This is a genomic window from Streptomyces sp. ERV7, from assembly GCF_001653515.1.
Classification (GTDB): Bacteria; Actinomycetota; Actinomycetes; order Streptomycetales; family Streptomycetaceae; genus Streptomyces.
This window is the reverse complement of the sequence record NZ_LYOY01000040.1, coordinates 1020068-1245366: the sequence shown is the minus strand read 5'-3', so window position 1 is coordinate 1245366 and position 225299 is coordinate 1020068. Positions and strand designations below refer to the sequence as shown.

The window sequence follows — 225299 nt, the reverse complement described above, 5'->3', positions numbered from 1 at the left end:
ACAACCTGAAGCGGGTGCTCCGGCCCGGTGCGGGTGACTGGTCCGTCGATCCCGGTACGCACCGGATGACGGCGTTCCTGGAGACCAAGACCGTCTGGCATCCGACCGGGTCGCTCGGGGCGTCCGGCTCCGCGTACTAGTCGCTTCGCCGGGGGCGTGGTTCGTCGCCCCCGAGACCGGGCCCTTCAGGCCCATCGAAACCCCGAACGGCGTCCCGGGCCCCCACCCGTGGCGCCGTTCGGTATGTCCCGGCTCAGCCCGGGAGCAGTCGCGTGGCCGCGCCGATCACCGGGAAGTCCTTGAGCGCGCCGCTCTCGTGCAACGGGCCGGTCGCCATCGCCGTCGAGATCGGCTTGAAGTCCGCGACCTCGGTGCCGATCGCGTTGTCCAGCGGGTCCACCGAGGTCTTGGCGAACGGGTTGAGGCTGAGCGTCTTGGCGGGGGCGAGCGCGTTGGTCACCCCGGCCGAGAGGTCTCCGGTGACGGAGCGTGTCGTGCCGTCCATCCCGGCCCCCGGGTCGGCCACCGCGCGCCCGACCAGCTCCGCCGGGCCGTCGGCCGCCTGGGCCGCGCCCGCCGCCCCCGCCAGCGCCGCGCCCGCGGCGGTCGCGGTGAGCCCGGCGCGCAGCAGCACACGGCCGCGACGGGCCCCGCCGGCTTGGTTTCGTGCCATGTCGTCCCACTCTCCTACGTATCCTCTGCGTATCGCTCCGAGCACGCAGCGTAGTTGAGGTGTGATGCTCGATACCAACGGGCTCCCCGAGTGGTCCACCTCCCGGGTGGATGCCTCAGACTGGTGTCCCGTGACCGCACACGCCATTTCGACACGCGTCGTCCTCCTCACGGGCCCCTCCGGTTCAGGGAAGTCGTCGCTCGCCGCCCGCACGGGTCTGCCCGTGCTGCGCCTGGACGACTTCTACAAGGAGGGCGACGACCCGACCCTGCCGCGTGTGCCGGGCTCCCCGGACATCGACTGGGACTCGCCCGAGTCCTGGGACGCCGACGCGGCCGTGACGGCCGTCGTCGAGCTGTGCCGTACGGGACGGACGGCCGTGCCGGAGTACGACATCGCCACCAGCTCGCGGACCGGGGCGAGCCTGTTCGGCATCGACCGCACCCCGCTGTTCGTCGCGGAGGGGATCTTCGCGGCGGACATCGTGGCGCGGCTGCGGGAGCACGGCGTGCTCGCCGACGCGCTGTGTCTGCGCGGCCGCCCCTCGACCACCTTCCGGCGCCGGCTCGCCCGCGACCTCAAGGAGGGGCGCAAGTCGGTGCCGTTCCTGCTGCGGCGGGGCTGGCGGCTGATGCGGGCCGAGCGCGGGATCGTGGCCCGGCAGGCGGCGCTGGGGGCGCACCCGTGCGGCAAGGAGGAGGCCCTCGGCCGTCTCGCCGCGGCCGCCGCCGGACGGTGTGCGGCCGCCGCGCCCACGGCGCGGGTCTGAGCACCCCGGCCCGGAGAAGCACCCCGGAGAAGCACCCCAAAGATAAAAGCGGGACCGAGTGGGCCCCCCGGCCCTTCGGTCCCGCTCTTGTTCCCCCGTTACCCGTACGCCCGACGTATCCCCCGAGACGCCGGCCCCCGTACGCGCAGTTCCCCGCGCCCCTGAAGGAACGGGGCTCCGCCCCGAACCCCGCTCCTCACACGCGGGAGAGGGGGCCGGGGGCGCAGTCGTGGGGAAGGCGGAACCGATCGTGTGGCCCGGCGCGTCTTGGGGGGCGTGCAACAGCGTCATGGTGTGGGCGGCCGCGCCGCCATCCGGTTCCGCGTGGCGGGCTGCGCGCTCCTCCTCGCCCACATGGCCCTCGTCGCGTGGCTCACGCTGAGCCCCCGCGACGTCATGTGGGTGACCGCACCCAACCTCACCCCGCTCGCCGGAATCCGCGCCGACCTGGCGAGGGGATGGATCGAGGCCGCGCACGGGATCGGGGAGGGGCTGCTGCTCCTCGCCCCGCTCGGCTTCCTCCTCCCCCTCGTCGGAGGGCGGCTCGACGTCTCCCCCGTCGGCTCCCTGCTCCGTACGACCGCCGCCGCCGCACTCGTCTCGCTCGGCATCGCCCTGCTGCAGACCTCCGTGCCCGGCCAGGTCGCCGATGTGGACGCGCTGCTCCTGAACACCGCCGGGGCCGCGTTCGCCCATATCGCCGTGGTGCCCGCCGGACGGATCGCCCTGCGGCGGCGCCAGGACCGGGAGGACGCGCCCGTACCGGCGGCTCAGGGTCGTACCCCGACGATTCCCAGGGTCGGGATCGCCCCGTAGTCCGACGCTTTGCCCGGGTCGGGGGCAGCAGGATGGAGGTATCGCAGCACCACACGACCTCACTCCTGAAGGAGCACCCCATGGCCACCCTTGCCCGCCCCCGCGACGGACGCATGATCGGCGGGGTGTGCGCGGCGCTGGCACGGCGCTTCGGCACCTCCGCCACCACGATGCGCGTGATCTTCCTGGTCTCCTGCCTGCTGCCGGGGCCCCAGTTCCTGCTCTACATCGCGCTGTGGATCCTCTTCCCGAACGAGAAGGGCCACCGCCCCAGCGCTGCCTGGTGACCTCAGCCCAGGACTCGGCGCACCTTCTCCAGCTGCTTGTCCGCCACGTCCCTCGGCACCTCCACCAGCTCCTGGGCCCTGCCCTGGACCGGAGCGCCGAGGTTGATCGTCATGAAGCGCACGATCGTGGCGCCCTGGCGCACCACGACGATATGGACCGGCGTCTCCACGTTCACCTGCGTGGACGACGCGGACCAGCTGACCGACTCGTCGCCGCCGATCCGGTAGGGCCGCGCCTTCACGCGCGCGTACGTGGAGCTCGTCCCGCCCAGCTCGGCCTTGAAGCCGGAGCAGGCGGCGACCGCCGCGCGCAGGTCCCTGACCAGCTTCTCGGCGTCGGGGCGGGCGTAGCCGCTGAGCGACGCCGCGACCGCGAGGCCGAGCTTGCGCTGGGAGCCCAGACCCCGGTTGACCGTCTCGCGCGCCTGCGGGTTCGGCTGGTCGCCCATGATGTCGGCGAGCGGCTGGCACGGCCCGCGGTCGGCCCGGGGACGGGCCCGGCCCTGGGCGGTCGTGTCGGCGGAGACCTGGTAGCCGGGCACGTCGCCCTGGGCGAGCGCCGCCCGCTGGAGGGCGCTGGACGCCGCCGCGGAGGCCGAGGAACCGTTGGGGGCGGGCGCGGAGGCCTTGTCGTCCGAGGAGCCTCCCGACGAGCCGCACGCGGTGGTGAGGAGCGCCGAGGCCGTCAACATGGCGAGTCCGGTCGCCTTCACACGCATCCTCGGAACCCTACTCACCTGTCACTGGCCGACGTACGAGCCGTGATCCTGACACAGACGCGGTGGGGCGCACACCCACAACCGGATGTGCGCCCCACCACAACGCCTCAACGCACCGTCTGGCGGCACGTTTCAGCCATCAGCCGCCGAGGGCGGGCAGACCACCGGCGATCGGCAGACCACCCGTCGGCAGACCGCCGAGGAGGCCGTTCACGGGGCTGGAGTCCCCGGTGGGCAGGGCGGACGTGCCCTTGCCCAGAGCGCTCTGACCGGCGGTCAGCGACTCCGGGGCACCCGTCGGGAGCTTCTTGGCGACGCCCTCGATGGGCAGCGTGTTGGTCAGGCCGGACAGGGCGGGGAGCTCGGGGACTCCGGCCACGGCGGGCGCGGCGGAGGCCGTACCGGCGGCAGCGGCGGCGAAGGCGACACCGACAGCGGCGGCACCGAGCGTCTTGACGGCAGACTGCTTCATCTGGAATTCATCCTAGGGAAGGGGATGTGAGCGGCTCTGCAAGCTAGTCAGACCGCCACTCGCCCCGCAAACACGTGAAACCACGGAAAACGGCCGGGAATTGGTTCTCCCGGCCGTTTAGACGATTTACCCGATCAGCCCATGGACGGGGTAGACCCGCTGGTCGCGGCGGTCTGCTTGAACAGCCATTCGGATTTCAGCTCGGCGTAGCCGGGCTTGATGACGTCATTGATCATGGCGAGGCGTTCGTCGAAAGGAATGAACGCTGATTTCATCGCATTGACGGTGAACCACTGCATGTCGTCGAGCGTGTAGCCGAATGCCTCGGTCAGCCGCTCGAATTCCTCGCTCATGCTGGTGCCGCTCATCAGCCGGTTGTCGGTGTTGACGGTGGCCCGGAAGTGGAGCCGGCGCAGCAGCCCGATCGGGTGTTCGGCGTACGAAGCGGCGGCGCCGGTCTGGAGGTTGGACGTCGGGCACATCTCCAGCGGGATGCGCTTGTCCCGTACGTACGAGGCGAGCCGCCCCAGCTTCACCGTGCCGTCCTCGGCGACCTCGATGTCGTCGATGATCCGCACCCCGTGGCCGAGCCGGTCGGCGCCGCACCACTGGAGCGCCTGCCAGATCGACGGCAGGCCGAAGGCCTCGCCCGCGTGGATGGTGAAGTGGTTGTTCTCCCGCTTCAGGTACTCGAAGGCGTCCAGGTGGCGGGTGGGCGGGAAGCCCGCCTCGGCACCCGCGATGTCGAAGCCGACCACGCCCGAGTCCCGGTAGGAGTTGGCGAGTTCGGCGATCTCCAGCGCGCGGGCGGCGTGCCGCATGGCGGTCAGGAGGGCGCCGACGCGGATGCGGTGGCCGTTGGCGCGGGCCCGGCGCTCGCCCTCGCGGAAGCCGTCGTTGACCGCCTCCACGACCTCCTGGAGCGTCAGCCCCTTCTCCAGGTGCTGCTCCGGCGCGTACCGCACCTCGGCGTAGACGACGCCGTCCTGCGCCAGGTCCTCGGCGCACTCGGCGGCGACACGGAAGAGCGCGTCGCGGGTCTGCATGACGGCGCAGGTGTGCGCGAAGGTCTCCAGATACCGCTCCAGGGAACCGGAGTCGGCGGCTTCCCGGAACCAGATGCCGAGCTTGTCGGCCTCGGTCTCGGGCAGGTGGGAGTACCCGGTCTGTTCGGCGATCTCGATGATGGTGCCAGGACGCAGACCGCCGTCGAGGTGGTCGTGGAGCAGCACCTTCGGGGCGCGGCGGATCTGGTCCGTGGTCGGTACGTCGGTGGTCTGGCTCGTCATCTGCGCATGCTAGCCCCTACGCGCGTAGATCACCGGGAGTCGCTCGGTTGCCGATACGTAACAGTGACCGCGCGGACGGGTGGAGTACACCTCGGCTTCTGAGACTGTTCTGTCATGGCCCAGCATGCGACTTCCCTGCCTGCTGCCCGACTTGGACGGGCCGTCGGTGCGACCGGCGCCGGCTCCTCGGTCGGCGGTGTGGTGCTGGTGCTGCCGGACGGCGACCCCGTCTCGGCGCGCCGCCCCTCCCCCCTCTCCTACGCCTCGGCGCTGCCGCTGGCGCGGCGCCTCGCCCGCGCCGGGCGGGACGACGGGCTCGTGGCCCATCTCGTCCGCTACCGGGGCCGGGGCTGGAACGGCGGCGACGCCCTGCTCGCGGCGGACGCCGAGTGGGCCGCCGAGGAGGTGGTGCGGCGGTACGGCGATGTGCCCGTCTGCCTGGCCGGGCACGGCATGGGCGGCCGGGCGGCGCTGCGCGCGGCGGGGCACTCCGCCGTCAACTGCGTGCTCTCGATGGCCCCTTGGCTGCCGGAGGAGGACATGGCGGCCGAGCCGGAGCCGGTGAAGCAGCTGGTGGGCAGACGGGTGCTGATCGTGCACGGCACCAACGACGCCCGCAGCGACCCGGAGCTGTCGTTCCGCCTCGCCACGCGCGCGAAGAAGGCCAACCGCGACACCTGCCGCTTCGAGGTCCACTCGGACGGGCACGGGCTGCGCCAGCACCGCGCCGAAGTCCAGGCCCTGGCCGTCGACTTCGTGAAGGGCTCGCTCTTCACGCACGCGTACGCGCGCCCCGTCGCCGACGCCCTGGCCGCCCCGCCGCCGCTGGGGCTGCGGATGCCGCTGGCGGCCGGGTTCGGCAAGTCGCTGAACGCCTAGCCGGGTGCGGCAGGCCGCTCAGCGCCCGGCCGAACTCCCGGCGGCGGTACGCGGCCTCAGACCGGCAGCAACTGCCCGCGCCGGGACAGCAGGAACGCCTTGAAGGCGGCCACCGGCGGGGTGTCCGGGTGGCCGTCCAGCCAGGCGACCCCGATCTCGCGCACCGCGCGCGGCGCTGTCACCGTCAGCTCGACGACGCCCGGGCGGGCCACGGCGGGCGGCGGCAGCAGGGCCACGCCCAGGCCCGCCGCCACCAGACCGCGCAGGGTCTCCGCCTCCTCGCCCTCGAAGGCGACCTTGGGCGTGAACCCGGCCTGGGCGCACAGGTCGTCCGTGATGCGCCGCAGCCCGTAGCCGGGCTCCAGGGTCACGAACGTCTCGTCGGCGGCCTCCGCGAGCCGGACCCGCTTGCGCGTGGCCAGCCGGTGGTCGTCGGGGACGACGAGGCGCAGCCGCTGCTCGTCCAGGCGCCGGGCCACGAGGTCGGGCGCGTCCGGCACCGGCGAGGTGAGGCAGAGGTCGAGGTCCCCCGCGCGCAGCCGCTCGATCATCGCCTCGCCGTAGTTCTGCACGAGCGTGAAGCGCACCCGGGGGTGGGTGACCCGGAAGGCCCGGATGAGGGCGGGGACGGTCTCGGAGCCCATGGTGTGCAGAAAGCCGAAGGCGACCTTGCCCGCCGCCGGGTCGGCGTCGGCCCGCACCGACTCGGCGGCCCGCCCCACCTCGGCGAGGGCGCGCTCGGCCGAACCGAGGAAGGTGCGCCCGGCGGGGGTGAGCGAGACGGTGCGGCCCTTGCGGGCGAACAGCGCGACCCCCAGGTCCTCTTCGAGCCGCACCATCGCGCGCGAGAGCGTCGACTGGGGCACGCCGAGCTCGTGCGCCGCGCGCGTGACGTGCTCGTGCCGGGCGACCGCGGCGAAGTACGCGAGGCGGGGCGCGAGCACCGTAACAATGTCTTCTTCGTTACTGTTCAATGACAGACACCCGCCTGAGCTGTGCTTATGCGTATGTGGATCGATTATGCGCTCTCCACGCATTGGACGCATAAATCTCCCGGGCCTACGGTCGATCCATGCCTCCTGCCAGTACCGGGGCACCCACCACCGTGGGTGCCTCCACCGCGCCGTCCCCCGATCAGCTCTTCCCGGGTGCTCCCGGCTACCGCCGGATGAGCTTCGCGCTCTTCGCCGCCGGGGTCGCCACCTTCGCCCTCCTCTACTCCACCCAGGCCCTGCTCCCGCTGATCTCGGGCGACTTGGGGGTGTCGGCCTCCGCGGCGAGCTGGACCGTGTCGGCGGCGACCGGCGCGCTGGCGCTGTGCGTACTGCCGCTGAGCGCGCTCTCCGAGCGGTTCGGGCGGTCCCGGACGATGACGGTCTCGCTGGTGGTCGCGGTCGGCGTGGGGCTGCTCGTCCCGTTCGCGCCCAACGTCGGCTGGCTGGTGGCGCTGCGGGCGGTCCAGGGCGCGGCCCTGGCCGGACTGCCCGCCTCAGCGATGGCCTATCTCGCCGAGGAGGTGCGGCCCAAGGCGCTGGTCGCGGCGATCGGCCTGTTCGTGGCGGGCAACTCCATCGGCGGCATGAGCGGCCGGATCCTGACCGGCTGGGTGGCCCAGGCGTGGGGCTGGCGCGCGGCACTGGCGGCGGTCGGGCTGCTGGCCGCCGGGTGCGCGGTGGCCTTCCGGCTGCTGCTCCCGAAGTCCCGCCACTTCAAGGCGGCCCCGCTGGACCCGCGCGCGCTGGCGGCGACCGTGCGCGGCCATCTCGCGGACCCGCTCCTGGTACGCCTGTACGCGATCGGCGCGCTCTTCATGACGGTGTTCGGCGCCGTCTACACGGTGATCGGCTACCGGCTCACCGCCGCGCCCTTCCACCTCCCGCAGGGCGTGGTCGGCTCGATCTTCCTGGTGTACCTGGTCGGTACGGTCTCCTCGGCCGCGGCCGGGCAGCTGGTCGCCCGGCTCGGCCGCCGGGGCGCGCTGTACCTGGCCGTCTCCACCACGACCGCCGGTCTGGTGCTGAGCCTGCTCGACACGCTGGCGGCGGTGCTCGCGGGCCTGGTCCTGATCACCGCGGGGTTCTTCGCGGGCCACGCCGTCGCCTCCTCCTCGGTGAGCCGCACCGCGAAGACGGGCCGCGCCCAGGCGTCGGCGCTCTACCAGTCCGCGTACTACCTGGGCAGCAGCGCGGGCGGCACGCTGGGCGCGGTCGCCTTCCACGCGGGCGGCTGGCCCGCCACGGTGCTGCTCGGCCTGCTCGCCGTCCTCGGCGTCGTCTCGGTGACGCTGTACGGCAGCCACGCCGCCCGCACCGAGCGGCGACTCGCCGCGACGCGCCTCGCGGCACCGCACGCGACCTGCTGAGACGTCCGCCTGAGGCGCGATTGTCAGTGGGCTCCTGTAGCTTCCGAAGAGCTGGAGCACATGGGCGATCTGGGGTGGACGCGATGGCTGATCTGACGACGGAGCCGACGGCGGCGACGGACCTCGACTCCCGCCTGGAGAAGCACCGGGTCGAGCTGACGGGGTACTGCTACCGGATGCTCGGCTCGGCCTTCGAGGCGGAGGACGCGGTGCAGGACACGCTGGTCCGCGCGTGGCGGAGCTACGAGAAGTTCGAGGGCCGCTCGTCCCTGCGGTCCTGGCTGTACCGGATCGCGACCAACGTCTGCCTGGACATGCTGACGGCGAGCGGCAAGCGGGCCCGCCCGATGGACCTCACCGCCCCGCAGACGGCGTCCTCGGCCGTGCTGCGCTCACGCCCGGAGGTGACCTGGCTGGAGCCGGTGCCGGACGCGCGGGTGCTGCCGACGGCGGTGGACGACCCGGCCGAGACGGCGGTCGCGCGCGAGAGCGTGCGGCTCGCCTTCGTCGCCGCCCTCCAGCACCTGCCGCCCAAGCAGCGGGCGGTGCTCATCCTGCGCGAGGTGCTCGCGTGGAAGGCCAGCGAGGTGGCCGAGCTGCTGGAGACGACGGTGGCCTCGGTCAACAGCGCCCTCCAGCGGGCGCGTTCGACGCTGGCGGAGTCGGAGCCGCGCGCCTCGGACGCGGCGGACCCGCTCGACGAGGAGCAGCAGAAGCTCCTGGCCCGCTATGTGGCGGCGTTCGAGGGGTACGACATGTCGGCCCTGACGTCCCTGCTGCACGAGGACGCGACCCTGTCCATGCCGCCGTACGACCTGTGGCTGCGCGGCCCCGAGGACATCGTGGCCTGGCATCTGGGCACCGGTTGCGGGTGCCGGGGCTCCCGCCTGGTGCCGACCGTCGCCAACGGCACGCCCGCCTTCGGCCAGTACCGGCCGAGCGGCCCCGGCGGGCGCCACGAGCCGTGGGCGCTCCAGGTGGTGGAGATCGCCGACGGCAAGATAGTCGGCCTCAACGCGTTCCTGGACACGGCCCGTTGGTTCCCGATGTTCGGGCTGCCGGAGAGCCTGGAAGAGGAGACGGACTAGCCGGAGAGGGGCCCGCCCGGCTCCGCCGTGAGGCCCGTGAGCTCCAGCAGGGCCACCAGCCCCGGCCCCGCGTTCCGTATCGTGAGGCGCCCGCCGGCCCGGCGGGCGGTCAGGCACAGCCGTGCGACCGCCTCCACCGCCGCCAGATCCGCCCGCACCAGCGCGCCCACGTCGCACACGACCTCCCGCGCCCCGGCCGCGTACAGCGCCCGCAGCCGCTCGCACAGCGGGGGGACGTCGCTGAGGGCCGTCGGGGACGGGACGACGAGGAGCGCGGGTTCGGTGGGGTTCACACGAAACAGACCCGCACCGGCCGCGAAAGTCATCGGCCGGGTGCGGGTCCGCGGGGAGCTGCGGGGGTGTCAGGCGATCCGGTCGAGGACGATCGGGTTCGCGGTGAACGAGGTTCCCGCCGCGGCGATGTCGTACGAGGCGCCCAGCGTCTGCAGGGCGTAGTCGAACTTCTCCGGCGTGTCCGTGTGCAGGGTGAGCAGCGGCTGACCGGCCGTCACCGTGTCGCCCGGCTTGGCGTGCAGCTCGATGCCGGCGCCCGCCTGCACCGGGTCCTCCTTGCGGGCCCGGCCGGCGCCCAGGCGCCAGGCGGCGACGCCGATGTCGTAGGCGTCGAGGCGGGTCAGCACGCCCGAGCTCGGGGCGGTGATGACGTGCTGCTCGCGGGCGACCGGCAGGGTGGCGTCCGGGTCGCCGCCCTGGGCCGCGATCATCCGGCGCCAGACGTCCATGGCCGAGCCGTCGGCGAGCGCCTTCTCGGGGTCGGCGTCCTTGATCCCGGCCGCGTCCAGCATCTCGCGGGCGAGCGCCAGGGTGAGGTCGACGACGTCCCGGGGGCCGCCGCCGGCCAGCACCTCGACGGACTCGCGCACTTCGAGGGCGTTGCCCGCCGTGAGGCCGAGCGGGGTGGACATGTCGGTGAGCAGCGCGACGGTCTTGACGCCGCTGTCGGTGCCGAGGGCGACCATGGTGGAGGCGAGCTCGCGGGCGTCCTCGATGGTCTTCATGAAGGCGCCGGTGCCGACCTTGACGTCGAGGACCAGCGAGCCGGTGCCCTCGGCGATCTTCTTCGACATGATCGAGGAGGCGATGAGCGGGATGGCCTCGACGGTGCCGGTGACATCGCGCAGCGCGTAGAGCTTCTTGTCGGCGGGGGCCAGGCCGTCGCCCGCCGCGCAGATGACGGCGCCGGTGGTGTCCAGGACGTTCAGCATCTCCTCGTTGGAGAGCAGCGCGCGCCAGCCGGGGATGGACTCCAGCTTGTCGAGGGTGCCGCCGGTGTGGCCAAGACCCCGGCCGGACAGCTGCGGAACGGCCGCGCCGCACGCGGCGACCAGCGGGGCGAGCGGCAGCGTGATCTTGTCGCCGACGCCGCCGGTGGAGTGCTTGTCGGCGGTGGGGCGCGAGAGCGCGTCGAAGTTCATGCGCTCACCGGACGCGATCATCGCGGCGGTCCAGCGGGCGATCTCCGTACGGTTCATGCCGTTGAGCAGGATCGCCATGGCCAGCGCCGACATCTGCTCGTCGGCGACGACACCCCGGGTGTAGGCGTCGATGACCCAGTCGATCTGCTCCGGGCTCAGCTCGCCCCGGTCTCGCTTGGTGCGGATGACGGAGATGACGTCCATGGCATTCCTTCCGGCAAGTGCGGTTCGTCCGTACGGTATACGCGACTCTACGCGCATAGAGAGGTCTGACGGTTGCGGCCCCTCCCTGGCTGATCAGCAAGGGAGGGGCCGCGGTGGTTACTTGAGCGGTTGCTTCAGATGGTCCGGGCCGAAGGCCTGCGGAAGCATCGCGGAGAGCGGCAGGATCCCGTCCGGGGTCTCCAGGAGCAGCTCCGGACCGCCGTGCTCGAACAGGAGCTGGCGGCAGCGGCCGCAGGGCACCAGGACGGCGCCGTGGCCGTCGACGCACACGAAGTGCGTCAGGCGCCCGCCGCCGCCGAGCCGCAGCGCCGAGACGAGCCCGCACTCGGCGCACAGCGCCAGGCCGTAACTGGCGTTCTCGACGTTGCAGCCGGTGACCGTGCGCCCGTCGTCGACGAGCGCCGCCGCGCCGACCGGGTAGCCCGAGTACGGGGCGTACGCCCGGGACATGGCGTCCCGGGCCGCCTCGCGCAGGGCCTCCCAGTCGACGGCGGTGGTGCCGGGGGCGTCCGGCGTCACTTGCCCTGGCCCTTGCGGTAGCGCATGCCGTCGGCCTTGGGCATCCGCAGGCGCTGCGCGGAGAGCGACAGCACGAGCAGGGTGACGACGTACGGCGTGGCGCCGACGAAGTCGCCGGGGACGGTGTCGGTCATCAGGTACCAGACCAGGATCGCGGCGGCCATGACCGCGCTGATCGCCGCCTGGACCATCGCCTTCTTGTACGCCTTCCAGGCGGCCAGGGCGACCAGGAGCACCACGAGCAGGAGCAGCAGGGCGTGCACCGTGGTGCCGCCGTTGCGCAGCTGGAGCGCGTCGGAGAAGCCGAACAGGCCGGCGCCCATGGCGAGTCCGCCCGGCCGCCAGTTGCCGAAGATCATCGCGGCGAGACCGATGTAGCCGCGGCCGCCGGTCTGGCCCTCCAGGTAGATGTGCGAGGTGACCAGCGCCAGGAACGCGCCGCCGAGACCGGCGAGACCGCCGGAGACCGCGACCGCCGCGTACTTGTAGGTGTACACGTTGACGCCGAGCGACTCGGCGGCGATCGGGTTCTCGCCGCAGGAGCGCAGCCGCAGGCCGAACGCGCTCTTCCACAGCACCCACCAGGTGCCCACGAAGAGCAGCACGGCGATGACGGTGACCCAGGAGACGTCGGTGACCAGGCCACCGAGGATCCCGGCGAGGTCGGAGATCAGGAACCAGTGGTGCTTCTGGATCGACTCCAGGCCGGAGGACAGACCCGGGACCGTGAAGCTGGGCAGGGTCTCGGCGGGCGGCGACTGCTTGGGGTTGCCGCCCTTCGCCGCGGCGTCGCCCTCGTTGAAGAAGAGCTTGGCCATGTACTGCGTGGCGCCGACGGCGAGCAGGTTGACGGCCACACCGGAGACGATGTGGTCGACGCCGAAGGTGATGGTGGCGACCGCGTGGACGAGACCGCCCAGGACGCCGAAGCCGATGCCCGCGAGCAGACCGAGCCAGGGGCTGGACTGCCAGCCGACCCAGCCCGCGCCGAAGGTGCCGAGGACCATCATGCCTTCGAGGCCGATGTTGACCACGCCGGCCCGCTCGGACCACAGACCCGCGAGGCCCGCCAGGCCGATCGGCACGGCGAGGCCGAGGGAGGCGCTGATCTGGCCCTCGGAGGTCAGCTGGTCGGCGCCGGTGATGACGCGTACGGCGGAGACCAGGATCAGCGCACCGGCGACGATCAGCAGGATCTGCGCGACGGAGAACTTGCGCTTGGCGTTGCCCTTGAGCCCGGCCGGGGGCGGCGGGGTCTTGGCGGGGGTCGTCGTGACGCTCATGCCGTCACCTCCTGCTTCTTGGCGGCCTGGGCCGCGAGCTCGGCGCCGACGCGCTGCTGCTGGCGCTTCATGCCGTAGCGGCGGACGACTTCGTACGCGATCACGACGCACAGGACGATGACGCCCTGGATCACGCCGAGGATCTCCTTGTCGTAGCCGATGACTTCGAAGTGGCCGGTGGTGCGCTCCAGGTAGCCCCAGACCAGCGCGGCGAGCGCGACGCCCACCGGGTGGTTGCGGCCGAGCAGCGCGACGGCGATACCGGTGAAGCCGAGGCCCAGCGGGAAGCTGTTGTCGAACTGGTGGCTGTCGTTGAGCAGCGTCGGCAGACCGACCAGACCGGCCACCGCACCCGAGATGACCATGCTGGTGACGATCATCTTCTTGACGTTGGCACCGCTGGCGGCGGCCGCGGACTCGGACTGGCCGACGGCCCGCAGGTCGAAACCGAAGCGGGTGCGGCCGAGCACGAACCAGTAGGCCGCGCCGACCAGTACGGCGACGACGATGAAGCCCCAGATCGAGCCGGCGTCGCCGTTGTCGATGGCGAAGAACCAGTTGTCCTTCGGCAGCGGCTTGGTGGAGACCAGGGTGCCGGCCTCGTCGAGCTGGCCGAGCCGCTCGGGCTGGAGCAGATAGGCGATGATCGCGGTCGCGATGGCGTTCAGCATGATGGTCGAGATGACCTCGCTGACGCCCCGGGTGACCTTGAGGACGCCCGCGATGGCCGCCCACAGGGCGCCCACCGCCATCGCCGCGATGATCATCAGCGGGATGGCGACGGCGCCGGGCAGGCTCACCGCGCCGCCGAGCACCGCGGCGATGAAGGCCGCGATGCGGTACTGGCCGTCCACACCGATGTTGAAGAGGTTCATCCGGAAGCCGATGGCCACCGCGATGCCCGCGAGGTAGTACGTCGTCGCCTTGTTGAGGATGTAGACCTGGCTGTCACTGGCCGAGCCGTACGACAGCATGTCGTCGAAGGCGGGCATCGGGTTCTTGCCGGTGGCCAGGATGACCAGGGCGGTCACGACGAGCGCCGCGACCACCGCGAGCACGGGGGCCGCGATCGCGAGGAGCAGCTTCTCCTTGTCGATGCGCTGGGTGAACTTTTTCATCGGTCCTCTCCCCCGGTGCTGTCGTCGTGCTCCAGATGGCCGGCGGCGGCGCCGGTCATGGCGGAGCCCAGCTCCTCAGGGGTGATCGTGGCGGGGTCGGCGTCGGCGACCAGGCGGCCGCGGTACATCACCCGCAGGGTGTCGGACAGGCCGATCAGCTCGTCCAGGTCGGCGGAGATCAGCAGCACCGCGAGGCCCTCGCGGCGGGCCGTGCGGATCTGGTCCCAGATCTGCGCCTGCGCGCCCACGTCCACGCCCCGGGTGGGGTGCGCGGCGATCAGGAGCTTGGGACTGTGGCTCATCTCGCGGCCGACGATCAGCTTCTGCTGGTTGCCGCCGGAGAGCGAGGCCGCGGTGACCTCGATGCCGGGGGTGCGCACGTCGTACTCGCGCACGATGCGCTCGGTGTCCACCCGCGCGGCCTTGTTGTCGAGCAGCCCGCCCTTGGAGTTGGGGCGCTCGGTGACATGGCCGAGGATGCGGTTCTCCCACAGCGGGGCCTCCAGGAGGAGGCCGTGGCGGTGGCGGTCCTCGGGGATGTACCCGATGCCGCCCTCGCGCCGCTTGCGGGTCGGCGCGTGCGAGATGTCGGCGGTGTCCAGGGTGATGACACCGCCGTCCGGGTCGCGCATGCCCATGATCGCCTCGACGAGCTCGGCCTGGCCGTTGCCCTCGACGCCGGCGATGCCCAGGACCTCGCCCTTGTGGATGGTGAAGGAGACCGCGGAGAGCACCTCGCGGACCACGCCGTCGGGGTCGGTGGCGGCCAGGCGGAGGTCGTCGACCTTCAGCATCGGCACGTCGGTGACCGTCGACTCGCGGGTCTCGGGCGAGGGCAGCTCGCTGCCCACCATCAGCTCGGCGAGCTGCTTGGTGGTGGTGGTCTTCGGGTCGGCGGTGCCCACCGTCGTACCGCGCCGGATGACGGTGATGTCGTCGGCGACCTTCAGCACCTCGCCCAGCTTGTGCGAGATGAAGATGACGGTCAGGCCCTCGGCCTTGAGCTCGCGCAGGTTGTCGAAGAGCGCCTCGACCTCCTGCGGGACCAGGACGGCCGTCGGCTCGTCGAGGATGAGGGTGCGGGCGCCGCGGTAGAGGACCTTGAGGATCTCCACGCGCTGGCGGTCGGCGACGCCGAGGTCCTCGACGACGGCGTCCGGCCGGACGTTCAGGCCGTACGCGTCGGAGATCTCCTTGATCTTCTTACGGGCCTTGGCCCCGATGCCGTACAGCTTCTCGCCGCCGAGGACCACGTTCTCCAGGACGGTGAGGTTGTCGGCGAGCATGAAGTGCTGGTGCACCATGCCGATTCCGCGCGCGATGGCGTCGGCGGGGCTGTGGAAGGCCGCCTGCTCGCCGTCGATGGTGATGGTTCCCTCGTCCGGCTTCTGCATGCCGTAGAGGATCTTCATCAGGGTCGACTTGCCGGCACCGTTCTCACCGCAGAGGGCATGGACGGTGCCCTTCTTGACGGTGATGTCGATGTCCTTGTTGGCGACGACGCCGGGGAAGCGTTTGGTGATGCCGCGCAGTTCGACGGCGGGAGGGCTGGACGCGTTGATGGCGCACTCTCCTCGGGAGCAGGAGCGGGGGGCGGGGGGCTTCCGGAGAAGCTAGCGCGCCAACTCCGGCCTACGCGCGTAGAGTTGACACTTCGTTATGCCCGGCGGGCAGAGCGATGCCGCTCTGCCCGCCGGGCCGGGTGCGCCCGACCGGAGCCGGGCGCGGTGACTGCGGGCGGTCAGTGCCGACCGCCACGGGTCACGGGGTGGTCTTGACCTTGATCGAACCGTCGACGATCTTCTTCTTGGCCGCGTCGATCTGGGCCTTGATGTCGTCGATGAAGCCGCCGCTGGTGGCCAGCGAGACGCCGTCCTTGGCCAGCGGGTAGCTGTTGGTGCCGGTGAGCGGCTTGCCGTCCTTGACGGACTTGACCAGGTCGTAGACGCCGATGTCGACGTTCTTGACGACCGAGGTCAGGATCGACGCCTTGTACTTGCCCAGGGAGGCCTGGTTGTACTGGTCGGAGTCGACGCCGATCGCCCAGGTGCCCTTCTTGCCCGCGACGGCCTCGATGGCGCCGTTGCCGGAGGAGCCGGCGGCCGTGTAGACCACGTCGGCGCCGTTGTCGAGCATGCCCTGCGCGGCGGCCTTGCCCTTGTCGGGGCTGGCGAAGCCGGAGGTGTCCGAGCCGTGCGACAGGTACTGGACGTCGACCTTGTCGGCGGGCTTGGTGTCCTTGACGCCCTGGACGAAGCCGGCCTCGAACTTCTTGATCAGCGGAACGTCCACACCGCCGATGAAGCCGACGTGGCCGGTCTTCGACTTCAGCGCCGCGGCGACACCGGCGAGGTAGGAGCCCTGCTCCTCGGTGAAGACGATGTTGTCGACGTTGGGCGCGCCCTCGACGACCGAGTCGACGATGCCGAAGGTGGTCTTCGGGAACTTGGCGGCGACCTGCTTCATCGAGTTGGCGTAGGCGTAGCCGATGCCGACGACCGGGTTGTAGCCCGCCTGGGCCAGCTGGGTGAGGCGCTCGACGCGGTCGGCCTCGGTGTCCGTGGTCTTGGCGGTCAGCTCCTTGATCTCACCGCCGAACTCGGCCTTGGCCTTGTCGATGCCGCGCGCGGCGGAGTCGTTGAACGAGTGGTCGCCACGGCCGCCGACGTCGTACGCGACACCGACCTTGACGCCCTTGCCGCCCGCGCTGGACGACGCGGAGGAGTCCTTGTCCTTCTCGGAGGAGGTGCTGCCACACGCGGTGGCGGAAAGCGCGAGCGCGGCGGTGGCGATACCGGCCGCAGCGATCTTGGATACCCGGCGCACGAGGAGGTCCCTTCAAAACGAACCGAGAGCGCCCCTACCGGCGCTGGTTTCGCGTCGGATCGTAACGCGCGTAGATGTCGCGTAAAGACCTGTTCGGAAGCCGTTATCGAATCGCCGCGAACAGACGATGAAGTGTCCGGTTACGAACGGTGTCCTTCCAGCAGCGCAGCGGCAGTGAACAGCTCCACTCCGACCTTGATGGCGGCCTCATCGGCGTCGAAATCACCCCGATGCAGGTCAAGACGGGCGTCGGACCCCGGAGTGCGCACGCCGAGGCGGGCCATCGCGCCCGGCACATGCTCCAGGTACCACGAAAAGTCCTCGCCACCCAGACTCTGCTCGGTGTCCTCGACCGAGAACGCCCCTCGGCGCGCCGTCTGAGCCTCGCGCAGCAGTTCGGCGACGGCCGGATCGTTGACGACCGGCGGCACGCCGCGGACGTAGTTGATCTCGGACTTGGCACCGTGCAGAGTGGCGACCTCGTCGATCGCGGCGTGCACCTTGTCGGGCGCGTCGCGCCAGGCGTCCAGGTCGAGGCAGCGCACGGTTCCGGCCAGCTCCGCGCGCATCGGGATGACGTTGCAGGCGTGCCCGGCGTCGATCCGGCCCCAGGTGACGGCGAGCCCGGCGCGGGCGTCGATCCGGCGGGCGAGCAGCGCGGGCACGTCGGTGACCACCCGGGCGGCGGCGGTGACCAGGTCGGTGGTCAGATGCGGGCGTGCGGTGTGGCCGCCCGGCCCGTTCAGGGTGATCTCCAGACGGTCGCAGGCCGAGGTGATCGCCCCGGCGCGCAGCCCGATCCGGCCCGCGTCGACGCGCGGGTCGCAGTGCACCGCGATGATCCTGCCCACTCCGTCGAGGGCGCCGGACCGGATCGCGTCGGTGGCGCCGCCCGGCAGCACCTCCTCGGCGGGCTGGAAGACCAGCCGGACCGGGTGCGGGAGCAGGCCCTGCCGGTCCAGTTCGGCCAGCACGAGGCCGGTGCCGAGCACGGTGGTGGTGTGGATGTCGTGCCCGCAGGCATGTGCCCGATCGGGGACGGTCGAGCGGTACGGCGCGTTGACTTTGGCGTCCGGGATCGGCAGGGCGTCGATGTCCGCCCGGATCGCCAGCATGGGCCGTCCCCCCTTCCAGGTGCCGACATCGCACAGGAGTCCGGTCCCGCTGTCGAGGACCCGGGGCTTGAGCCCGGCCGCCTCAAGGCGCTTCTTGATCGCCGCGGTGGTGCGGAACTCCTGGTTTCCCAGCTCGGGGTGCATGTGCAAGTCCCGGCGGAAGGCGATGAGTTCGGCGCGCAGGGGCTCGGGGAGCAACCCGGGCAGCGGGGCTTCCCCGGGCTGATCGGCTTCAGGTTCGTCGGAGGCGCGCGACATCAACTGGTTCACCTGTTGAAGGGTAGGCCCCTTCAAGGGCCAACTAACCGTCGATCAACAAAAGTTCAGCCCGATAGGGGAAAGATTTCTGACTGCCGGAAGGTTGTCGGCCTCGTAGGCTGGGTAAACTCGCCGCCCGTTTCTCAGGCGTGTCCCAGATGTTTCCCAGTGCGCTCTCAGAGCGGTCTCAGCGCCGTCTCAGGCCGAAGGGCCGCCCGGCCCCGGGCCCGGGCTCCCGCCGCGACGGACGGCGCCCATGGCCCGGGTGCCCGCTCAGGCCGCGACCATGCGCAGGCCGTGGGCGTCGCGGGCCGAGCCGGTGACGTCCGCGAGGAAGCCCTGGGCGCGCGGGGAAGCCTTGTCGGTGAGCCAGCCGGGGTCGATGTCGCAGATCAGCAGGCGCACCTCGGTGCCCGCCAGGGCGGGTGGCAGGGTGTGGACCACGGTCGAGGGAAAACTGAGGATCGTGCGCCCGACGGGGCCACGCCGGGCGATGAGTTCGAGCGGCAGGTCCGGCCGGACGATCTCAAGCCCGGTCCGCAGGTGCAGGGTGCGCAGCTTCTCCGGGGACTCGCGGCGGTGGGCGAAGTACCGGGTCGCGCCGTGGGTGCGGGCCAGGGCCGCGACCGCCTCCAGATAGCGCTCGGGGTCGACCACGCCTGTCTCCACCAGCGAGGTGCCCACCATGTCCGCGCCCTTGGTGAGGCGCGGCGGACCGAATCTGGCCCGGGTCCAGCCGAAGGTGTTCGGGGTGACCGTGACCGCCTCCGGCGCCTGTACGGGCATGGCGCTGAACACCTCGACCGTACGGCCCCGCGACGGCGTGAGGCGCCGGCGCGCCGAGGCGGCGAACGGGGCGAAGAGCACATCACGCGCCCCCGCCCGGCTGCCGCGCCGGTGCCAGCGGACCAGCCGCTCGCCGCTGTCCAGTTGGGCGACGAACTCCATGGTGGCCGTGCCGTCGTCGACGACGACCAGGTCACGGGCGCGCGCCACGGTGAGCAGCAGCTGGACGTACCGCGAGAAGGGGTCGCCGATGACGATCCGGTCGGCGCGGCGCAGCAGCGGGCGGAGCCCGGCGATGGTGCGCAGCGGGGCGGTGGGCCCGCCGCGCGCCTCCTCCCAGCGCACCCGCATGCCCTCCTCGTGGGCCAGCTCCGCCATCCGGCGCAGCTGGCCGCGCGACATCGGGTCGGTGGGCGAGAGGACGACGACGGTGAGGTCGTCGTGGGCGGCCGCGTCCCCGGGCCCGGACCGCTGGGCCGGCACGCCGTTCAGCAGCGGGCGGGTGGAATGGGCCCACTCCAGCACGTTGAGCAGCTGGACCGGGCTCTCCACGAAGGCGATCGTGGCGGTGGTGTCCCGAGGCACGGCGGCCGCCCCGTCTCAGACCGAGACCGGCGCGCGGTCGGCGTCGGCCGCCTCGGCCTCGGCGACGACGCCGCTGACCCGGCGCAGCTTCTTCATCGGGGCGAGCTCCGACTCGTACACCTTCTTGACGCCGTCGCCGAGCGCGGCCTCGATGGTGCGGATGTCGCGGACCAGACGCTGCAGTCCGCCCGGCTCGACCGAGGCGGCCTGGTCGGAGCCCCACATCGCGCGGTCCAGGGTGATGTGGCGCTCGACGAACGCGGCGCCGAGGGCGACCGCGGCCAGCGTGGTCTGCAGGCCCGTCTCGTGGCCGCTGTAGCCGATCGGCACGTTGGGGTACTCGGCCATCAGGCTGTTGATGACCCGCAGGTTGAGCTCCTCGGCCTTGGCCGGGTACGTGGAGGTGGCGTGGCAGAGCAGGATGTTGTCGCTGCCGAGCACCTCGACGGCGTGCCGGATCTGCTTCGGGGTCGACATGCCGGTGGAGAGGATCACCGTGCGGCCGGTGGCGCGCAGGGCGCGCAGCAGCTCGTCGTCGGTGAGCGAGGCGGAGGCGACCTTGTGGGCCGGCAGGTCGAACTTCTCCAGGAAGGCGACGGCCTCGGTGTCCCACGGGGAGGCGAACCAGTCGATCCCGCGCTTCTTGCAGTGCTCGTCGATGGTGCGGTACTCCGACTCGCCGAACTCCACCCGGTGGCGGTAGTCGATGTACGTCATCCGGCCCCACGGGGTGTCGCGCTCGATGTCCCACTGGTCGCGCGGGGTGCAGATCTCCGGCGTGCGCTTCTGGAACTTGACGGCGTCGCAGCCCGCGTCGGCGGCGGCGTCGATCAGGGCGAGGGCGTTGCCCAGGTCACCGTTGTGGTTGATGCCGATCTCACCGGTGACGTACACCGGCTGACCCGGTCCGGCGGTACGGCTGCCGAAGGTGCGCAGACGGTTGCTCATGAGGGGGTGTCCTTACTGGGCAGGGGAGTTGTGGAGCGGGGGGTTCAGCGAAGGGGTGTGGTGGAGCTCGGGTCCGAGGAGCCAGGCGGCGATCTCGCGGATCGCGCCCTCACCGCCGGGGGTGGCGGTGACCGTGCGCGCGGCGGCGCGCACGGAGTCATGGGCGTCGGCGACCGCGACCGGCCAGCCGACGAGGGAGAAGCAGGGCAGGTCGTTGACGTCGTTGCCCGCGTAGAGCACCCGTGCCGGGTCGACCGCCTGCTCCTCGCACCACTGCTTCAGGGCGAGGTCCTTGCGGTCGACGCCGTGCAGCACGGGGATCTTGAGCTTGCGGGCGCGGGCGGCGACCACCGGGTTCTGCTCGGTGGAGAGGATCAGCAGCTTCAGGCCGGAGCGGCGCAGGGCCGCGACGCCGAGCCCGTCGCCCCGGTGCACGGCCACCAGTTCGCGGCCCTCGGAGTCGATGAGCACCCGGTCGTCGGTCTGGGTGCCGTCGAAGTCGAGGACGACCGCGTCGACGTCGCCCCGGGCCGGGGTGCGGACCGGGTCGAGCAGCGGCGCGAGCGCGCGGGCGCGGGCCAGGTCGTGCGGGTCGTCGATCTCCAGGACCCGGGCCGGGTCGGTCCGCACCAGCGCGGTGTGCCCGAAGAAGCGGTGCCGGTGGGTGCGGAAGCCGGCGGCGTCCATGGCGTAGGCGGCGCCGGTCTCCAGGAAGTCCTGGGGGCGGTCCTGGCGGCGCGGGCGGAAGGACTTGTCGTGGCCCATGCCCTCGCCGCCCTCCCGCTCCGACTCGCGCCAGACGAAGCCGTGGAAGGGGGCGACGGTGACGGCCGTGTCGGCGCCGTCCACGACGACCGCCTCGGCGACGCCCTCGACGTCCTCGTGGGTCAGGAACGGGCTGGTGCACTGCACGAGCAGCACGGCCTCGGCGTCCGGGTGCCCTTCGAGGGCGTGCAGCACGGCCGCCTCGCTGGTCGCGGTGTCCCCCGCGATGGCGGCGGGGCGTACGACCACGTGCGCCCCGGCCGCGGCGGCCGCGGACGCGATCGCCGGGTCGTCCGTGGAGACGGCGACATCCGTGACGTGGCGGGCGGCGAGGCAGGCCTGTACGGCCCGGACGACCAGCGGGACGCCGCCGACCGCGGTGAGGTTCTTGCCGGGGACCCCCTTGGAGCCGCCCCGGGCCGGGATCACGGCCAGGACCTTCCCGGGCCGGGCGTTCGCGGCGGGCCGGGCGTTCGCCGCGGGCTGCGGGGGCGTCGGAGGCTGCGCGTTCATCAGAGTTCTCCCATCCGGCGGATGACCGGGGCCACGCGCTGCACTCCGTGGCGGTAGGCCCCGCGGGCCGCGTCCCGTACGGCGTCGCGCACCAGGCGGCGTACGCCGGTGGCCTCCGTCTCGGGCGCGGCGCCCGGCAGCGGGGTGCCGTCGGGGGCGAGGTGGTGGCGGGCGAGGATGCCGGGCAGATAGCCGGGCGCGGTGGCGGGTGTGTAGTAGGGCCGCACGGGCGGCAGGGCGGGGCGGGCCAGGAGGTGGGCGATGCGCGCGCGGGCCGCGTCGAAGGCGGTGGCGTACGCGTCGCCGGGCGCGACGCCCTGCGCGGCGAGCCAGCCGGCGTCGGGGCTCGGGCGGTGGCCGGCGTCCAGCTCGTCCCAGGAGGCCAGGCAGCCCGAGCCCACGAAGTGGTGGTTGCCGAGGTTCTCGCGTACGCCCAGGTCGGTCAGGACGGCGGTGGGCACCGAGCGGTGCAGGGACTCCAGGGCGGCCGTCGAGGAGACCGTGACCAGCAGGTCGGTGCGGTCCAGGACCTCGCCCATGTTCCCGTACACCAGACGGAAGTTGGGCGGCGGATCCAGCGAGCGGACGAGCTTCTGGTAGGGCTGCTCCTCGATGTGCGTGGTGTGCTCGCCGGGCTTGGAGCGCAGCTTGAGCAGCACCTCGCGGCCGGGGTGGCGGCGGGCGTGGCCGATCAGGCGCCGCAGCAGATAGAGCCGGTCGGCGCGGCTCTCGGGCACCGAGGGCTGGACGGCGAAGACGACGGTGTCGCGGCCCGGCTCGGGCCGGTAGGGCGCTCCCCCGAGGAAGGGCAGGGCGGCCTCGGTCACCGCCGAGGCGTCGGCGCCCACGCCCTCGTACACCGCGCGGAACCGCTCGGCGTCGTGGCGGGAGTTGGCGAGGACCACGTCGGCGCCGTGGCGCAGCAGCAGGCCGTCGGCGAGCTTCTCGTAGACGACGCCGACGTAGCCGGTGACCAGGACGGGCCTGCGGGTGCCGGCCGGCCACAGCCGGGCGAGGCCGTGCAGGGCGGCCTGGGCGGCGCCGCCGACCAGCGCGAGGACCACCACGTCGTACGGCTCGCGCTCGACGGACCGCACGGACCGCAGGAACGCGGCCATCGTCACCTCGCGCAGGGCGTCGGCGTCGACGCCGACCTCGGCGAGCTGGCGCGGGGTGGGGGTGGCCCGGCCGCGCAGCAGGAAGCCGCTGAGCTCGGGCGGGCGCTCGGCGATCCGGCGGGCGGTGAGGGCACCCCATTTCCACCGGGTGTCGGAATCGGCGAGAACGGCGATCCGCGGCGGGGTGTCGGTGGGGTTCGTACGTGACGGCACGTCGAAGAAGCTAGGAATCCATTCCGTTTGGCGGCCCAACTGGACCGCAACAGATGGTTAACAGCGCGTCTACGAATGAAGAAAGAGCCCGAAAAGCGACCCGGTTAATTGGCCGGTCGCCCAGTGTTCACCCAACATCCCTCGCACGGACAGGGCGAATGACGCGGGGCCGCTTAGCGTCACCCGGGTGGTCAAGCTCTCCGTGGTCGTGCCGTTCTACAACGTGCGCACCTATGCCCCCGACACCCTGAGAAGTCTGCGCGACAACGCGCGTGAGGACTTCGAGTTCCTTCTGGTCGACGACTGCTCCTCGGACGGTACGGCCGCGCTCCTCGCCCGCGCCGAGCGCGAGCTGCCGGGGGCGGTGGTCCTCAGACACGAGAAGAACGGCGGTCTCGCCACCGCGCGCAACACCGGTATCGACGCGGCGCGCGGCGAGTACGTCACCTTCCTCGACGGGGACGACTGGCTGGCGCCCGGCTACTACTCCCGGCTGGTCGCCACCATCGAGGAGTTGGGCTGCGACTTCCTGCGCACCGACCACGTGCAGTGCACCGGCAGTCAGCGCTCGGTGCAGCGGGTGCCGCACGGGCGGCGCGGCGAGGTGCTCGACCCGCGTGCGGCGATCCTGCCGACCACCCGCTCGACCTCGGTGGACTACGCGTTCGCCTGGGCCGGGATCTACCACCGGCGCCTGGTGGAACGCGGTCTGCTGCACTTCACCGACGGGCTGCGCACGGCCGAGGACCGGCCGTGGATCTGGCGGCTGCACCGGGAGGCGGAGTCCTTCGCGGTGGTGGGTCTGCTCGGCGTCTACTACCGGCGCGGAGTGGCCACTTCACTCACGCAGATCGGTGACGTACGCCAGCTCGATTTCATCCGGGCATTCGACCAGGTAATCGAGGAAACAGCTCAAGATCCACATTCCGCGGAACTGCTGCCGAAGGCGGTACGGACGTACTGCGCCATCATTTCCCACCACCTGGGAAACAGTGAAAGGTTCGAACCGGCCGTGGCTCGCAAACTGCGGACAATGAGTGCGGGAGCGCTGAAAAGGATGCCGCAGGACATTCTCAAAGAGGCGCTCGACTCGATGGACTCGGGCCGCGCCTCCCGGCTGCGGCGGCTGCGCGGACGCGCGAACTCCCTCACCTCGGCGGGGGCCGCGGCCTGATGCGTACGACTCAGATCTTCCTGGCCACGACGCTGTACGGAGTGGCGACGCTGGCCGCCGCGATCGACAGCGACTGCTTCGGCCCGGCCGACCGGCGACTGCTCCTGGTCAGCAACAACGCCCCGATCCCCGAGACTTCGCCCTCGCTCGACACGATGCCGGGCTTCGCGGCGCTGCGGGGGCGCTTCGACGGGGTGCTCTCGTGGAACGAGACCATCGCGCCGATGCACCCGGGCGGCTGGGCGCCGCGCGCGGACGACGTCCCGCTGTGGGAGCGGCAGCTGCGGCGCGCCTGGGACCTCGGGGACGACCGGATCGAGCTGGCCGTCGAGTCGATCCAGGTCAACCCGGCGGGCGCGGTCGCCCAGCTCTTCCCGGACGCGCCGCTGCACGTGTACGCGGACGGGCTGATGAGCTACGGCCCCACCCGCAACAAGCTGGACCCGCTGGTGGGTTCGCGGGTGCGGCGCGTGCTGCACCTGGACCTGGTGCCGGGCCTCGATCCGCTGCTGCTCGGCGAGTTCGGGGTCGGCGCCGAGGTGATCCCGACGGCGGCCTTCACCAAGGTGGTGGGCGAACTGGCCGCCCAGGGAGCCGAGCCGGACGTGCCCGAGGGCGCGGCGCTGCTGCTCGGCCAGTACCTGGCCGCGCTCTCGATCCTCACCGAGGCCGAGGAGGAGGAGCTGCACCTCGCCATGGTGCGGGGCGCGGCCGCGCGCGGCCACCGCGAGATCGTGTTCAAGCCGCACCCCTCGGCGCCGCCCGCCTGGTCCGACGCGCTGCGCACCGAGGCCGAGGGGCTGGGCGTCGGACTGACCGTCCTGGAGAGCCCGTTGCTGGCCGAGGTGCTCTACGAGCGCATCGCCCCGGCGCTGGTGGTCGGCTGCTTCTCCACCGCGCTGCTGACCGCGTCCGCGTTCTACGGCATCCCGGTCGCCCGCACCGGCACGGATCTGCTCCTGGACCGCCTCACCCCCTACCAGAACAGCAACCGGGTGCCGGTGACGCTGGTGGACGCGCTGCTGCCGCCGCTGGAGGGCGAGGCGCCCGAGCCGCCGCACGACCTGGCGGCGCTGGTGGCGGCGGTCGGCTACGCGATGCAGTCCGAGATCCGCCCCGATCTGCGCCCCGCGGCCGAGCGCTACCTCTCCCGCCATCTGACCCCGCACACCTGGCGCTACTTCAAACGCCGCCGCCTCACCACCCTGGCCCTGCCGGGCGCGATCCCCGGCCAGCTCGCCTTCATCCCCCGCAACGCGACGGTACGGAAACTGGCCCGACGGGCGCGTTCCGTGGCCCGGCGGGCACGGGCGGCGTAGCCGGGCGCCCTAACGACCGGCACCACCGGCACCGCACCGCGCCAGATAGTCGCTCAGCCCCCGGTCCGTCTCCCCCGCCCAGCCGATGTAGCCGTCCGGCCGGACGAGGAACAGGCCGCGGCCGTAGGTCTCGTACGCGTTGAGGGTGTGTACGCGGACCTGCTCGTTCGCGAGCGGCGGGGCCTCGGTGGCGATGGCCAGGAGGGTGAAGTGGGGGCCGCCGAACAGGTCGAAGAGGCGGCCCTCGGGCAGTATGCCGTCGGGGGCGCGGTCACCGGCCTCCAGGGCTCCGGCCGCGCCCGAGGAGAGCGGGCCGCCGCGGTAGCCGATGCCGAGCTGCTTGACCACGTTGCCGCGCTGGCTGTCGCCGCCGAGCAGGGCCTGGCGGTGCAGCCGGGTGCTGATGCCGAGGACGTCGGCGGCGACCGGCTGCCGCTCCTGTTCGTAGGTGTCGAGCAGGGCGGCCGGAGCGCCGTGTCGCAGCACCTGGCCGAGCTTCCAGCCGAGGTTGTAGACGTCCTGGACGCTGGTGTTGAGGCCCTGTGCCCCGGCCGGGGAGTGCACATGGGCGGCGTCCCCGGCGAGGAAGACCCGGCCCACCCGGAAGCGCTCGGCCAGCGCGGCCCGCGGCCGGAACTCCGAGGCCCAGACGACCTCGGTGATCTCGTCGGCGGCGACCGGCGTACGCGTGGCGACCAGCTTCCGCACCCCCTCGGGCGTGGCGTCCGGCACCGCGTCCACGTCCTCGTACTGGGCGACCAGCTGGAACAGCCGGGGGGCGCCCGGCAGCGGGCAGAGCACCACGGCGCCGCCGCTCGCGCCCGCCCACACATGCCAGTTGTCCTCGTCGACGAACGCGTCCGGCGCGACGACCACATCGGCCACCAGCATCGGCTTGGGGTCGACCGACTCGCCGTTCATGGCGACGCCGAGCAGCCGGCGCACGGTGGACCTGCCACCGTCGGCGGCGACCAGATACCGGGCGCGGACCTCGCGGCCGTCCGCGAAGCGGGCCGTGACCGTGTCGGCGGCCTGGTCGAGCCCGGTCAGCTCGGCGTCGAACACGACCTCGCCGCCGAGGGCGCGCAGCCGGTCGTGGAGCAGCGCCTGGAAGTGCGACTGCCCGATCAGCAGGCCGTTCGCGTACGGGGTCTGCTCGGTGGGCTCCGAGCGCTCCATCATGTCCCACTCGCGCCCGCGCGTCCTGCCGTCCGGCCCCTCCCAGCTGAGCATCCGGGGGTACTCGCTTCCGGCCGCGCGGACCGTCTCCAGGATCCCGAAGTCGTGCAGCACCTCCTGGGTGCGCGGCTGGAGGCCCTTGCCGCGCGAGCCGGGGAAGAGCCGGTCGGACTTCTCGACGAGCAGCGCGGGGACGCCGCGGCGGGCGAGGTCCATGGCGAGCACGAGGCCGGTGGGCCCGGCCCCGCAGATCAGCACATCGACATCGACGCCGGCGTCGGCACCGACGGCTCCCTTAACGTTGTTAAGTTCCATACCGCGAGCCTGCGCTTAACGGTGTTAAATTGTCAAGGTGGCTACGACGAGAATCGACCGGGCGCAGGTCGCCGACACCGCGCTCCGGCTCCTGAACGAGGTGGGTCTGGACGGGCTCACCCTCCGGGCGATCGCCAAGGAGCTGAAGGTCCAGGCGCCCGCGCTCTACTGGCACTTCAAGAACAAGCAGGCGCTGCTCGACGAGATGGCGACGGTGATGTACCGCCGGATGGCGGCGGACGGCGTTCCCGGCGTGTCCCCCGACGCCCCCTGGCAGGAGCAACTGGCCGGGTTCAACCGGGCGTTGCGCGCGATGCTGCTGAGCTACCGCGACGGGGCGAAGGTGTACGGGGGCGCGCGCTTCACCGGCACCGACCACGCGGCCTCGCTGGAGCAGCTGCTGGGCGCGATGCGCGCGGCGGGCATCGCGCCGGACGACGCGGCGCTGGCCGGGACGACGGCGTACGCGTACACGATGGGCTTCGTGGCGGAGGAGCAGGGGATGGGACCCGAGCCGTTCGACATCGCGGCGCGGGCCGGGGCGTTCCGGGGAACAGGTGCGCGTGCGGTGCTCCATGGGCAGCTGCGCCGCAGGGTGGGGCGGTCGGATCTGACAGCGGTGCCGGAAGTGCGGCGCGCGCTGCGGGAGTTGCTGGAGCACTGGAAGCACGCGGGGCCGGTCGACGTGGCCGAGCTGCTCACCTGTGAGCTGGTGACCAACGCGCTCATACACACGGACCAGGGGGCGGTGGTGACGGCCACGCTGGCACCCGCCGGACTCCGCGTCGAGGTGCACGACTTCACCCCGGCGCTCCCCGAGCCGTACGTACCGTCCGCCGACGACGGTACGCACGGCAGGGGCCTGCTCCTCGTGCAGGCACTCGCGGACGCCTGGGGCGTGCGCGCGCACGAGGCGGGCAAGGTCGTCTGGTTCGAGCTCGGCAACGGCACGGCGTGAGGTCCTCCACACCGGCCGCGCTCAGCCGAACTGCTGCTCCAGATCCTTGAGTTTGCGCTCCAGGTGGTCCAGCCGCGGCAGCGTCTGGGTGTCGTCCTCGGCCGTGAGGTCGACGGTCCTGGACGCCGTCAGGGACTCAGCGTCCGTGACGGCCTGAAGGGAGGGCCGGTGGCGAAGGGGCAGTTGTCCCGGCTCTGCTATGGCGGGCTCCGCGACAGCCTTCGGCTGCCCGGAGCCCGCACTCGCCGCCATGGACTGCACATCGACCTGGCGGCCGCCGGGCCGCACCCGGCCCATGTTCCGCCCCTGTCGGCTCAGCGCCTTCAGATGCGCCCGCTCCAGCTTCTCCTGCTCGCGCCTGCGCAGCCGGTTCTGCTCCTTGGCGCGCCGGTCCTCGCGTACCTCCTCGACCGCCTCGTCCAGCGTCCGCACCCCTTCGAGGAGCATCAGCGACCAGGCGCCGAACGTCTCCCGGGGTGCCCGCAGCCACCGGACGATCCGGATCTGCGGCAGCGGGCGGGGCACCAGGCCCTGCTCGCGCAGCGCCGCCACACGGGTCTGCTTCAGCGCGCGGTCGAAGAGCACCGCGGCCGAGAGCGACATCCCGGCGAAGAACTGCGGGGCGCCCGCGTGGGCCATGCCGCGTGGCGCGTGCACCCAGTTGAACCAGGCGGCCGCGCCCGCGAACGTCCACACCAGGAGGCGGGAGCCGAGCGCCGCGTCGCCGTGGCTGGCCTCGCGGACGGCGAGCACCGAGCAGAACATCGCGGCGCCGTCGAGGCCGAACGGGACGAGGTACTCCCAGCCGTCCGTCAGGCCGAGGTTCTGCCGGCCGAAGCCGACCAGGCCGTGGAAGGAGAGCGCGGCGGCGACGGCCGCGCAGCAGAACAGCAGCACATAGGAGGCGGTGCCGTAGATGGCTTCCTTCCGGCGGCGGCGCTCCTCGCTGCGCTCCCAGCTGTCGTCGCCGGACGCGCTCTCGCCGGAGCGCTTGCCGCGCGTGAGGACGACCAACGCCACGACGACCCCCACGATCATCACGCCGCCCGGAAGCAGCCAGTCCAGAGATATGTCGGTCAGTCGCATGCGGTGTCCCTTGAATCACGTAAGGCGTTCCGGGCGACATAGTGCTCCTGCGACGCGGGGGCGCAGGCGTTTTCGGGGGAACAAGCCGTCATTGGCGGCCGGTGGCATACGGATAGGTGCGATCTGCTCGAACTGGCGTGGCGGTAAAGCGAGTTGGGTTCGAATCTGGCTCACCCGGACGAGTGGCGTGGATTCAGGACGCGGCGCTCAGCTTGGCCACCCGGTCGGCGTCGCAGGTCCGCGGGCAGGTGACACAGGTGTCCTCGGGGCGCAGGGTGTAGAAGAGGCAGCAGCTGGCCCGGTCGCGGGTCGGCAGCGGCTCGCCCGCCGGCCCGCTCAGCTCACGGAAGCCCGCGGCGCCCACATACGGCTTGGTCGAGCCCGGCAGCAGCAGCTCCAGCTCGCCCATCGCCCGGCGCTCCTCGTCGAGCAGCGCCGCCACGTACCAGAGGCCCTCGACGATCTCGTCGGTCGCCATGCCCCACAGCGCCCGCCGGCCGCGCCGCATCCGGGGCCCGAAGCCGTCGAGCACCGCGCCGAGGTGCTCGGCGACGGCCTCGCGGACCTCGGCGCGCAGTGCCTCCTCGTCCGGGACGACCCGCGCGCCGGGCAGTGCGGCCGCCGGGTCCCCGGGCAGGCAGGCGAACTCCCGCACCCGGACGGTCAGGCGTCCCAGGGTGCGCTGGAAGGACACGTCCTCGACGGGTACGCGCGGCACCCGGCGGTGCAGAAACCACGGGACCGTGATCAGCAGACAGGCGGGCCAGGCGTACCGGTGGAAGCCGAAGGAGGCGATGACGTCGGGGCGGGCCCGCTGCCCGTAGTCGCGCAGGACCTGCTCGTCGTCCCAGCCCAGAAAGGCGTCCAGGGCGTCCCCGCCGGAGGCGAGCTGATCGGCGCCCACCCATCCGGGGGATGCGGGGTGGGCTTCGCCGTCCGCGAGCGCGTGGACCCGGACGCCGGGGTAGACGTCGGCGAGGCGCGCGTAGGACGCGGCCAGGGGGTTCGGGAGCAGCGTGGACACAGTCATGCAGGGACCACCGAATCACGATCGTTTGCAGGTAAGGCTTACCTTAGCGGATGCGCGCGATGTTTGAACTGTCGCTTTGTCCGCCTATGGTGCTGGGGGAATACCGAGCGGTGGGAGGGTCTGGGGTGGAACAGGGCAGAGCACGCGAGACGGCGGTGCCGCCGTTCGGGCCTGCCCGTGTGCCCGCACAGGCCCGGGTGGAGGGCGCGCCCTTCGAGCCGTCCGTACGGGAGCCGTCTGGACGGGAGCCGTCTGTACGGGACGCTGTACGGGAGGTTTCCGTACGGGGTGAGCACACCCACAGCGAGCCGCCCGCGCCCCAGGTCCGCCGGTACTCGGTGCGCGGCCAGATCCTGGAGGCGCTGCGGGCCGCGCTGGTCGACGGAGAGCTGGTGCCGGGCGAGGTGTACTCGGCGCCGGTGCTCGGCGAGCGGTTCGGGGTCTCGGCCACCCCGGTGCGCGAGGCGATGCAGCGCCTGGCCTCCGAGGGCGCGGTCGAGGTCGTCCCGAACCGGGGCTTCCGGGTCACCGAGCGCAGTCCGCGTGAGCTGGCCGAGCTGGCCGAGGTGCGCGCGCTGATCGAGGTGCCGGTGATGCTGCGGCTCGCCCGGTCCGTACCCGCCGCCCGCTGGGCCGAGCTGCGGCCGCTCGCCGAGGCGACCACGGTGGCGGCGGCGGTCGGGGACCGGGCGGGCTACGCCGAGTCGGACCGTGCGTTCCACCGTGCGGTGCTGGCGCTCGCCGGGAACGAGCAGCTGCTCCAGGTGGCCGAGGACCTCCACCGGCGCTCGCAGTGGCCGCTGACGGCCGCGCCGGTCGCCCGCCGTGCCGAGCTGGTCGCGGACGCGGCCGAGCATCTGGCGCTGCTGGACGCGCTGGCCGCGCAGGATCTGGCCGTGGTGCAGTCCCTTGTGCGGGAGCATTTCACGGGGTCCGCGCTCTGACGCTGCGCGGCGGGTGCGGGCCGGTGGGTGCGGGCCGGTGGGTGGCTGGTCGCGCAGTTCCCCGCGCCCCTGAACCCTCCGGATCTGCGGACCGTGGGTGGTTCTCCGCGCAGTTCCCCGCGCCCCTAAAGGACTGTGGCTGAGCTGGGCTCTCGGCCTAAAGCCCGTGGCTGAACCGGGCTCTCCGACTGAGGCCGACTACCTAAGGGGCGCGGGGAACTGCGCGACCAGCCCACCACCGGCCCGCAGACAAACACCGGGCCCAGAAGGGGCCCCACCGGCCCGCAGGTGAAGGCCGGGCGCAAATCAGAACCTTTCGGTCGGCTCATACGCCCCCCACACCCCCCGCAGCGCGTCGCAGACCTCCCCCACCGTCGCGCGGGCGGCCAGCGCCGTCTTCATCGGGTAGAGGACGTTCTCCTGGGACGAGCCCGCCGCGGCCCGCAGCGCGGCCAGCGCCGAGGCGACGGCCGAAGAGTCGCGCTCGGCCCGCAGCCGGCCCAGCCGGGCCGCCTGGCGGGCCTCGATCGCCGGATCCACCCTCAGCGGCTCGTACGGCTCCTCCGCGTCGAGCCGGAAGCGGTTGACCCCGACCACCACCCGCTCGCCGCCGTCGGTCTCCAGGGCGATCCGGTACGCCGAGCGCTCGATCTCGCCCTTCTGGAAGCCGTGCTCGATCGCGGCCACCGCGCCGCCCAGGTCCTCGACCCGCTCCATCAGCGCGAGCGCCGCCGCCTCCACGTCGTCGGTCATGGACTCCACGACGTAGCTGCCCGCGAACGGGTCGACGGTCGCCGTCACGTCCGTCTCGTACGCGAGGACCTGCTGCGTACGCAGGGCCAGGCGCGCGCTCTTGTCCGTGGGCAGCGCGATCGCCTCGTCGAAGGAGTTGGTGTGCAGCGACTGGGTGCCGCCCAGCACCGCCGCCAGGCCCTGCACGGCGACCCGGACCAGGTTCACCTCGGGCTGCTGGGCGGTCAGCTGCACCCCGGCCGTCTGGGTGTGGAAGCGCAGCATCCACGACTTGGGGTCCTTCGCGCCGAAGTCCTCCCGCATCACCCGCGCCCAGATCCGGCGCGCCGCACGGAACTTGGCGACCTCCTCCAGGAGCGTCGTGCGCGAGACGAAGAAGAACGACAGGCGCGGGGCGAAGTCGTCGACGTCCATCCCGGCCGCGACCGCCGTGCGGACGTACTCGATGCCGTCGGCCAGGGTGAAGGCGATCTCCTGCGCGGGCGAGGCGCCCGCCTCGGCCATGTGGTAGCCGGAGATCGAGATCGTGTTCCACTTCGGCAGCTCGGCCCGGCAGTACCGGAAGACGTCCGCGACCAGCCGCAGCGACGGCTTGGGCGGGAAGATGTAGGTGCCCCGGGCGATGTACTCCTTGAGCACGTCGTTCTGGATCGTGCCGGTCAGCTCGCGCGCGGGCACGCCCTGCTCCTCGGCGACCAGCTGGTACATCAGGAGCAGCAGCGCGGCGGGCGCGTTGATCGTCATCGAGGTCGAGACCCCGCCCAGCGGGATGCCGTCGAACAGGACCCGCATGTCCTCCACCGAGTCGACGGCCACCCCGACCTTGCCGACCTCGCCGTGGGCGAGCGGCGCGTCGCTGTCGTGGCCCATCTGGGTGGGCAGGTCGAAGGCGACCGACAGGCCGGTGGTGCCGTTGGCGATCAGCTGCTTGTAGCGGGCGTTGGACTCGGCCGCCGTGCCGAACCCGGCGTACTGGCGCATGGTCCAGGGGCGTGTGGTGTACATCGTCGGGTAGACACCCCGGGTGAACGGATACCCGCCCGGCTCGCCCAGCCGCCGGACGGGGTCCCATCCGTCGAGGGCTTCCGGCCCGTAGACCGGGTCGAGGGGCAGACCGCTCTCGGTGCGCCGGGCACCGTCCGACTCGCGCGCCATGTGTTCCGCCTCGCTTCCTCGACGGCTTGTTGCAACCGTTCGGGCCGGGAAACAGTCTCTGGGGGCACCAGAGGGAATATCAGGGGGGCGACCATGCGCCGGAACCATCTCACCACTGTCATAGCCAGAACGCTCGCCGCCGCCACGGTCCTGACCGTGACGGCCGCGTGCGGCGCCCAGTCGGACAAGGCGTCGGGGGCCGCCGACCAGAAGCCCGCGGCGGCCGCGCCTTCCTCGGCGCCGTCGGCGGACACCGCCAACGACAACCAGGCCAACGGCGCCGGGCAGGCCGACGCCGCCGTCGCCCCGTCCGCCTCCGCCGGCACGGCCGCCAGGCCGCAGCCGAAGGTGCTGATGGCCGCCGGCGCCAAGGGCGCCCAGGTCACCGAGCTCCAGGCCCGCCTCGCCCAGGTCGGCTGGTTCGACGACACGCCGACGGGTACGTACGGCAGCGTCACCACCGCCGCCGTCAAGGGCTTCCAGGGCAAGCGCGGACTGCCCGCGACCGGCTCGGCCGACGCCACCACCTGGCAGAAGCTGGCCGACATGACGACCAGGCCGACCCGCGACGAGCTCGCCGGGAAGGCCGTCAACAAGCCCAAGACCAAGCTGGACAAGCGCTGTATGACCGGGCGCGTACTGTGCATCAGCAAGACCACCCGCACGCTCAACTGGGTGGTCAACGGCAAGGTGCAGTCCTCGATGGACGTGCGGTTCGGCTCGCAGTACACGCCGACCCGCGAGGGCACCTTCAAGGTCTTCCTGAAGAGCAAGAACCACGTCTCGTCGATCTACCACACGCCCATGCCGTACGCGATGTTCTTCAGCGGCGGCCAGGCCGTGCACTACTCGTCGGACTTCGCCAAGCGCGGTTACGCGGGTGCCTCGCACGGCTGTGTGAACGTGCGCGACAAGGCCAAGCTCGCCAAGCTCTTCGACCAGGTGAAGGTGAACGACAAGGTCGTCATCTACTGGTGACCCGGTCGTCCGGGTGATCCGGTGGCCGGGCCGGGTGGCGGCTCGGCCGAAGAGGGAGGGCGCGGGCGGGACCGGGGGAACGTGTCCCGCCCGCGCCGTTCGCGCCGAGCCTTGGGTACGGGGGGAACCCCGGCTCTGTGCGCCGCCGATGACCAGTCGGCTCACTTCTTACTGCGTCGGCGGGCCGAAAAGTGTCACACCAGTCGGTCGAGCCCGTGTGCGAGCGCCCGGTGGGCGCCCGGCACGGCCGCGCCGAGCAGCGCCGTCGGGTGCTGCTTCGGGAGCGCGCGGGAGGCCGGCGGGGCGACCGGCACGGCGGGCGGCAGGGTCGGACCGCTCCGGTCGGCGTCGCCCGCGCCGGGAACGCCCGGCAGCCCGGGGAGCGCAGGTGAGCCGCCCGTGGGCGGTGTCGACCAGCTCACCGTGGGCAGCTTCAGGACCGAGCCGTCACGGCTGCCGCGCCCTCCGGAGGTACCGCCGTGGCCGCCATGGCCATCCCCCTTGTCGTCGCCGGAGCCGCCCTCGCCGCCCGAGTCGCCCTTGCCTCCGGAGCCGCCCTTGCCTCCGCGCTCCGCCTCCTCGATCACGCTGTCGCAGAACTGCTTCACCCGCGCGGCGCCCAGAGCGGCGATTTCCAGCCGATGCCGGCGCGTCTGGTCGAGGCGACCGGAGCGGAAGTCCCGGCAGTACTCGACCTTCTTGGTGGCCCAGTCGCCCTGCTTGCCCTCGCTCGTCGCCGTGGTGTCGGGCGTCGCCTTCGGCGGCTCGGCCGAGCCCGACGAGGTGGCGCCCGGCGTGGCCGCCCGGCCCGACGGGCTGCGGTCCGGCGTGGGCGACCGCGGGGTGACGGGGGCGCCGGTGCGTGCCGACGGCGAGTCCGAGGAGATCGGCCCTGGGGTGGCGGCCGACACGGACGCCACCGGCTCGTCTGCGGCGCCGAGGCCCGGCAGCACTCCGGTCCCGGCGGCCATGGCGACGCCGCCCAGGGCGCATCCGGCCAGCGCGGCGGCCAGACCGAAGCGGACCGGCCGCAGCCGTCGGGGCGCACGGGTGCCACGGCGCTCGCGGCCGACCCGTACGACCGTGTCGGCCAGGGCGCCCGAGGGGGCACCGGCCTCGGCGCGGGCCCGGCGGAACGCGGCCAGCGCGGCCGCCTCGCCCGGCAGTTCACGGGCGGCCGGGGCTTCCATGGCCTGCCGTACGTCCGGACCCGCCAGCGCGCGCAGCACGGCGGAGAGCCGTTCGGCCTGCTCGCGGGCGCGGTCGTCGGCGGGAACGACGTTCTCGCCGCGCAGCAACCGCTCCGCGACATCCTCGTCCAGCCATTCGTGGCGCTCGTCGGCCATCACATGTCCTTCTGCGTCGGCGCGCCCGATTGCGTCACACCGCACGACCGGTTCCGTTGCGGCGGCACACCGCCGAGATCCGCCGGGGCGTTCTCCGTCCCCAGCAGTTCGGCCAGCCGCTTGAGGCCGCGGTGCGCGGCCGTCCGCACCGCGCCGGGCCGCTTGCCGAGGGTCTGGGCCGCGGTCTTGGCGTCGAGTCCGACCACCACCCGCAGCACCACGGCCTCGGCCTGGTCCTGCGGGAGTTGCGCGATGAGCGCCATCGTACGTCCGGTGGCGAGGGACTCCATCGCCTCGCCCGCGGTGTCCGAGTCGGCGGCGCGACCGGTCAGCTCGGTCTCGTCACCGCCGACGGCGGGGCGCCGGCCGCGCATCCTGATGTGGTCGAGGGCCCGGTTGCGGGCGATGGTGGCGGCCCAGCCGCGGAACCGGTCCGCGTCGCCGCTGAACCGCTCGATGTCGCGGGCTATCTGGAGCCACGCCTCGGACGTCACGTCCTCCGCGTCGGCCTCGCCGACGAGCGTGCGGGTGTAGCCGAGCAGGCGTGGGTGCACCGCGCGGTACACAACACGGAACGCGTTCTCGTCGCCGTCCTGTGCCGCGAGTATCGCGGTGGTCAGCTCCGCGTCTTCCCCCTGCACTCCCTGCACCCTGCCCTGGTGTCGCAGCCGGTCATCGCTGCCGCGCCGACCGGCGCGAAGGAGCACGCTACGGCCTTGGCGGCGGTTAAGTCCATTACTTGTACAACCCGCAACAATTCGCTGACACAGCGCGGTGTGACAGAAAACGCAGCCTTGGCGCTGAGAGGAGTACGGGGTCGCCACACGGCCCCGACGGAAGACGGCCGGGGCCTCTCCTGTGGGGGGTGGCGGCCCCGGCCGTCCTTCCGCGCACATGCCGCCCGCAGCAGCCCCGCGGGTACCCGGCCGCCGTCAGGGCCGGTCCCGCTCCGGCCCCAGCCCCTGCGCGAGGCGCCGCAGCCCCCGGTGCGCCGAGGTGCGCACCGACCCGGGGCGCTTGCCGAGGACCCGCCCGGCCGCCACCCCGTCGAGCCCGGCCACCACCCGCAGCAGCACCGCCTCCGCCTGCTCGCGCGGCAGCGTGGCGATCAGCTGGAGCGCCCAGCGGGTCGACAGGAACTCCAGGGCCGCCTCGGCCGTGTCCTGGCCGCCCGGCAGCTCAAGCGCCTCCTGGTCGAGCCCGACGGTGCGCGGTCTTCGCCGCTGGCGGCGCAGCAGGTCCAGGGCGCGGTGGCGTGCGATGGTCGCTGCCCAGCCGCGGAAGCCCGCCCCGTCGCCCCGGAACCGCCCCAGGTCACGGGCGATCTCCAGCCACGCATCGGACGCCACGTCCTCGGCCTCCGGCCCCACCAGCGCCCGCATCTGGGCGAGCAGCCCCGGATGAACCAGCCGGTAGACGACGGCGAAGGCCCGCTCGTCCCCCTCCTGGGCACGTGCGACGGCCGCCCCGAGCTCCGCGTCGTCGGTCCGTATCCGGCCACGACCCTGGTCCCGACCCCCCATGGTCTGTTCTGCGCGCGGGCGGCCGGAAGTGTCACAGCGGGGCCCGGGCGGGGCTCACCCCAGCTTGTCGGCGAGCTCCTTGAACTCCTCCCAGTCCAGCGCCGGGGTGCGCGGGTCCCACAGCTTCTGGGCGAGGGCGCGCAGCGGCATCCGGATGCCCCGGGCCACCTGGTCCTGGGTCTGCGCGCCGGCGTAGTCGCACCAGACGGCGAACCGGGCGCCGAGCACCTGGTCGGAGTAGCGGGCGGCGACGGGCTTGGTGCCGCGCAGCACCAGCGGCGTCCACTCCTGGTAGATGCGCCGGCCGGTGGGGTACTTGAAGGCGTTGGGCTCGCCCAGGACGTAGTACAGGTACTCGTCGTTGAGGTTGACCGTTCTGCGGCCCTCGCCCAGGTACTCCTCGGGCGGGCGGGCGCCGAGCTCCTTGCCGGTCCAGTACTCGACCTCGCGGGCCGGGTCGGGGGCGACGGAGGTGCCCTTGAAGTAGCCGTCGTTCCAGGCCTTGAACTTCTTGCCGTACGGGCGCAGCACCGCCGCCCGGTCGTTGAGCCAGCCGGTCGCCAGATCCGCTATGCCCGCCTTGGGGCCGTACTTGGCGCGTGCGGCGGCGGCCAGGCCCGGATAGGCGGCCGCCGGGTCCTTGGCGGTCAGGGCGAGGTACTCGTCGCCGCCGAGGTGCCAGTAGGCGCCGGGGAACAGATCCGCGTACTCGCGCAGCAGGTCGTCGACGATCCGCGCCGCGTCCGGGTTCGCTATGTCGACCGCGCCCGGGACGGTGCGCCCGCTCGCGCCGCGCAGCCCGAGCGCGGGGTGGGCCTTGATCACCGCGCCCAGGTGTCCCGGCGAGTCGATCTCGGGGACCACCTCGATGTGCAGCCGCCGGGCGAGCGCCACGATCCGCTCGACCTCGCGCTTGCTGAGGTGGTCGCGCGAGACGACCTCGGGGTGCGAGGAGGACTCGATCCGGAAGCCCTGGTCGTCGGAGAAGTGCAGCCCGAGCTGGTTCAGCTTGAGGTCGGCCATCTCGCGCAGCCGGCCCTCGATCCAGCCGGCCGTGAACGGCTTGCGCGCGATGTCCAGGTTGAGCCCGCGCTGGGGGCGGTCGGGCCAGTCCTCGACGACGCCCTCGGGCATCACCCCGCCGTCGCGCAGCGCCTGCTTGAGGGTGCGGGTGCCGTAGAAGACCCCGGCCTCGTCGGGGCCGGTGATCCGCACGGTCCGCTCGCGGGCGGCCAGCGTGTACGACTCGGGGGTGGCCTTGGCCTTCGGGTCCAGCGCCAGCTCGATGTCGCCGGGCCGGGGCGCCGCGCCCTGCACATACTCCTTGTCGAGCTCCCCCGCGAGCAGCTGCGCCTCGTCCGCGAGCGCCTCACTCCCACTGGGAACGACGACGCGGGTGCCGGCGACGGGCCGGAAGCCGGGGCCGCGGGCGGGCTCGTGCTGCCGTACGGAGGGGATCGTGCGGGGCGGCGAGGAGATCGGGTAGATCTGGGCGGGCGAGGAGGAGGCGCCGGGCTTGGGGTCGACCCGGCCGCCGTGGCCGCCGTGGGTGTCGTCCTCGGGCCAGACCACCACGGTGAGCGCGAGGGCGGCCGCCGCCGCGACGGCGACGCGTGCCACCAGGGCGCCCCGGCTCATCCGGGGCGTCCGGTCACCGCGGGCGCCGTCGGCGCCGCCGGCACTCCTGGACTGCGACATCACTCTGAATCCTCCCATACGGGAACAACCTCGGCGAAGGAGAGGCGGGGAGCCCGGGAGGCGTCCACCATGCGCATCCCACCCCTCACGTCCGGGTGAAATTCGCGCAACCGTCGGGCACCCTCCACCGCGCATCGATAGCGTGGCGGCACTCCCACCTCTTCTTCACCTCCCGCCTCTCCAGCTGTCTCCCGCCGGCGCGCGCACGAAGCCGTCGCCGGCCGCCGTTCGTCGTTCGTTCGAGGAGCCCACGCTGTCCAGCGATTCCCACGCCGGCCCCCGGAAGCGACCGCCGCCACTTCATCACACTCCCCGTACCAGGGGCCGCCCGGCCATACCGGGCCAGACCTACACCAACCCGGTCATCCCGGGCCCGTACGAACCGGTCCGCGAGCAGGACTTCGCACCCGACTTCGCACCCGACTTCGAGGCGGACTCCGGGCCGGACCACGAGCCCGGCCCCGGCCCGGCCGAGGACGGTCTGACGCGGTTCAACCGCGCCCCCGGGCCCGCCGCCGAAGCCGTGCTGCTCGCCTGCTGCGCCAGCCGCCGCTGGGCCCTGCGGATGGCCGCCCACCGCCCCTACCCGGATCTGGACGCCCTGCTCGCCGCGGCCGACGAGGCGAGCTACGACCTCTCCCCCGACGACCTCACCGAGGCACTGGCCGAGGAGCGCTCCCCGGGCCTCGACGCCACGGCCCCGCAGTCGGCCCACACCGCGCTGCGGGCCGCGCACGCCGCGTACGAGAGCCGGTTCGGGCACGCCTTCGTGATCTGTCTGGCCGGGCGGCGACCCACCGAACACCTGAACGAGATGCTCGGGGGCATCCGGGTGCGGATGACCAACGAGCAGGACGAGGAGCGGGCCATCGCCGCCGACGAGCTGCGCCGACTCGCCCGTGCCCGGCTCACCCATCTCATGACCAACCATCCAGAACCGGACACAGCGGGCGCGCCCCGCTGAACCCGCGCCCACCACCGGCCCCGTGACGGCCCGTCCGGCCCTGTCCCTAGCCCGTCCGTGGCAGATTGATTGCCTGTTTGATCACACCTGAGGACCCCGCGCGAACGAACCGACATCTCGTCGCTACGATGACCGGGGCCGGTGGACCGTACCCGGCCGGGTCAGACCGACAGTCAAGCCGGCCGGCCCTAGTCCCCGCTCCCGGAGGGTTTTTCCGTGCCGGCTGGAACGCTGTACCGCGGCCGGGAAGGCATGTGGTCGTGGGTGGCTCATCGAGTCACCGGTGTCCTCATCTTCTTCTTCCTGTTCGTCCATGTCCTCGACACCGCCCTCGTGCGTGTCTCCCCCGAGGACTACGACAAGGTCGTCGCTACCTACAAGACGCCCATCGTGGCTCTTTTGGAGTACGGCCTCGTCGCCGCCATCCTCTTCCACGCGCTCAACGGTCTCCGCATCATCGCGGTCGACTTCTGGGCCAAGGGCCCCCGCTACCAGAAGCAGATGCTGTGGTCCGTCGTGATCATCTGGCTCATCCTGATGATCGGCGCGATTCTGCCCGTGCTCGGCCACGCCGCACGTGAACTGTTCGGGAGCTGAGGTCTGACATGTCTGCCGAAACCACTTCCGCGATCGGCGAGGTCGAGGGCGCGAGCCTGTACGACGCCGACAACCCGGCGCCGCTCATCGAGGCCCCGCGCAAGCGGACCAAGAAGACGCCGAAGTCGACCCGCACCAACTTCGAGCTGTACGGCTGGCTGTTCATGCGGCTGTCCGGCGTCGTCCTGGTCGTCCTGGTCGTCACCCACCTGTGCATCCAGCTGGTGCTCGACGGCGGCGTCTCCAAGATCGGCTTCGCCTTCGTGGCGGGTCGCTGGGCCAACCCGTTCTGGCAGGTCTGGGACCTGGCCATGCTGTGGCTCGCGATGCTGCACGGCGCCAACGGCCTGCGCACGGTCATCAACGACTACGCGCAGCGGGACAACACCCGCTTCTGGCTGAAGATGCTGCTCTACACCGCCACGGTGTTCACCGTCCTGCTGGGCACGCTGGTGATCTTCACCTTCGACCCGAACATCCGCTAGGCCACGGGCTGAGGGACTGAGGAATTCTCTGATGAAGATCCACAAGTACGACACCGTCATCGTCGGCGCCGGTGGCGCGGGCATGCGCGCGGCCATCGAGTCCACCAAGCGCAGCCGCACCGCGGTGCTGACGAAGCTCTACCCCACCCGCTCCCACACGGGCGCGGCGCAGGGCGGCATGGCCGCCGCGCTCGCCAACGTGGAGGAGGACAACTGGGAGTGGCACACCTTCGACACGGTCAAGGGCGGTGACTACCTGGTCGACCAGGACGCCGCCGAGATCCTGGCGAAGGAGGCCATCGACGCGGTCCTCGACCTGGAGAAGATGGGCCTGCCGTTCAACCGCACCCCGGACGGCACCATCGACCAGCGCCGCTTCGGCGGCCACTCGCGCAACCACGGCGAGGCGCCGGTCCGCCGGTCCTGCTACGCCGCGGACCGCACCGGCCACATGATCCTCCAGACGCTGTACCAGAACTGCGTCAAGGAGGGCGTGGAGTTCTTCAACGAGTTCTACGTGCTCGACCAGCTCATCACCGAGGTCGACGGCGTCAAGACGTCCGCCGGTGTGGTGGCCTACGAGCTCGCGACCGGCGAGATCCACGTCTTCCAGGCGAAGTCCGTGATCTACGCGTCCGGCGGCACCGGCAAGTTCTTCAAGGTGACCTCCAACGCGCACACCCTGACCGGTGACGGCCAGGCCGCCTGCTACCGCCGAGGCCTGCCGCTGGAGGACATGGAGTTCTTCCAGTTCCACCCGACGGGCATCTGGCGCATGGGCATCCTGCTGACGGAGGGCGCCCGCGGTGAGGGCGGCATCCTCCGCAACAAGGACGGCGAGCGCTTCATGGAGAAGTACGCGCCGGTCATGAAGGACCTCGCGTCCCGTGACGTCGTCTCGCGCTCCATCTACACCGAGATCCGTGAGGGCCGCGGCTGCGGTCCCGAGGGCGACCACGTCTACCTCGACCTCACGCACCTCCCGCCGGAGCAGCTGGACGCCAAGCTCCCGGACATCACCGAGTTCGCCCGTACGTACCTCGGCATCGAGCCGTACACGGACCCGATCCCGATCCAGCCCACCGCGCACTACGCCATGGGCGGCATCCCGACCAACGTCGAGGGTGAGGTCCTGTCGGACAACACCACCGTCGTCCCGGGTCTGTACGCGGCCGGCGAGGTGGCCTGTGTGTCGGTGCACGGCGCCAACCGCCTGGGCACCAACTCGCTCCTGGACATCAACGTGTTCGGCAAGCGCGCGGGCATCGCGGCGGCGGAGTACTCGGCGAAGTCCGACTACGCGGAGCTGCCGGAGAACCCGGCCGAGCTGGTGCAGAACCAGGTCAAGAACCTGCTGGCGTCGACCGGCACCGAGCGGGTCGCGGTGATCCGCAAGGAGCTCCAGGAGACCATGGACGCCAACGTCATGGTCTTCCGCACCGAGCAGACGATCAAGACGGCCGTGGAGAAGATCGCGGAGCTCCGCGAGCGCTACAAGAACGTCTCGGTCCAGGACAAGGGCAAGCGGTTCAACACCGACCTCCTGGAGGCCATCGAGCTGGGCAACCTGCTCGACCTGGCCGAGGTCATGGCCGTGTCCGCCCTGGCGCGCAAGGAGTCCCGCGGCGGTCACTACCGCGAGGACTACCCCAACCGCGACGACGTCAACTTCATGCGCCACACCATGGCGTACCGCGAGGTCGCGGACGGCGGCAAGGACTCGATCCGACTCGACTACAAGCCCGTCGTCCAGACCCGCTACCAGCCGATGGAGCGTAAGTACTGATGGCCACCCCGACCCTGGACAAGCTTGAGGCCGACTCCACGTCCTCCCACCTCATCACGGTCACCTTCCGGATCCGCCGGTTCAACCCGGAGATCTCGGACGAGGCGATGTGGGAAGACTTCCAGCTGGAGATCGACCCCAAGGAGCGCGTGCTCGACGGTCTCCACAAGATCAAGTGGGAACTGGACGGCTCGCTCACCTTCCGCCGCTCCTGCGCCCACGGCATCTGCGGCTCGGACGCGATGCGGATCAACGGCAAGAACCGGCTCGCGTGCAAGACGCTGATCAAGGACATCAACCCTGAGAAGCCGATCACGGTCGAGGCCATCAAGGGCCTGACGGTCCTGAAGGACCTGGTCGTGGACATGGACCCGTTCTTCCAGGCGTACCGCGACGTGATGCCCTTCCTCATCACCAAGGGCAACGAGCCGACGCGCGAGCGTCTGCAGTCGGCCGAGGACCGCGAGCGCTTCGACGACACCACGAAGTGCATCCTGTGCGCCGCGTGCACGTCCTCGTGCCCGGTGTTCTGGAACGACGGCCAGTACTTCGGCCCGGCGGCGATCGTCAACGCGCACCGCTTCATCTTCGACTCGCGTGACGAGGCCGCGGAGCAGCGCCTGGAGATCCTGAACGACAAGGACGGTGTGTGGCGCTGCCGCACCACGTTCAACTGCACGGACGCCTGCCCGCGTGGCATCGAGGTCACCAAGGCGATCCAGGAAGTCAAGCGCGCACTGATCACGCGCCGCTTCTGATTCCCGAGCAGTACGCCGTACGAGGCCCCGCTTCCCGTTCCGGGAGGCGGGGCCTTCGCGTACCGCGTCCAGCGCTCAGCCGCGCGCCTCCGCGACGACCATGATGCGCCGCAGCATGTCGTTCAACTGGACGCGCTCGTCCGCCGACAGCGCGCCCAGCACCCGGGACTCCTCGTCCCCCAGCATGTCCATCGCCCCCATCCACGTGGCCCGGCCCGACTCCGTGAGCTCGACGTGGACCCGTCGCCGGTCGGTCGTGGACGGCGTCCGGCGTACGAACCCGCGCCGCTCCAACGCGTCCAGCCGCCCCGTGACGGACGCGGGCGCGAGGTCGAGGTCGGTCGCCAGCTGCGACGGCGTCGCCGTCCCCCCGCGCCCCGCCAGCTTGTGCAGCGTGTCGAACTCCGGCCGGTCGAGCGCGAAGTCGACCAGGGACCGCTCCCGTACCCGCCTGAGGTGGCCGGAGAGCATCTTCATCCGGGTCACCGCACCCTCGACGACCGGGTCGAGCCCCGGCATGACGGGCAGCCACCGCTCCACATGCCCGTCGGTCCAGTCCCGCTTCCCCTCGGCCCCGTCTGCGCGCTCCATGCCCTGATCGTACGTATGCGGGAACCCCACCAGCTCCTTCGGCGCCGAATATTTCGTTGACGAATTATTCGGTGCCGAAATACATTCTCCGTATGCCACCACTGCCCCACCCCCTGCGCACGCGCGCGTTCCGGCTGTTCTTCATCGGCCGCTCCCTGTCCCTGCTCGGCGACGCCGTGATCCCGGCCGCGCTCGCCCTCGCCGTCTACATGGCGACCGGCTCCGCCTCCGACCTCGCGATCGTGCTCGGCTGCTCGATGGTCCCCAAGCTGCTGCTCCTGCCGGTCGGCGGCGTCGCGGGCGACCGGTTCAACGCCCGTACGGTCGCGCTCGCCACCGATCTCGTCCGCTGCGCCGCCCAGCTCTTCGTCGGCGTCGAACTGCTCGGCGGCGACCCGCGGCTGTGGCAGATCGCGCTCGCCGAGGCGATCGGCGGCGCCGCCTCCGCGTTCGCGATGCCCGCGATGGCGCCGCTGCTCACCGGAACGGTCGAGGAGGAGAACCGGCGGCGCGCCAACGCCCTGATGGGCGTGGTCGGCAGCGCCACCCGGCTGGGCGGCCCGGCGCTCGCGGGCGTCCTCATCCTCACGGCGGGCCCGGGCTGGGCCTTCGTCCTGGACTCCGCGTCCTTCGCGGTCAGCGCGGCGCTGCTGAGCGCGCTCCGGGTGCGGCACGTGCCGCCGGTCCGGCGCTCGCTCCGCGCCGACCTCAAGGAGGGCTGGAGCGAGGTGCGCTCGCGCGACTGGTACTGGACCAGCCTGTTCGCCCACTCCGCCTGGAACGGCGCCGCCGCCGTCCTGATGACGCTCGGACCGGCCATCGCCTTCGAGCAGTTCGACGGCAAGACGTTCTGGGTGGCGTTCCTCCAGACGGGCGCGGTGGGCCTGCTGCTCGGCTCGCTGGCCGCCGGGCGCGCCCGGCCGAGGCGGCCGATCCTCACGGCCAATCTGGGGCTCGCCACCTACGCCCTGCCGCTCACCCTGCTCGCGGTCTCCGCCCCGGCGCCGCTCACCATCGCCGCGTACGGCATCGCCCAGGCGGGCCTCGGCTTCCTCTCGCCGATCTGGGAGACCTCGGTGCAGTCGGCCATCCCCGCGCACATCCTGGCCCGCGTCACCTCGTACGACTGGCTGCTCTCGCTGGCGGCGATGCCCGTCGGGTACGCGCTCGCCCCGCTCGCCGCCGACGCCTGGGGCCCCGAAGTGCCGCTGCTGGCCGCGGCCCTGGTGGTGGGCGGGACCTGTCTGGCGACGGCGGCGGTGCCGGGGGTGCGCCGGTTCGGCCGCCCCGTCGCTGACGCCCCCGCGCTCTCCCGCACGCCCGAGTCCCCGCCCGAACCCGAGCTTGAACATGTTCAAAAAGAGGTCTAGTCTCCAGACATCAGCTTCTTGAACGTGTTCAAGAAGGCTTCGAGAAGGAGTCGGGACATGGATCTCACCGTCGTCGCCTACGTCATCTACCTGCTGGTCAGCGTCGCGCTGACGGTCTGGGTCGCGCGTACCCTGAGCCGCAACGGCCGGGTCTTCCTGGCGGATGTCATGCACGGCGACGAAAAGCTCGCCGACGCGGTCAACCACCTCCTGGTGGTCGGCTTCTACCTGGTGAACCTGGGCTTCGTCGCCCTCTACCTCCGGGACGGCGGCGACATCGACAACGCCCGACAGATCTTCGAGGCGCTGTCGAAGAAGCTCGGCGTGGTGCTGCTGGTGCTCGGCGTGATGCACCTGGGCAATGTGTACGCGCTCAACAAGTTCCGCCGCCGGGGCCTGATGGAGCGTGAGCAGAACCCGCCGGTGCCGCCGCAGGGCTTCACCGGGGGCCAGGGTCCGTGGGCCGCGCCGGCCGCCGGGGCCTGAGCCCGATGCCCACCGCCACCACCGCCGACCGGGACGCCCAGCGCGCCCCGGTCCGCCGGCTCACCGTGCTCTACGACGCCGACTGCCCGCTCTGCACCTTCCTGCGCAACTGGCTGATGAAGCAGCGCCAGCTGGTCCCGCTCGATCTGGTGCCCACCGGGTCCACCGAGGCCCGCCGCCGCTTCCCCCGCCTCGACCACGCGGCGAGCTTCGAGGAGATCACCGTCGTCGCCGACGCCGGTCAGGTCTACCGGGGCCCGGCCGCCTGGATCGTCTGCCTCTGGGCGCTGCGCCAGTACCGGCCGATGGCCCACCGTCTGGCCACCCCGGCCGGGGCGGTGTTCGCGCGGGGCGCGGTGATCGCCGCCGCCCGCTACCGCGGCGGCACCAGCGCCCGGCTGGCGGCGGCCGGCAACCGCCCCTACCGCCGCGAGGACGGCTGGACGTCCGACGCGCGCGGGGTGTGGACGTACACCGGACCGGCAGCCTGCGGCAGCGGCTGCTCCGCGGCCGATTAGGCTCGTCCCGTGCCAGCAGAGAACGCGCGCGTGCCCGCAGAGTCCGAGCTCCCCGAGAGCGAGTCCGCGCTTGCCAGGGGCGAGCAGAGTCCCGCCAAGGGCGAGCAGACCCGCACCCTGATCCTGGAGACCGCCATGCGGCTGTTCCAGGAGCTCGGTTACGACAAGACGACGATGCGGGCCATCGCCAAGGAGGCCGGGGTCTCGGTCGGCAACGCGTACTACTACTTCGCCGGCAAAGAGCATCTGATCCAGGGGTTCTACGACCGGATCGCCGCCGAACACCAGGCGGCGGTCCGCGACGTACTGGCCACCGAGACCGACCTTGAGGCGCGGCTCGCCGGAGTGCTCAAGGCCTGGCTGGACATCGCGGCCCCGTACCACGAGTTCGCGGCGCAGTTCTTCAAGAACGCGGCGGACCCGGACAGCCCGCTCAGCCCGTTCTCGGCGGAGTCCGAGCACGCCCGCGAGACGGCGATCGACGTGCACCGCGAGGTGCTGGCGGGGACGAAGACCAAGGTCCCGGCCGAACTCGTGGACGTCCTGCCCGAGTTGATGTGGCTCTCCCAGATGGGCCTGGTCCTGTACTGGGTGTTCGACCGCTCCGAGGGCCGTGAGCGCAGCTACCGGCTCGCCGCGCGCGGCGCCAAGCTCACCACGCGCGGTGTGGCGCTCGCCCGCTTCCGGGTGCTGCGCCCGCTGGTCCACGAGGTCCACGAGCTGTTCACGGACTTCCTGCCGGGCATGGCCCAGGCGGCGACGGCCCGCAAGAAGTCCTGAGCCGCGAGAGACCCTGAGCCGCACCCCGACAAGGGCGCGGCCCGGGGCCCGTCGGCTCAGATCCAGTTCAGCTCCCACAGCCGCCACACACCCGTGCCGTCCGACACGTACTGGAGCCCGCTGACGCTGCGGCTGCTCACCACGTAGTCCTTGCCCTGCCACAGCGGGATCAGCGGCACGTCCTCGGCGACCTTGTCCTGGAGCGCCTTGAAGTCGTCGGCGGTGCGGCCCCGGTCGCTGTACTGCTGGGTGCGCTGGATGATGCCGTCGACGTCCTTGTCCGAGTACCCGGTGTGCAGGCTGTTCCCGGTGCCGACGAGCGGCTGGCTGAAGTTGTCCGGGTCCGGGAAGTCCGCGACCCAGCCCGCGGTGTACGCGTCGTAGACACCGGCCGCGTAGTTCTTCTGCATCTTGGTCCAGTCGGCCTCGGCGAGCAGGTCGACGGCGAACAGACCGCCCTTCTCCAGCTGCGCCTTGAGCAGCTCCGCCTCCGCGCCGTTGGCGCCGAGCTTGCGGTAGGCGAGCGTGAACTTCACCGGGGTGCGCACGTCCGCCGACTTCAGGAGCCCCTTCGCCTTCGACACGTCCACCTTGGGGTAGGCGTCGAAGAAGGCGGTGCTGTGGCCGGTGAAGCCCTGCGGGATCAGCGAGAACAGCGGCTCGACCGTGCCGTCGTAGACGGCGCTCGCCAGCGCGGGCCGGTCGATCAGCGCGGCCAGCGCCTGGCGGACCTTGGTCTTGGCCAGCGGGTGGCCGGAGCGGACGTTGATGTTCAGGTTGCGGGTCTCGGCGCCGGGCGTCTCGCTGATGCGGATGTCCGGGTCGCCGGGCGACAGCTTGGCGAGCACCTTCGGCGGCATCTGGCGGTGCGCGACCTTGACCTGCCCGGCCGTCCACGCCTGGTTGAGCTGGTCGGACTCGGCGAAGTAGCGCACCTCGACGGGCAGGCCCTTCCTGCCGACCGCGCCCCGGTAGTCGGGGTTCGGCTCCAGGACCGCGCTCTGGCCCTGCTTGTACGACTTGAGCAGATACGGGCCGGAGCCGACCACGCTGTTGTCCTTGCGCAGCGACTTCTCCGGGTACGCGGTGCTGTCCACGATCGACCCGGCGCCGGTGGCGAGCTTGGACGGGAAGGTCGCGTCCTTGGTCTTCAGGTTGAAGGTGACGGTGTCGCCGTCGGCCTGGACCGAGCCGAGGGAGGAGAGCAGCGAGGCCGGGCCCACATCGCTCTTGATCTTCATCACGCGGTCGAAGGAGAACTTGACGTCCGCGGCGGTGATCTTGCGCCCGGACGAGAAGGTCAGACCGTCGCGCAGCTCGCACTGATACGTCGTCAGCTTGAGCCCGATGAACTTGCAGCCACGGGCCGCGTCCGGCACCGGCACCGCCGAGCCGGGCTTGAACGTCAGCAGCGACTGGTACACGTTGCTGTAGAGGGCCCAGGAACCGGCGTCATAGGCACCGGCCGGGTCCAGGGACGTGATCGCGTCCGTCGTCCCGACCGTGATCGGGTCCTTCTTCTTCCCGTCGGACGGCAGTAGCTGCCATCCCCCCACACCCACAACCACCAAGACTGCACAAATCGCCAGAATCCGCATACGGATCGACCGCATCGCCGTGCTCTCCTCGGAACGCCCCACCCTTCAGGCGTGCCGAACCCCCTCGCGCACCCCTGTGATGGCGCTCACCCAATCACACGGGTTTCACATTCGGAAGAGGAAATCTTCACTACACAGCTACTCGTTAGCCGCGCGTGACAAGGGGGGAGCACCCACTCGTTAGCGGTCCGTGACCCGGCGTGGGCGGCGGTTCCGGCACGCGGCCGCCGTACGGAATCGCCTGCGGGGGCGCCGCAGGTAGCCAGTGGCTACCGCTCGGCCCGGCGCGACGCCCGCACCCCACGGAACCCGAGCACGCCAATCGCCGTCCCTAGAACAAACGAGACCACGGCGAGAGTCAGATGCACCCAGAAATAGCCCGTCGGACGGCCATCATCGAAAGCCAGGCCGCTGGCGTCCTTCCACAGGTTCTTGACGAAGGTCGTCCAGACCACCCAGGACCACGCGCCGAACGCGAGCAGGAACCACGAGACGCGACGGCTGAGCTTCATGGGGGGCTTCCTTCGGGCGGGGAGGGGCTTTCCCCCCAGTATCGCGATCGCCGTCGCCCGGCCGACGACCGGGCGGAGATCATGGGTCCTCGCCAGGGGACAGGGCTGCCGGGCCTCAGGGAATCGGTATCTCCGGGGCGAAGCGGGCGCAGCCGGGCGGGTGGCGGCTCCCGGCGGGTCCCCCCTCCGGTGTTCGGTTCGCCACCTTCGACCTGTACGTTCTCGTCCGTGTCTGCTGTGAAGAAGCCCGCGAGAATCGCACTGGCGGTCGCCGTCGCCGCGCTGCTGCCCGCGCTCGCCGCCGCGCCCGCGGCGGCGCTGCCGAACGATGACAAACCGGGTACCCAGGACCAGGATCAGGGCCAGTCCAACAAGCCGGGCAAGACCCGCAAGGACCCCGACCCGCCGCCGGAGGGGATGTCGACGGTGGGCGGCGCGCTGCTGGGCAGGCCCGACACCCAGGTGAAGCTCGGCCCGGGCGCGCCGGTGCTCCCGATGCAGCTGACGGGCCGTTCGTGGATCGTCGCGGACGCGGAGAACGGCCAGGTGCTCGCCTCGCACAACGCGCACTGGCGGCTGCCCCCCGCCTCCACCATGAAGATGCTCTTCGCGGACACCGTGCTGCCCAGGTTCCCCAAGACCGACGTACACACGGTCACCCCCGCCGACCTCGACGGCGTCGGCGAGGGCAGCAGCCTGGTCGGGGTCAAGGAGAACCAGCCCTACACCGTGCACGACCTGTGGCTCGGCGTCTTCCTGCGCTCCGGCAACGACGCCGTGCACGTCCTGTCGGCGATGAACGGCGGTGTGCCCAAGACCGTCCAGGACATGCAGGCCCACGCCGACGACCTCCAGGCGCTCGACACCCATGTCGTCTCGCCGGACGGCTACGACGCACCCGGCCAGGTCTCCAGCGCGTACGACCTCACCCTGTTCGCCCGCTCGGGCCTGCAGAAGAAGGACTTCCGCGAGTACTGCTCCACCGCCTCCGCCAAGTTCCCCGGCGCCGAGGGCAAGAGCGCCGAGGGCAAAGCCCCCGAGCGCGACTACTTCGAGATCCAGAACACCAACCGGCTGCTCACCGGTGACAACGGCATCAGCCCCTACAAGGGCATCGCGGGCGTCAAGAACGGCAACACCACCAACGCGGGCGCGACCTTCACCGGCGTCGCCGAGCGCGACGGCCGGGTGCTGCTGGTCACCGTGATGAACCCGGACTCCTCCGAGAGCCAGGCCGTCTACAAGGAGGCCGCCCGCCTCCTGGACTGGGGCTTCGCGGCGGCCGGCAAGGTCACCCCGGTGGGCGAGCTGGTCCCGCCGAAGTCGGCGGCCCCGACCGGCGCCCCGCAGGGCTCGCAGCCCACGGCGAACGGCGCCGCCAAGGCCGCGGTCACCACCCGGAAGGGGCCGGGCTCCGGCGGCGTCGGCACCGCGCTCGCCATCGCGGGCGGCGCGCTCCTGGTCGTCGGCGCCGGGGTGTTCCTGCTCAACCGGCGCTGGCCTCTTCCTGAGCTGGTGCGCCGGAAGAAGTGATCTCGGGGTCGTCCTCCTTGGCCGGGGTGGCCGTCCAGGCGGCGCAGAACAGCAGCAGCTTCGCGGTGAAGTTGATCCACAGCAGCAGCGCGATGGGCACCCCGAACGCCCCGTACATGCTCTTGCCGGCGACCCCCTGCATATAGCCGCCGAGCAGCACCTTCAGCAGCTCGAACCCCACCGCGCCGATGACCCCGGCGGTCAGCAGATGGCGGCGCGGCGGGGAGACCCCGGGCAGCAGGGTCAGTACGTACATCAGGACCAGGAAGTCGGCGGCGGCCGCCACCGCGATCGCCGCGATCCGCAGGAACACCCGGCCGACGCCGTTCTCGTCGATGCCCAGCTGGTCGGCGGTCCAGCCGACCGCCGTCGAGCCGATCGAGGACGCGGCGAACGAGGCGAGCCCCGCGCCGCCGAGGCCGATCAGCACCCCGCCGTCCTTGAGCTGGCGCAGGAACGGGTTCTCGCCCTCCTCGTCGTCCCGGTCCCACACCACCCGCAGACAGCCGCGCATCTGGCTGATCCAGCCGATGCCGGTGAACAGCAGCAGCGCCCCGGCGACGACGCCGACCGTGCCCGCGTTGCGGGTCAGGTCCTGGAGGTCGAGCTGGTCGGAGATGCCGGGCACCTGCTCGGCGAGGGTGTTCTGGAGCTTCTCCACCCGGCCCGGGGTCAGTACGGCGGCGGCCACGGCCGCGCTCACGGTGAGCAGCGGGAAGAGCGCGAGGAAGCTGATGAAGGTGATCGCGGCGGCCAGCCGGGACCAGCGCACCCGGTCGAGCCGCTCGTACGATCGCCAGGCGTGCGTCCTCATCAGCCGGACCACCCACGGCCCGACGACGGGAAGATTCTTCAGCCAGTCCATGATGTGCGAGTACCCTCCTCACCCCGGAAGACAAGCGTCCGGGTCCCCCAGAAGCGCAGGCAGGTGGCGAGCGCCATGCCGAACACCGCACCCGAGAGCGTGTCGGCGCGCGGCGAGGTGAAGCCGAGGCCGTAGTGCGTGACGGCCAGACAGCACAACTGCACCAGCGCGCCCGCGATGTTCACCGCGAAGAACACGGCGTACTCACGGCCCCCGGCCCGGCTGCCCCGGTAGGTGCCGAAGGCGTTGCCGAGGTACGCGACGGTGCACCCCGCCACGAAGGAGAGGCACTTGGCGGTGACCGGGTCCCATGCCAGGCCCGACCGCAGCCAGACGAAGAGACCGAGGTCGACGGCGTACGCGCAGATCCCGGCCAGGGCGAAGCCGACGAGCTCGGCCCGGCGCACGCCTCCGTGCGCCCCGCGGGCCCACGTTCCCGCCCTCTGCGCGCCCCTCACAGGTCGGCCACCGCGAGCCCGTACAGCGCGACCCACACCAGTCCGATGACCACGAGCGCCCGGTCGTGCAGCACCACGTCCTCGGGGGCGCCCGCGCTCCCCCGGTCGGCGAACACGGCGTACCGCAGGATCCCGCCGATGAACGGGACCATCGACAGCTGCCGCCACGGCAGCAGCGAGCCGCCCGCCATACCGTCGCTCTCCAGCGCCCACATGCAGTACGCGAGGACCGCGACGCCGGCCGCGAGCTGCCAGACGAACCGCAGATAGCCGGTGGTGTACGCGTCCAGGAGCGCACGGGTCGCGCCCCCGCGCCCCTCCATCTGGACGGCTTCCGAGTACCGCTTGGCCGCGACCATGAACAGCGCGCCGAACCCGGCGGTGATCAGGAACCAGCGCGAGAGCGGGATGGCGAGCGCGACCCCGCCGATCATGGCCCGCATCAGGAACCCGGCGGTGACCACGACGAGGTCGACGACGAGGACGTGCTTGAGCTTGACGCAGTAGGCGAGTTGCATCACCACGTACCCGGTGAGCAGGGTCGCCGTCATGGCGTTGCAGGTCAGGGCCGCGCCGAGCGGGGCGAGCAGCGCGAGCAGCCCGCCGGCGGCGTAGGCGACCGGCACCGGCACCTGCCCGGTGGCCACCGGGCGGTGGCGCTTCTGCGGGTGGGCGCGGTCGGCGACGGCGTCGCGCGCGTCGTTGACTAGGTACACGGCGGAGGCGGCGGCCGTGAACAGCACGAAGACCAGGGCGAGTTGGCGCAGGGTGTGGCGCGAGTCGAGCTGTCCGGCGGCGGCGGGCGCGGCGACCACGAGCACGTTCTTGATCCACTGCCGGGGGCGCGCGGTCCTGAGCACGCCCGCGGGCACGCCGAGGACGCGCCACGCCGGGCGCCGGGCGGCCCGCTCTTCGAGGACGAGGAGCCCGGGCCGGGTCACGAGGCGGCTCCGAGTGCGGCCCGGGGGCGGCCGGGAGGTCGTGCGGGAAGTCGTGCGGGAGCAGGGGAGGGCGCGCGGCCCATCCAGCCCGCCCCCAGCCGTGCCGTGGCGCCGCCGAGGAGGGCGCCGACCAGCACGTCCGAGGGGTAGTGGACACCGGCCACCAGCCGGGACACGCACATCGCGGCGGCGAGCGGCGGCACCAGCCGCGCCCCGGCGGGCCGCAGCGCGCCGTACGCGACGGCGGCCGCGGCCGCCGAGGTGGCGTGCGAGCTCGGGAAGGAGTGCCGCCCGGCGGTGCGCACCAGCGGCTCCCGGGCGGCGAGCCGCGGCCGGGACCGCCGCACCACCCGCTTCACACCCATGCTGGCCAGATGCGCGGCCCCGACCAGCGCCGCCCCACGCAGCCAGCCCGCGCGCCGCTCCCGGTCGACGGCGGCGGCGAGCGCCCCGCCCGCCAGCCACACCGCGCCGTGCTCCCCGGCGAACGAGAGAGCGCGGGCGACGGCGGCCACCCGTGGCTCCGCGCCGCAGTCGCGCAGCGCCGCCAACAGCCGGTGGTCCGCGTCGCGGTACCGCATCTGCCACCCCGATTCCGTGAGACAGCCCCGCCGGTCGGCCGTCAGCCGTACGCGACTCTCCCCGGCGGCGACGCCAGATGCGCGTCAATGCCGCTTGACACTCACTCAATCACCCATTTCGGTGAGCATCACAATAAAAAGGGCATATCCCAGCACACAGAACAGAACCCCCGCTACGGTCGCTCCCATGCCTGCCGCCGCCACTCCCCCGACCCCCGTGACCGGCTGGGGCCGCACCGCTCCGACGGCGGCCCGGCTGGTCCGCCCGCGTACGTACGAGGAGGCCGCGGTCGCCGTTCTCGCGGGCGGGGCGCGGGGGTCGATCGCACGGGGCCTCGGCCGGGCGTACGGCGACGCCGCGCAGAACGCGGGCGGCGCCGTCCTGGACATGACCGGCCTCGACCGCATCCGCACGATCGACGCCGAGGCGGGCGTGGTGGTCTGCGAGGCGGGCGTCAGCCTGCACCGCCTGATGGAAGTCCTGCTGCCGCTGGGCTGGTTCGTGCCGGTGACGCCCGGGACGCGGTACGTCACGGTCGGCGGCGCGATCGGCGCGGACATCCACGGCAAGAACCACCACGGCTCGGGCGCGTTCTCGCGCCATGTGCGCGCGCTCGACCTCCTCACGGCGGACGGCACGGTCCACCGCCTCACCCCCACCGACGCACTGTTCTGGGCCACGGCGGGCGGTATGGGCCTGACCGGGGTGATCCTCGCGGCCGAGCTCCGTCTGCACCCCGTACAGACGTCCTTGATGGCGGTGGACACGGAACGGGCGGCGGATCTCGACGACTTGATGGCGCGGCTGACGGCGACGGACCACCGCTACCGCTACTCAGTGGCGTGGATCGACCTGCTGGCCAGGGGCGCGAGAACGGGCCGAGCGGTCCTGACGAGGGGCGACCACGCACCACGGGAGGCGCTACGGGGGCGCGCGGACAGAACTCCGCTGCGCTTCGCCCCGCTCCGACTCCCGCCCGCACCACCCCACTTCCCGGGCGGCCTCCTGAACCGTCTCTCCGTCTCGGCGTTCAACGAACTCTGGTACCGCAGGGCACCGAGGCACCGAACGGGGGAAGTCCAGTCGATCGCGAAGTTCTTCCACCCCCTGGACGGCGTCCCGCACTGGAACCGGATCTACGGAAGGGGCGGCTTCGTCCAGTACCAGTTCGTGGTCGGCCACGGCCAGGAGGAGACCCTGCGCCGCGTGGTACGCCGGATCGCGGACCGGGGCTGCCCGTCCTTCCTGGCGGTCCTCAAGCGCTTCGGCGAGGCCGACCCCGGCTGGCTCTCCTTCCCGCTCCCCGGCTGGACGCTGGCCCTGGACATCCCGGCGGGCCTGCCGGGCCTGGCCGGCTTCCTGGACGAGCTGGACGAGGAGGTGGCGGCGGCGGGCGGCCGCGTCTACCTGGCGAAGGACGCGAGAGTGCGCCCGCAGCTACTGGAGTCCATGTACGCCCGCCTCCCGGACTTCCGCGCCCTGCGCCGCGAAATCGACCCGGAAGGGGTCTTCGTCTCGGACCTCTCCCGCCGCCTGAACCTCTGACGGACGCCCACCCCCAGGAGTTACGCGATGAAGGACGCCTTCGGCACCCCCCAGTCCCTGCTGGTCCTGGGCGGCACGTCCGAGATCGGCCTGGCCACGGCACGCCGCCTGGTGGCCCGCCGCACCCGTACGGTCTGGCTGGCCGGCCGCCCGTCGCCCGCGCTGGACGCGGCCGCGACGGAGCTGCGCGAGCTGGGCGCGGACGTGCACACCCTGGCCTTCGACGCGCTGGACGCGGAGTCGCACGAGCCGGCCCTGGGCAAGGTCTTCGGCCAGGGCGACATCGACATGGTCCTGCTGGCGTTCGGGATCCTGGGCGACCAGGTACGGGACGAGGGGACGCCCATGGCGGCGGTACGGGTCGCGCAGACCAACTACACGGGCGCGGTCTCGGCGTCCCTGATCTGCGCGAAGGCCCTGCGGACCCAGGGCCACGGCTCCCTGGTGGTCCTCTCCTCGGTGGCCGGCGAACGCGCCCGCCGCACCAACTTCATCTACGGCTCCAGCAAGGCGGGCCTGGACGCCTTCACCCAGGGCCTGGGCGACGCCCTCCACGGCTCAGGAGTCCACGTGATGGTGGTCCGCCCCGGCTTCGTCCGCACCAAGATGACCACAGGCCTCCCAGAGGCCCCCCTGGCCACCACACCGGAAGCAGTGGCGGAGTCGATCGAGACAGGCCTGAGACGCCGAGCGGAGGTGGTGTGGGTCCCGGGCCCCCTGAGACTGGTGATGTCGGCCCTGAGACACGTACCGCGCCCGCTTTTCCGACGGTTGCCGGTATAGGGGACGAGGGCCCGCTCTCCGGCGGTGCCGGGGGCAGGGGCTGCGGCGGTCCCGCCCACCCACCCCACGTCCCCCGCCCATGTCCATGTCGCCCGACGGCCCGAACCAGCACCCACGCCGTCAGGGCGCGTCGGCATGCTCCGAGTTGTGCGCAGCCCCGTCCGACGACATCCGCAGACTCCGACATCCGCAGACTCCGAAGAAGACAGAGGTGTTCAGTGATCCGTGTGTGCGCCAGGTCCGCACTGGCTCTCGTCCTGATGCTCATCCCGCTGGCCGTGGCACCGACCTCCTCGGCGGCGGCCGCACCTCAGACCCTCACCGTGCTGACCTACAACATCCACCACGGCGCGGGCGCCGACGACGCCCTCGCCCTCGAACGGGTGGCCCGCGTCCTGAGGGACAGCGGCGCCGACGTCGTGGGCCTCCAGGAGGTCGACCGGCACTACGACACGCGCAGCGACTTCCTGGACCAGGCGGGCTGGCTCGGCCGCCGCCTCGGGATGCACGTGGTCTACGGGGCCAACCTCAGCCTCGACCCGCCGCGCTCGGGGGCGCCGCGGCGCCAGTACGGCACCGCGATCCTGTCGCGCTTCCCGGTCAGCGAGTCCCGCAACACCCGGCTGCCCCGCCCGCGCCAGGGCGAGCAACGCGGCCTGCTGGAGGCCGACATCAATGTGGACGGCACGGCGGTACGCGTCCTGACCACCCACCTGGAACACACCTCGCAGAGCGAGCGCCTCGCCCAGGCGGAGGCGATCAACAGCGTCATCGAGGACTCCGGCCGTCCCACCGTGCTGGTGGGCGACCTCAACGCCACTCCGGGCGCCCGCGAGGTCGGCGTGCTGACCAGGCACCTCGCCGACGTGTGGCGCACGGCGGGGGAGGGCTCCGGATACACCTTCGACGCCCGCAGCCCGCACAAGCGCATCGACTACGTACTCGGCTCTTCGGGCATCGCCGCCCGGCAGGCGGAGGTCATCGACAGCGACGCCTCCGACCACCTGCCGGTCAGCGCCGAAGTCACGCTCCCGTAGCGGCTTTCCGGCCCGCCGCCACGGCGGCGGTGAACCGCTCCAGCGCCCCCGGACCGCTGCCGAGGAACAGGTTCGGCTCGATGAGCTCCAGCTCCATCGCCACCGGTGCCCTGCTGTCGTCCAGCGCGAGGTCCACCCGCGCGTACAGCAGGGCGCCCGGCGATGGAACCGCCGCCAGCGCGTCCAGCGCGGTACGGATCTCCGCCCCGGTCGGCTCGTGGGGAACCACGCCCGGGTGCGCGTCCCGGAAGTTGTCGATCACATGGGGCTCGGTCAGCACCGGTTGCTTGCGGATGGCGTGGCTGAAGGCCAACCCGTCGCCGGTGGAGAGGAAGACCAGGGCGCGTTCTCCCTCCTCCACCAGCGGCAGATAGGGCTGGACCACCGCGCTGCGGCCCCCGTCGAGGAGCATCCGGGCGTGGCGCACGGCATCCGCGTGCCGGCCGGGCTCGTACCATGCGGTGTCGCGGGCGGCGGCGGACACGGCGGGCTTGACCACCACGCCGGTGGGCAGGTCGAAGTCCGCCTCGTCGCACCGCCCGCCCGGGTCGATGACCGTCGTCGGCACGACGGCGACACCGCGCCCGGCCAGCTCCGGCAGATACCGTTTGTCGCTGTTCCAGCGCAGCACCGGAGGCGGATTCCACAGCCGGGTGGCGCGGTCCGCCCTGTCGGCCCAGGCGAGGAACTCGGCGTGCCGTTCCGCGTAGTCCCAGGCCGAGCGGATCACCGCCAGATCGAATCCGCCCCAGTCCACGGAGGGCGCGTCCCAGGTGACCGCTTCGGCGGCCGACCCGTCGGCGCACAGGGCGTCGACGATCAGCGGGAGGTCCTGGTCGTACGCGATACCGGCGGCGCTCGTCACGACCGCGACCCTGGCAGCACCCATGGAAACACCCCGTCCTCCGGCGGCGTGGGGCCGGAGCTCTTAGAACCCTCTTATGGTGCACGACTATTCACGACCCATGAGATCAAACTTCTCGACCCACAGCCGGACCCCCAGCGGGAACCGGGTTCGCGCCGCCGCCCACGGGATCGCCGTCACCCTCGCCCTCGCCGCGCTCGCCGGGTGCACCACGGCGGCCGGCGCCGAGGTCTCCGACGCCCGCACCGGGGACGGCAGGGTGACCGTTCCCGTCCGGGGCGGCACCGCGGTCATCGACACCGCCTCACTCGCCGTACGGGCGCGCCCGGCGTCCGGGGGAGAGCTGGAGCTGTCCGCCCCGGCCGCGACCGACCTGGGCCGGCCGGGCCCGGTCACCGAGATACGAGGGGGAGCCCGCTGGACCTACCCCGCCAAGGAGTTGACGGTCACGGCCGTCGCGGAGCACGGGCGGCTGCGCGTCAGCATGGCCGCGCGGCGTGACGGGGAGGTGCGGTGGCCGGTGACCGGTACCGACGCGTCCGCCTCCGACCTCCAGCTCCCGCGCGGCGAGGGCCTGAACATCCCCGTGGGCGACGCGTTCTGGAGCGCGCCCGAGCGCGGCCTCACCGGTGAGCCCATGGACATGGGCTCCGGCGCCCTCACCATGCCGATGTGGGGCTATACGTACGGCAGTCGGGGCGCGAGCTATGTCGTTCCCACCGACATCGGCACCTCGCTCGGGTTCGCCTCCGAGCAGGGCCGGCTGCGCGGCACGGCCACCCACACCTTCGACGGCGGCGAGGACACCCGCTCGTACACCGTCACCTTCGCGCTCACCGACGGGAACCCGGTGGCCCCGGCCGTCGACTACCGCGACTGGCTCTCCCAACACGGACGGCTCGGCAGCCTCCGCGACAAGATCAGGGCCAACCCGGCCGACGCCAGGCTGCTCGGCGCCTTCCACGCCTATCTGTGGGGCGACGCGCGCACGCCCCAGGCCATGGAGGCGCTGCGCAAGCTCGGCGTGAGCCGGATGTGGCTGGGCTACGACGCCGGGAACGACCCGATGAGCGCCCAGGCCGTCGGCGCCGCCAAGAAGAACGGCTACCTCGTCGGCCCCTACGACTCCTTCGCCAACGGACAGGACCCCGCCACCGCCGACTCGCCGAGCTCGGCCTGGCCCGGCCGTGTCTACCCCGACTACTGCGTGATCGACGCCAAGGGCAGGCCGGAGACCGGATTCGGCAACCGGGGCTGCTACCTCAGCTCGCAGGCGTTCGAGCGGGCCGAGCCGGACAAGCACTACCTCGCCGACCGCACACGCCGGATGGTGGCCAACGGCGCCGACAGCTACTTCCTGGACGTCGACGCGGCCGGAGACCTCTTCCGGGACCACAGCCCCGACCACCCGATGACCAAGGGCCAGGACCGGGCCCACCGCCTCGCCCGGATGAAGCGCCTGACGGACGGCGGGCTCGTCGTCGGCTCCGAGTCCGCCGGAGCGTGGTCCAACCAGGTCGTCGCCTTCGACCACGGCTCGGCCACCCCGGTGGGCGACGGCCTGTGGGCGTTGCAGCGAAACAAGGAGGTGTGGGGCGGATACGCCCCCGAGAAGGCGCCGAAGACCTTCTTCAAGCCGGTCGACCTGCCCGCCGACCTCGCCCGGGAGATGTACGACCCCAAGTACCGCGTCCCGCTGTACGAGACCGCCCTGCACGGCTCCCTGGTCAACGTGGAGCGCTGGGAGCTCTCCTTCGACAAGCTGCCCCGGCAGAAGCAGACGAGGGCGATGCAGGCCATGCTCTACAACATCCCGCTGAACTACGTCCTCGACGGGCCGTCCCTGAAGCAGCACGGGCCCGAACTGGCCGCCCTGCAGAAGTACTTCGCGCCGCTGCACCAGAAGGCGGGCACCGAGCGGCTGACGTCCTTCCGCCTGCTGACCGCCGACCGGACCGTCCAGCGCACCGTCTTCGGCGACGGCGTACTGACCGTCACGGCCAACTTCGGGGCCACCGCTTCCCACGGTGTCCCCGCCGGATGTGTGAGCGCCAGGCTCAAGGGCGACGCGAAGCCGAGGCCGCTGTGCCCGGGGAAGGCGCTCTCGTAGCCTCCTCCCACCAGGGCGTCCCCGGCGCGGGCGGTCAGGAGCGGAAGAAACCGGGCGTCGGCAGGCCCGGACGGAACGGCATGATCACCCGCTCCAGGTTCCGCTGGATCTGCTCGGCCTCCCGGCGCACGTCGCCAGGGACGTCACCCCGTTCCCGTATGAGCTGGGCGTAGATCGGTACGTCACTGTCGCTGTTCACCGCGCGCTGTCCCTCCTGGCCGCCGGCGCGTCCCGCCGGCGGCACGATTTTAGGCGGTGCGGGAGGGCGGTCGAGCCAGGCGGTCAGTCCGTGGCCGCGATCGCGCTCGCCGTGGCGCCCAGCGGGACCCACTCGGAGCCCTGCCCGGTCCACCGGGAGACGGCCCGCCCGTCGGCGGCGATGCGGTAGACCGCGTTGCCGGTGACGGCGAGGGTGACGCCCGCCCTGCCGATGGTGGTCCATGAGCCGGCGGCGCCGACGTACTTGAGGATCCGCCCGGCCGCGTCGGTGGCGAACAGGCCCGCGCCGCCCGCGTACAGCCTGGTGGCCGGGCCGCCGATCCGCCGCCAGTTGCTGCCCCGGCCGTTGCCCTGCCAGATCTCCTTGCCGTCGGGGGAGATACGGGCCACGTAGTCGGGGCCGACGGCGAAGTCGGCGCCCGGGCCGCCCGCGTCGACCCAGGTGCTGCCGTACCCGGCGTACCGGAACAGGGCCCCGTTGTCCGGGCTGGTGGCGAAGAGGCCCGCGCCGCCCGCGTACAGCCGTGCGGCGGGCGACCCGATGGAAACCCAGTCGGATCCCACGCCCGTCCAGTGCACGACGGCGTCGCGGTGTTCGGTGATGGCGTAGAGGCCGTCCCCGGTGGTGACGAACTGCTCGCCGGGGAATCCGATCTGGGACCAGGAGCGGGACGGCTCGTCGTACTTGGAGATGTGCCCGTCGCCGGGGTTGGTCGCGAACAGCCCGGCGGGGCTCGCGAAGATCTCGTCGGCCGCCGGACCGATCACCTTCCAGGAGTGGTCCTCGGTGGTCCAGCGGAGGATGTTCCGGCGGTCCTGCGACACGACGTACGCGGTGCCGGGCGCCTGCCGGGCGGGCGGAGCGGAGGAGGGCACGAACACGGGGAGCGGGGGAGCCGAGGCCCGGCCGGGCGGGTACGGGGCGGGGGCCCGGGCAGGCGCAGGCACGGCGGGTCCGCGGTGCGGGGGATCCTGTCCCTCGCCGTGGCCGTGGCACTGGGGCTGTTCCTCGCCCCGGCCGCGCACGCGGGCGGCCCGACCAGCGTGCTGATCGTGTCGCCGGAGAGCGAGCAGACGGCCGCGCGCTACCACTCCGACGCGGACTACTCGACGCTGCTGGTCCTGCTCGGCGAACCGAACCAGGGCCAGAAGGAGCGCCCGCCGTCGCTGGACGCGGCGATGCGGTCCCGCCAGATCACTGTGACGTGGATGGTCCACGACATGGATCCCTGGCGGCTGGACCGCGTCTTCACCAGCGACGACGCCACCACGGTCTGGATACACACGGCGGCCGGGCTCCCCCACACCTTCAACGGCTACTGGCACCGCGCCCAGCGCCCCGCCGAGCTGCGGGCGCTGCTGACGAAACTGGAGGTGATGGGCCCCGTCGTCGAGCACGCCGCGACCGGCGTGGCGCCGCAGGAGTGGACCACACCGCCGGGCGGGCCCGGGGAGGCGACGGCGCCCGCCGCCGAGGGCGCCCGGGAGGAAGGGTCCGGCCGGACCGGGCTTTCGGCCTCCGCCGACCCGACGGCGACCGGCTGGTGGTGGGCCCTGCCGGGCCTGACCATCGGGGCCGCTCTGGCCCTGCTCATACGCCCGTGGGCGACCCGGCTCCCCGCGGCCGTCACCGCCTCCTGGCGGAGCCACGAGGACGGGCCGCGCCAGGAGCTGCGAGACGTGGCCGGTGGGGCCGACGACCTGGCCGGTGAGGCCGGCCGAGACGGCCGGGCCGAGCCGGGCCGCCGGGCCGGCGGCGCCTGACCGGTCAGTCCGTCGGGAGGCCGGGCGCCGGGAACGCGGCCATCAGCTCGGCCACCTCGGCGCGGACGACGGCGAGGGCGTCCTCGTCGCCGGTGCGGGCCGCGGCGACGCCCCGGTCGATCCAGTCGGCCACGGCCGCCATGTGCTGGGTACCGAGACCGCGGGAGGTGAGGGAGGGGGTGCCGATCCGGATGCCCGAGGGGTCGAACGGCTTCCTCGGGTCGTACGGGACGGTGTTGTAGTTGACGACGATCCCGGCCCGGTCGAGGGCCTTGGCGGCGACCTTGCCCGGGACGTCCTTGGGGGTGAGGTCCATCAGGATCAGATGGTTGTCGGTGCCGCCGGAGACCAGGTCGAAGCCGCGCGCGAGGAGCTGCTCGGCGAGGGCCCCGGCGTTGGCGACGACGGCCTGGGCGTAGTCGCGGAAGGAGGGCTGGGCCGCCTCGCGGAGGGCGACGGCGATCGCGGCGGTGGTCTGGTTGTGCGGACCGCCCTGGAGGCCGGGGAAGACGGCCTTGTCGATGGCCTTGGCGTGCTGCTCGCGGGACATGAGCATCGCGCCGCGCGGGCCGCGCAGGGTCTTGTGGGTGGTCGTGGAGATCACGTCCGCGTACGGGGCGGGGGACGGGTGGGCACCACCGGCGATCAGGCCCGCGATGTGCGCGACATCGGCGACCAGGACGGAGCCCGCCTCCCGGGCGATCTCCGCGAAGGCCGCGAAGTCGATGGTGCGGGGAAGGGCGGTACCACCACAGAAAATGATCTTCGGCCGCTCCTTGAGGGCCAGTTCGCGCACCTCGTCGAAGTCGATGAGACCGGTGTCGTGGCGTACGCCGTACTGGACGCCGCGGAACCACTTGCCGGTCGCGGAGACGCCCCAGCCGTGGGTGAGGTGGCCGCCCATCGGCAGGGCCATGCCCATCACGGTGTCGCCGGGCTCGGCGAAGGCGAGGTAGACGGCGAGGTTGGCCGGCGAGCCGGAGTAGGGCTGGACGTTGGCGTGCTCGACGCCGAACAGGGCCTTGGCCCGCTCCACGGCGAGGGTCTCGACCTGGTCGATGTTCTGCTGGCCCTCGTAGTACCGGCGGCCCGAGTAGCCCTCGCTGTACTTGTTCTGCAGCACCGTGCCCGAGGCTTCGAGAACGGCCTGCGAGACGTAGTTCTCGCTGGGGATCAGCCGCAGGGTGTCCGACTGCAGCCGTTCCTCGGCGGCGACGAGCGCGGCGAGTTCGGGGTCGGTGGCGGAAAGGGCCGGGTGGGAAAGGGGCAGGCTCATGGCGTCCTCCGGGGTCCGTCGTGGTCCCGGGGTGCCCAGGCGGGCGGCACCTCGTGCGCATGTCACGCACGGCTTCCCCGGGGTCGCTTCCCCGTGCGCCAGTCGCCGTACGTACCACCCACCCTAACGGGCGCGCCGGGAATCAAGGTTTCCCCGTCCAACATCCGAACGACGAGAGAAACTGGGCGCTACCCCCGTCCCACGCCGCACGATGAAACGGAGACCCCGTGTCGACTACATCGGACGCCATCCGCTCTGCCGAGGCCCACAGTGCGCACAACTACCATCCGCTGCCCGTCGTCGTCGCCTCGGCCGAGGGCGCGTGGATGACCGATGTCGAGGGGCGCCGCTTCCTCGACATGCTCGCCGGGTACTCGGCGCTGAACTTCGGCCACGGCAACCGCAGGCTGATCGACGCGGCCAAGGCGCAGCTGGAGAGAGTGACGCTCACGTCGAGGGCGTTCCACCACGACCGGTTCGCCGAGTTCTGCGGGCAGCTGGCGCAGTTGTGCGGCAAGGAGATGGTCCTGCCCATGAACACCGGGGCGGAGGCCGTCGAGACGGCCGTGAAGACCGCCCGGAAGTGGGGGTACCGGGTCAAGGGAGTGCCTGACGGGATGGCGAAGATCGTGGTCGCCGCCAACAACTTCCACGGCCGGACGACCACGATCGTCAGCTTCTCCACGGACCCGGAGGCGCGCGCGGACTACGGGCCGTACACCCCGGGGTTCGAGATCGTGCCGTACGGGGACCTGACCGCGCTCTCGGCGGCCGTCACGGAGAACACCGTGGCGGTGCTCCTGGAGCCGATCCAGGGCGAGGCCGGGGTGCTGGTGCCGCCGGCCGGATATCTGCCGGGCGTACGGGAGTTGACGCGCGAGCGGAACGTGCTGTTCATCGCGGACGAGATCCAGTCCGGCCTGGGCCGGACCGGGAAGACGTTCGCGTGCGAGCACGAGGACGTGGTGCCCGATCTGTATGTGCTGGGCAAGGCGCTCGGCGGCGGGGTCGTGCCGGTCTCCGCGGTGGTGGGCTCGGCGGAGGTGCTCGGGGTCTTCCGCCCCGGCGAGCACGGGTCGACCTTCGGCGGCAACCCGCTGGCGTGCGCGGTCGGCCTGGAGGTCATCGCGATGCTGCGCACCGGCGAGTACCAGCAGCGGGCGACCGAGCTCGGCGAGCACCTCCACCACGAGCTGGGCCTGTTGGCCGGGACCGGGGCGGTCCAGACGGTGCGCGGGCGCGGTCTGTGGGCGGGCGTCGACATCGACCCGGCGTTCGGGACCGGACGGCAGATCTCCGAACGGCTCATGGACCGGGGCGTCCTGGTCAAGGACACCCACGGCTCGACGATCCGGATCGCCCCGCCGCTGGTGATCAGCAAGGAGGACCTGGACTGGGGTCTTGACCAGCTGCGGGCGGTGCTGGCGCACGAGTAGTCCTGAAGCAGTCCCGAACCAGTAGTCCCGGACCAGTAGTCCCGAACAGCCCCCGAGCACTCCGGAGGAGTCGGCGCGGGGCTCGGCCGGACAACCGGCTTCTGCGGCAGGACCGTTGACAAGACCGATGGTCCAGACCAATGATGCCGCCATGCCGAGACCCCGCACCGTGCGCGTCGCCTCCGTGGCCCGCGCCGCGTCCGCCCTGCTCGTTCCCCTGCTGCTGCTCGTCGGGCTGTCCGGGCCCGCGCGGGCGGACTGGCCCGAGCCGGTGCCTGTCGTGTCGCACGTCCAGACGGACGACCCCGTCGTGTTCATCACGATCGACGACGGCTGGAACCACGACCCGGCGGCGCAGCGGCTGCTGCTCGAACGACAGGTACCGGCCTCGCTGTTCGTGCTGCCGGGGGCGTACTCGTACGACCCCGGGTACTTCCGGACGCTTCTCGACCACGGGCCCTCGCGGATCGAGAACCACACGGTCGACCACCCGGATCTGACGACGCTCGACGCGGCGGGGCAGCGGGCTCAGCTGTGCGGGGCACGGGACGCGCACCTCGCCCGGTTCGGGGACGGTCCCCGGCTGGCCCGCCCGCCGTTCGGGGCGTACGACGAGACGACCCGGACCACGGCCCGGGCCTGCGGGGCCAAGGCGCTGGTGACGTGGACGTACGACCAGACGACCTGGGGGCAGTGGACGCCGCCGGTGCCGCGGCTGAAGTCCGGGGACATCGTGCTGCTGCACTTCAACGACACGGTGGCGGCCGATCTGACGCGGGTCCTCGCGGCAGCCGACGCGGCGGGGCTGAGGCCCGCGCCGCTGCGCGACTACATCGCCGAGTAGCGGCCGGGCGGCGGGCCCGTCAGCGGATCAGATGCGGGACGAACCGCGCGTACTCGTCCGTGATCGGGCCCGACGACTCGCGGATGCCCAGGCCCGCCGCCTCGTCCTCGACGACCCAGGCGCCCAGGACGACCCGGTTCCCGTCGAAGTCCGGGAGCGGGGAGAGGGCCTGGTAGCAGGCGGGTTCGTCGCGCAGGACGGGCGGCGCGCCCGGGGCGTGGATCCGCACCCCGGCGCCCTCCCGGCCGAGCAGCGGCTTGGAGACGTATCCGCCGCTTCCGGCCAGCTCGCGCGGGCCGTCCAGATACGCCGGGAGCAGGTTCGGGTGGCCGGGGTACAGCTCCCACAGGATCGCCAGCAGCGCCTTGTTGGAGAGCAGCATCTTCCAGGCGGGCTCGATCCAGCAGGTACTGCCGGTGCCGCCGCCGTTGTCCAGGGTCTCCAGGACGTGCGGGGCGAACCGGTCCGTGGTCAGCCACTCCCACGGGTAGAGCTTGAAGCAGCTGCGGATGAACCGGAGGCGGTCGTCGACGAAGCGGCCGGTCAGCCCGTCCCAGCCGATCCGCTCCACCGAGAGCGCCTCCGTCTCGATGCCCGCCTGCTCGGCCGTCTCGCGCAGATACGCGACGGTCATCAGGTCCTCGCCGAGCTCGTCGTCGTCCGAGTGGGCGAAGTGGAGCGGGCCGGGCGGGAGCAGCGGGGCCTGCCGCTTCCAGGCGGCGATCAGGCGTTCGTGGAGCGAGTTCCACTGGTCGGCGCCGGGGAAGCGTTCCTCCATCCAGAACCACTGCGGGCTCGCCGCCTCGACCAGCGAGGTGGGGGTGTCGGCGTTGTACTCCAGCATCCTGGCCGGGCCCGCACCGTCGTAGCACAGGTCGAAACGGCCGTAGAGGGACGGGAGTTCGGAGCGGCGGTGCCAGGACTCGGCCACCCGGGCGGCGAGCGCCGGGTCGGTGATCCCGAGGTCCGCGAAACGGTTCCGCTCGACGATGTGCGCCGCCGCGGCCAGGCACATCCCGTGCAGCTCCTCGACGACCTCCTCCAGCGCCTCGACTTCCGGGAGGCTGAAGGAGTAGTACGCGCTCTCGTCCCAGTACGGGCGCAGCGAGTCGTCCGGGTAGCGGGTGAGGGGGTAGATCAGGCCCTGGGCCTCGACGGTCTGCTGCCAGCCGGGGCGCGGGTCGATGCGGTGCCGCTGCATCCGTCAGCCGCCGCTCGACCCGGAGTGGCCGCCGAAGCCGCCCCGGTCGACGCCGCCGGAGGAGCCGGATGAGGAGGCGGAACCCGAGGTGCCGGAGGAAGTGCCGGCGGAGGTGCCGGCGGAGGTGGAGGATCCGGATCCGGAGCGGTTGAAGGAGCCGCCGTAGACGATGCCGTTACGGGTGTAGCCGCCGTAGTAGTACGAGCCGTTGCCGCCGCTCTTGCACTCGTACTTGGGGAGTTCCTGGCGCGAGACGGGGTCGACGCAGCGGCGGTCCGGCTCGCTGGAGCACGCCGTCAGCGTGGCGGCGAGCACCCCCATGCCGCCGAGCACCACTGTTGTGGACCGGAATCTGCGCATGTGTGGGCCTCCCCCGTCGCGATCTCGTACGTATGTCTGGGACGTGAACCGGCCACACCCTAGTTCCCGGCCATCCCGGACGGAGAATCCGCTCGCTCCCGCCCCCTGAACTCCCTTCCATTACAGTCCGTCTGTGCTCTTTGGGATGATCTGCGCGCTGGGGTCGGCGGTCTGCTACGGCACCGCGACGGTTCTGCAGGCCGTGGCGGCCCGGGCGGCGTCCGGGCCCTCGGGATCCGGGTCCGGGTCCGGGTCCGGGTCCGGGTCCGGGGATGCCGGGGTCGATCCCGCGCTGCTGCTGCGGGCCGTGCGGCAGTGGCGTTACGTCGCCGGGCTCGGTCTCGACGGGCTGGGGTTCGTGCTCCAGATCGTGGCGCTGCGGGCGGTCCCGATCTACGCGGTCGGGGCGGCGCTGGCCGCGTCGCTCGCGGTGACGGCGGTGGTCGCGGCGCGGGTCCTCGCCGTGCGGCTCTCCGGTACGGAGTGGGCGGCGGTCGGGGTCGTCTGCGCCGGGCTCGCGATGCTGGGACTCGCGTCCGGCGAGGAGGGGCACGAGGACGGGCCCGCCGCGCTGCCCTGGGCGCTGCTCGCGGTCGCGGCGGCGATCCTGCTGGCCGGGGCGGTCGCCGGGCGGCTGCCCGGCCGGGCTCGGGCCCTGGTCCTCGGGCTCGGGGCGGGGTGCGGGTTCGGCGTGGTGGAGGTCGCGGTGCGGCTCATCGACTCCTTCGACCTCGCCAATCCGGCGCTGTACGCGCTGCTGCTGGGCGGGGGTGCGGCGTTCCTGCTGCTGACGTCGGCGCTGCAGCGGGGGTCGGTGACGACGGCGACGGCGGGGATGGTGCTGGGCGAGACGATCGTCCCCACCGGTGCCGCCGTCCCCCGTACTCGTGTCGGCGTCCATGCCTCGGTCCCTTTCCGGTCAGCTCGCGGACGCGCCGCGCTCCGCCGCTTCGACGACGTTGACCAGCAGCTGGGCGCGGGTCATCGGGCCGACGCCACCCGGGTTGGGCGAGATCCAGCCCGCCACCTCGGCGACCCCGGGGTGCACGTCTCCGACGATCTTGCCGTTCTCGTCCCGGCTGACGCCGACGTCGAGGACGGCCACGCCCGGCTTGACGTCCTCGGGCTTGACCAGGTGCGGCACCCCGGCGGCGGCCACGATGATGTCGGCCCGGCGCAGATGGGCGGCGAGGTCACGGGTGCCGGTGTGGCACTGCGTCACGGTCGCGTTCTCGGAGCGGCGGGTCAGCAGCAGCGGCATCGTGCGCCCGATGGTGACACCGCGGCCGATCACCACGACCTCGGCGCCGTTGATCTCCACACCGTGCTCGCGCAGCAGCTGGATCACCCCGTACGGCGTGCAGGGCAGCGGGCCGGGCTCGTTGAGCACCAGGCGGCCGAGGTTGGTCGGGTGCAGCCCGTCCGCGTCCTTGGCCGGGTCCATCAGCGTCAGGATGCGGTTCTCGTCGATGCCCTTGGGGAGCGGGAGTTGGACGATGTAGCCGGTGCACTCCGGGTCCTCGTTCAGCTCCCGGACGACCGCCTCGATCTCCTCCTGCGTGGCGGTGGCGGGCAGTTCGCGCTGGATGGAGGCGATGCCCACCTCGGCGCAGTCGCGGTGCTTGCCCGCCACGTACTTCTGGCTGGCGGGGTCCTCACCGACCAGGACGGTGCCGAGACCGGGGCGGATCCCCTTCTCCTTCAGGGCCGCCACGCGGACGGCCAGATCGGACTTGATCGCTGCGGCGGTGGCCTTGCCATCGAGAATCTGGGCGGTCATGTTTCCCATTCTTCCAGGGCGACTCATGATCGCCCAAGTTGCACTTGCACAACACATCCAGCTTCCGGCTGGACAAACTTATGTCTCGTTTAGAACGATGATCCGTGCAGTACCGCGGGCAGTGCCGGGGGGCGAACCGCTCACACATCACCTTTCCTCCGCTCGGGCCGCGTCGTCCCCGCACGGAACAACGGAGGAAACCCGCCATGAGCTTCGGCGACCCGAACAACCCGTACGGCCAGGCACCCCCGCCGCCGCAGGCACCGCCCGGCTACGGCTACCCGGCCGCCCCCCAGGGCGTGCCCCCGCAGCAGGCGTACGGCTACCCGCAGCAGCCGCCGGGCTACCCGGCCTACCCCGGCGGCATGGTGATGCCGCCGCAGATGCCGGGCCTGATGCAGACCGCCCGCGTCTTCCTGTTCATCGTGGGCGCCGTCCAGGTGCTGATCGGCTTCCTGTTCCTGTTCATCGGGGCCGCGGCCAACGACGTCTCCAACAAGTCGGACGACACCTTCGGCGACACCCCGTTCGGTGACATCGGCCACGCCGCCGCCGGAATCATGGTCGTCTTCGCGCTGGTCTTCTTCGGCCTGACCGCGCTGTCGATCACGCTCGGCGTACGGCTGTCCAAGGGCCGCCAGGGCGTCCGCATCACGACGATGGTCTACGGCATCCTGGGCGCCGTGGTCGGCGTGCTCGCCCTGGTCGGCTCCGCCAACAACGACTCCTCGGGCGGCCTGATCTGGGCGTTCCTGTGGATGGCCTTCGGCGGCATCATGGCGGCGGCCATGATGACCCGCGACGGCAGCGCCTGGTTCAACCGACCGCGCTACTGATCCACTTCGCGAACGCCGGCGAAAGGGCCGCACCCCGCACCGGGGGTGCGGCCCTTTCGCGTATGCGATCAGTGGAAGAAGTGGCGTGTGCCGGTGAAGTACATCGTCACGCCCGCCTTCTTCGCGGCCTCGATCACCAGCTCGTCACGGACCGAACCGCCCGGCTGCACGACCGCCTTCACACCCGCGGCGGTCAGGATCTCCAGACCGTCGGGGAACGGGAAGAAGGCGTCGGAGGCGGCGTACGAGCCCCGCGCGCGCTCCTCGCCCGCGCGCTCCACCGCGAGCTTCGCCGAGTCGACCCGGTTGACCTGGCCCATGCCGACGCCGACCGAGGCGCCGTCCTTGGCGAGCAGGATGGCGTTGGACTTGACGGCCCGGCACGCCTTCCAGGCGAACTCCAGCTCCTTGAGCTCGTCCTTGGAGAGCGCCTCGCCGGTGGCCAGCGTCCAGTTCGCCGGGTCGTCGCCCTCGGCCTGGAACACATCGGTCTGCTGGAGCACGGCGCCGCCCGAGACCGGCTTGAGGTCGCCGGGCTGGTGCGGGGTGCCGTCGACCCGCAGGACGCGGATGTTCTTCTTGCGGGCCAGGACCTCGACCGCGCCGTCCTCGTACGCCGGGGCCGCGATGACCTCGGTGAAGATCTCCGCGACCTGCTCGGCCATGGCCACCGTCACCGGGCGGTTGACCGCGATGACACCGCCGAAGGCGGACAGCGGGTCGCACTCGTGGGCCTTGCGGTGGGCGGCGGCGAGGTCGGCGTCGACGGCGATGCCGCACGGGTTGGCGTGCTTGATGATCGCGACGCAGGGCTCGTCGTGGTCGTAGGCCGCGCGCCGGGCGGCCTCGGTGTCCACGTAGTTGTTGAAGGACATCTCCTTGCCGTGCAGCTGCTCGGCGTTGGCGATGCCGCCCGGCTGTCCGTCCGTGTAGAGCGCGGCGGCCTGGTGCGGGTTCTCGCCGTAACGCAGGGTGGACTTGCGCTCCCAGGTCCCGCCGAGGAAGCCGGGCAGTGCGGCGCCGTCCTCCGGCGCGTACACGTTGGTCATCCAGGAGGCGACCGCCACGTCGTACGCGGCGGTGTGCTGAAACGCTTCGGCGGCCAGGTACTTGCGGGCGTCGAGGTCGAATCCGCCGTTCCCGACGGCCGCGAGCACGTCCGCGTACCGCTCGGGGCTGGTGACGACCGCCACCGACGGGTGGTTCTTGGCGGCGGCCCGGACCATCGAGGGCCCGCCGATGTCGATCTGCTCGACGCACTCGTCGGCGGAGGCGCCCGAGGCGACGGTCTCCTTGAACGGGTACAGGTTGACCACGACGAGCTGGAACGGCTCGACGCCGAGCTCCGCCAGCTGCTCGCGGTGCGAGTCCAGGCGGAGGTCGGCGAGGATCCCGGCGTGCACGCGCGGGTGCAGCGTCTTGACCCGGCCGTCCAGGCACTCGGGGAAGCCGGTCAGCTCCTCGACCTTGGTGACGGGCACCCCGGCGGCCGCGATGCGCCCGGCCGTCGACCCGGTCGAGACGAGCTCGACGCCGGCCGCGTGCAGCCCACGCGCCAGCTCCTCAAGACCACTCTTGTCATAGACGCTGACCAGCGCGCGACGGATCTCCCGCTTGCTACTCACGGCAACAGAACCTTTCGTCCCTCAATGCGATATCCGTCGCGGGCCAGCCGCCCCACGACGTCGACGAGCAGCCTTCGCTCGACTTCCTTGATGCGCTCGTGGAGCGCGTCCTCCGTGTCGTCCGCCCGGACCTCGACCACGCCCTGGGCGATGATCGGGCCGGTGTCGACGCCGTCGTCGACGAGGTGGACGGTGCATCCGGTGACCTTGGCGCCGTACGCGAGGGCGTCACGGACGCCGTGGGCGCCGGGAAAGCTGGGCAGCAGGGCGGGGTGCGTGTTGACGACCTTCCCGCCGAACCGGGCGAGGAACCGCTTCCCCACGATCTTCATGAACCCCGCGGACACGACGAGGTCCGGCGCGTACGCCGCGGTGGCCTCGGCGAGCGCCAGGTCCCAGGCGTCCCGGGTGGGGTGATCCTTCACCCGGCAGACAAAGGTGGGCAGACCGGCCTTTTCGGCCCGCTCCAGGCCGACGATGCCGTCCCGGTCGGCCCCGACGGCCACGATCCGCGCCCCGTACCCGTCCGGGTCGGCGGCGATGGCGTCGAGCAGCGCTTGGAGGTTCGTACCGGATCCGGAGACCAGCACGACGAGGCGCGCCGGAGCGGCGGAGGGGGGCGGGGAGGCCACGGCTGGGCCCTTTCTCGCGTACGGGGTGAGGCGTGGTGGGTCTGTGCCGGTGCGTGCGGTGCGCCCCGCCGTGCGGGGCCTGGCGCCTGGGCGGACACCGCCCGCGACGCACCTTTGTATGGTCGTACGAACGAGTCGTCCCCCTCGATACGGGGAACCCTACGAATGCGCCGACCGTCAGCAACGATACCGGCACACCGAACCGCCCCCACGGGACGGGGGCAGGCCCGGCAGGTAGCGTCTGGGGAGGCGCGGTCCGCGGACGGCGCCGCGACGACGACATGAGCACGGATATGAGCACGCCGAGCGTCTGGTTCGGACCGCCCGCGCGGGCGGTCCGCTCGACACTCGATCTGAATGCTCGACGAATGCGACCCCCATGGCCAGGGGTCCGAGGGGAAGACGTTCACCAGATGCCGGACCGACGCGACCAGCCGTTCGCAGAACGCCAGTCCCCCGCGACGACGGATTCGACGGATTCGACGGAGTCGACGGGCCAGATGAACCCGACGAACCGGACACCGTCGCGGGAGGACGGGGCGGACACCGGACGGGGCGGGCCCCCCCGGCCGACCCCGGACTCCGTACGCTGCTGCGCGCCCTGCTCGACCTGCCGCCCGCGTACCGCCGCACTCTTCTGCTCTACGACGGCCTCGGCCTCGACCTGCCCGAGACCGCCGCCGAGACCGAGGCCAGCACCCCGGCCGCCGCGAACCGGCTGCTGCACGCCCGCGAGGCCGTCGCCTTCCGGGTGCCGGAACTCGCCGCAGTCACCGGCCCCGAGGCGCTCTCCGCGCTGCTGCGTCGGCGCATCGGCGAACTCGCCCTCGTCGATCCCCGGACCGTGACCCGGCTGCCGGGCCCCCGGCGCGTACGCACCGGGGGCGAGCGCCGCAACCGGGTCTGGACGCGCGCCGCCGTCACCCTGACCGCCGTCATCGTCGGCGCGACCGCCTTCACCCTCTCGACCGCGCCCACCCGCTACATCCCACCGGTCTCCCCGGGGCAGCGCATCGGCGGCGTCCCGCTCAACAGCGGCCCGCAGCGGCAGAGCGAGGAGGACGTGGAGCTCCACCGCAAACTGCTCAACGAGCCCGCGCACGGGCCGGAGCGGCTGGTCCCCGAGTTCCGCTGAGGCCTGCCGTACCCAGCGAACGCGCGTGGGCCCGCACCCCTTGTCCAGGGGTGCGGGCCCACGCGCGTACAGACGTACGGACCAGCCGTACGGGTGACCCGAGGGTCAGGCGGAAGGTCAGCCGGCGAGGATCTCGCGCGCCAGCTTGGCCGTCTCGGTCGGCGTCTTGCCGACCTTGACGCCCGCGGCCTCCAGGGCCTCCTTCTTGGCCTGCGCCGTGCCGGAGGAGCCGGAGACGATGGCGCCGGCGTGGCCCATGGTCTTGCCCTCGGGCGCGGTGAAGCCCGCGACGTAGCCGACGACCGGCTTGGTCACGTTGGCCTTGATGAAGTCGGCCGCGCGCTCCTCGGCGTCGCCGCCGATCTCACCGATCATGACGATCAGGTCGGTGTCGGGGTCGGCCTCGAACGCGGCGAGCGCGTCGATGTGCGTGGTGCCGATGACCGGGTCGCCACCGATGCCGACGGCGGACGAGAAGCCGATGTCACGGAGCTCGTACATCATCTGGTACGTCAGCGTGCCGGACTTCGAGACCAAGCCGATACGGCCCGGCTTGGTGATGTCGCCCGGGATGATGCCGGCGTTGGACTGGCCCGGCGTGATCAGACCGGGGCAGTTCGGGCCGATGATGCGGGTCTTGTTGCCCTTGGCCTTCGCGTACGCCCAGAAGGCGGCGGAGTCGTGGACCGCGATGCCCTCGGTGATGACGACGGCGAGCGGGATCTCGGCGTCGATCGCCTCGACCACGGCGGCCTTGGCGAACGCCGGCGGCACGAAGAGGACGGACACGTTCGCGCCGGTCTTCTCCATCGCCTCGGCGACCGTGCCGAAGACCGGGATCTCGGTGCCGTCGATGTCGACGGACGTGCCGGCCTTGCGCGGGTTCACACCGCCGACGATGTTGGAGCCGTCAGCGAGCATGAGCTTGGTGTGCTTCATGCCCGTGGCGCCGGTCATGCCCTGGACGATGACCTTGCTGTCCTTGTTGAGGAAGATAGCCATGGTGGTGTCTGACCTCGTCCCTTACTTCGCAGCCGCGAGCTCGGCGGCCTTGTCGGCCGCGCCGTCCATGGTGTCCACGCGCTGCACGAGCGGGTGGTTCGCGTCCGACAGGATCTTGCGACCCAGCTCCGCGTTGTTGCCGTCGAGACGCACGACCAGCGGCTTGGTGACCTCTTCGCCCTTGTCGGCGAGGAGCTGCAGCGCCTGGACGATGCCGTTGGCGACCTCGTCACAGGCGGTGATGCCACCGAAGACGTTGACGAACACGGACTTGACGTCCGCGTCGCCGAGGATGATCTCCAGGCCGTTCGCCATCACCTGGGCGGACGCGCCGCCACCGATGTCGAGGAAGTTGGCCGGCTTCACGCCGCCGTGGTTCTCACCGGCGTACGCGACGACGTCCAGGGTGCTCATGACGAGACCCGCGCCGTTGCCGATGATGCCGACCTCGCCGTCGAGCTTGACGTAGTTGAGGCCCTTGGCCTTGGCGGCGGCCTCGAGCGGGTCAGCCGCGTCCTTGTCCTCGAGCGCCTCGTGCTCCGGCTGGCGGAACTCGGCGTTCTCGTCGAGGGAGACCTTGCCGTCCAGCGCGAGGATGCGGCCGTCCTTGGTCTTCACCAGCGGGTTGACCTCGACGAGGAGCGCGTCCTCGGCGACGAAGGTGTCCCACAGGGTCACCATCGCCTCGGCGACGCCCTCGGCCACCTCGGCCGGGAACTTCGCCAGGGCCACGATCTCGCGGGCCTTCTCGATGTTCACGCCGTCGACGGCGTTGACCGGGACCTTCGCGAGGGCCTCGGGGGTCTTCTCCGCGACCTCCTCGATGTCCATGCCGCCCTGCACCGACGCCATGGCGAGGAAGGTGCGGTTGGTGCGGTCGAGGAGGTACGAGACGTAGTACTCCGCCTCGATCTCCGGGGACAGCTCGGCGATCATCACCTTGTGGACCGTGTGGCCCTTGATGTCCATGCCGAGGATGTCCGTCGCGCGGGCGACGGCCTCGTCCGGGTTCGCCGCCAGCTTCACGCCGCCGGCCTTGCCTCGGCCGCCTACCTTCACCTGCGCCTTGACGACGGACTTGCCGCCCAGCCGCTCGGTCGCCTCGCGGGCTGCCTCAGGCGTGTCGATCACTTCACCGGCCAGCACCGGTACACCGTGCTTGGCGAAGAGGTCCCTCGCCTGGTACTCGAACAGGTCCACGCGCGTCCGTCCCTTTTCAGTGGTCTCGCGGTTCGTTTTCTGCGTGGGCGTGCCGCGAAGGGCAACGTGACGGCGCTGTCACTGAGGGAGGCGCACACGGTGTCCGGGTACGCGGCATGTCCGTCTCGCAGGTTATCCCCGCCAGAGCGAGCTCCCTAAATCGCAGATCACACCGGAGCGGTGATACCTGTCACAGATCACCTGCTCACAGCGTGTCAGGTATCGGCAGAGCCCGCTTCTCGACCGCCGCCGCCATGATCTCCGGGAAGAGGTCGGGGGTGCAGGCGAAGGCGGGCGCGCCGAGGGCCGCCAGGGCCGCCGCGTGCTCGTGGTCGTACGCCGGGGCGCCCTCGTCGGAGAGGGCGAGCAGGGCCACGAACTGCACCCCGGAGGCCTTCATCGCCGCCACCCGCTTCAGCATCTCGTCGCGGATCCCTCCCTCGTAGAGGTCACTGATGAGCACGACGACGGTGTCGGCAGGACGGGTGATCTGCGACTGGCAGTAGGCGAGGGCGCGGTTGATGTCGGTGCCGCCGCCCAGCTGGGTGCCGAACAGCACGTCCACCGGGTCGTCGAGCTGGTCGGTGAGGTCGACGACCGCCGTGTCGAACACCACGAGCCGGGTGGCGATCGAGCGCATGGAGGCGAGGACGGCGCCGAACACCGAGGCGTAGACGACCGAGGCGGCCATCGAGCCGGACTGGTCGATGCAGAGGATCACCTCCTTCTTGACCGACTGGGCGGCCCGTCCGTAGCCGATCAGCCGGTCGGGGACGACCGTGTCGTACTCGGGCAGGTAGTTCTTCAGGTTCGCCCGGATGGTGCGGTCCCAGTCGATGTCCCGGTGGCGGGGGCGGCTGATCCGGGCCGAACGGTCCAGGGCGCCCGTCAGCGTCGCCCTCGTCCGGGTCGCCAGCCGCTTCTCCAGGTCCTCGACGACCTTGCGGACGACCGCGCGGGCCGTCTCCTTGGTGGTCTCCGGCATCGCCTTGTTGAGCGAGAGCAGCGTGCCCACCAGGTGCACGTCCGCCTCGACGGCCTCCAGCATCTCCGGCTCCAGGAGCAGCGCGGAGAGCCCGAGCCGGTCGATGGCGTCGCGCTGCATGACCTGGACGACCGAGCTGGGGAAGTACGTACGGATGTCGCCCAGCCAGCGGGCGACGCTCGGGGCGGAGGCGCCCAGCCCGGCGCTGCGCTCCTTGGGCGTCCCCCGTCCGCCGGGGCCGCCGCCGTAGAGCGCGGACAGGGCGCCGTCCATCGCGGCGTCGCGCCCGGCGAGCGCGCGGCCCGTCCCGTCGGCGCCCTGCTCCCCGCCGAGCACCATCCGCCAGCGGCGCAGCCGCTCGTCGGCGGCCGCATCGAGTTGTTCTGTGCTCACTTCCCCACTCCTGCCAGGTGGTCGGATGCCGGGTGATCGGACGGCTGCGGCGGGGTACCGGGGCCGTGGGTGCTCGCGCCCAGCAGCAGCCGCAGCAATGGCTCCACGGCGTCGGCGCGCGCGTGGTCGAGCCCGGCTCCGAAGCCGGGGGCTCCGGCGTCGGCCGCGGCCGGACCGGTGACGCCGGGGCCGCGCCGGACGAGCTCCCCGAGGGTGCGGCGCACACCCGGTTCGTACGCCGAGAAAGTGCGGCGCAGCAGCGGCAGTACGTCCGTGAAGGCGTCGGCCGGGACGCCGGTCAGCCAGATGTCGACCAGGGCGAGCAGCCGCTCGTCGTGCACGAGGAGCATTCCGCCGCCCGACGCTCCCCCGACGAACCCCTCGATCCAGGCGGCCGCCTCCCCCGGCGGTGTCCCCACCGAGAGCGCCAGGCCCATGTGGCGCTCCGCCTCGGTGTCCTCCAGCCGTCCGTCGTCCAGGAGCAGCCGGACGGCGCGGCCCCGGATCTCGCCCGGCACCGAGTCGCGCCCGGCCAGCCTGGACAGGACCGACGCCCAGCGGTCCCGCAGGGCCGTCGGGCCCCCGGGCGCGCCCGGGAGCAGGGCCATGGCGGTGTGGACGTCGTCGACACGGCGGCGCATCTCGGTGGCGCCGTCCGCGTCCAGGCCCGTGCAAGCTGCCGGGAGGCCGACGCAGATCCGCTCGGCGAGCCCGGTCGCGACCTCCCCGATGGCGGCCGTCTCCGTGCCCCGTACGTCTCCGTAGCGCAGGGTGCGGGCCAGGGCGGGCAGCGCCTGGGCGAGGTGGGCGACATCGGTGTCGAGCGCGGCCCGGTCGGCGAGCGCGCGCATCACCACCGGGAGCGCGTCGGAGAGCTCGGCGAGCAGACACCGCTCGGCGAGCGCGGTGATCTCGCCCAGGACCGTCGCCCCGGCGGCCTCCGACGCGGCGCGCGCGGTGGCGGCGGCCAGGACCGTCGTGCCCCACACCCCGGCCTCGGCCACCCGCACCGACAGCTCGGGCTCCCAGCGCAGCCGCCAGCTCTCCCGGAAGGTGCCGGTGCTGCCCCGGGATGCCGACTGCTCGCCCCAGCCGATGCCGAGCAGGCTCAGCCGGTGCAGCAGCCGGCTGCGCGCGGCGTCGGTGTCCTTGCGCAGATCGAGTTCCAGCTCCCGCTCCAGCGCCTCCGGCTTGAGCCGCAGGGAGCGCTGGGCGCGGGTGAGGTCGCGCTGGAGCGGGACGGCCGGGGCGGCGTCCGGCACCTCGCCGAGCACATCGCCGACGACCAGGCGGTCCTGGACGAGGGCGAGCGGCACGTCGGAGCCCTCGCACATCACCGCCCGCACCGCGTCGGTCGTCTCGGTCAGGCCCGGCAGCGGGCGGCCGCGCATCGCGGCGAGGGTTCCGGCGAGCCGTACCGCCTCGATGACGTGCGCGGACGAGACCAGCCGGTCCTCCTCGCGCAGCAGCCCGGCGACCTTGGTCATCCAGCGCTCGACGGGGCGGTCAGGGGCGCCGAACAAGTGCCCGTACCAGCCGGGCGAGTCGATGCCCGCTCCGTAGCCGCTGTGCCGGGCGAGGCGGCGGTGGGTCCAGGGCACCCAGGTCAGCTCGGCCTTCACCTTGGGCAGGCCCTTGAGCAGCGCGCGGTCGGCGGCGACGGTGGTCCTGGCGGCGAGCGCGGGCACGTGCCAGGCTCCGCACACCACGGCGACCTCGTCCCCGAACTCCCGCCGGGCGGTGCGCAGTTGCTGACGCATATACGCCTCGCGGACCAGGTCGCGCGCGTGGCCGCCGTCCCCGTACTCCTCGCGCAGCGCCGTCATGGCCTCGCCCAGGACCACGAACGGACCGTACGGATCGGCTCCCGGTGTGCCGTCGCGGTGCTCCACGACGTCCTCCCACCAGGCTTCCGGGTCGTCGTATCCGGCGGTCTCGGCGAGCACACCGATCGGGTCGATCCGCAGCCCTGCCTGATCGGGGCCGCCTTCCGAACCCCCTTCGCCCTGGGGCTCGTTGCCCTCGCGCCCGCAGTCCTGGCGCTCATCGCCATCGGGCCCGTTGTCCGTCCCGCTCAGTGGTTCGGTCTCCGGCCGCTCCTCCCCCGCCGCCAGGGAGTGGGCCGCCGGGAGGTCGATGAAGCGCACCTCGGCGCCCACGTCCAGGGCCCAGCGCAGGGCCACCCACTCCGGCGAGAACTCGGCCATCGGCCAGAACGCGGCCCGGCGCGGGTCGTCCACCACATGGGCGAGCAGCGCGACCGGCGGCCGCATGTCCGGGTCGGCGGCGAGCGCCAGCAGCCCGTCGGCCTCGGGCGGGCCCTCGATCAGCACGGCCCGGGGCCGCGCCGCCTCCAGGACCGCCCGCACGGCCCGCGCCGACCCGGGCCCGTGGTGCCGCACCCCGAGCAGCCAGGGGCCCGGGGGCGCGTCGGGTGCCGCGTCCGGCGCGGCCGGGGTCAGCGTGGTCATGCCGACACCTCTCGGCAGGCGCGGTAGAAGTCCTTCCAGCCGTCGCGCTCGCGCACCACCGTTTCCAGGTACTCCTGCCAGATGACGCGGTCCGCCGCCGGGTCGCGGACGACCGCGCCGAGGATGCCCGCCGCCACGTCGCCGGAGCGGAGCACGCCGTCGCCGAAGTGTGCGGCGAGCGCCAGGCCGCCGGTCACCACCGAGATCGCCTCGGCCGTGGAGAGCGTCCCCGAGGGGGACTTGAGCTTGGTGCGGCCGTCGCCCGTCACTCCGTCCCGCAGCTCGCGGAAGACGGTGACGACCCGGCGGATCTCGTCCATGCCCTCGGGCGCGGCGGGCAGGTCGAGCGAGCGCCCGAGCTGGTCGACCCGGCGCGAGACGATGTCGACCTCCTCCTCGGCGGTCGCCGGAAGCGGCAGCACCACCGTGTTGAAGCGGCGGCGCAGCGCGCTCGACAGCTCGTTGACCCCCCGGTCGCGGTCGTTGGCCGTGGCGATGAGGTTGAAGCCCCGCACGGCCTGGGTCTCCTGGCCCAACTCGGGGATGGGCAGCGTCTTCTCCGACAGGATCGTGATCAGCGTGTCCTGCACGTCGGCCGGGATACGGGTGAGCTCCTCGACCCGGGCCGTCATCCCCTCGGCCATGGCCCGCATGATCGGGCTGGGCACCAGGGCGTCCCGGCTGGGGCCGTGCGCGAGCAGTTGCGCGTAGTTCCACCCGTACCGGATCGCCTCCTCCGGGGTGCCGGCCGTGCCCTGCACCAGCAGGGTGGAGTCACCGCTGACGGCGGCGGCGAGGTGCTCGGACACCCAGGTCTTGGCGGTGCCGGGGACGCCGAGCAGCAGCAGCGCCCGGTCGGTGGCGAGGGTGGTGACGGCGACCTCGACGATGCGGCGGGGGCCCACGTACTTCGGCGTGATCACCGTGCCGCCGGGCAGGGTGCCGCCGAGCAGATAGGTGGCCACGGCCCACGGCGAGAGCTGCCAGCGGGCGGGCCTGGGCCGGTCGTCGGCGGCGGCCAGCGCCTTGAGTTCGTGCGCGAACGCGTGCTCGGCGTGCGGGCGCAGGGCCTCGGCGGCGGCCGCCTCGACACCGCTCGCGGCACCTGCGGAATGGGTTGCGGACACGGTCATTGGATCCCCCTCCAGATCAGTCGACCCGATGTGACTCCACCGTGCACCACGCCACTGACAATCGACCTCGGCGAGGGCGAACGCGCTGGTCACAGCGATTGTCAGTGGGGGCATCTACCGTCGGAGCCATGAATCAGCAGGGGGTGCGCTGGACGGCGGAACAGGTGCTGGCCCTGGCTCCTGACGACTCGTCACGCAAGGCGGGAAGCAAGCTCGGCGCGGCCGGGCCGTGGTCGGAGAGCGGCTGCGACAACTCAAGCGTGTGGGGCCTGTGCAAGGGCAGCGGCAGCAAGCCGTACCAGACGGTGGTCGACACGGGCGGGCTCGGATACAAGTGCAGTTGCCCGAGCCGCAAGTTCCCGTGCAAGCACGCGCTGGGGCTGCTGCTGCTCTGGGCGGCGGACGAGCGCGCGGTGCCGGCCGTCGCGGACGGGGAGGCGCCCGGCTGGGCCGAGGAGTGGCTGCGCGGCCGGCGGGAGCGGGCGGAGAAGAAGGGGAGCGAGGCGGCGGACCCCGCCGAGGCGAGGACCGCCGATCCGGAGGCGGCCCGCCGCCGCGCGCAGAAGCGCGCCGAGCGGGTCACGGCCGGGGCGGGCGAGCTGGAGCAGCGCCTGGAGGACCTGCTGCGCGGCGGCCTGGCGGCGGCCGAGCGGCCGGGGTACGGGCTGTGGGAGGAGACGGCCGCCCGCATGGTCGATGCCCAGGCGCCGGGACTGGCGGGCAGAGTAAGGGAGTTGGGGGCGATACCGGGTTCCGGGCCGGGCTGGCCGGTGCGGCTCCTGGAAGAGTGCGCGCTGCTGCATCTGCTCGACCGGGCCTGGCTGGGCCGCGAGGGGCTGCCGGAGCCGCTGGCCGCCACGGTCCGGGCGCGGGTCGGTGTGCCCGCGCCGCCGCAGGGGCCGTCGGTGCGGGACATATGGCAGGTCCTGGCGCAGTACGACACGGCCGACACCAAGCTGACCACGCGCCGGATCTGGCTGCACGGCAGGGAGTCGGGCCGCTCGGCGATGCTGCTCGACTTCGGCGCGGCGGGCCGGGCGCCCGGCCCCCGTCTCCCCCCGCCGCCCCGCAGGAAACCGCAGCCGTCGGCGCAGCCCGGCCAAGCGGTCCGCGCTGCTCACCGTCGCGGTGCCGTCCGTGTGTGTGATGGGCGTCGCCGGGGTCGCGGCCGCGTCGGTGAGCGGGCTCGGCGGCGAGGGCAAGGACAGCGGCACGGCGGTCACCGCCTCCGACCCGTCCTCGGTCAAGCCGGTCGCCGCCAACAGCAAGCTGGACACCCAGCTCGCCAACCTCAGCGCGGAGGCGGGCGACTTCGCCGACCGCGCCAGCCGGACGCAGGAACGTCTCGACCTCAAGGCCCGCCAGGCGGCGGAGAAGCAGCGCAAGGTCGAGGCGGCCGCGCGCAAGGAGGCCGCGCGCCCCAAGTTCCTGCTGCCGGTCAAGCAGCGGGGCCTGAGCGCGTACTACGGCCAGGCCGGCGTCAACTGGATGTCGGTGCACACCGGCATCGACTTCCCGGTCTCGTACGGCACCCCGGTGATGTCCGCGATCGACGGCACCATCCGTACGCAGTGGAACAGCGCCTACGGCAACATGGCCATAGTGACGGCCGCCGACGGCACCGAGACCTGGTACTGCCACCTCTCCAGCACCAAGCTGCGGTCCGGCCCGGTCAAGGCCGGTGACGTCATCGCGTACTCGGGCAACTCCGGCAACTCCACCGGTCCGCATCTGCACTTCGAGGTGCGCCCCGGCGGCGGCTCGCCGATAGACCCGCTGCCGTGGCTGCGCGGCCACGGGCTCGACCCGACCTAGGCACAGAAACGATTTGCGGCTTCCCGGCTCCCCGCGCCCCTCGGAGGGACGCGGGGAGCTGTGCGACCGGCCCGCATCGGCCCGCAGCCGAAAGCGCGACGCTCAGAGCTTTTCCACCGGCGCGTACCGGAGGAGAAGCTTCTTGGGGCGCGGGTCGCCGAAGTCGATCGTGGCCTGGGCGTCCGAACCCGAACCTGTCACCGACACCACCGTGCCCAGACCGAACTGGTCGTGGGTGACGCGGTCGCCGACGGTCAGCGCGATCACCGGCTTGTCGCTGGTGCGCCGCGTCGCGAAGCCCGAAGGGCCCGAGCGCGACCGCGAGGAGGACAGTCCCGCGCCCAGGCCCTTGCCCGAGACCGGACCGGCCGGGGCGGCCATCGGGCCGGTGCGCTTCCAGTCCAGGTGCTGGGCCGGGATCTCCTCCAGGAACCGGGAGGGCGGGTTGTACGAGGGCTGGCCCCAGGCGCTGCGCATCGAGGAGCGCGTCAGATACAGCCGCTCGCGGGCGCGCGTGATGCCCACGTACGCCAGCCGGCGCTCCTCCTCCAGCTCCTTGACCTGGCCGAGCGCGCGCATGTGCGGGAAGACGCCGTCCTCCATGCCGGTCAGGAACACCACCGGGAACTCCAGGCCCTTGGCGGTGTGCAGGGTCATCAGGGTGATGACGCCGGAGCCCTCCTCGTCCTCGTCCGGGATCTGGTCGGAGTCGGCGACCAGCGCCACCTGCTCCAGGAACTCCGCGAGGGTGGGGGTGCCCGCGACCTCGGCGCCGTCGGCCCCCTCAGCCTCGCCGCGCGCCTGCTCGAACTCCAGGGCCACGGCGGCGAGTTCCTGGAGGTTCTCGATCCGGGTCTCGTCCTGCGGGTCGGTGGAGGCCTGCAGCTCGGCCAGATAGCCGGTCTGCTCCAGGACCGCCTCAAGGACGACGGCGGGGCCCGCGCCCGAGTCGACGATGGTGCGCAGGTCGTCCATGAGCTGGTTGAAGCGCTTGACGGCGTTGGCCGAGCGGGCGGCCATTCCGTACGCCTCGTCGACGCGGCGCAGCGCCTGCGGGAAGGTGGTCTTCTCCCGCAGCGAGAGCGCGTCGATCATCGCCTCGGCGCGGTCGCCGATGCCGCGCTTGGGCACGTTGAGGATCCGGCGCAGCGGGACCACGTCCTCCGGATTCGCGAGGACGCGCAGATAGGCGAGGACGTCGCGGACCTCCTTGCGCTCGTAGAAGCGCACGCCGCCGACGACCTTGTACGGCAGGCCGACGCGGATGAAGATCTCTTCGAAGACACGGGACTGGGCGTTGGTCCGGTAGAAGATCGCCACGTCGCCCGCCTTGGCGTCGCCCGCGTCGGTGAGCCGGTCGATCTCGTCGGCGACGAACTGCGCCTCGTCGTGCTCGGTGTCGGCCACATAGCCGGTGATCCCCGCGCCCGCGCCCGCGTCCGTCCACAGGTTCTTGGGGCGGCGGCTCTCGTTGCGCTCGATGACGGCGTTGGCGGCGGAGAGGATCGTCTGCGTGGAGCGGTAGTTCTGCTCCAGCATGATCGTCTTCGCATCCGGGTAGTCCTCCTCGAACTGGAGGATGTTGCGGATCGTGGCGCCCCGGAAGGCGTAGATCGACTGGTCGGCGTCACCGACCACGCACAGCTCGCCCGGTGCCTCGTCCTGCCCGGCCGGGCCGACGAGCTCCCGTACCAGCGTGTACTGGGCGTGGTTGGTGTCCTGGTACTCGTCGACCATCACATGGCGGAAGCGGCGGCGGTAGTGCTCGGCGACGTCCGGGAACGCCTGGAGCAGGTGGACCGTCGTCATGATGATGTCGTCGAAGTCCAGCGCGTTGGCCTCGCGCAGCCGCGCCTGGTACATCGCGTACGCCTGCGCCAGGGTCTTCTCGAAGCCGTCGACGGCCTGACCCGCGAAGGTCTCCTCGTCGATCAGCTCGTTCTTCAGGTTCGAGATCTTGGCGCTGAAGGACTTCGGCGGGAACTTCTTGGGATCGAGGTCGAGGTCGCGGCAGACCAGCGCCATCAGACGCTTGGAGTCGGCCGCGTCGTAGATCGAGAACGACGAGGTGAAGCCGAGCTTCTTGGACTCGCGGCGCAGGATCCGCACACAGGCGCTGTGGAAGGTCATCACCCACATCGCGTGCGCGCGCGGGCCGACCAGCTGCTCGACGCGCTCCTTCATCTCGCCCGCGGCCTTGTTGGTGAAGGTGATCGCGAGGATCTGGCCGGGGTGGACGCCGCGGGTCGCCAGCAGATGGGCGATGCGGTGGGTGAGCACCCGGGTCTTGCCGGAGCCCGCGCCGGCCACGATGAGCAGCGGGGAGCCCGCGTGGACCACGGCCGCGCGCTGGTTCTCGTTCAGCCCCTCCAGGAGGGTCGCCGGGTCGACCACCGGGCGCGGGGCGCCGTCCCGGTAGTACGCGTCGCGGCTCGGGAGTGCGTCGAAACGGCCCTGGAACAGGTCGTCCGGCACCTCCTCCCGGACCGGGCCGTCCTCGGGCGGCGGCGGGTGCTCCTCCTCGGAGGGCTGGAGGTCCGCCAGGAAGCTGTCGTCAAAGAGGCTGCTCATCGTCTCCCGAGTCTAGGACCCCGCTCTGACAGCCCGCTGCCGCCTTCGCAGAGACGAACCAACGGCTACGGAGCGTGAAGGTCACGGGAATGTATCGGGCCTGTCGGACATCAACCTTCCCAGCGGCCTCGCGAGTTGGCTAGCGTGCCGCCTCAACCGGGGAACGCACCCGTCCGGGGACCGCCCCCGTCCGGAACGATCCGGAAGGAGGTGTCGGCCTTGCCCTCCCATCGCAAGCCGCGCACCCGTATTCGTTCGGCCGCTCCCGCCGTCGGCATCACCACGGCCGCGCTCGCCTCGGTGAGCCTGCTGGCCCAGAGCGCGGGCGCGGCGCCCGGCAAGCCGGAGCCGACGGTCGAGGAGGTCCAGCGCAAGGTCGACGACCTGTACCGGCAGGCGGGCACGGCCACCGAGACGTACAACCGGGCCAAGGAGGCCACCGACGACCAGCGCGAGAAGGCCGAGGGTCTGCTCGACGAGGTCGCCCGGGGCACCGCCCGGCTGAACGACACCCGCCGGGTCCTCGGCAGCTACGCCGCCGAGCAGTACCGCACCGGCGGCATGGCCTCGACCGTCACCCTGATGCTGGCGGACGACCCGCAGGCCTTCTTCGACCGCAACCACCTGATGAAACAGCTCACCGGCCGCGAGGAGCAGGCGCTGCGGGACTTCGAGACCCAGCGCGCGGGCATCGCGAAGAAGCGCGCGGAAGCGGCCCGGGGCCTGGAGAAGCTGACCGCCTCGCAGGAGGCGCTGCGGGCCGGCAAGAAGGACGTGCAGTCCAAGCTGGCCGCCGCGCGCACGCTGCTGGGCACGCTGACCGCGCGCGAGAAGGCGCGGCTGGCGGCGCTGGAGGAGAAGAAGGAGGAAGAGGCCCGGAAGAAGGCGGCGGAGCTGGCCGCGCGGCAGGCCGCGGCCCGCAAGGCCGCCGAGGCGGCCAAGGCGGCGGAAGCCGCGAAGAAGCCCGCGCCGGATCCGGGCACCGGCTCGGGTACGGGGACCGGCACCGGCGCCCCGTCCTCCTCCACCAAGGCCGCCAAGGCCCTCGCGTTCGCCCGCGCCCAGATCGGCAAGCCGTATGTGTGGGGCGCGACCGGGCCGTCCTCGTACGACTGCTCCGGGCTCACCCAGGCCGCGTGGAAGGCCGCCGGGGTCGATCTGCCGCGCACCACCTGGGACCAGGTCGAGACCGGCACCCGGGTGGCCACGGACGATCTGCGCCCCGGTGACCTGGTCTTCTTCTATGACGACATCAGCCATGTCGGCATGTACATCGGCAACGGGATGATGATCCACGCGCCGAAGCCGGGTGCGTACGTCCGCGAGGAGTCGATCTACTACATGCCGATCTACGGGAGCGTGCGCCCCGCGTAGTGACCGGCGCGGTGCGCGCCCGCGCTCACTCCCGCACCCCCACCCGCGCTCACGTCCAGAGCGTCGCGATGAAGATGTTCGCCACGGTCAGGCCGCCCACCGCGCCGAACAGCGCCTTCTCCACCTTCTCGTCGTCCCGCTTCACATAGACGAGACCGAGGATGACCACCAGGACCGCCAGCTTCAGACCGATCTTGGCCGTGTTGACGGAGTTGTCGTCGGCCTGGTTGAGGCCGACCAGGGCCACGCCGGTGACCAGCATGGTCAGCGCGCCGTGCAGCATCGCGGGCACGAAGCGGGCGGTCCCGGCACCCATCGCCTTCATCTGGGTCAGGAATCCTCCCAGCAGGGAGGCGATGCCGATGATGTGCAGGGCGACGAAGACATTGATGAGTACGTCCATGGTTCGCGAGCCTAGCCACCGTGTATCACGGCCCGGCGGGCAGGTGGGTCCCGTCCGGCTCCTCGGTCACAGCGGCATCGGGAAGCGGGCCCACTCGACGACGGACCGGTCGCATCCGGTCACAGGACCGCCGGAACAGAACACTTCACTGCTTTGCGTCACTCCCCCGTGTCACCCAGGTTTAGCGTCCTCCCCCAGGTGACCGACTCCCCATCGCCGCCCCCTCAAGGGCGGTCATCGGTCGCCAGCCGAGAGATCCGGCGGCGGGCCGTCCCCCCTGTGCGGTCCGTCGCCGGATGTGCACGGAAGGACGTGAAGGCCCCAGTGGCTGCACACCGAAAGCCCAGGCAGCACCCGCTCACCGGCCCCGCCGCCCGCACCGCGGCGACCCTCGCACTGGCCGGAGCCGCCACCGCCACCGCCTTCGAAGGCTCCGGACACGCCGAGCCCCGCCTGACCCCGGCCCAGGTCAAGGCCAAGGTGGACAGGCTCTACCAGGACGCGGAGGTCGCCACCGAGGCGTACAACGGCACCAAGGAGAAGGCGGACGACGCCCAGAAGTCCGTCGACGCGTTCCAGGACGAGGCCGCGCGCAAGACCGACCGGCTCAACAGCGCGCGCAACGCGCTGGGCTCGATCGCCACCGCCCAGTACCGCACCGGCGGGGTCGCCCCCGCACTCCAGCTGATGCTGTCGTCCGACCCGCAGCGGTACCTGGACGACGCCGCCTTCCAGGAGCGGGCCGGGGACCGGACCACGACCGCGGTCGCCGGGGTCCGCAAGCAGCTCGACGAGCTGAAGCGGCTGCACACCGCCGCCGACGGCAGGCTCGCCGAGCTGCGCGGACAGCAGGCCGAGCTCAAGCACCAGAAGGAGACCATCACGTCGAAGCTCGACTCGGCGCAGGCGCTGCTCGCCCAGCTGACCGCCGAGCAGCGGGCGGAGTACGACGGCGGGGACGGCGCCCGGGCCGGCGCGGGCACCCCCGGCCGCGCCAGCCGCTCCTCGGCCCCAGCCGCTCCTCGGCCCCCGGCACGCCCGCCGTCCCCGCCGGGCTGCCGCCGGCCCCCAGCGGCCGGGCGGCGGCCGCCGTGGCGTTCGCCTACACCGCGCTCGGCAAGCCGTATGTGTGGGGCGCGACCGGGCCGTCCTCGTTCGACTGCTCGGGGCTGACCCAGGCGGCCTGGGGCGCGGCCGGCGTCTCCCTGCCCCGGACCACGTACACACAGATCAACTCGGGCGCCCGCGTGGCCCGCTCGAACCTGGCACCCGGCGATCTGGTCTTCTTCTACTCGGGCATCAGCCACGTCGGGCTCTACATCGGCGGCGGCCAGATGATCCACGCGCCGCACCCGGGGGCGCCGGTGCGGGTCGCGCCGATCGATCAGATGCCGTTCGCGGGGGCGACCCGGCCCGCCTGACCGAGCTCCTTGGTGAGCCAGCGGAAGACGTCGGGCACCTGGTGCTCCCAGACGCTGCTGCGGTGGCCGCCGCCGTTCAGCCGGACGACATGGACGGTGGTCGGCGCCTTGGCGGCCTTCTTCAGGGCCAGCCCGTCGTTGTAGCCGTCACCCGTGTCGCCGGAGACGAACAGCGAGGTGTGCGGCGGGGTCTTGGCGTTCTTGAGGATCCACAGCGGGTTGGACTCACGGCGCAGCTTCGGGTCGTGCGCGGTGATCGAGGCGCCCTCGGCGGCCGGGTCGTTGTAGCCGGAGAGGTCGACGCCGGCGCGGTAGCGGTCGGGGTGCGCGACTGCCAGCTTGGCGGCGCAGTGGCCGCCCGCCGAGTATCCGGCGATCGCCCAGCCCTCGGGCCCGGTGGCGGCCCGGAAGTTGTCGGTGATCATCTTCCGTACGTCCACGCTGATCCAGGTGTCGGCGTTGACGGTGCCCGGCACGTTGGCGCAGCCGGTGTCGCGGCCGTCCAGGAGCGTGGTGCGCGGCGAGACGAGGATGAACGGCGCGACCTCGCCGCGCTGCATCATCGGCGTGAGCTGGCGCTGGGTGTGCAGCGAGCCGAACCAGGCGCCTATGGAGCCCGGGTAGCCGGGCAGCAGCTCGACCACGGGGAACGTCTTGTCCTTGTACGCCGGGTCGTTGTACTGCGGCGGCAGCCAGACCGCGACATCGCCCTCGACGCCGGAGATCGCGCCCTTGAGCGTGGTCTTCATGACGCCGTTGCCGACCTTGCCCTTGTACTCCTTGAAGGTCTGCTTGACCTTGGGCGCGGCGGCCGGCTTCTGGCCGCCGGTGCCGTCGGGGCCGAGGTCGGGGGCCGCGTTGACGTGGTTGCCGGTGCCCAGCAGGTCGTCCCAGGTGTCGTAGAGCCCGTTGGCGTTGTTGACCATGACGAAGACCACGAGGACGGCGGTGAACTGGGCGAACACCAGCATGAGCAGCCGCGAGGCCCCCCGCACCACGGCCGGGCCGCCGATCCTGCTCCACAGGAAGAGGGGCAGCAGCAGGGCCGCCACCGCCACGAGGACGGCGGTCAGCAGGAAGGGGGTACCGGTCAGGCTCATCACGGACGGGAAGAGCCCGATGCGCCGACGGGAGTTGCCCCGCTTTGCGATTCCTTTACGTTCCCGGCGCTTGATTCCACGCCTGCCGGGCCCTCGGCATTCCCTGCCTGCCGAGCCCTCGACGACACCGCAGCGCCAGGCCGTCGCCGACTGGTCTGCCGGGGGTTCAGAGCCTGGGACTCCTGGGCCGGGAACCTATGTTGATCAGCGCTTCGTCCAGCCAGCCCCGCCCGACCCTGCCGCTGGAGGCCGTGGCCTCCCGCAGGGGCTCCGCGAGGGACTCGTCCGTGCGGCCCCGCGCCTGGGCCAGGATGCCGACCATGTCCCGGGTCTGCCCGAGCAGGGCCGGGTAGCCACGGCCGACGGCGCCCCGCTCCCAGGTACGGGCGATGTGCCCCGCCGGATCGGCGGAGAACGGCGGCACTTCTCCGCCCCCGTCCGACAGACCCTTCACCACGTCCGCCTTCCACTGGGCCCCGTCGCTCTTCGAGCGGGAGGCGAGCACCTCGTCCGCCATGGCGTCGAGCAGCCCCAGGGCGGTGGCGGTGGCGCCGACCGGGGCGGTCACCAGCTCCCCGGCCGACGTCTTGGTGATACGGGCCAGATCCTCCGCCGAGCGAACGCTCTCGGCCTTCCGGAGCGTCGCGTACGCGGCGGGGTCGTCGCAGACCGCCCGCATGACCAGGATGAGCGACTGGTTGTCCACCGGCATGCGGACGACTCCCTGCTCGTCGCGCCACGGGCCGCCGTTCGGCCCCGCGTGCCTGAGATAGGCCGTCGAATCGGCGTAGCGCACGAGCATGGTGTGCATGTCCGTCGAGTAGTCGGCCAGCAGCTCCGCGACCGTCTCCCGCAGGGGCGCCGCGATGTCCGCCCTGGCGCGGTCCCGGAAGTCGTCGTCCAGCGTGTTGATGAGGTCGCGCATCACCCCGGCCTGCGCGAGGGTGTGGCGGCCGGAGCCGTCCGAGGCCGCCGCCTTCTTCAACGCGGCCGCCAGCTCCCGGCAGTTCATGTCCTTCGTGTCGCCGGGAGCCAGATCCTTCTGGATGCGGGCGTCCTTGCCGACGGTGGCGCACGAGGGCCGCGCGTCGCTGTCGGACCGCACGACCAGCCAGGTCCCCACCCCTGCGGCGAGCACCACGGCGGCCGCGACGGCCGCGAGTACCCGCGCCGGAGGGCGTCGGGACCCACTCCGTACCGACGGCGCTTGCGAGTTCGTCACTGTCACGGCTCCGTGGCGTCCCTACGTCAGTTGGTGGTGTCGGTCAGATAGCCCTTTGCCTGGGACAGGCCGGTGGTGTGACTGTCGTGCATACGCCGGATGTACTCGTCCACCAGCTTCCGCGCCTCCGGGTCACCGGTGCCGTAGCGGTCCTCCCCCCAGGTGTTCACCACCGTACGCATCTGGGTGTCGGCGTTGAGGAAGGTGTCGGAGATCTTCGCGTTGGCCTCGGCGTCCGCACCCGCCTTCAACTCGTTGCCCCACATCCACGCCAGTGTGTCCACACCGCGCTGCATCGCGTCTCCGACGACGATCGACCCGCCGGCGGTCGTGGGGATCGTCATCGGCGTCACGACTCCGCCGATGATGTGGTACGCCACCTTGGCCTTCCAGTCCGCCGCCGAATAGGCGTTCACACGCCCGTCGTTGAGCACGTCCTCACGGATCGCCGTGTACGTGCCCAGAGCGTTGCCCGACTTGGCGATGAGGTCGTTCTGGTCGAGCGGGCCGGCACCCTTCGGGAGTCTGCTCAGCTCTTGGTCCAGATAGCGCAGCTCCGTCTTGCTGAGGTCCGCGTAGGCGGCCGGATCCTCGGAGAGCCCCCGCATCACGTGCACGAGCTTGTCCGGTGACGTGGCCAGGTGCGCCATTCCCTGGTCGTCCACCCAGAAGCCGTCGTTCATACCGCGGATGTAGCCGCCGCCCGCGTTGCCGAGGATCTGGTGGGTGTCCGGGGTGTACTCGGCCAGCGCCTTGGCCACCGCCGCCTGCATGTTCTTGTGCACCTCGGTGCTGGTGCCCTGGTCGAGCGTGCCGAGGATCCCGTTCATCACGCGCGCCTGGGCCTCGGTGTGCGTCGGCACCGGCCAAGGGTCCCGGTTCGGGTCGAAGGGCGGGTGTCCGGTCGCCGCGGCCTCCAGGGCGAGCCCCAGTCCGGCATGGCTGTCGGGCAGGTCGTAGGTCGCCGTGGCCACCCCGCCCGAGACCATGTGCTGCGGCCAGTCGCGGGTGCCGCCCCCGTGGCCCGCGAGGTAGTGGAGGTGGTCCGCGCCCGTCTTGTCCGCCGGGTCGAAGAAGAACGTCGCCGCGTCCGGGTTCTTGCTCATCACGCCGAGCAGCGCGTCGACCGGGTCCGGGGTGACGCCCTTGTAGTCGGCGCCCCAGGTGTCGAAGATGTTGTACTTCTTGCCCCGCTCCGCCGCGATCATCTGATCGCCCAGCGCGTTCAGATACTGGTCGTCGTACGTGCCGTCGGCCTTCTGCATCAGCGTGGTGAGGAGCTGGTAGCCGAGCAACGGTCGGGTGTTGCTCCCGTAGTCGTGGACCCCCGTCTTCTCCATCCCCTCCATCCACCCCTTGTAGAACTTCCCGTCGGGGCTGTTCAGCCACTCGTTGTACTTGGCCGAGCCCGGCGGCATGTCCGTGACCTTGCCCGGGACCGTCGTCGCGGTGGCCAGGGAGGTGGCGAAGTCGCGTTCCAGGGCCGCGTAGTCGGCCTTGTGGGACTTGTCGGAGAGCGCCCAGTCGTCCACGTGCCGGGTGAACTCGACCGCCCCGTCCGGGCCCAGGCTCTGCAGCACGGTCTGGGTGAAGACCTTGTCGTGGGAGTTGTCCCGGAAGAGCGACTCGGCCTCGGCCAGCTCCTCGGGGGACAGCTTGTCGCCGTCCTTGATCTTCTCGGCCAGCGGGATCGCGGCCACGGCCTCGTAGTACTCCACGTCGCCACTGGCCTTGGCGTTGAAGCCGTTCCCCGTGTCGTCGAAGACATCGGTGTCGGCGCCGACCGCCTCCAGGGCGATCTTCACGCCCTGGTCGGCGTCGTTCATGGCCGTCACGGCCTGCGCGATGTGCTGCGACCAGGAGTCCTCGGTGGCGCGCAGGCCTGGGTCGTGGCGGACCGAGTCGGCCTCCGTCGCGCTGACCTTGCTGTAGTCGAAGGACGCCCCGCCCGTCTCGGAGACCTTCATGCCCGCCTTGATGGCGTCGTCCCGCGCGGACTCCACCCGCTTCTTCAGGTCCACGAACTGGGCGTGGGCGTCGCGTAACAGGGAGGCGACGGCCTTGGCCTCGGTCTGCGCGGCGACGTACTGCGTGTGCGTCGCCGCGAAGTTCGGCCGGGAGTAGAGCGAGGCCTGGCCGGTCCAGGTGCCGTCCAGACTCACGTTCTGGACCTGGGTCTTGTAGCGCTCCTCCAGCTTCTTGAGCTCGCCCGCCATGTCGTCCCACTTGGTCGCGGTCGTGGTGAGCTGCGAGAAGTCCGTCTTCATGATCAGTTCGTAGGTCAGCATCACGGGACTCCTACGCGTGCGGCGGCGGCGAGAACTGGCTGAGCGAGGACGGTCTGACGAGCGGTCCGAAGTCGTTGCCGACGCCGATGTCGTTCTTCTGGAAGTAGCCCGTCGTGCCGCGCAGCGCGGACTTCTCCCCGGCCAGTCGGCCGAGTAACGCGGTGACCGACTTGCCCCACCTCTCCTGGGCCTTCGTCAGCCCGGCCGCGGTCGCCCACCCGGCGAGCGCCTTGGCCGCCGTTCCGTTGGCCTCGTCCGCCCAGGCACCGGCCGTCTTCGTGTGCGGCTCGAAGTCGGTCTCGATGTCGTTGGCGGCGGCGTTCTTCCGCGCGGCGCTGGAGTTCAGGTCCTTGTCACCGCCCGGCCCCGACGGCGGGAACGGCCCGTCGTACGCCCCGTTGAGCCGCGTGCCCACCGGCCCTTCCGCCGCTGTCGCCTTGCTCGAAGCCCATTCCTCGTCAAAGCCCATGGACGACCCCTCCCCCGTGTCCGACGATCACCTTCGCATCGTAACTACCGTGCAAGGAGCGCACGTTGAGAATTGACGCCGTCCTGACAATCCCGGTTCCACCCCGCCCCCCGGGGTTCGCTCGGGCCCCCCGTCAGACCAGCCGTCGCGCCGTGGCCCACCGCGTCAGCTCATGGCGGTTGGACAGCTGGAGCTTGCGCAGCACCGCCGAGACGTGCGACTCGACCGTCTTCACCGAGATGAACAGCTGCTTGGCGATCTCCTTGTACGCATAGCCGCGCGCGATCAGCCGCAGCACCTCGCGCTCGCGCTGGGTGAGGCGGTCCAGGTCCTCGTCGACCGGCGGCGCGTCCGTCGACGCGAAGGCGTCCAGGACGAAGCCCGCGAGCCGCGGCGAGAACACCGCGTCGCCCTCCTGGACCCGGAAGATCGAGTCGACCAGGTCCGTACCCGTGATCGTCTTGGTGACGTAGCCGCGGGCACCGCCCCGGATCACCCCGATCACGTCCTCCGCCGCGTCCGAGACGGACAGCGCGAGGAAGCGCACCGGGTTCTCCGCGTCCGCCATCAACGGGGCCGAGCGGCGCAGGACTTCCACGCCGCCGCCGCCCGGCAGATGGACGTCGAGCAGGACGACCTCCGGCCGGGTCGCCGTGATCACGGTGAGGGCCTGGTCCACGTCGGCCGCCTCCCCGACGACCTCGACGCCCGTCTCCTCGGTACGGCCGATCTCCGCCTGGACGCCCGTGCGGAACATGCGGTGGTCGTCGACCAGGACGACCCGCACCCGCCGCTCGGCTCCGCCCTGGGCTCCCTGGGTCTGCTCCGTCGTCATCCGTCCGCCCTCTCCATCTCCAGCTCGACCTCGGTGCCCCCGCCGGGCACCGAACGCAGCCGCGCCGTTCCACCGTTGCGCTGCATCCGGCCGATGATCGATTCTCGTACGCCCATGCGGTCGTCCGGCACCGCGTCCAGATCGAAGCCGGGGCCCCGGTCCCGTACGGACACGAAGACCGTACGGCCCTCGACCTCCGCGAAGACCTGGACGGCGCCGCCCTCGCCACCGTACTTGGCGGCGTTGACCATCGCCTCGCGCGCGGCCTGCATCTGTGCCGAAAGGCGCTCGTCGAGCGGGCAGTCGCCGACGACCACGACCTCCAGCGGCACCCCGTGCTTGTCCTCCACCTCGGCCGCGGCCTTCTTCACCGCCTCGGCCAGGGTCTCCGGCTCCTCCGACTCGTCCTTGCCGGTGCCCTCCGGCTTGTAGAGCCAGGCCCGCAGCTCCCGCTCCTGGGCGCGGGCGAGGCGCCGCACCTCGCCCACGTTCTCCGCGTTGCGCTGGATCAGGGTGAGGGTGTGGAGCACCGAGTCGTGCACATGGGCGGCGACTTCGGCACGTTCCTGGGCGCGGATGCGCATCAGCCGCTCCTCGGAGAGGTCCTGGGTCATCCGGACCAGATAGGGGCCCGCGAGGAGGGCTATACCCGCGATGACCGCGAGCGCGGCCGTCAGGACGTTGCCGAGCTGGGCGGCCGAGCCGCGCACCACCACGAACCCGGTGAAGCCCGCGCCGACCAGCGCGACCCCGGCAAGACCCCGGGCCAGCGGCAGCAGCCGGCTGCGCCGGGCGCCCTCGGTCCAGCGGGCCCGCCGGGCGTTGTCCGCCTGGCGCCACACCAGGATCACGCCCGCGCCGACCAGCAGCGTCGGCCAGATGTACGGACTGGCCCAGCCGCCCACGTTCACATTGCTGGCGAAGATCGCCACGCCGATGCAGAGCGCGATCAGGGCGACGACCTGGCCCTTGTCGGGCTTGCGCAGCCGTCGGCGGCCGTCGGGGCTGACCTCGAACGCCGAGCGCGGCTCGGCCGTCGTACCGCCCAGGCCCAGCGGCACCACGAACCAGAACACCGCGTACAGCAGCGCCCCGAGGCCGTCGATCATGAACAGGCCGAGGAAGACGATCCGCACCCAGACGACCGGCAGCCCGAGGTGTCCGGCGAGGCCGCGCGCCACACCGCCGAGCATCCGCCCCTCGGCCGAGCGGTAGAGCTTGCGCACGGGGGGTTCGTCGGCCTCGGGGGGCACGGTTCGGGTCGCGGCGACTGGCATGGACCGATCGTCACACGCCCGGGCGGGTGCGGGCATCAGGGTAAGCCCCCAGGACGCCCCTGATCTGCGATCCCCGCAGGAGGGAGCCGTGATCCCCGCACGGGGGAGCCCGTCTCCCCCGCCCGGGGGAGTCCCCACCTCCGCATCAGGGGCAATCTCAGGGAGAGGCCAGGGTCGGGGCGGGGCGGGGGCGGGTGCCGCACCCGCCTACGGCCCGTCACCATGGAGTCATGACACAGCCGACCGAGACCCCCGTCGCGCCGCCGGACCCGGATCCGGGCCCGGTGCCCGCTGCGCCGCAGCTGCGCCGCAGCGGGCACAACAAGGTGATCGGCGGCGTCTGCGGCGGGCTCGGGCGGTACTGCGACATCGACCCGGTGATCTTCCGGGTCGCGCTCGGCGTGCTCACCGTCACCGGTGGCCTCGGCCTGGTCTTCTACGGGTTCGGCTGGCTGCTGCTCCCGCTGGACGACGAGGACGAGAACGAGGCGCGGCGGCTGCTGTCCGGGCGGGTGGAGGGCCCGGCGCTGGCCGCCGTGCTGATGGCGCTGGCCGGCTGCGGGATCTTCCTGTCCATGCTCAACAACGGCTCGGTGATGAGCTTCGCGGGGCTGCTGACGGTGGCCGTCGCGGGCATCGGCGTGTGGTCGCAGCGCCGCTCGGTCATGCCCCCGGACGCCCCGCCGGACGCGGTGACCGCCCAGACGGTGGGCGGCACCACCTCCCCGGCCTTCGGCCCCGGGGCGGCCCCGCCCGAGACCAAGGCGCCCCCCACGCCCAACTCGCCCTCCTGGTGGCGCGACCCGATCGTCAAGGACGGCACCACGGGCCCGGTCGGCACCGGCTATCTGTGGGGCGCCGAGGACGCCGACGCGGCGCCCGGCTTCGGGGCCCCGGCGCGCGCGGAGCGGGCGGACCGGGCCAAGAAGGCGGCCGACCGGGCCACCCGGGGCCCGCGTTCCATCGGCGGTTTCGTCTTCCTGATCGCGCTGCTCGCGGGCGGTGCGGGCACCGCGGGCGCCTGGACCCACCAGCCGCTGGGCACCGCACTCCAGATCGGTTTCACCGCGGCCCTCGTGGTGTTCGGACTCGGCCTGGTGATCAGCGCGTTCGCGGGGCGCACCGGGTTCGGCACGCTGTTCATGGCGGTGCTCACGGCCGCCCTGCTCGCCGGCGCCTCGGCGCTGCCCAAGACCATCACCACCGACTGGACCAGGACCGACTGGACCCCGGCCGCCGCGGCCGACGTGAAGCCGTCGTACGCCCTGGGGTCGGGCGAGGGCACCCTCGATCTGAGCAAGGTCGTGGTGCCGGTGGGGCAGAGCGTGAAGACGCGCGCGGAGGTCGGCGCGGGGCGGCTCAAGGTCGTCGTGCCGTGGGGCGCGACCGTGAAGGCGCACATCGTGGTGGGCGTCGGCGACGTCCAGTTGCCGACCGAGAAACCGGAGGACGTCGACATCGAGCCCAACCAGAAGAAGACGGTGACCCTGCCGGCGCCCGCCGGGGCGAAGCCCGCCGGGACGCTGGAGCTCGATCTGCACGTCTCCATCGGCCAGGCGGAGGTGGACCGTGCCGCGTCATGAGTTCCGGCCCGGACGGCTGATCGCCGGAACGGCGATGCTGGCCGTCGCCGTCCTGTTCGCGGGCGACGCGGCCGACACGTGGCGGACGCCCTGGTACGCGGTGGTCCCGCTGGTCGGCGGCGGGCTCGGCCTCGCCGGGCTGGCCAGCTGGGTCGCCTACGGGGTGCGCAAACGGCGCCGCGACGCCAGCCAGGCGTCGGCGGACAGCAGCGGCGTCCCGGCGAGCACCAGCGGCAGCCAGGCCATCAGATAGGCCAGGTCGTTGCCGTAGTAGTAGGGCGTGGTCGCCCAGCTCACGGTCAGCCACAGGCTCAGCGAGATCAGCGCGCCGCCGGTCGCCGCGAGCCGTCCGAACAGGCCGACCAGGATGCCCAGGCCCACCGCGACCTCGCCGATGGCGATGGCGTACCCGAAGCCGACCGGGCTCTTGAGGGCCAGGTCGACGAGGGCGGGGATCGCGGAGCTGTCGCGCACCGAGTGCATCAGCTCCCCGATCGAGCCGCTGCCGCTCGCCTTGAGGGTGGTGGTGCCGCCGGTCATCTTGTCGAACCCGGCGTAGACGAAGGTGACGCCGAGGAAGACGCGCAGCGGCAGCAGCGCGTACCTGCCCGCGCTCTCCTTCAGGCCCCGCAGGCCCCCGCCGCCGCCCGCCCCGCCTCGCGTCCGGGTGAGATTTCCGTGTGCCATCGCCGTTCCCGCCTTCCCGTAACCCCTGTCACCTGACCATACGTACGGGAGCGGCGGGCGGCTCAACCGGTTCAGTTCTCAACCGGTTCGTTCCTCAACCGGTTCCCCCGGGGGCGGCGCCGCTTCAGTCGGTGACGTCGATCGCGACCCGGTTCGTCTCCACGCCCGCGGCCGTGACCACCCGCACCTCCACCCGGCCCGGCTCGACGTCCACCGGGACCGGCACGGTCAGCACGGTGTCGCTGGGGTTGGCGAAGCCGCCGGTGACCGGGATCAGCGGCACATGGACATGGACCGCGCCGATCCGCACGACCATCCGGGCGAGCCGGTCGGGGGTACCCGCTCCGGGCGGCACGAATCCGGCGCCGCGGATCTCGATGTCGTCACCGGTACGGATCGGCGCGTCCAGATCGCCCGCCTCGCGCGCCCGGACCACCGAGAGCACGACGGGACGACCGCCTTCGGCGTACTTCCCCGCGAAGTACGTCAGCGCGGACACGGCCACCAGGAAGGCCAGCGCCCACGGCAGATCGGGCAGCCGGTCGGGCCGCCGGGCCAGCCGTACGGCGGCGAACAGCACGGCGACCGTGGAGACCAGGACGTACTGGACGTCCGCGAAGCTGCCGCGCCCCGCGTCGTCGGTGAGCAGATCGGCGGCGCGCGGCCGCTCCGCGCGCACCTTCTGGAGCCGCTGCCCCGCGATGCGTACGGCCACCACCCGGCGCACCACCACGGTCACCGCGCTGACCAGCGCGACCACCGCAAGCAGGCCCGCGCCGCGGGAGAGTCCCAGGCCGCCGATCAGCGCGTCGCGCTCCTCGGCCCCGGACGCCCCGGCCAGCCGCACGGCGAGCAGGAGCACCGCGAAGGCCACGAGCAGCACCCAGGCGGCGGCCACCGCGCGCGAGGTGGAGAGCCGGTTGTCCTCGCCGACGACCGGCGCGAGCAGGCCGCCGCGCGCCCGGTGCAGCCACGCCGCCCCCGTCAGCGCGGTCGCCACGACGAGGGCGGCGACGAGCCCGGCGGTCCTGGCGTGGGTCCAGCCGGCGCCGATCGCGGTGAAGGCCTCCACCAGGGCCAGCGCGGCGGCGCTCCCCCACACGGCCACGAGGGTGCCCCGCCAGACCGCGCCCGGCCAGGCCTGCCCCGCCTCCCGGCCGCGTTCGGCGAGCGCCCGGGCGGACTGGGTGAGCTCGTCCGACACCCACTGGCGGGACGCCCCGGCGGAGTGCGCGACGGCGGCGGGCAGCCCTTCTCCGGCGGCGAGCCCGTCGCGCTTGGCCAGGAACTCCGCCACCGCGCGCCGGTGGCCGTTCCGCGCCCCGGGACCGCAGTCACCACCGCATTGCCGAGCCTCCTGCACCGCCACGGAAATCTCGCCCTTCCCTCAAGTCATGTCGACTGTCAGGGAATTGTGCCGTACGAAACCCCCCATTCGCCCGGCAGGGGCACGCGGCGCGAGTGATTGACGCACCATCAAATTGACGTACTACGACAGGAGTTCGGGCTCCGACTCACTGATCTGGCGCCACAGCGGCTGGTAGTTGATCCATGCGACCAGGTCGCTGCCCAGCTGGTCGCGGGTGGCGACCGCGTCCCGGCGGTCGATGAGCACCGGCTTCCCGGCCGCCCGCGCGGCCAGCTGGACCTCGCCGCACCGCTCCATCGAGAGGAACCACCAGGCCGCCGCGTCCACCGAGTCCCCCACGGTCAGCAGCCCGTGGTTGCGCAGGATCACCGCCTTGTACGGGCCGAGCGCGGCCGCGATCCGGCGGCCCTCCTCGGCGTCGACGACCACTCCCGTATAGGCGTCGAACAGCGCGTGGTCCTCGAAGAAGGCGCACGCCTCCTGGGTGTACGGCTCGATCAGATCGCCCAGCGCCGCCAGCGCGCGCCCGTGCACCGAGTGGGTGTGCGCCACCGCCACCACCTCGGGGCGGGCCCGGTGCACCTGGGCGTGGACGGCGAAGGCCGCCTGGTTGACGTGGTGGCGGCCCTCGACGACCTGGCCGTCCCCGTTGACCATGACCAGCTCACCCGCGGTGACCCGGGCGAACGGCACCCCGAACGGATTCACCCAGTAGCAGTCCTCGAACTCCGGGTCCCGCGCCGAGATGTGCCCGGAGACCCCCTCCTCGCAGCCGGCCCGCGCGAACAGCCGCAGCGCCCCGGCCAGCCGCTCCTTGCGGTACTGCCGCTCCTCGGCCGCGGTGGCGTGGGCCGGCGGCAGGGCGAAGTGGAGCCGGTCGACGGGTATCGGCGCGGGGGCGGGCAGCTGCGGGAACTCGGTCATGGCCGGAAGTTACCGCGCGGTCGGGCAGGTGAACAGAGTCGTGCGGGGGCCGGTCCCGGAAGCGGATACGACGACGGCGCCGCCCGAAACCGGGCGGCGCCGTCGTAGGTCAGACGGGGGTCAGGCCGAGGCCTACTCCCACTCGATCGTGCCCGGCGGCTTGCTCGTCACGTCGAGGACGACACGGTTGACGTCCGCGACCTCGTTGGTGATGCGCGTCGAGATCTTCGCCAGCACGTCGTACGGCATACGCGTCCAGTCCGCCGTCATGGCGTCCTCGGAGGAGACCGGGCGCAGCACGATCGGGTGGCCGTAGGTGCGGCCGTCGCCCTGGACGCCGACGCTGCGGACGTCCGCGAGCAGCACGACCGGGCACTGCCAGATCTCGCGGTCCAGGCCCGCCGCCGTCAGCTCCTCGCGGGCGATGGCGTCGGCCTCGCGCAGCAGGTCGAGGCGGTCCTTGGTGACCTCACCGACGATACGGATGCCCAGGCCGGGACCGGGGAACGGCTGGCGCTGGACGATCTCCTCCGGCAGGCCGAGCTCCTGGCCGACCATGCGGACCTCGTCCTTGAACAGCTTGCGCAGCGGCTCGACGAGCTCGAACTCGATGTCGTCGGGCAGGCCGCCCACGTTGTGGTGCGACTTGATGTTCGCGGTGCCGGTGCCGCCGCCGGACTCCACGACGTCCGGGTACAGCGTGCCCTGGACGAGGAAGGCGACCTCGGGGCCGTCCTCCTGGAGGATCTCCAGCTGCGCCTGCTCGAAGACGCGGATGAACTCGCGGCCGATGATCTTCCGCTTGGTCTCCGGGTCGGAGACGCCGGCCAGCGCGGTGAGGAATCGCTCCTGCGCGTCAACGACCTTCAGCTGGACGCCGGTGGCGGCCACGAAGTCCTTCTCGACCTGCTCGGTCTCGCCCTTGCGCATCAGACCGTGGTCCACGTACACGCAGGTCAGCTGGTTGCCGATGGCCTTCTGGACGAGGGCCGCGGCGACCGCGGAGTCCACACCGCCGGACAGACCGCAGATGGCGCGCTTGGTGCCGACCTGCTCGCGGATGAGGGCGACCTGCTCCTCGACGACGTTGTGGGTCGTCCAGGTCGGCTCGATGCCGGCGCCGCGGTAGAGGAAGTGCTCCAGGATCTGCTGGCCGTGCGTGGAGTGCAGCACCTCGGGGTGGTACTGGACGCCGTACAGCTTCTTCTCGTCGTTCTCGAAGGCGGCGACCGGTACGACGTCCGTGGACGCGGTGACGGTGAAGCCCTCGGGCGCGGCCGAGCAGGCGTCGCCGTGCGACATCCACACCGACTGCTCGGCGGGGGTGCCCTCGAAGAGCGTCGAGCCGACCTTGGTGACGTGCAGCGGCGTACGGCCGTACTCGCGCGCGCCGTTGTCGTCGACCGTGCCGCCGAGCGTCGTCGCCATGAGCTGGAAGCCGTAGCACATGCCGAAGACCGGGACCCCGGCCTCGAAGAGCTCGCGGTCCAGGCGCGGGGCGCCCTCCGCGTACACGGACGAGGGGCCGCCCGAGAGGATGATCGCCTTCGGGTTCTTGGCCAGCATCTCGGCCACGGGCATCGTGCTCGGCACGATCTCGCTGTAGACCCGGGCCTCACGGACGCGGCGGGCGATGAGCTGGGCGTACTGGGCACCGAAGTCGACGACGAGTACGACGTCGGGCTCGGAGGGAGCCCCCCCTGGACGAAGCCTGTCGGAGTCCTTGGGGGAGGTGGACGCTGGGGACACTGGCGGCCTTCCGGCGGTGGGAGGGGGTCGGTATTTGTCGATTCTACCGGGGAGCGGGGTGGGACCTTTCGTCTCACCATCCGAACCGGGATTGGCCCGCCCCGGGTGCGTCGGTCCATACTGTCGCCATGCGCAAGCACCAGACCTTCGTCTTTACCTATGGCACCCGGCCCGCCGGGCGCCATGGTCGTGCTGCTTGAGCAACTGACAAGCGACTTCCCAGGCGCCCCGGGCCGACAAGGCCCGGGGCGTTCTGTCGTTTCCGGGCCTTGTCGCCCCGGGGCACCGGACAACCGAGGAGCCACCCATGTCCGTGACCCAGGCCGAGAAGACCGGCGCCCGTACCGACGAGGCCGCCACCGTGATCACCGGAGCCCGGGAGCGCATCGACGCGCTCGACGACCGCATCATCGGTCTGATCCAGGAACGGATGGCCGTCTCGGCCGTCATCCAGGAGTCCCGGATCGCCTCCGGCGGGCGCCGGGTGAACCTGAACCGCGAGATGGAGGTCCTCGCCCACTACCGCGACGCCCTGGGCAAGCCCGGCACCGCGCTCGCGATGACGATGCTGGAGCTGTGCCGGGGCCGGATCTGAGTCCGGCGCGTACCCGCGTTCGGCGCAGCCTCACCCGTCCGGCGCCGTGACCGGCCGGTGCCCCACTTCGTTGGTCAGGGTGTCCGTGTCAGCCAGGGGCGGGCCCGAAAAAACCACGCGTGGCTCCGCTGGGGCGTGTGACGTGCTGACGGCACGTCGTGGGACCTCGCCCCAGCGCGCGTGACCGGTCGGCAGGGGACAGCAGCCCGGTCACCCCTTTAAAGAGCGGTCGGCTCCGGGGACGCCCGGGGCCGGCCGCATCCGGTCCAAACGGTTGCGCGCTCCGCAGCCCATCCCTCACGATGCAGAGACAAGTCCCCCCATCACTGCGCAGAGCGACTGCCAGTGGTCGATACCACCCGTGCGCCCCCCGCACGCCGGGTCGGCCACCCGGCGCTCGTCCACCAGCGGCGCTACCCCCCGGCGCCGCCTCCCGCAGCACCGACGCTGCCCTGACGTCGGTGCTGACGGCCAAGGGCCCCGCGGGCCATCCCCAGGACGGATGGCCCGATGCGGGGCCCTTCGCGTTGTTCCGGTCCAAGCCCCTTCGACCGGTTGCTCCGTCCTCCGCTTTTGGCGCGATTCGAACGGTCCCGCGCCACCGGTGTGACAGGGAGCACATAAGAATTCTGTGAGTCCTGGGACAACCATTGACAGGATTGGCAGGTCAATCATGCGGAACCAACGGCCCCGCCTGTTCGGCGAGCGGCCCACGGACGAGCGGGGAGCGCTGCACTCGGAGGGGGGTGCAGCGCTCCTCGTTTCTCTGTTTGGCCGAAGTCGGCCTATGAAGGCGAGTCGGCCGAGGACGGGTCCGCCTTCGGCGGGACCGTCGGCATCCCCAGGAACGGCAGCCGCAGCGCGCCGAACGCGTCCGCCGGGACCGCCGGAGCCTTCGGCGCCACGGCCGCGACCCGTACGTACGTCTCGCCCTGGGCCGGGCGCGGGTCGGCCTCGCCCTTGTTCGGCCACAGTGACATCGCCCGCTCGGCCTGCGCCGTGATCGTCAGGGACGGGTTGACGCCCAGGTTCGCCGAGACGGCGGCGCCGTCGACCACCGAGATGCCGGGGTGTCCGTAGAGGCGGTGGTACGGGTCGATCACGCCCTCGTCGGCCGATGCCCCGATGGGGCAGCCGCCCAGGAAGTGCGCGGTCAGCGGGGTGCCCATCAGCTCCCCGACGTTCGAGCCGGCGAAGCCGTTGATCTCGGCGGCGAGCGCGGTGGCCGCCTCCGAGGCCGCCCTGATCTGCTTGGGGTTGGGCGCGCCGTGGCCCTGGCGGGCGGTGAGCAGGCCCTTGCCGACGCCGTCCGGCTTGAGATACGTCGTCAGCGAGTTGTCCAGGGACTGCATGACGAGGCCGATGATGGTCCGCTCCGACCAGCGGCGGTTGCTCAGCGAGCGGGCGAGCAGCGTCGGGTGCTTCACCGCGTTCGCCAGCCAGCCGAGCGCGAGCGAGGAGCCCTCCGCGTACGGGACCTGGAGGATGGACATGCCGCCCATCGCGTTGGAGCCCCGGCCGTAGCGGACCGGCTCGATGTGGGTGTTCTCGTCCGGGTGCACCGAGGACGTGATGGCGACCCCGCGCGTGAAGTCGGCCTTGGCGGTCCCGTGCGCCTTGCGGTAGCGGCGGTTGTCGGTCTGCGCCCCGACCAGCGCCTCGGAGTTGGTGCGGGTCAGCTCGCCCAGCCGCTTGGAGAGATACGGGAGCTGGCCGCCCGAGCGCATCCGGTGCAGCAGGGTCTGGGTGCCGTACGTGCCCGCCGCGATCACCACGCGCCGCGCCGTGAAGAGGCGGCCCGCGTCCTTCCTGCGGTTGTCGGTGGGCAGCGTGGCGATCGCGTACCCGCCCTGCGAGTCGTCGGTGACCGAGACGACCGTGGTCATCGGGTGCACGACCGCGCCCGCCTTCTCGGCGAGGTAGAGGTAGTTCTCGTTGAGGGTGTTCTTCGCGCCGTGCCGGCAGCCCGTCATGCACTCGCCGCACTCGGTGCAGGCCTTGCGGGCCGGGCCCGCCCCGCCGAAGTACGGGTCGGCGACCGACTCCCCCGGTTTCGCCTTGGCGGTGCCGTCCGCGTCGTCCCCGTCTCCGAAGAACACGCCCACCGGCGCCATGTGGAAGGTGTCGCCCACCCCCATCCGCTGCGCGGCCGCCTTGAGATGGACGTCGGAGGGGGTCATGGTCGGGTTGAGTCGGACCCCGAGCATGCGCTTGGCCTGCTCGTAGTACGGGGTCAGCTCCTCCTGCCAGTCGGTGATGCCCTTCCACTGCGGGTCGTCGAAGAACTGCTTCGGCGGTACGTAGAGGGTGTTGGCGTAGTTCAGCGACCCGCCGCCGACGCCCGCGCCCGCGAGCACCATCACGTTGCCGAGCAGATGGATGCGCTGGATCCCGTACATCCCCAGCTTCGGCGCCCACAGGTAGTTCCTGATGTCCCAGGAGTTCTTCGGCAGGGTGGCGGGCGTGAAGCGGCGGCCCGCCTCCAGGACGCCCACCCGGTAGCCCTTCTCGGTCAGGCGCAGGGCCGTCACCGAGCCGCCGAAGCCGGAGCCGACGACCAGGACGTCGTAGTCGTACGCCCCTTCCTCGTCCGGCCGGCGTTCCTGGTTCCGGGCGCGCGTCTCCTGGGGCATCGGCTCTCCTCGTACGAAACAGAAAGGGCGGGGCGGAACGGGGACGGTCGGGGTCAGCGCAGGCGCAGGGCCTTCATCGCCTTCAGGCTGCGGCTCATGAACGCGGCGTACTTCTCGTCGTCCATCCCGAAGGACGGGGCGAGCGGCAGGATCCGCTGCTGGGCGACGGTCTGGGCCTCGGTGTACTTGAGGATGCCCTCGGAGCCGTGGCGGCGGCCGAGGCCGGAGTCCTTCATGCCGCCCATCGGGGACTGGACGCTGCCGTACGCCGGGGCGTACCCCTCGTTGATGTTGACCGTGCCGGTGCGCAGCCGGGCGGCGACCTCGTGGCCGCGCCTGGAGTCCTTCGTCCAGACCGAGGAGTTGAGGCCGTACGGGGTCGCGTTGGCGGTCTCGATCACCTCGTCCTCGTCCGTGAACCGGTAGACCGAGACGACCGGGCCGAAGGTCTCCTCGGTGCAGACGGCCATCGGGGCCTCGACGCCGTCCAGGATCGTCGGCTCGTAGAAGAGCGGGCCGATGTCGGGGCGGGCGACGCCGCCCGCGACCAGCCGGGCGCCCTTGGCGACGGCCTCCTCGACGTGCCGGGTCACGGTCTCCAGCTGGCGCTCGCCGACCAGCGAGCCCATGTCGGCCCCGTACGCGAGGGAGTTGCCGAGCCGCATCGCCTTGGTACGGGCGGCGAAGCGCTCCACGAAGGCGTCCGCGACCGACTCGTGGACGTACAGCCGCTCGATGGAGATGCAGAGCTGGCCCGCCGAGGAGAAGCAGGCGCGGACCGCGCCCGCGGCCGCCTTCTCCACGTCGGCGTCGCGCAGCACCAGCATCGCGTTCTTGCCGCCCAACTCCAGCGAGACGCCGACCAGTCGGGCCGCGGCCCCCTGGGCGACCTCGCGGCCGGTGCGGGTCGAGCCGGTGAAGGAGACGTAGTCGGCGTGCTTGACGACCTCGGGGCCGACGACCGGGCCCTCGCCGAGGACCACCTGGAACACCTCGGCCGGAAGCCCGGCCTCGATCAGCAGGTCACGGGCCCACAGTGCGGTGAGCGCGGTCTCGGTGTCGGGCTTCATCACCACGGCGTTGCCGGAGACGAAGGCGGGCAGCGCGTCACCGACGGACAGCTCGAACGGGTAGTTCCAGGGCGCGATCTGCCCCACCACCCCGCGCGGCTGGCGCAGTTCGGTGACCTTGGTGAGGGTCGGCACGACACCGGTGTGGCGCCTCGGGCGCAGATACGCGGGCGCCTTGCGGCCGTAGTGGCGCGCGGCCACGGCGACCGCCTGGACCTCCTCGTGCGCGTGGAGGCGGGCCTTGCCGGTCTCCAGCTGGATGAGGTCGAGGACCTCGGCCTGGCGGGCCAGGACCAGGTCGTGGAAGCGCAGCAGGACGGCGGCGCGCTGCCGGGCCGGGGTCGCGGCCCAGGCGGGCTGGGCGGCGCGGGCCCGCGCGAAGGCCCCGGCGACGTCGTCGGGCGTGGACTCGGGCAGGTCCGCCAGCTTGTCGCCGGTGAACGGCGTGTGGTTGGCCGTACGGCCGGAGCCGGCCACTCCCCGGGTGAGCTTGGCGACCACCTCCGGGGTGACCACATCGGCCGCGGTGCGGGCGCCCGACGGGGCGGCGGCGACCGGGTTCGTACGGGTGCTGGTGGGCGTGGCCTGCGAGTCCGTCATGGGGCGAGCGTATGCCGGGCACGGCGGTTTGGGTACCCGCCGGTAACACTTTTCGGAACCCTCACCACCGCGCCAGCGACCACTGGCGACATAAGCGCTGATCAGCGCGTTGTTCCTCTACAGGTCACGGATCTTCAGCCCGTCACGCACATGCTCGAACAGCTTTTCACCGTCCTTCGCGGCCTGCCCGTCGGCGGGTGCCTTGACCCGCATCCTCCAGTAGACCGAGCCCTTCCCGGGGACGAGCAGCTCGTAGTACGTGAAGCGGTACGGGTCGACGACGCTCGACGAGGTGCTGTACGGGGTGTAGTCGGTGACCAGCTCGGTGGCGTCCTTGCCCTGGAACTTGACGGCACTGGACTCCACCTCGGCGTCCCTCATCTCCGTCTTCTGGTCACCGCCTTCCCTGTAGTGCGCCTCCCAGGCGGCGGCCGAGTCCCCGATCGCGTCCTTGTCGCTGTCGCTGTCGGTGTCGGTACGCCAGAAGTCGATCTCGAAGATCCCGCTGGGGTCGTAGTACCAGAGCGCGTCCGTCTTGTCGGACTGCACCCGCCGGTAGTCGCCGGGCACCGCCACATCCGCGTTGAGCACCTCGTTCTCCGGCCGGACCTGCCAGCCGGAGGGGAGTCCCTCGCTGTGGAAGGGCTGGACGAGCACCAGCACCAGCGCCGCCGCCACCGCCACCGCCGCGCCGCCCAGGCCGTACCGGGCGCGCCGGCTGCGGGCCAGCACCGGAGGCACCCAGGCGCGCAGCCCTTCGGCCGCGCCCGCCCCCGCGTCCGCGAGCAGCCGGGTCGCGGCCGGCGAGGCGGGCGCCGGGTGGGCGACCGACTCCAGGGTCTGGCGGATCTCGGCCGGTCCCGGCCGCGCCGCCGGGTCCTTGCGCAGCAGCTGCATCACCAGCGTGCCGAAGGCGCCCGAGCCCCTGGCCGGGATCTGCGGCTCGGCGGAGAGGACCGCCTGGAGGGTGGCGGGGGTGTTGCTGCGCCGGTACGGGGACACGCCCTCGACCGCCGCGTACAGCACCACGCCGAGCGACCAGAGGTCGGACTCCGGGCCCGGCCGCTGGCCGAGCACCCGCTCCGGGGCGATGTACTCGGGCGAGCCGACGAAGGCGCCGGTCTCGGTGAGGCCCTGCTCGCCCTCGACCTGGGCTATGCCGAAGTCGGTGAGCACGACCCGGTCGCCGCGTCCGAGCAGGACGTTGGCGGGCTTCACATCGCGGTGCAGAACGCCCGCCTCGTGCGCGGCGGAGAGCGCGCCGAGCACCGAGAGCCCGATCCGGGCGGCCTCGCGGACGTCGAGGGTGCCCTCCTGGAGCCGGTCGGCGAGCGAGTGGCCGCGCACCAGCTCCATGACGATCCACGGCTTGTCGTCCTCGACGACCACGTCGTGCATGGTGACCACACAGGGGTGGTCTATCCGGGCGGCGGCCCGCGCCTCACGCTGCATCCGCAGATGGACGGTGGCGCGCTCGCGCTCGCTCAAGTGGTCCGGCACGCGGGGCTCCTTGACCGCCACCTCGCGGTCCACCACCTCGTCGTGGGCCCGCCAGACCGTGCCCATCCCACCGTGGCCGAGGCGGTCGACGAGCCGGTAGCGGCCGCCGAGCACCCGGCCCGCGCCCGACGCGGACTCCCTCTCCCCGCCGGTGACCTCCTGCGTCGGCTCGTACTGCGGCGGCACGGCCGGCTGCCCGGGCTCCGGCTGCCGCGGCACGGACTGCGGTGGCCGCAGGCCGTAACTGGTGGGCTCGTTCGCCCGTCCCCCATCGTTCGTCATGCACACATCCTGTCGAACCACCCCGGCGGAGACCAACCGAGGGGGCCGAGGGGATACGGAGCCGTGACCCGGTAACGGGCGGAGGGGAACGGTTCAGGCCGCCGGGGTGAAGGAGTCGAGCGCGGTGTCGAAGTGCCGCTTGGCCTCGTCCAGCCGCGCGACCGGCGCCGAGACCCACACGTCGTACATCGTGCCGTTCTCGTCCCAGCACTCGTCGTAGGTGTGCCGGGGGCCCTCGGCCGCGCTGAAGCCGCTCCAGCTGAACTCCCACAGCGCCGCCTCATGGCCCTGGTGGGTGGTGGCGACGACCTTGCCGTTCCGGTAGCCGCGGTTGGTGGAGGGCCCGTTGGCGTGGGCGTTGCTCATCACGCCGAGCGGGCCGCCGGAGACGGACTGCTGCAGCCGGATGCCCAGCCGGAAGGCCCCGTCCGGCGACACGTAGAAGACCCGTCTGTCGTCGGTGGTACGGACGAAGCCCGCCGGGACCGTGAGGCTGAAGCCGTCCGGGTCGCGGAGGTGGCGGTACCCGGCGGGGGCCGTGCCGACCGGGGTCGGGGTCGGCTCGCCGGAGCGGGTGGCCGAGGAGCGGGTGACCGTCACGGTGGGTCCTGGCGGGCCCGGTTCGGCCGGGGAGGACGCGGTGACCGTGGCCGTGCTGGGGCCGCCCGCCGCCGCCTGGGCCCGTCCACCGCCCTCGTCACCGCCGCTCAGCAGCACCGCGGTGGCCGCGCCCGCGCCGCCGAGGACGACGACCAGGCCGGCCGCGATCAGCGCGGCCCTGGTCCGGGGCCTGCCCGCCGGCTTGGTCACGGCGACCCGCTCGGTCGGCGTGTAGTGCCTGGGCGCCACGGGAGTGGAGCCGGTCGACACGTACGCGCGCAGCAGCTCGTGCGCCTCGTCGGCGGCGAGCCTGCGCCCGGGGTCGCGCTCCAGCAGTCCGCGCACGACCGGCAGCAGCGGCTCGGCCGCCTGGGGCGGCCGGATCTCGTCGGTGACCACCGCGTGCAGCACACCGCCCAACGAGTCGCGGTGGAAGGGGGATTCGCCGCTCAGCGCGGCGCACAGGAGCGCGCCCAGGGACCACAGATCGGACTCCGGCCCGGCGGCGGCGCCCTGCATCCGCTCCGGCGAGGTGTACTCGGGCGAGCCGACGAACGCCCCGTCCTCGCTGATCGTGGTGGACCCGGGCAGCTGGGCGATGCCGAAGTCGGTGAGCACGACCCGGCCGGTGCCCTCCTCCAGGAGGACGTTGGCGGGCTTGAGGTCGCGGTGGAGGACGCCCTGGCGGTGTGCGGTGCTCAGCGCCCCAAGCAGCGCGATGCCGATCCGGGCCGCCTCGGGGGCGTCGACCGGACCGCTGCCGCGCAGCCGGTCGGCGAGCGAGCCGCCCTCGACCAGCTCCATCACGATGTACGAGCGCCCGTCCTGCTCGACGACGTCGTGGACGACGATGACGTGCGGGTGCTTGAACTGCGCCACGGCGCGCGCCTCGCGCAGCGCCGCGGTGGCCGGGGCGCCGCCGTCGGGGTGCAGCTCCTTGACGGCGACCTGGCGGTTCAGGAGCTGGTCGGTGGCGCGCCAGACGGTACCCATGCCACCGCGGCCGAGTCGGGCCGTCGGCCGGTAACGCCCGGCGATGAGACGGTCATCGGCCGCGCCACCACGCGGATCACTGGCTGGTGCGGGCACCGCTTCCCCTCGCTCATCGTTCCTGTGGCCATCATGCCGCACGGGGCCGCGCCGGAGCGGGGTGCGAGGTCACGAGACGGAATCGACCGGGCGGGCGCGGCCCCGTGCGGCATGATGGCCACAGGAACGATGAGCGAGGGGAAGCGGTGCCACCCTGCTCGTCCCCGCCCGGCCCCGCGGGGGACCACCCCGCAGGCAGCGCGGGCGCCCTGGTGGAGGGCAGGGAGGCGGGGTGCGGCACGGGGGCAGCCTGGGCGGCCGGACCGCCGTAGGAGCCACCGGGAGCGTCCGGACCACCGAAGTCCGGGGAGCCCGGGGCGTCCTGGGAGTCAGGTGAGTTCCAGGAGCTCTGGGAGTCCTGGGAGTTGCGGGCGTCCTGGGAGCTCCGGGAGTCCTGGGCGTCCTGCGGGTACGAGGAGTCCTGGGATTCCAGGGCGCCCTGAGAGCTCTCGGAGTACGGGGAGCCCTGGGAGTACGGGGAGCCCTGGGCATCGGACCACGCGGCCTCGGCGGCATCGGACCACGCGGCCCCGGCGGCGTCGGCCGCCCCCGGGACGCCGAAGTCGTCGCCCTCCTCACCGAGTGGCGGCGGCACCACCACATAGCCGCACAGCGCCTCCTCCGCCGCGCCGACCGCCAGACCGGTCAGCATCACGCGGCCGTCATCGCATATCAACACCGTGCGCTCGGTGATGTTGCGGTGCGTCCAGCCGTGCGCGTGCAGCACGCGCAGCGCGGTCAGCACGTCGGAGGCGACCTCCGCCGCCCGGTACGGCGCCATCGGCTGCTCGGCGAGGAGCGCGGCCAGCGGCCGGGCCATGACCAGCTCGCTGACGATCCACAGCGAGCCGTCCTCCGCGAAGACGTCGAAGACCTGGTCGAGCCGGGGGTGGTCGGGGATCTGCGCGGCCGCCTGGGCCGCCTCGATCGCACGCCGCAGGGCGGGATCGGCGGGCCGCCGCGCCGCTCCGGCGCGGTACCCGTCCCCGTACCGCCCGTCCGCGCCCTGTACCTCCGCGTCCACGACCTCCGGCAGCGGCACCTGCCGCACCAGGACTTCCTGGCCGCTGTAGGTGTCGAAGGCCCGGGTCTCCACGGGCTCGTACTCGTCGGAGGAGGGCAGCGGCAGCCGATAGCGGTCGGCGAGCACCCGACCCGCGTAGTCGTCCACGACGCCTCCCCACAGCGCGCTGTTCCCCCGAACCCGCTCAATTCCGGTCGTTTACCGGCCCATTGTGACTGCGTACGGTCCGCGAGCTCTCACGATACGTGGCCTGCTCAGTCCTTGGGGCTGAACGTGTCGAACGCCGTCTTGCGCAGCGTCACACACGCGTCACTGTCCCACTCGGCCGTCTTGCAGGTGATCATGATCGCGTAGCCGTGCGACGCGTCGACCTTGAAGCCGCGGTTGAGTATCCGTACCCGCTCGCCGCTCTGATCCCGCTCGAACTGCCAGTCGGCGACTGTCGGGTACCCCTTGTAGTCGACCTTCTGGACCCCGAGCAGATGGTAGTTGCTGCTGCTCCCGGCGACCGCACCGGACAGCTCCAGCCAGGCCCGCTTGGCGTCGTCGCTCGGCTTCTTGTTGAAGTCGACCTGGACGCGCGGGAAGCCGCCGCCCACCGCGTATATACCGCCGGAGTTGTCCCCGGCTATGGCGATGCGCCGGAACCCGGCGGGCATGGCCATCGAGAAGTGGAAGTCGGCGTCGGTGACCATCGCGTACCCGCTGGGCAGCCCGGCGCCCGCCCCGTTGCCATTGCCGTTGCCGTTGCCGTCGCCACCGGACCCGGGGGTCTGGGGGGACGAGGGCGTCTTGCCGCCGTTCTGGCCCTGGGTCTGCCCCTGGGTCTGAGTCTGGCCCTGCTGCTGGCCGTTCCCCTGGCCGGTGCCCTGGGTGCCGCCGGTCTTGCCCTTGCCGCCGGCGTCGCCGCCCGCGGTGGCACCGCTCGACGCCTTGTTGTCGCCCTTGCCGCCCTTGCCCTTGTCGTCACCGCCGCCGCTGAACGCGACCGCGAGCACCGTCCCGAGCACGGCCAGCGCCGCGACGACCGCGATGATCACCAGTGTCCGGCGCGGGACGACATCGGTGAGCGGGGCCCGCACCGTCGCGGGCGGGCCGGACGGCGCCGGCGGCGCGACGGGCGCCGACCCGGAGGCGACCGGCCTGGCGGCCGCCTTGTCCTTCGCCTTGTCCTTCGCCTTCTCCTTGGCCGTGGTCTGCGCGGCCACCGCCGCGTTCCGCACGGACTTGAAGGCGCCGCGCATCCGGTCGGCGGCCGCGTCGGCCACCTCCTTCGCCTTGGCGGCGCCCGCCTCGCCCTTGGGCTCGCCGGGCACGGGGGGCAGCGCCACGACCCGGGTCACCTCGGACGACACCGGCTCCGGTGCCCGCACGGGCTGCTCCGGGGCGTGCAGCACCTCGGTGAGCAGCGCGCGCGCCGCCTCGTTGTCGAGCCGCTGCTCGGGGTCCTTGGCGAGCAGGCCGTAGATGACCTTCTCCAGGAACGGCCCCGCGTTCGTCGGCGGGTCCACCGGCTCGGTCATCACCGCGGTCAGCGTCGCGATGGCGGAGCCCTTGTCGTACGGCGGGACGCCCTCCACGCACGCATAGAGCAGGCCGCCCAGCGACCACAGGTCGGCGGCCGGGCCGGGCTTGTGGCCGCGGGCGCGCTCCGGCGAGATGTACGAGGGGGCGCCGACGAGCATGCCCGTCGAGGTGATGGAGGGGTCGCCCTCGACCTGGGCGATACCGAAGTCGGTGAGCACGACCCGGCCGTCCTCGGCGATCAGCACGTTGGACGGCTTCACATCGCGGTGCAGGATGCCCTCGCGGTGCGCGGAGCGCAGCACGTCGAGGATGGCGAGCCCGACCTCGGCGGCCCGGCGCGGCGTCAGCACCCCGTCCTCGCGCACCGCTTCGGCGAGCGACTTGCCCTCGACGAGCTCCATGACGATCCACGGCCGGTCGTCCTCGTCCACGACGTCGTAGACCGTCACCGCGCTGGTGTTGCGGATCCGGGCGATCGCCTTGGCCTCACGCAGGGTGCGCGTGATCAGCCGGCGCTTCTCGTCCTCGTCGATGCTGCTGGGAAAGCGCAGCTCCTTGACGGCGACGGTACGGCCCAGCGTCTCGTCGACGGCACGCCAGACCGTGCCCATGCCTCCACGGCCGAGCACATCCCCGAGCCGGTACCGCTCGGCCAGGAGTCGGCCCTCGGCTTTCCCGCCGGACTCCTTCCGCCCGTCCCGCTGGGGCTCCCGCGACTGCTCCGCCTCCGACATGCGTCCCCTCTGCGATCCCTGATCCGCTCCCGCACCGACCGCGTCCCGGCCGACGGCTCCCCGCAACTTGCCTCGTGAGGCGGCCCGGTTCACCGCTTCGACCTGCTTCTGCTGCCGGGGGTCCGGGGGTTGGCCCCCGGGGGAGCGGCACCCGCCCTGGCAGAGCGTCCATTGTCTCTCACGTCGGGACCAATGATTGTCCCGGGTCCGCCGTCCGCCAAGATGGCTCCGGAAGGGGGACCACCGCCATGCCGACACTCCGGACACTGCTCGCCATACCCCTGGCCGTGGTGCTCTGCGGCCTGGGCACACCGGCCCTGCCGGCCGAGCCGGACCGCACCGGCCTGAAAGACGCACAGGCCACGGAGCTCGCACGGCTGGTCACCGACACGGGTGCCCCGGCCGCCGCCCTGCTCACCGCCGACGGCCACCACTCCCGTTTCGGAACGGCCGGATCCGGGCTCGGCCGCGACGACCGCTTCCGGGCGGGCAGCGTCACCAAGTCCTTCGTCGCGACAGTGGTGCTCCAGCTCGCCGCCGAGGGCAGGCTGCGCCTCGACGACACGGTGGAACAGCATCTGCCGGGCCTGATACGCGGCCATGGAAACGACGGCCGCCACCTCACCCTGCGCTCCTTGCTCTCCCACACCAGCGGTCTGTTCCCCTACACGGCCGACAGCACCGCCCCGGTTCCACTCACCCCCTCACAAGCCGTTCACACCGCGCTCACCCACTCCCCCGGGCCGCTCGGCGCCTACGCCTACTCCAACACCAACTACGTCGTCCTCGGTATGGTCGTTCAGCAGGTCACCGGCCATCCGTACGCCGACGAGGCCGAACGCCGCATCATCACCCCCCTCCGTCTCACCGGCACCTCCTTCCCGGGTGCCCGCACCACACTCCCCACCCCGCACAGCCGCGCATACTCCCCCGACGGCCAGGACGTCACCGCCCTCGACCCGCGCCCGGCCGGAGCCGCCGGGGAACTCATATCCACGCTCGCCGATCTGAGCCGCTTCTACGCGGCCCTGCTCGGCGGCGCCCTGCTGCCCGCGCCCCAGCGGCGCGAACTGCTCGACACCGCTGCCACCCACGGCGTCTACGGCCTCGGCGTCTACCCGCGGCGGCTCTCCTGCGGCCTCACCGTCTGGGGCCACAACGGGCATATATCCGGCAGCGTGGTCCGGGCGGCGGCCACCGCCGACGGCCGCCGCACCGCTGTTTTCCGTATCAACACGGACCTCTCCATCAGCCCCTCCCTCGAACTCTCGCTGCTCGACGCCGAGTTCTGCCCGGCCGCCACCCCCTAGCCCCAGCGGCGTCGGTTTCCTCCCTAGATCGGCACGATGTCCGGCGCGCCCAGCCGCGCCGCGTCCGCCGTCAGGTCGTCCGGCTGGCGCTGCGACTCGCGCTCCGCCTCCACCCTCTTCTCGTAGTGCTCCACCTCCTTCTCGATCTGCTTCTTGTCCCAGCCGAGGACCGGCGCCATCAGCTCCGCGCACTCCCGGGCCGACCGCGTGCCCCGGTCGAAGGTCTCGATGGAGATCCGGGTGCGCCGGGTCAGGACGTCATCCAGATGGCGGGCACCCTCGTGCGAAGCGGCGTAGACGATCTCGGCCCGGAGATAGTCCTCCGCCGCGCCGAGCGGCTCCCCCAGCGAAGGGTCGGCCACGATCAGCTCGATGAGGTCCTCGGTCAGCGATCCGTACCGGTTCAACAGGTGCTCCACGCGGACCACATGGATGCCGGTGCGCGCGGCGATCCTCGCCCGCGCGTTCCACAGCGCCCGGTAGCCCTCCGCGCCGAGCAGGGGCACGTCCTCGGTGACACAGGCCGCGACCCGCTGGTCGAGGCCGTGCACCGCCTCGTCCACCGCGTCCTTCGCCATCACCCGGTACGTCGTGTACTTGCCGCCGGCGATGACCACGAGGCCCGGCACCGGGTGCGCCACCGTGTGCTCGCGGGAGAGCTTGCTGGTGGCGTCCGACTCTCCGGCGAGCAGCGGGCGCAGTCCCGCGTAGACCCCCTGGACGTCGTCCCGGGTCAGCGGCACCGCGAGCACGGAATTGACGTGTTCCAGGAGGTAGTCGATGTCCGCGCTGGAGGCCGCGGGGTGGGCCTTGTCCAGGTCCCAGTCCGTGTCGGTGGTGCCCACGATCCAGTGGCGCCCCCAGGGGATCACGAAGAGCACCGACTTCTCGGTCCGCAGGATGAGGCCGGTCGTGGAGTGGATCCGGTCCTTGGGCACCACCAGATGGATGCCCTTGGAAGCCCGGACGTGGAACTGCCCGCGCTCGCCGACCATCGCCTGGGTGTCGTCCGTCCACACCCCCGTCGCGTTGACGATCTGTTTGGCGCGGACCTCGTACTCCCCGCCGCCCTCCACGTCGCGCACCCGCGCTCCGACCACCCGCTCGCCCTCGCGCAGGAACCCGGTCACCCGGGCCCGGTTGGCGGCATGCGCCCCGTAACTCGCGGCCGTCCGCACCAGCGTGGCGACGAAGCGCGCGTCGTCCATCTGCGCGTCGTAGTACTGAAGCGCTCCGACCAGCGCTTCTCTCTTCAGGCAGGGCGCGACCCGCAGGGCGCTGCGGCGGGAGAGATGGCGGTGGACCGGCAGGCCCCTGCCGTGGCCGGACGAGAGCGACATCGTGTCGTACAACGCCACGCCCGATCCCGCGTACCACCGCTCCCAGCCCTTGTGCTGGAGCGGGTAGAGGAACGGCACCGGTTTCACCAGGTGCGGGGCAAGGCGCTCCAGGAGCAGCCCGCGCTCCTTCAGCGCCTCGCGCACCAGGGCGAAGTCCAGCATCTCCAGATAGCGCAGCCCGCCGTGGATCAGCTTGCTCGACCGGCTGGACGTGCCCGAGGCCCAGTCCCGCGCCTCGACGAGGCCGATGGAGAGCCCTCGGGTCACGGCGTCCAGCGCGGTGCCCGCGCCGACCACCCCGCCGCCGACGACCAGCACGTCGAGCTCGCGCTCGGCCATCGCGGCGAGCGCCTCGGCGCGCTGCACCGGTCCCAGTGTCGCTGTCCTCACGGGTGCCTCCCGTTGATCGGGGTGGTCTGGCTCACACACTCGATTCTGGACGCGACCACCGACATCGGCCACCGCCTGTGGACAACACTCGGACAACCCCGGCCCGGCAATACGGCATAACGGTCATATTTACTCTTAGTCTGACATTGCGTAACGCTCATTCTGTCCACAGGGCTTGCGCGTCATCTCCCCTCCGGTTATGGGAAGGACGGTCACCCGTATGCCCGCAGACCTCGCCGTCATCGGACTCGGCCACCTCGGCCTGCCCCTCGCCCAGGCCGCCGCCACCGCGGGCATCGAGACCGTCGGCCATGACACCGACCCCCGTGTCCTCGCGGAACTGCGCGCCGGCCGCCCCCCGGTCGACGGCGCCCTGACCGCCGCCGAGCTGCGCCGGATGCTCTCGGGGGGCTTCCGGACCGCCACCGACCCGGCCGAGCTCGGCCGGGTCCGTACCGCCGTGATCTGCGCCCCCACCCCGCTCGGCGCGGACCGGACCCTGGACCTCGGCGGCGTCGCCGACGCGGCCCGTACGCTCGCGGCCCGGCTGCGCCCGCACACCACCGTGATCCTGGAGTCCGCCGTCCACCCCGGCACCACCGAGGACTTCCTGCGCCCACTGCTCGAAGCGGGCTCGGGGCTGCGGGCCGGGCGCGACTTCCACCTCGCCTACTCGCCCAGCCGTACCGAACCCGGCAACCGCACGCACGGCTTCGCCGCCACCCCCAAGGTCATCGGCGGTCTCACCCCCGCCTGCACCGAGTCCGCCGCCGCGTTCTACGGCCGGATCACCGACAAGGTCGTCCGCGCGCGCGGCACCCGCGAGGCCGAGATGGCCAAGGTCCTGGAGACCAACTACCGCCAGGTCAACATCGCGCTGGTCAACGAGATGGCCGTGCTCTGCCACGACATGGGCGTGGACCTGTGGGACGTGATCCGGTGCGCCGAGACCAAGCCGTTCGGCTTCCAGGCGTTCCGCCCGGGCCCGGGCGTCGGCGGCCACGGCGTCCCGCTCGACCCGACCCCGCTGCCGTACACGGGCCTGCGGATGGTGGGGCTGGCCCGGGAGATCAACGCACATATGCCGCAGTACGTCATCCAGCGCTCCACCACGCTCCTGAACGAGCACGGCAAGTCGGCCCGCGGCGCGCGCGTGCTGCTGCTCGGCGTCACCTACAAGCCCGACCTCGCCGACCTGGAGGGCTCCCCGGCCGCCGAGATCGCCGGGCGGCTCATCGACCTGGGCGCGGCGGTCAGCTACCACGACCCGTACGTCCCGGACTGGCGCGTGCGCGACCAGCCCGTACCGCGCGCGGACTCGCTCTACGAGGCCGCCGCCCACGCCGACCTCACGGTGCTTCTTCAGCAGCACCGCACGTACGACCTCCAAGGGCTCTCGGTCAAGGCCCAGTTGCTGCTCGACACCCGGGGCGTCACGCCGGGCGGCGCCGCCCACCGCCTGTAGCGGGCGTACGCGGCGTACGCCCGCCCGCGCGCCGAACCGTTTCCCCCGAGCGGCACCGGCCTCAGCTGCCTCACCGGACCCCCACAGAAAGTCCGTCCGCACCGGCCCGGCCCCTTGCTACTCTTCGGGTCGCCCGATCGCACAGCCGTGCGCATTCACGGGCTCGCGCCTTCACCAACCTCGGGGGGATCCGAAGATGAGCCAGTCCTTTCCGCCACCGCAGCAGCCCCAGCAGCCTCCGCAGCAGCCCGGCTTCCCGGGCTTCGTGCCGGCCCCGCCGCCCGCGCCGGTCCGCGACAACTTCGCCGGCGGGCTGATCACCGCGATTGTCGCCGCCGTGGTCAGCGCGGGCGTCTACGGCGCCATCATCGGCGCCACCAAGCACGAGATCGGCTACGCGGCCGTCGGCGTCGGCTTCCTGGTCGGCTGGGCCTCGGGCAAGGTCGGCGGACGCAACCCCGCCCTGCCGGTGCTCAGCGCGGTCCTCGCCCTCGCCGCCGTCTACGCGGGCCAGCTGGTCGGTGTGGCGATCGTCGCCTCCAAGGCGTTCCCGGTCAGCGCCACGGACCTGCTGCTCAAGCACATCGACGCGGTGAACGAGATCTGGAAGGCCGACGCAGACGCGATGACCTTCCTGTTCTTCGCGATCGCCGCGATCGCCGCGTTCTCCGGCTCCAAGAAGGCCGCCGCGTAACCGCTGTACACGCCAGAGGGCCCGGACCGTCGAACGGTCCGGGCCCTCTCGCATGCCTGCCCGCGTACGTGGACGTACGCGCGCGTGGCGGGCGTCAGCGCTTGTGCTGCGCGTCCGCCACCGTCACCTCGACGCGCTGGAACTCCTTGAGCTCGCTGTAGCCGGTGGTGGCCATCGAGCGGCGCAGGGCGCCGAAGAAGTTCATCGAGCCGTCCGGGATGTGCGAGGGACCGGTGAGGATCTCCTCAGTGGTGCCCACGATGCCCAGGTCGACCAGCTTGCCGCGCGGCACGTCCTCGTGGACGGCCTCCATGCCCCAGTGGTGGCCCTTGCCGGGCGCGTCCGTGGCGCGGGCCAGCGGGGAGCCCATCATCACCGCGTCGGCGCCGCAGGCGATCGCCTTGGGCAGGTCGCCGGACCAGCCGACACCGCCGTCCGCGATCACGTGCACGTACCGGCCGCCGGACTCGTCCATGTAGTCGCGGCGGGCCGCGGCCACGTCGGCGACGGCGGTGGCCATCGGGACCTGGATGCCCAGCACGTTGCGCGTGGTGTGCGCGGCGCCGCCGCCGAAGCCCACCAGGACGCCGGCCGCGCCGGTGCGCATCAGGTGCAGGGCCGCGGTGTACGTGGCACAGCCGCCGACGATCACCGGGACGTCCAGCTCGTAGATGAACTGCTTCAGGTTGAGCGGCTCGGCCGCGCCCGAGACGTGCTCCGCCGAGACGGTGGTGCCGCGGATGACGAAGATGTCGACACCCGCGTCCACGACGGCCTTGGAGAACTGGGCCGTGCGCTGCGGCGAGAGGGCGGCCGCGGTGACCACACCGGAGTCGCGCACCTCCTTGATGCGCTGCCCGATCAGCTCTTCCTTGATCGGGGCCGCGTAGATCTCCTGGAGGCGGCGGGTCGCGGCGGCCTCGTCCAGCTGGTCGATCTCGTCGAGCAGCGGCTGCGGGTCCTCGTACCGGGTCCACAGGCCTTCGAGGTTCAGCACGCCCAGACCGCCGAGCTCACCGATGCGGATCGCGGTCTGCGGCGACACGACGGAGTCCATCGGGGCGGCCAGGAACGGCAGCTCGAACCGGTAGGCGTCGATCTGCCAGGCGATCGAGACCTCCTTCGGGTCCCGGGTGCGCCGGCTCGGGACGATGGCGATGTCGTCGAACGCGTACGCCCTGCGGCCGCGCTTGCCGCGCCCGATCTCGATCTCAGTCACGTTGTGTGGGCCTTTCCCTCTACGTCAGCGGTCCCAGTATCCCCGACATACGTGTCCCCGACATACGCGCGAGGGGCGGCCCCGTGAACGGGACCGCCCCTCGTCAGTCACGTTGTGTGGGCCTTTCCCTCTACGTCAGCGGTCCCAGTATCCCCGACATACGTGTCCCCGACATACGCGCGAGGGGCGGCCCCGTGAACGGGACCGCCCCTCGACGACGACTACGCGCGCGTGGGCGTGGTCAGCGCCTGGTGTAGTTCGGCGCCTCGACCGTCATCTGGATGTCGTGCGGGTGGCTCTCCTTGAGGCCCGCCGAGGTGATCCGGACGAACCGGCCGTTCGTCTGAAGCTCCGGTACGGTCCGGCCGCCGACATAGAACATCGACTGGCGCAGACCGCCGACCAGCTGGTGGACGACCGCGGAGAGCGGGCCGCGGTAGGGCACCTGGCCCTCGATGCCCTCGGGGACCAGCTTCTCGTCGGAGGCGACGCCCTCCTGGAAGTAGCGGTCCTTGGAGAAGGACTTCTGCTCGCCACGGGACTGCATCGCGCCCAGCGAGCCCATGCCCCGGTAGGACTTGAACTGCTTGCCGTTGATGAAGAGCAGCTCGCCCGGGGACTCCTCGCAGCCCGCCAGGAGCGAGCCCAGCATCACCGTGTCGGCGCCCGCGACCAGGGCCTTGGCGATGTCGCCCGAGTACTGCAGGCCGCCGTCGCCGATGACCGGGACGCCCGCGGCCTTGGCGGCGAGCGAGGCCTCGTAGATCGCGGTGACCTGCGGGACGCCGATGCCGGCGACGACACGGGTCGTGCAGATGGAGCCGGGGCCGACGCCGACCTTGATGCCGTCGACGCCCGCGTCGATCAGCGCCTGGGCGCCGTCGCGGGTGGCGATGTTGCCGCCGATGACGTCGACGCCCGCCGAGTTCGACTTGATCTTGGCGACCATGTCGCCGACCAGCCGGGAGTGGCCGTGGGCGGTGTCGACGACGATGAAGTCGACGCCGACCTCGATCAGCGCCTGGGCGCGCTCGTAGGCGTCGCCCGCGACGCCCACGGCGGCGCCGACGACGAGCCGGCCGCCCTTGTCCTTGGCCGCGTTCGGGTACTGCTCGGCCTTGACGAAGTCCTTGACCGTGATGAGGCCCTTGAGGATGCCGTTGTCGTCGACGAGCGGCAGCTTCTCGATCTTGTGGCGGCGCAGCAGCTCCATCGCGTCCACACCGGAGATGCCGACCTTGCCGGTGACCAGCGGCATCGGGGTCATGACCTCGCGCACCTGGCGCGAGCGGTCGGACTCGAAGGCCATGTCGCGGTTGGTGACGATGCCGAGCAGCTTGCCCGCCGGGTCGGTGACCGGGACGCCGCTGATGCGGAACTTGGCGCACAGCTCGTCGGCCTCGCGCAGCGTCGCGTCCGGGTGGACCGTGATCGGGTCGGTCACCATGCCGGACTCGGAGCGCTTGACCAGGTCGACCTGGTTGGCCTGGTCCTCGATCGAGAGGTTGCGGTGCAGGACGCCGGCGCCGCCCTGGCGGGCCATCGCGATGGCCATCCGCGCCTCGGTGACCTTGTCCATCGCCGCGGACAGCAGCGGGACGTTCACCTTCACGTTCTTCGAGAGGTACGAGGAGGTGTCGATCTGGTCGGGCGCCATGTCGGACGCGCCCGGCAGCAGCAGCACGTCGTCGTATGTCAGCCCGAGCATCGCGAACTTGTCGGGCACTCCGTCGACGTTTGCAGTCATGACACCTTCCCCATGGCCTTGATCGGTGCGGATGTCCATGCTAACGGGCTGGCGCGGTGTCTCATTCCATGAACAAGATCAACCGAATTCTTTGTACGTTCACACGTACGTGGCGCCCGGCATACGCGCGCGTGGAGCGATGTACGGCTACGCGCGCGTGGAGCCGCGCGCCGCGTACGGCCGTACGCGTGAACGTGACAGGCCCCATGGACTCGGAACCCGAGGATCGGAGCCCCGGGCCCAGGGCCTACTGCTCGGCGAGCGCCCTCAGGCGGCTGAGGGCCCGGTGCTGGGCGACCCGGACCGCGCCCGGCGACATCCCGAGCATCTGGCCGGTCTCCTCGGCGGTGAGGCCCACGGCGACCCGCAGCACCAGCAGCTCGCGCTGGTTCTCCGGCAGGTTGGCGAGCAGCTTCTTGGCCCACTCGGCGTCACTGCTGAGGAGGGCGCGCTCCTCGGGGCCCAGCGAGTCGTCCGGCCGCTCGGGCATCTCGTCGGAGGGCACCGCCGTGGAGCCCGGGTGGCGCATCGCGGCCCGCTGGAGGTCGGCGACCTTGTGCGAGGCGATGGCGAACACGAAGGCCTCGAAGGGCCTTCCGGTGTCCCGGTAGCGCGGCAGCGCCATGAGCACGGCCACGCAGACCTCCTGCGCGAGGTCCTCCACGAAGTGGCGAGCATCACCCGGCAGACGGTTCAGCCGGGTGCGGCAGTAGCGAAGCGCGAGCGGGTGAACATGGGCCAGAAGATCGTGCGTGGCCTGTTCGTCGCCGTCGACGGCACGGTGAACGAGTGCACCGATCACCGTTGGCTCGTCGTCGCGCATCGATCCATGGTGCCCCGGCGTCGCAGAATCCGTGGCACCGCGTCCATAGTTGTGCACCGAAGCGTTATGAGTAGGTGCGCCGGAAGTCATCTCCTGCGCCCTCCCCTCCCGCTCGACCGACTCGTCCCCGAGGAACTCCACACCTTCAAGGATGCGGCATCGCGCGCGAAGCGTCACACGCCGCTCCACGAAGCGGGGGGACGGACCCGTCCGCCGGCGACGGACGGGGATCCGGCCGACCCCGGCCGCGGGCAGGTCAGCGCACCAGGCCCCAGCGGAAACCGAGTGCCACGGCGTGCGCCCGGTCCGATGCGCCGAGTTTCTTGAACAGCCGCCTCGCGTGCGTCTTCACGGTGTCCTCCGAGAGGAACAGCTCGCGCCCGATCTCGGCGTTGGACCGGCCGTGGCTCATGCCCTCGAGCACCTGGATCTCGCGCGCGGTGAGCGTGGGCGCCGCGCCCATCTCGGCCGAGCGCAGTCTGCGCGGTGCCAGCCGCCAGGTCGGGTCGGCGAGCGCCTGGGTGACGGTCGCGCGCAGCTCCGCGCGCGAGGCGTCCTTGTGCAGATAGCCCCGGGCACCGGCGGCGACGGCGAGCGCCACGCCGTCCAGGTCCTCGGCGACCGTCAGCATGATGATGCGGGCTCCGGGGTCGGCGGACAGCAGTCGCCGGACGGTCTCCACGCCGCCCAGACCGGGCATGCGTACGTCCATCAGAATGAGATCCGAGCGGTCGGCGCCCCAGCGGCGGAGGACTTCCTCGCCGTTGGCCGCCGTCGTCACACGCTCGACGCCGGGCACGGTCGCTACCGCGCGTCGGAGCGCCTCTCGGGCAAGCGGGGAGTCGTCGCAGACGAGGACGGAAGTCATGACCGCCCTCCGCAGCTGATGCGCGTCACCTTGAGCCTCCAGGCTGGTTACGTATCGTCACCTGTGCGATTGACGCTCTCGGACACCTGCCCGAGCGCTTGTTCTTTCAACCGCTCCGCACTCTCAACGACGGTCACTCGAAAGAGTTACGGGTCGGACGGGCGCCTTCGGCACTCTACGTGAGGAAGCGTGTGCGCCGGGCGCGCATCGCGGGTCACCCGCCGTTCGCCTGGAGCTATGCCCCATTTAGCGGCTTTTCTTCCCTTTTTCTGGTGTCTGTGGCTAGATTCGCAATGAGTCATATTTACATCTACTTACACCGTAGATGTACGTTCGTCGGTACACCCCGAAGATCCGGGGTACCCGGCCCATCCACCTCAGGCACGGCTTCAAGGGGATATGAGCAATGGCAGATTTCTCCCGCCTTCCCGGACCGAACGCCGATCTGTGGGACTGGCAGCTCCTCGCCGCATGCCGCGGGGTCGACAGCTCCCTCTTCTTCCACCCGGAGGGCGAACGCGGCGCGGCCAGGAGTGCGCGCGAGAACTCGGCGAAAGAGGTGTGCATGCGCTGCCCGGTACGCGCCCAGTGCGCCGCGCACGCCCTGGCGGTCCGCGAGCCCTACGGGGTATGGGGCGGACTCACGGAGGACGAGCGCGAGGAGCTGATGGGCAGGGCGCGCAACCGGCTGGTGACGGCGGCCGGTGCGGGAGCGGTGGGCGAGCGGGGCCACGGCTAGCGCCGGAGACACCCGAATTCGCAGAAACGTTCCTGCGCCGGATGGCGCAGCTCCGGAGACGACAGTGCGGAGCAACGGCGCCGAGCAGCGGCGGCGAGAGCGCGCAGCGCGGCGGCACGCCTTCGCAGGCGGCTTCCCGCGGTGGTGGTGCGCGCCTTGCCACCCGCCCGCGCCGGTGGCCTGCGCCCCGCCCGGCGCCGCTCAGTTGCGGGCGGCGGCCCCGGCCAGCTGGTCCAGGGTGGCCGCGACGGCCGGGACCCGGGCCAGGTCGGGCAGGGTGAGCGCGACGATCTCGCGCTCGACGGCCGGCTCCACCGTGACCGTACGGGCGCCCTTGGGGCGTACCGAGGCGATCGCCAGCTCCGGCAGCACCGCGACCCCGAGCCCCGCCCCGACCAGGCCGATCACCGCCGGGTAGTCGTCCGTGGCGAAGTCGATGCGCGGGGTGAAGCCGGACTCCTCGCAGACGTCGACCAGTTGGCGGCGGCAGCGCGGGCAGCCAGCGATCCACGGCTCCTCGGCGAGGTCGCGGATGTCGACCGTGCCGCTCTCGGCCAGCCGGTGGCCGTCGGGGACGAGCCCCACCAGGCGGTCGATCAGCAGCGGCCGTACGACCAGGTCGTCCCACTCCTCCGCGGTGGCCGCCCCGTACCGGAAGGCGAGCGCGATGTCGCAGTCGCCCTCGCGCAGCATCTCCACCGAGCGCGGCGGCTCGGCCTCGACCAGGGAGACGCGGGTGCCGGGGTGGGCGGCGCGCAGCGCGGCCAGCGCGCTGGGCACCAGGGTGGAGGAGCCGCTGGGGAAGGAGACGAGCCGGACCCGGCCCGCGCGCAGACCCGCGATGGCCGCGACCTCCTCCTCGGCGGCGGTGAGACCCGCGAGGATGCCGGAGGCGTGGCGCACCAGGACCTCGCCGGCCTGGGTGAGCCGGGTCTCGCGGCCGGTGCGGATGAGCAGCGGGGTGCCCGCGGACGCTTCGAGGGCCTTCATCTGCTGGCTGACGGCGGGCTGGGTGCAGCCGAGCTCGCGCGCTGCCGCCGAGAAGGAGCCGGTGGCGGCGACGGCGCGCAGGACGCGGAGATGACGGGCCTCGATCACCCTCCGAGCATAAGGGGTGCTTGGGGTTCTCGCGGGATATCGAGTAGCTGCTTTGAGACAGTTCGGGTTAGCGTGCCCGCCATGAAGCTTCTGTCTGTGAACGCCGGGCGCGCCACGGCCGTCGGGTACACCGATACCGAGAGCGGCCTCACCGGCATCGGCAAGCGACCGGTGGAGGGCTCCGTGCGGATCTTCCGGCCGGGCCCCAAGGGCGTGGGCGCCAGCGGTGTGGCGGGCGACGACGTGTGCGACAAGCGCCACCACGGCGGCGACCACCAGGCCGTCTACGCCTACGCGCGCGAGGATCTCGACACCTGGGAGAAGGAGCTGGGCCGCGAGCTGCCCGGCGGGATCTTCGGCGAGAACCTCACCACCAGCGGCCTGGACGTCAGCGGCGCCCTGATCGGCGAGCGCTGGCGGATCGGACCGGACGTGGTCCTGGAGGTCTCCTGCGCGCGCATCCCCTGCCGTACGTTCGCGGGCGCCCTGGGCGAGCAGGGGTGGGTGAAGCGGTTCACGCAGGCCGCCGTACCCGGCGCCTACCTGCGGGTGGTCGAGGAGGGCGAGATCCGCGCGGGCGACGCGATCGAGGTCGTCCACCGGCCCGCGCACGAGGTGTCGGTGGCGTTCTGGTTCCGCGCGTTCACCACCGAGCGGGAGCTGCTGCCGCGCACCCTGGCGGCGGGCGAGGCGATGCCTCCGGAGCGCCACGAGACCGTACGCAAGTACCTGGAACGGCAGGCCGCCGGGCGGGCCTCCTGACCGGACAGGCCGTCACACGACTGACACGGCGGGGCATTAACGTGCGCCTATGACGACTGCACTGATTACGGGAGCGACGGCGGGAATCGGGGCCGCGTTCGCGCGCCGGCTGGCCAGGGACGGGCACGATCTGGTGCTGGTGGCCCGCGACACCAAGCGGCTGCGGGAGCAGGCCACCGAGCTGCACGACCGGCATGGCGTGGAGGTGGAGGTGCTGGCCGCCGACCTCTCCGAGGAGGACGGCATCGCGTCGGTCGAGGCCCGGCTCGCGGAGCCCCGCAAGCCGATCGACCTGCTGGTGAACAACGCGGGGTTCGCCAACAAGGGCCGCTATCTGGACGTGTCCATGGCCGATGAGCTCAAGATGCTGAAGGTGCACATCGAAGCGGTGCTGCGGCTGACGTCGGCCGCCACCGAGGGCATGCGCGAGCGCGGGCGCGGCGGGGTCGTCAACGTCGCCTCGGTCGCCGCGTTCGTGCCGCGCGGCACCTATGGCGCCTCCAAGGCGTGGATCGTGCAGTTCACCCAGGGCGCCGCGCGCGACCTGGCCGGGTCGGGGGTGCGGCTGATGGCCCTGTGCCCCGGCTTCGTACGGACGGAGTTCCACCAGCGGGCCGGGATGGGCACCGACAACATCCCCGGCTGGATGTGGCTGGACGCCGACAAGCTGGTCGCGGCGGCGCTCTCCGACCTCGCGCGCGGGAAGTCGCTGTCGATCCCGGACCCGCGTTACAAGGCCCTGATGGGCGTGGTGAAGCTGGCCCCGCGCGGCATCCTCGGCGGGGTCACCTCGCGGACGGGCCGCAAGTACGGCCCCCAGTAGGGCCGTTGCCGTCTCCGGGCTCGGGCGCGGCGCCGTCGAGTACGAGCCCGGCGGTGACACCGTCGCTCCAGGTCACCCGGACCGTGTGGCCCTCGACCCCGATGTCTGCGACCAGGCCGGGCAGCGGGGCCGGGTGCTCCTCACCCGTGAGGGAGGCGAGGGCGACGAAGACGGACGGGGCCTCCCCGGTGCTCCCTTCGAGGACGGCGACGTGCGAGCGCGGGCCGAACAGCGTGGAGCCGGCGGCCACTACGCGCGCGTGGGGCCCGTACCCCTCGACGGCGTGCAGCTGGCCGGTCTCCTCCCGTCCGGTGACGGCCCACCCCGTCTGGCGCACCCGGGTGCCCGGCGGGGCGCCGTCGACCAGGTGGGCGCGGACCTCGGCGCGGCCGTGGACGAGGGTGGCCGAGACGATCCGTACGCCGGGCAGCGGCCGTGACACGGAGGCGGCCCAGCCGGGGCCGTGGCCGACGGGTTCGGCGGGCCCCCGGGCCGTGACCGCGCCGGCGCCCCTCGCACCCCACCTCCCGGAAAGGTTAAATCACACTAAAATAGACGTATTCCCATGCGGACCGCAGCCAGGGAGACGCCATGAAATTCGCACAGATAATCGACTTCAAGACCGAGCGGTACGACGACCTGGACCGGCTCATGGACCGGTGGGTCGAGCAGACCAAGGGCAAGCGGACCGCCACGCGCGGCCTCATCGGCAAGGACCGCGCCGACGGCTCGCACTTCGTCGAGGTCGTCGAATTCCCCTCGTACGACGAGGCGATGGCGAACTCCAAGCTCCCGGAGACGAACCGTATCTTCGAGGAGATGGTGGCTCTCTGCGACGGCATGCCCACCTTCACCGACCTCGATGTGGTCCGCGACGAGCAGTTGAACGCCGCAACCGTCCGCCGGTTCTTCCGCGAGATCGCCGAGGGAGGAGACCTCGACGTCATCGACGAGGTGTTCGCACCCGACTACACCGACCACGACATCATCAAGGACGAGGAGACCGTCGTCGGGTCCGACGGCATCCGCCAGGACGTGACCTCGTGGCGGGCGGCCTTCGACTTCACCTTCTCGCTCGACCGGCAGATCTGCGAGGGCGACGACGTGGTGACGCTGTGGACCTGGACCGGCACCCACAAGGGCGACTTCATGGGCCTCGCCCCCACCGGCAAGGTGTGCACCATGACCGGCACCACGGTCTTCCGCTGCAAGGACGGCATGATCCAGGAGGGCTGGTGGCACGAGGACGCGCTGGGGCTGATGAAGCAGCTCGGCGCCCTCGGCTGACACCGGGTACGGGTACGGGTACGGGTACGGGTACGGGGAAGGCCCCTGGGTACGGGGAGGGCCCCTGTTCCTCCGCTTCCGGCGGAACAGGGGCCCTCACACGTCGTACGACGTCAGCGCGTCACAGCAGGTCAGTGGCTGTGGCCGTGACCGCCGTGACCGGCGTCGCCCTCGTCCTCGGCCGGCTTCTCGACGACCAGGGTCTCGGTCGTGAGCAGCAGGGAGGCGATGGAGGCGGCGTTCTCCAGGGCGGAGCGCGTCACCTTGACCGGGTCGATGACGCCGGCCTTGACCAGGTCGCCGTACTCGCCGGTCGCGGCGTTGAAGCCGTTGCCCTTCTCCAGCTCCGCCACCTTCGAGGTGATGACGTAGCCCTCAAGGCCGGCGTTCTCGGCGATCCAGCGCAGCGGCTCGACGGCGGCACGCTTGACGACCGCGACACCCGTGGCCTCGTCGCCGGTCTTGTCGAGGTTGCCCTCCAGGACCTTGACGGCGTGGACGAGCGCGGAGCCACCACCGGAGACGATGCCCTCCTCGACCGCGGCGCGGGTCGCGGAGATGGCGTCCTCCAGACGGTGCTTCTTCTCCTTGAGCTCCACCTCGGTGGCGGCGCCGACCTTGATCACGCACACGCCGCCGGCGAGCTTCGCGAGGCGCTCCTGGAGCTTCTCGCGGTCCCAGTCGGAGTCCGTGGACTCGATCTCGGCCTTGATCTGCGCGACGCGGCCGACCACGTCCGCGCTGTCGCCGCCGCCGTCGACGATCGTGGTGTCGTCCTTGGTGACGGTCACGCGGCGGGCGGAGCCCAGCACGTCCAGACCGGCCTGGTCGAGCTTGAGGCCGACCTCCTCGGCGATGACGGTGGCACCGGTGAGGGTGGCCATGTCCTGCAGCATCGCCTTGCGGCGGTCGCCGAAGCCCGGGGCCTTGACGGCCACGGCGTTGAACGTGCCGCGGATCTTGTTGACGACCAGGGTCGACAGGGCCTCGCCCTCGACGTCCTCGGCGATGATCAGCAGCGGCTTCGAGGCGCCGGCCTGGATGACCTTCTCAAGCAGCGGCAGGAGGTCCTGGATCGAGGAGATCTTGCCCTGGTTGATCAGGATGTACGGGTCGTCGAGGACGGCCTCCATACGCTCCTGGTCGGAGACCATGTACGGCGAGAGGTAGCCCTTGTCGAAGGCCATGCCCTCGGTGAACTCCAGCTCCAGGCCGAAGGTGTTGGACTCCTCGACGGTGATGACACCGTCCTTGCCGACCTTGTCCATCGCCTCGGCGATGAGCTCGCCGACCTGCTGGTCCTGCGCGGAGAGCGCGGCCACGGCGGCGATGTCGGACTTGTCCTCGATCGGACGCGCGGTGGCGAGCAGCTCCTCGGAGACGGCCTTGACGGCCGCGTCGATGCCCTTCTTCAGGGCGGCCGGGGAGGCGCCGGCGGCGACGTTGCGCAGACCCTCGCGGACCAGCGCCTGGGCCAGCACGGTGGCGGTGGTGGTGCCGTCACCCGCGATGTCGTTGGTCTTGGTCGCCACCTCCTTCACCAGCTGGGCGCCCAGGTTCTCGTACGGGTCGTCGAGCTCGACCTCACGGGCGATCGTCACACCGTCGTTGGTGATGGTGGGAGCGCCGAACTTCTTGTCGATGACGACGTTGCGGCCCTTGGGGCCGATCGTCACCTTCACAGTGTCGGCAAGCTTGTTGACGCCGCGCTCAAGGGCGCGACGGGCGTCCTCGTCGAACTTCAGGATCTTCGCCATGGAAGCGGTTCAGCCCTCTCGGAAACTCGGTGATACGAAAACTGCGCCCCTTGCCGCCCGGCTGTCAGCGGGGTGGCCAGGGGCGCAGCTCAGAAGCATTCGCTTCGAGATGAATTACTTCTCGATGATCGCGAGCACGTCGCGAGCCGAGAGGACGAGGTACTCCTCGCCGTTGTACTTCACCTCGGTGCCGCCGTACTTGCTGTAGAGCACGACGTCGCCGACGGCGACGTCGAGCTCGACGCGCTTGCCGTCCTCGATCCGGCCCGGGCCCACGGCCAGGACGACGCCCTCCTGGGGCTTCTCCTTGGCGGTGTCCGGAATAACCAGGCCGGAGGCCGTGGTCTGCTCGGCGTCGAGCGGCTGGACCACAATGCGGTCCTCGAGCGGCTTGATGGCAACCTTGGAGCTGGTGGTCGTCACGGTCCGGTCTCCCCCTTCGGAGATCTCACGGGGTTAACTGTTTGGGTGGCGACCAGGTGGATCCGTCGTCGCGGGTGCCGGACCTGCCCGTCGCTGTGTTGGCACTCTCCAGTGGGGAGTGCCAGAGCCGAGACTAGGACGGCGATTAGCACTCGGTCAAGCGGAGTGCCAAGCCGAGGCCCGTGGCGACCGAAACCGGAGGGTCTTCTCGCGGGGTGCGCCGGGCTCCTGTGCCCACCCTTCCGGCCCTGGGCCGGCCCCAGCGCGACGCCGGTCCGGGGCGGAGCCCCGACCCTTCAGGGGCGCGGGGAACTGCGCGACCAGCCCCCACCGACCTGCGGGCAAAAGACTCGCCGCATGGCGGAGCCAAGTCCCCCGGCTGCGGCGGACTACCCAGGGGCGCGGGGAACTGCGCGGCCAGCCCCCACCGGCCTGCGGGCAAAAGACTCGCCGTATGGCGGAGCCGAGCTCTCCGGCTGCGGCCGACTACCTAGGGGCGCGGGGAACTGCGCGAGCAACCACCCACGGTCCGCAGACAGACGACGGCCCCTTAGGGGCGCAGGCACGGCCCGCAGGTGACCGAGGTTTTTAGGGGCGCGGGGAACTGCGCGAGCAGCCACCCACCGGCCTGCAGGTGAACGACGGGCCTGAAAGGACTGCCCCACCGGGCCGCAGGCAAGGGCCGGGCCCAAAACGGCGCCCGTACCTGCCCGGGGGCAAGTGGGGATTGAGGTTCCGGGTGGCTGGAATTGGGTGGGCGGGACACTACGATGCACGCGGTCTCCCACACCCTCCCCCGGGGCACGGAGTTCCGGCATACCGCCATATGTCGTGGAGCGCAGCAAAGGACGACCATGAGCAACAGCCGCCACCCCGGCAGAGGACTACACGCCAACGCCCTCGGCACGTTCGACACCGTCGTCATGGCCGTCGCGGGCAGCGCCCCCGCGTACTCCCTGGCCGCCACCACCGCCGTACTCACCGGAGCCGTCGGCCTGGCCGGCCCCGCCGCACTCCTCTACTGCGCGATACCCATGCTCGGCATCGTCCTCGCCTTCGGAAGGCTCGGGCGCCTGGACGTCAACGCGGGCGCCGCCTATTCATGGGTCGCCAGAACCCTGCACCCCTTCCTCGGCTTCATGAGCGGCTGGGCGCTCGTCGTCGCCGCCACCCTCTTCATGGTCGCCGGCTCGCTGCCCGCCGGGCAGATGACCCTCGCCCTCCTCGACCCCGAACTCGCCCGGAACACCGCGCTCGCCACCGCGACCGGCGCCGGCTGGTTCCTGCTGATGCTCGCCGTGGTGCTCGGCGGCGCCCGCCTCTCCGCCCGCGCCCAGGTCCTCGTCTCCGGCGTCGAGCTCGCGATCCTCGTCGTCTTCGCCGTCGGCGCGCTCCTCCACCACGGCGGCGCCGCCCCGTTCGACTGGTCATGGCTCGGTTTCAGCCACTTCGACGGAGTACGCGGCTTCGCCTCCGGCACCCTGATCGCCGCGTTCTACTACTGGGGCTGGGACGTCACCAGCAACCTCAGCGAGGAGACGCGCGACAGTCGCCGCACCGCCGGGCTCGCCGCCCTCGTCGGCCTCGCCGTCGTCTTCCTGCTCTTCGTCGGGTTCACCGTCGCCGTCAACATGACGCTGACGCCGGGCGCCATCGAGCAGCACGAGTCCAACGTCCTCGCCGTGCTCGGCGAGACCATCTGGCCCGGTGTCGGCGGCAAGCTCATGGTGCTCGCCGTCGTCCTGTCCACGATCGCCACCCTGGAGACCACGCTGCTCCAGGTCACCCGCTCGCTGTTCGCGATGGGCCGCGACCGTACGCTGCCGGCCGCGCTCGGCGCCGTGCACCGCCGTTGGAACACCCCGTGGGTCGCCGTCGTCGCGGTCGGCGCGGTCGCCCTCGCCCTGTTCGTCGCCTCCAACGCGCTGGGCTCGGTCGAGGACATCATGGCCGACGCGCTCGCCGCGATCGGTCTGCAGACCACGTTCTACTACGGCCTGGCGGGCCTGGCCGCGGTCGTCGCGTACCGCTCCACACTGACCTCCTCGGTCGGCTCCTTCGTCCTCGGCGGGCTGTGGCCCGCGCTCGGCGCCGCCTTCATGTTCTGCGTCTTCCTCGCCTCGCTCACCCAGCTCAGCGCCGCCGCGATCGCCATCGGCCTCGGCGGTCTCGCCGCGGGGCTCGCCCCGATGCTCTGGTACTGGCGGCGCGGCAGCGCCTACTACCGGCCCGCCGCCCTCGACGCCGGCCGGGCCGTCGCGGTCGACGAGGCGTACACCGGCCCGGGCCGCCCCGAGTACGCGGGCGCCGCCCTGCCGACCGACTTCTGAGACGTCCACGGGGACCGGAGAGGGGTGTTGATGGGCCTTGGCCGCCGCCGTACCCCGGCCGTCCGCTTCGACCCGGACCTCGGTGACCGCGCGCTCGCCACCGCCCGGCACGACATCGTGATCGGGCGCTGGCAGGGCGTACGGGACCTGCTGCGGGCGACCGGCGACGACTGGCCCCTGCGCACCCACCGGATCCGGCTGCTCGCACCCGCCGTCGCGGGCTCCACCGTCGTCGAGGCGTGGCGGGCCGCCGAGCCCGACAGCGCGGACGCGGCCGTGCTGCGGGCCGCCACCGAGGTGGTGCGGGTCTTCCACCGGGCCATCGCCGCGGGTCGCGGCGGAACGCTCGACCGGGACCGGCTCGACAGGGCCGTGCTGGTCTGCCTCGGCGCGGCCGACGCCCACCCGTCCGATCCGATGCCGTGGGCGTCGCTGCTCACGGTGGCGCGGCTGTACGAGGACGGGGTGCCCCGGCGCGATCTGCGCGGCTGGTGGGACGAGTTGCGCCGCCGCGACCCGTACCACGTGGAGGGCCACGTCCAGATGCTGCGCTACTTCTCGGCCCGCTGGCACGGTACGCACGGCACGATGTACGACTTCGCCCGGGACGCGGCGGGCGCGGCGCCCGAGGGGTCCGCGCTGCCGGTCCTGGTGCAGATCGCCCGCGTGGAGGAGTACCGGTACGCCGCCGAGGGCGCCGAGGGGCAGCCGGTGCGGGGGTTCGGGCAGCACTGGAGCGGTGAGCTGGCGGTGACCGAGCTGCGCCGCACGTACGACCGCTGGCTGGGCGGCCGCCCGCCCGGCCCGGTGCCGCTCGCGGAGGCCGCCGAGCTCAACTACCTCGCCCACGCCGCGTGTTGCGCGGGGCTCGGCCCGCAGGCGCGTTCCCTGGTGGGGCTGCTCGGGGAGCGGGCGGCGCGGGTGCCGTGGGTGTACACGGGCGATCCGGAACAGCAGATCGCGCGGTGGCGGACGCCGTCGGGGAGGTAACCGGTACGGCGTCGTCCGCCCCCTGCCGAGGTTGACCGGATCGGATCGCTAACCTTACGTGTCCACGCCCGGGCTCCCGCTCACGCGGCGTGGTACGCAACCCCCCGCACCACCCGCACCCAACTCATGCGAAAGGCCTCGCCCATGGGCATTCGGAGCTTGCTGCGCAAAGTGTTCGGACGCGATCGCGACGCGGAGAGCGCCGAACTGACGGCGGCTCCGACGGAGGAGCCGGCCGCTGCCTCGGCCACCGTGCCGGCGCCCGCCGAGGAGTCCGCGCCGGCCGCGTCCGCGACGCCGACCGTGCCGGCGCCGGCCCGGCGCGACCTCTCCCCCGCGGAGGAGCTGGTCGCGGCGGCGTTCGACGCGTCCCCCCGGCCTGCCGTGCCGCCCACCCCGCCCCCGGAGGGTTAAGGGAACGGGCGGGGTGGGGGAAAACGCCCGCCCACACGTCACACGTAATCCTCCAGCCTGGCCACCGCATACCCCTTGTCGGTGATCACCTTCATAACCCGCCGGACCATGTCCGGCATCGTGCCCTTCCAATCCTCCCGCCCCCGAAAGTGCGTGAGCACGATGTCACCGGGATGCAGATCGCGGTCCCACTCGCGCCACTCCATGTGGTCGGGGAACACCTCCGCCGCCCACAGCGGCACCGCCTTGATCCCGCACGACTGGGCCGCCCGCAGCGTGTCCTCGTTGTAGTTGCCGTACGGCGGCCGGAAGAGCCGGGGCCGCTTGCCCGCCCACTTCCCGATCTTGTCCTGCTGGTCGCAGATCTCGTGCCGCTGCTCCGCGTAGGAGAGCGCGGGCATATAGCGGTGGTTGAGCGTGTGGTTGTTGAGCGTGACGCCAAGACCCTGCATCCGCTTGAAGTACGGGTAGTCGGTACGGACCAGGTAGTCACTGAGGAACGCGCTGTAGGGGATGCGCAGTTCCCGCATCATCTTCAGCAGCTCCGGGTCCTTGTCGGCCCCGTCGTCGATGGTGAGGAAGACGATCCGGTCCTTGGTCGGGACGGTCGTGAAGACGGGCGGCAGCGAGTCGCCGCCGTCCGTCTCGAAGCCGGGCCGGTTGGTGATCTTCGGCTTGGCGGCGGGCGGGGCGGGCGCGGGCAGCGGCACCTTGGCCAGCTTCCACTTCTTCGCCGCGACCACCCGGGCGGCCTGCGCCTCCTTGAGCTGGGCGGAGTAGCCGGCGAGGGCGCGGGCGGCGTCGTTGTCGTAGGCCTGCGGCCCGGCGGCGGCCCGGCCGCCGGGCCGGCCGGTACGGGTCTCCTCTGCGGCGCACCCGGAGGCGAGCGCGGTGACGACGAGCCCGGCCAGCAGAACGAGCGGGGCTTTCCTCGAGGCGCGCCCGTTTTCTTCCTTTTGTCGTACAAGCTGCATGCCGCCGCATCCTGTCAGTGCGGGGCGGTATACCTGTGGCGACACCCGTCACCGGACGCGCACCGTCCCCCACCTGGCCCACAATGGGGCGGGTGAACGACCTCGACACCTTCCGCGCCCTGCTCACCCCCGAGGGCATGGGCCTGCTGGACTCGCTCCGCGACTACGACCCGTCCCAGGAGCTGGCGGTGGCGACCCGGCTGCGCCGGACGTACGCCCCCGAGCTCGTCTCGGCCGCCCTGGCCCAGGCGCGGCTGCGGCAGCGCGCGGTCGCGAAGTTCGGCGCGGACGACGCGTACCGGATGTTCTTCACGCCCAACGGCGTCGAGCAGTCCACGCGCGCGTCGGTGGCCGCCTACCGCGCCCGGGTCTTCGCCGCCCAGGGCGTACGGGGCGTGGCCGACCTGTGCTGCGGCATCGGCGGCGACGCCCTGGCGCTCGCCCGGGCCGGCATCTCCGTCCTCGCGGTGGACCGCGACGAGCTGACGGCGGAGGTCGCCCGGGCGAACGCGGCGGCGCTGGGCCTCGCGGACCTGATCGAGGTGCGGTGCGCGGATGTGACGGACGTGGACACGGCGGGGTGGGACGCGGTGTTCGTCGACCCCGCGCGGCGGGGCGGACGCGGGCGCATCTTCGATCCGGAGGCCTACTCGCCGCCGCTGTCCTGGGCCGTCGGCGCCGCCCTGAAGGCCCCCTTCGCCGCCCTGAAGATCGCCCCCGGCATCCCCCACGAGTCGGTTCCGCCGGAGGCCGAGGCGGAGTGGATCTCGGACGGGGGTGACGTGAAGGAGGCCGTGCTGTGGTTCGGCGCCGCGCGCGCCCCCCTGCACACCCGTACGCCCGGCGCGGTCCGCGCCACGCTCCTCCCCGCCGAGGCCACCCTGTGGACCTCCGCCCCGCTCCCGCCGCCGCCGGTCGGCCCGGTGGGCCGCTATCTGCACGAGCCGGACGGCGCCGTCATCCGGGCCCACCTGGTGGCCGAGATCGTGGCGGCGTGCGACGGCCGCCTCGTGGACGAGACCATCGCGTACGTGACGAGCGACGAGCCGTACGAGTCGCCGTTCGCCACCGCGTACGAGATCACCGACGAGCTCCCCTTCAACATGAAGAAGCTGAAGGCGCTGCTGCGGGAGCGAGAGGTCGGCATCCTGACGGTCAAGAAGCGCGGCTCGGCGGTCGAACCGGAGGAACTGCGCCGCAAGATGAAACTCCGGGGAAAGCGCTCGGCGACGGTGTTCCTGACCCGCGTGGCCGGCGCCCCGACGATGCTGATCGGCCACCCGGTACTCCAGCCTTAGCCCCGACACCGCCCGGGCGCGCCACGCCAGGCACCCTCCCTCAGGAGCGCTGCCCCCGCACGGCTACGCCAGATCCGTGAGTTCCTCCGCGAACACCTGGGACAGCGGCTGCGGCCCCACGTACTGCTGGCAGTTGCACTGGCCCGACTCGTAGCGGAGCGGGTGCTTGGACTCGTCCCAGGCGACCGGGATCTCGACCCGCTCGTGGCACTTGCCCTGCTTGTCGTGCTTGGCGAGGTGGTGGGTGCAGCCGCAGACGGGCTCCGGGGGGCGGTTGGCCGTCTCCAGGGCGAGACGTTCCTGCCGGGCCGCCTCCAGGCGTTCGATCCTGCGTTCGTGGCGGGTGCGCAGGGCCGTGCGGCCCGTGTCGGCCGCCCAGCCGAAGCCTCCCATCCAGAAGACTATGAGGACCCACCAGTACCATTCCATCGTTGCCGCCTTCCCCCTGAAACCGTGCGACGTGCGTACGCGCGTTCAGGATAGGTGCGCGGAGGGCCGTAGCCGTAGGGCCCAGCGGCGGTGAGCCAGGGCCTTGGTGACGGCGATCAGGCCCGTCAGCCAGCACACCAGGCCCAGGCCCATCCCCAGGACCACCACGCCATAGGTGTCGTCGCCCGGCCGCGCCTCCGCCGGGACCGCCACGCACACGAACAGGCCCACCGCGCACATCAGCCCGCCCGGCAGCAGCCACGCCAGGCTCAGACCGGGGGCGCGCAGCCCGGCGTCGGTCGCGGGGTGGCTGTCCAACTCGGCCCACTGGACGAGCAGTCGACGGATCCGCGCGTCCTTGCGCAGACCCGCCACGATCGCCACGGCCGTCGGCACCACCGCGCCGAGCCCGATCACCAGACAGACCAGCCCGAACAGCATCGACAGCACGTCCAGTGCCTCGGTGAACGCGATGAACGCCGTCCCCACGAACGCCCAGCCGGTGGCGAGCAGCACCGCCCAGCCCCAGTGCGCCACGATCCGTCCGGGCCCCAACTGCCGTGCCACCAGGTGGTTCAGGACGCCCGCACGGTCCACGAGCAGCGCGTTCCGGTCGGGCCAGGCGCGGATCTCGACCGGGGGCGGGGGCGGTGGCAGGGGCGTGCGGAATGGCATGAGCATGAGATTACCGGCGCCTCGGAGCCCGGCCGTCAGCCGACGGGGCGGCTGCGCGGCAGCCCGCCCCCGTACGCACTTTTCGGTAAGTACCCACTTGAAAGTCGGTACTTGTCGCTCCCCCGCACACCGGCCGAGACTCGGGAGCGACGGCGAATCCGCCAGCTCACCCCCTGCCAAGGAGCGTTCCGCCATGAGTTCCGTATCCGTCGTCGGTCTGGGTGCCATGGGCACCGCCCTCGCCGACGCCCTCCTCGCCGCCGGGCACACCACCACCGTCTGGAACCGCACTCCCGCCAAGGCGGACCCGCTCGTCGAGCGCGGCGCGCTGCGGGCCGCGCGCGTCGCCGACGCCGCCGCGGCCGGTGACCTGGTGGTCTTCTGCGTCCTCGGGTACGCGGATGTGCACGCGCTGGTGGACACCGCCGGAGCAGCCCTGCGCGGGCGCGTCGTCGTGAACCTCACCAACGGGTCGCCCCAGGAGGCCCGCGAACTGGCCGTCAAGGTACGGGCGCTGGGCGCCGACTACCTCGACGGCGGCGTCATGGCCGTCCCCGCGATGATCGGCCGCCCCGAGGCCCTGGTGCTCTACAGCGGCTCCACCCCGGCCTTCGAGGCCCACCGCGAGGTGCTCGGGGTGTTCGGCCGCGCGGTCTTCCTCGGCGACGACCCGGGGCAGGCGCCGCTGCACGACCTGGCGCTGCTGACCGGGATGTACGGGATGTTCGCCGGGTTCCTCCAGTCGGCGGCGCTGGTGCGCTCGGCGGGCGCGGACGTGGAGGAGTTCACGACCGCGCTGCTCGTCCCCTGGCTGGGCGCGATGGCCGCCGGTCTGCCGGAGATGGCGGCGCAGACCGCCAAGGGCACCTACCCGAAGGCGGAGTCCGGCCTCGCCATGCAGGTCGCCGCCCAGGACGTGCTCGCGGGCCTCGGCCGCGCCCAGGGGGTGAGCACCGAGCTGCTCGCCCCGCTCTTCTCGCTGATGCGGCGCCGCGTCGAGGACGGGCACGGTGACGAGGGCCTGGCCGGTGTGGTGGAGCTGCTGCACCGGCGATGACTCCACCGGCGGTGCCGGCCCCGGCGCCCGGGAGCCGACGGCGTCACTCCCCCTCGTACGCCGCCCGCAGCCCCGCCACGTCCAGCTTCTTCATCTTCATCATGGCCCCCACCGCGCGGTCCACCGCCGCCCGGTCGTCGCTCGACAGGATCTCGCGCATCGCGCGCGGCACGATCTGCCAGGACAGGCCGTACTTGTCCTTGAGCCAGCCGCACGGCCCCTCCTCGCCGCCGTCGGCGGTCAGCGTGGCCCAGAGCGCGTCGACCTCCTCCTGGGACGCGCAGTCGACGGAGAGCGAGATGGACTCATTGAAGGAGAAGTCCTGCTTGCCGCCGTTGAGCGCGGTGTACTCCTGGCCGGCCAGCACGAAGTCGACGGTCATCACCTGGCCGGCCTGGTCGGGGAACGAGTCCGTGTACCGCGTGGTCCCGGCGATCCGCGAGTCCCCGCCGAAGACGGAGACGTAGAACCGCGCGGCCTCCTCGGCCTTGTCGTCGAACCACAGGAACGTCGTGATCTTCTGTGCGGACATGGGGACTGCCTCCCTCTCGGCCGGGCCGTCCGGCGGGTACCGGCGGCTCAGGAAGGTAGACCGGGCCCGCCCGCGAAACTCATCGGCCGCCCGCGGGAACGCCCGGCCTCACCCCGCCGCGCGCGCCCGCAGCAGCTCCCGCTCGCGCGCGTTGCGCGTCAGCCCCGCCGCGCGGGCGAACTCCGCGCGGGCCTCCGCCGTACGCCCGAGGCGTTCCAGCAGGTCGCCCCGGACGCTCGGCAGCAGGTGGTAGCCGCGCAGGGCCGGGTCGGCGGCGAGGGCGTCCACGATCGCCAGGCCCGCCCCGGGGCCCTCGGCCATCGACACCGCGACCGCCCGGTTCAGCTCCACCACCGGGGAGGGGGCGATCGCCGCGAGCCGCCGGTAGAGCGTGGCGATCGCCGCCCAGTCGGTCTCCTCGTACGAGGCGGCCTGCGCGTGGCAGACGGCGATGGCGGCCTGGAGCGCGTACGGGCCGGGGGCGCCGCCGAGTTCGCCCGCGCGGGTCAGGGCCGCGAAGCCGCGCCGGATCAGGAGCCGGTTCCAGCGGGAGCGGTTCTGGTCCGCGAGCAGCACGGGGGCGCCCGTCGCGTCCGTGCGGGTGTTCGTCCGCGAGGCCTGGATCTCCAGGAGCGCGGCCAGCGCGTGCGCCTCGGGCTCCTCGGGCATCAGAGCGGCCAGCACGCGTACGAGCCGCAGCGCGTCCTCGCACAGCGCCGGGCGCACCAGGTCGTCACCGGCCGTCGCCGAGTAACCCTCGTTGAAGACGAGGTAGATGACCTCCAGGACGGAGGCGAGCCGCTCGTCGCGCTCCGGCCCGTGCGGCACCTCGAACGGCACTCCCGCCGTGGCGAGCGACCGCTTGGCGCGGGAGATCCGCTGGGCGACGGTCGCCTCCTGGGCGAGGAAGGCGCGGGCGATCTCGTCGGTGGTCAGCCCGCCGAGCAGCCGCAGCGTCAGGGCGATGCGCGCCTCGGTGGAGAGCACCGGGTGGCAGGCGGTGAAGATCAGCCGGAGCAGGTCGTCGTCGATCGTGTCCGTGTCCTCGGCGGCCGCGAACTCCGGCTCCGCCACCGCCTCGTCGAGGTCGCGCCCGATCTCGGCGAGCTTGCGCGCGTACGTCTCGCGGCGGCGCACCAGGTCGACGGCCCGGTGCCTGGCGGTGGCCGTGAGCCAGGCGCCCGGGTTGTCCGGGACCCCTGTCTCCGGCCACCGCTCCAGGGCGGCGACCAGCGCGTCCTGCGCCAGCTCCTCGGCGATGCCGACGTCCCGCACGATCCGGGTGACGGCGGCGATGATGCGCGGGGACTCGATCCGGAAGACGGTCTCGACCGCGTCCTTTTCTGTGCTCACGGGCAGTCATGAGAGCACCCGGGCGGCCCGGCGGCAATCGCCGGCCGCGAGCACGTGGGCCCGAGAGGCCCCGAGGGGCGCTCAGCCCTCGAAGATCTCGCGGATCTCGGAGGTGACCGTCCAGTGCTCCTCATGGATCGTCAGGAACCGCTTGGCCCACTCGATCGCCTCGGCCATGTCCTTGCACTGCATCAGTGCGTAGCCGCCGACGACCTCCTTGGACTCGGTGAACGGCCCGTCGGTCGTCGAGAGCTTCCCGCCCGACCAGGTGACCCTGGTGCCCTGGGCGGTGGGGGTGAGCCCGGCGGTGTCGAGCAGGACCCCGGCCTTGGTCATCTCCTCGATCAGATGGCCCATCCGCTCCATCAGCTCGGGGCTGGGGCCCTCGGCGGGGGCGTCGGCCTCGTTGATGCGGACCATCGACAGGTAGCGCGGCATGGTGTGCTCCTCGGTGCGTCCGGACTCCGGCCCCCGTCGAGGCCCGCCCCACGGGCTCAGACGTAGTCCTCCAGGCGCGCCACCGCGAAGCCCTGCTCCTGGATGTGGCGGAGCATGTTCGCCGTCATCTCGGTCATCGTGTGGCCCTTGAGCTCACTCTTGCCGCGGAAGTGGGCCAGGATGATGTCGCCGGGGTGGAGCTTCTTGTCGCCGCGCTGGTACTGCATGTTCTGGATCTGCATCGACTCGCGCCACAGCACGATCGACTGGATCCCGCACGCCTTGGCCGCCGCGCGCGTCCCCTCGTTCCAGTTGCCGTACGGCGGCCGGAAGAGCCGGGGCGCCTTGCCGTACTCCTTGGCCAGCTTCTCCTGCTGGCCGCATATCTGGTGCTGCTGCCGGGAGCCGCTCTCCGTACGCATGTTGGGGTGCGTCAGGGTGTGGTTCTGGATGGCGTTGCCGAGCTGCTGGAGCGGCTTGAAGTAGCCCTTGTCGGCACTGATCGCCGCGTCGGTGAGGAACATCGAGAAGGGGATCTTCAGGTCCCGCATCATCTCGACGAACTTGGGGTCCTTCTCGGCCCCGTCGTCGAACGTCAGGAAGACGATCTTCTGCTTGGTGGGGATGTCGCTGATCACCGGGACCTCGCCCGGCTTCGCCGTCACCGGCTTGCGCGCGGGCGCCGCCGGAGCCGCGGGCAGCGGCTTCAGGCCCCACTTGCGGTACGCGTCCGCGCCCGCGACGCCGTCCTCGGCGCCCTGGGCCGGGGCGGAGGCCGGCGCGGAAGGCTTGGCCGCCGTACCGCTGCTCCTGGCCGGACCGCCCCCGGAGCCGCCGTCCGACGAGGAGCAGCCCGTGGCCAGCAGTACCCCGGTCAGAACCAGTCCCGCCGCTGCCGCGCTCTTCTTACCCACTGTGAACCAACCGTCCGAACCGCCGACCGATACGCCCCCTGCGTACAGATCGATGCAGAATTCAGGCCGGAGGTTCCACTCCCCGTGACTCGAAGCGCCAGCGGTGCACCGCCCGGGTCACCAACTCCCCGTCGGGCTCCGGCAGTTCGGGCAGCTCCGCGTCGTACGCCGCGTCCCACCAGGTGATCACGAGCACCCGGTCCTGGGGCGCCGCGAAGACCTCATGGCGCACCGGAGCGCAGGGCAGCGCCTGGGCGCGGGCCCAGGCGAGCAGTTCCTCGCCCCGGCCCTGGGCCGCCCGCGCCTCCCACATCAGGGCGACGGTCATCCGTACAGGTTCTCCTTGCTGACCTCGTGCACATGGTCGTGGTCGTGCGCGTGGCCCTGCGTACCCGGCACATGAGGGTCCGTCACCGGCAGCGAGGAGTCCGCCGACAGATCCAGGTCCGAGGCGGGCCGGTTGCGCGCCACCATCTCGGCGCCGAGCGCCGCCACCATCGCCCCGTTGTCCGTGCACAGCCCGGGCCTGGGCACCCGCAGCCGGATGCCCGCCTTCTCGCACCGCTCCAGGGCGAGCGCGCGCAGCCGCGAGTTGGCCGCGACGCCACCGCCGATCATCAGATGGTCCACGCCCTCGTCCTTGCAGGCCCGTACCGCCTTGCGGGTCAGGACGTCGACCACGGCCTCCTGGAAGGAGGCGGCCACGTCCCGGACGGGCACCTCCTCGCCCGCGTTCCGCTTCGCCTCGATCCAGCGGGCCACGGCCGTCTTGAGCCCCGAGAAGGAGAAGTCGTACGCCGGGTCGCGCGAGCCGCTCAGTCCGCGCGGGAACGCGATCGCTGTCGGGTCGCCCTCCTTGGCGAGCCGGTCGATCACCGGGCCGCCCGGGAAGCCGAGGTCCAGGACCCGGGCGATCTTGTCGAAGGCCTCGCCCGCCGCGTCGTCGATCGTCGCGCCCATGGGGCGGACGTCCGCGGTGATGTCCGGCGCGAGCAGCAGCGAGGAGTGGCCGCCGCTGACCAGCAGCGCCATCGTCGGCTCGGGCAGCGGCCCGTGCTCCAGCTGGTCGACGCAGATGTGCGAGGCCAGGTGGTTCACCCCGTACAGCGGCTTGTTCAGGGCGTACGCGTACGCCTTGGCGGCGGAGACGCCGACGAGCAGCGCGCCCGCGAGGCCCGGCCCCGCCGTCACCGCGATGCCGTCGAGGTCCCGGGCGGAAATCCCGGCGGTCTTCAGGGCGCGCTCGATGGTGGGGACCATCGCCTCCAGGTGTGCGCGGGAGGCGATCTCGGGCACCACACCGCCGAACCGGGCGTGGGTGTCCACGCTGGACGCGACGGCGTCGGCGAGCAGTGTCGTGCCGCGCACGATGCCGACGCCGGTCTCGTCGCAGGAGGTCTCGATGCCGAGTACCAGCGGTTCGTCAGCCATCAGTCAGTCTCTTCTGTTTCTCGGTCGTGTTCCTGGACGATCAGGCGCATCACGAGCGCGTCGACGTTCCCCGGCTGGTAGTAGCCCCGCCGGAATCCGATGGGCTCGAAGCCGAAGCGCTCGTAGAGCTTCTGGGCCCGTGTGTTGTCCACTCGCACTTCGAGCAGGACCTCGTCGCACTCGAAGGCGGTGGCGTGCTTGAGCAGGTCGGTCAGCAGCCGGGCGCCCAGGCCCGTGCCCCACTGGTCGCGGGCCGCGGCGATGGTCTGGACGTCACCGAGGCCGCCCGCGGCCGCGAGGCCCGCGTAGCCGACCAGCCGGCCCGACCCGTCCTCCGCGACCACATAGCGCCGGGTCGCGCCCGGCCCCCTGGCGTGTGCGAGCTCCGACCAGAACATCCCCGCCGACCAGGCGTCCTCGGGGAACAGCTCGTGTTCGAGCGCGAGCACCGGTTCTATGTCCCACCAGCGCATCTCACGGAGCACCACGCTCACTGGGGGGTGACCACCTTGTAGTTCTTGGGCACCTGCGCGTCCGGGCGGCGCAGATAGAGCGGTACCGGCGCCAGGAACTCCGCGCCCGCCGCCAGCTTCTCCGCCGCCAGCGAGGCGAGCGCCGCCGCCGACTGGTGCTCGGGGCCGCGCGCGTGCGGGAACGCCTCGGGGTAGAGCAGCGCGCCCGCGCCGACCACCGGCACCCCGGCGACCTGCTCGGCGATCTCGGCGGGCCGGTCGACGGACGGCTCGCTCACCCGGCTGCGGAAGTCGTCGTAGCGGGCCCAGTAGACCTCTTTGCGGCGCGCGTCGGTGGCGACGACGAACGGCTCCTCGATGCCGGAGGCGTAGGCCAGGCCGTCGAGCGTGCACAGGCCGTGGACCGGCACCCCGAGCACCGAGCCGAAGGTCGCGGCCGTCACCAGACCGACGCGCAGTCCGGTGTAGGGGCCGGGACCGACCCCGACGACCAGGTCCGTGACGGCGTCGAGCGTGAGCCCGGCGTCCGCGAGCACCTGGTGGACGGCGGGCAGCAGCAGCTCCCCGTGGCGGCGGGCGTCCACCCGGCTGGTCTCGGCGACGACGTCCGTACCGTCGTGCAGGGCGACGGTCACGGCGGGGGTGGCGGTATCAACGGCGAGCAAGAGCACGCGAACAGCCTACGGCCACGGCGCCGGGGGCACGGCGTCCCGCCCCGGCCGCCCCCGGCTGCTACCGTCAGCCGCAGATATGACCGCAGGCTTGTACACATCCGCGGTCCGTACATACGAAAGGGGCGAGTCAGGTGGCAAGGAGCAGCTCGGGATTCGTGGCCGGGCTCACCGCGGCGGCGCTCGCGGCGGTCGGCTTCCTCGCCTACCAGGCGTCGGCGAACGCCCCGTCCAAGGCCGATCTGGCGGCTCCCGGCACCACGGTCTCGCCCGCCCCGAGCTCCTCGACGGCGGTGCCGCCCAAGGGCCAGGCGCCCTCCAAGAACGTGACGGCGCTGCCGCCGAACTCCGGCGTCGGCCCGCGCGTCGTCTACTCGCTGAGCGGCAAGCGGGTCTGGCTGGTCGGCACCAAGACACTCAAGGGCCTGGCGCCCAAGACCTTCGCGGTCATGCCGTCGACGGTCAGCCCCAAGCCCGGCAACTACGCGGTGACCTCGCGGGCCGCGTCCGTGCCCGGCTCGGACGGCGTGCCGATCGAGCACGTGGTGCGGTTCGCCACCGTCGACTCCGTGACGATCGGCTTCAGCGCGGCGGTCAACGGCAAGCTGGCCAGCCCCGACCCGGGCAAGCGCACCGGCGGCATCCGGATGAAGCGCGAGGACGGCAACGCGCTGTGGACGTTCGCCACCATCGGCTCGAAGATCGTCGTGGTGCAGTAGCGAGCACGGCAGGACCCGTCGGCGTACCGCGGGTCCGACGTACTGCGGGAAACACCCGAACGAGTGATACGGGTCAGGCGGCGTCGCGGCGCGTGCCGCCCTCCCGCCCCGCCTCGGGCGTCTCGGTCGGGTCCGGCTCGGTCCGCTTCGGCGGCGTCGAGACGGCGTTCGCCGCCGCGCAGGAGGCCAGCAGATCGCTCATGGACACACCCTGCGTACGCCGCGGCTGCGCTTCGCGCTCCGACACGGTCATGGCGGCCTCCCGGCTCCTGGAGAAGGCGTGGTTAGGTAGACCTAACCAGGTCTCTCCTACCATGTGACCACGCCCGGCGGGACCCGCGCAACATTTTGCCGACGGCTTGTCGGAACGTACGTGTCCCACGCGCCCCGCCCCGCCACGGACGGCTACAGGCCCTCGATCCCGGCTCCCGACCACCGCGTACCCAGACCGGTCACGGTCACCACCCGGCGGTCGTCGTCCGTCTCGCCGACCACCCGGTCGATGACCACGTGCAGCCGGTCGTCGGAGAGCTCCTCGACCTTGCCGTCGCCCCACTCCACGACCACCACGGAGTCCGGCAGCGAGACGTCGAGGTCCAGGTCCTCCATCTCGTCCAGACCGCCGCCGAGCCGGTACGCGTCCACGTGCACCAGGGCCGGGCCGCCGGTCAGGGACGGGTGGACCCGGGCGATCACGAAGGTGGGGGAGGTCACCGCGCCGCGCACCCCGAGGCCCTCGCCGAGACCGCGCGCCAGTGTCGTCTTGCCCGCGCCGAGCTCACCGGTGAGCAGGACGAGATCGCCCGGGCGGAGCAGTTTGGCGATCTTGCGGCCCAACTCCTGCATCTCGGCGGGCGAGTCGAGGGTGAGCCGGGTCGTGGCGTCAGTGGCCTGGCTGTGCGGTGCTTCCATACGTGCCAACGTTAGTCGCCTCCGGGACCGCGCCGATGCGCACCAGCAGGTCCGCCAGCCGGTCGGTGACCGTCTCGGGGTGCTCCAGCATCACCAGGTGCCCGCCGTCCGGGACGATGACCAGCTCGGCGTCGGGCAGCAGGTCCGCGATGGACTCGCTGTGCGAGCTGGGCGTGACCAGGTCGCGGTCGCCGGCCAGGACGAGCGCGGGCACCTCGGCGAAGATCTGCAGCGCCGCTTCCTTGTCGTGGTCGTCGAAGGCCGGATAGAACTCCGCCACCACGTCGATCGGCGTCCCCTCGATCATCCGCTCCGCGAACCGGGCCACCGCCGGGTCCACGTCCTTCGAGGAGAACGAGTACCGCTTGATCATCCCGGCGAAGAGGTCCGCCGTGGCCCGCCGCCCCCGCTCCACCAGCTCCGCCTGCGAGCCGAGCGCCCTGAGCACCCCGGGCAGGATGCGGCGCACCGCGTTCACCCCCGCCACCGGCAGCCCATAGCTGACCTCGCCCAGCCGGCCCGACGACGTGCCGACGAAGGCGACCCCGACGACCCGGTCGCGGATCAGCTCCGGGTACTGGTCGGCGAGCGCCATCACCGTCATCCCGCCCATCGAGTGCCCCACCAGCACCAGCGGCCCCTCGGGGGCGGCCGCGTCCAGGACCGCCTTGAGGTCGCGGCCCAGCTGGTCGATGGTGACCGGCCTGCCCTGCGTCTGCGCCTCGCCGCGCGCCGAACGGCCATGGCTGCGCTGGTCCCAGTGGACGGTCCGCACCACCCCGCGCAGCGCGGCCCGCTGGAAGTGCCAGGCGTCCTGGCTCAGACAGAAACCGTGCGAGAAGACGACGGTGACGGGCGCGGGCGCCTTGCGGCCGAACAGCCGCCGCTTGCGCGCCCCGTTGACCTTGGCGGACGGCTCGGCCTCGTCGGACTCGTAGTAGAGCTCGGTGCCGTCGTCGCTGTAGGCGCGCCCCGGCGTGCCGCGCAGCGCGCCGTACGGCCCCGCCGCGTCCAGCGCCAGTCGGGCCTTCTTGCGCATACCGCGCCCCACGGTGAGCCGCTCGACCGCGACCCCGGCGGCGGCCCCCGCCGCGACCACGCCTATCGCGGCGCCGGCCAGCCCCGCCCGGCGCCAGCTGCCCACGGCCGCCTGCACCGCGTCCCCCGTGCTGGTCTCGCTCACCGTGCCGCTCCTTGTGGTCCTGGTCCGGGTGGCCGCCCCCGCTGGTCCGGCCGCCGGGGGGTCAGCTGTCGGAACTCTCGTTCAGATAGACGCGCGGCACCCGCGAACCGATCCGGGTGACGATCTCGTACGCGATGGTGTCCGCGGCCCGCGCCCAGTCCTCGGCGGTCGGCTCGCCCCGGTCGCCGGGCCCGAACAGGACCGCCTCCGCGCCCGGCTCGACACTGTCCCCGTCGAGGTCGACCACGAACTGGTCCATGGCGACGCGCCCCGCGACCGTCCGCACCTTCCCGCCGACCAGCACGGGCCCGCGCCCGGAGGCGTGCCGGGGAATCCCGTCCGCGTATCCGAGCGGGACCAGGGCGAGGTTGGTCTCGGCCTTGGTGACGTAGTGGTGCCCGTAGCTGACGCCGTGGCCCGCCGGCACCTGCTTGGCCAGCGCCACGGACGCGGCGAGCGTCATCACCGGCCGCAGCCCGAAGTCGCCCGGTGCGCCGAGCTCCGGCGCGGGGCTGACGCCGTACATGGCGATACCGGTCCGTACCAGGTCGAAGTGGGACTCGGGGAGGGTGAGGGTGGCCGGGGAGTTGGCGATGTGCCGCACCTCGGGCTCGATGCCCTCCTTCTCGGCGTACGCCACCAGCTCACGGAAGAGGGTGAGCTGGGCGGCGATGGAGGGGTGGCCGGGCTCGTCGGCGCAGGCGAAGTGCGACCAGAGGCCGGTGACGCGGACCTCGGGCGCCGCGAGGGCCGCCTGGACCAGCTCGGGCCAGTCGGCGGGCTGGCACCCGGCCCGCCCGAGCCCGGTGTCGGCCTTGAGCTGGATCCTGGCGACCCGCCCGGCCCGGCGCGCGGCCTCCGTGACCTCCCGCAGGGCCCACATCCCGCTCACCGACACGTCGATGTCGGCCTCGATCGCCTCGCGCCAGGGCCCGCCGGGCGTCCACAGCCAGCACAGCATCCGGCCACCGATCCCGGCCGCGCGCAGCGCCAGGGCCTCCTGCGGGGTCGCGGTGCCGACCCAGGCGGCGCCCGCCTCGATCGCGGCCCGGGCACAGGGCAGCGCGCCGTGCCCGTACGCGTCCGCCTTCACGACGGCCATGAGCTGCGCGCCGGGGGTACGGGCGCGCAGCGCACGGACGTTGGCGCGCAGGGCGGCCAGATCGATCTCGGCGCGGGCTCGGGTGTGCACGGTCTGAGTCATCGCGGTCATCGCGCCAAGTCTCTCAGAGCTGCGCCCCCGCCTCAGGCGCCGGGCCTGCGCCCCCAGATGTGGACCGGGTCACCCTTGCGCAGCGCGCCCCACAGCCGCCTGGCGTCCGAGTAGGTCAGATTCACGCATCCGCGCGACCCGACGACGGAGTAGATGTTGTCGTAGATGGCGTGGAACGCCTGCCCGCCGCTGAAGAACTGGGCGTACGGCATGGGCGCGTTGTAGATGGTGGACCAGTGGTTCTTGTGCCGCCAGTAGACGGGGTAGGTACCGGTACGGGTGGCGTAGCCGGGCCGCCCACTACGAATGGCGACGGGCCCGTACGTGACGTTTGCCCCTGTCTGCACCCACATGAGCTGACGGTCGAGGTCGACACAGACGGTCCGGGTCGTGCGGACGGGGCAGCGGCCGGCGGCGTTGGGATGGGCCCGGGCGGCGAGCAGCCGCATGGTGCCCCAGGTGGCGGGGCCGGCGAAGCCGGTGTTCGGGTGGATGCCGTGGGTGGTCTGGAAGCGGCGGACGGCGGCGCAGTCGGCGGCGGACTGCTTCCCGTCGACGGCCAGCTTCAGCCACCGCTCGACCTGGCGCTGGTACGGCCCCGCCCGCCGGCTGCACGCGGCGACGCCGACCTCCTTGGCGGGCACGTACTCCACGAGCCGCTCCACGCCGGCGGCGGGCACGGCGGGCTCGACGGCGCGGGGAGGGGCTCACCTCGCGCGTTCCACCCGCCGCTCGTCCCACACCGGCTCCGCCGTCTCCCGCACCACCCCGTCCGACCCGAACACCAGATACCGGTCGAACGAGCGAGCGAACCACCGGTCGTGGGTCACGGCCAGGACCGTTCCCTCGTACGCCTCAAGCCCCTCCTGAAGCGCCTCCGCCGACTCCAGGTCGAGGTTGTCCGTCGGCTCGTCCAGCAGCAGCGCGGTCGTACCCGCCAGCTCAAGCAGCAGGATCTGGAAGCGCGCCTGCTGCCCGCCGGAGAGCTTCTCGAAGGCCTGGTCCCCCTGGCGCTCCAGCTCGTACCGCCGCAGCACCGACATCGCCCCGCCCCGGTCCTTCGCGTGCTCCGTCCACAGGATGTCGACGAGCGTGCGCCCGAGCAGCTCGGGATGCGCGTGGGTCTGCGCGAAGTGGCCGGGCAGCACCCGCGCGCCCAGCTTCCAGGTACCCGTGGCGGCCACCGACGCGTCCCCCGCCAGCAGCCGCAGGAAGTGCGACTTCCCGGAGCCGTTCGACCCGAGGACCGCCACCCGCTCCCCGTAGAAGATCTCCAGCGAGAACGGCTTCATGAGCCCCGAGAGCTCAAGGTTCTCGCAGGTCACGGCACGTACACCGGTACGCCCGCCGCGCAGCCGCATCGTGATCTCCTGCTCGCGCGGCGGCTCCGGCGGCGGCCCCGCCTCCTCGAACTTGCGCAGCCGCGTCTGGGCCGCCGCGTACCGCGAGGCCAGCTCGTGGCTGACCGCGGCCGCCTGCCGCAGCGAGACCACCAGCTTCTTCAGCTGGGCGTGCTTCTCCTCCCAGCGCCGCTTGAGCTCCTCGAAGCGGGCGAAGCGCTCCTTGCGGGCCTCGTGGAAGGTGTCGAAGCCGCGGCCGTGCACCCACACGTCCGACCCCTCGACGCCCGGCTCGACCGCGATGATCTTCTGGGCGGCCCGGGACAGCAACTCCCGGTCGTGCGAGATGAACAGCACCGTCTTGCGGGTCGCCCGCAGCTGGTCCTCCAGCCACCGCTTGCCCGGCACATCGAGGTAGTTGTCCGGCTCGTCGAGCAGCAGCACCTCGTCGGGGCCGCGCAGCAGCGCCTCAAGCACAAGCCGCTTCTGCTCACCGCCGGAGAGCGTGCGCACCTCGCGGAACTGGGCCCGGTCGTACGGGACCCCCAGCGCGGCCATGGTGCACACGTCCCACAGCGTCTCGGCCTCGTACCCCTGTACGTCCGCCCAGTCGCTCAGCGCCTGCGCGTACGCCATCTGCGCGGCCTCGTCGTCGACCGTCATGATCAGGTGCTCGGCCCGGTCCACCTCGGCCGCCGCCTCCCGGATCCTCGGCTGCGCCACGGAAACCAGCAGGTCACGGATCGTGCGCTCATCCCGCACCGAGCCCACGAACTGCGGCATCACCCCGAGCCCGCCGCCCACGGTGACGGTCCCGCCGTGCGGCTGGAGCTCGCCGGAGATCATCCGCAGCAGGGTCGTCTTGCCGGCGCCGTTGGCCCCGACCAGGGCCACCACCGCACCCTCCCCCACCCGGAACGACGCGTCGCCGAGCAGGACCCGCCCGTCCGGCAGGTAGTACTCCAGGTGTGCGGCCTCTACATGTCCCATAGGCGGATTGTCGCCCACTCCGTACGCGTGACCACAACCGAATTAAGATGCGCGCCATGAGCTTTGGGCAAGGGGGACCCGCATGGGGCCCGGGGGACAGCGGCGGCACACCCGACTGGGCGGCGCTCGCCGACGAGGCGGCGGCGCGCAGCCGCAAGAAGCGCTGGCTGCTGATCGGCGGCGGGGCACTGGCCACGGCCGCGGTGGTGGCCATCGTCGCCACCGCGATCGTGAGCACCGGTGACTCCAAGAACGGCGCCGACGGCAAGTCCGCGAGCGAGCTGCCGTCCCCGCAGACCCTGCCCAGCGGCACCGCCGAGCCGCAGCCCTCGTTCTCGTCGGTGGCGCCGCCGCCCCCGCCCAACCCGCACGACTACATATCCAGCGCCAAGAAGGACAAGGCGCCGCTGAGCGCCGACACGCTCTTCCCGGGCAAGACGCTGAAGATGGGCGACCGCACGTACACCAAGGGCGCCACCGCCCGGACCACCGACTGCGGCGCCGCCACCCGCGGCTCGCTCGGCTCGACCCTCAGCTCCAACGGCTGCGACCAGGTCATCCGGGCCACCTATGTGCGCGACGGCGTCGCCGTCACCATAGGCGTGGCCACCTTCGAGACCGAGGCGAAGGCGCTGCGCGCCAAGCAGCAGGCGGGCATCGGTCTCGCCCCGCTGACCGGTGACGGGGTCACCGGGTTCTGCGACGGCGGCCACGCCGTCTGCCGCAACACATCCAACTCCTACGGCCGGTACGCCTACTTCACCATCAGCGGCTACACCAACGGCAAGAGCGTCACCAAGGGCGACAAGAACGCGTTCGCCCCCGGCGACGATCTGGCCGAGTTCACGTTCCGTCAGATCGTCGCCCGGGGCGAGGCCCAGGCCCAGGCCGCCGCGACGGCCCCGCCGAGCTAGCCCGCGCTCCCGGCCGCCGCGCCCGCACCGAGCAACGGGGCGGCGGTGGCCGGGAGTTGGCCTCCCGACACGGCGTCAGCGGCCGGCTCGCGCCTCAGCAGCAGCCGGCTCCCGTGTCCGCACCCGGCAGCGTCCGCATGTTGCGCGCCTCGCGGCTGCGCGCGGCCAGCAACTCGTCGGCGGGGTAGCCGACTTCCTCCAGGGTGAGCCCGTGCGGCTTGACCACGTGCACCGACGAGTCCCGTACAGCCGCCGCCAGCACCTTGCCCGGCCACTCCACACCCCGGTGCCCGTCACCGACGTACAGCAGCGCGCCCACCAGGGAGCGGACCATGTTGTGGCAGAAGGCGTCGGCGCGGACGGTCGCGGTGACGATCCCGTCCTCGCCCCGCACCCAGGACAGCTCCTGGAGCGTGCGGATGGTGGTGGCACCCTCGCGCTTCTTGCAGTACGCGGCGAAGTCGTGCTCACCGAGCAGCGCGGCCGAGGCGGCGTTCATCGCCTCGACGTCCAACTCCCAGTCGTGCCACAGCACATGGCCCCGCAGCAGCGGGTCGACGCCGCCGGGGTTGTCGGTCACCCGGTACGCGTACCGCCGCCAGATGGCGGAGAAGCGCGCGTTGAAGCCGCCGGGCGCTTCCGCGACCCGCCAGATCCGCACATCGTGCGCCAGCCGTCCCGCGAGCCGCCGCAGCAGCTTCTCGCGGTGCTCGGCCCAGACGTCCTCGGGCAGATCGACATGGGCCACCTGCCCGCGCGCGTGCACCCCCGAGTCGGTACGCCCGGCGACCGTCAGGTCGTACGTCTGGGCCGACCGCGTCACCGTGCGCAGCGCGCTCTCGATCTCGCCCTGGACCGTCCGCCGGCCACTGGGCTGCTTGGCCCAGCCGGAGAAGTCCTTGCCGTCGTACGACAGGTCAAGACGCACCCGGACCCGGCCGGGCTCCACCTCATCACTCACGTATCAGATCCTCTCAGAGCGGCGGGGAAACGGAACGGGCCCGTCCCCCAGGGGGAACGGGCCCGTCCTTCGGTCTGCGGAACGCTTACGCGTCCTTCGACTCCTCCGCCGGAGCGGCGTCCTCGACCTCGGTCGCCTCGGCGGCCTTGGCCTCGTCGGCCTCCTTGACGGCGCGCTTCGCAGCGGCCTCGGCCTCGGCGACGGTCGCCTTCTTGGCGATCTCGCCCTCGACCAGCTCGATCACGGCCATCGGCGCGTTGTCACCACGGCGGTTGCCGATCTTGGTGATACGGGTGTAACCACCCGGACGCTCCGAGTAACGCGGGGCGATCTCGGTGAAGAGGGTGTGGACGATGCCCTTGTCGGTGATCGTCTGCAGCACCAGGCGACGGTTGTGGATGTCGCCCTTCTTCGCCTTGGTGATCAGGCGCTCGGCGACCGGACGCAGGCGGCGGGCCTTGGCCTCGGTCGTGGTGATGCGGCCGTGCTCGAACAGCGACTTCGCCAGGTTGGCGAGAAGCAGACGCTCGTGCGCGGCGCTGCCGCCCAGACGGGCACCCTTTGCGGGACGCGGCATGGTGTTTCTCCTAGTGTCTGCACCGGCCGTGTCAGGTACCGGTGTCAGTTACCGACCCGCTAGTGCGGGCCGGAAGTTTCTCTTAGTACTGCTCGGTCTCGACGAAACCGGCGTCCGCGTCGTCGTCGGCGCCGAAGGCGTCGGCGGCAGCGGTCGGGTCGAAGCCGGGAGGCGAGTCCTTCAGCGCGAGGCCCATACCGGCCAGCTTCGCCTTGACCTCGTCGATCGACTTCGCACCGAAGTTGCGGATGTCGAGCAGGTCCGCCTCGGAGCGGGCCACGAGCTCACCCACGGAGTGGATGCCCTCGCGCTTGAGGCAGTTGTACGAGCGAACGGTGAGCTCAAGCTCCTCGATCGGCAGCGCCAGATCGGCGGCCAGAGCGGCGTCCGTCGGGGACGGGCCCATGTCGATGCCCTCGGCGTCGATGTTGAGCTCGCGCGCCAGACCGAACAGCTCGACCAGGGTCTTACCGGCGGACGCCATGGCGTCACGCGGGCGCATGGCCTGCTTGGTCTCGACGTCGACGATCAGCTTGTCGAAGTCGGTGCGCTGCTCGACACGGGTCGCCTCGACCTTGTACGTGACCTTGAGCACCGGCGAGTAGATCGAGTCGACCGGGATGCGCCCGATCTCCTGACCGACCTGCTTGTTCTGGACGGCGGAGACGTAGCCGCGACCGCGCTCGACGGTCAGCTCCATCTCCAGCTTGCCCTTGCCGTTGAGCGTGGCGAGGACGAGGTCCGGGTTGTGCACCTCGACACCGGCCGGGGGCGCGATGTCGGCGGCGGTGACCAGACCCGGGCCCTGCTTGCGCAGGTACATCACGACCGGCTCGTCGTGCTCCGAGGAGACGACCAGCTGCTTGATGTTGAGGATGAGGTCGGTCACGTCCTCCTTGACGCCCGGCACGGTGGTGAACTCGTGCAGAACGCCGTCGATCCGGATGCTGGTGACAGCGGCGCCCGGGATCGAGGAGAGGAGGGTGCGGCGGAGGGAGTTGCCGAGGGTGTAGCCGAAGCCCGGCTCCAGCGGCTCGATCACGAACCGCGAGCGGTACTCGTCGACGACCTCTTCGGTCAGCGAAGGACGCTGAGCGATAAGCATGTGTGTTCCTTCAGTCGTGGGCGCCCACTATTTGACGCCCTCGGGGTACTACCTAGTGCAAGGGTACGGGCGGCAGCACCCCACGAGGGGGTTCTGCCGCCCGAAAACCTCAGTCCAGCGACCGTGCGTCAGACGCGGCGGCGCTTGGGCGGACGGCAGCCGTTGTGCGGCGTGGGGGTGACGTCCTGGATCGAACCGACCTCAAGGCCCGTGGCCTGGAGGGAGCGGATCGCGGTCTCACGGCCGGAGCCCGGACCCTTGACGAAGACGTCGACCTTGCGCATGCCGTGCTCCTGCGCGCGGCGGGCGGCCGACTCGGCGGCCATCTGCGCGGCGAACGGAGTCGACTTGCGGGAGCCCTTGAAGCCGACGTGGCCGGCGGACGCCCAGGAGATCACGTTGCCCGAGGGGTCCGTGATCGAGACGATCGTGTTGTTGAACGTGCTCTTGATGTGGGCGTGCCCGTGAGCGACGTTCTTCTTTTCCTTGCGGCGCACCTTCTTGGCAGCGCCCTGACGACCCTTGGGGGGCATCTATTACTCCTACGGGAGGTGGTCGGTCCTACAGCGAAGACCGTGTGGTCAAGCGTCCGCTGAGGACTACTTCTTGCCCGGCTTCTTCTTGCCGGCGATCGCGCGACGCGGGCCCTTGCGGGTACGGGCGTTCGTGCTGGTGCGCTGGCCGTGGACCGGAAGGCCACGACGGTGACGCAGACCCTGGTAGCAGCCGATCTCAACCTTGCGGCGGATGTCGGCCTGGATCTCGCGGCGGAGGTCACCCTCGGTGCGGAGGTTGGCGTCCACGTACTCGCGGATCTTGACCAGGTCCTCTTCGGCCAGGTCACGAACGCGGGTGTTCGGGTTCACGCCGGTGGAGGTGAGGATCTCCTTGGACCGGGTGCGCCCGATACCGAAGACGTAGGTGAGTGCGATCTCCACACGCTTTTCGCGCGGGATGTCAACACCGGAAACGCGTGCCATTCAATGGCTCCTGTGTGTTTCGGGGGTCTTCCGCAGAGCCACTCCCGGCCGCCGACCTCTCCCGAATAGAGAGGTGGTACGTCTCGGGTCCCCGGCCCCCGCCGGAGGTGTCGCCGACCCTGTGCGGGCTGGGCGGACTCTGCGTATGTACGTTTACGTGCGTCGCGCGAAGAACTGCGTAAATGCAGGTCGGTCGGCGTGCGTCAGCCCTGGCGCTGCTTGTGGCGCAGGTTGTCGCAGATGACCATGACCCGGCCGTGACGGCGGATCACCTTGCACTTGTCGCAGATCTTCTTGACGCTCGGCTTGACCTTCATGGGATTCAGGTTCTCCGGGTCGTGAGATCTACTTGTACCGGTAGACGATCCGGCCACGCGTCAGGTCGTACGGAGAGAGCTCCACCACGACCCGGTCATCCGGGAGGATACGGATGTAGTGCATCCGCATCTTGCCGCTGATGTGCGCGAGGACCTTGTGACCGTTCTGGAGTTCCACCTTGAACATGGCGTTCGGGAGGGACTCGATCACGGTGCCCTCGATTTCGATGGCACCTTGCTTCTTGGCCACGCTTCGCCTTTCGAATCGGCTACCTTGATCGACTCCCGCGATCGTGTGCGGACACACGGGTACACGAGAGCCGACGCATCAGTCTACGTCAGGGCACCCGAAAAGACGAATCAGGGAAGCTTGCCCTCAAGCGTAGATCGTTAAGCGGGCCGCACCCGGCGACTCACCCCAGCGGGTCCGGCGCGGTCGTCACGCCGTACTCCGCCAGCTTCGCCTTGCCGCAGTCCGGGGACGTCAGGACGATCGGGCCCGCCTCAGTGAGCGCCACCGAGTGCTCCCAGTGCGAGGACCAGGTGCCGACCTCCTCTCGACGCCGCCCTCGCGGGCTCGGCGCCAGGGGCGCCTCACGGGCTTCGAGCGGCTGCGCCGGCCTCCGACCGGCGGACCGGCTCAGGCCACGCCGGACACCAGCCACCTCAGCCCAGCGGGTCCGGCGCGGTCGTCACGCCGTACTCCGCCAGCTTCGCCTTGCCGCAGTCCGGGGACGTCAGGACGATCGGGCCCGCCTCAGTGAGCGCCACCGAGTGCTCCCAGTGCGAGGACCAGGTGCCGTCCGTGGTGATCACGGTCCAGTCGTCCTCAAGCACCTCGGTGCGGGGGGTGCCCAGCGACACCATCGGCTCGATGGCCAGGCAGAAGCCGGGGACCAGCTTCGGGTTGTGGCGGCCGAGCAGGCGGCGCTTGTCCACGTAGTTCAGGAGGTGGGGGTCCATGTGCATCTCGGAGCCGATGCCGTGGCCGCCGTACTCCTCGATGATCCCGTACTTGCCCTTCGGCGGGCGCGGCTGGCGGCGGATGTAGCTCTCGATCGCGCGGGAGATGTCCACCAGGCGGTTGCCCTTCTTCACCGCCGCGAGACCGGCCCACATCGACTCCTCGGTGACCCGGGAGAGCTCGATCAGCTCCGGAGCGTGACCGGAGCCCACGAAGGCCGTGAAGGCCGCGTCGCCGTGCCAGCCGTCGATGATCGCGCCCGCGTCGATGGAGATGACGTCGCCGTCCTTCAGGACGGTCTTCTCGTCCGGGATGCCGTGGACGACGACCTCGTTGACCGAGGTGCAGATGGTGGCGGGGAAACCGCCGTACCCCAGGAAGTTCGACTTGGCGCCGTGCTCGGCGATCACCTTGCGGGCGACCTCGTCCAGGTCCTTCGTCGTGGCGCCGGGCACCGCGGCCTCGCGGGTCGCCGCGTGGATGGCGGCGACGACCAGCCCCGCCTCGCGCATCTTCGCGATCTGCTCGGGGGTCTTGATCTCCACCATGGCGGCTGACGCCTTTCTGAACGAGTGCGGGGGAAGGGGTACGGATACCGGGGTACGTCAACGATACGGCCCCGCGCACCCGGGTACGGCAGCGGCCGCGGCGCCCACAGGGGGCACCGCGGCCGTTGACCGTGTACAGGGGTGGCGTCAGGCCGTCTTCTCGGCCTTCAGGGCGTGCATCGCACGCTCCGTGACCTCGTCGACCTTGCCGAGCGCCGAGATCGTCACGACCAGGCCCTGGGCCCGGTAGTAGTCGATGATCGGCTCGGTCTCGCTGTGGTAGACCTCAAGGCGCTTGCGGACCGTGTCCTCGGTGTCGTCACCGCGCTGGTACAGCTCGCCGCCGCAGATGTCGCAGACACCCTCGGTCTTCGGCGCGTTGTAGGCGACGTGGAAGACGTGCGCGGAGTCGGTGCGGCAGATGCGCCGGCCGGCGATCCGCTTCACGACCTCGTCCTCGGGCACTTCGAGGTCCAGGACGGCGTCGAGACGGACGCCGTCCGTCTTCAGCGCCTCGTCGAGGGCCTCGGCCTGCACCACGTTGCGCGGGAAGCCGTCCAGCAGGAAGCCGTGCTGCGCGTCCGACTGGGCCATGCGGTCCTTGGCCATCCCGATGGTGACCTCGTCGGGCACCAGGTTGCCCGCGTCCATGTACGCCTTGGCCTGCTTGCCCAGGTCCGTGCCCTGGCTGATGTTGGCACGGAAGAGGTCGCCCGTGGAGATGTGCGGGATCCCGAGGTTCTTGGCGAGGAACGCGGCCTGCGTTCCCTTGCCGGCACCGGGCGGCCCGACGAGGACGATTCGCATCAGCGGAGGAACCCTTCGTAATTGCGCTGCTGGAGCTGGCTCTCGATCTGCTTCACGGTCTCCAGACCCACACCCACGATGATGAGGATGCTTGTCCCGCCCAGCGGGAAGCTCTGGTTGGCCCCGAAGATCACCAACGCCATCGTCGGTACGAGCGCGATCAGTCCCAGATACAGCGACCCCGGCCAGGTGATCCGGTTGAGCACGTAGCTCAGGTACTCAGCAGTAGGTCGACCAGCCCGGATACCCGGGATGAAGCCACCATACTTCTTCATGTTGTCGGCGACTTCCTCGGGGTTGAACGAGATCGCCACATAGAAGAAGGCGAAGAACACGATCAGGAGGAAGTAGCTGATGATGTAGTACGGGTGGTCGCCCTTGACGAAGTTGTCCTTGACCCAGGTCGCCCAGCCCGCCGTGGAGTTGGAGAACTGCACGACCAGCGCCGGGATGTAGAGCAGCGACGACGCGAAGATGACGGGAATCACACCCGCCTGGTTGACCTTCAGCGGGATGTAGGTCGATGTACCGCCGTAGGAACGGCGGCCGATCATGCGCTTCGCGTACTGCACCGGGATGCGGCGCTGGGCCTGCTCGACGAAGACCACCAGGGCGACCATGACGAGGCCGACCAGGATGACGGTGCCGAACTCGATCCAGCCCTGCGCCAGATGACCCTGCTTCTTGATGGCCCACAGCGAGGTCGGGAAGCTGGAGGCGATCGAGATGAACATCAGGATCGACATGCCGTTGCCGATGCCGCGGTCGGTGATGAGCTCACCGAGCCACATGACGGCGGCGGTGCCGGCGGTCATGGTGACCACCATCGTGATGGTGGTGAAGATCGAGTGGTTGGGCACGATCTCGCTGGCGACCTGGCAGCCGCTGAACAGCGCACCCGAGCGGGCGGTGGCCACCAGGCCGGTGCCCTGCAGGATCGCCAGGGCGACCGTCAGGTAACGCGTGTACTGCGTGATCTTTGCCGTGCCCGCCTGGCCCTCCTTCTTGAGGGCCTCCAGACGCGGGATCACCACGGTCAGCAGCTGCAGGATGATGCTCGCCGTGATGTACGGCATGATGCCCAGCGCGAAGATCGTGATCTGCAGCAGCGCGCCGCCGCTGAACATGTTCACCAGGCCGAAGAGGCTGTTGCCCTGCTGGGCCTGGTCCACACAGATCTGAACGTTCTTATAGCTCACACCGGGGATCGGGACGTGCGTCCCCATCCGGTAGAGCACGATGATGCCGAGCGTGAAGAGCAGCTTCTTGCGCAGGTCAGGCGTCTTGAACGCCTGGGCGAACGCGGTGAGCACGGTGCCTCCTGCGACCCCCGCGCCAGGTGCGACAGAGGTGACGGTCTTGAGGATCGACGGATACGAATGAGTCAGAGGAACCGGACGGCATACCGCACGGAAACTTAGACAGTGCACGCCACCTTACCGGCGACCCTGCCCCCCTAGGAACGACCAACCGGGGATGCCCCATTTGAGAGGGCATCCCCGGTCGGATGTTCAGGCCAACGAGCTGTCTCAGACGAGCTCGGTGACGGTGCCGCCGGCGGCGGCAATCTTCTCCTTGGCGGAGCCGGAGACGGCGTCAACCGTCACCTGCAGCGCCACGGAGATCTCGCCCTGGCCCAGGACCTTGACGAGGCTGTTCTTGCGCACGGCACCCTTGGCGACCAGGTCGGCAACGGTGACTTCGCCACCCTCGGGGTAGAGGGCGCCGAGCTTGTCCAGGTTCACGACCTGGAACTCGGTGCGGAACGGGTTCTTGAAGCCCTTCAGCTTCGGAAGACGCATGTGGAGGGGCATCTGGCCACCCTCGAAGCGCTCCGGAACCTGGTAACGGGCCTTCGTACCCTTGGTACCACGGCCGGCCGTCTTACCCTTCGACGCCTCACCACGACCCACACGGGTCTTGGCGGTCTTGGCGCCCGGGGCGGGACGGAGGTCGTGGGCCTTGAGCGGCTTGTTCTCCGCCATATCAGTCGACCTCCTCAACCGTCACGAGGTGGCGGACGGTGTGCACCATGCCGCGGAACTCGGGACGGTCCTCCTTGACAACCGTGTCGTTCAGGCGCTTGAGCCCGAGCGAACGCAGGGTGTCGCGGTGGTTCTGCTTGCTACCGATGTACGACTTCGTCTGCGTGATCTTGAGACGGGCCATTACGCACCCGCTCCCGCACGCGCACGGAGCAGAGCCGCGGGGGCGACGTCCTCGAGGGGCAGACCACGGCGAGCCGCGATCTCCTCGGGACGCTGCAGGCCCTTGAGGGCCGCCACGGTCGCGTGCACGATGTTGATCGCGTTGTCGGAGCCGAGCGACTTCGACAGGATGTCGTGAACGCCGGCGCACTCCAGGACGGCGCGCACCGGGCCACCGGCGATAACACCGGTACCGGGGGAAGCAGGCTTCAGCAGGACGACGCCCGCGGCCTTCTCACCCTGGATCGGGTGCGGGATGGTGCCCTGGATGCGGGGAACCTTGAAGAAGTTCTTCTTGGCTTCCTCGACACCCTTGGCGATGGCCGCGGGAACTTCCTTGGCCTTGCCGTAACCGACACCTACGGTGCCGTCACCGTCGCCCACCACGACCAGCGCGGTGAAGCTGAAGCGGCGACCACCCTTGACAACCTTGGCAACGCGGTTGATCGCGACAACGCGCTCAACGTAGGCGGTCTTCTCGGCAGCAGCGCCACCGTCGCGACCCTTCCGGTCCCGCCGCTCGCCGCCACCGGCACCGCTTCCGCGGCGCTGGGGTCCAGCCATTGGATTTACCTCTCTCTGTTACGTCCGTTAGTCCCGGAACCGGGGCTTAGAACTTCAGCCCGGCTTCGCGGGCGGCGTCAGCCAGAGCGGCAATGCGCCCGGCGTACCTGTTGCCACCACGGTCGAACACGACGGCCTCGACACCGGCGGCCTTGGCGCGCTCGGCGACCAGGGCGCCGACCGACTTGGCCTGCGCGGACTTGTCGCCCTCGCCACCGCGGATCGACGCGTCCAGGTTCGACGCCGACGCCAGGGTGTGACCCTTGATGTCGTCGATGACCTGAGCGGTGATGCCGCGGTTGGAACGCGTCACGACGAGGCGCGGACGCTCCGCCGTACCCGACACGTGCTTGCGGATGCGGACGTGGCGGCGCGCCTTGGCCGCACGCTTGTAAGCGTCGCCCTTGGCGATCTTCACACCGTATGCCATGGCTTACTTACCAGCCTTTCCGACCTTGCGGCGGATGACCTCGCCGGCGTACTTGACGCCCTTGGCCTTGTACGGGTCGGGCTTCCGCAGCTTGCGGATGTTCGCCGCGACCTCGCCGACCTTCTGCTTGTCGATGCCCTCGACCGAGAACTTCGTGGGCGTCTCGACCTTGAAGGTGATGCCTTCGGGGGCCTCGATGGTGATCGGGTGGCTGTAGCCCAGGGCGAACTCCAGGTTGGAGCCCTTCGCCTGGACGCGGTAACCGACACCGCTGATCTCGAGCGCCTTGACGTATCCCTGGGTCACGCCGGTGATCATGTTCGCCACCAGCGTGCGGGACAGGCCGTGCAGGGCCTTGTTCTGACGCTCGTCGTTGGGACGGGTGACGTTGAGAACGCCGTCCTCGCCCTTAACAATCTCGATCGGCGCGGCGACGGTGTGCGTGAGGGTGCCCTTGGGGCCCTTCACGTTGACCGTCCGGCCGTCGATGGTGACGTCCACACCAGCGGGAACCTGGATGGGGAGCTTGCCGATTCGCGACATTAGCTTTTCCTCCGTTCCCGACTACCAGACGTAGGCGAGGACTTCCCCACCCACGCCCTTCTTGCCTGCCTGCTGACCGGTCAGGAGACCGTGGGACGTGGAGATGATCGCCACGCCCAGGCCACCGAGGACCTTCGGCAGGTTGGTGGACTTCGCGTACACACGCAGACCCGGCTTCGAGATCCGCTTGATGCCGGCGATCGAGCGCTCGCGGTTCGGGCCGAACTTCAGCTCGAGGACGAGGTTCTTGCCGACCTCGGCGTCCTCGACCTTCCAGCCGGTGATGAAGCCCTCCTGCTGGAGGATCTCCGCGATGTGCGACTTGATCTTGCTGTGCGGCATCACGACGGTGTCGTGGTACGCCGAGTTAGCGTTACGCAGACGAGTGAGCATGTCTGCGATGGGGTCAGTCATGGTCATGAATTGGCCTTCGGCCTCTCTCGCCGGGGTTTCCTGTATGCGCCATCCCTCTCCCCACTCATGGGCGGGACGGGTGCGGCGCGGGGACCTACGGCGTAGTAAGTCGTCTGGGCGGCGGACGCCCAACCCTCCTAGCCTAAGCCATGGAGGGAGGGGCCTCCGCCCACCCTTTACTTACCGAGAGACTCCGGAAAAACCCGAAATTACGGGGTTTACCAGGAGCTCTTGGTCACGCCCGGCAGCTCGCCACGGTGAGCCATCTCACGAAGGCAGACGCGGCACAGGCCGAACTTGCGGTACACGGAGTGCGGCCGGCCACAGCGCTGGCAGCGGGTGTACGCGCGCACAGCGAACTTGGGCTTACGGGCAGCCTTCGCGATGAGAGCCTTCTTCGCCATCTCGCTTACGCCTCCTTGAACGGGAAGCCGAGGTGACGGAGAAGGGCACGGCCCTCAGCGTCGTTGGTCGCCGTGGTGACCACGGTGATGTCCATACCCCGGGTACGGTCGATCTTGTCCTGGTCGATCTCGTGGAACATGACCTGCTCCGTGAGACCGAAGGTGTAGTTGCCACGGCCGTCGAACTGCTTCGGCGACAGACCACGGAAGTCACGGATACGCGGCAGCGCGAGCGACAGCGTACGGTCCAGAAACTCCCACATGCGGTCACCACGGAGGGTGACGTGGCAGCCGATCGGCTGACCCTCACGCAGCTTGAACTGCGCGATGGACTTCCGGGCCTTCGTCACGGCCGGCTTCTGGCCGGTGATCGTGGTCAGGTCGCGGATGGCGCCGTCGATCAGCTTGGAGTCGCGGGCGGCGTCGCCCACACCCATGTTGACGACGACCTTGACGAGGCCGGGGATCTGCATGACGTTCTCGTACGAGAACTCCTCACGCAGCTTGCCCGCGATCTCCTCGCGGTACTTCGTCTTGAGACGCGGAGTGGTGGTGGTAGCCATCAGATGTCCTCACCCGTCCGCTTGGCAACGCGAACCTTGTTGCCCTCGTCGTCGAAGCGGTAACCGACACGCGTGACGACCTTGTTGCCGTCCTTCTCCACGACGAGCTGAACGTTGCTCACGTGGATCGGGGCCTCGGTCGTCACGATGCCGCCGGTCTGCGAACCGCGAGCGGTCTGGCCGGCCTTCGTGTGCTTCTTGACCCGGTTGACACCCTCGACCAGGACGCGGTCCTCGCGGGGGAAGGCCGCGATGACCTTGCCCTGCTTGCCCTTGTCCTTACCGGTGATGACCTGAACCAGGTCGCCCTTCTTGATCTTCATGCTTACAGCACCTCCGGCGCGAGCGAGATGATCTTCATGAACTTCTTCTCGCGCAGCTCACGGCCCACCGGGCCGAAGATACGGGTGCCACGAGGGTCGCCGTCGTTCTTGAGAATGACAGCGGCGTTCTCGTCGAAGCGGATGTACGAGCCGTCCTGGCGGCGGCGCTCCTTGACGGTGCGAACGATGACCGCCTTGACGACGTCACCCTTCTTCACGTTGCCACCGGGGATCGCGTCCTTGACGGTGGCGACGATGACGTCACCGATGCCCGCGTAGCGGCGACCCGAGCCACCGAGAACACGGATGCAAAGGATCTCCTTGGCACCAGTGTTGTCGGCGACACGCAGTCGCGACTCCTGCTGGATCACGTCTATCTCCTGATCGTCTGCCGGTTCCCGGCCGGGGCCGTCCCTTGCGGGAGAGCCCCGACCGAGCCTGGCGGAACTGACTTGAAGGGTTACCCCCTCAAGTAATTACTTGGCCTTCTCGAGGATCTCGACGATGCGCCAGCGCTTGCTCGCCGACAGCGGACGCGTCTCCATGATGAGGACGCGGTCGCCGATACCGGCAGCGTTCTGCTCGTCGTGCGCCTTGAGCTTGTTCGTACGGCGGATGACCTTGCCGTACAGCGCGTGCTTCACACGGTCCTCGACAGCGACGACGACGGTCTTGTCCATCTTGTCGCTGACGACGAGACCCTCACGGGTCTTGCGGAAACCGCGCTGCTCAGTCGTCTCAGTCACATTCTTCTCGCTCATCAGGCGCTCTCCACCGTCTCGATGCCCAGCTCGCGCTCGCGCATCAGGGTGTAGATCCGGGCGATGTCCTTACGGACGGACTTGAGCCGACCGTGGTTCTCGAGCTGGCCGGTCGCCGCCTGGAAGCGGAGGTTGAACAGCTCTTCCTTGGCCTCGCTGAGCTTGGCAACAAGCTCCTCGTTGCCCAGCTCGCGCAGCTCGGACGCCTTGGTTCCGGCCGACATCACGCCTCACCTGCCTCGCGCCGAACGATGCGGCACTTCATCGGGAGCTTGTGAGCAGCGCGGGTGAGCGCCTCACGAGCAATCTTCTCGTTCGGGTAGGACAGCTCGAACATCACCCGGCCCGGGTGAACGTTCGCGACCCACCACTCCGGAGAACCCTTACCGGAACCCATGCGGGTCTCGGCGGGCTTCTTCGTCAGCGGGCGGTCCGGGTAGATGTTGATCCAGACCTTGCCGCCACGCTTGATGTGGCGGGTCATCGCGATACGAGCCGCCTCGATCTGGCGGTTGGTCACGTACGCCGGCGTGAGGGCCTGGATGCCGTACTCGCCGAACGCAACCGTCGTACCACCCTTGGCCATACCGCGGCGCTTGGGGTGGTGCTGCTTGCGGTGCTTGACCCTACGGGGGATCAGCATTTCGGTCAGGCCTCCGTTCCGGTGCTCTCAGCCGGAGCGGCGGCGGCGGGAGCCTCGGCCTTGGGGGCCTCGGCAGCCGGCGCAGCCTGCTGCGGCTTGCGGCCGCGACCGCCACGCTCGCCGCCACGACCACCGCGGCCACCGGCCGGACGGTCGCTGGCGCCACCACGGGCCGGGCGGTTACCCGCACGGGCCGCTGCGTTCTCGGCGCGGACCTCGGCGATGTTCTTGACATCGCCCTTGTAGATCCAGACCTTCACGCCGATGCGGCCGAAGGTCGTCTTGGCCTCGAAGAAGCCGTAGTCCACGTTCGCGCGGAGCGTGTGCAGGGGCACACGGCCCTCGCGGTAGAACTCCGAGCGGGACATCTCGGCGCCGCCGAGACGGCCACCGCACTGGATCTTGATGCCCTTGGCGCCGGCCTTCATCGTGCCCTGCATGCTCTTGCGCATGGCACGACGGAAGGAAACGCGGGAGGAGAGCTGCTCGGCAACGGCCTGGGCGACCAGCTGAGCGTCCATCTCGGGGTTCTTGACCTCGAGGATGTTCAGCTGGACCTGCTTGCCCGTGAGCTTCTCGAGGTCGCCGCGGATGCGGTCGGCCTCGGCGCCACGGCGGCCGATGACGATGCCCGGACGAGCGGTGTGGATGTCCACACGCACGCGGTCACGGGTGCGCTCGATCTCCACCTTCGAGATGCCGGCGCGCTCCATGCCGGACGTCATCATCCTGCGGATGGCGACGTCTTCCTTGACGTAGTCCTTGTACAGCTTGTCGGCGTACCAACGGGACTTGAAGTCCGTGGTGATGCCGAGCCGGAACCCATGCGGGTTAACCTTCTGGCCCATTACCGGGTTCCTTCCTTGCTGCTGACGACCACGGTGATGTGGCTGGTCCGCTTACGGATCCGGTAGGCACGGCCCTGAGCACGCGGACGGAACCGCTTCAGGGTCGGGCCCTCATCCACGTACGCCTCGCTGATGACCAGCGAAGAGGCGTCGGTGTGGTCGTAGTTGTGTGCAGCGTTGGCAATGGCGCTGTCCAGCACCTTGCCAACCGGCACGCTCGCGGCCTGCGGGGCGAAACGCAGGACCGCCTGAGCCTCCGTGGCATCCATGCCACGGATGAGGTCCACCACGCGGCGGGCCTTCATGGGCGTGACGCGGATGTACCGCGCCTGGGCCCTGGCTTCCATGGTTGTCCCTTCGGTGTAAGTCATAGTCGTTTCCACCCCGCGTTAGCGGCGCTTCGACTTCCGGTCGTCCTTGACGTGGCCGCGGAAGGTGCGAGTCGGCGAGAACTCGCCGAGCTTGTGGCCGACCATCGACTCGGTGACGAACACCGGGACGTGGGTCTTGCCGTTGTGCACCGCGATCGTGTGACCCAGCATGCTGGGGATGATCATCGAGCGACGGGACCAGGTCTTGATGACGTTCTTGGTGCCTGCCTCGTTCTGTACGTCCACCTTCTTGATGAGGTGTCCGTCGACGAAGGGCCCCTTCTTGAGACTGCGCGGCATCTAAACCCGCTCCTAGCGCTTCTTGTTCGTCTTGCGGCGGCGGACGATGTACTTGCTCGATGCCTTCTTCGGCGAGCGAGTACGACCCTCCTTCTGACCCCACGGCGAGACCGGGTGGCGACCACCGGAGGTCTTGCCTTCACCACCACCGTGCGGGTGGTCAACCGGGTTCATCGCGACACCGCGGACGGTCGGGCGAACGCCCTTCCAGCGCATACGGCCGGCCTTGCCCCAGTTGATGTTCGACTGCTCGGCGTTGCCGACCTCGCCGATGGTGGCGCGGCAGCGGACGTCGACCAGACGGATCTCACCGGAAGGCATACGAAGGTGGGCCATCGTGCCCTCCTTCGCCAGCAGCTGCACGGAGGCACCCGCGGAACGGGCGAACTTCGCGCCGCCGCCGGGCCGCAGCTCGATGGCGTGGATGGTCGTACCGACCGGGATGTTGCGCAGCGCCAGGTTGTTACCGGGCTTGATGTCGGCGGCCGGGCCGTTCTCGACACGGTCGCCCTGGTTCAGGCCACGGGGGGCGATGATGTAGCGCTTCTCGCCGTCCGCGTAGTGCAGGAGCGCGATGCGCGCGGTGCGGTTGGGGTCGTACTCGATGTGAGCGACCTTCGCCGGCACGCCGTCCTTGTCGTGACGACGGAAGTCGATCACTCGGTAGGCGCGCTTGTGGCCACCGCCCTGGTGGCGGACGGTCACACGACCGGTGTTGTTACGGCCGCCCTTGCTGTGCAGGGGGCGGACCAGCGACTTCTCCGGCGTGGACCGCGTGATCTCGACAAAGTCGGCGACGCTGGAGCCACGACGGCCCGGAGTCGTCGGCTTGTACTTGCGGATACCCATTTCTCAGTCCTCGTCCGATATTCGGACCAGGGCGCTCCGTTAGGAGGCCTGGCCGAAGATGTCGATACGGTCGCCCTCAGCGAGGGTCACGATGGCGCGCTTCGTGTTGGCGCGCTTGCCGAAACCGGTCTTGGTGCGCTTGCGCTTACCCTGACGGTTGATCGTGTTGACCCCGGTGACCTTGACCGAGAAGACCGCCTCGACGGCCTGCTTGATCTGGGTCTTGTTGGCGCCGGGCGCGACGATGAACGTGTACTTGTTCTCGTCCAGCAGCGCGTAGCTCTTCTCGGAGACAACCGGCTTGATCAGAAGATCACGCGGGTCCGTGAAGGTCTTGCTGGTAACGGTCGCCGACATCAGGCGTCGCTCCCTTCGGTCTCAGCGGTCTGGGGGCCAGACACGAAGGACTCGAAAGCGGCCTGAGTGAAGACCACGTCGTCGGAGACGATCACGTCGTACGTGTTCAGCTGGCCCGGCTCCAGGATGTGCACCTGGGGCAGGTTGCGGGCGGACAGCCACGCGGCCTCGTCGGCGCGGTCGACGACCAGGAGCAGGTTCTTGCGCTCCGAGATCTTGCCGAACAGCGTCTTGGCGGCCTTGGTGGACACCGCACCGTCGACCACGCCGGTGACGACGTGGATACGGGAGTGGCGCGCCCGGTCGGAGAGGGCACCGCGCAGGGCGGCGGCCTTCATCTTCTTGGGGGTGCGCTGCGAGTAGTCACGCGGCTGCGGGCCGTGGACGACGCCACCGCCGGCGAACTGCGGCGCACGGGTCGAACCCTGGCGCGCGCGGCCGGTGCCCTTCTGGCGGTAAGGCTTCTTGCCACCACCACGGACTTCACCGCGGGTCTTGGTCTTGTGCGTGCCCTGGCGGGCAGCCGCGAGCTGAGCGACGACGACCTGGTGGATCAGCGGAACGCTGGTCTTCGCGTCGAAGATCTCCGCGGGGAGCTCGACGGTCCCGGCCTTGTCGCCAGCCGGCGAAAGGATGTCAATGGTGCTCATCGGTTCCTCAAACCCCCTTGGCCGCAGTACGGACCAGGACGAGGCCACCGTTGGGGCCGGGGACGGCGCCCTTGATGAGCAGCAGACCCTTCTCGGCGTCAACGGCGTGGACGGTCAGGTTCTGGGTGGTCACACGCTCGTTGCCCATGCGACCCGCCATGCGGAGGCCCTTGAACACACGGCCAGGGGTGGCGCAGCCACCGATGGAACCGGGCGAGCGGTGCTTGCGCTGGGTACCGTGACCGGCGCCCAGGCCCTTGAAGTTGTGACGCTTCATGACACCGGCGAAGCCCTTGCCCTTGCTCTTGCCCGTGACGTCAACCTTGACGCCGGACTCGAACACCTCGGCAGTGATCTCCTGGCCCAGCGTGTACTCGCTGGCGTCAGGGGTGCGGAGCTCCACCAGGTGGCGGCGCGGGGTCACGTCGGCCTTGGCGAAGTGGCCCTTGAGGGGCTTGTTCACCTTGCGCGGGTCGATCTCGCCGAAGGCGATCTGGACCGACTCGTAGCCGTCGACGTCGTTGGTGCGAACCTGCGTCACGACGCACGGCCCGGCCTTGACGACGGTGACCGGAACAACGCGGTTGTTCTCGTCCCACACCTGCGTCATGCCGAGCTTCTCGCCCAGGACGCCCTTGATGTTCTTGCTCATCTCGGCCCGTCCCTTCAGAGCTTGATCTCGATGTCGACACCGGCCGGGAGGTCGAGACGCATCAGCGAGTCAACCGTCTTCGGCGTGGGGTCGAGGATGTCGATGAGGCGCTTGTGCGTGCGCATCTCGAAGTGCTCGCGAGAGTCCTTGTACTTGTGCGGCGACTTGATGACGCAGTACACGTTCTTCTCAGTGGGCAGCGGCACCGGGCCCGCGACCGACGCACCAGTGCGGGTCACCGTCTCGACGATCTTCTTCGCCGAGGAGTCGATGACCTCGTGGTCGTAGGCCTTGAGCCGGATGCGGATCTTCTGTCCCGCCATGGCTACCTAGTAGTCCTTTGTCTCGTAACGCTCTGGAACCCGGGGGTTCTGTTGGCCTCCGCCTCCGACCCACGCGGTCGGGCGTGTCGCACTCCCTCTACGCAGAAATCCCATAGGGATTTCCCAACCAAGGGGATGCGGGCCGTGGACCTCGCGAACGGGGGGCAGAACACCCACCGGGCGCCTGGCTGGAGCCCCGCTGACACTTCCCGGAAGATTCCCGTACGTCCGCTCCAGCGCTGCCGCAGGCGACAGATGGGGCGACGAGTACTGTGGGACTCGCTTCCGGTCCTCCCGGCGGGAGGCGCGCAGCATCGGCACTCAACCGAGCAACCCCGACAGTCTGCCATACGGGGGCCTGGCCTGGCCAATCGAGCCGAGGATCGTACCCCACGTCACACGGGCGTACGCACGGGGCGGGGGTGCGGGCCGGAATCGGGGGCCGCGTGCCCCGGCGGCCCCGCACCGGGCCCTTGCCGCCCCACCACGCCGAGCAACCGCGCCCCCCTCCTCCCCGTCTAGTCCGGCGACAAAAGTGCCGAAGAAGTGGACGGGGAACGGGGAACGTACGTGTTCGGAGCATTCGAGGAGCGGGGGCTCAGCAGGCGTGTCGTGCTCGGTGCCGTCGGTGCCGTGGGGGGCGGCGTCGCCGTCGGGGCGTGCTCCGTTCCCGCCAACCGCCGGCACCGGCAGGACGGCGCCACCGCCGCACCCGGCCAGCCCGTCTCCGCCGGGCGGCGTGCCGTGCTGATGCAGATCGTGGCGCACCCCGACGACGACCTGTACTTCATGAACCCCGACACCCAGCACGCCCTCGACGGCGGGGCCGGGATCGTCAGCGTGTATCTCACCGGGGGCGAGGCCAACGGGGACAACCGGGTCGTCAGCGATCCCTCGGACCGGGTCTACGACAAGGCCGCCTATTCCTCCGCCCGGCACCAGGGGCTGCGGCAGGCCTATGCCGCGCTCCTCGGGCTGCCCCTGTTCACCCCGTGGGAGAAGTCCGTACGGGACCTGCGCGGCGGGCATCGCGCCGAGGTCAACACGCTCGTCCACAACGGGCGCCACGTCGAGCTCGTGTTCGTGAACACCGCCATGCACACCCTGCGCGGCAGCCGGATGGGGCTGCCCAGCCTCTGGGAGGACCGGGCGCTGTCGCTGCCCGTCGTCATCGCCGAGGGCTCGCCGCTGACCGCCGCCGCCCCGTACACGTACGACGGACTCGTCGAGGTGATCGCGGGGCTGCTCGACGCGTACGCCCCCACGCTCGTCCAGACCCTCGACCCCGACCCCGACATGCAGCACAGCACCGAGAAGGCGCGGCAGCACGACAGCGAGCAGCCGGGGTACGCCGACCACGCCGACCACACCGCCGCCGCCTCCTTCGCCTGGGCGGGGATGGTGCGGTACGTCGCCCAGGCCACCCGCGACGGGAAGGGGGTACCCGGCTTCGCCGTCACCTCCTACCGCGCCTACTACAACCGGCACTGGCCCAAGAACCTGCCGTCCGCCGTCCTCGCCGAGAAGGCCGCCCACCTGCGGCCCTACGGCGGCGCCCCGAACTGGCAGTGCGGCAACCCCAGCGGCTGCGGGGACTACAACGTCGGCGGGAAGCGGCCGCTGACCAACTGGAAGGGGTGGGTGCGCTCCACCCACTACCGCTTCCCCGGGCCCCGGCCGGTCGTCGGCGACGAGCCCGACGGGCGGCTCGCCGCGTACGGGGTGCTGGGGCTGCGCGCCGTGCGGTGGCGGGAGACCGCGCCCGGCAGCGGCCGGTTCGGGGCGGCCGACGACCTCGGTGGCGGGCCGCTCGCGCCCGTGCTCGGCGGGGCCGCGCTCCGGGACGGGCGGCAGCTGCTCTTCGGGCTGCGGTTCGCCGCGATAGCCGGGCGCGCGGGCGCCAACACGAGGGAGGTCGTCCTCCTGGAGCAGGGCTCCCCCGGCGGGCCCTTCCGGGCCTGGCGCGGGCTGGGGAACCCGGAGGCCGGTGACGACCGGGGGCGCCGCATCGGCTCCCCCGTCGCCGTCACCGCCCCCGACGGCCGCGTCCACCTCTTCGTCCGCAATGCCGACAAGGGCGTCAGTACGCGTGTCCGGGAGGCCGACGGGTCCTGGGGGCCCTGGCGCGCCCTCGGCGGCGAGACCGTACAGGACGGGCTCGGCGCGACCGTGGACGCCCAGGGGCGCGTACATGTCTTCGCGCCCGGATACGACTTCGTCCACCACTGGACGCAGGGCGCGCCCGGGCAGCCGGTCGCCTACGTCAAGGGCGGGCCCCTGCTGCCGCTCGCCGTCGACGCGCCCACCGCCGTGGGCCTGCCCGACGGTGGCGTACAGCTGCTGTACCGGACGCTCACCGACCCCCGGAAGACCAAGGGCAAGGGGCTCGCCCCGGCCGACCCCCGGCTCGTCTCCGTCCGCGCGGACGGGACCGGGCGCACCGCGCCCCCGGAGCCCTTCGACGGGTACGGGCCGGTCGGCGCGCTCCTGTCGCCGAAGGACGACGGCCTGGTCGTGCTGGGCAAGGACGTGAAGGGGCGGGTCCAGGCCCTCGTCGGGGGCGAGCGGCAGACCCGTACCCAGGGCGTGGTGCCGGTCGACGCCCCGACCCTCCACCTCACCGCGCGTGGCCCGGTCGCCGTCGGCCTCGGTGTGGACGGGGCGCCGTGGGTGTGGGCGCTGGGGTCGGCCGGGGCGCCGCCGGTCCGCGCGGCGGGCTGAGCGGGCGTACCGCCCGCGGTGTGCGTCCCGTACCCGCGTACGGACAACGAAAAGGCCCCGCACCTCTCGGTGCGGGGCCCTCTCTCGGTGCTCAGTCGCGAGCTACCAGGTCAGAACACGAATTACTTCGTGATCTTGACGACCTGGCCGGCGCCCACGGTCCGGCCACCCTCACGGATGGCGAACTTGAGGCCCTCCTCCATGGCGATCGGCTGGATCAGCGCGACCGTCATGGCGGTGTTGTCGCCCGGCATGACCATCTCGGTGCCCTCGGGGAGGGTCACCACACCAGTCACGTCCGTCGTACGGAAGTAGAACTGGGGACGGTAGTTGTTGAAGAACGGCGTGTGACGGCCACCCTCGTCCTTGGACAGGATGTAGGCCTGGGCCTCGAAGTCGGTGTGCGGCGTGACCGAACCCGGCTTGATGATGACCTGGCCGCGCTCGACGTCCTCGCGCTTGATGCCACGGAGGAGCAGACCGACGTTCTCACCGGCCTGGCCCTCGTCGAGCAGCTTGCGGAACATCTCGATACCGGTGACCGTGGTGGTGGTCTTCTCGGTCTTGATGCCGATGATGTCGACGGTCTCGTTGACCTTGAGGATACCGCGCTCGATACGACCGGTGACGACGGTGCCACGACCGGTGATCGTGAAGACGTCCTCGATCGGCATCAGGAACGGCTTGTCGACGTCACGCTCGGGCTGCGGGATGGACTCGTCGACGGCCTTCATCAGGTCGAGGACGGTCTGGCCCCACTCGGCGTCGCCCTCAAGGGCCTTGAGCGCGGAGACCTTGACGACCGGCAGGTCGTCGCCCGGGAACTCGTACTCGGAGAGGAGCTCACGGACCTCGAGCTCGACGAGCTCCAGGATCTCCTCGTCGTCCACCATGTCGGCCTTGTTCAGGGCGACGACGATGTACGGAACGCCGACCTGGCGGGCCAGGAGCACGTGCTCCTTGGTCTGCGGCATCGGGCCGTCGGTGGCGGCGACCACGAGGATGGCGCCGTCCATCTGCGCGGCACCCGTGATCATGTTCTTGATGTAGTCAGCGTGACCCGGGCAGTCGACGTGCGCGTAGTGACGCGACTCCGTCTGGTACTCGACGTGCGCGATCGAGATCGTGATACCGCGCTGGCGCTCCTCGGGAGCCTTGTCGATCTGGTCGAAGGCCGAGGCCTCGTTCAGGTCCGGGTACGCGTCGTGCAGCACCTTGGTAATGGCGGCCGTGAGGGTCGTCTTACCGTGGTCGATGTGACCGATGGTGCCGATGTTGACGTGCGGCTTAGTCCGCTCGAACTTTGCCTTCGCCACTGAGTCCTCCTGCGGAGTGGTTCTGTACGCCTTGCTTCATCGGCGCCAGGTGATCTTTGCTGGGATGCCGGGTCCGGGGGCATTCGCCGCAATACTCTCGCATTGCGGCGAATGCCCCACCGGACTCCGGTGACAAGCCTAAAGCGGGTGAACTCCGAAGAGTTACTCGCCCTTGGCCTTCGCGATGATCTCCTCGGCGACGTTCCGCGGAACCTCGGCGTAGGAGTCGAACTGCATCGAGTAGCTTGCGCGACCCGAGGTCTTGCTGCGGAGGTCTCCGACGTAGCCGAACATCTCCGAGAGGGGCACGAGGCCCTTCACGACGCGGGCGCCGCTGCGCTCCTCCATGGCCTGGATCTGGCCACGGCGGGAGTTGATGTCGCCGATGACCTCACCCATGTAGTCCTCGGGCGTGGTGACCTCGACGGACATCATCGGCTCAAGGAGCACGGGCGAAGCCTTGCGCGCGGCCTCCTTGAAGGCCTGCGAACCGGCGATCTTGAACGCGAGCTCGGAGGAGTCGACCTCGTGGTAGCCACCGTCGAGAAGGATGACGCGGACGCCAGTCATCTCGTAGCCGGCCAGGATGCCGAACTGCATGGCCTCCTGCGCACCCGCGTCCACCGACGGGATGTACTCCCGGGGGATGCGGCCACCGGTGACCTTGTTCACGAACTCGTACGACGCCTCGCCGCCCTCGATGGGCTCGATCGCGATCTGCACCTTGGCGAACTGACCGGTACCACCGGTCTGCTTCTTGTGGGTGTAGTCGTGACGCTCGACGGCCTTGCGGATCGTCTCGCGGTACGCGACCTGCGGCTTGCCGACGTTCGCCTCGACCTTGAACTCGCGACGCATACGGTCGACGAGGACGTCGAGGTGAAGCTCGCCCATACCACCGATGATGGTCTGGCCGGTCTCCTCGTCCGAGTGCACCTGGAAGGAGGGGTCCTCCTCCGCGAGACGCTGGATGGCGACACCCAGCTTCTCCTGGTCACCCTTGGACTTGGGCTCGATGGCGACCTGGATGACCGGGGCCGGGAAGTCCATGGACTCCAGGATGACCGGCTTCTTCTCGTCGCACAGCGTCTCACCGGTGGTGGTCTGCTTCAGGCCCATGACGGCGACGATGTCGCCGGCGCCCACCGCGTCGATCTCCTCACGCTTGTTCGCGTGCATGCGGTAGATCTTGCCGATGCGCTCCTTCTTGCCCTTGACGGAGTTCAGCACCGAGGTGCCGGCCTCCAGGCGACCGGAGTAGATCCGGATGAAGGTGAGCTTGCCGAGGTGCGGGTCGCTCGCGATCTTGAACGCGAGGGCCGACAGCGGCTCCTCGTCCGACGGCTTGCGCTTGACGACAACCTCGGCGTCCTTGACGTCGTGGCCCTCGATGGCCTCGACGTCCAGGGGCGAAGGCAGGTAGCGCACGACCGCGTCGAGCAGGGGCTGGACGCCCTTGTTCTTGAACGCGGTGCCGCAGAAGACGGGGGTCACCGTGGTGTCCCCGCCCTTGCCGGACGCGATGGTGATACGACGGACCGCGGCGTACAGCTGCTCCTCGGTGGGCTCGACGCCCTCCAGGAACAGCTCCATGATCTGGTCGTCGTTCTCCGCGACGGTCTCGACCAGCTTGCCGCGCCACTCTTCAGCGGCCTCGACGTGCGTGGCCGGGATGTCGACGACGTCGTACATCTCGCCCTTGGTGGCCTCGGCGGACCAGACAAGCGCCTTCATACGAACGAGGTCGACAACGCCCTCGAAGTTCATCTCGGCGCCGATCGGCAGCTGCATCACGATCGGGGTCGCGCCGAGGCGGTCCACGATCATGTCGACACAGCGGTGGAACTCAGCGCCGGTACGGTCGAGCTTGTTCACGAAGCAGATACGCGGCACGCCGTAACGGTCGGCCTGACGCCAGACCGTCTCGGACTGCGGCTCCACACCGGCGACACCGTCGAACACGGTGACGGCACCGTCGAGGACGCGGAGCGAACGCTCCACCTCGACCGTGAAGTCCACGTGACCCGGGGTGTCGATGATGTTGATGGTGTGGTCGACGTCCTCGAGCGGCCAGTGGCAGGTCGTCGCGGCGGACGTGATGGTGATGCCGCGCTCCTGCTCCTGCTCCATCCAGTCCATCGTGGCAGCGCCGTCGTGGACTTCACCGATCTTGTACGAGACGCCGGTGTAGAACAGGATCCGCTCAGTGGTGGTCGTCTTGCCCGCGTCGATGTGGGCCATGATGCCGATGTTGCGCACCTTGGCCAGGTCAAGCGAAGTGGTAGCCATATCGGCTCAGTCTTCTCTCGGTCTCGATGTGGGTTGCGACTACCAGCGGTAGTGCGCGAAGGCCTTGTTGGACTCGGCCATCTTGTGCGTGTCCTCACGCTTCTTGACGGCCGCACCGAGGCCGTTCGAGGCGTCGAGGAGCTCGTTCATGAGGCGCTCGGTCATGGTCTTCTCGCGGCGGGCGCGGGAGTAACCCACGAGCCAGCGGAGGGCCAGGGTCGACTGGCGACCCGGCTTGACCTCGATCGGGACCTGGTAGGTCGCGCCACCGACACGGCGGGACTTGACCTCGAGGGACGGCTTGACGTTCTCCAGCGCGCGCTTCAGCGTGATGACCGGGTCGTTGCCGGTCTTCTCGCGGAGGCCTTCCATGGCGCCGTAGACGATGCGCTCGGCGGTGGAGCGCTTGCCGTCCAGCAGGATCTTGTTGATCAGCGAGGTGACAAGAGGAGACTGGTAGACCGGGTCGATGATGACCGGGCGCTTCGGGGCGGGGCCCTTACGAGGCATTCTTACTTCTCCTTCTTGGCGCCGTAGCGGCTGCGGGCCTGCTTGCGGTTCTTGACAGCCTGGGTGTCAAGCGCACCGCGGATGATCTTGTAACGAACACCCGGCAGGTCCTTCACACGGCCACCACGCACGAGCACGATCGAGTGCTCCTGCAGGTTGTGTCCCTCACCCGGAATGTAAGCGGTGACCTCGATGCCGGAGGTCAGACGCACACGCGCGACCTTCCGCAGCGCCGAGTTCGGCTTCTTCGGGGTGGTCGTGAACACACGCGTGCAGACGCCACGACGCTGGGGCGAAGCCTCAAGCGCGGGCGTCTTCGTCTTCTCGACCTTGTCCTGCCGGCCCTTCCGGACCAGCTGCTGGATCGTAGGCACTACTTCTCCGGTTTCTGTGTGCCGTTGGTGAAACTAACCTGGAACGTCGCCGACCCACGCGGTCGGGTGTGTCGAATGCTGCAGGCTCTCGCCGTGGGCACGGAGAAAGCGCAGATCGCGGTGGCCGTATCTGGCTCGTCCTGCGGACGTAGGCACGCAGGGGAGCCCAGGCACACCCCAGGCACAAGGTCTGAGCGTACCTACCTCATCGACTTGGGTCAAAACAAATACCCACACGCGGGACACCCCGCGGACCCGGTGAGACGCGTCTCACCCCGCCCCGTCCTCCGGCGGCTCCGCGCCTCCCTTGCCCCGCTCCCGTCTGGGCGCGGCCAGCCGGGGGATGGTGGGCACCTTGGAATGCGGACTCTTGCGTACGAGTCCGGGCGGCGCGGGTTCCGGCCCCCGTCGACGGCGATCCGCGCCCCCACCTTGGCCACCACCGCCCCGAGCGTGCGGCCGACGTCGGCGGTGTACGTACCGGACTCGCCCGCCTCGGCCGCCACCTCCACCGCGGCCGCCACCACGTCCACCAGCCGCTCCTGGGCGCTCATCCCCATCGGCCGCACCGCCTCCTTGGCCACCACCGCCCCGAGCGTGCGGCCGACGTCGGCGGTGTACGTACCGGACTCGCCCGCCTCGGCCGCCACCTCCACCGCGGCCGCCACCACGTCCACCAGCCGCTCCTGGGCGCTCATCCCCATCGGCCGCACCGCCTTTCGAATATGCGTTCGACAAGCGCCACCCACCATACGCCGAAGGGCGCCCACCCCGTGTGAAACGGAGTGGGCGCCCTTCAGCAGACGTACGCCTTACTGGTTGTACGGACCGTAGTCGTAGTCCTCCAGCGGAACGGCCTGGCCGGAGCCGGTGCCGAACGGCGAGTAGTCGATGTCGTCGTAGCCGACGGCCGAGTACATCGCGGCCTTGGCCTCCTCGGTCGGCTCGACCCGGATGTTGCGGTAGCGGGACAGACCCGTACCGGCCGGGATGAGCTTACCGATGATGACGTTCTCCTTGAGGCCGATGAGGCTGTCGGACTTGGCGTTGATCGCCGCATCCGTCAGGACTCGGGTCGTCTCCTGGAAGGAGGCGGCCGACAGCCAGGATTCCGTCGCCAGCGAGGCCTTGGTGATACCCATCAGCTGCGGACGGCCGGAGGCCGGGTGGCCGCCTTCCGTGACCACACGACGGTTCTCGGTCTCGAACTTCGAGCGCTCGACGAGCTCGCCCGGCAGGAGCTCCGCGTCGCCGGACTCGATGATCGTCACGCGGCGCAGCATCTGCCGGATGATGATCTCGATGTGCTTGTCGTGGATCGACACGCCCTGCGAGTTGTAGACCTTCTGGACTTCGCCGACCAGGTGGACCTGGACCGCACGCTGACCGAGGATCCGGAGCACGTCGTGCGGGTTGGTCGCACCGACGGTGAGCTTCTGGCCCACGTCGACCGCGTCGCCCTCGCCCACGAGCAGACGGGCACGCTTCGAGATCGGGAACGCCGTCTCGTCGCTGCCGTCGTCCGGGGTGACGACGATCTTCTTGGTCTTCTCGGTCTCCTCGATCCGGATGCGGCCCTTGGCCTCCGAGATCGGGGCGACACCCTTGGGCGTACGAGCCTCGAAGAGCTCGACGACACGGGGCAGACCCTGGGTGATGTCGTCACCGGCCACACCACCGGTGTGGAAGGTACGCATCGTCAGCTGGGTACCGGGCTCACCGATGGACTGGGCGGCGATGATGCCGACCGCCTCACCGATGTCGACCAGCTTGCCGGTGGCCAGCGAGCGGCCGTAGCAGAAGGCACAGGTGCCGACGGCCGACTCACAGGTCAGGACCGAGCGGGTCTTGACCTCCTCGACGCCCGCACCCACCAGCGCGTCGATGAGCACGTCACCGAGGTCCACGTTGGCCGGCGCGATGACCTTGCCGTCGACGACGACGTCCTCGGCGAGCATCCGGGCGTAGACCGAGGTCTCGACGTCCTCCGTCTTGCGGAGCACACCGTCCTCGCCCCGGACGGCGATCTTCAGCTTGAGGCCGCGGTCGGTGCCGCAGTCCTCCTCGCGGATGATCACGTCCTGCGAGACGTCCACCAGACGACGGGTCAGGTAACCCGAGTCGGCGGTACGCAGGGCGGTGTCCGCCAGACCCTTACGGGCACCGTGCGTGGAGATGAAGTACTCCAGAACGGTGAGGCCCTCACGGAAGGACGCCTTGATCGGACGCGGGATGGTCTCGTTCTTCGCGTTCGACACCAGACCACGCATACCCGCGATCTGACGCATCTGCATCATGTTTCCTCGGGCACCCGAGTCAACCATCATGAAGATGGGGTTCGTCTTCGGGAAGTTCGCGTTCATCGCCTCGGCAACCTCGTTGGTCGCCTTGGTCCAGATCGCGATGAGCTCCTGCGTGCGCTCGTCCTTGGTGATCAGACCGCGCTCGTACTGCTTCTGGACCTTCTCGTCCTGCGCCTCGTAGCCCGCGACGATCGCCTTCTTGGCCTCGGGGACCACGACGTCGGAGATGGCCACGGTGACACCGGAACGGGTCGCCCAGTAGAAGCCCGCCGCCTTCAGGTTGTCGAGCGTCGCCGCCACGATGACCTTGGGGTAGCGCTCGGCCAGGTCGTTGACGATCTCGGAGAGCTGCTTCTTGCCCACCGAGTAGTCGACGAACGGGTAGTCCTCCGGCAGCAGCTCGTTGAAGAGCGCGCGGCCGAGGGACGTACGGAGACGGAACGAGTCGCCCTGCTGCCAGGTCGCCTCGCCCTCCTCCTCGACCGGCGGGGTCCACTCACGCGGCGGGACGGTGCCGATCGGGAAACGGATGTCGATCGGCGACTGCAGCGCGAGCTCACCGGCGTCGAACGCCATGATCGCCTCGGCCGTGGAGCCGAACGCGCGGCCCTCGCCCTTGGTGTCACGCAGCTCGCCGTCGGTGGTGAGGAAGAACAGACCCAGGACCATGTCCTGCGTCGGCATCGTCACCGGACGGCCGTCGGCCGGCTTGAGGATGTTGTTCGAGGACAGCATCAGGATGCGGGCCTCGGCCTGCGCCTCCGCGGAGAGCGGCAGGTGCACGGCCATCTGGTCACCGTCGAAGTCCGCGTTGAACGCGGTGCAGACGAGCGGGTGGATCTGGATGGCCTTGCCCTCGACCAGCTGGGGCTCGAAGGCCTGGATGCCGAGGCGGTGCAGCGTGGGCGCACGGTTCAGCAGAACCGGGTGCTCGGCGATGACCTCTTCGAGGACGTCGTAGACGACCGTGCGGCCGCGCTCGACCATCCGCTTGGCGCTCTTGATGTTCTGCGCGTGGTTCAGGTCGACCAGGCGCTTCATCACGAACGGCTTGAAGAGCTCCAGCGCCATGGCCTTGGGCAGACCACACTGGTGCAGCTTCAGCTGCGGACCGACGACGATCACGGAACGCGCGGAGTAGTCCACACGCTTACCGAGAAGGTTCTGACGGAATCGACCCTGCTTGCCCTTCAGCATGTCGCTGAGGGACTTCAGCGGACGGTTGCCGGGGCCCGTGACCGGGCGACCGCGACGGCCGTTGTCGAAGAGGGCGTCGACCGCCTCCTGGAGCATCCGCTTCTCGTTGTTCACGATGATCTCGGGGGCACCGAGGTCGAGCAGACGCTTCAGACGGTTGTTGCGGTTGATCACACGGCGGTACAGGTCGTTCAGGTCGGAGGTCGCGAAGCGGCCACCGTCCAGCTGCACCATCGGGCGAAGGTCCGGCGGGATGACCGGCACGCAGTCCAGCACCATGCCCTTGGGGCTGTTGCTGGTCTGCAGGAACGCGGAGACGACCTTGAGGCGCTTGAGCGCACGGGTCTTCTTCTGGCCCTTGCCGGTGCGGATGATCTCGCGGAGGCGCTCGGCCTCCTCGTCGAGGTCGAAGGTCTCCAGGCGCTTCTGCAGAGCAGCGGCGCCCATCGAGCCGTCGAAGTACGTGCCGAAGCGGTCACGCAGCTCGCGGTAGAGCAGCTCGTCGCCCTCGAGGTCCTGGACCTTGAGGTTCTTGAAGCGCGACCAGACCTCGTCCAGACGGTCGATCTCGCGCTGCGCACGGTCGCGCAGCTGCTTCATCTCACGCTCGGCACCCTCGCGCACCTTGCGGCGCACATCGGCCTTGGCACCCTCGGCCTCAAGCTCGGCGAGGTCCGTCTCGAGCTTCTTGGCGCGGGCTTCGAGGTCGGAGTCGCGACGGTTCTCGATCTGCTGGCGCTCTACGGAGACGTGGGCCTCCAGCGACGGCAGGTCGCGCGTCCGGCGCTCCTCGTCCACGAACGTGATCATGTACGCGGCGAAGTAGATGACCTTCTCAAGGTCCTTCGGCGCGAGGTCGAGCAGGTAGCCAAGGCGCGACGGGACGCCCTTGAAGTACCAGATGTGGGTCACGGGAGCGGCAAGCTCGATGTGGCCCATCCGCTCACGGCGCACCTTGGCGCGCGTGACCTCGACGCCACAGCGCTCACAGATGATGCCCTTGAAGCGCACGCGCTTGTACTTGCCGCAGTAGCACTCCCAGTCCCGGGTCGGACCGAAGATCTTCTCGCAGAAGAGTCCGTCCTTTTCGGGCTTGAGGGTGCGGTAGTTGATGGTCTCCGGCTTCTTGACCTCACCGTGGGACCACTGACGGATGTCGTCAGCAGTGGCGAGGCCGATCCGCAGCTCGTCGAAGAAGTTGACGTCGAGCACTTGTCGTCAATCCCTCTTTCGGGGTCGATTCTTCAAGATGGTCTGAGGGGGGTCCGGGGACGACCGGGGCTTCTTACGAAGCCCCGGTCAGACCCGTCAGACCTCTTCGACGCTGCTCGGCTCGCGCCGGGACAGGTCGATACCGAGCTCCTCCGCAGCGCGGAAGACGTCCTCGTCCGTGTCGCGCATCTCGATGGACATACCGTCCGAGGACAGCACCTCCACGTTGAGGCAGAGCGACTGCATTTCCTTGATGAGCACCTTGAAGGACTCGGGAATGCCGGGCTCGGGGATGTTCTCGCCCTTGACGATGGCCTCGTAGACCTTCACACGGCCGGTGACGTCGTCGGACTTGATGGTCAGCAGCTCCTGGAGGGCGTACGCGGCGCCATAAGCCTCCAGCGCCCACACCTCCATCTCACCGAAGCGCTGGCCACCGAACTGGGCCTTACCACCCAGCGGCTGCTGGGTGATCATCGAGTACGGACCGGTCGAGCGGGCGTGCAGCTTGTCGTCGACCAGGTGGTGCAGCTTCAGGATGTACATGTACCCGATCGAGATCGGGTCCGGGAACGGCTCACCGGAGCGGCCGTCGAACAGGTTGGCCTTGCCGGACGGCTGGACCAGGCGGTCACCGTCGCGGTTGGGGATCGTGGCCTCGAAGAGACCGGCGATCTCGTCCTCACGGGCACCGTCGAAGACCGGGGTCGCGACGTTGGTGCCGGGGGCGACCTGGTCGGCGCCGATGGCCTGGAGCCGCTGGGCCCAGTCGTCGGCGAGACCGGAGACGTCCCAGCCGCGGCTGGCGAGCCAGCCGAGGTGGATCTCCAGGACCTGTCCCGGGTTCATTCGGGACGGGACACCCAGGGGGTTGAGGATGATGTCGACCGGGGTGCCGTCCTCCAGGAACGGCATGTCCTCGATCGGCAGGATCTTCGAGATGACGCCCTTGTTGCCGTGACGGCCGGCGAGCTTGTCACCGTCGGTGATCTTGCGCTTCTGCGCCACGTACACGCGCACCAGCTGGTTCACACCGGGGGGAAGCTCGTCGCCCTCCTCGCGGTCGAAGACGCGGACGCCGATGACCTTGCCGGTCTCGCCGTGCGGCACCTTCAGCGAGGTGTCACGGACCTCACGGGCCTTCTCACCGAAGATCGCGCGGAGCAGGCGCTCCTCCGGCGTCAGCTCGGTCTCACCCTTGGGCGTGACCTTGCCGACGAGGATGTCGCCGGCGACGACCTCGGCACCGATACGGATGATGCCGCGCTCGTCGAGGTCGGCGAGGACCTCCTCGGAGACGTTCGGGATGTCCCGGGTGATCTCCTCCGGGCCGAGCTTGGTGTCACGGGCGTCGACCTCGTGCTCCTCGATGTGGATCGAGGAGAGGACGTCGTCCTGCACGAGGCGCTGCGACAGGATGATCGCGTCCTCGTAGTTGTGGCCCTCCCACGGCATGAACGCCACGAGCAGGTTCTTGCCCAGCGCCATCTCGCCGTTCTCGGTCGCCGGACCGTCGGCCAGGACCTGGCCCTCGATCACGCGCGAGCCCTCGTCCACGACAACCTTCTGGTTGACGGACGTGCCCTGGTTGGAGCGGGAGAACTTGTGCAGGCGGTACGTGGTGTACGTGCCGTCGTCGTTGGCGATGGTGATGTAGTCCGCGGAGACCTCCTGGACCACACCGTCCTTCTCGGCCTTGAGCACGTCGCCCGCGTCGGTGGCGCAGCGGTACTCCATGCCGGTGCCGACGAGGGGCGCCTCGCTCTTGATGAGCGGGACGGCCTGACGCATCATGTTCGCGCCCATGAGGGCACGGTTGGCGTCGTCGTGCTCGAGGAAGGGGATCATCGCGGTCGCGACCGACACCATCTGGCGCGGCGAGACGTCGATGTAGTCCACCTCGGCCGGCGGCACGTAGTCGACCTCGCCGCCACGGCGGCGGACCAGGACGCGGGCCTCGGTGAGCTGGAGCTCGTCGTTGAGCGCGGCGTTGGCCTGCGCGATGACGAAGCGGTCTTCCTCGTCGGCCGTGATGTAGTCGACCTCGTCGGTGACCTGGCCCTCGACGACCTTGCGGTACGGCGTCTCGATGAAGCCGAACGCGTTGACGCGGCCGTAGGAGGCGAGCGAACCGATCAGACCGATGTTCGGGCCTTCGGGCGTCTCGATCGGGCACATACGGCCGTAGTGAGACGGGTGCACGTCACGGACCTCGAAGCCGGCCCGCTCACGGGAGAGACCACCCGGGCCAAGCGCCGACAGACGGCGCTTGTGGGTGAGACCCGACAGCGGGTTGTTCTGGTCCATGAACTGCGACAGCTGGCTGGTGCCGAAGAACTCCTTGATGGAGGCGACGACCGGCCGGATGTTGATCAGGGTCTGCGGCGTGATCGCCTCGACGTCCTGGGTCGTCATGCGCTCGCGCACGACGCGCTCCATACGAGCCAGACCCGTACGGACCTGGTTCTGGATGAGCTCGCCGACGTTACGCAGACGACGGTTGCCGAAGTGGTCGATGTCGTCGGTCTCGACGACGATGTTCCGACCCGACTCGCCGACCGTCTCGGTCTCCCCGGCGTGCAGCTTGACCAGGTACTTGATGGTCGCGATGACGTCGTCCGTGGTGAGGACGCCGGCGTCCAGCGGCTCATCCGCGCCGAGCTTCTTGTTCACCTTGTAGCGGCCGACCTTCGCGAGGTCGTAGCGCTTCGGGTTGAAGTAGAGGTTCTCGAGCAGCGTCTGAGCGGCCTCGCGGGTCGGCGGCTCGCCCGGGCGCAGCTTGCGGTAGATGTCGAGCAGCGCGTCGTCCTGGCCCTGGGTGTGGTCCTTCTCCAGGGTGGCGCGCATCGACTCGTACTCGCCGAACTCCTCCAGGATCTGCTCGGTGGTCCAGCCGAGAGCCTTCAGGAGGACGGTGACGGACTGCTTGCGCTTGCGGTCGATGCGGACACCGACCATGTCGCGCTTGTCGATCTCCATCTCGAGCCAGGCACCCCGGGACGGGATGATCTTGGCCGTGTAGATGTCCTTGTCGGACGTCTTGTCGATGTTGGAGTCGAAGTAGACACCCGGCGAGCGCACCAGCTGCGACACCACGACACGCTCGGTGCCGTTGATGACGAAGGTGCCCTTGTTGGTCATGAGCGGGAAGTCGCCCATGAAGACCGTCTGGGACTTGATCTCGCCGGTCTCGTTGTTGGTGAACTCGGCGGTGACGAAGAGCGGGGCCGCGAACGTGAAGTCGCGCTCCTTGCACTCGTCGATCGAGTTCTTCGGGGGCTCGAAACGGTGGTCGCGGAAGGTCAGCGACATCGAACCGCTGAAGTCCTCGATCGGGGAGATCTCCTCGAAGATCTCCTCCAGACCGGACTTCGTGGGGACGTCCTGCCCGTTCTCGAGAGCGGCCTCGACGCGAGCCTTCCAAGCGGCATTGCCGAGCAGCCAGTCAAAGCTCTCGGTTTGCAGCGCAAGGAGGTTCGGAACCTCGAGGGGCTCCTTGATCTTTGCAAAGGAGATGCGCAGCGGGGCGGTGCTGGCGCCGTTGTTCGTATTGGCGGTCGAGGCGTTGCGCGAGGCGGCCAAGAGGGGGTCCTTCCGAGGGCTCGGACTCACTACGCGCGTACCGGTCCCACGAGGGCACAGAGAGAGACATTTCCTGAGTGAGGCTGAAAGGCCAGGTCAGGGCAGTTCAATCAACGATGCTCAAGCGAGGGCATGCCCCTGGTGACGGGCAGGGGGCAGCTAACAGGCAGCGCAAAGGGTCAGTGTAGCCACTCGGCCCACTGATGTCCAGGGCGGATTTTTCGCGACCCTCATTGTTCTTCTCAGTACCTCGGCAAGCCACGCACCGTGAGGTGCACATCGATACTGCCCTCTTCGCCGTCGATCCATGCCTCGGATCCGGATCGTTGTGACGACGCGTCCTGAGAATTGCGCGCTGCGTGCGGTTCGTCAAGACCCCTCAGCTCCGCGGAGATCGCTCCGTTACGGCTCCTACGGCCACGAGGCGTACACGGGGCGTACGGCGATGATCACCTTACTCCCTGTCGCCGCCCACGCAAGGCAGCCGTCACGGCGACGCCCGGGTACGCCGAAGGGCGACCACCCGGATGGGTGATCGCCCTTCAGTGTGTGCGCGTTACACGCCCAGGGGCGTCACGCACGAAGAGTCAGAAGACTCACAAGGTCACTTGACCTCGACGGCCGCACCGGCAGCCTTGAGGGACTCGGCAGCCTTCTCGGCGGCCTCCTTGTTGACCTTCTCGAGGACCGGCTTCGGGGTGCCGTCGACGAGGTCCTTGGCCTCCTTCAGACCCAGCGAGGTCAGCTCACGCACGACCTTGATGACCTGGATCTTCTTGTCGCCGGCACCGGTGAGGATGACGTCGAACTCGTCCTTCTCCTCCTCGGCCTCGGCGGCGGGGCCGACACCGGCCGGACCGGCAACGGCGACGGCCGCGGCGGCGGTGACGTCGAACTTCTCCTCGAAGGCCTTCACGAACTCGGAGAGCTCGATGAGGGTCATCTCCTCGAACTGGGCGAGGAGGTCGTCCTGAGAGAGCTTCGCCATGATGGGCGATCCTTCCACTAATTCGGCAATGCCGAGATGTATCGAATGGCGGGCGTAACGGCCCGCTACGACCCGCGCACTAGGCGGCGCGGATCAATGCGCGAGCCGAATTACTCGGCACCGCCCTGCTCGGCCTGCTTGGCGCGAAGAGCGTCCACGGTGCGGACGAGCTTCGACGGCAGCGCCTGGAAGAGCGAGGCAGCCTGAGACTGCTTGCCCTTGAACGCGCCGGCCAGCTTGCTGAGCAGAACCTCGCGGGACTCGAGGTCCGCAAGCTTCTTGATCTCATCGGCGGACAGCGCCTTGCCATCAAGGACACCGCCCTTGATGATCAGGTTGGGGTTCTCCTTGGCGAAGTCACGAAGACCCTTGGCCGACTCCACCGGGTCACCGGTGATGAAGGCGGCACCCGTCGGACCAGTGAACTGGTCGTCGAGCGAGGTGATCCCGGCGTTGTTGGCCGCAATCTTGGTCAGCGTGTTCTTCACCACGGCGTACTGGGCGTTCTCACCGAGCGAACGACGCAGCGTCTTGAGCTGCGCCACGGTGAGACCCCGGTACTCGGTCAGCACGACGGCGTTGGAGCTGCGGAACTTGTCCTCAAGCTCGGCTACGTCGGCAGCCTTGTTGGGCGTCGGCATAGTGCGTCGGCCTCCTTCCGGGTGATGAGGACCGCTCAAAAGGGACCGCGACATAAAAAACGCCCCGGCGCAAGTGCACGGGGCGTAGCTCGACCGGAACGAGTCCGGGAACTTTCCACAGTCACCTGCGCGGGTCGTCCGCATGCAGCGGAACCTTCGGCCACCGTCCCTTCTTGCGAAGGCACGGCAACGACCAGCGGTCTTTGGCTTCTGTGGAAGCGTACGTGAAGGGGGGCGGATCGAGCAAATCCGGCCGTACGGACCCGTCAGGCGCCGCCGAGGCCCCCGGCCCCGCCGTCCTTGGCCAGGTCGCCCAGGCCCTTCAGCATCTCGAACAGATCGCTGGTCTCGCTCGCGGGCGGGGCCGTGACCTGGGCCTTGGTGCCGTAGTCCGAGTAGTGCGCGGAGGTGGTGACCTTGCCCTGCGGGCTGTTCATGTCCACGTCCATCCGGACCGGGTAGCCGTCCGCGTTGACCCAGACCTCGGTGTCGTAGCCCTTGACGCCGGTCTTCTTCATATTGCCCAGGAGCTGCTCGCGGTCCTTGGGGCTCAGGGTGTCGAGCATCTTGTTGCTCTTCATCATCTCGTCGATGGTGAGCGTGCCCTTGTAGTGCTCGGAGGAGACGCCGTCGACCTGCTCGGCGCCCAGGTGCTTCAGGTTCGGCGAGTCGAGCAGCAGGGCCAGCTGCTGGGCCGGGTCCTGGTTCATGTTCTCCATGCCGGCGGTCATCTGCTTGACCAGCTGCTCCTGGCCGGCCTGCTTGGCCAGCGAGGTCAGGTCGAACTTGACCCAGCGCTTGCCGCCGAACTCCTTGGCGGACTCGCCCATGGCGCCCATGTCCATGTACATGACGTTGTTCACCCAGAGCATGCGAGTCTTCTCGGCGGCACCCGCCATGCCCTTGGTCACCGAGGACGTCACGGTGAGGTCCATGGCCGTCGGGTTCCAGGCCATGACGCCGCTGGTCTCCGTCTTGCCCGCGTCCGCGCCCATGGACGCGGGCGCCGTCATGGTCATCCGGACCTTCGCGGACTTGGCCGCGGCGGTCTTCTTGTACGCCGCCGCGAGCACCTGCGACGCGGCGTCACGGGACTGCGGTGCCGCGGCGGCCTTCTTGGCGCCCCCCGCGCCTTCGGCCTTCTTGCCGTCGTCCCCGCCGCAGCCCGCGGCGCCGGCCACCACCACGGCGGCCGTGGCCGTCGCCAGCGCCGCCCGCGTCCATGCCGACCTGCTCATGTGCCCCACCCTCGTACCCCCGTGCCTTGAATCCCGTCATCCGGGCCGATCCTCTGCACCGTAACCCAAGGCTGTGACGGGTGAGACGGATTATGTCTGCTGTTGCGCAGGTTACGAGGGCTGCGAGGAGGACTTGGGCTTGATCAGCGTCGTGAAGTCCACGGTGTCGGAGGCCGCCGGAGCCTGGGCCGAGACCTTGACGCCGTAGTCCGCGTAGAAGGCGGTGGTGTTCATCTCGCCGTTCTTCGTCGCGGCGCGCTCGGTCTTCTTCACCAGGAGGTCGTTCTTGTCCACCCAGATGTCGACCGTGTCCGTGGTGATGCCGCTCTGGCTCATCTGGGACTTGAAGGCATCCAGCGTCTTCGCGTCCAGGCCCGAGCTGCGGTCCACCAGCTTGGCCACGTCGACCGTGCCCGAGTAGTGCGTGGTCTGGACGCCGCGGACGTCCTCGGTGCCGACCTTCTTGACGTCTCCCGAGGCCAGCAGCGCCTTCACACCCTGCTGGGGCGTCGAGTTCTGCATCTGGTCCTTCATGACGGCGCCGGCGGGGCCCATCAGCTTGGCCATGTCGTCGTACCCGTAGCGGATCCAGTGCTTGCCGCCGAGGGTCTTGGCGAACTCGGGGCCCATGTTGGCGAAGTAGGCGTCGCTCAGATAGCGGGCGTCGATGCTGTCGCTGCCCAGCTGCTTCATGCTCTGGGCCATGGTGCCCTGGGTGTACTTCATCCGCATGGCGCCGGTCGTTCCGTTGCCCCACGCCAGGCTGCCGTTGCCCTCCAGGCCCATCACGGTTCCCATGGACATCGTCATCTCGACCTTGGCGGAGCCCGCCCCGTCGGTCTTCTTCTGGACCGCCTGGAGGGCCGCGACCGGGCTGAAGTCCGACCCAGCCTTGTGCTGCTCCTTGGCGGGCGCGCTCTTGTCGCTGCCGCTGTCCGACCCACCGCAGGCGGCGACGCCCGCGAGGGCCGCGCCGGCCGCGACCAGCGAGATACACGTACGCCGTACCGACCTGGTGCTCATGCGTTCCCCCTCGAATACTCATTCCCTTGCGAGTCGACCGTAGCGCAGGGGTACGACAACTCCGCGTCCGACCGGGGTTGTTGGGACGCGGTTGCGACAAAAAGCCGGGCCCCGCACCTCGGAAGAGGTGCGGGGCCCGGCTCTGGATCAGCCGATGCGAGCCGTCAGGCTCAGACCGCGGCCGGGTCCTCCTCGACGAGGAGGTTGCGGGTGCGGTTGGAGTCCAGCGCGATGCCGGGGCCCATCGTGGTGGTGAGGGTGGCCTTCTTGATGTACCGGCCCTTCGCGGCGGACGGCTTCAGACGGAGGATCTCCTCCAGCGCGGCGCCGTAGTTCTCCACCAGCTTGGCGTCGTCGAAGGACACCTTGCCGATGATGAAGTGCAGGTTCGAGTGCTTGTCGACGCGGAACTCGATCTTGCCGCCCTTGATCTCCTCGACCGCCTTGGCGACGTCGGGGGTGACCGTGCCGGTCTTCGGGTTCGGCATCAGACCACGCGGACCGAGCACGCGGCCGAGGCGGCCGACCTTGCCCATGAGGTCCGGGGTGGAGACGACGGCGTCGAAGTCCAGACGGCCCTTGGCGACCTCGTCGATGAGCTCGTCGGAGCCGACGATGTCGGCGCCCGCGGCACGCGCGGCCTCGGCACGGTCACCGGTCGCGAAGACCAGGACCCGGGCGGTCTTACCGGTGCCGTGCGGGAGGTTCACGGTGCCACGGACCATCTGGTCGGCCTTGCGCGGGTCGACACCCAGGCGGAAGGCGACCTCGACGGTGCCGTCGAACTTGGTCGAGGAGGTCTCCTTGGCGAGACGGACGGCCTCGAGCGGCGCGTACAGCTTGTCCGCGACGATCTTGGCGTCCGCAGCGCGGAGAGTCTTGCTGCGCTTCACTTCTGCTCCTGTGTTGGTTCAGGCATGGAGTCGTGGTGCGGACCAGCGCTTGGTCCTACCACTGAGGTCAAACGGGGTGAGCTGAGATCAGCCCTCGACCGTGATGCCCATGGAACGGGCGGTGCCAGCGATGATCTTGGACGCGGCGTCCAGGTCGTTGGCGTTCAGGTCGGCGAGCTTCGTCGTGGCGATCTCGCGGACCTGGGCCTCGGTGATCTTCGCGACCTTGGTCTTGTGCGGCTCGCCGGAGCCCTTCTCCACACCCGCGGCCTTGAGGATCATCTTCGCGGCCGGCGGAGTCTTGGTGATGAAGGTGAAGGAGCGGTCCTCGTAGACCGTGATCTCCACCGGGATCACCCAGCCACGCTGCGACTCGGTCGCCGCGTTGTAGGCCTTGCAGAACTCCATGATGTTGACGCCGTGCTGACCGAGCGCGGGGCCGACCGGCGGGGCCGGGTTCGCCGCACCGGCGTTGATCTGGAGCTTGATAAGCCCCGTGACCTTCTTCTTCTTGGGAGGCATTGCTCTCTCCGGGTCCTAGTGAGAGTGAACCGCCAGCATCCGATCATCCGGATGGAGGCATACCGCACCACGATAACGGGTATCTGTGTGCGGCTAAAAACCGAGCAGGTCAGACAGGCTTTGAAGAGCCCGTCTGACCTGTTCGGAAGACGTGTGGTCCGGAAGAACTAGTTCTTCTGGATCTGGTCGAAGCTGAGCTCGACCGGGGTCTCGCGGCCGAAGATCTCGACGAGGCCCTTGACCTTCTTCGAGTCGGCGTTGATCTCGTTGATCGTGGCCTGCAGCGTGGCGAACGGGCCGTCGGTGACGGTGACCGAGTCGCCCACCTCGAAGTCCAGGACCTCGACCGTGACCTTGCGGGCCGGAGCCGGCTTGCCCTCGGCCTCGGCGGCCTCGCGGGCGGCCTTCTCCTCGGCCTCCGGGGCGAGCATCTTGACGATCTCGTCCAGGGTCAGCGGGTACGGGTCGTAGGCGTTGCCCACGAAGCCGGTGACGCCCGGGGTGTTGCGGACGACGCCCCAGGACTCGTTCGTCAGATCCATGCGGACGAGAACGTAACCGGGCAGCTTGTTCTGCCGGACGTTCTTGCGCTCGCCGTTCTTGATCTGGACGATCTCTTCCTCGGGCACCTCGGCCTGGTAGATGAACTCCTCGACGTTCAGCGAGACGGCACGCTGCTCCAGGTTCGCCTTCACGCGCTTCTCGTAGCCCGCGTAGGTGTGGATCACGTACCACTCGCCGGGCAGGCCGCGCAGCTCCTGGCGCAGGGCCTCGACCGGGTCGACGGGCGCGGCGGGCTCCGCGGGAGCCTCCTCGGCGTCCTCGTCGGTTGCGTCCTCGGACTCGGCGTCCTCGTCAGCGGCGTCCTCGACGACCTCGTCGGCGTCCTCGGACTCGGCCGCTTCCAGCTCGTCCTCGTCCTCGACGTGGAGCGCCGCCTGCTCGGCCGCCTCGCCCGCCTCGGCGTCGGCAGCCTCGACCTCGTCCGGGTCCACGGCGTCCGCCGCCTCGACGATGTCGAGCTGGTCCTCCACGGACTCCGCCGACTCGATGGCGTCGTTCAGGTTCGGGTCAGACACGTGGCTGCTTCTTCCTGGCTACAGATGGGTGGAACAATGCGAAAAAGGCGCCGGGTGGGCGCCCTTACGCGAGTGGATCAGCCGAAGACGTACTTGACGACGTGCTCGAATCCGGTGTCGATCACGGTCACGATGCCGATCATGATGACGACGAACACGATCACCACAGTGGTGTACGTCGACAGCTGGTTGCGAGTCGGCCAGACCACCTTGCGGAGCTCGGCGACGACCTGGCGGTAGAAGAGCGCGAGACGGCCCAGAGGGCCCTTCTTGCCGCGCTTGCCGCCCTTGCGGGCCTTCTTCTTGGAGTCCTGGTCCGCAGAGGCCTCGTCCTGGGCATCAGGCATGTCGATGGAGCCCACGGCGTCCGTCACGCTTCTCACCTGATTCCGGGTCGTGGCCGTGCCGCGCCCGGTGGAGCCGCACGGCGGTGCATAGAAGTACGTACATGCGCACACACCCTGGCGAAGGTGTGTGTAGCAGGGCCGGAGGGACTTGAACCCCCAACCGCTGGTTTTGGAGACCAGTGCTCTACCAATTGAGCTACGACCCTTTGTGGTTCCCCCAACCTACCGCATCCGACCGAGTGCACCGAGTGCCCGCAGTCGATCGGTTGGTGGAGGCCAACGACAGGTGAGTGTACGTGGTCCGGCGCCCGGCGTCGAACAGATAGCTCCCGACGGCTCCGCGTGAATGCGCCGAACGGCCTGTGCAACTGCCCCGTCCGGTCCATGAAACCGGTGTGCCCGGGGCGCGGCAGGTCTGGGACGATGGCCCGTATGAGCGCTGCAACTTCTCCGACCGAGCGCCGGGTGTCCGCGCGCATCGGCGCGATCTCCGAGTCCGCGACCCTCGCCGTCGACGCCAAGGCCAAGGCCCTCAAGGCCGCCGGGCGTCCGGTGATCGGCTTCGGCGCCGGTGAGCCCGACTTCCCGACCCCGGACTACATCGTCGACGCGGCCGCGGCTGCCTGCCGCGACCCGAAGTACCACCGCTACACCCCGGCCGGCGGCCTGCCCGAGCTCAAGAAGGCCATCGCCGAGAAGACCCTGCGCGACTCCGGCTACGAGGTCGACCCGTCCCAGATCCTGGTGACCAACGGCGGCAAGCAGGCGATCTACGAGGCGTTCGCGGCGGTCCTGGACCCGGGCGACGAGGTCATCGTCCCGGCGCCGTACTGGACCACCTACCCGGAGTCGATCCGCCTCGCGGGCGGTGTCCCGGTCGAGGTCGTCGCCGACGAGACCACCGGCTACCGGGTCTCGGTCGAGCAGCTGGAGGCCGCTCGTACGGAGAAGACCAAGGTCGTCCTCTTCGTCTCGCCGTCCAACCCGACCGGCTCGGTCTACACCGAGGCCGAGACCGAGGCGATCGGCCGCTGGGCCGTCGAGCACGGCCTGTGGGTGCTGACCGACGAGATCTACGAGCACCTGGTCTACGGCGACGCGGTCTCCGTGTCGCTGCCCGCGCTCCTGCCCGAGCTGCGCGACAAGTGCATCGTGGTCAACGGCGTCGCCAAGACGTACGCGATGACCGGCTGGCGGGTCGGGTGGATCGTCGGCCCCAAGGACGTCATCAAGGCCGCGACCAACCTGCAGTCGCACGCCACGTCCAATGTGGCCAACGTCTCCCAGGTGGCGGCGCTCGCCGCGGTCTCCGGCGACCTCGACGCGGTCGCCGAGATGCGCAAGGCCTTCGACCGCCGCCGCCAGACCATGGTGAAGATGCTCAGCGAGATCGACGGCGTCATCTGCCCGACCCCCGAGGGCGCGTTCTACGCGTACCCGTCGGTGAAGGGCCTGCTCGGCAAGGAGATCCGCGGCAAGCGCCCGCAGAGCTCCGTCGAGCTGGCCGAGCTGATCCTGGAGGAGGCCGAGGTCGCGGTCGTCCCGGGCGAGGCCTTCGGCACCCCGGGCTATCTGCGGCTGTCCTACGCGCTGGGCGACGAGGACCTGGTCGAGGGCGTCTCGCGGATCCAGAAGCTGCTGGCGGAAGCGCGCGACTGAGATTCCGCTCCCGACGGGCGGTGCACCAGCCGGTGCACCGCCCGTTTCTGCGTTCGGGCAAGGTCCCGATCGGGGAAAGGGACTGTCGGACGGGCCCGGGGTGCGGCAAGATCCTTCAATGGAGCACGTTCGCGACGTAACTGACCTGCCGAAGGCACATCTGCACCTGCACTTCACGGGGTCGATGCGCCCCACGACCATGCTGGAGCTCGCCGACAAGTACGGGGTGCACCTCCCCGACGCGCTGACCAGTGGCGAGCCGCCGAAGCTGCGGGCCACCGACGAGCGCGGCTGGTTCCGCTTCCAGCGCCTGTACGACATCGCGCGCTCCTGTCTGCGCGCCCCCGAGGACATCCAGCGGCTGGTGCGCGAGGCCGCCGAGGAGGACGTGCGGGACGGCTCGGGCTGGCTGGAGATCCAGGTCGACCCCACGTCGTACGCGCCGATGCTGGGCGGGCTCATCCCGGCCCTGGAGATCATCCTGGACGCGGTCGAGTCGGCCGCGCGCGAGACCGGGCTCGGGATGCGGGTCCTGGTCGCGGCGAACCGGATGAAGCACCCCCTGGACGCCCGCACCCTGGCCCGGCTCGCCGTGCGGTACGCGGACCGGGGCGTGGTCGGCTTCGGCCTCTCCAACGACGAACGCCGGGGCATGGCACGGGACTTCGACCGCGCCTTCGCGATCGCCCGGGAGGGCGGTCTGCTGGCCGCGCCGCACGGCGGCGAACTGACCGGCCCCTCGTCCGTACGGGACTGCCTGGACGATCTGCACGCCACCCGCATTGGGCACGGGGTGCGCGCCGCCGAGGACCCCCGGCTGCTCAGGCGCCTCGCCGAGCGCGGGATCACCTGCGAGGTCTGCCCCGCCTCCAACGTCGCCCTGGGCGTCTACGAGAAGCCCGAGGACGTGCCGCTGCGCACCCTGTTCGAGGCGGGCGTGCCGCTGGCGCTGGGCGCCGACGACCCGCTCCTGTTCGGCTCCCGGCTGGCCGCCCAGTACGAGATCGCCCGCCGCCACCACGGCTTCTCCGACGCCGAACTGGCGGAGCTGGCACGGCAGTCGGTGCGCGGCTCGGCGGCCCCGGAGCAAGTGAAGTCGCAGTTGCTCACCGGAGTGGATTCCTGGCTGGCCTCCTGACACCTCGGGCACCCTTGGCGGAGTAATGACCTATCCGCCAGGGGAGGGTGACGCAGATGAAGCTCACGGTTTTCGGTGCGACGGGCAGGATCGGCACGGAGCTGGTCCGCCAGGCGCTGGCCGCCGGACACCAGGTGACGGCGGTGGTGCGGGACCCGGGACGGTTCGCGGTGACGGGTGCGGGCCTGGAGGTCGTCCGGGGGGATCTCGCTTCCCCCGACTCCCTCCGCCCGGCGGTGGCGGGCCGGGACGCGGTGCTGTCGGGGCTGGGCGCCAACAAGCGGGCGGACGCGGCGGCGGGCATCACGGCCCGGCTGACCGGCTCGATCGTGAAGGCGATGGACGCGGAGGGCACCCGCCGGCTGCTGGCGGTGAGCGCGGGCCCGGTGGGCCCGGAGGCGCCGCACGACCCGTTCCTGGACCGCCTCACGCTGACGATCGTCACGCGCGTCCTGAAGGACGTCTACGAGGACCTGCGCCGCACGGAGGCCGTGCTGGCCGCCTCTGCCCTGGACTGGACGGCGGTACGCCCGGTACGCCTGGTCAACAAGCCGAGGACGGGCACCTACCGCACGGCCGTGGGGGCGACCCCGCGCGCCGCGCGCACGATCGGGCGGGCGGACGTGGCGGACGCGATGCTGGGGATGATCACGGACCGGGCAACGATGAAACAGGGAGTCTGCGTGGCGTACTGAGCCCGAGAACCCCTGAGCCCCTGAACCCCGTATCGCCGACTAGATCTCGGCGTTGACGGTGACCGGCTCGTTGACGAGCGTCACCCCGAAGGCCTGCTCCACGCCCGCGACGACCTCGCGGGCGAGCGCGAGCAGGTCCTCGGTGGTGGCGCCGCCGCGGTTGGTCAGGGCGAGGGTGTGCTTGGTGGAGATCCGGGCGGGCCCGGACCCGTACCCCTTGGTGAACCCGGCCTTGTCGATGAGCCAGGCGGCGGAGGTCTTGGTCAGCCCCCCACCGAGGTCCCAGGCGGGCGGCGAGACGTCGCCACCGAGCCGCAGAGCGACTTTCCCGAGGAACGCCCGGTACTCGCGCTCCCCCAGGACGGGGTTGGTGAAGAAGGAACCCGCGGACCAGGTGTCGTGGTCCTCGGCGTCCAGGACCATGCCCTTGCCGGCCCGGAGCGTGAGGACGGTCTCGCGGGCGGTGGCGGCCGGGACGCGGTCGCCGGGCTCGACGCCGAGGGCGCGGGCGGTCTCGGCGTACTTGATGGGCGCGGAGAGCCCGCCGGCGTCCTCCAGCTCGAAGCGGACGCGCAGGACGACGTACCGGTCGGGGTGGGCCTTGAACCGGCTGTGCCGGTACGAGAAGTCGCACTCGGCCGCGGTCAGGACGACGGTGGCCCGCTCGACCCGGTCGTACGCGACGACCTCGCGGATGGTGGAGGAGACCTCCTGGCCGTACGCGCCCACGTTCTGGATCGGGGTGGCCCCGGCGGACCCGGGGATCCCGGCCAGGCACTCGATCCCGGCGAGCCCGGCCGCCACGGTCCGGGCCACGACGTCGCTCCAGACCTCCCCGGCGGCCACTTCGAGGCTGGTCCCGTCGAGCCGGAACCCCTGGGTGGCGATCCGCAGGGCGGTCCCGGCGAACCCCTTGTCCCCGATGACGAGATTGCTCCCCCCACCGATGACGAGCAACGGCGTCCCCGCCGCATCCGCCTCCCGCACGACCCCGACGACCTCGTCGTCACTGAAAGCACTCACCAACCGCTCAGCGGCCCCCCCGAGCCGGAAGGTGGTGAGGGGGGCGAGGGGGGCGTCGTGTAGTACCTGCACGGGGTCCAGAGTACGGGTCGCGCCGGGGGGCCCGGCCTTCACCTGCGGGGCCCTTCGGGGGGCGGGTCCTTACCTGCGGGCCGGTGGGTGGCTGGTCGCGCAGTTCCCCGCGCCCCTAGGTGGTTCGTTGTCCGCGGGCCGGTGGGGGCTGGCCGCGCAGTTCCCCGCGCCCCTTAGGTAGTCCGCCGCAGCCGGAAACGCAGCTCAGCCACAGGCTTTCAGGGGCGCGGGGAACTGCGCGACCAGCCACCCACAGCCCTCAGACAAACGACGGCCTCTTCAGGGGCGCGGGGAACTGCGCGAGCGACCCACCACCGGCCCGCAGACAAAAACCGGGCCGAAATGGGGCGCGCGCAGCCACCGCGTCAGGATGACGCCGAGTCGCGGAAGCGGGTCGTCCGGTGTACCGGATCCGTGTCGATCTTCGGGATCACATGCTCCCCGATCAACCGGATCGTGTTCATCGTGTCCTCGTAGGGCACACCGATCGGCAACCCGAACGAGAGCTGATCCGCCCCCGCCTGCTCCCACCGCTTGCACTGCCGCGTGACCTCCTCCGGGTCACCGCAGATCATCAGCTCCTCCGCGATGAGGAGTTCGATGATCTCCGTGGTGTACTCGGGGAGCAGCTCGGGCCACTCCGGCACACCCTCCGGCCGGGGGAACGTGTCGTGGTAGCGGAACACCAGCGACTGGAGCCGGTTGAGGCCGCCCGCCGCCGCGATGGCCACCGCCTTCTCGTGCGTCTCCGCGCAGATCGCCGTCGACGTCACCATCACGTTGTCGTTGACGAAGTCGGAGATCGGCTCCGCCTCCCGTATCGCCGTCTTGTACTGCTCCAGGACCCACTCCATGTCCGAGACCTTCTGGACGGAGAAGCCGAGGACGCCGAGGCCCTTCCTGGCGGCCATGGCATACGAGGACGGGGACCCGGCGGCGTACCACATCGCCGGGTGCGACTTCCCGTACGGCTTGGGGAAGACCTTGCGCGGCGGCAGCGACCAGTGCTTGCCCTGGAACCCCACGTACTCGTCCTGGAGCCACATCTTGGGGAACTCCGCGATGGTCTCCTCCCAGATCTCCTTGGTGTGGTTCATGTCGGTGACGCCCGGCATGAACCCGAGGATCTCGTGGGAGCCCGCACCCCGCCCGGAGCCGAACTCGAACCGCCCCTCGCTGAGGTGGTCCAGCATCGCGACCTTCTCGGCGACCTTGACCGGGTGGTTCACCGCCGCCAGCGGGTTGAAGATGCCCGAGCCGAGGTGGATCCGCTCGGTCGCGTGGGCGAGGTAGCCGAGGAAGACCTCGTTGGCCGACAGGTGCGAGTACTCCTCCAGGAAGTGGTGCTCGGAGGCCCAGGCGTACTTGAAGCCGGACTTGTCCGCCTGGATGACGTATTCGGTCTCCTCCATCAGCGCCTTGTGCTCCGCCTGGGGGTCGACCGACGAGCGTGCCACGGGCACGTATCCCTGTACAAACAGCCCGAATTCCAAGGCGGTTCACCGTCCCTGTCGTCGTCACCAAGTTTTCCGTGGATAGCATTTCTGACGCGTCGTCAGATTTGATGATGCTGCGCACTGTTCCACCGCCGCCGTGGGGCGTCAATAGCTGACGCTCAGTCAGAACAGGCTGACGCCCGCCAGCCAGCCGCCGTCGATGACGAACGGCTGGCCCGTGATGTACGCGGAGTCCTCGCTGGTCAGGAAGAGCGCGAGCGTCGCGACCTCCTCGGGCCGCCCGATCCGCCCCAGCGGCACCAGCCGCTTGTAGAGCTCGGCCACCGCCTCCCTGGCCTCCTCCGGGTCGGCCGTGGGGTCCAGGGCCGCCGGGTTGGTCATGGGAGTGTCCACGGCCCCGGGGCACACCGCGTTCACCCGGATCCCCTTCGCCGCCAGCTCCACCGCCGCGACCCGGGTGAGGCCGAGGACGGCGTGCTTGGTCGCCGCGTACGCGCCGACGTACGCCATGCCCGTGAGCGCGGTGTACGAGGCGGTGTTGACGATGGTCCCGCCCCCGGCCGCCTCGATCTCGGGCGCCGCGTACTTGATCCCCAGGAAGGCGCCCACCTGATTGACCTGGACGATCTGCTGGAACTCCTCCAGGGGCGTGGCGACGAGCTCGTTGAAGCGGAGGATGCCCGCGTTGTTCACCAGGCCGTCCAGGTGCCCGAAGGCCTGCTTCGCCAGGGCGACGGCGGCCTTCCAGTCCTCCTCCTGGCTCACGTCCAGGTGCACGAAACGCGCCGACTCCGACCCGAGCTCCTTGGCCACCGCCTCGCCCTGGCCGTCCAGGACGTCCGCGAGCACCACCTTGGCGCCCTCGGCCGCGAAGAGCCGTGCCTCCTGCTCGCCCTGCCCGCGCGCCGCGCCCGTGACGAGGACGACCCGCCCGTCCAGCTTGCCCATGTCCGTACTCCCTAGCCGAGGTGTGGAGCGATGTCCGCGGCGAACGCCGCGATCTGGTCGACGAGTTCGGCGCGGCCGCGCGAGCGGAAGCGCAGCTGGATCTGGTGGACGCCGAGCGCGGCGTACTCGCGCAGGGAGTCGGCGAGGGCGTCCGGCTTGCCGCTGAGGGTGCGGCGCCCCAGGTCCCAGTGGGCCTCGCCCACATACAGGGGCTCCGCGATGGCGCCCACGCAGAACGGACCCTCGATCCCGTTCCGCTCCCGCAACTCCCGTATCCGCGCGATCTGGTGGGGCAGCTTGTCGCGCGGGTCGCCCTGCGGCAGCCAGCCGTCGCCGCGCAGGGCGGCGCGCCGGACGGCGGCGGGCGAGGACCCGCCGACCCAGATGGGCACGCGCTCCTGCGCCGGGCGGGGCCGCTGGCCGAGGCCGGCGAAACTGAACCTCTCGCCGTGGAACTCCGGGAACTCCTCCGGCCCGAGCGCCGCCCGCAGCGCGTCGATCGTCTCGTCGAGCACCGGCCCCCGGCCCGCGAAGTCGGCCCCGAGGACCTCGAACTCCTCCTGTACGTGCCCGGCGCCCACCCCCAGGACCAGCCGGCCGCCGCTGAGGTGGTCGAGGGTCGCGTACTGCTTGGCGGTGAGCAGGGGGTGGCGCAGCCCGACCACGGCGACGTGGCTGAGGAGGAGCGTGCGGGTGGTGAGGGCCGCGAGGTAGGCGAGGGTGGCCACCGGGTCGTACCAGGTGGTGCCCATCGCGCCCGCGAGCCGACGGGGCACGGCGACGTGGTCGCAGGTGGCGAGGTAGTGGAAGCCGGCGCGGTCGGCGGCCGTCGCGATCTCGGCGAGGTCCTGCGGGGTCGCGCCGGCTTCCCAGGGTTCGGCGTAGAGGGTGCTCTGGGACTGGATGGGGAGCTGCATCCCGTACGAGAGCCGCCCCTCGGTGGGTATGTGCACGTACGGGTCCACGGTGCCGCCTCCTCGGTCCGGACGAGCGACCATGATCTGACGGCTCGTCACCCCAACGGGTCCGACCCCATCGTGATATCTGATGGGCCGTCAGACAAGGCCCCGGACGGCTCCGGGCGGCGGCGGCCGGGCGTCAGCCCAGAAGGGCGTAGACCGTACTGGCCCGGGCGGCGGGCTCGTCCGCGCCCTCGGCGGTGAGGGTGATCTCGGCGAACGCCATCCGCCGCCCCAGCTTGGTGACCCGCGCGTCGACGAGCACGTCCGCGCCGACGACCGGGCGCTGGAAGCTGGTCGACTGCTGCACGGTGGTCATCGGGCCGTACGCGTCCCGGGCGGCCGAGACGGCGATGACGGTGGCGGTGTCGGCGGCGGCCATCATGGCCTGGCCCGACATCCCGCCCCCGTCCCGGGCCAGCCGCGCGTCCCACGGCAGCCGCAGCACGGCGTGCCGCGCTCCGACCTCCTCGACGGTCAGGTTCAGGTCGAGCACCCAGGGGGCGAAGTTGTCGACGAGGATCTTCTGCGCTGTCTGCGGGTCCATGGGGGGATGGTGGCGGGCGGGAGATCCCCCTACCGCGCTCGTGCCGGTAGCCCCTACCCCTCGCCCTACCCGTTCGAAGACCGGTGGCCCTACCCGCTCGACCAGTCGCGCAGCCGCCAAGCCATCTGCGGCGGCCTCCGATGCGGACCTGATCGCCACGGCCCGCGCCCGCCTCGCGCAGGGCCACGAGCCGTCCGCGACCTGGCTCATGAACACCCACGGCATCGGCGCCAAGCGCGCCGCCCGCATCCGCGACGCCGCCAAGGCACCCGCGCCCGTCGGCGGTGAGCACTGATGCCGCGCCGACCGGAGCGCGGACGGGTGCCCGGGTGCCTCGGGCGGAATCGCCAACCATCCGAAGGGAAGCGCCTCATGACCGACCTCATCACCACAGCCTTGGCCGCCGCCTCGGCACTCGGCTGGGTCGTCCACGGCCTGTGGATGGCTCGCCGCCTGAACACGGCTCGCCTTGATCCGCTCACTGGTCTGGCTACCCGGCACGCGTTCACCGTCCGCGCCCGCCGTGTCCTGCGCCGCCGCGAGATGAGCGTGCTGCTCCTGGACCTCGATGGCTTCAAGGACGTCAACGACACCTACGGCCACGCGGCCGGCGACCTCCTCCTGGCCGCCGTCGGCCAGCGGCTCCACTCCTGGTGCGTGGAACATGGCGGCTTCGCCGGACGGCTCGGAGGCGATGAGTTCGCCGCCGTCGCCGCCATGGACACCGACGCGGCCCACGACCTCAGCCACGCGCTACGGAACACGCCCATCGACGTCGGCCAGGCCGTGCTCGTACCGCGCATCTCCCTGGGCATCTGCCTCCCCCACCACCGGCCCACGGCTCCACTGGCGGAACGGCTGCACGCGGCCGACCAGGCCATGTACGCGGCCAAGACCCTTGGCACCCGCTGGCGCCTGGCCAGCGAGCACACCACCCACCCCAGCGCCGCAGGACGGCGGGCCGGTCGCCCCGGCACCCACGCCGCCCTCAGCCGCTGACCCCACCGAGAGGACACCGGCCATGCCCAACCGCACCCGTCCCCGCACGACGAAGCTGCCGTACGGACACGGCGCCGCCCGCACTGTCCACCACATCCCGCGCACCCGCCGTCGCGACTCCCAGCCCATCGTGCTGATCGTCCCCGAACGCCCCACTCTCACCCGACGCGCGGCCACCGCCGCGGGCATGTGGTTCTGGGAGCAGCGCGGCACGTGGGCCCCGACCGCGTTGGCGCTGCTCGCCTTCGTGGCCGTCGCGATCGGGCACGTACTGGCCAGCTGGACCGGCCTGCTCCTGGCTCCCGTCGCCGCGTTACCGCTCGGCTGGCTCGTGTGGACCAACCGCCGCGAGCCCCAGGCGGACCGTTCCGTACGCCGGTGGCGCCGTGCCCTGGCCCTGCTGACCACCACGGCCATCGTGTGGGCCGCGTGCGCGCTCGCCTTCGGCCCCACCGCCGGTCCGCTCGGACTGCTGTGGCTGGTCACCGCGATCTCCGCACAGGTCATGTGGCTGCGCGCCCGCCGCACTTCCACCGACCCGATTGAGGAGACCGTCTGATGCCCTTCAGCAACAACCCGAACGGCAACGGCTTCACCTCCAACTTCAGCAAGCGGAACGGATCCGGAGGCGGCCAGCAGGGCCGCTCCCAGTCGTCCAACGGCTCCCGTCAGACCGGCACCGGCGGCGGTAAGAGCCGGACGCGGACCACGAACCGCACGCGCACCCGCGAGTACCACTTCCACGTCAACGAGCCCGGCGGCAACCGCACGGGCGCCGGACCCGGCAAAGGCTTCTTCTCTCGCGGTGCGGCCGGTGGAAACAAGCCCGGCCACAGTCCGCTCGGCGACCCGGAGTTCTTCAACAGCAGCGACGTGCGCGCCTACTGCGACCAGGCCCGATACGTCTTCCTTCAGCTGTCCTTCGAGCTCGCCGGCGCCGCCGAAGTCCTCAACGGCGCACTGAAGGAGATTCCTGACCCCGATGGCCGTGCTTTCGGCTCGCGCGCGAGGGCCCGCCGCGTCTCCCGGCGGCTGAAGAAGGTCGCCGACGACGCCCGCGACGCCGCGAAGAACGCCGCCGCCACCTATGCCGCGTTCCAGCGGGAGTTCGAGCCCGAGCTCGCGAACTACCGCGCCCGGCAGATGCGGCAGCCACGCCGCCGCTTCGACTTCAACCAGTAACCGACCAGGCAAGGAGTCCAGGCCGTGCACGAGATCCTGCCTGAGCAGGTCTACGAGGAGCAGCTGCGGGCCGCGACCGGCGGCGGGGGCGTCATCGAGTACCTGCTGCACCGCGCCAAGCCGCACCTGCCCCCGTGGCTGGCCGGGATCGGGACCGGCCTGGCCTCCCTGCCCGCCCATCTGTTCTGGGCCGACAACGCCGCCGCGACCGCCGGTCTCACCCTCGCATCCGTCGCGCTCACGTCGGCGACCTGGTGGGCGGGCAAGGCCACCACCCAGCAGCGCCGTCTGCACTCCGCGATCACGGTGGCCGCGTCGTCCAGCTGGTTCACCGCGGCCGCCATCGCGGGCCCCACGGCCGGCCCGCTGCCCGGCCTGTACTTCATCGGCGCCCCCACCCTGGCGCTGACGTGGAACATCCGTCAGATCCTGCGCCGCAACCCCGACCAGACCGGCAGCGGCTCGGACGGCGGGCTCCTCGAAAAGGTCGGCCTCGCCAAGACCCAGGTCACCGGTTCGACGGTCGCGCCGAACAAGGCGACTTTCGACCTCCAGCTGCCTCGCGGCGAACTCACCCACGACGACGTCGCCAAGGCGCTGCCGAAACTCGCCTCCGCGCTGGACGTGCCTCCCAACGCGGTACGCGTGGTCAACGACCCGGACTCCGCGTCCCGGGTCCAGCTCACCGTCGTACCCCGCGACCTGCTGAAGAACACCATCCCCTGCCCCGGGCCGTCGCACCCCGGCGGCTCGATCGCCGACCCGGTACACGTGGCGATATACGAAGACGGCACCGAAGCCATCCTGTACTTCCCGGGCGACCCGGCCGCATCCCGCAACGCGATGATGCTGCTCGTCATGGGAATGACCGGCTCAGGCAAATCCGAGGGCGGCGTCACTGCGCTCGGGGAGATCCTGACTCGCCGTGACGTGATCGTGTGGGCCTCCGACCCCTCCAAGTCCGAGCAGACCCTCGGCCCCCTGCTCCCGGCGATCGACTGGGCCGCCCTGGACATGAAGTCCACCAAGGCCATGATCGCCGCGCTGAAGGCTGCCATCCCGGCCCGCACGGCATGGCTGGCCAAGTACGGCTACAAGCAGTGGGAACCCGCGTGCGCCGAAGTCCAGTCCGATGGATCCCCGGGCATGCCGTACCTGATCGGCTGGTTCGAGGAAGCCGCCAAGACGATCCGCGAGACCGACGACGATGTCTTCACCGGCATCGGCCAGGAAGCCCGTTCAGCAGGCATCTCCCTGGTCGTCTCCATGCAGCGCGCTTCCGGCAACCAGGTCTCCACCGACACCCGCGCCTCCCTCGGCTCCACCTGGTGCTTCGGCGTACGCAACGACCGCGACGCCACCTTCGCCCTGGACGACGACGTCCTAGACGCCGGCGCCGCGCCGCACCTCTGGAAGGACAAGAAGCCGGGCTACTCCTACCTGGTCGCCAACGGCGTCCCCGAGACGCTGTGGGCCACTCCCGCGCGCAGCTACCTGACTGCCCGCGAGTACCTGGACTGGGTCGTCCTCGCGTTCGCCTCCGTGCGTGCCGCCGCCGATCCGGTCACCGAAGCCGCCGCGGCCAAGGCCGCCGACCGCCAGTACACCCGCCGCACCCGCCATCCCCTGCCCGGCACCACGCACCCCGAGGAGGACACCGCCATGCCTGAGACCACGTACGACCAGAGGCTGGACGACGACTACGACGCGGACGAGGCCTTCGCCGGTGAGCCGACCTCGTACGACGCGGAGGACTCGGAGGACGACGACGCGTACGACGAGGACCTGGACGACATCGACCCCGAGCAGCCGCTCCCCGAGCCCACCACGGTCGTCCAGTTCTCCGATCGCCCTCCCGCCCAACCGAAGATCCAGCTCTCTCCCGCACAGGCCCGGCGGGCGATGGAAGAGCTCCTGGACGAGTTCGAGGCGCAGGGCCGCACGGTGGTCCGCCCCGCGGACTTCATGGCGCACTGCGACCGCCACGGCCGCTCCCGCTCCTGGGTCTCCGGCCAGGTCGCCGCCTTCGTCATGGCGGGCCGCCTCGAAGAGACCGACGAGACGGGCTCGTACCGCATCGTGCGCGACGAGGACGACGAAGCGGCCTGACGGCCCTGACGCGACAGACGCGTCAGACGCCCCTGACGCCGAACCGCCCGAACGCACAGGTCATACGTGCGCGCGACCCCCGTCAGACGCGCAGCACCGCCGCCTGACGCGTCTGACGCCCCCCGTCACTGCCCTGCGAGAAGGAGACGAGCATGCCCCGCCCTGCCCCCCGCACGATCGTCAACCCGGCGTTGAAAGCAGCCGCATGCGGCCTCGCGGTCATCCCGCTGAGCCGCACGAAACTGCCCGCGGTTCGCTCCCCACACCGTGCACAGCGCCGCCCCGCGCGCTGCCGGGGCGAGTGCGGGCAGATCGGCCATGGCATCCACGACGCCACCACCGATCCCGACGCCATCCGGACCCTGTTCGCCGCCGCCCCTTGGGCCACCGGCTACGGCATCGCCTGCGGCACACCGCCGCACCACCTCATCGGCGTGGACCTGGACGTGAAGAACGACGTCGACGGGATCGCCAACTTCCAGCGCCTGACGCACGACCACGGCTTCACCGTCCCCGCGACGGTCAGCGTGACGACTCCGAGCGGCGGCCTACACCTGTGGCTTCGTGGTCCTGCAGGCCGCACCGTGCCGAACTCCGCCGGCCGCCTGGCGCCCGGCATCGACGTGCGCGGCTCGGGTGGTTACCTGGTCGGGCCGGGCTCGATCACCGTGCGCGGGCAGTACGTACGCACCCCCGGCACCGAACGGCACCCCATCGTCGAGGCCCCGGACGCACTGCTGCTTCTGCTCGCCCCGGCAGTGCCCCCACGAACGCTCTCCCCCGCCCTGCCGGTCTCCGGCCGCCAGGCCATCGCCCTGGTGCAGTTCGTTCTCGATGCTCCGGACGGTCAGCGCAATGACCGCCTGTACTGGGCTGCGTGCCGGGCTCGTGAGACCGATCAGGGTCCGAGCCTGGCGCAGGCCCTCGTGGACGCCGCCGTGCACATCGGCCTCTCGGAGAACGAGGCCCGCGCCACCGTCACATCCGCCGCGCGAGGCCGCCGGTGACCCTGCGCGCCAACGGCACAACTTCCCCCGCCCCCACTGCTCTCGCGCGGAGCATCGTCGAGGCCAACGGCATCGATCCCGACAAGAAGGGCCCCTCGCAGGCCTCCCAGCTCGCCGCGCTCGCCCGCGAACGCTACGAGCTGTTCATGTCGGACGACGGCCGCCCGTACGGCGTCACGATCGGCGGCCCCAACCTCGCCCTCCCGCTGCGAGGCAAGGCCGGCCTGCGTTCCCAACTCGCCCGCCAGTTCGCCGACAGCAACAACGGGACGGTCCCGTCCCAGTCCGCTCTCGCCGACGCCATGACCGTCCTGGAAGGAATCGCCGCAGTGGCAGACCCACGTACGCCCCAGTTACGCGTAGCCAGACACCACGAGCGCATCATCATCGACCTCGGCACCTCCGACGGCCGCTGCGTCGCCGTGGACACCGACGGCTGGCAGCGCCTGCCCGCCTCCCCCGTGGTCTTCCGACGCTCGGGCGCCATGAAGCCGCTGCCCGAACCGGTCAGTGACGGCGACGGCCTGGCCAAGCTGCGCACACTCCTCAACACGACCGACGACGGTTTCGAGCTCCTGGCCGCATGGCTGGTCGCCTCCTTCATCCCGGACCTGCCGCACCCGATCCTCGCGTTCCGCGGGGAACAGGGCACCGGCAAGTCCAAGGGCGCGGCCATGGTGATCGGCATCATCGACCCGTCCGGCGCCCCGAAGCGCACCGCACCCCGCGACCTGAAGTCCTGGGCTGTGCAGGCCTTTAACTCGTGGGCCATCTGCCTGGACAACGTCTCCACGGTCCCGGACTGGCTCTCCGACGCCCTGTGCCGGGCGGTGACGGGCGACGGCATCGTCGACCGCGCCCTCTACACGGACGACGACGTGGTCGTACTCGAATTCCGGCGCGTCCTGGCCATGACGACCATCGACGCCGGCGCGCTCGCGGGCGACCTGGCCGAGCGGCTACTCACGATCGAACTCCAGCTCATCCCGGACCACCGGCGCCGCGAGGAAGCTGAGCTGGACCGGGCATACGCCGACGCCCACCCCGCCATCCTCGCCTCGCTGTTCGACCTCCTGGCCAAGGTCCTCAAGGCCCTCCCGGACATCGAGCTGAGCGAGCGCCCACGCATGGCGGACTTCGCCCGCGTCCTGGCCGCCGTGGACCACGTCACCGGCTGGCACACGCTGGACTCGTACAAGTCCGCCACGGCCGACGCCGTCGCCGACGTCCTGGACGGCGAACCCTTCGCCCAGGCCGTGGTCGACCTGGTCGACAAGGCGGGAGCCGAAGGCATCACCGTCACGGCCTCGCAGCTGCTCGAACAGGTTGCGACCCCCGACAAGCTGCCCAAGAAGTGGCCAAAGGACCCCACGCGCGCGGGCGGCCAGCTGAAGCGCCTCGCACCGGCGCTGCGCACGATCGGCATCGAAGTCGACGACTCCCAGCGCGGCCCGAAGCCGAAGAAGCAGCGCCTGTACAAGCTGACGCCATCCCCAGAGAGAAGGTGCGAAACAGCGTCCCCAGCGTCCCCCACCGTCCCTGAAACGCCTGTGACCAGCGCAAACAGGGGGGACGCTAGCGCGACGCCCTCAGCGTCCCCCCTCCCGCCTCGGGGGGACGCTGAGGCCGCTGAGGGGGACGCTGCCCTCTTCGTAGCGTCCCCCCACGGCAGTACCGCTGACCTGCATGAATACGAGCAGGGGGACGCTGGGACCGCTGGGGACGCTGAAATGCAGCCTCTCTCTGCTCCCGCGCCCGTCTGCACCGCCTGCGGCTACCCGCTCGACAGCGTCCTGGCCGCTTACGGCGAAACGACCCATCCGGGATGCGACGCCCCGCCGACCACCAACCCGATCACCAAGGGGGTTTGATCGCCTTGCGCCGAGAACCGCACCTGAAACTCGCCGACGTCCTGCACGAGCTCGACATGTCACGCGCCGCCTTCTATCGCATGCGCGCCCGCGGCAAGGCACCCAAGTGCATAAAGCTCCCCAACGGCCACCTCCGGTTCCGCCGCCACGAGTTCGACGCGTGGTTAGAGAGCCACGAGGAGGCCACTCACTGATGCCCACGAGCTACAACGTCCGCTTCTGGGACATCCGCGAGCGCTCCGGGAGACGAAAGCCCTTCGAGGTCAGATGGGCCGTCGCGGGCCGGGAGAAATCCGAGTCGTACCTGACGAAGCCCCTGGCCGACAGCCGAAAGGCCGAGCTCATCACGGCGGCCCGCAACGGCGAAGCCTTCGACCTGGAGACACGGCTCCCGCTCTCGGAGCTCCGCAAGCAGAAGCAAGCCGTCACTTGGTACGACCACTCTGTGGCGTTCATCGACTCTCGTTGGGACACCACACCGGCGAAGTCCCGCCCCGGCTTCGCCGACGCCTTGGCCTCGATCACACCCGCCCTGGTGAAGTCGGAGACGGGCCGCCCCGACCACAGGGTTCTGCGACGCGCGCTGTACAGCTGGTCGTACAACAAGAAGGCCCGCGAGCAGGAGCCGCGCCAGGAGTGGGCCGATGCCCTGGACTGGTTGAAGAAGCAGTCGATCTCGGTATCCGAGCTCGAAGACCCTCTGATACTCCGCAAGGCACTCCAAGCACTGAGCACCAAGCTCAACGGGAAGCCAGCGGCGGCACGAACGGCCCGCCGCAAGCGCGTCTGCTTCAACCAGGCCATGACCTTCGCCGCCGAATCGAAGTACTTCACCACGATGGCGAACCCACTGGATTCCGTGAACTGGACGCCCCCACGTACCTCGGAAGAGGTAGACCCCGAGTGCGTCGCGAATCCTCGCCAGGTGGCCCAGCTCCTGACCGCGGTCCGCGCCCAGGGCCCGCGAGGCGAGAGCATGGAAGCGTTCTTCGGCTGCATGTACCACGCGGCCATGCGCCCGTCAGAAGTGGTGAACCTCCGCGTCGAGCAGTGCCACCTGCCGACAAAAGGCTGGGGCACGCTGACTCTGCGCCGCGGGATGGTCCGCGCCGGCAGGGCCTGGACGGACGACGGCACCGCGCACGATCAGCGAAGCCTGAAATGGCGAGCCCCGGAGGAATCCCGCCCGATCCCGATCCCACCGATCTTCGTCCAGATGCTGCGGCAGCACCTCAAGGACCACGGCACAGCAAAGGACGGCCGCGTCTTCCAGACCCTGCGCGGCGGAATAGTCCAGGAGAGCGGATACGGAGAGGTGTGGGCCAGAGCAAGGAAGGCTGCCCTCTCCCCCGCAGACCAAGCCTCCCTACTCGCCAAGCGCCCCTACGACCTCCGCCACGCTGGCATCTCCTTCTGGCTCCACTCAGGCGTAGACCCAGCCGAGTGCGCCCGCCGAGCCGGCCACAGCCTCGCGGTCATGTTCCGCATCTACGCGAAGGTGCTAGCCCAGTCCCAGGAACGAGCCAACAAGCGGATCGACGCTGCTATGGAGGAGTGGGACACCCCGCCAGAGCGCGGAGAAATACGACGATGAGAGCCACTAATTTTTTGAGCCCCGGATGCACGCCTCGTGTTCATTTACCATCCAAGATGTTCACGAGCTTGAGTCGGAATGATTCCAACTCGGGGGCCCGAAGTTCTACCTGATCCCGCGCCCTAGCCGACAGGGCATCCTTAAGAGCATCAGGACCTGAGAGGATCCCCAGCTCAACGTTCAGCGCAGCTAGCACCTTTTTAGGGTCTACCAGCTCTTGCCAGTCAGCAGCCCAGCGATCCCCCAAGATCGATCTCTGCTTTTCGGCTGTCGACAGCACTAGGTCCGAGCGAGCTTGGTTGACCTTCGCATACTCCGCATACTGAAGTCTCATTCTCTCAAACTTATTGCCCTGCGATGCAGGCCCTGGCGCCGGGTGTGCCAGGCGTACCTCCCGATCAGTGATCGCTTCCAGAACATCTTCTTTCATGCGCTGCGCTACACGCTGCAGCGCCTCGCTCACCGCTTCGATCCCCTCAGAGCGCCCCAAGACCAGCAGCAATGAGTGGATGAGCTTAGGCTCAAGAAAGTAGCTTTCGATCTCACGCCTGCGCCAAACATAGAGATGATCATTTCCCTGTTCCAGCTCTTCGATCTCGATATCGGTAGCCAAGTCTCGATCGACTAGACAGAGCCAGGGAATCCCCGGGGGGAAACCACTCAATGTTCTGTGAGTGGAAAGAACTTGCTTCGAGCTACCCGCCACAAGCACATACAGCCGACCGAGCTCAACTGGGAACATTGCGCGTAGAAATTTCGCGTCGGTCTCCCCCTCGACCACCAACAGCCCGTCACACTGAAGCAGGCTAGCCGGGCTGATGCCCAGCGTTGCCATGAGATCTGCCTTCTCAGCATCATCCGTGAGTCGCACGGCCTGATTGACGCCGTCCGCCGATGGTGGATTTAGCTGGACCATTCCAGAAATCGGGGACGTTGAAATCAGATTCACTGAGTGACTTACAGAGATCACCTGCGCCCGATCAGCCAAGCCCTTCATCGACTCAAATAGGGCAGCTTGTAGCGTGGGATGCAGATGGAGCTCAGGCTCGTCTACTAGCAGCACCCCGCCCGAACCTGAAAGTCGACGGACAAAGTACATCAGGCCAAGCAGGCCCTTTTCCCCACTCGACAGCCTACTGATGGCATGACTTACCCCTGCTGGCGTTTCAACAAAAATCCCACTCTGACCAGTGTCAGGATTAAAAACAGGCTGCCCAATTCGCTTCCCAGTCGCCTCCCCGAAAGCCTTTTTGATCAATTCATATTCATTCGTTATCGGCAATTCCTGTCGAGTTGCCAGGAATGATTGATAGTCAAGGGTCGCGAGATAGCTCGATACGTCTGGCAGCGTAACAGAGTTGAGGCCATTCGTCTGGGATTGCAGAATCTGATTGAACAGCCCCTTGCGCTCATTTTCGGCATTCACCTTCGAAAGGATGGAAAGATTTACCGCAGTGGCATCACTGCTCGGGAGGATCCTTACGGCAGGAAGGAAGTCGATACGCGCAAACGGATGATCCATCTGAAACTGGTCATTCTGGAGCGTCAGGATCGCCGGGTGCGCTTCAGCGTGCGCCATCGACCCAGTAATCCGGTCTAGAACATAGCTCAGAGTGTACGCCTCCATTCTCTCTAGGGGCGCTGCCTGTCTGCGCAAATGAAAGTGCTCGACTGCTTCATACTCGTCACCCGTCAATGAGACTGCAATTGTCACCTCGCAAGTGTCAGACCAGGGGCCGACATGCTCATTTGGGTTAAGGTTTCGATTCCATGCAAACGCAATGCATTCCAATAGGAGACTTTTCCCTGTCCCATTCCTTCCGCTAATCATCACTACAGGCTCATTATCGAGGGCATCGATGTTGGCGTACTTGATTCCCTTAAAATTCCTAACTTTGATCGCTGAAATTCGCATCTTTGCCTCGCTTGACTAAAGCAGATTCACGACGACACGCCATCCCGTTAGCTCCCGCGATGCACAGAGACGGTCGCTCTGGCCATCATGGGGTACGTCGGTACTATCTGTGTCCCGTTTCGCGGAACTTGGGTGAGCACTGAACGAAGTGGACACTCCAGAGTCCCGACGATCACTCCCCCGCAGCCCGCGCAGATCAGATCGGACTTCAAGCCTCAAGGTGCCCAGCGCGCTAGCGGCGCTCGCTAGGTCTGCCACCCCGGAACCGTTGTTCAGCTCCAGCGACTACGGGGGGCAAGCCCGTCCCTGGCGACAGCGGCTCCCCGCCGGGCCGCGCATCTGGACGAGAGGCTCTTTGGCCCGCGACTGGCCCGCACGCCCTGGAGCCCCCGGATCCGAGCGATCCAATGTGAGACAGGTCACCCACTTTCGATTCCACTCGAAAGATCGACACCGGACAACGAGAAAACCCCCGTTGATCTACGTTTCCGCAGATCAACGGGGGTCTCACATCGCGTGGCGGCGCCAGGATTCGAACCTGGGTAGGCAGAGCCGACGGATTTACAGTCCGTTCCCATTGGCCACTCGGGCACACCGCCATGGGATGTCACCGGTGGGACGGCCGCTTTTCGGCGGTGCTCCCTGGCAACGACGTAAACGATACCTGATGACCGGGGGTGCTTCGCCACCCGGTTGATCAGCGCTTCGCACGGGTGTGGGTGGCTAGGCTTTGGGGCAGCGGTCCGACAGCCAGGCCGTACCCCACGCCCCCGACGCAAGGAGCCACAGGACATGGCCGACTCCAGTTTCGACATCGTCTCGAAGGTCGAGCGGCAGGAGGTCGACAACGCCCTCAACCAGGCGGCGAAGGAGATCTCGCAGCGCTACGACTTCAAGAACGTGGGCGCGTCGATCTCTTGGTCCGGCGAGAAGATCCTGATGGAGGCCAACTCCGAGGACCGCGTCAACGCCATCCTCGACGTCTTCCAGACCAAGCTGGTCAAGCGCGGGATCTCGCTCAAGGCGCTGGACGCCGGCGAGCCGCAGCTCTCCGGCAAGGAGTACAAGATCTTCGCCTCCATCGAGGAGGGCATCTCGCAGGAGAACGCCAAGAAGGTCGCCAAGGTCATCCGCGACGAGGGCCCCAAGGGCGTCAAGGCGCAGGTGCAGGGCGAGGAGCTGCGGGTCACCTCCAAGAGCCGGGACGACCTCCAGGCCGTTCAGGCGCTGCTCAAGGGCAAGGACTTCGACTTCGCGCTGCAGTTCGTGAACTACCGCTGACCCTCGGACGCCCCGTCCGATTTCCGCCAGCACCGGCCGGGCGGGGGTCGCAGACTCGGTCTCGTACGCAAGGACTCGTACGCGAGGAAAGGAACGTGCGATGACGGTCTACGCGACCCTCGACAGCCCGCTGGGCGAACTGCTTCTGGTCGGCGAGGAGTCCGCCACCGCGAAGGGCGGGACCGCGCTGGTCTCGCTCTCCATGCCCGGCCAGAAGGGCGCCGCCGTCGTCCTGGACGGCTGGCGGCGGGCTCCGGAGGCCTTCGAGGAGATCGCCCGCCAGCTGCGGGCGTACTTCGGCGGCGAGCTGACCCGCTTCGAGATCGAGTACGCGCCCGGCACGGGCACCGACTTCCAGCGGCAGGTCTGGGCCGAGCTGGACTCCATTCCGTACGGGGCCACCACCTCGTACGGGGAGATCGCCCGCCGGATCGGGGCCTCCTCGGTGAAGGTGCGCGCGGTCGGCACCGCCATCGGCCGCAACCCCGCCCTCGTCGTACGCCCCTGCCACCGCGTCATCGGCTCCGACGGCACCCTCAAGGGGTACGCGGGCGGCCTGGAGCGCAAGGAGCGCCTTCTGGGGCTGGAGGGGGCGCTGGTGGCGGCACCCGGGATCCCCGGCGGCCCCCGCTAGTCCGGGCCGATGAGCGACGCCCTGTTTCCCCGGCCGCGCACCGTCGTCGCCCCCGGCGCCGTGCATGTGCCGGGGTGGCTCCCGCCCGAACGGCAGCGGGAGCTGGTGGCCGTCTGCCGGGAGTGGGCGCGGGAGCCCGTCCCCATCCGGCACACGGTGCTGCCGGGCGGCGGTGTCATGTCCGTCCAGACCGTCTGCGTCGGCTGGCACTGGCAGCCCTACCGGTACACCCGCACCGCCGACGACGTGAACGGCCTCCCCGTCGCCCCCTTCCCCGACTGGCTCGCCACGCTGGGGCGCGCGGCGGTGGCCGACGCGTACGACGACCCCGCCGCCGGGGACGGCTACTCCCCCGACACCGCCCTGATCAACTTCTACGACGGCGACGCGCGCATGGGGATGCACCAGGACAAGGACGAGCGGTCCGGCGCGCCCGTGGTCTCCCTGAGCATCGGCGACAGCTGTCTCTTCCGGTTCGGCAACACCGAGGACCGAGGTCGCCCCTACACCGATGTCGAGCTGGCCTCGGGCGACCTCTTCGTCTTCGGCGGCCCCTCCCGCTTCGCCTTTCACGGCGTACCGAAGGTCCTGCCCGGCACGGGTGACCCGGCGACGACCGGTCTGGCCGGCGGCCGCCTCAATCTCACCCTCCGCGAGGCGGGGCTGAAGGGCTGACCTGCCCAGGGGGCGGACCGCCTCAGCGGCGGTCGCGCGAGTTGCCGAAGACTATGCGGTAGGCGATCAGCAGCACGAGTGAGCCACCGACCGCCGCCGCCCAAGTGGCGCCGTCGTAGAAGTGGTTGGCGATGGGGCGGTCCATCCAACGGGCCGAGATCCAGCCGCCGACGAACGCACCCGCTATCCCTATGACCGTCGTGCCGATCAGGCCGCCCGGGTCCCGCCCGGGGAGCAGGATCTTGGCTATGGCCCCGGCGAGCAGGCCGAGGATGATCCAGCTGACGATGCCCATGTCCTGAACCTGCCTTTCGTTCGGTGGCGTTTCCTGCCTTGTCGTACGCACCGGAAGACGTACTCCCTGGCGAGCGCGGTTGCCCCGGTGGCTAGGGTGCGGCGCATGACACAGGAACTGCGGCGCACTCTCGGCGTCTTCGATGCCGTGGTCATCGGGCTCGGCTCGATGGTCGGCGCCGGGATCTTCGCCGCCCTCGCCCCCGCGGCGAACGCGGCCGGGACCGGGCTGCTGGCCGCGCTGGCGCTGGCCGCGGCCGTCGCGTACTGCAACGCCATGGCCTCGGCACGGCTCGCCGCGCGCTATCCCGCGTCCGGTGGCACCTATGTGTACGGGCGGGAGCGGCTGGGGCCGTTCTGGGGCTATCTGGCGGGCTGGGGGTTCGTCGTCGGCAAGACCTCCTCGTGTGCGGCGATGGCTCTGACCGTGGGCGCCTATGTCTGGCCGGGGCAGGCCCACTTGGTGGCGGTCGCGGCGGTGGTGGTGCTGACCGCCGTGAACTACGGGGGTGTGCAGAAGTCGGCGTGGCTGACGCGGGCGATCGTGGCGCTGGTGCTCGCGGTCCTCGCGGCGGTGGTGGCCACCTGCCTGGGGTCGTCCGCCGCCGGGCGCCCGGACGTCGGGCTGTCCGGGGGCGGGACGGGGCTGCTCGGACGGGGCTGCTCCAGGCGGCGGGGCTGCTCTTCTTCGCGTTCGCCGGGTACGCCCGGATCGCCACGCTCGGTGAGGAGGTGCGCGATCCGGCCCGGACGATCCCGCGCGCCGTTCCTCTGGCGCTGGGCATCGCGCTGGCCGTCTATGTCTGTGTCGCGGTCGCTGTCCTTTCCGTACTGGGTGCGGACGGGCTGGGGCGGGCGGCGGCTCCGCTCGCCGACGCGGTGCGGGCGGCGGGCGTGCCGGCGCTGGTGCCGGTGGTGCGGGTGGGAGCGGCGGTCGCCGCGCTCGGGTCCCTGCTCGCGTTGGTGCTCGGGGTCTCGCGCACGGTCCTCGCGATGGCCCGGGACGGCCATCTGCCGGGCACGCTGGCCGCCGTGCACCCCCGGTTCCAGGTGCCGCACCGCGCGGAGCTAGCGGTGGGCGCCGTGGTGGCGGTGCTGGCGGCGACAGCCGATCTGCGCGGGGCGATCGGCTTCTCGTCGTTCGGCGTGCTCGTCTATTACGCGATCGCCAACGCGTCGGCCTGGACGCTCGGTCCGGGCCGTGGCGGGCGGCTGCTCGCGGCCTGCGGGCTGGCCGGTTGCCTGCTGCTCGCCTTCGCGCTGCCGCCGTCGTCGGTGGTGGCGGGCAGCGCGGTGCTGGCCGTGGGGGCGGTCGCGTACGCCGTCCGGCTGCGCCGGCGCTGAGTCGGTGCCGGCGGCCGGCACGAGCCCGGGTGCCCGCACAGGGCCCGAGCACCCACGCGGGCCCGCGCATCGAATCGGGCCCGCACGTCGCGCCGGACCGGACGTCGGACGGGACCGGGTATCGGCGCCGACACCCGCGAGCCGCCCGTCACACGCTGGGGCGCGGCCTCACGTTCAGCCGTGCCGCGGCCTCATATTCGGCCGTGGAACCCCGCCGCGAAAGCCTGGGAAACCTTCTCGTTCTCGGTCATGGCTCCATGGTGGACCACGCCTGTGACAATCGGTCTGGAGCTACTCTGACCTGGCCTTTTCCCTGTGGATAACTTTTTCGCTACCGGTAGAACGGCTGGTCCGTCGGCACGATCTGCTTGCCCAGCGGGAGCAGCGAGACCGGGATCAGCTTGAAGTTCGCGATGCCCAGCGGGATTCCGATGATCGTGATGCACAGCAGGAAGCCCGTGACGATGTGGCCGAGCGCCAGCCACCAGCCCGCCAGGATCAGCCACAGCACGTTGCCGATGCAGGACGCGGCGCCCGCGTCCCGTCGCTCCACGACCGTGTAGCCGAACGGCCAGAGCGCGTACAGGCCGATGCGGAAGGCAGCCAGACCGAAGGGGATACCGATGATCGTGATGCAGAGCAGGACTCCCGCGAGCAGATAGCCCAGGAACATCCAGAAGCCGCACAGGACCAGCCAAATAACGTTCAGGATTGTCTTCATGGGCGACCTGCCATCCGTTCGAGTCGGGCGATGCGCTCCGCCATCGGCGGATGTGTCGAGAACATCTTGGAGACACCCTGGCCCGGGCGGAAGGGGTTGGCGATCATCATGTGGCTCGCGGTCTCGATCCGGGGCTCGGGCGGCAGCGGCAGCTGCTTCGTGCCCGCGTCGAGCTTGCGCAGGGCGCTGGCCAGGGCCAGCGGGTCGCCGGTCAGCTGCGCGCCCGAGGCGTCCGCCTCGTACTCGCGCGAGCGGCTGATCGCCAGCTGGATCACGGACGCCGCGAGCGGCCCCAGGATCATGATCAGCAGCATGCCGACGATGCCGGGGCCGTCGTCGTCGTTGGACCGGCCCACCGGGATCAACCAGGCGAAATTGACCAGGAACATGATCACGGAGGCGAGGGCTCCGGCGACCGACGAGATCAGGATGTCCCGGTTGTAGACATGGCTGAGCTCATGGCCGATCACGCCGCGCAGCTCTCGCTCGTCGAGGATCTGAAGGATCCCCTCCGTGCAGCACACCGCCGCGTTGCGGGGGTTGCGGCCGGTCGCGAAGGCGTTCGGCGCCTGGGTCGGCGAGATGTACAGGCGCGGCATGGGCTGGCGCGCGGCCGTCGACAGCTCGCGGACCATCCGATACAGCGCCGGGGCCTCGAATTCGCTGACCGGGCGGGCGCGCATGGCGCGCAGAGCCAGTTTGTCGCTGTTCCAGTACGCGTAGGCGTTGGTGCCCAGCGCTACGAGCAGCGCGACGATCAGCCCCGTACGCCCGAAGAAGCTGCCGATGACGATGATGAGCGCGGACAGTCCTCCGAGAAGGACGGCAGTCCTCAACCCGTTGTGCCGGCGGTGCACGGTACGCCCTCCAAATGGTGCGGCAGGGGAACCCTTTGCCTGATGGTCCTTCCACTTTCCAGTGGACGCTCCCGTACTGGTCAACGCCAGACGAGGACCGCTGGTTCCCTTGTGCGCTCTGGAGGGCGCCGTACTCCGTACGGGTGGGTCAGCGCGGCGCGGGCAGTCCCGCGAGCTCCAGCGCCTTCGGGTCGGGCTCCAGCTCGCTGGTGCAGTGCGCGCAGCGGCTGGCGATGCCCGGGATCTGGGCGTAGCAGCGGGGGCAGTCGCGCAGGGCGGCCTTGATGTCGATCGGCTTGTCGCGGTCGAACCGCGTCTGCACCTTCATCATCGGGACGACGACGAGGAAGTAGAGCACCGCTGCGGTGATCACGAAGGCGATGGCCGCGCCGATGAACTTCCCGTAGGGGAACTCGACGCCCTCGACCTTGAACGTCGCCGTGGTGAAGTCGCCCGTCGACCGGGTGGCGAGGCCGATGAGCGGGGTGATGAAGGCGGTGCTGAAGCCGGTGACGACGGCCGTGAAGGCCGATCCGACCGCCAGACCGACAGCCATCGTCACTATGTTCCCGCGAAGGATGAAGTCCTTGAACCCGCTCAGCACTGCTCTCGCTCCTAGTCGTCCGGCTGCCCGACCGGCCGTTCGCCGTGCGGGCACGCGTGCGCACACGTACGCGCGTACGACAGTGCCCTGCCCGGGCCCCGAGTTCAAACCCGCTGCACGAACCGGTGGCCCCGATGAGCCGAACGGACGCGGGCCGGCCGGGGCTAGAAGAGGCTGATGGACGCGAAGTGCAGGGCCACCTGGGGCATGCCCGACAGACCGACGCCGACGAGCGCGGTGAGCGCGATGGCGGCGGCGAGGGGGGCCGGGACGCGGGGGCGCGCCACGGGCACGCCCGCGGTTCCGGCACCGGCTCCAGCGCCGGTACCCATGGCTCCGCCCGGTTCGGCACCCGCCGCCCCGGCCGCCGCGGCACCCGCCACCACGGACTCCGCGGGCACCTCCGCCTCTTCCGGCGCGCGGAACAGTACGGCGGTCCACCGCAGGTAGTAGTAGAGGGCGATCACGACGTTGAACGCCATGACGACCGCCAGCCAGCCCAGGCCCGCGTCGACCGCCGCGGAGAAGACCGTCACCTTGGCGAACAGGCCGATGATGCCCGGCGGAAGACCGGCCAGGCAGAGCAGGAAGAAGCCGAGCGCGAGCGCCGCGAACGGCCGCTCGGCGTACAGGCCCCGGTAGTCGGCGATACGGTTCAGCGGCCGGGTACGGGCGACCAGCGCGGCCACCGCGAAGGCGCCGAGATTCACCGCGGCGTACATCAGGGCGTACGCGACGGTCGCGCCGACCTGGGCGTCGCTGGAGTAGCCCGCCGCCGCGATCGGCACCAGGAGGTAGCCGGCCTGGCCGACGGAGGACCAGGCGAGCAGGCGGACCGCGCTGTACGCGCGCGTGGCGGACTGTCGCAGTGCGCCCACGTTGCCGATGGTCATCGTCAGCGCGGCCACGACCGCGAGCGCCGGGCCCCACACGTCCGCGTACGCCGGGAAGGCGATGACGCACACCAGGATGAGGCCGGAGAAGCCGACGGCCTTGCCGACGACCGACAGATAGGCGGCGACCGGCAGGGGCGCGCCTACGTAGGTGTCGGGGACCCAGAAGTGGAAGGGGACGGCGGCCGTCTTGAAGGCGAAGCCCACCAGGGTGAGCGCGACGCCGGTCTGGGCGACGGTGTCCAGCTGGTAGGGCACGTCGGCGAGGCGGTTGGCGATCTCGGTGAGGTGCAGGGTGCCGGTCGCGGCGTAGACGAAGCTGACGCCGAGCAGCATCACCGCGGTCGCGGTCACCGAGGAGAGGAAGAACTTGAGGGCCGCCTCCGAGGACAGCCGGTCGCCCCGCTTGAGGCCGACGAGCGCGAAGGCGGGCAGCGAGGCGACCTCCAGGGCGACGACCAGGGTGGCCAGGTCGCGGGAGGCGGGCAGCAGGGCGGCGCCGGCGGCCGAGGAGAGCAGCAGGAACCAGAACTCGCCCGCGGGCAGCTTCTCGTCGCCCTCGGTGAGTCCCGTCAACGACAGCAGCGCGGTGAGCAGGGCGCCGCCGAGCACCACGAACTGGATCACCAGGGTGAAGCGGTCGACGGTGTAGCTGCACGCCTCGGGATTGGTGGTGAGGCAGAAGGTCGAGCGCGTCGACTTGTGGAGCGGGATGAGGAGGAGCAGCGCGGCGCCGAGCCCGGCGATCGCGAGCCCGCCGAGCAACGGCTTGCGCTTCTGCGGCAGGAAGAGGTCGGCGACCAGCACGATCAGCGCGACAGACGCGGTGATCACCGGCGGGGCGATCGCGAGCCAGTCGACGGACTGGACGACGCTTGCGGCGCCGGAGACGGATGCGGCGCTTGCGGCGGCCACGGTCACGACTTGCCTCCTGCGAGGAGCTTGTGGACGGCCGGATCGGTGAGGCCGAGGAGGACCGCGGGCCAGAGGCCGGCGAGGACGGTGAGGGCGACGAGCGGGCTCCAGGAGGCGATTTCGTACCCCTGGACGTCCACGAGCCGGGGCTCCGGCGGCCGGCTGTCCGGCGTGCCCATGCAGACGCGGCGGACGACGACGAGCAGATACGCGGCGGTGAGCAGCGTGCCGAAGCCCGCGATGGCCATGAAGGTGAGGAAGGCGGGGCGGCTGAGGCCGTCGGCGGGGTCGAACGCGCCGAACATGGCCAGCATCTCGCCCCAGAACCCGGCGAGGCCCGGCAGTCCGAGCGAGGCGACCGCCGCGAAGGCCAGGAGGCCGCCCAGGCGCGGGGCCCGGCCGTAGAGCGCGGCGCCGGTCGCGCCCGAGAGGGTGTCCAGGTCGGCGGTGCCGTAGCGGTCCTTGAGGGCGCCGACGAGGAAGAAGAGCAGGCCGGTGATGAGGCCGTGGGCGACGTTGGCGAAGAGCGCGCCGTTGACGCCGGTCGGGGTCATGCTCGCGATGCCGAGGAGCACGAAGCCCATGTGGCCGACCGAGGAGTACGCGATGAGGCGCTTCAGATCGCCCTTGTTGCCGCGCTTGGCCAGGGCCAGGCAGGCCAGCGAGCCGTAGATGATCCCGGCGACGGCGAAGGCCGCCAGATACGGGGCGAACCGGTGCATTCCATCAGGGGCGATCGGCAGCACGATCCGGACGAATCCGTACGTTCCCATCTTCAGCAGCACGCCGGCGAGCAGCACCGAGCCGACGGTCGGCGCGGCGGTGTGGGCGTCCGGCAGCCAGCTGTGCAGCGGCCACATCGGGGTCTTCACGGCGAGCCCGATCCCGATCGCCAGAACGGCGATGACCTGCACCGATGTGGTCATCCCCCGGCCGTTGTCAGTGGCGAGTGCCACCATGTCGAATGTGCCGGTCTTCAGCCCGATCAGCAGCAGGCCGAGCAGCATCACGACGGAGCCGAGCAGGGTGTAGAGGATGAACTTCCAGGCGGCCGCCTGCCGTTGGTCGCCGCCCCAGCGGGCGATCAGGAAGTACATCGGGATGAGGACCATCTCGAACGCGAGGAAGAAGAGCAGCAGGTCGAGGACGGCGAAGGTGGCGAGGGTGCCGGATTCGAGGACGAGCAGCAGAGCGACGAAGGCCTTCGGGGACGGGCCCGCGGGCATCTTGAAGTAGCTGTACAGCGCGCACAGGAAGGTCAGCAACGCGGTCAGGACGAGAAGGGGGAGTGAGATGCCGTCGATGCCGAGGTGGATGCGCACGTTCAGCGTGGGGATCCACTTGATGTCCGTCGTGGCCTGCATCTTCGACGGGTGGTCGCGGTCGAAGCCGAGCGCCAGGACGATCGCCGCGAGCAGGATCGCGCCGGTGACCGTCACGCCGTGGCGGAGCACGGCCTGGCCGGGCGACTTCCCCTTCAGTCCGGGCGGGGCGGGCAGCAGCGCCGCCACCGCGCCGACGAGCGGGCCGACCACGATGAACGCGAGAAGGAACTGCATCACGGACGCGCTGATATCAATCACGGCTCACGATCCGGCGTTGGCGTTGGCAAGGACGACGGCGACGAGCGCCAGGACGGCGGAGCCCGCGAGCAGCGCGCTGAGATAGGTCTGCACATTGCCGGTCTGGGCCTTGCGGACGGCCGCGCCCAGCCAGCGGGGAAGGGCGCCCGCGCCCTGTACGTACGTGTCGACGACCTCGCGGTCCAGGAAGCGGACCAGGGAGGCGGCGGCGAGCACGGGGCGGACGAACAGCGTCCGGTAGACCGCGTCGAGGTGGAAGCCGGTGGCCGCGTGGCGGTGCAGCGGGCCGAGCAGCAGACGGCCCGGGTCGGCCGGGTCTTCCGCCGAGGCGATGTCGCCGTAGACCGGTGTGTGGCTGGCGATGGCCTCTTCCTCGACCAGGCCTCCGTCCGCCTCCGGGTGGGCGGCGACCGCGCCGATCGGGGTGCGCGCGGCCAGGGCGCTGGTGTGCCGCCAGGTGGCGTAGGTGACGAGTCCGCCGACCAGGGCGACGCCGGTCGAGAGCACCGAGGTCGTCAGGGCCGGGGTGAGCGCGTGGCCGTCGAACCAGTCGTCGAGGTAGCCGGTGGTGAGGCCGAAGGCGAGCGACGGGATGGCGAGCACCCACAGGACGGCGTTCATGGCGACCGGCTGGCGGCCGTGGTCCGGGGCGGGTGAGCCCTTGCCCCGGAAGGCCATCAGCCACAGGCGGGTGGCGTACGCGGCGGTGAGCAGGGCGGTCAGCAGACCGGCGATCAGCACGATCCAGCCGGTGCCCTGCGGGGCGACCGTGCTGTCGCCGACGGCGGTGTGCTCGGCGGCCGACAGGACCGCTTCCTTGGAGAAGAAGCCGGCGAAGGGAGGGATCGCGGAGAGCGCGAGCAGGGCGACGGTCATCGTCCAGAACGCGTCGGGGATGCGCTTGGCGAGGCCGTCCATGCGGGACATGGCGGACAGCGAGTTGGTGCCGGCCGCATGGATGATCACGCCGGCCGCGAGGAACAGCAGCGCCTTGAAGGCGCCGTGGGACAGGAGGTGGAAAACGGCGGCGCCGCGGTCGCCGACGGCCAGGGCGCCGGACATGTAGCCGAGCTGACCGATCGTCGAGTAGGCGAGGACGCGCTTGATGTCGTCCTGCGCGAGGGCGGCCAGGGCCGAGCCGACCATCGTGACGGCGGCCATCACGGCGAGCACGGTCAGCGCGGCCGCCGAGGCCGCGAAGACGGGCAGGAGACGGGCCACGAAGTAGATGCCGGCCGCGACCATCGTCGCGGCGTGGATCAACGCGGAGACGGGGGTCGGGCCCGCCATCGCGTCGGGGAGCCAGGTGTGCAGCGGGAACTGCGCGGACTTGCCCGCCACACCGGCGAGGAGCAGCAGGGCGATCAGCGTGGGGTGGTCGATCCCGCCGGTGAGGGCGGCCTGGACGACCCCGGTGATCCGGAACGTACCGGCGTCGGTGGCCAGCGCGAACAGACCGATCAGGAAGGGGACGTCACCGAGCTTGGTGACCAGGAAGGCCTTCAGGGAGGCGGCCCGGGCTTCGGGGGTCTCCCAGTAGTGGCCGACCAGGAAGTACGAGCAGATGCCCATGATCTCCCAGCCGACCAGCAGCACCATCAGGTCGCCGGAGTAGACGACGAGCAGCATCGCGGAGGTGAAGAGGGAGACGAGAGCGGCGTACGAGGGGTAGCGCGGGTCGTCGCGCAGGTACCCGGTCGAATACAGCTGCACACAGGTGGCCACCAGGCCGACCAGGACGGCGACGAGGGCGGCGAAGCCGTCGAGGTGCAGGGCGAGGTCGATGGGAACGGACCCGGTCGGGGTGAGCCGCCTGGAGGCGTCGATCGACTTGCCGCCGCCCTGGTCCACGGCGACGACCACCGCGAGGACGAACGCGGCCAGCGTCGGCAGTACGGCCAGCGGGCGTACATAACCGGGAGCGGTGCGGCCGAGCAGAAGTCCGGCGGCCGCGCCCAGGAACGGAAGGAGGGGGACGAGGACGGCGAGGGTCGTGGTGGTCACGCGGCGGCCTCAGCCTTCTGTGCCGGGGCGGCGGGGTCGTCGGGGCCGGAGCCCTCGGCGGTGTCGCGGAGCTTGTCGATGTCCGAGGTGCCCCGGTTGCGGTACACCGCCAGGACGATCGCCAGACCGATGCCGATCTCGGCGGCGGCGATGGCGATGGTGAACAGGGTGAGCGCCTGTCCGCCGTGGAGGGTGTCGCGCAGCCAGACGTCGAAGGCGACGAGGTTGAGGTTGACGGCGTTGAGCATCAGCTCGACGGACATCAGGACGAGGATCGCGTTGCGGCGCGCGAGCACTCCGTACACACCGGTGCAGAAGAGGAGGACGGCGAGCGCGGCCGGATAGATCAGGTGCATCAGCGCTGCTCCTTGTCTCTGGGGGCGTCGCCGGGAGTACCGCTCGCGTCGCCGCTCTTGCGGGACATGACGATCGCGCCGACGAGGGCGGCGAGAAGGAGGACGGAGAGCGCTTCGAACGGCAGCACCCAGTGGCGGAACAGGATCGAGCCGGAGACCTTGGTCGAGCCCTGGCCGGGTCCGTCCAGGTTGATCCAGGTCGTACGGAAGGCGTCCACGACGACCCAGAGGAGGGAACCGGCGGCGGCCAGGGCGACGACGAGGGCGGCCCATCGGTTGCCGGAGTCGGCGTCCGGGGAGCGGCCGATCGGCGCCTTGGTGAGCATCAGTCCGAACAGGAGGAGGACGACGACGGAACCGACGTAGATCAGTACCTGCACCCAGGCGATGAACTCCGCGGTGAGCAGGAGGTACTCGACGGCGATGCCGCCGAGCGCCACGACCAGCCAGAGGGCGGCGTGCACCAGCTGCTTGGTCGTGACCGTGAGGACGGCGGCGCCGAAGGTGACCGCGCCGACGAGGAGGAACGCGATCTCGACCCCGGTCGGGGAGAGGAAGCCGTGGTGCACCGGGTGGTGACCGCCTGCGAGGAGCATCATGCCTGGCCCTCCTCGGCCTCGGGGGCGCCTTCGGCGGCCGGAGTGGCTGGGCCGGCTGGGCCGGCTGGGGTGGCTGGGCCGGCCGGAGCTGCATCGGCTGCCTCAGCGGCATCTGCTGTCCCCGCGGCATCGGCTGCCTCGGCGGCTTCCGCCGCGGCGAGCTTCTCGGCTGTCTTGCGGGCCGCGGCGATCTCCCCGCCCCCCGGATTCCCCGCAGCCCGGTCCGAATGCTGGGATGCTTGGCGTGGGCACAGCCGTCGGGTGTGCACTGTCGAGCAACGCCGAGCAACACCGAGCCGGGGGGCTGCAGATCGTGGAGGACAGGGTGCGGGTCGTCATCGCCGAGGATTCAGTACTGCTTCGGGAGGGACTGACCCGCCTGCTGACCGACCGGGGGCACGACGTCGTCGCCGGGGTCGGCGACGGAGACGCGCTGGTCAAGACCGTCGGTGAGCTCGCCGACCAGAACGCGCTGCCGGACGTGGTGGTCGCGGACGTACGGATGCCGCCGACCCACACCGACGAGGGCGTACGCGCCGCGGTGCTGCTGCGGAAGCTGTACCCGGGCATCGGGGTGCTCGTCCTGTCGCAGTACGTGGAGGAGCGGTACGCCACCGAACTGCTGGCCGGTTCCAGCCGCGGCGTGGGCTATCTGCTCAAGGACCGCGTCGCCGAGGTCAGGGAGTTCGTGGACGCCGTCGTAAGGGTCGCCCGGGGCGGTACCGCCCTGGACCCCGAGGTGGTGGCCCAGCTGCTCGGCCGCAGCCGCAAGCAGGACGTCCTGGCCGGGCTCACACCGCGCGAGCGCGAGGTCCTCGGCCTGATGGCCGAGGGGCGCACCAACAACGCGATCGCGAAACAGCTGGTCGTGAGCGACGGAGCCGTCGAGAAGCACGTGAGCAACATCTTTCTCAAGCTGGGCCTCTCCCCAAGTGACGGCGACCACCGGCGGGTACTCGCGGTGCTGACCTATCTCAATTCCTGAACACCTGACACCCTGTCAGATGAGTCCGGCGGGGGCGGGGCCTAGAACCAAAGACCGAGCGAGGGGCGTCTTACCAGAAGGAGCCGGGGGGCGACTGAAATATGACAAACCGGGGCATTGGACCATCTCACAAGGGCGTCCAGGATGCGATCCATCCAAGGAAGGCGACCCTTACCGACGTAGGGTGGACTTTGGAGCGACCGGTTCTCCGGGCGCGCCCGAGCAGCCCGTCCCAGGGAGGTCCAGTTCAGTGACCAGCCAGGTCAGTACGTCAGCCGAGCAGGCAGACGGGGCCGAAGAGGCCGTCGTCGGCGAGCAGCGCAAACCCGCGGGTCATAAAGAGGTCAAGCGCCTCGACCGGGTGATCATCCGTTTCGCGGGTGATTCGGGTGACGGCATGCAGCTCACGGGTGACCGGTTCACCTCGGAGACCGCCTCGTTCGGCAACGATCTGTCCACCCTGCCGAACTTCCCGGCCGAGATCCGGGCCCCTGCCGGAACCCTGCCCGGTGTCTCCAGCTTCCAGCTCCACTTCGCCGACCACGACATCCTCACCCCCGGCGACGCACCCAACGTGCTGGTCGCCATGAACCCGGCGGCCCTCAAGGCCAACCTCGCGGACGTGCCGCGCGGCGCCGACATCATCGTCAACACCGACGAGTTCACCAAACGCCCCATGGCCAAGGTCGGATACGCCACCTCCCCGCTCGAGGACGGCACCCTGGAGGCCTACAACGTCCACCCCGTGCCGCTGACCACCCTCACCGTGGAAGCCCTCAAGGAATTCGGGCTGCCCCGCAAGGAGGCCGAGCGCTCCAAGAACATGTTCGCGCTGGGCCTGCTGAGCTGGATGTATCACCGGCCCACCGAGGCCACCGAAGCCTTCCTGCGGCAGAAGTTCGCCAAGAAGCCCGAGATCGCCGAAGCCAACGTGACGGCCTTCCGCGCCGGCTGGAACTTCGGGGAGACCACCGAGGACTTCGCCGTCTCCTACGAAGTCGCCCCCGCCACCCGCGCCTTTGCGACCGGCACCTACCGCAACATCTCCGGCAACCTGGCCCTCGCCTACGGACTGATCGCCGCCTCCCGCCAGGCCGATCTGCCGCTCTATCTGGGCTCGTACCCGATCACCCCGGCCTCGGACATCCTCCACGAGCTGTCCAGGCACAAGAACTTCGGCGTCCGCACCTTCCAGGCCGAGGACGAGATCGCCGGCATCGGCGCCGCACTCGGCGCCGCCTTCGGCGGCTCGCTCGCCGTCACCACCACCTCCGGCCCCGGCGTCGCCCTCAAGTCCGAGACCATCGGCCTCGCCGTGTCACTGGAGCTGCCCCTGCTGGTGGTGGACATCCAGCGCGGCGGCCCCTCCACCGGCCTGCCCACCAAGACCGAACAAGCCGACCTGCTGCAAGCGATGTACGGACGCAACGGCGAAGCCCCGGTCCCCATCGTGGCACCCAAGACCCCCGCCGACTGCTTCGACGCGGCCCTGGACGCCGCCCGCATCGCCCTGACCTACCGCACCCCCGTCTTCCTCCTCTCCGACGGCTACCTCGCCAACGGATCCGAGCCGTGGCGCATCCCGGACACCGACGAACTACCCGACCTCCGCGTCCAGTTCGCCACCGTGCCCAACCACACCCTGGCCGACGGCACCGAGGTGTTCTGGCCGTACAAACGCGACCCCCACACCCTCGCCCGCCCCTGGGCAGTACCGGGCACACCGGGCCTCGAACACCGCATCGGCGGCATCGAAAAACAGGACGGCACCGGCAACATCTCCTACGACCCCGCCAACCACGAACTCATGGTCCGCACCCGCCAGGCCAAGATCGACGGCATCGAGGTCCCCGACCTGGCCGTCGACGACCCGGACCAGGCCCGCACCCTCGTCATCGGCTGGGGCTCCACCTACGGACCCATCACCGCCGCCGTCCGCCGCCTGCGCACCGAGGGCCTGCCCATCGCGCA

General features: G+C 70.8%; 217 protein-coding genes, 2 tRNA genes, 9 pseudogenes and 1 riboswitch (2 of these 229 running past the window's edge). Of the genes and pseudogenes, 73 read left to right on the top strand and 155 right to left on the bottom strand.

The genetic code is table 11. The annotated features are described in order from the left end of the window. Positions 1–140 carry the 3' portion of an aldehyde dehydrogenase family protein gene (locus A8W25_RS20255; protein WP_067163393.1) on the top strand. The gene continues 772 nt to the left of window position 1, outside the view, so the window shows 140 of its 912 coding nt (coding positions 773–912); its start codon lies off the left edge, out of view; it ends in the stop codon at positions 138–140. 113 nt (positions 141–253) lie between these two features. On the opposite strand, the gene A8W25_RS20250 is transcribed toward A8W25_RS20255, so the two are convergent. After that, positions 254–673, bottom strand: a complete 420-nt coding sequence (locus A8W25_RS20250; protein WP_067163391.1) for a hypothetical protein — start codon at positions 671–673, stop codon at positions 254–256. 64 nt (positions 674–737) lie between these two features. Here A8W25_RS20250 and A8W25_RS20245 point away from each other — a divergent pair, with 64 nt between their 5' ends. The 3 genes from A8W25_RS20245 to A8W25_RS20235 all read left to right on the top strand — a co-directional run bounded on the left by A8W25_RS20245 (position 738) and on the right by A8W25_RS20235 (position 2545). Then, the gene (locus A8W25_RS20245) at positions 738–1442 is read left to right on the top strand and encodes a uridine kinase family protein (protein WP_079126196.1); all 705 of its coding nucleotides are present in this window, start codon (positions 738–740) and stop codon (positions 1440–1442) included. Positions 1443–1736: 294 nt separating this feature from the next. Next, positions 1737–2258: a VanZ family protein gene (locus tag A8W25_RS20240; protein WP_420708489.1), complete on the top strand. Its 522-nt coding sequence runs from the start codon at positions 1737–1739 to the stop codon at positions 2256–2258. A gap of 80 nt (positions 2259–2338) precedes the next feature. After that, positions 2339–2545: a PspC domain-containing protein gene (locus A8W25_RS20235; RefSeq protein WP_067163388.1), complete on the top strand. Its 207-nt coding sequence runs from the start codon at positions 2339–2341 to the stop codon at positions 2543–2545. A gap of 2 nt (positions 2546–2547) precedes the next feature. Here A8W25_RS20235 and A8W25_RS20230 read toward each other — a convergent pair whose 3' ends face one another. The 3 genes from A8W25_RS20230 to A8W25_RS20220 form a co-directional block, all read right to left on the bottom strand. Next, the gene (locus A8W25_RS20230; RefSeq protein ID WP_067163387.1) at positions 2548–3264 is read right to left on the bottom strand and encodes a hypothetical protein; all 717 of its coding nucleotides are present in this window, start codon (positions 3262–3264) and stop codon (positions 2548–2550) included. A gap of 139 nt (positions 3265–3403) precedes the next feature. Further along, complete coding sequence (locus A8W25_RS20225) at positions 3404–3736, bottom strand: hypothetical protein (RefSeq protein ID WP_067163385.1); 333 nt, start codon at positions 3734–3736, stop codon at positions 3404–3406. A gap of 134 nt (positions 3737–3870) precedes the next feature. Continuing rightward, a complete protein-coding gene (locus A8W25_RS20220; protein WP_067163383.1) occupies positions 3871–5025 on the bottom strand; it encodes an adenosine deaminase in 1155 nt (384 codons plus the stop codon). Positions 5026–5139: 114 nt separating this feature from the next. Between A8W25_RS20220 and A8W25_RS20215 the strand changes: the two genes are divergently transcribed. After that, positions 5140–5904, top strand: a complete 765-nt coding sequence (locus A8W25_RS20215; RefSeq protein WP_079126195.1) for an alpha/beta hydrolase family protein — start codon at positions 5140–5142, stop codon at positions 5902–5904. A 56-nt stretch (positions 5905–5960) separates the two neighbouring features. Here the strand turns inward: A8W25_RS20215 and A8W25_RS20210 are convergent, their stop codons facing one another. Further along, positions 5961–6941: a LysR family transcriptional regulator gene (locus A8W25_RS20210; RefSeq protein WP_067163380.1), complete on the bottom strand. Its 981-nt coding sequence runs from the start codon at positions 6939–6941 to the stop codon at positions 5961–5963. A 35-nt stretch (positions 6942–6976) separates the two neighbouring features. On the opposite strand from A8W25_RS20210, the gene A8W25_RS20205 reads away from it, so the two are divergent. Beyond that, complete coding sequence (locus tag A8W25_RS20205; protein ID WP_067163378.1) at positions 6977–8266, top strand: MFS transporter; 1290 nt, start codon at positions 6977–6979, stop codon at positions 8264–8266. A gap of 83 nt (positions 8267–8349) precedes the next feature. Next, positions 8350–9354 (top strand): sigma-70 family RNA polymerase sigma factor, encoded by a 1005-nt coding sequence (locus A8W25_RS20200; protein ID WP_067164271.1) that lies wholly within the window; start codon positions 8350–8352, stop codon positions 9352–9354. On the opposite strand, the gene A8W25_RS20195 is transcribed toward A8W25_RS20200, so the two are convergent. From A8W25_RS20195 to A8W25_RS20140, 12 genes are all read right to left on the bottom strand, one after another. Continuing rightward, positions 9351–9647 (bottom strand): STAS domain-containing protein, encoded by a 297-nt coding sequence (locus A8W25_RS20195; RefSeq protein ID WP_234386505.1) that lies wholly within the window; start codon positions 9645–9647, stop codon positions 9351–9353. The two genes, A8W25_RS20200 and A8W25_RS20195, sit on opposite strands and share 4 nt — an antisense overlap. Before the next feature lie 69 nt (positions 9648–9716). Next, entirely contained in the window at positions 9717–10994 is a 1278-nt protein-coding gene (locus tag A8W25_RS20190) for a thymidine phosphorylase (protein ID WP_067163375.1), read from the bottom strand. Between the two features lie 117 nt (positions 10995–11111). Then, entirely contained in the window at positions 11112–11534 is a 423-nt protein-coding gene (locus A8W25_RS20185; protein WP_079126194.1) for a cytidine deaminase, read from the bottom strand. Continuing rightward, on the bottom strand, positions 11531–12817 hold the full coding sequence (locus A8W25_RS20180) for an ABC transporter permease (protein WP_067163373.1): 1287 nt from the start codon (positions 12815–12817) through the stop codon (positions 11531–11533). Before A8W25_RS20180 ends, A8W25_RS20185 begins: the two co-directional genes overlap by 4 nt. Further along, a complete protein-coding gene (locus tag A8W25_RS20175) occupies positions 12814–13935 on the bottom strand; it encodes an ABC transporter permease (RefSeq protein ID WP_067163371.1) in 1122 nt (373 codons plus the stop codon). Before A8W25_RS20175 ends, A8W25_RS20180 begins: the two co-directional genes overlap by 4 nt. Beyond that, positions 13932–15467 carry an ABC transporter ATP-binding protein gene (locus A8W25_RS20170; protein WP_079126193.1) on the bottom strand — a complete coding sequence of 512 codons (1536 nt, stop codon included), beginning with the start codon at positions 15465–15467 and terminating at the stop codon, positions 13932–13934. Before A8W25_RS20170 ends, A8W25_RS20175 begins: the two co-directional genes overlap by 4 nt. Before the next feature lie 229 nt (positions 15468–15696). Then, complete coding sequence (locus A8W25_RS20165) at positions 15697–16761, bottom strand: BMP family lipoprotein (RefSeq protein ID WP_067163368.1); 1065 nt, start codon at positions 16759–16761, stop codon at positions 15697–15699. Between the two features lie 140 nt (positions 16762–16901). Beyond that, positions 16902–18134, bottom strand: coding sequence for an amidohydrolase (locus tag A8W25_RS20160; RefSeq protein WP_067163366.1), 1233 nt, complete (start codon positions 18132–18134; stop codon positions 16902–16904). 273 nt (positions 18135–18407) lie between these two features. Further along, positions 18408–19505 carry a hypothetical protein gene (locus A8W25_RS20155; RefSeq protein WP_067163365.1) on the bottom strand — a complete coding sequence of 366 codons (1098 nt, stop codon included), beginning with the start codon at positions 19503–19505 and terminating at the stop codon, positions 18408–18410. A 15-nt stretch (positions 19506–19520) separates the two neighbouring features. Next, entirely contained in the window at positions 19521–20453 is a 933-nt protein-coding gene (locus A8W25_RS20150) for an N-acetylneuraminate synthase family protein (RefSeq protein WP_067163363.1), read from the bottom strand. 12 nt (positions 20454–20465) lie between these two features. Further along, on the bottom strand, positions 20466–21731 hold the full coding sequence (locus tag A8W25_RS20145) for an acylneuraminate cytidylyltransferase (protein WP_079126192.1): 1266 nt from the start codon (positions 21729–21731) through the stop codon (positions 20466–20468). Beyond that, positions 21731–23062 (bottom strand): DUF6716 putative glycosyltransferase, encoded by a 1332-nt coding sequence (locus A8W25_RS20140; RefSeq protein ID WP_067163361.1) that lies wholly within the window; start codon positions 23060–23062, stop codon positions 21731–21733. The genes A8W25_RS20145 and A8W25_RS20140 overlap by 1 nt, the downstream gene beginning before the upstream one ends. Before the next feature lie 187 nt (positions 23063–23249). Here A8W25_RS20140 and A8W25_RS20135 point away from each other — a divergent pair, with 187 nt between their 5' ends. Both A8W25_RS20135 and A8W25_RS20130 read left to right on the top strand, forming a co-directional pair. Continuing rightward, complete coding sequence (locus A8W25_RS20135; RefSeq protein WP_067163359.1) at positions 23250–24236, top strand: glycosyltransferase family 2 protein; 987 nt, start codon at positions 23250–23252, stop codon at positions 24234–24236. Beyond that, on the top strand, positions 24236–25555 hold the full coding sequence (locus tag A8W25_RS20130; protein ID WP_067163357.1) for an alpha-2,8-polysialyltransferase family protein: 1320 nt from the start codon (positions 24236–24238) through the stop codon (positions 25553–25555). Before A8W25_RS20135 ends, A8W25_RS20130 begins: the two co-directional genes overlap by 1 nt. 9 nt (positions 25556–25564) lie before the next feature. Here A8W25_RS20130 and A8W25_RS20125 read toward each other — a convergent pair whose 3' ends face one another. After that, positions 25565–27049, bottom strand: a complete 1485-nt coding sequence (locus tag A8W25_RS20125) for an FAD-dependent monooxygenase (RefSeq protein ID WP_067163355.1) — start codon at positions 27047–27049, stop codon at positions 25565–25567. 37 nt (positions 27050–27086) lie between these two features. Here A8W25_RS20125 and A8W25_RS35790 point away from each other — a divergent pair. Together A8W25_RS35790 and A8W25_RS35785 are read left to right on the top strand one after the other, a co-directional pair. After that, positions 27087–27245: pseudogene (locus A8W25_RS35790) on the top strand (TetR family transcriptional regulator); the annotation flags it as partial. 9 nt (positions 27246–27254) lie between these two features. Continuing rightward, on the top strand, positions 27255–28007 hold the full coding sequence (locus tag A8W25_RS35785; protein WP_420708508.1) for a TetR/AcrR family transcriptional regulator C-terminal domain-containing protein: 753 nt from the start codon (positions 27255–27257) through the stop codon (positions 28005–28007). Between the two features lie 21 nt (positions 28008–28028). On the opposite strand, the gene A8W25_RS20115 is transcribed toward A8W25_RS35785, so the two are convergent. After that, entirely contained in the window at positions 28029–29093 is a 1065-nt protein-coding gene (locus A8W25_RS20115; protein ID WP_067163354.1) for a DUF2637 domain-containing protein, read from the bottom strand. Between the two features lie 193 nt (positions 29094–29286). Further along, the gene (locus A8W25_RS20110; protein WP_067163352.1) at positions 29287–30123 is read right to left on the bottom strand and encodes a (2Fe-2S)-binding protein; all 837 of its coding nucleotides are present in this window, start codon (positions 30121–30123) and stop codon (positions 29287–29289) included. Between the two features lie 125 nt (positions 30124–30248). Between A8W25_RS20110 and A8W25_RS20105 the strand changes: the two genes are divergently transcribed. Next, positions 30249–31067 (top strand): GntR family transcriptional regulator, encoded by an 819-nt coding sequence (locus A8W25_RS20105; protein ID WP_067163350.1) that lies wholly within the window; start codon positions 30249–30251, stop codon positions 31065–31067. A gap of 306 nt (positions 31068–31373) precedes the next feature. Here the strand turns inward: A8W25_RS20105 and A8W25_RS20100 are convergent, their stop codons facing one another. Further along, entirely contained in the window at positions 31374–32975 is a 1602-nt protein-coding gene (locus A8W25_RS20100; protein ID WP_067163349.1) for an acyl-CoA mutase large subunit family protein, read from the bottom strand. 93 nt (positions 32976–33068) lie between these two features. On the opposite strand from A8W25_RS20100, the gene A8W25_RS20095 reads away from it, so the two are divergent. Further along, the gene (locus A8W25_RS20095) at positions 33069–33953 is read left to right on the top strand and encodes a L,D-transpeptidase family protein (protein WP_067163347.1); all 885 of its coding nucleotides are present in this window, start codon (positions 33069–33071) and stop codon (positions 33951–33953) included. Between the two features lie 194 nt (positions 33954–34147). On the opposite strand, the gene A8W25_RS20090 is transcribed toward A8W25_RS20095, so the two are convergent. The 4 genes from A8W25_RS20090 to A8W25_RS20075 form a co-directional block, all read right to left on the bottom strand. Then, positions 34148–35299 carry a hypothetical protein gene (locus A8W25_RS20090; protein ID WP_067163345.1) on the bottom strand — a complete coding sequence of 384 codons (1152 nt, stop codon included), beginning with the start codon at positions 35297–35299 and terminating at the stop codon, positions 34148–34150. Beyond that, the gene (locus A8W25_RS20085; RefSeq protein WP_067163344.1) at positions 35299–35940 is read right to left on the bottom strand and encodes an RNA polymerase sigma factor; all 642 of its coding nucleotides are present in this window, start codon (positions 35938–35940) and stop codon (positions 35299–35301) included. Before A8W25_RS20085 ends, A8W25_RS20090 begins: the two co-directional genes overlap by 1 nt. Positions 35941–36231: 291 nt before the next feature. After that, positions 36232–36822, bottom strand: a complete 591-nt coding sequence (locus A8W25_RS20080) for an RNA polymerase sigma factor (protein WP_067163342.1) — start codon at positions 36820–36822, stop codon at positions 36232–36234. Between the two features lie 54 nt (positions 36823–36876). Further along, positions 36877–38460: a family 20 glycosylhydrolase gene (locus A8W25_RS20075; RefSeq protein WP_067164267.1), complete on the bottom strand. Its 1584-nt coding sequence runs from the start codon at positions 38458–38460 to the stop codon at positions 36877–36879. Positions 38461–38662: 202 nt separating this feature from the next. Here A8W25_RS20075 and A8W25_RS35780 point away from each other — a divergent pair, with 202 nt between their 5' ends. The 5 genes from A8W25_RS35780 to A8W25_RS20050 all read left to right on the top strand — a co-directional run bounded on the left by A8W25_RS35780 (position 38663) and on the right by A8W25_RS20050 (position 43110). Further along, a complete protein-coding gene (locus tag A8W25_RS35780) occupies positions 38663–39484 on the top strand; it encodes a 2-oxo-4-hydroxy-4-carboxy-5-ureidoimidazoline decarboxylase (RefSeq protein WP_420708486.1) in 822 nt (273 codons plus the stop codon). Between the two features lie 216 nt (positions 39485–39700). After that, positions 39701–40081, top strand: coding sequence for a succinate dehydrogenase, cytochrome b556 subunit (gene sdhC / locus A8W25_RS20065; RefSeq protein ID WP_079126190.1), 381 nt, complete (start codon positions 39701–39703; stop codon positions 40079–40081). Positions 40082–40089: 8 nt separating this feature from the next. Further along, on the top strand, positions 40090–40566 hold the full coding sequence (locus A8W25_RS20060; protein WP_067163339.1) for a succinate dehydrogenase hydrophobic membrane anchor subunit: 477 nt from the start codon (positions 40090–40092) through the stop codon (positions 40564–40566). 31 nt (positions 40567–40597) lie between these two features. After that, positions 40598–42352: a succinate dehydrogenase flavoprotein subunit gene (sdhA, locus tag A8W25_RS20055; RefSeq protein ID WP_067163337.1), complete on the top strand. Its 1755-nt coding sequence runs from the start codon at positions 40598–40600 to the stop codon at positions 42350–42352. Continuing rightward, positions 42352–43110, top strand: coding sequence for a succinate dehydrogenase iron-sulfur subunit (locus tag A8W25_RS20050; RefSeq protein WP_067163335.1), 759 nt, complete (start codon positions 42352–42354; stop codon positions 43108–43110). The genes sdhA and A8W25_RS20050 overlap by 1 nt, the downstream gene beginning before the upstream one ends. Positions 43111–43185: 75 nt before the next feature. Here the strand turns inward: A8W25_RS20050 and A8W25_RS20045 are convergent, their stop codons facing one another. Further along, complete coding sequence (locus A8W25_RS20045; protein WP_067164262.1) at positions 43186–43701, bottom strand: MarR family winged helix-turn-helix transcriptional regulator; 516 nt, start codon at positions 43699–43701, stop codon at positions 43186–43188. A 92-nt stretch (positions 43702–43793) separates the two neighbouring features. On the opposite strand from A8W25_RS20045, the gene A8W25_RS20040 reads away from it, so the two are divergent. The 4 genes from A8W25_RS20040 to A8W25_RS20025 all read left to right on the top strand — a co-directional run bounded on the left by A8W25_RS20040 (position 43794) and on the right by A8W25_RS20025 (position 46855). Next, positions 43794–45071, top strand: coding sequence for an MFS transporter (locus A8W25_RS20040; RefSeq protein ID WP_199831784.1), 1278 nt, complete (start codon positions 43794–43796; stop codon positions 45069–45071). A gap of 57 nt (positions 45072–45128) precedes the next feature. Beyond that, positions 45129–45557, top strand: a complete 429-nt coding sequence (locus tag A8W25_RS20035) for a hypothetical protein (RefSeq protein WP_067163333.1) — start codon at positions 45129–45131, stop codon at positions 45555–45557. 5 nt (positions 45558–45562) lie between these two features. After that, complete coding sequence (locus A8W25_RS20030; protein ID WP_067164258.1) at positions 45563–46075, top strand: thiol-disulfide oxidoreductase DCC family protein; 513 nt, start codon at positions 45563–45565, stop codon at positions 46073–46075. Between the two features lie 117 nt (positions 46076–46192). Further along, complete coding sequence (locus tag A8W25_RS20025) at positions 46193–46855, top strand: TetR/AcrR family transcriptional regulator (RefSeq protein ID WP_420708507.1); 663 nt, start codon at positions 46193–46195, stop codon at positions 46853–46855. A gap of 56 nt (positions 46856–46911) precedes the next feature. Here the strand turns inward: A8W25_RS20025 and A8W25_RS20020 are convergent, their stop codons facing one another. Further along, entirely contained in the window at positions 46912–48468 is a 1557-nt protein-coding gene (locus A8W25_RS20020) for an ABC transporter substrate-binding protein (RefSeq protein ID WP_067163330.1), read from the bottom strand. A 254-nt stretch (positions 48469–48722) separates the two neighbouring features. Beyond that, on the bottom strand, positions 48723–48965 hold the full coding sequence (locus tag A8W25_RS20015; protein ID WP_067163328.1) for an SCO4848 family membrane protein: 243 nt from the start codon (positions 48963–48965) through the stop codon (positions 48723–48725). A 228-nt stretch (positions 48966–49193) separates the two neighbouring features. Between A8W25_RS20015 and A8W25_RS20010 the strand changes: the two genes are divergently transcribed. Next, positions 49194–50498: a D-alanyl-D-alanine carboxypeptidase gene (locus A8W25_RS20010; protein ID WP_324616247.1), complete on the top strand. Its 1305-nt coding sequence runs from the start codon at positions 49194–49196 to the stop codon at positions 50496–50498. On the opposite strand, the gene A8W25_RS20005 is transcribed toward A8W25_RS20010, so the two are convergent. The 4 genes from A8W25_RS20005 to A8W25_RS19990 are packed head-to-tail and all read right to left on the bottom strand — an operon-like array spanning position 50452 to position 53343. Further along, positions 50452–51363, bottom strand: a complete 912-nt coding sequence (locus tag A8W25_RS20005; RefSeq protein WP_067163326.1) for a YihY/virulence factor BrkB family protein — start codon at positions 51361–51363, stop codon at positions 50452–50454. The two genes, A8W25_RS20010 and A8W25_RS20005, sit on opposite strands and share 47 nt — an antisense overlap. Beyond that, complete coding sequence (locus tag A8W25_RS20000; protein WP_067163325.1) at positions 51351–51770, bottom strand: GtrA family protein; 420 nt, start codon at positions 51768–51770, stop codon at positions 51351–51353. The genes A8W25_RS20005 and A8W25_RS20000 overlap by 13 nt, the downstream gene beginning before the upstream one ends. Positions 51771–51817: 47 nt before the next feature. Beyond that, positions 51818–52762, bottom strand: a complete 945-nt coding sequence (locus A8W25_RS19995; RefSeq protein WP_067163323.1) for a decaprenyl-phosphate phosphoribosyltransferase — start codon at positions 52760–52762, stop codon at positions 51818–51820. Next, positions 52759–53343, bottom strand: coding sequence for a phosphatase PAP2 family protein (locus A8W25_RS19990; RefSeq protein ID WP_079126188.1), 585 nt, complete (start codon positions 53341–53343; stop codon positions 52759–52761). Before A8W25_RS19990 ends, A8W25_RS19995 begins: the two co-directional genes overlap by 4 nt. A gap of 187 nt (positions 53344–53530) precedes the next feature. On the opposite strand from A8W25_RS19990, the gene A8W25_RS19985 reads away from it, so the two are divergent. From A8W25_RS19985 to A8W25_RS19975, 3 genes are all read left to right on the top strand, one after another. After that, complete coding sequence (locus A8W25_RS19985) at positions 53531–54889, top strand: FAD-binding oxidoreductase (RefSeq protein ID WP_067163321.1); 1359 nt, start codon at positions 53531–53533, stop codon at positions 54887–54889. Between the two features lie 27 nt (positions 54890–54916). Then, entirely contained in the window at positions 54917–55672 is a 756-nt protein-coding gene (locus A8W25_RS19980; protein ID WP_067163319.1) for a decaprenylphospho-beta-D-erythro-pentofuranosid-2-ulose 2-reductase, read from the top strand. Between the two features lie 227 nt (positions 55673–55899). Continuing rightward, on the top strand, positions 55900–56709 hold the full coding sequence (locus A8W25_RS19975) for an endonuclease/exonuclease/phosphatase family protein (RefSeq protein WP_199831783.1): 810 nt from the start codon (positions 55900–55902) through the stop codon (positions 56707–56709). Here A8W25_RS19975 and A8W25_RS19970 read toward each other — a convergent pair. Further along, complete coding sequence (locus A8W25_RS19970; RefSeq protein ID WP_067163317.1) at positions 56696–57598, bottom strand: ATP-grasp domain-containing protein; 903 nt, start codon at positions 57596–57598, stop codon at positions 56696–56698. The two genes, A8W25_RS19975 and A8W25_RS19970, sit on opposite strands and share 14 nt — an antisense overlap. Positions 57599–57674: 76 nt before the next feature. Between A8W25_RS19970 and A8W25_RS19965 the strand changes: the two genes are divergently transcribed. After that, a complete protein-coding gene (locus A8W25_RS19965; protein ID WP_067163316.1) occupies positions 57675–59684 on the top strand; it encodes a glycoside hydrolase in 2010 nt (669 codons plus the stop codon). Between the two features lie 34 nt (positions 59685–59718). Here the strand turns inward: A8W25_RS19965 and A8W25_RS34065 are convergent, their stop codons facing one another. Then, positions 59719–59883, bottom strand: coding sequence for a hypothetical protein (locus A8W25_RS34065; protein ID WP_158942625.1), 165 nt, complete (start codon positions 59881–59883; stop codon positions 59719–59721). A gap of 83 nt (positions 59884–59966) precedes the next feature. After that, positions 59967–60785 (bottom strand): hypothetical protein, encoded by an 819-nt coding sequence (locus A8W25_RS19960; RefSeq protein WP_067163314.1) that lies wholly within the window; start codon positions 60783–60785, stop codon positions 59967–59969. Between the two features lie 102 nt (positions 60786–60887). Here A8W25_RS19960 and A8W25_RS19955 point away from each other — a divergent pair, with 102 nt between their 5' ends. Continuing rightward, complete coding sequence (locus A8W25_RS19955) at positions 60888–61667, top strand: hypothetical protein (RefSeq protein ID WP_199831782.1); 780 nt, start codon at positions 60888–60890, stop codon at positions 61665–61667. Positions 61668–61671: 4 nt separating this feature from the next. On the opposite strand, the gene glyA is transcribed toward A8W25_RS19955, so the two are convergent. Beyond that, on the bottom strand, positions 61672–62943 hold the full coding sequence (glyA, locus tag A8W25_RS19950; RefSeq protein ID WP_067163311.1) for a serine hydroxymethyltransferase: 1272 nt from the start codon (positions 62941–62943) through the stop codon (positions 61672–61674). 26 nt (positions 62944–62969) lie between these two features. Then, a riboswitch (ZMP/ZTP riboswitch) is annotated at positions 62970–63059 on the bottom strand. 111 nt (positions 63060–63170) lie between these two features. Between glyA and rocD the strand changes: the two genes are divergently transcribed. Both rocD and A8W25_RS19940 read left to right on the top strand, forming a co-directional pair. Beyond that, entirely contained in the window at positions 63171–64379 is a 1209-nt protein-coding gene (gene rocD, locus A8W25_RS19945) for an ornithine--oxo-acid transaminase (protein WP_067163309.1), read from the top strand. Positions 64380–64530: 151 nt separating this feature from the next. After that, the gene (locus tag A8W25_RS19940) at positions 64531–65223 is read left to right on the top strand and encodes a polysaccharide deacetylase family protein (RefSeq protein ID WP_067164252.1); all 693 of its coding nucleotides are present in this window, start codon (positions 64531–64533) and stop codon (positions 65221–65223) included. Positions 65224–65242: 19 nt separating this feature from the next. Here A8W25_RS19940 and A8W25_RS19935 read toward each other — a convergent pair whose 3' ends face one another. Together A8W25_RS19935 and A8W25_RS19930 are read right to left on the bottom strand one after the other, a co-directional pair. Further along, positions 65243–66424, bottom strand: coding sequence for a glutathionylspermidine synthase family protein (locus tag A8W25_RS19935; protein WP_067163307.1), 1182 nt, complete (start codon positions 66422–66424; stop codon positions 65243–65245). A gap of 3 nt (positions 66425–66427) precedes the next feature. Then, entirely contained in the window at positions 66428–66784 is a 357-nt protein-coding gene (locus A8W25_RS19930; protein ID WP_067163305.1) for a hypothetical protein, read from the bottom strand. Positions 66785–66929: 145 nt separating this feature from the next. Between A8W25_RS19930 and A8W25_RS35040 the strand changes: the two are divergent. Next, a pseudogene (locus tag A8W25_RS35040) lies at positions 66930–67778 on the top strand (hypothetical protein); the annotation flags it as partial. Here A8W25_RS35040 and A8W25_RS19920 read toward each other — a convergent pair. Then, on the bottom strand, positions 67704–68564 hold the full coding sequence (locus A8W25_RS19920; protein WP_067163302.1) for a bifunctional methylenetetrahydrofolate dehydrogenase/methenyltetrahydrofolate cyclohydrolase: 861 nt from the start codon (positions 68562–68564) through the stop codon (positions 67704–67706). The pseudogene A8W25_RS35040 and the gene A8W25_RS19920 sit on opposite strands and share 75 nt — an antisense overlap. Before the next feature lie 206 nt (positions 68565–68770). Here A8W25_RS19920 and A8W25_RS19915 point away from each other — a divergent pair, with 206 nt between their 5' ends. Further along, on the top strand, positions 68771–69400 hold the full coding sequence (locus A8W25_RS19915) for a DUF3824 domain-containing protein (RefSeq protein WP_067163300.1): 630 nt from the start codon (positions 68771–68773) through the stop codon (positions 69398–69400). A gap of 68 nt (positions 69401–69468) precedes the next feature. Here the strand turns inward: A8W25_RS19915 and purH are convergent, their stop codons facing one another. Together purH and purN are read right to left on the bottom strand one after the other, a co-directional pair. Continuing rightward, entirely contained in the window at positions 69469–71025 is a 1557-nt protein-coding gene (gene purH / locus A8W25_RS19910; protein WP_067163298.1) for a bifunctional phosphoribosylaminoimidazolecarboxamide formyltransferase/IMP cyclohydrolase, read from the bottom strand. Next, positions 71022–71657: a phosphoribosylglycinamide formyltransferase gene (gene purN / locus A8W25_RS19905; RefSeq protein WP_067163296.1), complete on the bottom strand. Its 636-nt coding sequence runs from the start codon at positions 71655–71657 to the stop codon at positions 71022–71024. Before purN ends, purH begins: the two co-directional genes overlap by 4 nt. Positions 71658–72036: 379 nt before the next feature. On the opposite strand from purN, the gene A8W25_RS19900 reads away from it, so the two are divergent. Beyond that, a complete protein-coding gene (locus A8W25_RS19900) occupies positions 72037–72792 on the top strand; it encodes a sigma factor-like helix-turn-helix DNA-binding protein (RefSeq protein WP_067163295.1) in 756 nt (251 codons plus the stop codon). Between the two features lie 117 nt (positions 72793–72909). Here the strand turns inward: A8W25_RS19900 and sucD are convergent, their stop codons facing one another. The 5 genes from sucD to A8W25_RS19875 form a co-directional block, all read right to left on the bottom strand. Further along, positions 72910–73794 carry a succinate--CoA ligase subunit alpha gene (gene sucD, locus A8W25_RS19895; RefSeq protein ID WP_067163293.1) on the bottom strand — a complete coding sequence of 295 codons (885 nt, stop codon included), beginning with the start codon at positions 73792–73794 and terminating at the stop codon, positions 72910–72912. 21 nt (positions 73795–73815) lie between these two features. Beyond that, positions 73816–74994 (bottom strand): ADP-forming succinate--CoA ligase subunit beta, encoded by a 1179-nt coding sequence (gene sucC, locus A8W25_RS19890; RefSeq protein WP_067163291.1) that lies wholly within the window; start codon positions 74992–74994, stop codon positions 73816–73818. Positions 74995–75199: 205 nt separating this feature from the next. Continuing rightward, a complete protein-coding gene (locus tag A8W25_RS19885; protein ID WP_067164250.1) occupies positions 75200–76318 on the bottom strand; it encodes a VWA domain-containing protein in 1119 nt (372 codons plus the stop codon). Positions 76319–76368: 50 nt separating this feature from the next. Further along, positions 76369–78843, bottom strand: coding sequence for a DUF5682 family protein (locus A8W25_RS19880; protein WP_067163289.1), 2475 nt, complete (start codon positions 78841–78843; stop codon positions 76369–76371). Next, positions 78840–79976, bottom strand: a complete 1137-nt coding sequence (locus A8W25_RS19875) for an ATP-binding protein (RefSeq protein ID WP_067163288.1) — start codon at positions 79974–79976, stop codon at positions 78840–78842. Before A8W25_RS19875 ends, A8W25_RS19880 begins: the two co-directional genes overlap by 4 nt. 128 nt (positions 79977–80104) lie before the next feature. Between A8W25_RS19875 and A8W25_RS34455 the strand changes: the two are divergent. Both A8W25_RS34455 and A8W25_RS34450 read left to right on the top strand, forming a co-directional pair. Then, positions 80105–81076 (top strand): annotated as a pseudogene (locus A8W25_RS34455) (SWIM zinc finger family protein); the annotation flags it as partial. Further along, positions 81021–81791 (top strand): annotated as a pseudogene (locus A8W25_RS34450) (M23 family metallopeptidase); the annotation flags it as partial. The pseudogenes A8W25_RS34455 and A8W25_RS34450, both read left to right, overlap by 56 nt. Positions 81792–81893: 102 nt before the next feature. Here A8W25_RS34450 and pcrA read toward each other — a convergent pair. Next, entirely contained in the window at positions 81894–84362 is a 2469-nt protein-coding gene (gene pcrA, locus A8W25_RS19860; RefSeq protein WP_067163284.1) for a DNA helicase PcrA, read from the bottom strand. A 219-nt stretch (positions 84363–84581) separates the two neighbouring features. On the opposite strand from pcrA, the gene A8W25_RS19855 reads away from it, so the two are divergent. Further along, positions 84582–85736, top strand: coding sequence for a C40 family peptidase (locus A8W25_RS19855; protein ID WP_067163283.1), 1155 nt, complete (start codon positions 84582–84584; stop codon positions 85734–85736). Between the two features lie 49 nt (positions 85737–85785). Here the strand turns inward: A8W25_RS19855 and A8W25_RS19850 are convergent, their stop codons facing one another. Continuing rightward, positions 85786–86139 carry a hypothetical protein gene (locus A8W25_RS19850; protein WP_067163281.1) on the bottom strand — a complete coding sequence of 118 codons (354 nt, stop codon included), beginning with the start codon at positions 86137–86139 and terminating at the stop codon, positions 85786–85788. Positions 86140–86463: 324 nt separating this feature from the next. On the opposite strand from A8W25_RS19850, the pseudogene A8W25_RS19845 reads away from it, so the two are divergent. Then, a pseudogene (locus tag A8W25_RS19845) lies at positions 86464–87560 on the top strand (NlpC/P60 family protein). On the opposite strand, the gene A8W25_RS19840 reads toward A8W25_RS19845, so the two are convergent. The 6 genes from A8W25_RS19840 to A8W25_RS19815 all read right to left on the bottom strand — a co-directional run bounded on the left by A8W25_RS19840 (position 87524) and on the right by A8W25_RS19815 (position 94751). Beyond that, positions 87524–88660, bottom strand: a complete 1137-nt coding sequence (locus A8W25_RS19840) for an alpha/beta hydrolase (RefSeq protein WP_067163279.1) — start codon at positions 88658–88660, stop codon at positions 87524–87526. The pseudogene A8W25_RS19845 and the gene A8W25_RS19840 sit on opposite strands and share 37 nt — an antisense overlap. Positions 88661–88826: 166 nt before the next feature. Further along, a complete protein-coding gene (locus A8W25_RS19835; RefSeq protein WP_158942621.1) occupies positions 88827–89882 on the bottom strand; it encodes a hypothetical protein in 1056 nt (351 codons plus the stop codon). Positions 89883–89908: 26 nt separating this feature from the next. Then, positions 89909–92170 (bottom strand): hypothetical protein, encoded by a 2262-nt coding sequence (locus A8W25_RS19830; protein WP_067163275.1) that lies wholly within the window; start codon positions 92168–92170, stop codon positions 89909–89911. Between the two features lie 10 nt (positions 92171–92180). Continuing rightward, on the bottom strand, positions 92181–92639 hold the full coding sequence (locus A8W25_RS19825; RefSeq protein ID WP_067163274.1) for a hypothetical protein: 459 nt from the start codon (positions 92637–92639) through the stop codon (positions 92181–92183). 133 nt (positions 92640–92772) lie between these two features. Further along, positions 92773–93474, bottom strand: coding sequence for a LuxR C-terminal-related transcriptional regulator (locus A8W25_RS19820; RefSeq protein WP_067163272.1), 702 nt, complete (start codon positions 93472–93474; stop codon positions 92773–92775). After that, the gene (locus A8W25_RS19815) at positions 93471–94751 is read right to left on the bottom strand and encodes an ATP-binding protein (protein ID WP_067163270.1); all 1281 of its coding nucleotides are present in this window, start codon (positions 94749–94751) and stop codon (positions 93471–93473) included. Before A8W25_RS19815 ends, A8W25_RS19820 begins: the two co-directional genes overlap by 4 nt. A gap of 230 nt (positions 94752–94981) precedes the next feature. Here A8W25_RS19815 and A8W25_RS19810 point away from each other — a divergent pair, with 230 nt between their 5' ends. Both A8W25_RS19810 and A8W25_RS32635 read left to right on the top strand, forming a co-directional pair. Further along, complete coding sequence (locus A8W25_RS19810) at positions 94982–96334, top strand: PspC domain-containing protein (protein ID WP_067163269.1); 1353 nt, start codon at positions 94982–94984, stop codon at positions 96332–96334. Continuing rightward, positions 96321–96587 (top strand): hypothetical protein, encoded by a 267-nt coding sequence (locus A8W25_RS32635; RefSeq protein ID WP_079126186.1) that lies wholly within the window; start codon positions 96321–96323, stop codon positions 96585–96587. The genes A8W25_RS19810 and A8W25_RS32635 overlap by 14 nt, the downstream gene beginning before the upstream one ends. Here A8W25_RS32635 and A8W25_RS19805 read toward each other — a convergent pair. The 4 genes from A8W25_RS19805 to guaA all read right to left on the bottom strand — a co-directional run bounded on the left by A8W25_RS19805 (position 96491) and on the right by guaA (position 100949). Beyond that, on the bottom strand, positions 96491–97021 hold the full coding sequence (locus A8W25_RS19805; protein WP_067163267.1) for a DoxX family protein: 531 nt from the start codon (positions 97019–97021) through the stop codon (positions 96491–96493). The genes A8W25_RS32635 and A8W25_RS19805 overlap by 97 nt on opposite strands. A gap of 124 nt (positions 97022–97145) precedes the next feature. Continuing rightward, positions 97146–98390 carry a hypothetical protein gene (locus tag A8W25_RS19800; RefSeq protein ID WP_067163265.1) on the bottom strand — a complete coding sequence of 415 codons (1245 nt, stop codon included), beginning with the start codon at positions 98388–98390 and terminating at the stop codon, positions 97146–97148. Positions 98391–98510: 120 nt separating this feature from the next. Next, the gene (locus A8W25_RS19795) at positions 98511–99314 is read right to left on the bottom strand and encodes a class II aldolase/adducin family protein (protein WP_067163263.1); all 804 of its coding nucleotides are present in this window, start codon (positions 99312–99314) and stop codon (positions 98511–98513) included. Positions 99315–99446: 132 nt separating this feature from the next. After that, on the bottom strand, positions 99447–100949 hold the full coding sequence (gene guaA / locus A8W25_RS19790; protein WP_067164248.1) for a glutamine-hydrolyzing GMP synthase: 1503 nt from the start codon (positions 100947–100949) through the stop codon (positions 99447–99449). Between the two features lie 421 nt (positions 100950–101370). Between guaA and A8W25_RS19785 the strand changes: the two genes are divergently transcribed. Then, positions 101371–101658, top strand: coding sequence for a chorismate mutase (locus A8W25_RS19785; protein WP_067163262.1), 288 nt, complete (start codon positions 101371–101373; stop codon positions 101656–101658). Between the two features lie 785 nt (positions 101659–102443). Here A8W25_RS19785 and A8W25_RS19780 read toward each other — a convergent pair. The 6 genes from A8W25_RS19780 to A8W25_RS19755 form a co-directional block, all read right to left on the bottom strand. Further along, the gene (locus tag A8W25_RS19780; RefSeq protein ID WP_067163260.1) at positions 102444–104291 is read right to left on the bottom strand and encodes a GMC oxidoreductase; all 1848 of its coding nucleotides are present in this window, start codon (positions 104289–104291) and stop codon (positions 102444–102446) included. Between the two features lie 53 nt (positions 104292–104344). Beyond that, positions 104345–105961, bottom strand: a complete 1617-nt coding sequence (locus tag A8W25_RS19775; protein WP_067163258.1) for a succinic semialdehyde dehydrogenase — start codon at positions 105959–105961, stop codon at positions 104345–104347. Between the two features lie 117 nt (positions 105962–106078). Continuing rightward, positions 106079–107743: a serine/threonine-protein kinase gene (locus A8W25_RS19770; RefSeq protein WP_067163257.1), complete on the bottom strand. Its 1665-nt coding sequence runs from the start codon at positions 107741–107743 to the stop codon at positions 106079–106081. Between the two features lie 93 nt (positions 107744–107836). After that, on the bottom strand, positions 107837–109336 hold the full coding sequence (locus A8W25_RS19765; RefSeq protein WP_079126184.1) for a serine/threonine-protein kinase: 1500 nt from the start codon (positions 109334–109336) through the stop codon (positions 107837–107839). A gap of 127 nt (positions 109337–109463) precedes the next feature. Then, positions 109464–110603 carry a protein kinase domain-containing protein gene (locus A8W25_RS35775; RefSeq protein WP_067163253.1) on the bottom strand — a complete coding sequence of 380 codons (1140 nt, stop codon included), beginning with the start codon at positions 110601–110603 and terminating at the stop codon, positions 109464–109466. Between the two features lie 107 nt (positions 110604–110710). Further along, entirely contained in the window at positions 110711–112717 is a 2007-nt protein-coding gene (locus A8W25_RS19755; protein ID WP_067163251.1) for a serine/threonine-protein kinase, read from the bottom strand. A gap of 248 nt (positions 112718–112965) precedes the next feature. Here A8W25_RS19755 and A8W25_RS19750 point away from each other — a divergent pair, with 248 nt between their 5' ends. Continuing rightward, on the top strand, positions 112966–114027 hold the full coding sequence (locus A8W25_RS19750) for a serine hydrolase domain-containing protein (RefSeq protein WP_067163249.1): 1062 nt from the start codon (positions 112966–112968) through the stop codon (positions 114025–114027). Positions 114028–114050: 23 nt separating this feature from the next. On the opposite strand, the gene A8W25_RS19745 is transcribed toward A8W25_RS19750, so the two are convergent. Then, positions 114051–115757, bottom strand: a complete 1707-nt coding sequence (locus tag A8W25_RS19745; RefSeq protein ID WP_067163247.1) for a glycerol-3-phosphate dehydrogenase/oxidase — start codon at positions 115755–115757, stop codon at positions 114051–114053. Positions 115758–115977: 220 nt separating this feature from the next. On the opposite strand from A8W25_RS19745, the gene A8W25_RS19740 reads away from it, so the two are divergent. Both A8W25_RS19740 and A8W25_RS19735 read left to right on the top strand, forming a co-directional pair. Continuing rightward, the gene (locus A8W25_RS19740) at positions 115978–117222 is read left to right on the top strand and encodes a nucleotide sugar dehydrogenase (protein WP_067163245.1); all 1245 of its coding nucleotides are present in this window, start codon (positions 115978–115980) and stop codon (positions 117220–117222) included. 196 nt (positions 117223–117418) lie between these two features. Beyond that, complete coding sequence (locus tag A8W25_RS19735; RefSeq protein WP_067163244.1) at positions 117419–117916, top strand: hypothetical protein; 498 nt, start codon at positions 117419–117421, stop codon at positions 117914–117916. A gap of 94 nt (positions 117917–118010) precedes the next feature. On the opposite strand, the gene A8W25_RS19730 is transcribed toward A8W25_RS19735, so the two are convergent. The 4 genes from A8W25_RS19730 to A8W25_RS19715 form a co-directional block, all read right to left on the bottom strand. After that, complete coding sequence (locus A8W25_RS19730) at positions 118011–119135, bottom strand: GuaB3 family IMP dehydrogenase-related protein (protein WP_067163242.1); 1125 nt, start codon at positions 119133–119135, stop codon at positions 118011–118013. Between the two features lie 241 nt (positions 119136–119376). Further along, complete coding sequence (gene guaB / locus A8W25_RS19725) at positions 119377–120882, bottom strand: IMP dehydrogenase (protein ID WP_067163240.1); 1506 nt, start codon at positions 120880–120882, stop codon at positions 119377–119379. 247 nt (positions 120883–121129) lie between these two features. Further along, entirely contained in the window at positions 121130–121705 is a 576-nt protein-coding gene (locus A8W25_RS19720; protein ID WP_067163238.1) for a sigma-70 family RNA polymerase sigma factor, read from the bottom strand. A 256-nt stretch (positions 121706–121961) separates the two neighbouring features. Beyond that, positions 121962–122573, bottom strand: coding sequence for a response regulator transcription factor (locus tag A8W25_RS19715; RefSeq protein WP_003948568.1), 612 nt, complete (start codon positions 122571–122573; stop codon positions 121962–121964). Positions 122574–122979: 406 nt separating this feature from the next. Here A8W25_RS19715 and A8W25_RS19710 point away from each other — a divergent pair, with 406 nt between their 5' ends. Further along, positions 122980–123312 (top strand): WhiB family transcriptional regulator, encoded by a 333-nt coding sequence (locus A8W25_RS19710; RefSeq protein WP_067163237.1) that lies wholly within the window; start codon positions 122980–122982, stop codon positions 123310–123312. A gap of 201 nt (positions 123313–123513) precedes the next feature. On the opposite strand, the gene A8W25_RS19705 is transcribed toward A8W25_RS19710, so the two are convergent. Further along, entirely contained in the window at positions 123514–124410 is an 897-nt protein-coding gene (locus tag A8W25_RS19705; RefSeq protein WP_067163235.1) for a LysR family transcriptional regulator, read from the bottom strand. Positions 124411–124491: 81 nt separating this feature from the next. Between A8W25_RS19705 and A8W25_RS19700 the strand changes: the two genes are divergently transcribed. Together A8W25_RS19700 and A8W25_RS19695 are read left to right on the top strand one after the other, a co-directional pair. Then, positions 124492–125172 carry an MOSC domain-containing protein gene (locus A8W25_RS19700; protein ID WP_067164246.1) on the top strand — a complete coding sequence of 227 codons (681 nt, stop codon included), beginning with the start codon at positions 124492–124494 and terminating at the stop codon, positions 125170–125172. Between the two features lie 49 nt (positions 125173–125221). After that, positions 125222–125995, top strand: coding sequence for an SDR family NAD(P)-dependent oxidoreductase (locus A8W25_RS19695; protein ID WP_067163233.1), 774 nt, complete (start codon positions 125222–125224; stop codon positions 125993–125995). On the opposite strand, the gene A8W25_RS19690 is transcribed toward A8W25_RS19695, so the two are convergent. Then, positions 125958–126437, bottom strand: a complete 480-nt coding sequence (locus A8W25_RS19690) for a hypothetical protein (protein WP_067163231.1) — start codon at positions 126435–126437, stop codon at positions 125958–125960. The two genes, A8W25_RS19695 and A8W25_RS19690, sit on opposite strands and share 38 nt — an antisense overlap. Positions 126438–126586: 149 nt before the next feature. Between A8W25_RS19690 and A8W25_RS19685 the strand changes: the two genes are divergently transcribed. Continuing rightward, complete coding sequence (locus A8W25_RS19685; protein ID WP_067163229.1) at positions 126587–127282, top strand: ester cyclase; 696 nt, start codon at positions 126587–126589, stop codon at positions 127280–127282. Positions 127283–127413: 131 nt separating this feature from the next. Here A8W25_RS19685 and groL read toward each other — a convergent pair whose 3' ends face one another. Continuing rightward, the gene (gene groL, locus A8W25_RS19680; protein WP_067163227.1) at positions 127414–129039 is read right to left on the bottom strand and encodes a chaperonin GroEL; all 1626 of its coding nucleotides are present in this window, start codon (positions 129037–129039) and stop codon (positions 127414–127416) included. A gap of 114 nt (positions 129040–129153) precedes the next feature. After that, entirely contained in the window at positions 129154–129462 is a 309-nt protein-coding gene (groES, locus tag A8W25_RS19675; protein ID WP_067163226.1) for a co-chaperone GroES, read from the bottom strand. 854 nt (positions 129463–130316) lie between these two features. On the opposite strand from groES, the gene A8W25_RS19670 reads away from it, so the two are divergent. From A8W25_RS19670 to A8W25_RS19660, 3 genes are all read left to right on the top strand, one after another. After that, on the top strand, positions 130317–131792 hold the full coding sequence (locus tag A8W25_RS19670) for an APC family permease (RefSeq protein WP_067163224.1): 1476 nt from the start codon (positions 130317–130319) through the stop codon (positions 131790–131792). Between the two features lie 30 nt (positions 131793–131822). Beyond that, positions 131823–132782, top strand: coding sequence for a hypothetical protein (locus A8W25_RS19665; protein ID WP_067163223.1), 960 nt, complete (start codon positions 131823–131825; stop codon positions 132780–132782). Between the two features lie 171 nt (positions 132783–132953). Further along, positions 132954–133196 carry a hypothetical protein gene (locus A8W25_RS19660; protein WP_067163221.1) on the top strand — a complete coding sequence of 81 codons (243 nt, stop codon included), beginning with the start codon at positions 132954–132956 and terminating at the stop codon, positions 133194–133196. Positions 133197–133234: 38 nt separating this feature from the next. Here the strand turns inward: A8W25_RS19660 and A8W25_RS19655 are convergent, their stop codons facing one another. Beyond that, a complete protein-coding gene (locus A8W25_RS19655) occupies positions 133235–134170 on the bottom strand; it encodes a polysaccharide deacetylase family protein (RefSeq protein WP_067163219.1) in 936 nt (311 codons plus the stop codon). A 137-nt stretch (positions 134171–134307) separates the two neighbouring features. Here A8W25_RS19655 and A8W25_RS19650 point away from each other — a divergent pair, with 137 nt between their 5' ends. Next, entirely contained in the window at positions 134308–135468 is a 1161-nt protein-coding gene (locus A8W25_RS19650; protein ID WP_324616278.1) for a class I SAM-dependent methyltransferase, read from the top strand. Positions 135469–135531: 63 nt separating this feature from the next. On the opposite strand, the gene A8W25_RS19645 is transcribed toward A8W25_RS19650, so the two are convergent. After that, entirely contained in the window at positions 135532–135897 is a 366-nt protein-coding gene (locus A8W25_RS19645) for a hypothetical protein (RefSeq protein ID WP_067163215.1), read from the bottom strand. Between the two features lie 45 nt (positions 135898–135942). Next, complete coding sequence (locus tag A8W25_RS19640) at positions 135943–136572, bottom strand: hypothetical protein (RefSeq protein WP_067164244.1); 630 nt, start codon at positions 136570–136572, stop codon at positions 135943–135945. A 193-nt stretch (positions 136573–136765) separates the two neighbouring features. On the opposite strand from A8W25_RS19640, the gene A8W25_RS19635 reads away from it, so the two are divergent. After that, positions 136766–137629, top strand: a complete 864-nt coding sequence (locus A8W25_RS19635; RefSeq protein ID WP_067163213.1) for an NAD(P)-dependent oxidoreductase — start codon at positions 136766–136768, stop codon at positions 137627–137629. Between the two features lie 43 nt (positions 137630–137672). On the opposite strand, the gene A8W25_RS19630 is transcribed toward A8W25_RS19635, so the two are convergent. The 8 genes from A8W25_RS19630 to tsaB form a co-directional block, all read right to left on the bottom strand. Then, on the bottom strand, positions 137673–138161 hold the full coding sequence (locus A8W25_RS19630) for a VOC family protein (protein WP_067163211.1): 489 nt from the start codon (positions 138159–138161) through the stop codon (positions 137673–137675). 108 nt (positions 138162–138269) lie between these two features. Further along, on the bottom strand, positions 138270–139514 hold the full coding sequence (locus A8W25_RS19625) for an RNA polymerase sigma factor (RefSeq protein ID WP_420708484.1): 1245 nt from the start codon (positions 139512–139514) through the stop codon (positions 138270–138272). A gap of 81 nt (positions 139515–139595) precedes the next feature. Next, positions 139596–139952, bottom strand: a complete 357-nt coding sequence (locus tag A8W25_RS19620) for a YciI family protein (protein WP_067163207.1) — start codon at positions 139950–139952, stop codon at positions 139596–139598. A 56-nt stretch (positions 139953–140008) separates the two neighbouring features. Further along, positions 140009–140866: a polysaccharide deacetylase family protein gene (locus tag A8W25_RS19615; protein ID WP_067163205.1), complete on the bottom strand. Its 858-nt coding sequence runs from the start codon at positions 140864–140866 to the stop codon at positions 140009–140011. A 61-nt stretch (positions 140867–140927) separates the two neighbouring features. Then, on the bottom strand, positions 140928–141194 hold the full coding sequence (locus tag A8W25_RS19610; RefSeq protein ID WP_067163203.1) for a hypothetical protein: 267 nt from the start codon (positions 141192–141194) through the stop codon (positions 140928–140930). Then, entirely contained in the window at positions 141191–142297 is a 1107-nt protein-coding gene (gene tsaD / locus A8W25_RS19605; protein ID WP_067163202.1) for a tRNA (adenosine(37)-N6)-threonylcarbamoyltransferase complex transferase subunit TsaD, read from the bottom strand. The genes A8W25_RS19610 and tsaD overlap by 4 nt, the downstream gene beginning before the upstream one ends. Continuing rightward, the gene (rimI, locus tag A8W25_RS19600) at positions 142297–142770 is read right to left on the bottom strand and encodes a ribosomal protein S18-alanine N-acetyltransferase (RefSeq protein ID WP_067164242.1); all 474 of its coding nucleotides are present in this window, start codon (positions 142768–142770) and stop codon (positions 142297–142299) included. Before rimI ends, tsaD begins: the two co-directional genes overlap by 1 nt. Positions 142771–142787: 17 nt before the next feature. Next, positions 142788–143441 (bottom strand): tRNA (adenosine(37)-N6)-threonylcarbamoyltransferase complex dimerization subunit type 1 TsaB, encoded by a 654-nt coding sequence (gene tsaB, locus A8W25_RS19595; protein ID WP_067163200.1) that lies wholly within the window; start codon positions 143439–143441, stop codon positions 142788–142790. A gap of 134 nt (positions 143442–143575) precedes the next feature. On the opposite strand from tsaB, the gene A8W25_RS19590 reads away from it, so the two are divergent. Beyond that, entirely contained in the window at positions 143576–144160 is a 585-nt protein-coding gene (locus tag A8W25_RS19590; RefSeq protein WP_079126183.1) for a hypothetical protein, read from the top strand. Positions 144161–144233: 73 nt separating this feature from the next. Here the strand turns inward: A8W25_RS19590 and A8W25_RS19585 are convergent, their stop codons facing one another. The 6 genes from A8W25_RS19585 to A8W25_RS19560 all read right to left on the bottom strand — a co-directional run bounded on the left by A8W25_RS19585 (position 144234) and on the right by A8W25_RS19560 (position 149798). Continuing rightward, complete coding sequence (locus A8W25_RS19585) at positions 144234–144362, bottom strand: hypothetical protein (protein WP_420708483.1); 129 nt, start codon at positions 144360–144362, stop codon at positions 144234–144236. 203 nt (positions 144363–144565) lie between these two features. Then, positions 144566–145072 carry a tRNA (adenosine(37)-N6)-threonylcarbamoyltransferase complex ATPase subunit type 1 TsaE gene (gene tsaE / locus A8W25_RS19580; RefSeq protein ID WP_067163195.1) on the bottom strand — a complete coding sequence of 169 codons (507 nt, stop codon included), beginning with the start codon at positions 145070–145072 and terminating at the stop codon, positions 144566–144568. Further along, positions 145044–146255 (bottom strand): alpha/beta fold hydrolase, encoded by a 1212-nt coding sequence (locus A8W25_RS19575; RefSeq protein WP_067163193.1) that lies wholly within the window; start codon positions 146253–146255, stop codon positions 145044–145046. Before A8W25_RS19575 ends, tsaE begins: the two co-directional genes overlap by 29 nt. 61 nt (positions 146256–146316) lie before the next feature. Continuing rightward, complete coding sequence (alr, locus tag A8W25_RS19570) at positions 146317–147459, bottom strand: alanine racemase (protein WP_067164240.1); 1143 nt, start codon at positions 147457–147459, stop codon at positions 146317–146319. Between the two features lie 41 nt (positions 147460–147500). Next, positions 147501–148148: a L,D-transpeptidase family protein gene (locus A8W25_RS19565; protein ID WP_079126182.1), complete on the bottom strand. Its 648-nt coding sequence runs from the start codon at positions 148146–148148 to the stop codon at positions 147501–147503. A 27-nt stretch (positions 148149–148175) separates the two neighbouring features. After that, positions 148176–149798 carry an ATP-binding cassette domain-containing protein gene (locus A8W25_RS19560; protein WP_067163191.1) on the bottom strand — a complete coding sequence of 541 codons (1623 nt, stop codon included), beginning with the start codon at positions 149796–149798 and terminating at the stop codon, positions 148176–148178. Positions 149799–149854: 56 nt separating this feature from the next. Between A8W25_RS19560 and A8W25_RS19555 the strand changes: the two genes are divergently transcribed. Beyond that, on the top strand, positions 149855–150712 hold the full coding sequence (locus A8W25_RS19555; protein ID WP_067164237.1) for a hypothetical protein: 858 nt from the start codon (positions 149855–149857) through the stop codon (positions 150710–150712). Between the two features lie 94 nt (positions 150713–150806). Here the strand turns inward: A8W25_RS19555 and truA are convergent, their stop codons facing one another. From truA to rpsJ, 32 genes and pseudogenes are all read right to left on the bottom strand, one after another. Next, complete coding sequence (gene truA / locus A8W25_RS19550) at positions 150807–151673, bottom strand: tRNA pseudouridine(38-40) synthase TruA (RefSeq protein WP_067163189.1); 867 nt, start codon at positions 151671–151673, stop codon at positions 150807–150809. 85 nt (positions 151674–151758) lie between these two features. Further along, entirely contained in the window at positions 151759–152250 is a 492-nt protein-coding gene (gene rplQ / locus A8W25_RS19545; RefSeq protein ID WP_067163187.1) for a 50S ribosomal protein L17, read from the bottom strand. Positions 152251–152332: 82 nt separating this feature from the next. Then, entirely contained in the window at positions 152333–153355 is a 1023-nt protein-coding gene (locus A8W25_RS19540) for a DNA-directed RNA polymerase subunit alpha (RefSeq protein ID WP_003956430.1), read from the bottom strand. Positions 153356–153483: 128 nt separating this feature from the next. Beyond that, positions 153484–153888, bottom strand: a complete 405-nt coding sequence (gene rpsK, locus A8W25_RS19535; protein ID WP_003956432.1) for a 30S ribosomal protein S11 — start codon at positions 153886–153888, stop codon at positions 153484–153486. 66 nt (positions 153889–153954) lie between these two features. Further along, entirely contained in the window at positions 153955–154335 is a 381-nt protein-coding gene (rpsM, locus tag A8W25_RS19530; RefSeq protein ID WP_067163185.1) for a 30S ribosomal protein S13, read from the bottom strand. 203 nt (positions 154336–154538) lie between these two features. Continuing rightward, positions 154539–154652, bottom strand: coding sequence for a 50S ribosomal protein L36 (gene rpmJ / locus A8W25_RS19525; RefSeq protein ID WP_003956441.1), 114 nt, complete (start codon positions 154650–154652; stop codon positions 154539–154541). A gap of 28 nt (positions 154653–154680) precedes the next feature. Next, the gene (gene infA / locus A8W25_RS19520; protein WP_003956442.1) at positions 154681–154902 is read right to left on the bottom strand and encodes a translation initiation factor IF-1; all 222 of its coding nucleotides are present in this window, start codon (positions 154900–154902) and stop codon (positions 154681–154683) included. Positions 154903–155065: 163 nt separating this feature from the next. After that, positions 155066–155200: pseudogene (locus A8W25_RS33535) on the bottom strand (type I methionyl aminopeptidase); the annotation flags it as partial. 118 nt (positions 155201–155318) lie between these two features. Then, positions 155319–156164, bottom strand: a complete 846-nt coding sequence (map, locus tag A8W25_RS19515; RefSeq protein ID WP_067163183.1) for a type I methionyl aminopeptidase — start codon at positions 156162–156164, stop codon at positions 155319–155321. Between the two features lie 147 nt (positions 156165–156311). Next, positions 156312–156971 (bottom strand): adenylate kinase, encoded by a 660-nt coding sequence (locus A8W25_RS19510; protein ID WP_067163182.1) that lies wholly within the window; start codon positions 156969–156971, stop codon positions 156312–156314. Further along, positions 156971–158284 (bottom strand): preprotein translocase subunit SecY, encoded by a 1314-nt coding sequence (gene secY, locus A8W25_RS19505; RefSeq protein ID WP_067163180.1) that lies wholly within the window; start codon positions 158282–158284, stop codon positions 156971–156973. The genes A8W25_RS19510 and secY overlap by 1 nt, the downstream gene beginning before the upstream one ends. Before the next feature lie 216 nt (positions 158285–158500). Next, complete coding sequence (gene rplO / locus A8W25_RS19500; protein ID WP_067163177.1) at positions 158501–158956, bottom strand: 50S ribosomal protein L15; 456 nt, start codon at positions 158954–158956, stop codon at positions 158501–158503. Position 158957: 1 nt separating this feature from the next. Next, positions 158958–159140 carry a 50S ribosomal protein L30 gene (gene rpmD, locus A8W25_RS19495; RefSeq protein WP_007826007.1) on the bottom strand — a complete coding sequence of 61 codons (183 nt, stop codon included), beginning with the start codon at positions 159138–159140 and terminating at the stop codon, positions 158958–158960. After that, positions 159140–159742 carry a 30S ribosomal protein S5 gene (gene rpsE, locus A8W25_RS19490; RefSeq protein WP_017239585.1) on the bottom strand — a complete coding sequence of 201 codons (603 nt, stop codon included), beginning with the start codon at positions 159740–159742 and terminating at the stop codon, positions 159140–159142. The genes rpmD and rpsE overlap by 1 nt, the downstream gene beginning before the upstream one ends. Positions 159743–159788: 46 nt before the next feature. Further along, positions 159789–160172 (bottom strand): 50S ribosomal protein L18, encoded by a 384-nt coding sequence (gene rplR, locus A8W25_RS19485; RefSeq protein WP_067163175.1) that lies wholly within the window; start codon positions 160170–160172, stop codon positions 159789–159791. A gap of 3 nt (positions 160173–160175) precedes the next feature. Next, positions 160176–160715: a 50S ribosomal protein L6 gene (gene rplF / locus A8W25_RS19480; protein WP_067163172.1), complete on the bottom strand. Its 540-nt coding sequence runs from the start codon at positions 160713–160715 to the stop codon at positions 160176–160178. Positions 160716–160736: 21 nt separating this feature from the next. Then, positions 160737–161135: a 30S ribosomal protein S8 gene (gene rpsH / locus A8W25_RS19475; protein ID WP_067163170.1), complete on the bottom strand. Its 399-nt coding sequence runs from the start codon at positions 161133–161135 to the stop codon at positions 160737–160739. Positions 161136–161347: 212 nt separating this feature from the next. Further along, positions 161348–161533: a type Z 30S ribosomal protein S14 gene (locus A8W25_RS19470; RefSeq protein WP_004571834.1), complete on the bottom strand. Its 186-nt coding sequence runs from the start codon at positions 161531–161533 to the stop codon at positions 161348–161350. 5 nt (positions 161534–161538) lie between these two features. Beyond that, a complete protein-coding gene (rplE, locus tag A8W25_RS19465) occupies positions 161539–162096 on the bottom strand; it encodes a 50S ribosomal protein L5 (RefSeq protein WP_067163167.1) in 558 nt (185 codons plus the stop codon). Beyond that, positions 162096–162419 carry a 50S ribosomal protein L24 gene (gene rplX / locus A8W25_RS19460; protein WP_067163164.1) on the bottom strand — a complete coding sequence of 108 codons (324 nt, stop codon included), beginning with the start codon at positions 162417–162419 and terminating at the stop codon, positions 162096–162098. Before rplX ends, rplE begins: the two co-directional genes overlap by 1 nt. Positions 162420–162421: 2 nt before the next feature. After that, positions 162422–162790, bottom strand: coding sequence for a 50S ribosomal protein L14 (gene rplN / locus A8W25_RS19455; protein ID WP_003956455.1), 369 nt, complete (start codon positions 162788–162790; stop codon positions 162422–162424). A gap of 105 nt (positions 162791–162895) precedes the next feature. After that, positions 162896–163180, bottom strand: a complete 285-nt coding sequence (gene rpsQ, locus A8W25_RS19450) for a 30S ribosomal protein S17 (RefSeq protein ID WP_067163162.1) — start codon at positions 163178–163180, stop codon at positions 162896–162898. Then, complete coding sequence (gene rpmC, locus A8W25_RS19445; protein WP_067163159.1) at positions 163180–163404, bottom strand: 50S ribosomal protein L29; 225 nt, start codon at positions 163402–163404, stop codon at positions 163180–163182. Before rpmC ends, rpsQ begins: the two co-directional genes overlap by 1 nt. Further along, positions 163404–163823 carry a 50S ribosomal protein L16 gene (gene rplP, locus A8W25_RS19440; protein WP_053727610.1) on the bottom strand — a complete coding sequence of 140 codons (420 nt, stop codon included), beginning with the start codon at positions 163821–163823 and terminating at the stop codon, positions 163404–163406. The genes rpmC and rplP overlap by 1 nt, the downstream gene beginning before the upstream one ends. A gap of 5 nt (positions 163824–163828) precedes the next feature. After that, on the bottom strand, positions 163829–164671 hold the full coding sequence (gene rpsC / locus A8W25_RS19435; protein ID WP_067163157.1) for a 30S ribosomal protein S3: 843 nt from the start codon (positions 164669–164671) through the stop codon (positions 163829–163831). Next, on the bottom strand, positions 164671–165018 hold the full coding sequence (gene rplV, locus A8W25_RS19430) for a 50S ribosomal protein L22 (protein ID WP_004571827.1): 348 nt from the start codon (positions 165016–165018) through the stop codon (positions 164671–164673). The genes rpsC and rplV overlap by 1 nt, the downstream gene beginning before the upstream one ends. Before the next feature lie 42 nt (positions 165019–165060). Further along, complete coding sequence (gene rpsS / locus A8W25_RS19425; RefSeq protein WP_067163154.1) at positions 165061–165342, bottom strand: 30S ribosomal protein S19; 282 nt, start codon at positions 165340–165342, stop codon at positions 165061–165063. A 12-nt stretch (positions 165343–165354) separates the two neighbouring features. Then, positions 165355–166191, bottom strand: a complete 837-nt coding sequence (rplB, locus tag A8W25_RS19420; RefSeq protein ID WP_067163152.1) for a 50S ribosomal protein L2 — start codon at positions 166189–166191, stop codon at positions 165355–165357. Positions 166192–166230: 39 nt separating this feature from the next. Beyond that, positions 166231–166551 (bottom strand): 50S ribosomal protein L23, encoded by a 321-nt coding sequence (gene rplW, locus A8W25_RS19415; RefSeq protein WP_101389599.1) that lies wholly within the window; start codon positions 166549–166551, stop codon positions 166231–166233. After that, entirely contained in the window at positions 166548–167198 is a 651-nt protein-coding gene (gene rplD / locus A8W25_RS19410) for a 50S ribosomal protein L4 (RefSeq protein WP_067163149.1), read from the bottom strand. The genes rplW and rplD overlap by 4 nt, the downstream gene beginning before the upstream one ends. Before the next feature lie 7 nt (positions 167199–167205). Then, the gene (gene rplC, locus A8W25_RS19405; RefSeq protein WP_067163147.1) at positions 167206–167850 is read right to left on the bottom strand and encodes a 50S ribosomal protein L3; all 645 of its coding nucleotides are present in this window, start codon (positions 167848–167850) and stop codon (positions 167206–167208) included. A 14-nt stretch (positions 167851–167864) separates the two neighbouring features. Continuing rightward, complete coding sequence (gene rpsJ, locus A8W25_RS19400; protein WP_003948644.1) at positions 167865–168173, bottom strand: 30S ribosomal protein S10; 309 nt, start codon at positions 168171–168173, stop codon at positions 167865–167867. Positions 168174–168743: 570 nt separating this feature from the next. Here rpsJ and A8W25_RS19395 point away from each other — a divergent pair. Further along, positions 168744–170894: a PIG-L family deacetylase gene (locus A8W25_RS19395; protein WP_199831781.1), complete on the top strand. Its 2151-nt coding sequence runs from the start codon at positions 168744–168746 to the stop codon at positions 170892–170894. A gap of 122 nt (positions 170895–171016) precedes the next feature. Here A8W25_RS19395 and tuf read toward each other — a convergent pair whose 3' ends face one another. The 16 genes from tuf to A8W25_RS19315 form a co-directional block, all read right to left on the bottom strand. Next, positions 171017–172210 carry an elongation factor Tu gene (gene tuf, locus A8W25_RS19390; RefSeq protein WP_067163143.1) on the bottom strand — a complete coding sequence of 398 codons (1194 nt, stop codon included), beginning with the start codon at positions 172208–172210 and terminating at the stop codon, positions 171017–171019. Positions 172211–172372: 162 nt separating this feature from the next. After that, positions 172373–174499 carry an elongation factor G gene (gene fusA, locus A8W25_RS19385; protein ID WP_067163142.1) on the bottom strand — a complete coding sequence of 709 codons (2127 nt, stop codon included), beginning with the start codon at positions 174497–174499 and terminating at the stop codon, positions 172373–172375. Between the two features lie 39 nt (positions 174500–174538). Next, positions 174539–175009 (bottom strand): 30S ribosomal protein S7, encoded by a 471-nt coding sequence (gene rpsG / locus A8W25_RS19380; protein ID WP_067163140.1) that lies wholly within the window; start codon positions 175007–175009, stop codon positions 174539–174541. Positions 175010–175011: 2 nt separating this feature from the next. Continuing rightward, a complete protein-coding gene (rpsL, locus tag A8W25_RS19375) occupies positions 175012–175383 on the bottom strand; it encodes a 30S ribosomal protein S12 (RefSeq protein ID WP_007265893.1) in 372 nt (123 codons plus the stop codon). 218 nt (positions 175384–175601) lie between these two features. After that, the gene (locus tag A8W25_RS19370; RefSeq protein ID WP_067163138.1) at positions 175602–176087 is read right to left on the bottom strand and encodes a hypothetical protein; all 486 of its coding nucleotides are present in this window, start codon (positions 176085–176087) and stop codon (positions 175602–175604) included. Between the two features lie 108 nt (positions 176088–176195). Beyond that, positions 176196–180095 carry a DNA-directed RNA polymerase subunit beta' gene (locus A8W25_RS19365; protein WP_067163137.1) on the bottom strand — a complete coding sequence of 1300 codons (3900 nt, stop codon included), beginning with the start codon at positions 180093–180095 and terminating at the stop codon, positions 176196–176198. A 96-nt stretch (positions 180096–180191) separates the two neighbouring features. Next, the gene (gene rpoB, locus A8W25_RS19360; RefSeq protein WP_067163135.1) at positions 180192–183677 is read right to left on the bottom strand and encodes a DNA-directed RNA polymerase subunit beta; all 3486 of its coding nucleotides are present in this window, start codon (positions 183675–183677) and stop codon (positions 180192–180194) included. A gap of 604 nt (positions 183678–184281) precedes the next feature. Then, positions 184282–184665, bottom strand: coding sequence for a 50S ribosomal protein L7/L12 (rplL, locus tag A8W25_RS19355; protein ID WP_067163133.1), 384 nt, complete (start codon positions 184663–184665; stop codon positions 184282–184284). Between the two features lie 110 nt (positions 184666–184775). Continuing rightward, entirely contained in the window at positions 184776–185306 is a 531-nt protein-coding gene (gene rplJ / locus A8W25_RS19350) for a 50S ribosomal protein L10 (protein WP_067163131.1), read from the bottom strand. 266 nt (positions 185307–185572) lie between these two features. Beyond that, positions 185573–186544, bottom strand: a complete 972-nt coding sequence (locus tag A8W25_RS19345; RefSeq protein ID WP_067163130.1) for a hypothetical protein — start codon at positions 186542–186544, stop codon at positions 185573–185575. A 111-nt stretch (positions 186545–186655) separates the two neighbouring features. Continuing rightward, complete coding sequence (locus tag A8W25_RS19340) at positions 186656–187567, bottom strand: hypothetical protein (RefSeq protein ID WP_067163128.1); 912 nt, start codon at positions 187565–187567, stop codon at positions 186656–186658. 170 nt (positions 187568–187737) lie between these two features. Further along, a complete protein-coding gene (rplA, locus tag A8W25_RS19335) occupies positions 187738–188460 on the bottom strand; it encodes a 50S ribosomal protein L1 (RefSeq protein WP_067163126.1) in 723 nt (240 codons plus the stop codon). A gap of 87 nt (positions 188461–188547) precedes the next feature. Then, positions 188548–188982, bottom strand: coding sequence for a 50S ribosomal protein L11 (rplK, locus tag A8W25_RS19330; RefSeq protein WP_053731185.1), 435 nt, complete (start codon positions 188980–188982; stop codon positions 188548–188550). A gap of 167 nt (positions 188983–189149) precedes the next feature. Beyond that, positions 189150–190061, bottom strand: coding sequence for a transcription termination/antitermination protein NusG (nusG, locus tag A8W25_RS19325; protein ID WP_067163125.1), 912 nt, complete (start codon positions 190059–190061; stop codon positions 189150–189152). Between the two features lie 77 nt (positions 190062–190138). Beyond that, the gene (secE, locus tag A8W25_RS19320) at positions 190139–190435 is read right to left on the bottom strand and encodes a preprotein translocase subunit SecE (RefSeq protein ID WP_067163122.1); all 297 of its coding nucleotides are present in this window, start codon (positions 190433–190435) and stop codon (positions 190139–190141) included. Positions 190436–190541: 106 nt separating this feature from the next. Next, a tRNA-Trp gene (locus A8W25_RS19315) sits at positions 190542–190614 on the bottom strand. Positions 190615–190840: 226 nt separating this feature from the next. Here A8W25_RS19315 and A8W25_RS19310 point away from each other — a divergent pair. The 3 genes from A8W25_RS19310 (at position 190841) to A8W25_RS19300 (ending at position 193900) form a co-directional block, all read left to right on the top strand. Then, entirely contained in the window at positions 190841–192067 is a 1227-nt protein-coding gene (locus tag A8W25_RS19310; RefSeq protein WP_067163120.1) for a pyridoxal phosphate-dependent aminotransferase, read from the top strand. Positions 192068–192185: 118 nt separating this feature from the next. Beyond that, positions 192186–193205: an adenosine deaminase gene (locus A8W25_RS19305; RefSeq protein WP_067163119.1), complete on the top strand. Its 1020-nt coding sequence runs from the start codon at positions 192186–192188 to the stop codon at positions 193203–193205. A 56-nt stretch (positions 193206–193261) separates the two neighbouring features. Beyond that, positions 193262–193900: an NAD(P)-dependent oxidoreductase gene (locus A8W25_RS19300; protein ID WP_067164235.1), complete on the top strand. Its 639-nt coding sequence runs from the start codon at positions 193262–193264 to the stop codon at positions 193898–193900. Positions 193901–193939: 39 nt separating this feature from the next. Here A8W25_RS19300 and A8W25_RS19295 read toward each other — a convergent pair whose 3' ends face one another. The 5 genes from A8W25_RS19295 to A8W25_RS19275 all read right to left on the bottom strand — a co-directional run bounded on the left by A8W25_RS19295 (position 193940) and on the right by A8W25_RS19275 (position 198906). Next, positions 193940–194995, bottom strand: a complete 1056-nt coding sequence (locus A8W25_RS19295) for a UDP-N-acetylmuramate dehydrogenase (protein ID WP_067164234.1) — start codon at positions 194993–194995, stop codon at positions 193940–193942. Positions 194996–195360: 365 nt separating this feature from the next. After that, positions 195361–196488 carry an LLM class flavin-dependent oxidoreductase gene (locus tag A8W25_RS19290; protein ID WP_067163117.1) on the bottom strand — a complete coding sequence of 376 codons (1128 nt, stop codon included), beginning with the start codon at positions 196486–196488 and terminating at the stop codon, positions 195361–195363. A gap of 126 nt (positions 196489–196614) precedes the next feature. Further along, on the bottom strand, positions 196615–197400 hold the full coding sequence (locus A8W25_RS19285; protein WP_067163115.1) for an SDR family NAD(P)-dependent oxidoreductase: 786 nt from the start codon (positions 197398–197400) through the stop codon (positions 196615–196617). 11 nt (positions 197401–197411) lie between these two features. Beyond that, entirely contained in the window at positions 197412–198317 is a 906-nt protein-coding gene (locus tag A8W25_RS19280) for an LLM class F420-dependent oxidoreductase (protein WP_067164232.1), read from the bottom strand. Between the two features lie 181 nt (positions 198318–198498). Next, positions 198499–198906: a PaaI family thioesterase gene (locus A8W25_RS19275; protein ID WP_067163113.1), complete on the bottom strand. Its 408-nt coding sequence runs from the start codon at positions 198904–198906 to the stop codon at positions 198499–198501. 40 nt (positions 198907–198946) lie between these two features. Here A8W25_RS19275 and A8W25_RS34055 point away from each other — a divergent pair, with 40 nt between their 5' ends. From A8W25_RS34055 to A8W25_RS19235, 9 genes are all read left to right on the top strand, one after another. After that, a complete protein-coding gene (locus A8W25_RS34055; RefSeq protein ID WP_158942617.1) occupies positions 198947–199201 on the top strand; it encodes a hypothetical protein in 255 nt (84 codons plus the stop codon). Positions 199202–199278: 77 nt separating this feature from the next. Then, positions 199279–199905, top strand: coding sequence for a GGDEF domain-containing protein (locus tag A8W25_RS19270; RefSeq protein WP_067163112.1), 627 nt, complete (start codon positions 199279–199281; stop codon positions 199903–199905). A 22-nt stretch (positions 199906–199927) separates the two neighbouring features. After that, positions 199928–200464 carry a hypothetical protein gene (locus A8W25_RS19265; RefSeq protein ID WP_067163110.1) on the top strand — a complete coding sequence of 179 codons (537 nt, stop codon included), beginning with the start codon at positions 199928–199930 and terminating at the stop codon, positions 200462–200464. After that, entirely contained in the window at positions 200464–201087 is a 624-nt protein-coding gene (gene traA / locus A8W25_RS19260) for a plasmid transfer protein TraA (RefSeq protein WP_067163109.1), read from the top strand. Before A8W25_RS19265 ends, traA begins: the two co-directional genes overlap by 1 nt. A 24-nt stretch (positions 201088–201111) precedes the next feature. Beyond that, positions 201112–203196: a plasmid transfer protein TraB gene (gene traB / locus A8W25_RS19255; protein WP_067163107.1), complete on the top strand. Its 2085-nt coding sequence runs from the start codon at positions 201112–201114 to the stop codon at positions 203194–203196. A gap of 152 nt (positions 203197–203348) precedes the next feature. Beyond that, positions 203349–204203, top strand: a complete 855-nt coding sequence (locus tag A8W25_RS19250) for a bifunctional DNA primase/polymerase (protein WP_067163106.1) — start codon at positions 203349–203351, stop codon at positions 204201–204203. After that, a complete protein-coding gene (locus tag A8W25_RS19245) occupies positions 204200–206074 on the top strand; it encodes an ATP-binding protein (RefSeq protein WP_199831780.1) in 1875 nt (624 codons plus the stop codon). Before A8W25_RS19250 ends, A8W25_RS19245 begins: the two co-directional genes overlap by 4 nt. Positions 206075–206079: 5 nt before the next feature. Further along, the gene (locus A8W25_RS35035) at positions 206080–206268 is read left to right on the top strand and encodes a helix-turn-helix transcriptional regulator (protein ID WP_267890388.1); all 189 of its coding nucleotides are present in this window, start codon (positions 206080–206082) and stop codon (positions 206266–206268) included. Further along, a complete protein-coding gene (locus A8W25_RS19235; RefSeq protein WP_067163105.1) occupies positions 206268–207668 on the top strand; it encodes a tyrosine-type recombinase/integrase in 1401 nt (466 codons plus the stop codon). The genes A8W25_RS35035 and A8W25_RS19235 overlap by 1 nt, the downstream gene beginning before the upstream one ends. Before the next feature lie 40 nt (positions 207669–207708). Here the strand turns inward: A8W25_RS19235 and A8W25_RS32610 are convergent, their stop codons facing one another. The 3 genes and pseudogenes from A8W25_RS32610 to A8W25_RS19230 form a co-directional block, all read right to left on the bottom strand. Then, positions 207709–209382, bottom strand: a complete 1674-nt coding sequence (locus A8W25_RS32610; protein WP_234386504.1) for an AAA family ATPase — start codon at positions 209380–209382, stop codon at positions 207709–207711. Positions 209383–209439: 57 nt separating this feature from the next. Then, positions 209440–209583, bottom strand: a pseudogene (locus A8W25_RS35770) (AAA family ATPase); the annotation flags it as partial. Between the two features lie 517 nt (positions 209584–210100). After that, positions 210101–210182: transfer RNA gene (locus A8W25_RS19230), tRNA-Tyr, on the bottom strand. A 193-nt stretch (positions 210183–210375) separates the two neighbouring features. Here A8W25_RS19230 and A8W25_RS19225 point away from each other — a divergent pair. The 3 genes from A8W25_RS19225 (at position 210376) to A8W25_RS19215 (ending at position 212173) form a co-directional block, all read left to right on the top strand. Beyond that, positions 210376–210864: a YajQ family cyclic di-GMP-binding protein gene (locus A8W25_RS19225; RefSeq protein ID WP_067163103.1), complete on the top strand. Its 489-nt coding sequence runs from the start codon at positions 210376–210378 to the stop codon at positions 210862–210864. Between the two features lie 100 nt (positions 210865–210964). Beyond that, the gene (locus A8W25_RS19220) at positions 210965–211498 is read left to right on the top strand and encodes a methylated-DNA--[protein]-cysteine S-methyltransferase (RefSeq protein ID WP_067163101.1); all 534 of its coding nucleotides are present in this window, start codon (positions 210965–210967) and stop codon (positions 211496–211498) included. A gap of 9 nt (positions 211499–211507) precedes the next feature. Then, positions 211508–212173 carry an alpha-ketoglutarate-dependent dioxygenase AlkB family protein gene (locus A8W25_RS19215; protein ID WP_067163098.1) on the top strand — a complete coding sequence of 222 codons (666 nt, stop codon included), beginning with the start codon at positions 211508–211510 and terminating at the stop codon, positions 212171–212173. Positions 212174–212195: 22 nt separating this feature from the next. Here the strand turns inward: A8W25_RS19215 and A8W25_RS19210 are convergent, their stop codons facing one another. Then, on the bottom strand, positions 212196–212468 hold the full coding sequence (locus A8W25_RS19210; RefSeq protein ID WP_067163096.1) for a GlsB/YeaQ/YmgE family stress response membrane protein: 273 nt from the start codon (positions 212466–212468) through the stop codon (positions 212196–212198). Between the two features lie 105 nt (positions 212469–212573). Between A8W25_RS19210 and A8W25_RS19205 the strand changes: the two are divergent. Further along, positions 212574–213811: pseudogene (locus tag A8W25_RS19205) on the top strand (APC family permease). A gap of 331 nt (positions 213812–214142) precedes the next feature. Here the strand turns inward: A8W25_RS19205 and A8W25_RS19200 are convergent. From A8W25_RS19200 to A8W25_RS19165, 8 genes are all read right to left on the bottom strand, one after another. After that, on the bottom strand, positions 214143–214532 hold the full coding sequence (locus A8W25_RS19200) for a YccF domain-containing protein (RefSeq protein ID WP_067163093.1): 390 nt from the start codon (positions 214530–214532) through the stop codon (positions 214143–214145). Further along, on the bottom strand, positions 214529–215389 hold the full coding sequence (gene htpX, locus A8W25_RS19195) for a zinc metalloprotease HtpX (RefSeq protein ID WP_067163090.1): 861 nt from the start codon (positions 215387–215389) through the stop codon (positions 214529–214531). The genes A8W25_RS19200 and htpX overlap by 4 nt, the downstream gene beginning before the upstream one ends. A gap of 148 nt (positions 215390–215537) precedes the next feature. Then, positions 215538–215993, bottom strand: a complete 456-nt coding sequence (locus A8W25_RS19190; protein ID WP_067163087.1) for an MscL family protein — start codon at positions 215991–215993, stop codon at positions 215538–215540. Between the two features lie 164 nt (positions 215994–216157). Next, positions 216158–217807: an NADH-quinone oxidoreductase subunit N gene (locus tag A8W25_RS19185; RefSeq protein WP_067163085.1), complete on the bottom strand. Its 1650-nt coding sequence runs from the start codon at positions 217805–217807 to the stop codon at positions 216158–216160. Then, positions 217804–219360, bottom strand: coding sequence for an NADH-quinone oxidoreductase subunit M (locus A8W25_RS19180; protein ID WP_067163083.1), 1557 nt, complete (start codon positions 219358–219360; stop codon positions 217804–217806). Before A8W25_RS19180 ends, A8W25_RS19185 begins: the two co-directional genes overlap by 4 nt. A 27-nt stretch (positions 219361–219387) precedes the next feature. Further along, the gene (locus A8W25_RS19175) at positions 219388–221388 is read right to left on the bottom strand and encodes an NADH-quinone oxidoreductase subunit L (protein WP_067163081.1); all 2001 of its coding nucleotides are present in this window, start codon (positions 221386–221388) and stop codon (positions 219388–219390) included. Beyond that, a complete protein-coding gene (nuoK, locus tag A8W25_RS19170; protein ID WP_067163079.1) occupies positions 221385–221744 on the bottom strand; it encodes an NADH-quinone oxidoreductase subunit NuoK in 360 nt (119 codons plus the stop codon). The genes A8W25_RS19175 and nuoK overlap by 4 nt, the downstream gene beginning before the upstream one ends. Beyond that, positions 221744–222343 (bottom strand): NADH-quinone oxidoreductase subunit J, encoded by a 600-nt coding sequence (locus tag A8W25_RS19165; RefSeq protein ID WP_067163077.1) that lies wholly within the window; start codon positions 222341–222343, stop codon positions 221744–221746. The genes nuoK and A8W25_RS19165 overlap by 1 nt, the downstream gene beginning before the upstream one ends. A gap of 325 nt (positions 222344–222668) precedes the next feature. On the opposite strand from A8W25_RS19165, the gene A8W25_RS19160 reads away from it, so the two are divergent. Then, a complete protein-coding gene (locus A8W25_RS19160) occupies positions 222669–223328 on the top strand; it encodes a response regulator transcription factor (protein ID WP_067163076.1) in 660 nt (219 codons plus the stop codon). 250 nt (positions 223329–223578) lie between these two features. Further along, positions 223579–225299 (top strand): annotated as a pseudogene (locus tag A8W25_RS19155) (2-oxoacid:acceptor oxidoreductase subunit alpha); its annotated part runs 37 nt beyond the window's last position; the annotation flags it as partial.

Coding starts and splice junctions, on each gene's coding strand:
- A8W25_RS20250 (WP_067163391.1), bottom strand. CDS start 673: ATGGCACGAAACCAAGCCGGCGGGGCCCGTCGCGGCCGTGTGCTGCTG.
- A8W25_RS20245 (WP_079126196.1), top strand. CDS start 738: ATGCTCGATACCAACGGGCTCCCCGAGTGGTCCACCTCCCGGGTGGAT.
- A8W25_RS20235 (WP_067163388.1), top strand. CDS start 2,339: ATGGCCACCCTTGCCCGCCCCCGCGACGGACGCATGATCGGCGGGGTG.
- A8W25_RS20230 (WP_067163387.1), bottom strand. CDS start 3,264: ATGCGTGTGAAGGCGACCGGACTCGCCATGTTGACGGCCTCGGCGCTC.
- A8W25_RS20225 (WP_067163385.1), bottom strand. CDS start 3,736: ATGAAGCAGTCTGCCGTCAAGACGCTCGGTGCCGCCGCTGTCGGTGTC.
- A8W25_RS20220 (WP_067163383.1), bottom strand. CDS start 5,025: ATGACGAGCCAGACCACCGACGTACCGACCACGGACCAGATCCGCCGC.
- A8W25_RS20215 (WP_079126195.1), top strand. CDS start 5,140: ATGGCCCAGCATGCGACTTCCCTGCCTGCTGCCCGACTTGGACGGGCC.
- A8W25_RS20210 (WP_067163380.1), bottom strand. CDS start 6,941: ATGCGTGGAGAGCGCATAATCGATCCACATACGCATAAGCACAGCTCA.
- A8W25_RS20205 (WP_067163378.1), top strand. CDS start 6,977: ATGCCTCCTGCCAGTACCGGGGCACCCACCACCGTGGGTGCCTCCACC.
- A8W25_RS20200 (WP_067164271.1), top strand. CDS start 8,350: ATGGCTGATCTGACGACGGAGCCGACGGCGGCGACGGACCTCGACTCC.
- A8W25_RS20190 (WP_067163375.1), bottom strand. CDS start 10,994: ATGGACGTCATCTCCGTCATCCGCACCAAGCGAGACCGGGGCGAGCTG.
- A8W25_RS20180 (WP_067163373.1), bottom strand. CDS start 12,817: ATGAGCGTCACGACGACCCCCGCCAAGACCCCGCCGCCCCCGGCCGGG.
- A8W25_RS20175 (WP_067163371.1), bottom strand. CDS start 13,935: ATGAAAAAGTTCACCCAGCGCATCGACAAGGAGAAGCTGCTCCTCGCG.
- A8W25_RS20160 (WP_067163366.1), bottom strand. CDS start 18,134: ATGTCGCGCGCCTCCGACGAACCTGAAGCCGATCAGCCCGGGGAAGCC.
- A8W25_RS20150 (WP_067163363.1), bottom strand. CDS start 20,453: ATGAGCAACCGTCTGCGCACCTTCGGCAGCCGTACCGCCGGACCGGGT.
- A8W25_RS20145 (WP_079126192.1), bottom strand. CDS start 21,731: ATGAACGCGCAGCCTCCGACGCCCCCGCAGCCCGCGGCGAACGCCCGG.
- A8W25_RS20130 (WP_067163357.1), top strand. CDS start 24,236: ATGCGTACGACTCAGATCTTCCTGGCCACGACGCTGTACGGAGTGGCG.
- A8W25_RS20125 (WP_067163355.1), bottom strand. CDS start 27,049: ATGGAACTTAACAACGTTAAGGGAGCCGTCGGTGCCGACGCCGGCGTC.
- A8W25_RS35785 (WP_420708508.1), top strand. CDS start 27,255: ATGGCGACGGTGATGTACCGCCGGATGGCGGCGGACGGCGTTCCCGGC.
- A8W25_RS20115 (WP_067163354.1), bottom strand. CDS start 29,093: ATGCGACTGACCGACATATCTCTGGACTGGCTGCTTCCGGGCGGCGTG.
- A8W25_RS20110 (WP_067163352.1), bottom strand. CDS start 30,123: ATGACTGTGTCCACGCTGCTCCCGAACCCCCTGGCCGCGTCCTACGCG.
- A8W25_RS20100 (WP_067163349.1), bottom strand. CDS start 32,975: ATGGCGCGCGAGTCGGACGGTGCCCGGCGCACCGAGAGCGGTCTGCCC.
- A8W25_RS20095 (WP_067163347.1), top strand. CDS start 33,069: ATGCGCCGGAACCATCTCACCACTGTCATAGCCAGAACGCTCGCCGCC.
- A8W25_RS20090 (WP_067163345.1), bottom strand. CDS start 35,299: ATGGCCGACGAGCGCCACGAATGGCTGGACGAGGATGTCGCGGAGCGG.
- A8W25_RS20080 (WP_067163342.1), bottom strand. CDS start 36,822: ATGGGGGGTCGGGACCAGGGTCGTGGCCGGATACGGACCGACGACGCG.
- A8W25_RS20075 (WP_067164267.1), bottom strand. CDS start 38,460: ATGAGCCGGGGCGCCCTGGTGGCACGCGTCGCCGTCGCGGCGGCGGCC.
- A8W25_RS20060 (WP_067163339.1), top strand. CDS start 40,090: ATGTCTGCCGAAACCACTTCCGCGATCGGCGAGGTCGAGGGCGCGAGC.
- sdhA (WP_067163337.1), top strand. CDS start 40,598: ATGAAGATCCACAAGTACGACACCGTCATCGTCGGCGCCGGTGGCGCG.
- A8W25_RS20050 (WP_067163335.1), top strand. CDS start 42,352: ATGGCCACCCCGACCCTGGACAAGCTTGAGGCCGACTCCACGTCCTCC.
- A8W25_RS20045 (WP_067164262.1), bottom strand. CDS start 43,701: ATGGAGCGCGCAGACGGGGCCGAGGGGAAGCGGGACTGGACCGACGGG.
- A8W25_RS20040 (WP_199831784.1), top strand. CDS start 43,794: ATGCCACCACTGCCCCACCCCCTGCGCACGCGCGCGTTCCGGCTGTTC.
- A8W25_RS20035 (WP_067163333.1), top strand. CDS start 45,129: ATGGATCTCACCGTCGTCGCCTACGTCATCTACCTGCTGGTCAGCGTC.
- A8W25_RS20030 (WP_067164258.1), top strand. CDS start 45,563: ATGCCCACCGCCACCACCGCCGACCGGGACGCCCAGCGCGCCCCGGTC.
- A8W25_RS20020 (WP_067163330.1), bottom strand. CDS start 48,468: ATGCGGTCGATCCGTATGCGGATTCTGGCGATTTGTGCAGTCTTGGTG.
- A8W25_RS20015 (WP_067163328.1), bottom strand. CDS start 48,965: ATGAAGCTCAGCCGTCGCGTCTCGTGGTTCCTGCTCGCGTTCGGCGCG.
- A8W25_RS20005 (WP_067163326.1), bottom strand. CDS start 51,363: ATGGACTGGCTGAAGAATCTTCCCGTCGTCGGGCCGTGGGTGGTCCGG.
- A8W25_RS19990 (WP_079126188.1), bottom strand. CDS start 53,343: ATGCGGTACCGCGACGCGGACCACCGGCTGTTGGCGGCGCTGCGCGAC.
- A8W25_RS19985 (WP_067163321.1), top strand. CDS start 53,531: ATGCCTGCCGCCGCCACTCCCCCGACCCCCGTGACCGGCTGGGGCCGC.
- A8W25_RS19980 (WP_067163319.1), top strand. CDS start 54,917: ATGAAGGACGCCTTCGGCACCCCCCAGTCCCTGCTGGTCCTGGGCGGC.
- A8W25_RS19970 (WP_067163317.1), bottom strand. CDS start 57,598: ATGGGTGCTGCCAGGGTCGCGGTCGTGACGAGCGCCGCCGGTATCGCG.
- A8W25_RS19965 (WP_067163316.1), top strand. CDS start 57,675: ATGAGATCAAACTTCTCGACCCACAGCCGGACCCCCAGCGGGAACCGG.
- glyA (WP_067163311.1), bottom strand. CDS start 62,943: ATGAGCCTGCCCCTTTCCCACCCGGCCCTTTCCGCCACCGACCCCGAA.
- A8W25_RS19940 (WP_067164252.1), top strand. CDS start 64,531: ATGCCGAGACCCCGCACCGTGCGCGTCGCCTCCGTGGCCCGCGCCGCG.
- A8W25_RS19935 (WP_067163307.1), bottom strand. CDS start 66,424: ATGCAGCGGCACCGCATCGACCCGCGCCCCGGCTGGCAGCAGACCGTC.
- A8W25_RS19930 (WP_067163305.1), bottom strand. CDS start 66,784: ATGCGCAGATTCCGGTCCACAACAGTGGTGCTCGGCGGCATGGGGGTG.
- A8W25_RS19920 (WP_067163302.1), bottom strand. CDS start 68,564: ATGACCGCCCAGATTCTCGATGGCAAGGCCACCGCCGCAGCGATCAAG.
- A8W25_RS19915 (WP_067163300.1), top strand. CDS start 68,771: ATGAGCTTCGGCGACCCGAACAACCCGTACGGCCAGGCACCCCCGCCG.
- A8W25_RS19900 (WP_067163295.1), top strand. CDS start 72,037: ATGGCCAGGGGTCCGAGGGGAAGACGTTCACCAGATGCCGGACCGACG.
- sucD (WP_067163293.1), bottom strand. CDS start 73,794: ATGGCTATCTTCCTCAACAAGGACAGCAAGGTCATCGTCCAGGGCATG.
- A8W25_RS19885 (WP_067164250.1), bottom strand. CDS start 76,318: ATGGTGCTCGGCGGGGAGCAGGGCGCCGACGGGACGGGCCGCGCGCTC.
- A8W25_RS19880 (WP_067163289.1), bottom strand. CDS start 78,843: ATGACCACGCTGACCCCGGCCGCGCCGGACGCGGCACCCGACGCGCCC.
- A8W25_RS19875 (WP_067163288.1), bottom strand. CDS start 79,976: ATGACCGTGTCCGCAACCCATTCCGCAGGTGCCGCGAGCGGTGTCGAG.
- pcrA (WP_067163284.1), bottom strand. CDS start 84,362: ATGAGCAGCCTCTTTGACGACAGCTTCCTGGCGGACCTCCAGCCCTCC.
- A8W25_RS19850 (WP_067163281.1), bottom strand. CDS start 86,139: ATGGACGTACTCATCAATGTCTTCGTCGCCCTGCACATCATCGGCATC.
- A8W25_RS19840 (WP_067163279.1), bottom strand. CDS start 88,660: ATGAGCCTGACCGGTACCCCCTTCCTGCTGACCGCCGTCCTCGTGGCG.
- A8W25_RS19830 (WP_067163275.1), bottom strand. CDS start 92,170: ATGCTGACCTACGAACTGATCATGAAGACGGACTTCTCGCAGCTCACC.
- A8W25_RS19825 (WP_067163274.1), bottom strand. CDS start 92,639: ATGGGCTTTGACGAGGAATGGGCTTCGAGCAAGGCGACAGCGGCGGAA.
- A8W25_RS19820 (WP_067163272.1), bottom strand. CDS start 93,474: ATGACGACGGAGCAGACCCAGGGAGCCCAGGGCGGAGCCGAGCGGCGG.
- A8W25_RS19815 (WP_067163270.1), bottom strand. CDS start 94,751: ATGCCAGTCGCCGCGACCCGAACCGTGCCCCCCGAGGCCGACGAACCC.
- A8W25_RS19810 (WP_067163269.1), top strand. CDS start 94,982: ATGACACAGCCGACCGAGACCCCCGTCGCGCCGCCGGACCCGGATCCG.
- A8W25_RS19805 (WP_067163267.1), bottom strand. CDS start 97,021: ATGGCACACGGAAATCTCACCCGGACGCGAGGCGGGGCGGGCGGCGGC.
- A8W25_RS19795 (WP_067163263.1), bottom strand. CDS start 99,314: ATGACCGAGTTCCCGCAGCTGCCCGCCCCCGCGCCGATACCCGTCGAC.
- A8W25_RS19785 (WP_067163262.1), top strand. CDS start 101,371: ATGTCCGTGACCCAGGCCGAGAAGACCGGCGCCCGTACCGACGAGGCC.
- A8W25_RS19780 (WP_067163260.1), bottom strand. CDS start 104,291: ATGCCCCAGGAGACGCGCGCCCGGAACCAGGAACGCCGGCCGGACGAG.
- A8W25_RS19775 (WP_067163258.1), bottom strand. CDS start 105,961: ATGACGGACTCGCAGGCCACGCCCACCAGCACCCGTACGAACCCGGTC.
- A8W25_RS19770 (WP_067163257.1), bottom strand. CDS start 107,743: ATGACGAACGATGGGGGACGGGCGAACGAGCCCACCAGTTACGGCCTG.
- A8W25_RS19765 (WP_079126184.1), bottom strand. CDS start 109,336: ATGGGTACCGTCTGGCGCGCCACCGACCAGCTCCTGAACCGCCAGGTC.
- A8W25_RS19755 (WP_067163251.1), bottom strand. CDS start 112,717: ATGTCGGAGGCGGAGCAGTCGCGGGAGCCCCAGCGGGACGGGCGGAAG.
- A8W25_RS19750 (WP_067163249.1), top strand. CDS start 112,966: ATGCCGACACTCCGGACACTGCTCGCCATACCCCTGGCCGTGGTGCTC.
- A8W25_RS19740 (WP_067163245.1), top strand. CDS start 115,978: ATGCCCGCAGACCTCGCCGTCATCGGACTCGGCCACCTCGGCCTGCCC.
- A8W25_RS19735 (WP_067163244.1), top strand. CDS start 117,419: ATGAGCCAGTCCTTTCCGCCACCGCAGCAGCCCCAGCAGCCTCCGCAG.
- guaB (WP_067163240.1), bottom strand. CDS start 120,882: ATGACTGCAAACGTCGACGGAGTGCCCGACAAGTTCGCGATGCTCGGG.
- A8W25_RS19720 (WP_067163238.1), bottom strand. CDS start 121,705: ATGCGCGACGACGAGCCAACGGTGATCGGTGCACTCGTTCACCGTGCC.
- A8W25_RS19715 (WP_003948568.1), bottom strand. CDS start 122,573: ATGACTTCCGTCCTCGTCTGCGACGACTCCCCGCTTGCCCGAGAGGCG.
- A8W25_RS19710 (WP_067163237.1), top strand. CDS start 122,980: ATGGCAGATTTCTCCCGCCTTCCCGGACCGAACGCCGATCTGTGGGAC.
- A8W25_RS19700 (WP_067164246.1), top strand. CDS start 124,492: ATGAAGCTTCTGTCTGTGAACGCCGGGCGCGCCACGGCCGTCGGGTAC.
- A8W25_RS19695 (WP_067163233.1), top strand. CDS start 125,222: ATGACGACTGCACTGATTACGGGAGCGACGGCGGGAATCGGGGCCGCG.
- A8W25_RS19685 (WP_067163229.1), top strand. CDS start 126,587: ATGAAATTCGCACAGATAATCGACTTCAAGACCGAGCGGTACGACGAC.
- groL (WP_067163227.1), bottom strand. CDS start 129,039: ATGGCGAAGATCCTGAAGTTCGACGAGGACGCCCGTCGCGCCCTTGAG.
- A8W25_RS19670 (WP_067163224.1), top strand. CDS start 130,317: ATGAGCAACAGCCGCCACCCCGGCAGAGGACTACACGCCAACGCCCTC.
- A8W25_RS19665 (WP_067163223.1), top strand. CDS start 131,823: ATGGGCCTTGGCCGCCGCCGTACCCCGGCCGTCCGCTTCGACCCGGAC.
- A8W25_RS19655 (WP_067163219.1), bottom strand. CDS start 134,170: ATGCAGCTTGTACGACAAAAGGAAGAAAACGGGCGCGCCTCGAGGAAA.
- A8W25_RS19650 (WP_324616278.1), top strand. CDS start 134,308: ATGGGCCTGCTGGACTCGCTCCGCGACTACGACCCGTCCCAGGAGCTG.
- A8W25_RS19645 (WP_067163215.1), bottom strand. CDS start 135,897: ATGGAATGGTACTGGTGGGTCCTCATAGTCTTCTGGATGGGAGGCTTC.
- A8W25_RS19640 (WP_067164244.1), bottom strand. CDS start 136,572: ATGCCATTCCGCACGCCCCTGCCACCGCCCCCGCCCCCGGTCGAGATC.
- A8W25_RS19635 (WP_067163213.1), top strand. CDS start 136,766: ATGAGTTCCGTATCCGTCGTCGGTCTGGGTGCCATGGGCACCGCCCTC.
- A8W25_RS19630 (WP_067163211.1), bottom strand. CDS start 138,161: ATGTCCGCACAGAAGATCACGACGTTCCTGTGGTTCGACGACAAGGCC.
- A8W25_RS19620 (WP_067163207.1), bottom strand. CDS start 139,952: ATGCCGCGCTACCTGTCGATGGTCCGCATCAACGAGGCCGACGCCCCC.
- A8W25_RS19610 (WP_067163203.1), bottom strand. CDS start 141,194: ATGACCGTCGCCCTGATGTGGGAGGCGCGGGCGGCCCAGGGCCGGGGC.
- tsaD (WP_067163202.1), bottom strand. CDS start 142,297: ATGGCTGACGAACCGCTGGTACTCGGCATCGAGACCTCCTGCGACGAG.
- rimI (WP_067164242.1), bottom strand. CDS start 142,770: ATGCGCTGGTGGGACATAGAACCGGTGCTCGCGCTCGAACACGAGCTG.
- A8W25_RS19585 (WP_420708483.1), bottom strand. CDS start 144,362: ATGAGCGATCTGCTGGCCTCCTGCGCGGCGGCGAACGCCGTCTCGACG.
- tsaE (WP_067163195.1), bottom strand. CDS start 145,072: ATGGAAGCACCGCACAGCCAGGCCACTGACGCCACGACCCGGCTCACC.
- alr (WP_067164240.1), bottom strand. CDS start 147,459: ATGACTCAGACCGTGCACACCCGAGCCCGCGCCGAGATCGATCTGGCC.
- A8W25_RS19560 (WP_067163191.1), bottom strand. CDS start 149,798: ATGGGACATGTAGAGGCCGCACACCTGGAGTACTACCTGCCGGACGGG.
- A8W25_RS19555 (WP_067164237.1), top strand. CDS start 149,855: ATGAGCTTTGGGCAAGGGGGACCCGCATGGGGCCCGGGGGACAGCGGC.
- rplQ (WP_067163187.1), bottom strand. CDS start 152,250: ATGCCGCGTCCCGCAAAGGGTGCCCGTCTGGGCGGCAGCGCCGCGCAC.
- A8W25_RS19540 (WP_003956430.1), bottom strand. CDS start 153,355: ATGCTTATCGCTCAGCGTCCTTCGCTGACCGAAGAGGTCGTCGACGAG.
- rpsK (WP_003956432.1), bottom strand. CDS start 153,888: ATGCCCCCCAAGGGTCGTCAGGGCGCTGCCAAGAAGGTGCGCCGCAAG.
- rpsM (WP_067163185.1), bottom strand. CDS start 154,335: ATGGCACGCGTTTCCGGTGTTGACATCCCGCGCGAAAAGCGTGTGGAG.
- rpmJ (WP_003956441.1), bottom strand. CDS start 154,652: ATGAAGGTCAAGCCGAGCGTCAAGAAGATCTGCGACAAGTGCAAGGTG.
- map (WP_067163183.1), bottom strand. CDS start 156,164: ATGGTGGAGATCAAGACCCCCGAGCAGATCGCGAAGATGCGCGAGGCG.
- A8W25_RS19510 (WP_067163182.1), bottom strand. CDS start 156,971: ATGCGAATCGTCCTCGTCGGGCCGCCCGGTGCCGGCAAGGGAACGCAG.
- rplO (WP_067163177.1), bottom strand. CDS start 158,956: ATGGCGGAGAACAAGCCGCTCAAGGCCCACGACCTCCGTCCCGCCCCG.
- rpmD (WP_007826007.1), bottom strand. CDS start 159,140: ATGGCCCGTCTCAAGATCACGCAGACGAAGTCGTACATCGGTAGCAAG.
- rpsE (WP_017239585.1), bottom strand. CDS start 159,742: ATGGCTGGACCCCAGCGCCGCGGAAGCGGTGCCGGTGGCGGCGAGCGG.
- rplR (WP_067163175.1), bottom strand. CDS start 160,172: ATGGCATACGGTGTGAAGATCGCCAAGGGCGACGCTTACAAGCGTGCG.
- rplF (WP_067163172.1), bottom strand. CDS start 160,715: ATGTCGCGAATCGGCAAGCTCCCCATCCAGGTTCCCGCTGGTGTGGAC.
- rpsH (WP_067163170.1), bottom strand. CDS start 161,135: ATGACCATGACTGACCCCATCGCAGACATGCTCACTCGTCTGCGTAAC.
- A8W25_RS19470 (WP_004571834.1), bottom strand. CDS start 161,533: ATGGCGAAGAAGGCTCTCATCGCGAAGGCTGCCCGTAAGCCCAAGTTC.
- rplE (WP_067163167.1), bottom strand. CDS start 162,096: ATGGCTACCACCACCACTCCGCGTCTCAAGACGAAGTACCGCGAGGAG.
- rplX (WP_067163164.1), bottom strand. CDS start 162,419: ATGAAGATCAAGAAGGGCGACCTGGTTCAGGTCATCACCGGTAAGGAC.
- rpsQ (WP_067163162.1), bottom strand. CDS start 163,180: ATGAGCGAGAAGAATGTGACTGAGACGACTGAGCAGCGCGGTTTCCGC.
- rpmC (WP_067163159.1), bottom strand. CDS start 163,404: ATGTCGGCCGGAACCAAGGCGTCCGAGCTGCGCGAGCTGGGCAACGAG.
- rplP (WP_053727610.1), bottom strand. CDS start 163,823: ATGCTGATCCCCCGTAGGGTCAAGCACCGCAAGCAGCACCACCCCAAG.
- rpsC (WP_067163157.1), bottom strand. CDS start 164,671: ATGGGCCAGAAGGTTAACCCGCATGGGTTCCGGCTCGGCATCACCACG.
- rplV (WP_004571827.1), bottom strand. CDS start 165,018: ATGGAAGCCAGGGCCCAGGCGCGGTACATCCGCGTCACGCCCATGAAG.
- rpsS (WP_067163154.1), bottom strand. CDS start 165,342: ATGCCGCGCAGTCTCAAGAAGGGGCCCTTCGTCGACGGACACCTCATC.
- rplB (WP_067163152.1), bottom strand. CDS start 166,191: ATGGGTATCCGCAAGTACAAGCCGACGACTCCGGGCCGTCGTGGCTCC.
- rplD (WP_067163149.1), bottom strand. CDS start 167,198: ATGAGCACCATTGACATCCTTTCGCCGGCTGGCGACAAGGCCGGGACC.
- rplC (WP_067163147.1), bottom strand. CDS start 167,850: ATGAGCAAGAACATCAAGGGCGTCCTGGGCGAGAAGCTCGGCATGACG.
- rpsJ (WP_003948644.1), bottom strand. CDS start 168,173: ATGGCGGGACAGAAGATCCGCATCCGGCTCAAGGCCTACGACCACGAG.
- fusA (WP_067163142.1), bottom strand. CDS start 174,499: ATGGCTACCACTTCGCTTGACCTGGCCAAGGTGCGCAACATCGGCATC.
- rpsG (WP_067163140.1), bottom strand. CDS start 175,009: ATGCCTCGTAAGGGCCCCGCCCCGAAGCGCCCGGTCATCATCGACCCG.
- A8W25_RS19370 (WP_067163138.1), bottom strand. CDS start 176,087: ATGGGGATGAGCGCCCAGGAGCGGCTGGTGGACGTGGTGGCGGCCGCG.
- rplL (WP_067163133.1), bottom strand. CDS start 184,665: ATGGCGAAGCTCTCTCAGGACGACCTCCTCGCCCAGTTCGAGGAGATG.
- rplJ (WP_067163131.1), bottom strand. CDS start 185,306: ATGCCGACGCCCAACAAGGCTGCCGACGTAGCCGAGCTTGAGGACAAG.
- A8W25_RS19345 (WP_067163130.1), bottom strand. CDS start 186,544: ATGAGCAGGTCGGCATGGACGCGGGCGGCGCTGGCGACGGCCACGGCC.
- A8W25_RS19340 (WP_067163128.1), bottom strand. CDS start 187,567: ATGAGCACCAGGTCGGTACGGCGTACGTGTATCTCGCTGGTCGCGGCC.
- rplK (WP_053731185.1), bottom strand. CDS start 188,982: ATGCCTCCCAAGAAGAAGAAGGTCACGGGGCTTATCAAGCTCCAGATC.
- A8W25_RS19310 (WP_067163120.1), top strand. CDS start 190,841: ATGAGCGCTGCAACTTCTCCGACCGAGCGCCGGGTGTCCGCGCGCATC.
- A8W25_RS19305 (WP_067163119.1), top strand. CDS start 192,186: ATGGAGCACGTTCGCGACGTAACTGACCTGCCGAAGGCACATCTGCAC.
- A8W25_RS19300 (WP_067164235.1), top strand. CDS start 193,262: ATGAAGCTCACGGTTTTCGGTGCGACGGGCAGGATCGGCACGGAGCTG.
- A8W25_RS19285 (WP_067163115.1), bottom strand. CDS start 197,400: ATGGGCAAGCTGGACGGGCGGGTCGTCCTCGTCACGGGCGCGGCGCGC.
- A8W25_RS19280 (WP_067164232.1), bottom strand. CDS start 198,317: ATGCAGCTCCCCATCCAGTCCCAGAGCACCCTCTACGCCGAACCCTGG.
- A8W25_RS19275 (WP_067163113.1), bottom strand. CDS start 198,906: ATGGACCCGCAGACAGCGCAGAAGATCCTCGTCGACAACTTCGCCCCC.
- A8W25_RS19270 (WP_067163112.1), top strand. CDS start 199,279: ATGACCGACCTCATCACCACAGCCTTGGCCGCCGCCTCGGCACTCGGC.
- A8W25_RS19265 (WP_067163110.1), top strand. CDS start 199,928: ATGCCCAACCGCACCCGTCCCCGCACGACGAAGCTGCCGTACGGACAC.
- traA (WP_067163109.1), top strand. CDS start 200,464: ATGCCCTTCAGCAACAACCCGAACGGCAACGGCTTCACCTCCAACTTC.
- A8W25_RS19250 (WP_067163106.1), top strand. CDS start 203,349: ATGCCCCGCCCTGCCCCCCGCACGATCGTCAACCCGGCGTTGAAAGCA.
- A8W25_RS19235 (WP_067163105.1), top strand. CDS start 206,268: ATGCCCACGAGCTACAACGTCCGCTTCTGGGACATCCGCGAGCGCTCC.
- A8W25_RS19225 (WP_067163103.1), top strand. CDS start 210,376: ATGGCCGACTCCAGTTTCGACATCGTCTCGAAGGTCGAGCGGCAGGAG.
- A8W25_RS19220 (WP_067163101.1), top strand. CDS start 210,965: ATGACGGTCTACGCGACCCTCGACAGCCCGCTGGGCGAACTGCTTCTG.
- A8W25_RS19215 (WP_067163098.1), top strand. CDS start 211,508: ATGAGCGACGCCCTGTTTCCCCGGCCGCGCACCGTCGTCGCCCCCGGC.
- A8W25_RS19210 (WP_067163096.1), bottom strand. CDS start 212,468: ATGGGCATCGTCAGCTGGATCATCCTCGGCCTGCTCGCCGGGGCCATA.
- A8W25_RS19200 (WP_067163093.1), bottom strand. CDS start 214,532: ATGAAGACAATCCTGAACGTTATTTGGCTGGTCCTGTGCGGCTTCTGG.
- A8W25_RS19180 (WP_067163083.1), bottom strand. CDS start 219,360: ATGCAGTTCCTTCTCGCGTTCATCGTGGTCGGCCCGCTCGTCGGCGCG.
- nuoK (WP_067163079.1), bottom strand. CDS start 221,744: ATGCACCTGATCTATCCGGCCGCGCTCGCCGTCCTCCTCTTCTGCACC.
- A8W25_RS19165 (WP_067163077.1), bottom strand. CDS start 222,343: ATGATGCTCCTCGCAGGCGGTCACCACCCGGTGCACCACGGCTTCCTC.